This is a genomic window from Streptomyces sp. NPDC050121 (assembly GCF_044460385.1).
GTDB classification, from domain to species: domain Bacteria; phylum Actinomycetota; class Actinomycetes; order Streptomycetales; family Streptomycetaceae; genus Streptomyces; species Streptomyces soliscabiei.
This window is the reverse complement of record NZ_JBITJV010000014.1, coordinates 53,293-253,441: the sequence shown is the minus strand read 5'-3', so window position 1 is coordinate 253,441 and position 200,149 is coordinate 53,293. Positions and strand designations below refer to the sequence as shown.

Here is a 200,149-nt window from a genome sequence, read left to right as displayed (position 1 = left end):
TCCAGCCCGACCCACTTGATCGAGTCGAAGCCGATGCCGTCCCAGGTGGTGAAGGCCAGGGCGATGGAGGCCAGCGCGGTGACCCAGACCAGGGTTACGTGCAGGATCGTCGGCACGCCGGCCATCAGGCCGAGCGTGAGCCGGTCGCGGCGGGTCAGCAGGCGCCGGTGGCCCTGCGGGATCCGCTTCTTGGGGGATGCGGTGCCCGGAGGCGGCACGGCGGCCGCCTCCGGGGTCTTCGTGGTGTCCACGGTCATGGTGTCGGTGCTCATCCGCTTCAGAAGGAGGGTGGGTCTCAGCCGGAGGCGAAGATCGTCTTCTTCTGACGCTCGATCGACGTCAGCAGGCTGTCGATGCCCTTGGGGTCGCGGACGAACTTCTGCAGCGCGGGCTGCATCACCGTGGAGGTGAAGTCCGGCCGGCTGTCGCGGTCCATGAACTGCGTCAGGTGCTTGGCGCCGCTGATCATCGCGTACGCCTTCTGCTGCAGCGCGGAGTACGAGGAGGTGTCGGCCATGGAGGAGGCGGCGACGAGACTCGGGTCGGACTTCAGGTAGATCTGTTCGGCTGCCGGGCTGCCCAGGTACTCCAGGAGCTTGAGCGCACCGGCCTTGTTCTTCGGGGCCTTGGAGAGCATGAAGCCGTCGGTGGGAGCCTCGACGGTGTCCTGGCCGTATGCGGAGTCGATCTCCGGGAACGCGAAGAAGTCGAGGTCGTCCAGATCGGCCTTGTTCGTGAACTGCTGTGCCACGAAGCTGCCAAACAAGTACATGCCGGCCTTCTTGGAGACGAGGGTCTGGGCGGCGTCCTGCCAGGTGCGGCCGACGGCGCCGTCCTGGTGGTACGGGAGGATCTCGGCCCAGTGGTCGAAGGTCTTGCGGACCTTGGCGTCGGTCCAGGAGGCCTTGCCCGCCATCAGCTCCACGTGGAAGTCGTAGCCGTTGGTGCGGAAGTTGATCTGGTCGAAGGTGCCGAGCGCGGGCCAGGCGTCCTTGTCGCCGAACGCGATCGGGACGAGCCCGTCCTTCTTCATCTGCTTGCAGAGCGCGACCAGCTGGTCCCAGGTGGTGGGGACCGTGTACCCGTGCTGCTGGAACACGCTCTTGCGGTAGAAGACCCCCCAGATGGACGTGGAGATCGGCACGAAGTAGTACTTGCCGTCCTCGCCCTTGCTGAGCGCCTTCATCGCGTCGGGGAAGTTGCCCCCGATCTTCTGCCACACGTCGTCGATGGGGGTGGCGAGCTTCTTGGCCGCGAAGAACTGCATGCGGTAGCCGGCGAACCAGTTGAACACGTCGTCCGGGGTGCCCTGGAGGTAGGAGTTGATCTGCTCCTGGAACGTGTTGTGGTCCTTGGTGTTCACGTCGACCGTGATCCCGGACTGCTTCTTGAACGCCGCGTAGATCTCGGCGAAGGCATTCTTCGGGACGGCGTCGGAGGCGTTGGAGCCAAGGGTGACCGTCTTCGAGTCGGCAGCGGCGCCGCTGGAGCCACAGGCGCTGAGCAGGGGTATGCCGGCCCCCAGGACCGCAGCGCCGGCGACGCCGCGCAGGACGGTGCGGCGGCCGGGAGAAGGCATGGGGCGACCGATGGAGGAAGAGTGCATTTCGGCTCCTGACAGGGTGACCCGAGCCCAAGACGGCAGGTCGACCCGCGGGGTGCGGCTGGGAGGTGGTCGTCAACGCGACCCAGACTCAACACGATCGAACAAATACGACCGGCGGTTGCGAGGAAGACTGAACGCTCCCGGGAGCAGCTGTCAAGACCCTTCATCCCGGACACAGGACCGGCCGCACACGTCCGGGAGTCCGGCGCCTGCCCGTCGGGCCGGGGGCGACGGCCCCGCTCCGTGAACACGGCAGCAACTGATCACATGCGACTTGACCAGCGCGTATATATCCTGCGAACGACGCCGCGCCGGCCGTTGCGGCGCCTCGCGCCGGACGACGGCACTCCCCCGGATCCGGCGCCCTCCATCGAAATCGATGCCGCACGGACCCTTGACGTACAGCTCTCGACTACGTAGACATGACCACGCGGTCAGACCGCGTGGTCATACGGTTGACCAGGATCGATGCAGATGTGTGACCTTCGGGAGACTTCATGGCACCAGCGATGGGCGAGTACGAGAGCTCATCCGCGCCGCGCAGCGCGGACGTGGCCCGCCTGGCAGGGGTGTCGCGCAAGACGGTCTCACGTGTACTCAACAACGAGCCCTATGTCTCCGACGCGGCTCGCCGAAAGGTTCTCGCAGCCGCCGAAGAACTCGGCTACCGCCTCAACCAGGCGGCGCGCACGCTGGCTTCCGGGCGCACCGGCTCGATCGGCGTGGTGGCCCTGGGAACCGTCGGGTACGGGACCGCTTCCCTTCTCGTGCACATCGAGCGGGCCGTGCGCGATGCCGGCTACGCGCTCCGTGTGGTCAACACGCCGGACGGCGACCCGGTGGGCATCGCTGGCGCCGTGGAGTCGCTGCTGGAGCAAGGAGTGGACGGCGTCGTCGTCTCCGAACCCATCGTGGAAGGAGACGTCGGCGTACGCGTCGACGTGCCGGTCCTTTTCCTTGGTGCGCCGCCGGCGTTCTCGGCCGCCCGGACGGTGACCATGGGCGTGGGCGCGCACGCTTTGGCGCGGGCGGCGACCGAGCATCTGCTGGACCTGGGGCATGCGACTGTTCACCACCTCGCCGGTCCACGCCGGTGGTACGCCACCAAGGACCGTATAGAGGGATGGCGGGCGGCGCTGGCGGCGCGGGGCGCGCACGAGCCGCCGCTGCTCAACGGTGACTGGTCGCCCGCCTCCGGATATGCGGCGGGCTACGCTCTGGCCTCGGACACCTCGGTGACCGCGGTCTTCGCCGCGGGCGACGAGATGGCCATCGGCCTCATCCACGCCCTGCGGGACGCAGGGCGGCGCGTGCCCGAGGACATCAGTGTCGTCGGTTTCGACGGCAATCCGGTCTTCGCCTATGTCTCCCCTCCCCTGACCACCGTGCGTCAGCCCTTCGAGGCCGCGGCCCGGGAAGGCATCCGCCTGCTCGTGCACGCGATCGAGAAGCCCGACACCGACCTGCCGCAGGCGAGCGACCCACCGGTCCAACTCGTCCTCCGCGGCTCGACCGCGCCGCCGCCGTCCCACCAGGACAAGACGGTGCAGCGCACCGTCTGAAAGGAACCCCGGCAGGGAGAACACCCGCACGCCCGGGCACCGCTTTGCCGCTCGCCGGCCGTCTCACCATGAGGCCGGCCGATCCCCGTCGCCGCGCCGCCGACGTCTTTCTGCACGCCAGCCGCGGCCTGCGGGCTCGCCGCCTCCATCAGGATCTTTCCGGGGCGGCGGGCGCCGAACCACACCATCCCTTCCCTGTTCTGGGAGCCGCACCATGTCCCCTGTTCTGTCGGTCGTCAGACCCGGCACCGCTCAGCGTTCCCGCCCCGCCACCGTCCTGTTCATGATTCTGGCGCTGGTCGTCGCCGCGGCGACGGTGTTGCTGCCCGCCGCGGACCGGGCGCAGGCCCTGGCCCGTCCCTCGCAGACGATGTACACCCCGCCCGCGGGCGCACCTTCGCCCGGTTCGCTGTACCCGCGAGCGGTACGCCTGCAGCACAACGGATCCGCCAACGGCACCCTGCTGGCCACGTTCGAGCAGTACACCTCCGGCACGCCCGTCTTCCCGATCTACCGCAGCACCGACAACGGCAACTCCTGGAGCAGGATCTCCGACGTCGCCGACACGCAGAACGGCTGGGGCATGCGCTGGGAGCCCGAGTTGTTCGAACTGCCCACGGCGGTGGGCGGCTTCCCGGCGGGAACCATCCTGGCCGCCGGCGCCTCCGTTCCCTCAGACCGCTCGGCCATCAAGATCGATGTCTACGCCAGCACCGACGGCGGACAGACCTGGACGTTCGTCAGCAACATCGCCACCGGCGGCGCCGCCTTCGACACCAACGGGAACACGCCCGTCTGGGAGCCGTTCTTCCTCTACGCCAACGGCAAGCTGATCGTCTACTACTCAGACCAGCGCGACCCCGCCCACGGCCAGAAGGTCGTGCACCAGGTCTCCACGGACGCCCGCACCTGGGGCCCGGTCGTGGACGACGTGGCGATGCCCACCTACAGCAACCGTCCCGGCATGCCGACCGTCGCGAAGCTGCCCAACGGCAACTACATCATGACGTACGAGTACGGCGGTGCCCCCGAAGGCAACTTCTCCGTCTACTACAAGACCTCCTCCGACCCCGAGGCCTTCGGCTCCGCCACCGGCATCCCCCTGCGGACGACGGACGGCGTGGTACCCCAGAGCGCTCCCTACGTCACCTGGCTGCCCACCGGAGGCCCGGGCGGCACCCTCGCCGTCAGCGCCAACAGCGCCGACGACCTGTTCATCAACACCCAGAACGGCGCCGCGAACACCTGGACGCGCATCAACGCCAACGTGGCCGGCGGCTACAGCCGCGGCATGACCCCCCTCTCCGACGGACACAGCCTGCTGATACTCAGCGGCGGCCGCGGAGGCAGCAACCTCTCCAACCCCGTCACCTACAGCACGATCGACCTGGGCGGCGGCATCTCTGACGGCGCTGCCTACACGGTCTCCAACGCGGGCAGCAGCCTGATGCTGACCATCGCGGGCGGCTCCACCGCCAACGGCGTCTATGCCACCCAGCAGAACGCCGACAACGCCGGTGACCAGAAGTGGAGGTTCGTCCAGCAGCCCTCCGGCTACTTCAAGATCTTCAACGTGGCGAGCGGCAAGGTCCTGGGCGTGGAGAACCAGTCCACCGCCAACGGCGCCAAGATCCTTCAGTGGGACGACAACGGCACCGTCGACCACGAGTGGGCGGTCTCCCCGAACCCCGCCGGCGGCTTCTCCCTCGTCAATCGGCTGACCGGCAAGTACCTGGAGATCCCGAACGCCTCCACCACCGTCGGCACCACCGCCGGGCAGTGGGACACCACCAGCTGCGCCTGCCAGCGTTGGAACCTCACCCAGACCGACCTGCCGTCCCTGGGCACGGGCCAGTACGTGCTCGTCAACAAGAACAGCGGCAAGTACCTCGACATCCCCAACGCTTCCACCGCCACCAACACGGCCGTCGACCAGTGGCAGAACTCCGCCTGCGCCTGTCAGTTGTTCACGTTCCAGTCCGCGGGCAGCGGAGCCTGGACCGTCAAGGGTGTCAACAGCAACCTGAATCTGGACATTCGTAACAGCTCCACCGCCGCGGGAGCCACCGTCGTCCAGAACACGCCCTCCACCGCCGACTCCCAGAAGTGGACCCTCACCGACGCGGGCGGCGGCTACTACAAACTCCGCAACGTGAACAGCACCCTCGTCGCCGGCGTCGCGCAGTCCGCCACCGCCAACGGCGCAGCCGTCGTGCAGTGGAACAATGTCAGCGTCGACGACCAGCTCTGGAAAATCGTCCGTATCAACTGACGACTCCACCCGGGTCACGACCAAGCGCGGGGACCGCCAGCGAGGCGACCCCCGCGCCTGCCGTCCGCCTCGGCCAATCGGCCGAGGCGTGAACCTCCTGCCCGCGACCGACGGCACCACCGCGAAGCGGACCCACCGGCAGAGCTGCCTGCACGTTGCCAGCGTCACAATGCTGCTCGTGCTGGCCGTCGCTGACGTGCTCATCGCCGTCACCAACAACAAATTTCTCTGGTCGGTGTTCCTGCTCCTGTCGCTCGGACTCCCGGCCCTTCCCTGGCCTTCCGCCCATCGGCCCGCGTGGGCCACCCCCCACTGCGAGCCGCCGTCCCCGCGGCTGTGTCCCTCTCACTGACCACCCTCGCCACGACGACCGAGCGAAATTCGTATGTTCGGCCCTGGGGAAGTGGCGGTCCTGCTCTGCCTGCTGCTGATCGCCGTCCGTACCTGCCCACCACGATGGGCAGGCCCCTGTGCCGTGTTCACCCAGGAGGCCCAGCACCGGTGGCCCGACGAGGAACGCGACGTAACCGATGGTCGCGACGAGCCGTCTCGTCCGAGCCCGACTCCCCCGCGGCGGAGAGCGCGCGAGAAAAGCCGAGTGAGGCACCCAGCCCCCACAGCAGCACGGAGAAACAGGCCACCACCGCGTTGAACGACGCGATCACGAGGAGTAGGCCCAGTGCCCCCGCGACTGCGCTGACGCGCATGACCGGGCCACGGCCGAAGCGACGCAGGAAGGAGGCGGCGGCGAACCGTCCCGTTCAGCCCCAGGTTCCAGCGGGAGCCTCCAGGTCTCACCGCTGTGGCACCGGCCATCGCGTCGACCGTCGCCAGATCGCGGGCGAGCCGAAGTCGCTGACCAACAGCAGCCTGGCAGGGACGCTCGTGGATCACTGTCCAGAGCGCTCTCGCCTCCTGGCCGGTAAGGGAGTCCAAGTCAAACGCGAACGGGCAACGGAGATGCTCGACAAACTGGCCGCAGACATTCTGGTCCGGGCACGGGTCGGCCTTCGCGGCGGACCTACGACTGCCGCTGCCCCGGTTGACGGCCGTGGCGGAGCCGCCTCGGGACGGCTCTGTGCGTTGGGCGCCATCGACCGCTCCCGTGATGTACCCGCCCCGCCCACCTCGCCGAGGGACGGTTCCCCGCCTTCTCAGCGTGCACCGCTGCTCAGGGCTGCGCGCGGCCTCGGCCATGGTCGGCGGCGTACGCGTCGAACACTTCCGTCGGCGTTCCGCCCGTATGGAGAAAACGTTGGTCGAGGATGGCGGCGAGGTCTTTCATCGCACCGGCGAGCAGGTCGCCGGCCAGTCGCACCTCCGGCCGCTGGGCTGCCTGTCCGCGTTGGGCGAGGGCTTCGGCATAGCCGACCATGGCCGCGAGCGACGAGTGGTCCTCGCCGTCGTGGAAGTAGTACGCCTCGGCATACTGGGTGAAGTCGATACGGACGCGTACGACTTCCGTGGCCAGGCTGTCCAGCAGCAGCGCTCCCGCCGTGCAGTCGATCTGCTGCGGCGTCGGGTCCGCGTCGCGCAGCAGTGCCAGCCGGATGGCCAGGACCCTCCTGCGGGTCAGCGCCGGGTAGATCTCCAGCACCCAGGAGACGGTGGCCGTCAGGAGGGCGAAGCCGACGAGGGCTTCGAGCGGGGAGACCAGGCGGAGCCAGCCCTCAGCGGGTGCGATGTCCCCCAAGCCCAGGGTGGCCACCGTGACGAGCGACAGGTACAAGGAGTCGAGCAGCGCCGGCTCCTGTGCCGCCCCGGAACCGGGTGAGAAGGTGAACGCCTCGGGCATGTGGGGCCAGTAGACGATGGCCCAGCCGAGGATGACGGTGACGGCCCACATGCTCACCACCGTGACCATGGCGAGCGGACCGACGAGACCGACCACACGCCTGGGCGTGCGGAAGCGCCGGGCCAGCCGCCACAGCGCCGTCATGACGAGGCGGCTGAGGCCGCCGTGGCGGGTGGGATGCCAGAGGGTGTGGAACAGGTCCCGCAGGGTGATCATGACAAGCCCGGCGCCGGCCAGCGAGACCAACCACTTCATCCACGTCTCCCACAGCCCTGTCGCCTGAAGCGGAACTCCGTCTTCGGAGCCTATGGCCTGTCCGCGGATCGTGCGGCAGACGTGGGGCCCGGCATGCCTGTCCGCGCGGGACGGCTCTCCGGCAGCACCAGCGTGCAGGTCTCTCCCGGAGCGATGGTGACGGCCCGGTCCGGGAGTACAACGCGGATCGGTGTCTCCTCCGAGTCGGGTATGCCGATCTGCAGCCGGTCGCTCCGTCGCCGTACGGCGACGCCCCAGTGGCCGCGGTAGCGCAAAGAGAATCCGTATGCGGAGAGGGCCGGAAGAGGCACTGGGTCCAGCCACAGGGCGTCCTCGCGCGTCTCCAGTCCCGTCAGGCCGCGCTGGACCAGGTCGAGGGTTCCGGCCATGGCTCCGAGATGGATGCCTTCGCCGGTCGTGCCGCCCTGGATGTCGGCGATGTCCGCCTCCAGAGCCTCCTGGATGTACTGCCACGCACCGGCTCGTCTCGCCTTGACGAGGACCAGGCCGTGCACGAGCCCGCTGAGGGTGGAGCCGTGGCTGGTGCGCCGCAGGTAGTAGTCGACGGTCCTGCGCCAGACCTCGTCGTCCAGGTAGTACCCGAGACGCCGGAACAGGTCCCGCAGTTCGGCGGGCGAGAAGAGATAGCCGAGCATCAGAACGTCGGCCTGCTTGGACGCCTTGTAGCGGTTGACCGTGTCGCCCTCCGCCTCCAGGATCCGGTCCAGCCGCCGGATGCTGTCGTAGCGCGTCCGGTAGGCGTCCCAGTCCAGCTCGGCGAGGTCGTCGTAGCCCTCGAACTGGCTGATGACACCCTGGTGCAACGGCACCGTCAGCCGTCGGGAAACTTCCTCCCATTTCGCCAGTTCCTCGCCGTCCAGCCGGATGCGATCGAGCAGTTCGTCCCGGCGCCAGGCGGGAAGGCGCCGCAGGAGGTCCAGGGCGCGGGTGAGGACCCAGGCGGCCATGACGTTGGTGTACGCGTTGTCGTCCAGCCCCGGCAGGGCGGCGCCCGGATAGGAGTCGTGGTACTCGTCGGGGCCGACGACACCGCGGATGCGGTAACGGTCCGTGGCGGGGTCGAGGACCGCGAGGTCCGCCCAGAAGCGGGCGATCTGCAGGAGCATCTCCGCGCCCTTGGTGTGCAGGAACTCGGTGTCGCCGGTCGCTTCGCAGTACTGCCACACGTTGTAGGCGATGGCCGATCCCACGTGGTGCTGGAGCCGGGAGTGGTCGGGCAGCCAGCGCCCCGAGGAGGGGTTGAGATGCCACTCCTGGGTCTCCTCGCGGCCGTCGCTGCCGCTCTGCCACGGGTACATCGCCCCGCCCCGGCCGATCGCGGCGGCGTCCCGGCAGGCCCGTGGGAGGCGCCGATAGCGGTAGTTCAGCCGCGCCCGGGAGACCTCCGGAAAGTGCAGGTTGAGATACGGCAGGACGAACAGCTCGTCCCAGAAGACATGGCCCCGGTACGCCTCGCCGTGCAGCCCCCGGGCCGGGACACCCACGTCCAGGTCCGCTGTGTGCGGTGACAGCGTCTGCAGGACGTGGAAGAGGTGGAAGCGCAGCACACGGCCGGCCCGGCCGGGAACCTGGATGTCCGCGCGCCGCCACAACCGCTCCCAGGCTGCGACGTGGGAGTTCAGCAGGGCCGGGAAGTCCCCCGCCGTGAACACCCGGTCGAGCACTGCCTGAAGCGGGTCGCTGATCGCCGTGTCGCGTGAGGTGTGCAGCGCCACGGTCTTCTCCACGGTGACGGGTCGGCCGGGGGCGATCGGGACCACCAGGCGGTGGACGGCGCGGTGGCGGGCGGGACGGAGCTCGGACGAGACCGATGACCGGCCGACGACGACGGTCCGGGCGGCCATGGCGAGACCGATGTCCGAGGTGCTTGTCCGGCAGCTCAGCCAGACCGTCCGGGGCTCCTGGGCCCCGGTCCGTACACGGGTGACATGGTGACTGTTGAGGGCGCGGTACCGGTGCACATTGCCGTTGATCACCTCCCCGTCGAGACCGGACTCGATCTCGATCTCGCCCGACCAGTCCTCGGCCGTGAACACGGTCCGCAGCGCGGCCAGATGAGGGTCCGCCATGTGCACCAGACGGACCTGCTCCACGCTCAGCACACGCGCCTTGTCGTCCTGAAACCGGAAGGTGCGCGTCAGCGTGGCTCGGCGCAGGTCCAAGGTGTGCCGGTGGTCGGTCGCCCGCTGAGTGTCGGGGGAGAACCACGGGCCCGCCGATCCGTCGGCGGAGCGGAGGCGGAATCTCAGGAGCAGCCAGTTCGGGAGGTTCACCAGGTCCTCGTTCACAACCCGGCGTCCCGCCACGGTCGACTCCAGGCGGTTGTAGAGCCCGGCCGCGTAGGTGGCCGGGTAGTGCGTCAGGCCCGCTCTGCACTCAGGCACCGCGCCGCGCGTGGCGAAGTAGCCGTTGCCGAGCGTGCACAGCGCTTCGCGCAACTGTTCGACAGTGGGGTCGTATCCCTCGTACTCCCAGGTCCACTGCGACATTCGGCCGACCTCGCCCTCTCCCCTTCACGACGCTCTGCGGAGGTTCAGGTTCGCTGCGGGACAACGGCGACCGGGCATGCGGAATGATGCAGCAGGGCGTGGGCGACCCGGCCGAGCTGGAGACCGAAGTGGCCGTGCCTGCGCAGTGCACCGACGACGATCAGGTCGGCGTCGGCCGATGCGTCCAGGAGGACCTTGTGAGCGGGGCCCTCGACCGGCTGGCGATGCACGTCGATCCGGGGGTGGTCCCGGTCGGCGTCGCGCAGTGCGTCGGCGAGGAGAGTGGAGGCGCGTTCCTCGTGGGCCGAGACGGCATCGTCTGCGACCAAGGGCTGGTCCACGTGTTCGTGGGCGGGGCGGCGCCAGGCCCGTACGGCATGGAGTGCGCAGCCGCGCGCCTCGGCTTCTTGGAAGGCGAATCGTACGGCGGCAGAGCTTTCGGTGGAGTCGCCGACGCCGACCACGACCCGGCCGTGGGAGCTCTGCCGGTTCCGCTCCCCGCCACGGACCACGACGACCGGGCAGACGGCGCGGGCGGCCACCGTGAGGCTGACCGAGCCCAGCAGCATGCCGGCGATCTCACTGCGGCCACGGGATCCCGTGACCAGGGCGAAGGACTCATGGGCGGCGTGCAGCAACACGGACACGGCGTCGTCAGGCAGTACTTCGCTCGACACCTTCAGCTCCGGGTTGCGCCGCTGGGCGCGGTCCGCGCAGGACGCGGCGATGTGCCCCGCCATGATCTCTTCGGACGGGCGGCCGTCGCTGAAGGACGGGCGGGCTCCCTCGTACCGCTCCCACAAGGAGGCGTAGACGATCCGCAAGGGCAGTCCGTGGCGGGCCGCCTCGTCCACCGCCCAGTCCACGGCCTGCAGGCTGGAATCCGATCCGTCGACACCCACGACCAGCGGGAGCTCCATCCTCCCCACCGCCTTCCTGCCAGCGAACCGCGAGACCTCCTGTGAATACCGTGACACCGCCCTGGGCCCATCGCGACACGAGGACCGACTTCGTGCCACGCGGACCGGCGGGGGCACAGATCTCCGTCCCAGTTGCACCGCGCCGGTTTGCGGCCATCGTGGAGTCATACCGCAGGGACGAAGACAGCGGTGGGTGTGCCCAATCGCCGACACGCGCCATCAAGCCGACGAAGACCACGGCCCCGCACGGTGAGACGTCCGTGACCGGTCACGAAGCACGCCCTCCGCTTTCGAGGCCATGGAGAAGGGAAGGCCACAGTGGTTGCGAGGACCGGCGTATTCGGCGCCCTGACCAAGGAGCACCGCGAGCAGCTCATGCCGCTCGCACGTGAGGTGTCGTTCGCGACCGGCGAGCGCATCTTCAACGAGGGCGGAAAGGCCGACCGCTTCTGGATCATCCACACGGGCACGGTCGCTCTCGACCTCCACGTGCCCGGCCGGCAGGCGGCGGTCGTCGAGTCCCTCGGCCCCGGAAAGCTCCTCGGCTGGTCCTGGCTGGTCCCTCCCCATCAGTGGCATCTGGGGGCCGAGGCCGCCAGCCCGGTGCGTGCGTACGAGTTCGACGCGGCGGCGGTCCGTGAGTTGTGCGCGAAGGACCCGGGGCTGGACCACGAGATGTGCACCTATGTCTCCAGGGTGCTCGCGCGCCGGCTCAGGTCCGCGCGCGTGCGGCTGCTCGACCTGTACGGGCCCCACGGCGCCGGCGAGGTGCCCTGACCAAGCGAGATGAGGTGGTGTGTCATGCCCGAAACTCCGCACATCGTGAGCGATGTGATGACTCAGACGGTCGTGGCCGTCGGACGCAACGCGCCCTTCAAGGAGATCGTCCAGACCATGGAGCAGTGGAAGGTCAGTGCCATGCCGGTCCTGGAGGGCGAGGGGCGCGTCATCGGCGTCGTCTCCGAGGCCGACCTGCTGCCCAAGGAGGAATTCCGCGAAGTCGAGCAGAGCCTTCACGAGCAGCGACAGCGCCTGGCCGATGTCGCCAAGGCCGGGGCGACGACGGCCGGGGAGCTCATGAGCACTCCCGCCGTCACCGTGCACCCTGACGCAACTTTGGCCCAGGCCGCCAGGATCATGGCCGTCCGGAAGGTCAAGCGGCTGCCCGTGGTCGACGACATCGGCATGCTCCAGGGCATCGTCAGCCGCGCCGATCTGCTCAAGGTCTTCCTGCGGTCGGACGACGACATCGAGGAGGAGGTCCGTCGCACCGTGGTGTCCTACCTCTTCCCGGCCTTCAGCCACGCCATCCACGTGAACGTGCACGAGGGAGTCGTCACCCTCCGCGGACACATCCACGACACCTCCCTCATCTCCGTCGCGGTGCGCCTCGTACGCGCCGTGGAAGGCGTCGTGGACGTCGAGCCCCTTCTCACCGGCGAATCCACCGCTCCGGGCCGACCGGCGGGCGCGCGGTAAGCCGGGAGCCGCCGCTGCCCCTCCAATTGAAGGCGGGGCGTCTTGGCCCGGGGTTCGCCTGGTGGCGACCAGCGGGCGGTCGTGCGGGCCGGCACCAGCTCGCCGAGACTCATTCCGCAATGATCACCATCAAGACCACCACCTTTTCGCCAGTACCCGCCTTGCGATCGCCGGACCGGTCTCGGACCGCTCCGCCCGGCGGGCGACCCGACGCAGGCCAAGCACCGAACTGGTGCTCGCCCGGCAGTCTGCCCACTGATCATCCACCAGCCGACCCACGAGGCCGGCACGCCTCGATCTCAATCGCTCCCAAGGTCGTTTACTGATCGGCCGGACCGATGCGGCGTCCCGTAAGGCGCGTGGGCTCTATCGAGACCCACATCTCGCGTTCGCCCCCGGGCCACGGCGTGGTGTGAGCACGATCGGCCAACTGCCTCACCGCGTCGGGTTCGGTGACCACCCGCGCGGATCCGACGACGAGCACACTCCAGCCCTGGCTCATCGCCTCGTCCACATGGTCGACCTCGAAGGCGACTTCGGATCCCACAGCCCTCGCCGGGACCGAGTCCGGCTTGGTCCGGAACGCGATCGCGCCGTCGACGACCTCGTAGTTGACCGGAACCACGGCCGGCCCGCCCGGCGTCGATACCGCGACACGCCCCACGCCATGCGTCGAGAGCAGATCGCGGCATTCCTCCGGACTGAGATCCCGCAGCTGAGGGTGCAACAGCGCCTGGCCTTGGCCGGGAGGGAAATCGATCCCTGCCCCGCGCAGAGCGGTGACAGTGGTGCCCAGCGCGTCAGCCAGCCTGATCAGGGTCGCCACCGTCGGGTCGGCGGGATGGTCCTCCAGGTACGCCAGGTAGTGAGGAGACATGCGGGCACGGCGGGCTGTCTCATCCAGGCTGAGCTTCTGCCTGTGACGCTCGACGGCCACGCGCCGACCGATATCGCCGGGGTTGGACTTCCTTGTCGGCGCGGCTGCGGACACGGCCTTCGCCGCACCCGTGTCGGGCTGGGAAGACGTGTGAGTGCTCCCAGGCTGTTCGTGCTCGACATGGCGGATGTGTGCGTCTGGCCCGGGGAACACGAGCGTCACTTCGTCGGTGTCCGACCAGCGCACGTCGTAGGGAGGTGTTCCGTCCTCGTGGTGAAGTCCGACGATCTCGCCGTCGCGCTTGGCCCAGGTCGTCGGGCTTTCGATGACGAGTCGGTCGCCGAGGTGAGCTCGCATGATCGCCGCCCTCTCCTCACAATGGTGCTGTATCCAACGTGCCACGCATGACACGCCGCCGCATGGGACGACAGGCCCACCCCACGCGCGAGCGGCTCAGCTGATGTCAGCTCCCGCCGGGCCGGTCAGCCGCTCCTTCAGGTACGACATCGCCATGGTGACCTCGTACAGATCAGTGGCCACCGCATCGGACATCGGCGTCACCTCCTCAGAACCACCACAGGGCCCCGGCCTGTCACCGGTGGAACCTCGCGGACCACTGCGGCTCCACAAGGTGCCATTCGGCGTCCCACTGCGCGTACCTTCTGCGGTTCAGCGCCAGACGCACGCCTTTACGCCCCACCACGAAGGCGGCGTAGACGCCGGCCGCTGTCATGCCGCCCGACAGCCAGCCGGTGGCCGTGGCGTTGTCTGCGGACATCGGCGGGCCCTGAACGGTTTCCGCCCGGTCCACCCAGATCCGCACGGCCGAGCCCGCGGTCGTGGCCAGCGGTACATAGGTGGTTCCGATCTGCCGCCGGCCATCCCGCCCAATCCAGCTGACCTTCACCTTCTGCTTCTCGTCCGCGGCACTGCCCGGTGCTGCTCCGAACGCCGAGGTCACTCGTGCGGTGATCTGGTGCCGTTCCGCGGACTGGGCTTGGACGGTGCGCATCGTGGACTCGTAGGCAGCCAGACCCGCGCTCACCGAAGCCGCCGGCAGTCCGAGGGCGAGTACCAGGAGCAGCAAGCCGGAGCACCAGGCTTCGACGCGGTCGGACGTACGTCTCAGCGGGTTGGCGCGCTTGGGCCGGTCCTGCTTGTGGTGCGGCCCGCGCGAACCGGATGCATGCGGCGAATCCTGTGCGCTCATGGTCTGCCTCCAGCAGTTGCCGGCGCCTCCCCACCGCCTCGGTGCCTTCCTCACCACCTTCCAAGTGCGGCAGAAGCCGGTCACGGGGTCGAAGGTCCCTCCCGCCCGACCATTCGGCCCACCCCGCCCGTCCCTGTCATATCTGCGGAACGACCGCGATCGGACACGGCGCGTGATGCAGCACCGCGTGGTTGACCAGACCCAGCTGCAGACCGACGTGTCCGTGTCGTCTGCGGGCTCCGACGACGAGCAGATCAGCGCCGGCTGCGGCTTCCAGCAGCGCCCGTCGCGCCGGCCCCTCGACCGCCTCACTGCTCACCGGAACATCCTGATACCGCTCCACGGGGTCGCGCAGCGCGTCAGCGAGTACTTGCTTCGGCGGGCGCCGGAGGGCTCGGAAGGTGTATCCGGACAGGCCCGGCGGCCCGGGGTTCCCGACCGGGACGCTCCAGGCGTGCACCGCCACCAGCCGGCAGCGCCGCACATGGGCGTCGCGGAACGCGAACTGCACGGCCGTACCGCTGCCTTCGCCGTCCTCGACCCCGACGGCGACGCTCCCGAACCGGCTGTCGCGATGCTCCGCCCCACCGCGTACCACGACGACCGGGCAGTCGGCGTGGGCGGCCACAGCCAGGCTGACCGAGCCCAGGAGCAGCCCGGAGAGATCCCCCAGCCCCCGGGATCCAAGCACCAGGGCGAAGGCGTTGCGCCCTTCGCCGACCAGGGCAGACGCCGCGTCCTCATGCACCACCTCACTTGAGAGCCGCACAGCCGGTGCACGCTTCCTGGCTCGCTCCGAGGCGACGGCGGTCAGATCGGGCACCTCGTGATCCGTCACGGCCGCGTGCAGGACATGGAGGGGCACGTCGTGCCGAAGTGCCTCGTCCGCTGCCCAGTCCACCGCCTCCAGGCTCCTCTCGGATCCGTCGACGCCGACCACCAGGGGAACCACCACCGCAGCCACCTCCTCCTTGTTCGACCTCACGCCCCGGCAAACGCCGCCTCGCCGGGGGAGCACATGCGCCGCGAGGAGATCTGGGGTAGTCCTCGGTGTAGAAGCGCCGTGGCGGTGCGCGGCCCCACGGCCGACCTGTACGACCATCGACGAGCAGCGGCCACAGCAGGCGCCGGACGGTGACCACGCTTACCGTTTATTCCAGCTTCCACCGATACGGAGGCAGTCGCCATGGAACGAGTCCTCACCGTGGGCCTCGACGGCTCACCCGAGAGCCTCGCCGCCGCCCACTGGGCCGCCGACGAAGCCGAGCGGCGCAAGCTCACCCTGCGCCTGCTCCACGCCTGGCCCCTGCTGGTGCCGGAACCGACGCGCATCCCCGCGGAAGTCGACCAGAACTACTGGGCGAAGCGGCTCATGCACAACGCCCAGGTGGAACTCCAGGCCCGCCACCCGGGCCTCGCCGTCGTGGGCAACCTGGTCGCCGACGACGCCCAGAACGCACTGCTCCAAGCAGCGTCGGAGTCCGAGATGCTGGTCCTCGGCTCACGGGGCCTCACTCCCGTGGAGAGCTACTTCCTCGGAGACATCAGCATGCACGTCGTGGCCCACGCCGAACGGCCCGTCGTACTGGTGCGCGCCGAACGGCGGGAAGAAGGACACCCGCCCGAATCGGGGTCGCCCGGTGCCGTGGTGGTGGCCCTGAAGTTGAACGCTCCGTGCGACGACCTGCTCGACTACGCCTTCACCGCTGCCGCGGCGCGGGGCGTGCCCCTGCGCGCTGTCCACGGCCGCAGCGTGCCGCTCCATGCGTACGCCCCTTGGGGGGTGGACCACACCGTGACCCACGAGGTCCGGCAGGACGCGCGGAAGGGGCTGGACCAGGCGCTCCGCCCCTGGCATGAGAAGTTCCCTGGCGTGGTCGTGGCCGAGACCGTCCGCCTCGACAGCCCTGCCAGGGCCGTTGTAGGGGCCTGCGAGAGCACCGACTTCCTGGTTGTCGGCCGGCGCAGGCACCATCCGCCCGTGACACCACGTCTCGGGCCCGTGGCCCAGGCCGCCGTCCACCACGCGCGCTGCCCGGTCGCCGTCATCCCTCATGACTGAGCCGAGCCGTTACGGGGAGTCGCAGGCGGCGGTGCGAGCCGACGGGTTCGCACCCGGGCCCGATGCCGCCGCCGGTGCTCCGTCGCTCCCGCGCGCCGAGGTGCATGAGACTCACACCGCGGTGGTGCTCTTCGTCGGGGACCGCGCCTACAAGGTGAAGAAGCCGGTCGACCTGACGTTCCTCGACTACACGACGGTGGCCGCGCGGCGGGCGGCGTGTGAGCAGGAGGTCGCTCTCAACCGTCGCTTCGCCCCCGACGTCTACCTCGGCGTCGGCGAGTTCCACAGCCCGGACGCGGACGTGCCCGAACCCGTCGTCGTGATGCGCCGCATGCCCACCGAACGCCGTCTCGCCCGGCTCGTACGGCAGGGCGTCGACGTCGACGACGCCCTGCGGGCGATCGCCCGACTGCTCGCCGCCCACCACGCGAGCGCCCCTCGCGGCCCGGAAGTGAACGAGCAAGGTACCCGCGACGCGCTGGCCTCGCGCTGGGAGGCGAGCTTCGCCCAGGTCCGCGCACTGTCCGACGACGGCACCGCACCCGACGGCGTGCCGGAGACCGTACGCCTCGTGCGCCGATATCTCGCGGGCCGAGAGCACCTGTTCGACATGCGGATCGAGCAGCGGCGGGTGGTCGACGGTCACGGGGACCTGCTCGCCGAGGACATCTTCTGCCTCGACGACGGCCCGCGCGTCCTGGACTGCCTGGAGTTCGACGACGCTCTTCGTTACGTCGACGGCCTCGACGACGCCGCCTTCCTGGCCATGGACCTGGAACAACTCGGCGCCCCGCAGGCCGCGGCGTTCTTCCTCGCCGAGTACGGCGAGTACTCCGGCGACCCGGCGCCGCCGTCCCTGCGCCACCACTACGTCGCCTACCGCGCGTTCGTCCGTGCCAAGGTCTCCTTGATTCAGGCACGCCAGGGCACGCCGGGAGCGGAGGCCGCCGTTCGCCGGTTGGTCACCGCCGCCCTGCAGCACCTGCGCGCCTCCGCCGTCGGCCTGACCCTCGTCGGCGGCCTCCCGGGCAGCGGCAAGTCGACGCTCTCCGGAGCGCTCGCCGACCGCCTCGGCGTCACGCTGCTCAGCAGCGACCGCCTCCGCAAGGAACTGGCGGGCATCCCGGCCGAGCAGTCGGCAGCCGCCGCCTACGGCGAGGGCATCTACTCACCCGAGTGGACCGACAAGACGTACGCGGCTCTGCTCGACCGCGCGGCGAGTCTGCTGTCCCGCGGCGAATCCGTGGTCCTGGACGCCACGTGGCACGACGCGCAGCAACGGGAAGCCGCCCTGCGCATGGCCGAGCGCACGCACGCCGACCTGGTGGCCCTGCACTGCCACGTCCCGAGCGAGATGACGGCCGCCCGCCTGGCCACCCGAGCGCCCGGTGTGTCCGACGCCGACCGCGATGTGGCCACCGCCATGGCTGTCACGGAACCCCCGTGGCCGGATGCCGTCGGGATCGACACGAGCGGCTCCTTTCAGGCGGCCGTCGCCCAGGCGTTGGAAGCCATCCGCCCGCACGCCGACAGTCAGGCCCCGATCTTCCGCCGCCCCTACATGGAGCCGGACTAGGTTGACCTTCAACCTGTGGGGCGGGGCCGTTCGGGAGCCTCACGTCAGTGGCGGCGCAAACAGGCACGGTGCCCGCACCTGTCCGCGCCCTACCGGGGCCGCCCTGCATGAACGGGGACCGCTTGTCCCTGGCGAGGAGTGGCGTGCCGTGGCCACATGCTTCCTCGCCACCTTCTCGCTGCTCGTGGGGCACCGGATCCACCTGGCGAAGGAACGGCTGGGGACGCGGCTCCACTTCGCCGACGGCACCTCCGCGCAACACCCCAACTGTTCGTCGGCTTCCCCGGCTTCACCCCGAAACTGTGGCTGGCCCACGACGAGCGCGAACGCTACCGCGGCGTGTACGAGTGGGACGGCCCGCAGCGCGCCGAGCACTACGCGCGTTCCCTGTGGCGGGTTCTGTCCCTGCTCAGCGTGCCGGGCTCGATCCGCTATGCCGTTGAGCCCGGCCTGCGCCGCGACGACGTGATCGCAGAGCCCGGACCGGCCGAGGGCCTTGCCTCACATCACACGAGGCCGGAGCAGACGGTGGCGCCTACAGGCCGGCTGTGGTTCCTCTCCCGCTCGGCGAGCAAGCCGCCCCGGCGGCTGCCGGCCGGTCCGCCACACCTTCGCTCTCGACCGGAGGCACAGGAGAATGCCCCCGCCCGTTCCGTCGGGCCGTGTCCCGCGGCCGAAGTGCAGTCACGGCCCGGCTCGGGGACTCTGGAGATCAGGGGCAGTGCCGGGAGGAGCTCTGCCGGCCCACGGTCGCCGAGCGCCGCGCGTCCGTTCCCGGGCTGGAACACGTCGACCGGCCGTGGACCGTCGACGGCCTGTTCGGCGTGCGGCCCGTGGTCACGGCGCCCCTCTCCGCCGACCACGGTGCGACGGACGGCGCCGTCGGCGCCCGCCACCTCACGGCCGTCACCCGACTCCTGCAGAACCCGGAGCAGCTGTGAACATGAACCGAACCGAAGCACTCGACATGGTCATGGAGTCGATCTCCCGTGTCGTCCCCGGCGCGGGCGCCGCCGCCCTGGGGCCCGACGACGCGTTCCGCGACGTGCTGGAGATGGATTCCCTCGACTTCCTCAGTTTCGTCGAGGTCCTCAGCGAACGGTCCGGTGTCCGCATCGAGGACGAGGACGCCCCCCGGCTCACCACGCTGTCCGACTGTGCCGACTTCGTCCTCACGCGCTCAGTGCCTTTGCACTGATGGCAGCTCTGCAGGCCGCCGGGCAGCAGGTGCCGGCGATGGCGGTAGGGGGACGGATGGCCCCTACCGCCCAGGCCCGACGGGAGCGGAGGCTGGAAGAAGGATCGATGGAGTCGATCGCATCGTCGAGGAGGCGGGTAACGCGGATGAACGCTGAGGCCACCGGCGCGGCTGAGGAGACGCGGGTGCTGGTCGTGGAGGACGACCGGGGTATCGCCGAGTCGTTGGTGCGCGGGCTGCGGCAGGCCGGCTACGCCGTCGAGGATGTCCGCAGCGGCGGGGCCGCCCTGGCAGCCGCCCCTCCCGATGTCGTCCTGCTGGATCTGGGGCTGCCGGACATCGACGGCGTCGAGGTGTGCCGGAAGCTGCGTGCCCGGTCGGATGCCGTGATCATCGCGGTGACGGCGCGGGGCGAGGAAGCGGACCGGGTGGTGGCCCTGGACGAGGGGGCCGACGACTACCTGGTCAAGCCGTTCGGGCTGGCCGAGTTGCTGGCGAGGATCCGGGCGGTGCTGCGTCGGCGGCGCCCGGCCGGGCCGCAGATCGTCCGGCACGGGCCGCTGGCACTCGACCTGCGCACCCGGCAGGTGTCGGTGGGCGAGCGTGCGGTGGCGCTGACGCCGAAGGAGTTCGGCATCCTGGAGTGCCTGGCCGCCGATCCGGGCCGGGTGCTGAGCCGACAGCAGATCCTGGAGCGGGCCTGGGACTCGCACTGGTACGGACCGACGAAGGTGCTGGACGTGCACATCGCGGCGCTGCGCCGCAAGCTCGACGTGCCCGGGCTGATCGAGACGGTCTACGGGCACGGTTTCCGGCTCGGGGCGGTCCAGGCGCCTCCGGAGTAGTCGTGACCCGCCGGATCGCCTGGACGCTTGTGGTCCTGACCTCTGTGCTGCTGGTACTGGCGGTGGTGCCGCTGGCGGTGTCGCTGACGGCGCGTGAGCGTGTCGCCTACCGCGACAACCAGCGCGCAGCCACGAGGGTGATCGCCGCGGCGGCCGAGGAACACCTCTCCGACGGCAAACCGGCCGGCGTCATGCGCAAGGAGATGGATGCCGCCGCGCGGGCGGGGGACTGCGCCGCCGTGTACGACGCCTCCGCGCGCTTGGTGGCCAGTACGCCGTGCGGCGCAGCGCAGGGTGACGAGGCGGAGGAGTCGGTCGAGGATGTGCTGCGCGGACGCGAGCCGGAACCCCCGGAGAGCGAGGGGCGCCTGCTGGTCGCGGAACCGGCCGGTGACGTGCGCGCGCCCGCCGGCGCAGTGGTCCTGGCCCGTTCCGCCGCTCCGCTCGATGCCCGGATCGCCGCGATCTGGGGCTGGTCCGCAGCGATCGGTGTCGCGGGACTTGCCGCCTCCGTGCTGCTGTCCGTCCGCCTCGCCCGCTGGGTGAGCCGGCCCCTGTCGACACTGGACGCATCGGCCCAGCGGCTGGGCGAGGGCGCTCTCGACGAGCGGGCCGACGTGGGAGCCGGTCCACCGGAGGTACGCCGGCTCGCCACCACCTTCAACACCATGGCGGCGCGCACAGAATCCCTGGTGCACGGCCATCGAGCCGTGATCGCGGACGTGTCCCATCAGCTGCGCACCCCGCTGGCCGCGCTGCGCCTGCGTCTCGACATCCTGGCCGCCGGCGCGGACGACGACGCCGCCGCCGATCTTGCCGCCGCCCAGGAGGAGATCTCCCGGCTGTCCCGGCTGGTCGACGGGCTGCTGGCGGTCGCGCGCGCCGAACAGTCCACGCCCCGCCCGACCGCCGTGCCGATCGACGAGGTGGTGGCCGAACGGGTGGCCGCCTGGGCACCCGTCGCCCAGGAGCGCGGCGTCCGGTTGGCCGCCGAGTCCGACGATGTGGCGCCGATCGTCGCGCTGGGGGCGGGGCACCTGGAGCAGATCCTCGACAACCTGATCGCCAACGCCGTGGACGCCGTGCCGTCAGGCGGGAGCATCAGCCTCGACCGCCGTGCGGCCGGAGCCACCGCCCGGGTGCGTGTCCGGGACGACGGTCCCGGGATGACGGCCGGGGCGAAGGCGGTCGCCTTCCGCCGGTTCGGCAACCCCGAGGCCGGCGGTACCGGGCTCGGGCTCGCCATCGTCCACCGCCTCGTCACTGTCAACGGCGGCACGGTACGGCTGGAGGACACCCCCGGTGGCGGGCTGACCGTCGTACTGGAGCTGCCGCTGTGGCAGGAACGCGGACGGGAGCGGGCCGGTGGACCGAGATCTTTACCGGATCCGAAGAAGAGGTGAGCCAGTTCCGCAGAACCGTGAGCACAGCCTGGAGGTGTACGCGGCCGATCCGGCCGCTGACCCTCCAGGAGTCCCGCCATGGCATCTCCGCCCGACGACTTCCCGCCGACGCCCCCACCGACCGGTTCTCCGCTCGCGCGCGATCGCGGCCTCCTCCGCAGCCGCCGTCTGACCCGGTGGATCGCCGTCACCGCGGTGGCCGGCGCGGCGGGGCTGGGGAGCCTCTACACGCACCTGCTGCCAGGAGGCTCGGCATCTCCCGCACCGGCCGTCACCCCATCCGTGCAGAACCCCGCGACGTCGTCCTCCGCCCCTGCGACGGGAGGGACCGAGGGAAGCGACCATCACGAGGACGACGAGGACGAGGGCGCTGCTCCTGCCGCTCAGCCGACGCCGCAGCCTCCTGCCCAACCACCGGCTCCCACCCGGCAACAGCCGCACACGACGACGGGGGCGTCATGACCACGCATACGCCGGCCCCCTCCCCCGCCCAAGCCGTCTTCCCCGCCCTTGGCACCACCGCCACCGTGCTCGTCACCGACCCGGGTGCCCTGCCCGTCGCGGAGGAGGTTCTGCGCACCGAGCTCCGAGCCGTCGACCTGGCCTGCAGCCGCTTCCGGCCGGACTCCGAACTCACCCGCGTCAACCTGGGCGCAGGCACCCCGACGACAGTGAGCGAACACTTCGCCGAGGCGCTCCAGGCCGCCCTGCGGGCCGCCCGGATCACCGGCGGCGCGGTGGACCCGACCGTGGGCAGCGCGGTGATCGCGCTCGGTTACGACCGTACGTTCGCCTCCGTGCGCCCCGACGACGCCCGTCCGGTGCCCGTCGGCCGCCCCGCGCCCGGCTGGCGAAGCATCAGGTGGAACCCGCGCACCCGGCGGCTGTGTCTGCCCCCGCGCACCCGCCTCGACCTGGGCGCCACCGCCAAGGCCCTCGCCGCCGACCGCGCCGTCCACCAGGCCGCCGCAGCGACCGGCCGCGGGGTGCTGGTCGGTCTCGGCGGCGACCTGGCCGTGGCCGGGCCGGCGCCGGAGGGCGGCTGGCGGATCGCGCTCGCCGACGACCACGCGCAGTTTGTGACGGAGCCGGGCCCCGCCGTGGCCGTGACCTGCGGGGCCCTGGCGACCTCCGGCATCCGGGTGCGCACATGGCGGCGCGGCGGGCGCGCCCTGCACCACATCGTCGACCCGGTCTCCGGGGAACCGGCCGCGCCCGTGTGGCGCACGGTCACCGTCGCCGCCGCCACCTGCGTGGACGCCAACACAGCGAGTACGGCGGCGGTCGTGCTCGGCGAGCGGGCCGTGCACTGGCTGCGCTCCACCGGCCTGCCCGCCCGCCTGGTCGGCCTCGACGGCGCCGTCGTGCCCCTCGGCGGCTGGCCGCCCGACTCACCGGCTCCCGACCTCGGAGTTCCGCGATGACGACACTCGCCCTCACCGGCAGCCCCCTGTGGTACGCCAGCCGCGCCGGCGGCACCCTCGCGCTGATCCTGCTCACCGCCACCGTGGTGCTCGGGATCGCCTCCGGCGGGCGGTCCGCACCCCGCCGGATCGGCCGGTTCGGGATCGGGCTGCTGCACCGCAACCTGTCCCTGCTCACCCTGGTGTTCCTCGCCGTGCACGTGGTGACGGCGGTGCTCGATCCGTTCGTGCATCTGGGGTGGGCGGTGTCCGTGGTCCCGTTCGGGGCGTCGTACCGTCCGCTCTGGCTCGGGCTGGGCACTGCCGCGGTCGATCTGCTGCTCGCGGTGCTGATCACCAGCGCGTTGCGGCTCCGGCTGGGGGTGCGGCGCTGGAAGGCCGTGCACTGGCTGGCCTACGCCGCCTGGCCGCTGGCCCTCTTCCACGGCGCCGGAACCGGCACCGACACCCGCCTCCCCCTCCAGCTGTGGCTCTACGCCGCTTGCCTGGCCTCGGTGGTCGCTGCCGTGTGGTGGCGCCTTGCGAAGGCCGGTCCGGGACGGGTGGCCGGTCGTCTCGTGGCCGCCGCGACCGCGATGGCCGTACCGGTGGTGCTGACCGCCTTCCTGGCCGCTGGGCCGCTCCAGGCCGGCTGGTCCCATCAAGCCGCCGCGAACGCGCTCGTGCCCGGGGGTGGCCGGTGAACTCCTCGACCGAGGTGCCCTTCGCGCCCCACCACCGCACACCCGGGCCGGACGGCTCCGGCGCGCGGCTGCTGGCGGAATGGCATGCCACCGGGCGACCCGCCACCTTGACCGACCACCTGCGACGCCACGGGCAGCCTCCCCTCGACGGAAACATTCCGGGGCCGCTGCTGGACGCGGTCGAGGCGGCCGGGCTCACCGGACGCGGTGGCGCCGGGTTTCCGACCGCCCGGAAACTGCGGGGCGTGCTGGGCTGCCGGGGCCCGGCCGTGATCGTCGTCAATGCCATGGAGAGCGAACCCGCCAGCCGCAAGGACCAGTTCCTGCTCGCTGTCGCACCCCACCTGGTCCTCGACGGCGCGGTCCTGGCGGCGACCGAGCTCGGAGCCGACACCGTCCACGTGTGTCTGCCTCGCACCCGCACCGCCCAGCACCGGCAGCTCTGCACCGCCGTGGAGGAGCGACGACGTACCCGCCTCGACCCCGTACGGATACACCTGCACGCCCTGCCGCACGGCTACGTGTCCAGCGAGTCGACCTCACTGGTGAACTGGCTCAACGGGGGCCCCGCTCGCCCGCAGGGCAGCCCCCCGCGCAGCCACGAACGCGGGGTCGCCCGCCGTCCCACCCTCGTCCACAACGCCGAGACCCTCGCCCACCTCGCCCTCATCGCCCGCCACGGACCCGACTGGTTCCGGCAGGCCGGCACCACGGAAGAGCCCGGCACCACGCTCGTCACCGTCTCCGGAGCGGTGGCTGCACCAGGGGTCCTGGAAGCACCGCTCGGCACACCGCTCGCCACGGTGCTCGACCGTGCCGGAGGCCCCACGGGCCCCCTCCGGGCCATCCTGCTCGGCGGCTTCGCCGGCACCTGGCTCCCGGCAGAGAACGTGCACACGCCCCTCGCCCGCCGCGAGCTGGCTCCGCTGGGCGCCGCACCCGGCGCGGGCGTACTCGTCGCGCTTCACCAAAGGGCCTGCGGGCTGACGGAAACGGCCCGGATGCTCGCCTTCCTCGCAGCCCACGGCGCCCGCCAGTGCGGACCCTGCCGGTACGGGCTGCCCGCCGTGGCCGAGGACTTCGCCGCACTGGCCGCCGGACAGGCCCACCCGGAGCTGCTGTCCCGTCTGCACCGCCGGACCGGTCTGCTACCCGACCGAGGCGCCTGCCGCCACCCCGACGGTGCCGCCCGCCTGGCCGCCTCTGCCCTGCGCACCTTCGCCGACGACGTCGACCGCCACCTCACCCACGGCGCCTGCCCCGCGGCCGGCCGGCCGCCGCAGATCCCCGTACCGCCCGCCACGCCCCCGGAGACCTGGCGATGACCCCGACACGGACCCTGCGCATCGACCGCATCGCCTGCACCGGTCGGGGACTGTGCGGCGAACTGCTCCCCGAGCTGATCGACCTCGACGAGTGGGGCTTCCCCATCCTCAAGGACCGGATCGTCCCCGACCGGCTGCGCGCCCACACCCGACGGGCCGTCGCCGCCTGCCCCCGCCTGGCCCTGCACACCGACGACACGTGAGTGGCGCGCGGGCCGACCGCTTCCCTCACGTGTCCCCGGCCGTCGAAGCGGGCCGGCGGCGGGTCAGTCGTCCCCACCGCCCGACGCCGTCTTGGAGAAGCCGTCCTGCCATGCGGCCTTCGCCCCGGAGTCGCCGATGCGGTAGACGTCCACGACGGCTCCCGCGGCCACCGCCAGTGCAAGCACCGCCGCTGCGACGCGCACCGGCGCGGCGGACCACCGTGTGCCGCCCGAGGAGCCGGATCGGGACGCTGCGGCGCGGCCGGACGCCCACCAGACGACGACCGACAGGAGGAACAGGCCCCCGGCCCAGGGGAGCAGGCCGTCGCCGAGTTCGGCGTGCCGGCGCACCAGCGCGTTGCTGTCGACGTGTCCCTCCAGCCATTCGCCGGCCTGCGTGGTGAGCGGAACGCTCACGAGCGTGACCAGGGCCAGCAGCGGCAGGACGACGCCCATGCGCTGCGCCGCCTTGGGCCAGATCACACAGAGCACGAGTGCCAGCGCGGTCAGGGGAACGAGGACCACAACGAGGTGCACGAGCAGTATGTGTGCGGGCAGGCCGTTGACCAGGCTCATCGGCGAAATCCTCCAGAGGGTTCGGGTTACCTGTGTCGATCAGGCGCGCCAGCCTGGCACGGGAACCTCTCAGCTTCTTCTGAGAGCTTTTCGTGCCGTCCGTCCGGCCCGGAAGCAGGGCCGAGTGTCCCCTTCCGCATGACCCGGGTGCCGCGGTGAGATGGAAGAAGACCGATCCGGCGGTCATCGTCCCGGATCCACCGAGGTGCGCCATGAACCACTTCACTCTCGCAGCGCGACTGCACCGCCTGACCGCCCCGGGCGTGTCCCGACGGCTGGAACCCGTCCTCCTGGTCGTCACGGCCGCCGCCCTCGCAGGCGGCGGCGTCGCCTGGCTCGCCGACGCCCCGGACCTCGCTGACCTGCTCTGGGCTGTGGGTACCGTGGCGGCCGTCGTCCCCGCGGTGTGGTGGGTGCTGGCCGCGCTGCGGCGCGGACACGCGGGCGTGGACCTGATCGCCGTGCTCGCACTCGGCGGGACCCTGGCCGTGGGCGAGTATCTGGCCGGCGCCCTGATCGCGCTGATGCTCGCCACCGGGCGCACTCTGGAAGCCGCGGCACAGCGGCGCGCCTCGCACGACCTGCGGGCCCTGCTCGAACACGCGCCGCGCTCGGCGCACCGGCGCACGGGCGCGGGAATGGCGACAGTGCCGCTGGAACAGGTCGTCGTCGGTGACCTGCTCGTCGTGCGCCCCGGTGACGTCGTTCCCGTCGACGGCCGGGTGGAAAGCGCCGCCGCCGTACTCGACGAATCGGTGCTCACCGGTGAACCCGTGCAGGTCGAGCGGCTCCTGGGTGAAGGAGTGCGCAGCGGCGTGGTCAACGCCGGCGGCGCCTTCGAACTGCGCGCCACCGCCACCGAGCGGGACAGCACGTACGCCCAGATCGTGCGGCTGGCGCAGCAGGCCGGGGCCGAGTCCGCGCCTGTCGTGCGGCTGGCCGACCGCTACGCCGCCTGGTTCCTTCCGCTCTCCCTCGTCGTCGCGGGACTGGCATGGCTGATCAGCGGCTCCGCCGTACGCGCGGTCGCCGTCCTGGTGGTCGCCACACCCTGCCCCCTGTTGCTGGCCGCCCCGGTCGCCATCGTCTCCGGACTCTCCCGCGCCTCACGCCTCGGTGTCGTCATCCGTGACGGCGGCGCCCTGGAGAACCTCGGCCGCGCCCGCACCCTCCTGCTCGACAAGACCGGCACTCTCACGCGAGGCCGCCCGCGCGTCCTCGACGTCACCGCCGCCCCCGATCTGAAACCCGCGGAAGTCCTGCGTCTGGCGGCCTCAGTCGACCAGTACTCCCCCCACGTGCTGGCCCAGGCCATCGTCGACACCGCCAGAGAACGCGGACTGGAACTGACAGCCCCGACGGACGTCACGGAAGAACCCGGCCGGGGCGCCACCGGCACCGTGGACGGACACCGCGTGTCCATCGGCCGCCTCGACCCCGACCATGCACGGCCCGCCTGGGCCGGGGCGGTCGACAACCGTGCCCTCCTCGACGGCGCGGCGGTCGGCTGGCTCACCCTCGACGGAGAGCCCGCCGGCGCCGTCCTGCTGCGCGACCCCATGCGCGACGACGCCCCGCGCACTCTGCGCCATCTGCGCGCGGCCGGCATCCGGCGGTTGCTGATGCTCACCGGCGACCGCGCCGCGCCCGCCCAGGAGGTCGCCGCCGTCCTGGGTCTGGACGACGTGCGCGCCGAGCTCAGTCCGGCCGGCAAGGTCGCCGTCGTGCGCGCCGAACGTGAGCACGCCGTCACCGTGATGGTCGGCGACGGCGTCAACGACGCCCCCGCCCTGGCCGCCGCCGACATCGGCGTCGCCATGGGCGCGCGCGGCTCCACCGCCTCCTCCGAGGCCGCCGACATCGTCCTGACCACCGACCGCGTCGACCGGCTCGCCGACGCCGTCGCCATCGCCCAGCGCGCCCGCCGCATCGCCGTGCAGAGTGCCCTCGGCGGAATGCTGATGTCCCTGGTCGCCATGGCCGCGGCCGCGTTCGGTCTGCTCCCGCCCGCCGCCGGCGCGCTGCTCCAGGAGGGCATCGACGTCGCCGTCATCCTCAACGCCCTGCGCGCCCTGCGCGTCGACCAGGGGGCACGCCCGGCCGTCACCCCCGCCGCCGAGGCGCTCATCCACCGCTTCGCCGACGAACACCACGACCTTCAGGACGTCCTCGACGCCGTACGCGACGCGGCCGATCGTCTCTCCGACGCCCCCGGCCCCGCAGCCCTCACCGCCGTGGAGGAGACCCACCGCCTGCTCGTCGAACGGCTGCTGCCCCATGAGCACGCCGAGGAACACGAGCTCTATCCCGCGCTCGCCCCGACCCTCGGCGGCCCCGAGGCCACCGCCACCATGAGCCGCGCCCACACCGAGATCGAACGCCTCTCGCGCCGCATCGCCACCCACCTCGAACTGGCCCGCGCCGACGGCGGCCTGGCCCCCGAACAACTCGACGACCTGCGTTCCTGCCTCTACGGCCTCAACACCGTCCTGCGCCTGCACTTCACCCAGGAGGAGGAGAACTACTTCTCCCTCGCCCCGTGAGGAACACCCACCAAGGATCCGGCGCCTGCGGTGCCAGACCGACGGGCGGACGGGCGGACGCTGTCGCATCACGGCGTCTCGATGGCGTCGACGGTCACCACGCCGTTCTGCACGGTGGCCGCTGTGTCTCCGTGGCTCTTGTCAGGCGGTGCTGCCGCAGTCTGCCGACGGGGCCGTGCCGGCGGGGCTCCGCCATGACGGCGGCCTTGGCCAGCAGGCTTCGATTCCGAGACGACACCGATCACGTGGCCGTCGGTGTCGACCACCGGCACGGCGTTCACCTGTTCACGGGCGAGGGCGTGCGCCACGTCGAGGAACGGGCCGGCGCCGGTGGTGGGAGCCGTGGCCCTGCTGTCGGCCGACGCGTGGCGCACGCGCGGCGCGCTGGAACTGGCCGCCCGGGGCGGGGGCCCCGGTCACTGGCGGACCTTATGGAGCAGAAGCTCCGCATCCTGCGCTCCGAGCACGAGCGGTTGGTGAGCGCTGGGGCTGCGGCCGCCCGCGCCTGGCGCGACCTGCTGCCCGAGGCCGAGCGCTGACTGCTGCGGGGGCTGCTCCTGAGCGGGGAACAGGCCCTCGACGCGGCTACGGCAGGCATGGCTCAGGCCGAGGTCACGGTTGAGGCTCTGGTGCATGCCGAAGCGGCTTACGGCCGTGCCGCGCGGGCCGCCGCCGAGTACGCCGCCGCCCGCACCGCCGCCGAGCTCGTGGGGGCGGAGGCGCTGGGCACCCGGCACCGGGTCCGCGCCCTGCGGCGCCGCTGGATCCCCCGCCTGGGCAACCCGGACCACGCAGCGGTGAAGGGTCACTGGAAGGCGGCGTGGATCTCCTGCTCGGTCGCCGTGTGGGAGACGAGGAGGAGTTCGTCGCCGGGGCGCAGCCGCTCCTCCGGGTCCGGGACGGTCGGCTGTCCGTCGCGGATGATGGTGGCGACGACCGTGCCCTCGGGCAGGACGACGTCGCCCAGGGCTCGTCCCGCCGTCCTGGACTGTTCCGTGATGGCCGTTTCGATGACCTCGACTCCTGCCTTGCTGAGCCGCAGCAGGGCGACGGTGTCGGTGGCCCCGGTGGCCTCCTCGATGAGGGAGATCAGCGGGGTGGCGGAGGGGACGGCGACGTCGACGCCCCAGCGTTCGTCGAACAGCCAGGCATTGTCGGCGTCGTTGACGCGGGCGGCGACGCGGGGCACCGAGAACTGCCGTTTGGCGAGGAGGCTGATGACGAGGTTGTCCTCGTCGTCGCCGGTGGTGGCGATGACGAGGTCGGCGGTCAGGGCACCGGAGTGTTCCAGCAGGGCCGGTTCGCAGGCGTCGCCCGCCACCAGTCGCACCGGGACGCGGCCTTCCAGTTCGGCCAGGCGGTCGTCGTCGGTGTCGATGAGGGTGACCTCGTTGCGGGCGGCGGAGAGCACCTGGGCGATCTGGGCGCCGAGCCGTCCCGCGCCGGCGATGAGCACGTTCACGTTCCCAGCTCCTTGTCGAGGAAGCCGCGCAGCCTGCCGAGCGCGGTGGCGGCGACGGCGAAGGTGACCAGGTCGTCCGGCTGCGCGGACGTTCCGTGCGCGGGGATCAGGGAGCGGCCCGCGCGGGTGACCTCGACGACGCGGATCTCGCCGTCGACGTCGAACTCGGTCAGTCGCCGGCCGACGAGGTAGGCGGGCACCTCAGAGCGGACGAGCAGGGTCTCGCCGTTGCCGAAGCTGAGTTCGGCGCTGAGGTGGCGGTGCAGCAGCATCCGGTGGAGCTGGTGGACGGTCCAGCGGACGCTGGCGATGGTGGGGATGCCGAGGTCGTGGTAGATGTCGGCGCGGCGTGGGTCGTAGATGCGGGCGAGGACGATCGGCACGCGGTACGTCTCCCTCGCCGTACGGGCGCTGACGATGTTGCTGTTGTCGCCGGAGGTGACGGCGACGAAGGCGTCCGCGTGCTCGACCCCCGCGGTCCGCAGGACGGCGCGGCTGAAGCCGTTGCCCTCGTGGAAGCGGATGCGGGGGCCGTCGGGCAGCCGCCGGGCGGCCTTGGGGCGCCGGTCGACGACATCGACGTCGTGTCCTTCCGAGGCGAGCAGAGCGGCGAGGCTGGCGCCCACCCGTCCGCAGCCGACGACGATCACTTTCATCGTGGGGCTCCTTTCCGGCGCGCGTCGCGTCGGCGCAGCCACGCCTTGCGGGTCTCGTCCGCGAGCAGGGGCAGGGTGCCGAGTGCGGCCAGGACGGCCCAGTCGGCGGCGGCGAGCGGGGCCGTGTTGAAGACGGCCTGGAGTGGGGGCAGGTAGCTGATCGCGGCCATGAGGGCGACGCCGAAGCCGCCCGCGGCCAGCAGGGCCGGGTTGGACAGCAGGCCCACTTTCAGGATGCTCTGCCGGTCGGTGCGCACGGTGAGCGCGTTGAAGAACTGGCTGAGCACGATCCCCGCCTGGACCATGGTGATCGCCTCCCGGTAGACGGGCGTGTCCTTGGTGAAGTCGTCGAACGGGATCCCCGAGGCGGCGATGTGCCAGAAGAAGACGGCGGTGACGCAGGCCGCCTGGATGCCGCCGAGGAACAGGATCCGTCCCATCACGGCGGCCGAGAACAGCCGCTCCCGGCGCGAGCGCGGCGGCCGGTCCATGACGTCGGGTTCGGGCGGCTCGGCGCCCAGGGCCAAGGCGGGCAGTACATCGGAGCCCAGGTCGATGGCGAGGATCTGCACTGCACTGATGGGCACCAGCGGGAAACCCGCGAAGGTGGCCGCCAGGATCGGGACCAGCTCGCCGATGTTGTGGCTGAAGAGGTAGACGAGGAACTTGCGGATGTTCTGGTAGACGGCGCGGCCGAGCCGTACCGCCGCCGCGATGGAGGCGAACGAGTCGTCCAGCAGGACCATCGCGGCCGCCTCGCGCGCCACGTCGGTGCCCCCGGCACCCATCGCCACGCCGATGTCCGCGTGCTTGAGCGCGGGGGCGTCGTTGGCGCCGTCCCCGGTGACCGCCACCACCTCGCCCCGCCGCTGGAACGCGGTGACCACGCGCATCTTGTGCTCCGGGCTGACCCGGCACAACAGCAGTTCGGACGGTTCGGCGAGCAGTGCGTCGAGTGCGTCGTCGTCCATGGCGTCGAGCCGGGAGCCGGTCACCACCACCGGATCGGGCCGCCGTACGATCCCCACCCGGCGGGCCACGGCCTCCCCGGTCAGCGGGTGGTCCCCGGTGACCATGACGATCCGGATGCCGGCCCGGCGGCAGGCGGCGACCGCGTCGGTGACCTCCGGACGCGGCGGGTCCAGCATGCCGACCAGTCCCAGCAGAGTCAGTCCGGACTCGGCCTCGTCCCGCACGGGCCGGGGCCCGTCGACCTCCCGCCGTGCGACGGCCAGCACACGCAGCCCCTGGGAGGCCAGTTCGTCGCCCGCCGCGACGACCACCGCCCGGTCCCGCTCGGTCAGCGGCTCCCGCCGTCCGTCCCGCTCCGCGTCGGTGCAGCGCGCCAGCAGCTCCACAGGCGCTCCCTTGACGCATGCCTGGTGGCCCGTCGCGGTCTTGTGGACGGTGGTCATCAGCTTGCGGTCCGAGTCGAAGGGGAACTCCGTCACCCTGGGGGTCGCGGCCGCCTCCGCGTCCGGGTCCAGACCGGCCTTGGCCGCTACGACGAGCAGCGCGCCCTCGGTCGTGTCACCGAGCACCCGCCAGTGCTCCTTGGGGCCCGCGGGCGGCACCAGTCGGGCGTCGCAGCACAGACCGGCCACCCGCAGCAGCTCACGCACCGGCGCCGCGTCGGCGACTTCCCCTCGCGGGGCGTAGCCCACCCCCGTCACGTCATGGGTCACGCCGTCCGCCCACACCCGGGTGACGGTCATCTCCGCCTGGGTGAGCGTCCCTGTCTTGTCGGTGCACACCACGGTGGTCGATCCGAGGGCCTCCACCGCCAGCAGTTGCTTGATCAGTGCCTGCCGGCGCGCCATCCGCCGTACGCCGATCGCCAGGGACACCGACAGGGTGGCGGGCAGCCCTTCCGGCACCATCGCCACCATCACCCCCAGCGCGAACACGAACGACGGCAGGACGGACTCGCCGGTGGGCAGCCGGACGACGAACACCAGGGCCCCGATCGCCAGGGCCGCCCCCGCCACCCGGCGCGCCATGACGGCCACCTGGTGCTGAAGCGGGGTCTTCTGCCGCGGCGCGGCGGCGGCCAGCCGGTAGATCCGCCCGAACTCGGTGGACGCGCCCGTGGCGACGACCACGGCACGCCCGGATCCGGCGACCACGTCGGTCCCCATGAAGACGCAGTTGCGGGCCTGCAGCGCCGACCCGGCCGCCACCGGGTCGGCCGTGCGGCCCACGGCATTGCTCTCCCCGGTCAACGGCGCGTTGTCGACCGCCAGTTCGTGGGCCTCCACCACACGGCAGTCCGCCGACACGGCATCCCCGGCCTCCAGCACCACCACGTCCCCCGGCACCAGGTCGCGGGCGGGCACCGACAGTCGTTCCCCGCCGCGCAGCACCCGGCAGGCGTGCGGCACCATCGCCGCCAGGGCCTGCGCCGTGCGTTCCGCCGAGTACTCCTGCGCGAAACCGATGGCCGCGTTCAGCACGACGACGGCCAGGATGGCCACCGCCAGTTGCAGGGTGCCCGCGTCCCGCGGTTCCTGAAGCCCGTACGCCAGGAAGGTGATCGCCGCGGCGACCAGCAGGACCACCGCGAAAAGGTCTGTGAACTGCACGGCCAGGTCTCGCCATACGGCACGGCGTCGCGTCCGGGGCAGCTCGTTGGGCCCGTACCGCTCCAGCCTCTCCCCTGCCTGCGCCGACGCAAGGCCACGGCGTGAGGTGTCCAGCGCGGAGAAGACATCGGCGGCGGCGAGTTCCCGTACCCCCGGCGGCGGGGCGAAGCCGGGAGCCGTCCGTTCGTCGGCGGTCGGCGGGGCCGCGCTCGAGCGCATCAGGCAGGCCCGTACGGTGACGGGTTCGCCGCACGGATGACGCGGAGGACCTTGTTCGAGGCTTCCATCACCAACTCCCGGGGTTCGGCGGCCGTCTCGCCGTTCAGGCGACGGCACCTCTGATCGTGGGCCGGGCCGACCGGGGTCACCAGGGCCGTCCGGGGCAGGGGACGAGGCCGTCCGGCCCTCACACGGGGACGATCACCACGGGGCAGTGGGCGTGGTGCAGCACTCCCTGACTCACCGAGCCCAGCAGCATGCCCGTGAATCCACCGTGCCCGCGGGTTCCCACGACCAGGCCGAGAGCGTGCTCCGAGGCTTCCGTCAGGACTCGCACCGGGTGGCCGCGGACGACTTCGTGGTGCAACTCCACCTCCGGGTGGGTCGCAGTCCGGCCTGTGACCGTCTCGGACAGCACCCGGCGGCACTCCCGCATCGCCGCGTCCTCGTCCAGTGCTCCCAGAAGCGGGGGATGCCATGCGTACAGGGCCCTGAGGGCCGCGCCGCGCAGGGCCGCCTCCTCGAACGCGAGGTCCACCGCCGCCCTGGAGTGCGGGCTGCCGTCGACGCCTACCACGTAGTACGCGGGCTGCTGCGTGACGTGCTCCGGCTCCGGCACGACGACGACCGGGCACGGAGCGTGGGCGGTGAGCGGGAGTGCCACGGAACCGGAACCGAACAGTTCACGCCGGGTGCCGAGGTGCCAGGAGCCCACCACGACCATCGAGGCGCTCTGCGCCTCCTCGCGCAGGACCCACGCAGGCTCCCCGTCCGCCAAGGTCGCCGACACCTCCACCGCCGGCCGCCGGGACTCGACGAAGGCGACCGCCTCCTCGAGCGCCCGTTCCCCGACGGTGCGCAGCGCCTGGCTCCACTGCTCCCAGGCCGGCCGTGCCTCCCCCTGCCGGTATCCACCGAACAGCACCCCCCTGACGTGGACGAGGCGCAGCGGCAGCCCCCGCCGGTCCGCCTCGTCGGCGGCCCAGGCCTGTGCCAGCCGCTTGGAGGGGTCGGGGTCGACGCCCACGACGATCGGCCGACGTCCGTCCGCCCCGGTCATGGCGTCCTCCATGTGCACTGTCCACACCGCCGTCCGTCCGCTCTTCTTCCAGCCTCACTCCTTCCGTCGAACACCGCCACGCCACGGCTTCACGGGCGCGCCGCGGTTGTTCACCGTCGAACCGGTTGGGGCCGGCCGGCCCATGCGGCTTCCGCGTGCCAGGCGGACAGTGGAAGGAGAACAGCACACGACATGAGGAGGCGGGAGTCATGTGGCACCGGACGGTGAGCGACCTCATGACCACATCGGTCGTCAGCGTGCGCAGGGACACCGGCTTCAAGGAGATCGCCAAGCTGCTCGCCGAGCACGACATCACCGCTGTACCGGTCGTGGACGACGACGAACGCGTCCTGGGGGTGGTCTCCGAGGCGGATCTGCTGCGCAAGGAGGCGGACCGACTGGATCCGGGGGGCCTGCTCCCGGTCCTGCGTCCCAAGGCCGCCGACCGTGCGAAGGCGGGGGCCACGACCGCCGAGGGACTGATGAACAGCCCGGCCGTGACGGCCAGGCCGCAGTGGACGGCGGTGGAGGCTGCCCAGGTCATGGAGCGCCATCACGTCAAACGTCTGCCGGTGGTCGACGAGACCGACCGGCTGGCCGGTCTGGTCAGCAGGGCCGATCTGCTGCGTGTCTTCCTGCGTGGCGACAGCGCCATCCGGGAGGAGATATCCGGGGAGGTACTCGTACGCACCCTCGGCATCGCTCCGGAGGCGGTCACCGTGCGCGTCGTCGACGGACGGGTGTCGCTGAAGGGCACCGTCGAGCGCAGGTCGCTGGTCCCGGTCCTCGTACGTCTGTGTCAGGGCGTGGACGGGGTGGTCGATGTCTCCGCGGAGCTGCACCACCGGGTGGACGACACCTCTGCGGCAGCGGAGCCCGAGGCGTCACGCCGCGCCGGACTGGCCACATGAGCGGGGCCGGAGCCGATCGCCCTGAACTCGGCGACGACCGTGACCCTCAGGTGGATCCTGCTGACGAGTTGAGACGAGGTGGTCGGACATGACCGGCACGCCGTACATCGTGAGCGATGTGATGACCCAGACGGTCGTGGCCGTCGGACGGGACGCGCCGTTCAAGGAGATCGTGCGGACCATGGAGCAGTGGAAGGTCAGCGCCCTGCCGGTGCTGGAGGGCGAGGGACGGGTCGTCGGCGTCGTCTCCGAGGCCGACCTGCTGCCCAAGGAGGAGTTCCGCGACGAAGAAGAGGGCCTCTCCCAGCAGCGACAGCGCCTGGCCGATGTCGCCAAGGCCGGTGCGACCAGGGCGGAGGAGCTCATGAGCACCCCCGCCGTCACCGTCCACCCGGATGCCACTCTCGCCCAGGCCGCGAGGATCATGGCTGTCCGGCACGTCAAGCGGCTGCCCGTGGTCGACGACATCGGCATGCTCCAGGGCATCGTCAGCCGCGCCGACCTGCTGAAGGTCTTCCTGCGGTCGGATGAGGAGATCGAGGAGGAGGTCCGCCGCACGGTGGTGTCCTACCTGTTCCCGGCCTTCACTCACGCCATCCACGTGACCGTGCACGAGGGAGTCGTCACCTTGCGCGGAGACATCCGTGACACCTCGCTCATCGCGGTGGCCGTGCGCCTCGTACGCGCCGTCGAGGGCGTCGTGGACGTCGAACCGCACCTCGCCGGCGAGTCGACGGATCCAGGCGGACCCCAGGCGCACGGGTCCTGACCACAGGTGCCGCTGACGATGGGCGCGGGCCGTCCTGCCGTCCCAGGGAGGGGACGAATTCCCTGCAGACGTGGGCGTCTGGGCTGTGCTGGTCGTCTTCGCCGTCCTGCTGTTCCGGTCCGTGTCCCGGTCCTCCGACATCGGCGCCGCACAACCCGGCCCCGTCCCCGAGCAGCTCCTCGCAGAGCGCTTCGCCCGCGGGGAGATCGACGAGAACGAATACCGCCGCCTGGCCGTCCTGCGTCCTGGGCCCGTTCGACCCCCGTCGGGCGAAGACGCCGGCGAGAAGTAGCGCGTGCCCCCTTGGCCACGCCGTTGTCGCCCGCCGCGAGGGCGGGGCGTCGTCGCCCCCGTCGCCGCCGGACATCGCCGTGACCGCGCGTGCATGTTCGGCACGCACCGCCGTGACCTTGTCAGCCGGGCTCGGCCCGGCACGCACGTCGCCCAGGCCGAGGACGGAGGAGACTTCTCGGGCGGGCTGAGTGCGGTCGCCGGTGAGCGTCGGCAGCCTTTCGATGCCGGACGCCGTAGGCGGCGCAGCGTGCGGGGTGCGCCGGTCGGACGCGGTCGCGCAGCAGTACGGCGCCGGCCGGCAGTCCGCCCAAGAGCGCGCGGTTGTCGACGGCCCGGAACCAGAGAGGGCGGGCGTCGGACCCGCCGAGGCCGCCGATCGAGCCCCGGTGGTCGTCGGCGAGTTCCGGGCGAGGAAGGCCGCCGGGCTGAGCACCTCCGTGGGTCTCGTCCGGCAGGAGTGTCCGGCCTCGTCCCAGGTTCTCCAGGGCACCGCACCCGCGGACGACCACGCCGAGGCGTGGGGCGCGGGACAGACCGGAGCCGACCGCGATGGGCGCGACGGGCAGCAGCGGGCACAGCATGGCGTGGGCCCCCGTCCAAGAGACGGGGGCCCACCGCTGTCGGGGGTCTCAGCCGACGAACTCGCCGACCGCTGTCTTGAGTTCGCTCAGTCCCTTCTTCGCGTCGGTGAAGAACATCCCGGTCCTCGGGTCGGTGTAGAGCTCGTTGTCGATGCCCGCGTAGCCATGTCCCATCGACCGCTTGATGACGACGACGCTCTTCGCCTTGTCGACGTCGAGGATCGGCATCCCGGAGATCGCGTTGCCGGGGCGGCGGGCGATCGGGTTGGTGACGTCGTTGGCGCCGATGACGAGCGCGACGTCCGCCTGCGGGAACTCCGGGTTGGCCTCGTCCATCTCCTTCAGCTGGGTGTACGGCACGTTCGCCTCCGCCAGGAGCACGTTCATGTGGCCCGGCATACGGCCGGCGACCGGGTGCACGGCGTAGCTGACGTCTACGCCGTGGTCGGTGAGCAGCTTGGCCAGGGCGCCGAGTTCGTGCTGGGCCTGGGCGGCGGCCAGTCCGTAGCCCGGCACGAAGACGACCTTGCTCGCGTAGGCCAACTGAATCGCCACGTCGTCCGCGCAGACCGGGCGCACCTGGGCAGGCGCCCCGCCCGTACCGGCCGCCGTCGGTGCGCTGTCGCCAGTGCCGAAGCCGCCCACGACGATGTTCGCGATGGACCGGTTCATGGCGTCCGCCATCAGCTTGGTGAGGATGCCGCCCGAGGCGCTGACGAGCATGCCCGCGATGATCAGGGCGGTCTCGTTCAGGACGAAGCCGGCCATGGCGACCGCGGATCCAGTGAAGGCGTTCAGCAGGGCGATGACGACCGGCATGTCGGCGCCGCCGATGGGCAGCACCATGGTCACGCCGAACAGCAGCGCCACGGCGGTCAGTCCGTACAGTGCCGTACGGGAGTCCGGTGCCAGCACCAGCCAGACGGCGCCCGCCACGAAGGACGCCGGCAGCACAACGTTCAGCAGCCGTACTCCCGGGAAGACGACGGGTGCCCCGGGCACGGTCCCCTGCAGTTTGCCGGCCGCGATCAGCGAGCCGGAGAAGGTGACCGCGCCGATGACGATGTCCAGCGCGCCCGGCAGGGAGACGCGCGCGCCGAGGGCGGCCGCATCGTCCGCCTGGAGCAGGTCGTTCACGGCGATGAGCGCGGCCGCGCCGCCGCCGACGGCGTTGAAGAGGCTGACCAGTTGGGGCATGGCGGTCATCCGCACCTCGCGCGCGGCCCACAGGCCCAGGGCCGCGCCGACGAGACCGCCCGAGGCGAGCACGAGCCAGCCGGTCGCGCTGATGCGGCCTTCGTCGGCCACCAGCCACACCGTGGCCACGATCGCTACGGCCATCGCGGCGGCGGAGAGGGTGTTGCCCCGGCGAGCGGTGCGCGGGTGGTTCATCAGGTGCAGGCCGAGCACGAAGCAGGCGGCCGCGGCGAGGAAGACGTAGTGGACGGTGTTGGAGACGGTGTCCATGGCGATCACACCTCCGCCTTGTCGTGCGTCGCGACCGCCTGGGACTTGGCCTTGAACATCTCCAGCATCCGGTCCGTGACGACGTAACCGCCGACGACGTTCATCGCACCGAAGACCATGGCCACGAAGGCCAGGACATGGCCGAGCCAGGTGTGCGACTCGGCCGCGATCAGCATGGCGCCGACGACGACGATGCCGTGCACCGAGTTGGAGCCGGACATCAGCGGGGTGTGCAAGGTCGCGGGGACCTTGCTGATGACCTCGATGCCGACCAGCACGCTCAGCACGAACACGGTGATCGCGGTGAGGAGGTCGAGGTCGTTCATGATGTTTCACCTCCCATGAGGGCGCCCGTGATCTCGTCGGCGGGGTCCAGGACGAGTTCGCCCTCGTGCACCAGGTGGCGCAGCAGGGCGACGAGGTTGCGGGCGTAGGCCGTGGACGCGGCGGTGGCCATCGCGGACGGCAGGCGTCCGGCGCCGATGACGGTGACCCCGTTGTCCAGTACGGCGGTCTTGTCGGGTTCGGAGTTCTCGACGTTGCCGCCGAGTTCGCTCGCGGCGAGATCGACGACGACCGAGCCGGAGTGCATGCGTTCCAGGACGGATGCGGTCACCAGGAGCGGCGGCCTGCGGCCGGGGACCTGGGCGGTGGTGATGACGATGTCGGAGCGGGCGATGTGCGTGTCGAGCGCCTCGCGCTGGGCCCGTTGCTCCTGTGCCGTCAGCTCTCGTGCGTAGCCTCCCCTCTCGGTGCCCGGTTCCCCGTCCGGCGGGCGCGGGACGTCGAGGAACCGGGCGCCGAGGGACCTCACCTCCTCTCGTGACGCGGGGCGTACGTCGTACGCCGAGACGACGGCGCCGAGACGGCGGGCGGTGGCGATGGCCTGCAGACCCGCCACTCCGGCGCCGAGGACCAGAACCTGCGCCGGGCGCATGGTGCCCGCCGCGGTGGTCAGCATCGGCAGGAAGCGGTCGTAGGAGTCGGCGGCGAGCAGGGCCGCCTTGTAGCCGGCGATGTTGGCCTGTGAGGTCAGCGCGTCCATGGACTGGGCGCGGCTGAGGGTGCGCGGCAGCAGGTCGAGGCTCACCGTGCGCACTCCGCGCCCGGCCAGTTCCTGGACCAGCGAAGGGTGGCGCAGGGGTTCGAGCAGGCCGATCAGGGTCTGGCCGGAGCGCAGGGCCCCGGCGGTCTCCGGGTCGGGCGCCGTCACGCACAGCACCAGGTCGGCGCGGGCGTACAACTCCTCCGGGGGTACGACGGTCGCGCCCGCGGTGGTGTAGTCGGCGTCGGTGAACCAGGCTCCGGAGCCCGCCCCGGTCTCGACCAGGACGTCGAGCCCGGCCCGGCGCAGAAGGGTGACGGCCTCGGGGACGAGGGCGACCCGGCGTTCGCCGGGTGCCCGCTCCCGTACGGCGCCTACGGTGACGGTGGCCATGGTGTGCTGCCTCTCCCCGTGGCCCGGTGGGCGCCGGGCCACGGATCTCTCGGAAGTCCCGGACTCTTCGAACCTCCGGGCCTCTCAGAACTCGAAGACGAGCCGGGCTTCGGCCCGTCCGCCGAGGACCTCGTCGAAGGAGTCGTTGACGTCCTCCAGGCGCCGGGACTCGGCGATGACCTGGGTGCGTCCGGCCGCGTGCAGCGCGAACACCTCGGCCAGGTCCTGCCGGGTGCCGACGATCGAGCCGATGACGGAGATGCCGCCGAGCACGGTCTCGAAGATCGGCACGCTGACCGCCGCGTCGTCCGCGGGCAGCGCGACCATGACCAGGCGTCCGCCGCGGTTGAGCGACCGGTACGCCTGCTCGAAGGCCTTGGGCGCGGCGGCCAGCACGATCGCCACGTCCGCTCCGCCGGTCTTCCTGATCTCCTCGACCGGGTCGTGGGTGCGGGCGTTGACGAGCACGTCGGCGCCGAGCCGGTGGGCCAGGCCCAGCTTGTCCGGTTCGAGGTCGACGGCCGTGACCAGGCCGCCGACGAGGCGGGCGTACTGCACCGCGAGGTGGCCGAGACCTCCGATACCGAAGACCGCGACTCGCTCGGCCGGGACCACGCGGGCGACCTTGATCGCCTTGTAGGTGGTGACGCCGGCGCAGGTGAGTGGTGCGGCGTCGAGCGACGACACGGCGTCGGGGACCCGCACCACCGCGCCGGCGTCCGCGACCGTGTACTCGGCGTAGCAACCGTCCACCGAGTAACCGGAGTTGACCTGCGACTCGCACAGGGTCTCCCAGCCGGAGACGCAGTAGCGGCAGGTGCCGCAGGACGAGCCGAGCCAGGGAACGGCGACGCGCTTGCCGAGCAGGTCCTCGCAGACGCCGGCACCGACGGCCTCGACGGGGCCGACGCCCTCGTGGCCGGGGATGAACGGAGGCTGGGGCTTGACCGGCCAGTCGCCGTGGGCGGCGTGGATGTCGGTGTGGCAGAGCCCGGAGGCCTCCATGCGGACGAGTAGCTGTCCGGGGCCGGCTTCGGGGACGGGCAGATCCTGGATCTCCAGGGCCTTGCCGAAGTCGGTGACCACTGCTGCCTTCATGACGTGCTCCTCAACTGGTGCGGCACCGTGGTGCCTTGATGCGGGTGACAAAGCGCAGTCCGTCCCCGGCCGGGAGGGAGAAGCCGCCCGGTGTGCCCGGTTCGACGTCGAGGACGAAGAGAGGGCGGCCGAGGGCCTCGTAGTGGTCGGCGTTCATGTGGAAGGTGCAGCCGTGCACCACGCCGACGAGCATGTCGCCGTCTCCCAGGGTGAATTCGCCGCCGGGGAAGCACATCGGGTCGCTGCCGTCGCAGCAGCCGCCCGACTGGACGAACATCACCGGCCTGCCCCGGGCGGCGCGCAGGGCCTCGATGGCCTTGCGGGCCGCCCGGGTGGCCGTGACGTGTCCCGCGGTGCCGTTCTCGACTCTCGCGGACATGTCGTCCCGCTCCTTCCTAGAACAGCCCGAGCGGCTTGGTGCCGTAGCTGACCAGGAGGTTCTTGGTCTGGCTGTAGTGCTCGAGCATCATCTGGTGGTTCTCGCGGCCGATACCGGAGACCTTGTAGCCGCCGAACGCGGCACCGGCGGGGTACTGGTGGTAGCAGTTCGTCCAGACCCGGCCTGCCTTGACGGCGCGGCCCATGCGGTAGGCGAGGGCGCCGTCGCGGCTCCACACGCCGGCGCCGAGGCCGTACAGCGTGTCGTTGGCGATCTCGAGGGCCTCGGCCTCGTCCTTGAAGGTGGTGACCGCGAGGACGGGTCCGAAGATCTCCTCCTGGAAGACCCGCATCTTGTTGTGGCCCTTGAGGACGGTCGGCTCGTAGAAGAAGCCGTCCGCGAACTCCCCGCCGAGGGTGGGCCGTTGGCCGCCGATCAGCAGTTCGGCGCCCTCCTTGACGCCGATGTCGACGTAACTGGCGATCTTCTCGACCTGCTGCTTCGACACCTGGGGGCCGATCATGGTCTCGGTGTCGAGCGGGTCGCCCTGCCTGATGGCGCGGATCCGCTCCAGGCAGCGGCCCATGAACTCCTCGTAGATGTCCTCCTGGACGAGGGCACGGGAGGGGCACGTGCAGACCTCGCCCTTGTTGAACGCGTACAGCACGAGTCCTTCGACGGCCTTGTTCAGGAAGTCGTCGTCGGCCGCGGCCACGTCGTTGAAGAAGATGTTCGGCGACTTGCCGCCCAGCTCCAGGGTGACCGGGATGATGTTCTGGGACGCGTACTGCATGATCAGCCGGCCCGTGGTGGTCTCGCCGGTGAACGCGACCTTGGCGATGCGCTTGTTGGTGGCGAGCGCCTTGCCGATCTCGGCGCCGGGTCCGTTGACGACGTTGAGGACGCCCGGCGGCACGATGTCGCCGACGACCTCCATCAGCTTCAGGATCGACCACGGGGTCGGCGAGGCGGGCTTGATCACCGTGGCGTTGCCGGCGGCGAGCGCCGGAGCCAGCTTCCACGCGGCCATCAGCAGCGGGAAGTTGAACGGGATGATCTGCCCGACCACGCCCAGCGGCTCGTGGAAGTGGTAGGCGATGGTCTCCTTGTCGATCTCGGTGATCTCGCTCTGCTGCGCGCGGATCGCGGCCGCGAAGTACCGGAAGTGGTCGGCGGCGAGGGGGATGTCGGCGGCCAGGGTCTCGCGGACCGGCTTGCCGTTCTCCCAGCTCTCGGCGACGGCGAGTTCCTCGCGGTGGGCGTCGATGGCGTCGGCCATCTTGTTCAGGACCGCGGCGCGCTGGGCCGTGGTGGCCTCGCCCCACTTGTCCTTGGCGGCGTGCGCGGCGTCCAGGGCGAGTTCGATGTCCTCGGCACCGGACTTCGGGATCTCACAGATCGGCTTGGCGGTGGCGGGGCTCAGGTTGGGCGTGTACTGGCCCGTGGTGGGCGCCTGCCACTTGCCGCCGATGAAGTTCTCGTAGCGGGGCGCGACGTCGACGGGACTGCCCGGTGCGCCCGGAGGCTCGTACTTCATGACCGTCTCCTCTCGGATGACGTCCGATCACGACGATCGGGGTGACACTCAGAACGCTAGGAGCGGGAACGCTGCAATACCGCTGCATACGGGCGGACCTGCGGGAACACGGCTGTCTCCAGGTTCAGCGCACGGGCCCGCGCGGCGGCCGCGGCATGCTGGGCCGAGCCGGCGGGCAGCGCCCGGGCCAGGGCCGCCCAGGCACCGAGGTCCTCGGTGCCCCAGTCCGCCTCCACCCAGCGGCGCAGCAGCCGGATGTCGCCGCTGCCGAGGACGGCCCCGCGCAACTGCTGCTCCAGACAACGGCGGTGCGCCACGACGGCCGGTGCCTCGGAACGCGGCAGCAGCGGGCCGGGGTAGCGGGCGAGCGCCTCACCGACCCGGCCCTCGGCGAGCAGCCGGGACATGTCGTCGAAGTCCGTCCGTACGGGGCGCAGCAGGGCGTAGGGGCGGGAGCCGAGCAAGTCCGGTCCCAGGACCGCGCGCAGCCTCGTCATCTCGGCCCGCAGTGTCGAGGCGGGCAGTTCGCGTTCCGAGAGGTCCACGGCGAGCCGGTCCCCCGTCACGCCGCGGCCCGTCAGGGCGAGCGCCAGCACGATCTCGCTGTGCCGGGGACTGAGGTGATGTCGACGGTCTCCGTACTCCAGAAGGGCGCTGTCCCGGCCCAGAGCCCACAGGCGGACCTCGCGCGGGGCCGCCGTGCCTCTGTCCGGCCCGAGGAGAGGCACGGACGGCAGCCGGGCGAGCTGTGCCTCGGCCGCAAGGGCGGCGGCGCGTACCGCGGCGAGGGCCGGCGGCGTGGCGATGGTGGCGCCGCCGGACAGGTCGACCACCCCCAGCACACGTCCCGTGGCGGGGTCGCGCACCGGGGCGGCGGCGCAGGACCAGGCCCGCACGGCGGCGCTGTAGTGCTCGTCCGTCACGATCTGCACCGGACGGCCCAACTCCAGTGCGGTCCCGGGGGCGTTGGTGCCGGCCTGTCGCTCCGACCAGACGGCTCCCTCGACGAAGCGCATGCGCTCCGCCCGTCTCATGGCCCCGGTGTCGCCCTCGACCCAGAGCAGGGTGCCGTCGGCGTCGCCGACCGCGAACACGTGCGCGTCATCGGCGGCACCGGAGCCCAGAAGTTCGCGGAACAGGGAAAGCACAGAGGCGAGGGGGTGGGCGCGGCGATGGGCGTCGAGTTCTTCGGGCCCCCAGCGCAAGGGGGGCGGACGGCTGTCGTCCCGGCGTACACCGCGGGCCCTGCAGCGCAGCCACGAGTCGGCCACGAGGCCCCCCGTTCCCCGCTCATGGGTGGTATGGAGCACGGTGGCCGAGGCATCGTCGGAAGCGTCCATGGCACCTCCCGCGTGCCTTCCTGTCGGCTCCGGCACGAGGTCATGCCGGGAGGGTCGCCGAACCAGCTCCCAGGCTGGTCCGGCGATTCGTCCAGTGGAATGGGCCACACAGCCCCGGAACACCCGTCCGTACGGCCCTACTTGCCGGAAGGCCTCACATACGGGCTACACCGGCCGGGCACAGCCAGGGGGCGGCGCCGGACCTGGTGGCGGTGCGGGGTTCGGTCCGGTCCGGTCACCGGCTCTCCCCCTCGTCGCGGATCACCGCGACGGGGCAGCCGGCGTTCCGCAGGGCCGCCCGGCTGACCGTGGCCGGCACGGCCGCGGTCCATCCGCCCCGGCACCGTGTGCCGATCACGACGAGCTGGGCGTGCGTGCTCGCCTCGATGACCGCTCGGCGTGTCCCGCCCCGGACGCGGGGACGACGCACGGTGACGTCCCGGTACTTCTCCCGCAGTGCGGCCAGTGCGTCGTGGGGCCCGTCCTGGGCCCGCCCGTTCCGGCTCCTGAACCCGTTCAGCACCACCACGTCCGTTGCGCGGGCCGATGCTTCGGCGAAGGCGAACTCAGCCGCTCGCCGGCCGACGTCTCCGTCGTCGCAGGCGAGCACGACGGGACCGGCCGGATCCGGCTCGCCCCGGACCATCAGCACCGGAGAACCCCCGTGGGCGGCCAGCCGGGCGGCGAGCGATCCGCGGCGTCCACTGCCGAACCGGCTCGTGGGCCGGCTGCCGACGACGGTGAGCGAGGCACGCCGGGACTCGGTCGCCAGCACCGTCGCGGGTTCACCCATGAGGACGGTGTGCATGACACGCACGCCGGGCGCGGCGTTGCAAGCCCTGCGCTCGGCCTCCGCCAGCGCGCCGTTCGCCGGGCCGCTCGAACCGACTCCCCCTGGCTCCCACGGCGCCACTCCCCGAGGCACGGGAGCGGTCGGCCACGGGCGGGCGTGCGTCAGCCGGAGCTCCACCCCCAGCCGGTCGGCCTCCCGCGCGGCGGCCTCCACCGCGGCCAGGCTCGTCGCCGAGCCGTCCACTCCCACCAGCACAGGGCCGCTCATGACGGCTCCCCCTTTCCTCTCGGACACCTCAGGGCCGGAGCAGTGGTGCGCTCGCGGCGCGACGGCGGACAGCTCTGTCTGCCGGTCCCTCGGGTCCGGCGACCCTGTCCTGCTTTCTCACCCCACGGTCTCCTCACGGAGATCGCTCGGACAGGGGCCGGTCGGTCCCTGAAGCACACCCTCCGGCCCTGTCCGCCGACTGCGCGCGGTCGCCGGGGCTTCGGCCATCTGCCGTGCCGGGCACAGGGCATGCGTCCCGCCCGGCGCCGTCGTCCGCAGCCGATCGACGTGCCGGCCCCCAGGAGGTCCGCAGCGGCGCCCTGGCCCGCGCGCAGGCCCGCTCCGGCGATGAAGCGGTGGCTCTCCTGGTCCTTGCTTCCCTCGCTCCGCGGCACCGGTCGACCGGCGGCCGCCAGGTATGACGACGGCGCCCGCAGTGGCCGCGTCTGCGGACGGGCGCGCGGCTCAGGTGAGGCCGGAGTCGGCTGCCCTGAGGACTTCGGCGACCGGGCGCCGGGGCAACGGCCGTACATACGGCGGACATCCGAGACGGAAGATCATCTGTGGGAAGGCCCCACCGCTGAGTGTCTGCCGGATCCGCACCCTCAGGGCGGGCACTGCCAGCGGCTGGGTGTGGAAGGCCGCCATGACCCCCTGGTCCGCCGCTTCGAGCAGGACCCGCTGAAGGGCCTCACCGGCCCGGAGCCAGGCCGCCGGGTCGTCACGGTCCGTACTGAGGATCGCGACCGGTCCGGTGCGCGGGGGCCATCGCTGCGCAGGCGCGGGGAAGATCGCGACTTCCGGGTGCGTCACGTGGGCGTCGACGGGGATTCCGTCGTACCGCGGCTCGCCGGGCCACCAGGTCCACCGCCTCTGCTCGGCCGCGTACTCCGGACGGGACCTGTACGCGTCCTCGGCGATCCGGACCAGCCCGGCCAGCTGCCGGCGGCCTGTCCGGTCGGCGACGAAGTCCAGCGTGGCGCCCGCATGGCGTGCGTGTTCGCGCAGCTCATCGGCCAGCGACGCAGGGATGGGCTCGGCCAGGAACGGCCCTCGCACCGTGTGGCGGCGCCGCAGTGTGTCGAACAGCCGTTGGTCATCGTGAGAAGGGCTCCGGTAGGCGCCCCACGCCACCCGGGCCACGAACGCGGGGTCCGCCGGGCGCGGAAAGCGCTCGACGACCGGGTTGAAGCCCAGGTGGCGCATGGCGAGCCGGATGTTGAAGAGAGCAGCCCCGCAGCTGATGACCAGTTCCCGGCCGGAAGGGTCGGCCAGAGGAAGTCGCCGGGCGCTGTCGGCGTGCACCTCGATGCCTCTGTCCTCGTCCGCGACGAAGATCCAGGGCTGTGTGTTGTACGGAGACGGCGCGGTGACGGCGGCCCGGACCAGGTACGTGGATGCGTGACAGGGGTCTGCGCGGACGTCGAACATGATGGGGACCACCCTTGTTCGGGACTCGAGGCCACCGTCAGTCGTGCGGTACCAGCGCGACCGGCCGGCGGACGTGGTGGAGCAACGCGTGGGCCACCGGACCCGTGTGCAGGCCCAGCGCGGCACGCCGCCGCCGACCCACCACCAGCAGTCCGGCCCCGCCCGCCGCGCGTACGAGGACGTGGGGGGCGCGGCCCTCGTGGAGGTTCTCGCGGACGACCACGGCACGGGCCAGGCGCAAACGGCGCGCAGCGCAGCCCCGGAGTTCGGCCTCGCGGAACGCGAAGTCCAGGACGTCGTCACAGGGTCCGCCGACACCGCCCGTCTCCTGGCTCCCGATGTCCAGCAGCTCCGCGTCCTTGGCCTCGGCGAGGAGCGCGGGACGGGGTTGTCCGTGCACCTGCTCGGCGGCGATGCAGAGCCCGGGGTATCGGTCATTCAACAGTTCACGTGCCGCGCGCAGCACACGCCGCGCGTGGTACTGCGGTACCCGGATCTCGGGCAGGCCGGCGTCGGCGCCGTCGTCGGGCAGGCCCTCCCAAGCGTGCACCAGACGGAGCGTCAGTCCGCGGCGAAGGGCCTCCCTTGCCGCCCAGTCGGCTGCGGCGAGGCTTTCCTTCGAACCGTCCAGACCGGCCACGACCGGCCTCGTCAAGCCCCTCACCTCCTCGGACATGTCCGCCTCCTCAGAGATGGGGGACGACGGCCACGGGGCAGCCGACGTGGTGGATCGCGGCGTGGGTGACGGGTCCGGTGCGGGGGCCGACGGGGCGTTCGGCGAGGCGGTGACCGACGACGAGAAGACCCGCTCCGGTCGAGGCCCGCACGAGCGCGGTCGACGGCTTGTCGTCCACCACCGTCTCCAGGACCGCGACGTCGGGGTACTTGTCGCGCCACGGCCGCAGGACGGCCTTGAGGAAGCTCAGCCACTCCTCGCCCTGCCAGGATTCCTCGACCAGTCCGATGTCGCCGGGGCCGAGCCCGATGGGGCTGGTCGTGTGCCAGGCGTGCACGGCCCGCAGCCGGGCGTGCCGGAGCCGGGCGGCCTCGAAGGCGAACTCGATGACCTCGTCGCAGGCCTCGTCGAGGTCGACGGCGAGCACGACGTCCTGGAAGGCGGTGTCCGTCGAGGCGCTTCCGTCATCTGCCGGCACGTGTTCGTCGGCCGCCTCCTCGTCCGCCCGGACGAGAACCACGGGACGCGTCGCCTTCGCGACCACGCCGAGCGCGACGGAACCCACGAGGAACCCCGTGAAACCGCTCAGCCCGCGTGAGCCCAGAACCATCAGATCGGCCTGGTCCGCCGCCTTCAGCAGGGCGGGCGTGGCCGGGCCCTCCAGCTGCTCGTCGGAGAGGCGGACGGCGGGGCACTCGGCGCGGACTCGTTCCTCCGCCTGGCGCAGCGCGCGCCGGGCCAGATACCGCTGGGCGGCACCGGCGATCTCGCGCTCCTGCTGACGGGGGTGCCAGTCCCAGGCGTGCACCAGGTGAAGCGGCTTGCCCCGCCGCTCGGCCTCGCGAGCCGCCCATGCGGCGGCGGCCAGGCTTTCGGCGGATCCGTCGACTCCGGCGACAACGGGTCGAAGCATCTCGGGCACCTCCCACGCTCGGTCTGTCATCCGTTACCAGCGTCGTCCCGCGGCCCGTGCGGTGGCAGAGGCTGCCCGGTCCCCTTGAGGGGGCCGTCCGGCCCCTCCCGGGACCGTCGGGACGTCCGCCGTCGGGGCGTCGACGCGATGGGGGTCCCCCCGCTCGAGCGCAGCCGAGAGTGGGGGAGGGCTTGCCGGTCGCACCGAGCTGGTTGAGAGCGTCTTTCCGGGCCAGGCCCTTGCGGCGGGCCCAGGGCGTGGAAGAAGGCCTGGGTCATGTCGTTTCCTCAACGGGGTTGGCGGTGGTGTCGGCGATCGTTGAGGGGTCAGCCCGAGGCCGCCTCCAGCAGGATCCGTGCCATGTCGTCGGGGCGCTCCAGGGCGGAGAAGTGGCCGGTGCGGGGCAGGGTGATGCGGTGGACGTCCGCGAGTGCGTTGGCCACCCGGTCTCGCTCGGCGGGCCGGGACCAGTCGTTCTCGCTGTAGACGAGGGTGACGGGCGCCGACACGCGCGGATAGCGCTCCCGGGCCCGGTCGAATCCCTTGAGGCTGCGGAAGATCCCTCGGGCCACCTTGTCGTAGCCGGTGCGGCGGCCGCTTCTGGCCAGGTCGGTGATGAAGTCCTCGGGCAGCCTGGTCTTGTCGACGTAGCCGCCCTGCAGCACCGCCCGCAGGATGGGGCGCGGCTCGATGGGGGCGAAGAGGGGGCCGAGCACGGGCATCCGCACGCTGCTCATGATGATCCGGGCGATCCAGTTCCCCCGCTCCCCTCCCTGGGGGTAGTCGTAGCTGTTGAACGCCACGACCCGGCTGACCCGGTCCTTGAGGTCGATGGATGCTGACAGGGACAGCGCGCCGCCGAGCGATTCACCGGCCAGGGTGACGCCGTGCAGGTCCAGTCCGCGGACGAACTCGACGACCGCGGCGCGCAGTTGCGGCTCCTCGTACTGCGCGCCGGGAACGATGTCGGACCATCCCATCCCGGGCAGGTCCACCGCGTAGACCGTGTAGTGGTCCCACAGCTGCGGGATCACGCGCTGGAAGTAGTCCAACTGGCCGCGCACGGTGTGCATCAGCACGAGGGCGGGGCCGGCGCCCGCGGTGTAGTAGCGCAATCGCGAGCCGTCGGACCGGGTGAAGAAGCGTACCTCGCCGTAGCCGTTGCTCCATGTGCTCGTGTATGTCGCGTCGGGGAACTCGTTGCGCTGCATTTCGGTGTCCATCCATGTGAGCCGTGCGTCGCTGATAGCCGGGCCCCCACAGAACACCGAGGGAAACCGATCGGTTTCCTCAACTGTAGACCGATCGGTTTTCTTTTCGTCCCTACGGGCGGGCACCTACAACGTTCACAGCGTCGTCGGCACGACCGCCACCGGGCAGTCCGCGTGGTGGAGCAGGGTGTGGCTCACCCGGCCCAACTGGAGCCCGAGACGGCCGTGCCGGCGCCGGGCCCCGACGACCACCAGGTCGGCGGCTGCCGAGCGGCGCACGAGGACGCTGTGTGCCGGTCCCTCCGCCGTGACCCGCCGCACCCGGACTCCGGGGTGGTCCGCCATGGCGTCCCGCAGCAGCGTGTCGAGCAGGGCCGAGGCCCGTTCCTCGTGCCGGCGCATTGGTTCGTTCGCGAGCGCGGGGTCGTCGGCGCTCGCGAGGGCAGGGCAGCGCCAGGCACGGACGACGTCCAGGGTGCAGCAACGTGCCTCGGCCTCGCGGAAGGCGAAACGTACGGCCTCGGCGCCGGTCACGGGCTCGCCCGCGCCCAGCAGGATCCGCTCGTGGGAGCCGGCCAGGCCCGCCTTGTCACCCCGGACCACGATCACCGGGCAGTGCGCGCGGGCCGCCACGGCCAAGCTCACGGAGCCGAGGAGCAGACTCTTCAGCTCACCGTTCCCGCGCGCCCCGGTCACCAGGGCGAACGCGTTGTCCCCCTCGTGCAGGAGTGCCTCCACGGCGTCCTCGGGGACGATGTCGGTGGTGACCTTCACCTCCGGCTGACGCCGCTCCGCGCGTTCGGCCGCGGAGGCCACGAGGTTCTCGAGGCGCACACGCTCGGACGGACGGCTGAGGCTCGTGGACGGAACGGCTCGCTCGTAACGGCCCCAGCGTGAGGCGTGCACCAGACGCAACGGGAGGCCATGCCGTGCGGCCTCGTCCACCGCCCAGTCGATCGCCGGCAGACTCGCGTCGGAGCCGTCGACGCCCAGGACCAGGGAAAGCGTCATCGTCCCCACCGCCTTCCATACAGCACAGGGGTCCGATTTCACGGTCGCACCCTCCGCCGGGCTACACGAGGGGGCGGATCGGCCCTTGGCGGGGACATTCGGCCCATGTGGGCCGCGCACCGGTGGCAGGAAGCTGAGGTCGAGGCTCCCGAAGGGGGTCCTCGACCGCTGCCACCCACGAAAGCGAGGCCCAGCCATGAAGCCGACGAGGACAGGCGCCCTCATGGTCGGCGACGTCGTCACCGCGCGGTACGACACGCCGTTCAAGGAAGTGGTGCGTCTGCTCGAGGAGCACCGCGTCAGCGGACTCCCGGTGATCGACGAGGACCGCAAGGTCATCGGTGTGATCTCCGAGACCGACCTCGTGCTGCGTCAGGTTCGGGGACCGGAGTCCGACGGCGTCCTGGCACGCTGTCGGCGTCTGTTCGGCGCCCGTGCCCGGCACGCCGCAGCCAAGAGCCGTGCCAGGACGGCCGGCGGGGTGATGTCGAAGCCCGCCGTCACCGTGCACGTCGACGCCACGGTCGCCGAGGCCGCCCGGCTCATGACGGAGCATCGCATCGAGCGGCTGCCCGTGGTGGACGAGCAGGGCACACTCGTCGGCATCGTCACGCGCCGGGACCTGCTCCAGGTCTTCCTGCGCACCGACGACGAGATTCAGCGGGACGTTCGGCAGGAGGTCTTCCTCAACACGCTCTGGCTGGCCCCGTTCACCGTCGAGGCAGCCGTGGAGAACGGTGTGGTCACGCTGACCGGCCAACTGGAACGGCGCAGCGAGATCCCGATCGCGGTCGGTATGACGCGGCGGCTGGACGGCGTCGTGGACGTCGTCGACCACCTCTCCTACCGCATCGACGACAAGCCCCCGCAGCCCACCGGCCTCGCCGTGCACGGCGTCGCCGACGACTGGCTGCGCAAGCTCTGAACGGGGTGCGCGGAAGAAGGGACAACGGCCATGATTCCCCTCCTTCTCATCGTCGCCACCGTGCTGGGCGCCTGCACCACCGTGCGTACCGGAACTGACCGTCGCCGTGGGCGTGCGCGCCTCCTGACCACCTCAAGGAGGGAGATCAGATCATGCAGACCCACCCGCACGTCGTGAGCGACGTGATGACACGTGCCGTCGTCGCCGTCGGCCGCGACACGCCGTTCAAGGACATCGTCCGGATCATGGAGCGGTGGAAGGTCGGCGCGCTGCCCGTTCTCGAAGGCGAGGGCCGCGTCATCGGGGTCGTCTCGGAAGCCGACCTTCTGCCCAAGGAGGAGTTCCGGGACGATCTTCCGGACCTGGTCACCCAGCGACAGCGCCCGGCCGATCTGGCGAAGGCCGGTGCGCTGACCGCCGAGCAGCTGATGAGCAGCCCGGCGGTCACCGTGCACGAAACCACCACGCTGCCCGAGGCGGCACGCATCATGGCCGGGCGCAAGGTCAAGCGGCTGCCCGTCATCGACGTCGAGGGCAGGCTCGAGGGCATTGTCAGCCGCTCGGATCTGCTCAAGGTGTTCCTCCGGGACGACGAGGACCTGACCGAGCAAGTACGTCACGAGGTCGTCGACCGCCTGTTCCCGCTGCCCGCCGACCACATCCGGGTCGAGGTCTCCGAGGGCGTCGTGACCCTCACGGGATGGGTGGACGGCGCGGAGCTGATCCCGGTGGCCGAGCGTCTGGCGCGGGCGGTCGAAGGAGTCGTCGACGTCCGCTGCCGTCTCGCCGGCCCGATCGGCGCCGGATGACGCGCGGGCCCGACCAGCAGTGTGCGCGGCCGGTGATCCGCCGATCCACCGGCCGCGCACACCTGATGCGGCCCGACGTGCACGGGTGAAGGCGCCGTGCCGGAACTCCGTGCGGTCCTTCTCGGTCGTCTCCTCGCCGCGTTCGGCCCGCAGCGTCAGAACGTTGCCCTCCACGGTGACCTCAGCGTCCTTGTCCGGGTCGACGCCGGGGAGTTCGGCGCGCAGGACGTGGAACCCGTCCTTCAGATCCTCCTCGACGCGGATGCCGTGCAGCCCCGGAGCCGTGTGCATCCCGGGGGATCCTCCCTCGGCCCAGCCGAACAGTTCGGGCAGTGGCGGGAAGCCCGTCAGCCGCTCCATCACGCCGTACGTAACAGGAGTCACCGGGTGCGTGGGCCGACCGGGCCCCTGATGGGCCCGGTCGGCCGTGGCCGTCGGTGCTGTCAGTCGTGCGGAACCACCGCCACCGGCGCCGAAGCGTGCTGTAGCACCGCGTGCGTCACCGGGCCGATGCGCCCGCCGACCGGCGCCTGGCGCCTCTTCCGCCCGACGACGACCAGCGCCGCGTCCCGCGAGGCGTGGACGAGATGACGGCCGGCGCCGCCGATGACGGACTGCTCCCGCACCTCCACCCCGGGGAACTTGTCCCTCCAGGGCCGCAGGGCGTCGCTGAGTCCCTTCCGTGCCTCCTCCGCCAGGTCCGCGCCCAGCCCCGCGTCCAGGGCCGCGCCGTAGCCGTAGACGGCCGCGGGGTTCCAGCCGTGGACCACCCGCAAGCCGGCCGCGCGCCGCCGGGCGGACTCGAACGCGAACTCGACGACGGCGTCGGCGGGGCTGTCCAGATCCAGACCGACCACGACGTCACGGTACGCAGTGGTGACCGTCCCGGTGCCGGTGGCGTCCGGCACATGCTCGTCCTCGGCGCGCTCGCCGGCCCGCACGAGGACGACGGGACGCTCCGTGCGCGCCACCACGGCGAGGGCGACGGAGCCGACCAGGAACCCCGCCACCGTGCCGAGCCGACGGGATCCCAGGACGAGCAGTTCGCTGTCCTTCCCGGCGGTCAGCAGGGCCGGGACAGCCCGCTCACCGGTCTCCTGGACGGTGAGGCGCAGACCGGGGTGGCGTTCCGTGAGCCGGGACTCCGCCCCGCGCAGCAGACGGGCCGTCCAGTCGCGCTGTGCGTCGATCACACCTGGGGCCGGGGCGCCCATGAAGGGTGTGTACAGCGCCCCCGCGGGGTCCCCGGCGTGCAGGAGACGCAGAGGGACATCTCTCTGTACCGCTTCACGAGCGGCCCAGTCTGCGGCGGCAAGGCTTTCGGATGAGCCGTCGAGGCCGACGGTGATGGCGAGCATGGGCGGACCTCCTTCAGGGATGCACCTCAGTCTCCGAATCCCTCGTGTGCGGCACGAGGGTCCACAGGTCCCCGACGGGAGCCGATCGGCCCGACCGTCAGGAGTGCACCGACACACGGTGATCGTGCCGGTCCGGCATCGGCGCCGCCGGCGACGTCCTGTGTCCCCGACGACGCAGCAGCCGGACGGCGAGATCGTCGAACACGGCCGCGAGGACACACGTCAGACCCGCTCCCAGCACGAGCAGTACCGCAAACCGCTCCCAGAACTCCGGTGTGAGACTGGTGCCCACTGTGCTCGCCCTCCCTGGTCGGTGTCGTTCTCCTTGCTGCCAGCCAACTCCGCCACCGGCCGCAGCGCATGAGCCGAGGGGCCCGGCCCTGGGCGCGGAACGGCCCTTGCGCGCGGGGCCGTACGGGCCCTGGGCGGCCCGGGAGGACGAGACGCGGTGGCCGCCCTGGGCATCAGGGCCGATCGGCCCTGGTGCCGCGTACGGTCCAGGTGGTGTGCTGGGAGTGGCGGGAAGGACCCGGCCAGGGCGCGGGGAAGCGGTCGCAGGGGCCGCGCACCGCGCGATCAGGATCCGCGAGAAGCGGGTGGCGTCCTTCCCGCCCTGTCGTGCGGTGGCGGTGTCCGGCCGGGCGGGAGCCGGGGCGAAGGCTGCCGCGACCCACTCCGGTCGGCGCTTGACTCCGCGGCCGCCGATACCCGCCGGGGCCCTACCGCTTCTGCGTCGGCACCCGCCACACCAGGATGGTGCCGCCGCTCTCGGGCTTCCCCAGTTCCAGTCGGCCGCCGAACTGCTCGGCACGTTCGGCCATGTTGCGCAGCCCGCTACGGCGGCCGCCCTCCGGGATGCCCACTCCGTTGTCCGTGACCGACAGCCGTATCTCCCACCCGTCCGTGGCCAGGAGCACGTCGGCACGGTCCGCGCGCGCGTGGCGGGCGACGTTGGTCAGGGCCTCGGAGAGCACCGCCACCACGTGGTCGGCGATCTCCTTCGGGACGTCGGTGTCCAGCAGCCCTTCCATGCGCACGCTGGGGGCGAAGCCCAGAACCGGTGCCGCTTCCCCCACCACCCGTACGGCCCGCGCCCGCAGGCCGGCCTCTCCGGCTCCCTCGCGGGTGCGCAGGCCGAAGATCGTCGACCTGATGATCTTGATGGTCTCGTCGAGGTCGTCGACCGCGCGCACCACGCGCTCGGCGGCCTCCTCGTGCTCGATGAAGCGGCCCGCGCTCTGCAGGGTCATGCCGGTGGCGAAGAGCCGTTGGATCGCGAGGTCGTGCAGGTCCCGCGCGATCCGGTCGCGGTCCTGGAGCAGCGCGACCTGCTCGGCGTCCTGGCGGCGTTCCGCCAGCTCCATCGCGAGGGCGGCCTGCGCGGCGAAGCCCTGCAGGGTCTCGGTCTCCGTCGCCGAGAACACCGGCCGGCCGGTCTTGCGCGCGAGCAGGAGCACGCCTCGCGGACCCGTCTCGCCTGTGCCGATGGGCACGGCCACGGCGGGACCGAGTCCGTCGAACCGGGAAGGCTCCAGGGAGATCCGTTCGTCCTGACCGACGTCCGCGCTGGAGACCGGGGCGGCGGCGGAGAAGGCCAGCCCCATCAGGCTGCTGTCCATCGGCAGGACGAGGCCGCGGTGCGCCTCGGCGTCCATGCCCACGGCGATCTCCACGGCGAGCGTCCCGGTGTCCTCCATCGGCAGCGCCACCGCCGTCAGAGCGGATCCGGTGATCTCGCCGGCCCGCTCGGCGATGAGAGCGAGCACCTCGGCGCGCTCCCCGCCGGCCATCAGGCTGTGGGTGATCTCCGCGTTCGCCCGCAGCCAGCGTTCCCGCAGCCGGGACTCCTCGTAGAGACGGGCGTTGTCGATCGCGACTCCGGCCGCCACGGCCAGCGTCAGGGTGACCGAGACGTCCTCCTCGTCGAACTGCGCGCCGTCCCGCTTCTCGGTCAGGTACAGGTTGCCGAAGACCTGGTCCCGCACCCGGATCGGGACGCCGAGGAAGGTGTTCATCGGCGGGTGGTGCGCCGGGAAGCCGTAAGAGGCCGGGTGCTCGGAGATCTTCGCCAGCCGCAGCGGCTCGGGGTGGTTGATCAGCTCCCCCAGGATGCCGTGGCCCTCCGGATAGGGGCCGATCCGGGCAATCTGCTCCTCGCTGACGCCCACGGTGTGGAAGGCCGACAGCCGTTTGCCGTCCGGACCGATCACACCCAGCGCCGCGTACTCCGCGTCGACCAGCACCGCGGCGGCCTCCACGATGCTGTGCAGGGCCTGTTCCAGCTCCAGTTCCCGGCCGACCGACAGCACCGCCTCCAGCAGGCTGTGCACCCGGTCTCGGGTGCCCCGGGCCGCGTCCAGCCGCGCCTGCAACTCCTCCAGCAGCTCGTCCAGCCGCAGCTGAGGCAGCCGTACGCGAGCGTCCTCGGGGCTTCCCACCGGTACTCCTCCAGGTCCCCTCCGGGCGCGGACACCCAGCGGTCCGATCATGTATCACGGTAGTGGTCGGCCGACGGCCGGGGAAGCGAATCGGGCCGAGTGCCGGCGGCTCGTTCGACGCATCCGGTTCAGCAGACCGCGGGATGGTTCCGCCTGGGCCGACCGGCCCCCTGGTGGGGACGGACAGCACCTGCCCTTTCCGCTCCCGGCGGTCGGACGCTGGAGAGGTAGCCAGCCCGAAGCCCATCGGAGGAGACCGGCGTCATGGTCCGTTACGTGTACGACTTCGCGGAAGGTGGTCGTGACCTGGCCGCCCTGCTCGGCGGCAAGGGCGCGAACCTGGCCGAGATGACTCGGTTGGGCCTGCCCGTCCCGCCGGGCTTCACGGTGACCACCGAGGCCTGCCGGGCCTTCCTGGCAACCGGCAACGAGCCGGACGCCCTGGCCGGCGAGATCTCCGAGCACCTGACCGCCCTGGAGCGGTTCGCGGGGCGGCGGCTCGGTCAGCCCGACGACCCGCTGCTGCTGTCGGTCCGCTCCGGAGCCCGGTTCTCCATGCCCGGCATGATGGAGACGATCCTCGACATCGGCCTGACCGACGAATCCGTGCTCGGCCTGGCCAAGGTCTCCGGAAACGACCGCTTTGCCTGGGACTCGTACCGTCGTCTCGTACAGATGTTCGGCAGCACGGTCATGGGCGTCGACGGCTCGCTGTTCGAAAGCGCCCTGACCGGCCTCAAGCGGACGCGGGGCGCGGTGAACGACCTCGGCCTCGGCGCGGCGGACCTGGCCGGGCTCGTGGCGACGTACAAGGACCTGATCCGGCGGGAGACCGGCGAGGACTTCCCGCAGTCTCCGGCCGAGCAGCTGCGCCGCGCGGTGCTCGGCGTGTTCGAGTCCTGGCGGGGCGAGCGCGCCCGGGTCTACCGGCGCCGGGAACACATCCCGGACGACCTGGGCACCGCGGTGAACGTGCAGACCATGGTCTTCGGCAACCTCGGCGCCGACTCCGGCAGCGGGGTCGCCTTCACCCGGGACCCGGCCACGGGACGTCCCGGCCTGTACGGCGACTACCTGGCGAACGCGCAGGGCGAGGACGTCGTCGCGGGCATCCGCAACACCGTCCCGCTGACCGCCCTGGAGGAGCTGGACCCGGCTTCGTACGAACAACTGCGTTCGCACATGCGGACGTTGGAGACGCATTACCGGGATCTGTGCGACATCGAGTTCACCATCGAGCGCGGTCGGCTGTGGATGCTGCAGACCCGGGTCGGCAAGCGCACCGCCGAGGCCGCGTTCGCCATCGCCGCGGAGCTGGCCGACGAGGGCCTGATCACGCCCGACGAGGGCCTGGCCCGGGTCGACGGGCACGGCCTGGCCCGGCTGATGTTCCCCCGGTTCGACACCTCGGCCGTCGGCGAGGCGCTCGCGCACGGTCTGCCGGCCTCGCCGGGCGCGGCCGTGGGCGCGGCGGTGTTCGACTCGGCCGAGGCGGTCCGCCGGGCCGCCGTGGGCGAGAAGGTCGTCCTCGTCCGCCAGGAGACGACCCCCGACGACCTGCCGGGCATGATCGCCGCCCAGGCTGTTCTGACCAGCCGCGGCGGCAAGACCAGTCACGCGGCCGTGGTCGCCCGGGGAATGGGCACGGTCTGCGTGTGCGGTGCCGAGGAACTCACCGTCGACGCCGCGGCACGTCGCTTCAGCGTGGGGGACACCGTCGTCGAGGAGGGCACCGTCATCTCCGTCGACGGCTCCGAGGGCACCGTTTACCTCGGCGCCGCGCCGCTCGTCGACTCCGCGGTGATGCGCTGGTTCGAGACCGGAGAGCAGGCCCCCGGGCTGGTCGCGGCCGTGGCCCGCGCCATGGAACGGGCCGACGGGGCCCGACGGTTGGAGGTGCGGGCGAACGCCGACACCCCCGAGGACGCCGCGCGCGCCCGGCGGTTCGGCGCGCAGGGCGTGGGACTGTGCCGCACCGAGCACATGTTCCTCGGCGAGCGCCGCAAGCTGGTCGAGGCGATGATCCTGGCCCGCGACGAGTCCGAGCGTGAGAAGGCACTGGGCGCGCTGCTGCCGCTCCAGCGGCAGGACTTCACCGGCATCCTGGAGGCGATGGACGGTCTGCCGGTCACCATCCGGCTCATCGACCCGCCCCTGCACGAGTTCCTCCCCGACCGCACCGACCTCGCCGTGCGTATCGCCGCCGCCGAGGGCAGGGGCGAGGTGCCCGATCCGCACGACACCGAGCTGCTCGACGCGGTCAACCGCATGCACGAGGAGAACCCGATGCTCGGCCTGCGTGGCGTGCGGCTGGGCCTGGTGGTACCGGGGCTGGTCGCCATGCAGGTGCGGGCGGTCGCCGAGGCGGTCGCCGAACGCACGCGGGCCGGGGGTCGCCCCAGGGCGGAGATCATGGTGCCGCTGGTGGGCGCCGTCGAGGAACTGCGCATCGAGCGGGCCGAGGTGGAACGCGTCCTCGCCGAGGTCTCCGAGGAGTCCGGCGTCACCGTGCGCTGCCCGGTCGGCACCATGATCGAGCTGCCCCGGGCCGCGCTCACGGCCGGCCGGATCGCCGAGGAGGCGGAGTTCTTCTCCTTCGGCACCAACGACCTCACCCAGACCACCTGGGGCTTCTCCCGCGACGACGTCGAGGCGGCCTTCTTCTCCGCCTACCTCGACAAGGGCATCTTCGCCACCTCGCCGTTCGAGACCCTCGACCGCGACGGAGTGGGCCGGCTCGTCCGCATCGCCGTCGACGAGGGCCGTGCCACACGCCCCGGCCTGAAGATCGGCGTCTGCGGCGAGCACGGCGGGGACCCCGACTCCGTCCACTTCTTCCACACGGCCGGATTGGACTACGTCTCCTGCTCCCCGTTCCGCGTGCCCGTCGCACGCCTGGAGGCCGGACGTGCGGCACTCCCGGACACCGGGACGAGCGACAGCAGATGAGAAGGAGGTGGGTCGCATGGCCCGCATCGTCGGCGAGGTGATGACCCATGAGGTCGTCCAGGCCCACCGGGAGACGCCGTTCAAGGACGTCGTACGGCTGCTGGACCGGCACCGCATCAGCGGACTGCCCGTCGTGGACGCAGACGACAAGGTCGTCGGAGTGATCTCCGGGACCGACCTGATTCGCCATCAGGCGGCCGGGGCACCGGACCGCCGTCCCGTCACGGCGCGGGAGCTGATGTCGACTCCCGCTGTCACCGTCCATCCGGAACAGCGCATCGCGGACGCGGCGCGGGTGATGGAGCGGCACGGTGTCGAGCGGCTGCCGGTGGTGGACGAGGAGGACCGGTTGATCGGCATCGCCACCCGGCGCGATCTGCTGCGGGTGTTCCTTCGGACCGACGACGAGATCCGCCGGGAGGTCCGCGACGACGTACTGCCGCACGCCCTGGGCCGGCCCGCCCGCGAGGTGGACGTGTCGGTCCGGGACGGCATGGTCACGCTGCACGGGCCCCTGGAGAACGGCGGGGATCTCGCTCTCGCGATCCGGCTGACGTACCGGGTCGACGGCGTGGTCGGCGTCGTCAACAGGCTGGATCTCCGCGGGACTTCGGGGCCGTTCGGCCCGCTGAAGGGACCAACGGGACCTGCTCTGGGACCCCGCTGACGGGAGACGCTGCTGGTGGAAGCGGTACCGCCCCCGTCCCGCGGTACCGCTCCCTCCCTCTCGCCGCCGTCCGTGCGGCGCCGTTCGACGACGGAGGCTCGCCCCCATGACCCGCCACGACGACCGCACCGCGACCACCGACCCCCTCGGCGCACCGTCCGACATCGCCGTCGCGGTGGACCGCCTGGTGACGAACGGGCTCAAGGCACTCGCCGACTACGAGGCGCTCGATCAGGAGCAGGTCGACCACATCGTGAAGAAGGCCTCGGTCGCCGCCCTGGACCAGCACACTTCGCTGGCCCGGCTCACGGTGGAGGAGACCGGGCGCGGCGTCTTCGAGGACAAGGCCGCCAAGAACATGTTCGCCTGCGAGTACGTCACGCACAGCATGGGCCCGATGAAGACCGTCGGCGTCATCGCCCGCGACGACATCGACGACATGACCGAGGTGGCCGAGCCCGTCGGCGTGGTGTGCGCGGTCACGCCCGTCACCAACCCGACGTCCACCACGATCTTCAAGGCGCTGATGGCGCTGAAGACCCGCAACCCCGTCGTGTTCGCCTTCCACCCCTCCGCCCAGAAGTGCAGCACGGAGGCGGCCCGTGTCGTGCGGGACGCGGCGGTCGCCGCGGGTGCGCCGGAGCACTGTGTGCAGTGGATCGAGACCCCGTCCGTCGAGGCGACCGGCGCCCTGATGAGGCACCCGGGCGTCTCCCTCATCCTCGCCACCGGCGGCAACGCCATGGTCAGGGCCGCCTACTCGGCCGGCAAGCCCGCCCTCGGTGTGGGCGCTGGCAACGTTCCCGCCTACGTGCACCGCAGCGCGGACGTGCGCCGGGCCGTCAACGACCTGGTGCTGTCCAAGTCGTTCGACAACGGCATGATCTGCGCCTCCGAACAGGCCGTGATCCTCGACTCGGAGGTCTACGACGCGGTCCTCGCCGAATTCCGCACCCTGCACGCCCACTTGGCCACCGCCGAGGAGAAGGCGAAGCTGGAGACCTTCCTGTTCCCCGCGAGCAGGGCGGACGCCGCGGGCGCGGGCTGCGAGCCCAAGGTCAACTCCGCGGCGGTCGGGCAGAGCCCGGCGTGGATCGCCGGGCAGGCCGGCTTCACCGTTCCCGCGGACACCTCGCTCATCCTGGTCGAGGCCGACCGGGTCGGCCCCGACGAGCCCCTGACCCGCGAGAAGCTGTGTCCCGTGCTCGCCGTGCTGCGCGCCGAATCCGAGCGGCAGGGCTTCGGCCTGGCCGCCGACATGGTCGCCTTCCACGGCCAGGGCCACAGTGCCGTGATCCACACCGGCGATCTCGAACTCGCCGAGGCCTACGGCCGCCGGATGAAGACCGTACGCATCATCGTCAACGCACCCTCCTCGCAGGGCGCCATCGGCGGCATCTACAACAGCCTGCTGCCGTCGCTCACCCTGGGCTGCGGCTCCTGGGGCAGCACCTCGGTGTCCAACAACGTCTCCGCCGCCCAACTGCTGAACGTCAAACGGGTCTCGGTGCGGCGCAACAACCTCCAGTGGTTCAAGGTCCCGCCGAAGATCTACTTCGAGCCCCAGTCCATCCGCTACCTCGCCTCGATGCCGGACGTCCACCGCGTCACGATCGTCACCGACGCCACGATGACCCGCCTCGGGCTCGTCGACCGGGTCGAGCGCGTGCTGCGGCGACGGCACGAGCCGGTGACCGTCCAGGTCATCGACAACGTCGAGCCGGAGCCCAGCATCGACTCCGTCCGGCGCGGCGCCCGCCTCATGGGCGACTTCCGCCCCGACACCATCATCGCTCTCGGCGGCGGCTCGCCCATGGACGCGGCCAAGGTGATGTGGCTGCTGTACGAGCAGCAGGCCGAGGGCAAAGACGTCGACTTCGCCGACATGCGGCACAAGTTCTCCGACATCCGCAAGCGGGCCTTCCGCTTCCCGGTCCTCGGCAAGCTCGCCCGGCTCGTGTGCATCCCCACGACCTCGGGCACCGGTGCCGAGGTGACCCCCTTCGCCGTCATCTCCGATCCCGCGACCGGCAAGAAGTACCCGCTGGCCGATTACGCGCTCACCCCGAGCGTGGCCATCGTCGACCCGCTGCTCACCACCGCGCTGCCCCGCGCGCTGGCCGCCGACAGCGGCTTCGACGCCCTGACCCACGCCATCGAGGCGTACGTGTCGGTCTACGCCAACGACTTCACCGACGGCCTCGCACTGCACGCGATCCGCATGATCTTCGAGAACATCGAGGCGGCGGTCAACGACCGCGCGGCGAGCGAGCGGGCCCGCGAGAAGATGCACAACGCCGGCACCATCGCGGGCATGGCCTTCGGCAACGCCTTCCTCGGCATCGTCCACGCCATGTCCCACACCCTCGGCGCCACCTTCCACATCGCGCACGGCCGCACCAACGCCGTCCTACTCCCCCACGTCATCCGCTACAACGGCACCGTCCCCGCGAAACTCACCGGCTGGCCCAAGTACGAGAACTACCGGGCCCCCGAACGCTTCCAGGACATCGCCCGCACCCTCGGCCTGCCCGCCGCCACCCCGGCCGAGGGCGTCGAGTCCCTCGCGGCGGCTGTGGAGCGGCTCCGGGACTCCGTCGGCATCGAGCCGACGTTCCAGGCGCTCGGCGTCGACGAGCACGCCTTCCTCGACGCCCTGCCCCAGCAGGCCCTCAACGCCTTCGAGGACCAGTGCGCGCCGGCCAACCCGCGGATGCCCATGCTCGACGACATGCGTGAGCTGATGCGGACGGCCTACTACGGCCGTGGCACGGAGGCCGACGGCTCCGTGCCTGCCGACACGAACTGACCGAGTCCGCCGTTCCGATCCTCCCTCAACTCCCGCTCGTCCCAGGAGAGTTCATGCTGTCCGCAGAATCCACCGCCCTCGTACGAGCCACCCTGCCCGCCGTGGCCGAAGCGCTCGACGAGATCACCACCCGCTTCTACGCCACGATGTTCCACGACCGCCCGGAGCTGCTCGACGGGATGTTCAACCGCGGCAACCAGGCCAGCGGAGCCCAACGCCGCGCCCTCGCCGGATCGATCGCCGGCTTCGCGTCCGCGCTGCTGGAGAATCCCGAAGCGCGGCCGGACGCGCTGCTGTCCCGGATCGCCCACAAGCACGCCGCCGTCGGCGTCACGGACGACCAGTACACGATCGTGCACAAGTATCTGTTCGGCGCGATCGCCGAGGTCCTGGGCGACGCGGTCACCCCGGAGGTGGCCGCCGCCTGGGACGAGGTCTACTGGCTGATGGCCGGCGCCCTGATCAGCCGGGAGGCCCTCCTCTACCAGGACGCGGGAGTCCAGCCCGGCGGGACCTGGCGGCCCTGGACGGTCGTGGAACGCCGTACCGAGACACCCGACGTGGTCTCCTTCCTGCTCCGCCCGGCAGACGGCGAACCGGCGCCGCGGGCACGGGCGGGCCAGTATGTGAGCGTCCGCGTGGGCATGGCCGACGGGGTGCACCAACTGCGCCAGTACAGCCTGTCCTCGGCTCCGGGCGGAGAGCTGCGGCGGATCACCGTGAAGCGGGTCAAGGGCAACCCGGGCGCACCGGACGGGGAGGTCTCCAACCTGCTGCACGACACCGTCCGTGAAGGGGACGAACTGCTGCTGTCCGCGCCGTTCGGGGACGTCTTCCTCGACGACCCGGTGGACGCCACCACCCCCGTCGTGCTGATCTCGGCCGGCATCGGCTGCACGCCCATGGCGGGCATCCTGGCCCACCTCGCCGCCCTCCGCTCGATCCGGCCGGTACTGGTCCTGCACACCGACCGCTCCCCCGCCGACCACGCCCTGCGCGCCGAGACGCGGCACTTCGTCGGGCGACTGCCCTGCGCCCGGGCCGTCTTCTGGTACGAGCGGCCCGGACCGGAGGAACCCGACGGACGCACCGGCCCGATGAACGTGAGCGGGACGCGACTCCCCGACGCCGCGACGGTGTTCCTGTGCGGCCCGCTGCCCTTCATGCGAGAGGTACGCGCTCAGTTGCTCGGCGCGGGGGTTCCCGCGCGGCGCATCCGCTACGAGGTCTTCGGACCCGATCTGTGGCTGCCCGGCTCCGCGGCCTGAACCACACCGAAACCACCGAGACCTCGAAGGAAGGACCCGGTATGACCAACGACCACGCCCAGGAGACCCCCCTGGTCCGGCTGCGCTCCGAGGGCGCCGTGGACGAGGACACCCTGGCCTACGCCCGTACGAAGATCGACGCCGTCGTCGGCCGACCGGGCATGCCCACCGTCACGGGCGAGGTGCGGATCGAGCGAGCGGGCGCCCACCACGCCGTCCACCCCTGGTCGGCCACGGCCGACCTGCGCGTAGGCGGTCGTCGGGTGGTCGCGGGCGCCAAGGAGGCGACCGGCACGGAGGTCGTCGACCAGCTCCAGGACAGGCTGCGCCGCCGGACCGACAAGGCGGCGCTGTCCCGGGACGACGGACACCGCACGACGGCACCGCCGTGGCGGGGCAAAGACGGCACGGCCGAGGACGCCCGGACGGCGTGATTCCGCGGCAGCAGCAGGCCCGGTCGGTCACAGCGGTCCACCGACCGGGCCGCCGGGATCCGCGTCAAGGGCCGCCCGGCCCACTGACCGGCCCCATGACCGCGGGACACCGTGGAACACACGGTGTCCCGACAGACCGGCGAGCACGAGGAGTTGTGTGATGGCAAAGGCATATCTGGTGGGCGGCGGCATCGCCGCACTGGCGGCGGCGACGTTCCTGATCCGCGACGGCGGCTTCGAGGGATCCGACATCCACCTCTTCGAGGAACAGCAGACCCTCGGCGGCAGCCTGGACGCGGGCGGCACACCGGACGCCGGCTACACCATGCGCGGCGGCCGCATGTTCGAGGCCGAGTTCCGCTGTACGTACGACCTGCTGTCCGGCATCCCCACCCTCGACGACCCCGCCGTCTCCGTGACCGAGGAGATCCTGGCCGGGCACGAGGAGTTCGCCTGGGACGACATCGCCCGGCTCGTCGACGGGGACGGCAAGATCGTCGACACCACCTCGATGGGCTTCTCCGAGCGCGACCGGCTGGAGCTGGTCCGCTGTCTGGCCACCCCCGAAGGGCACCTCGACGACAAGCGGATCACCGACTGCTTCGGCGAGCACTTCTTCACCACGAACTTCTGGTTCATGTGGTGCACCACGTTCGCCTTCCAGCCCTGGCACAGCGCGATCGAGTTCCGCCGCTACCTGAGGCGCTTCATCCACCTCTTCCCCGAGTTCGCGTCCATGTCGGGCATCCACCGGACCCGCTACAACCAGTACGACTCCATCGTCCGGCCGCTGACCGCCTGGCTCCACGAGCGCGGCGTCACCGTGCACACCGGCTGCCGCGTCACCGACCTCGGCTTCACCCCGGGGGTCGGAAGCGGCACGGTCGAGACCATCCATCTGAGCCGGAACGGCCGCGACGAGAAGGTGACCGTGACGCCCGAGGATCTGGTCCTCGTCACCAACGGCTCCATGACCGACGCGTCCAGCCTCGGCACCCACACCTCCGCTCCCCGGCCCGCCCCACAACGCTCCGACGCCTGGCTGCTGTGGCACCGGCTGGCCCGCGGACGCGAGAACTTCGGCAATCCGGCCGTCTTCGACAAGCACGTCAAGGAGTCCCTCTGGGAGTCGTTCACCGTCACCACCAAGGACCCCGCCTTCCTCAAGGCACTCGAGGACTTCAGTGGCCGTCCGACCGGCAAGGGCGGACTGATGACCTTCACCGGATCCAACTGGCTGCTCACCATCGTCGCCAACCGCCAGCCCGTCTACCGCGACCAGCCGGAGGACGTCGGGGTCTGGTGGGGCTACGGCCTGTTCCCCGCCCGTGCCGGCGACCACACACCCAAACCGATGACCATGTGCACCGGCCGGGAGATCCTCGAAGAGGTCCTGCACCACCTCCCGTTCGACGAGCCGACCGCGGCGCGGATCCTGGCGGCCTCCACCGTCGTGCCGTGCGTGATGCCGTACATCACCAGCCAGTTCCTGGCCCGCCGTCGCGAGGACCGGCCTCGGGTGGTCCCGGAGGGGTCGGTCAACCTCGCCTTCATCGGACAGTTCGCGGAGGTGCCCGACGACGTCGTCTTCACCGTCGAGTACTCCGTGCGCACTGCCTGGGCGGCCGTGGCGCAACTCCTGAAGCTGGACAAGCACCCGCCGGAGGTCTACAAGGGCCACCACGACCCTCACGTCCTGGCCGCGGCGTTGGAGACCATGCACCGTCGATAGGCACCGGCGGCGCGAGGGGCCGTCCGGCCCCGGTGCAGACCGACGGCGCCTGTGGGAACGGCGTGGCGACTCGACGACGCGGAAACCTGTCGGCCTCCGACGACGTGCGTCATGACGTGGCGGAGAACCGGTCATCCGTGTGGCACGACGATCACCGGGCAGTGCGCCTGGTGCAACAGCGTGTGGGCGACCGGCCCCAGGCGCGGGCCGGGCACGCTCGTCCGACGGTGGGCGCCGATGACGACCACGGCGGCCTCTGCGTCGCTGCCAGAAGTCCACCCGAGGGAGCGGCGCAGCCCGTGTGTGTCTCCACCGTGACGCCGGGACCGCCTGCCCGTCCCTGTCGTCCGCGAGGCCGAGCAACACGTCCTTGCCGTCGTCGCACGCGTGGTCCCCTCGCACGACGAGGAGCGGTCCTTGCCCGAGCGCGGCCGGCCGCAGACTCACGGAACCGAACGCCGGGCCGGTCAACGCGCCCAGGCCTCGTGTTCCCACAACCACCCCGGGCAGCGGTCGGGAGAACCCGCGGAGACGCCGAACGGCCCCTTTTCCAGGGGCCGTTCGGACCTCGCGAAGGACAGGGACCGGAGTTCAGGAGGGGGGCAGGTGCACTCCGTACAGGGTGCGACCGCCGACGAGTTCGCGTCCGGTGACCAGCTGGGGGTCGATGCGCACGAAGACCTCCCGCGGCGCCGGCACCCAGGAACTGGGCCCGATCCGCAGCAGCCGTGCGTGCTCGGCGGGGTCGGTCACGAGCGTGGCCGTTCCCGTGACCACGACGCTCCAGCCGGAGTGAGCGGCGGCGTCGACCTCGTCGGCCTCGAAGGCTACGACCGCTCCGTCGACCGCCGTCACGAGTTCGGAGGAGGCCGAGGCGCGCACCAGCACCGCGCCGTCGGAGTCCAGACGGAAGTTGACCGGCAGAACTGCGGGGAGCGCCCGCCGCGTGTAAACGATGCGCCCCACAGGCCTTTCGGCCAGCAGACGCAGGCACTCCATCCGGTCGAGTTCGCGGAATCCGTCGTTGGCGTCCATCTGACTTCTCGTCTCTCACCTGACATCGCGGAATGGCACTGTCCATCGTCGAGCGGCGCGGATGCCCCGGGCCAGGGACCATCGGCCCCCGCCTTCCCGAGAGAGGCCTTGTTCAGACCGCGACGCGTCGTCCGGTCACGGCATACGGTTCGATGGGCACCCACTGTCCACGCCGACCTCCGGCCCGCGGCGCGCTGTACACCTGGTTCGCCGGCCGACGCTCCGTTTCGCGTTCGAACGTGTCTGTTCGGCCACGGTCCGTAACCTCCTCTCGTCAGGCCGCCGGGACGGCGACCTCGTCGTGTGGCCGCCCGCCGAGCACCACCTTGAGGGCGCCGGTGTCGGCGGCCCGGGCAAAGACGTCGTACGCCTCCTCCATGTGCTCCAGCGGGAAGGTGTGGGTGACCAGCTGCGCGGTGGGCAGGCGGCCGGCGGCGGCCATGCGCAGCAGGGTGGGGGTCGAGTGGGTGTCCACCAGTCCGGTGGTGATGGTCACGTTCTTGATCCACAGGTCTTCGAGGTGCAGCGTGGCGGGCCTGCCGTGGACACCGACGTTGGCCACGTGGCCGCCGGGCCGGACCATGCGGGTGCACATCTCGAAGCTCTCCGGGACACCGACCGCCTCGATGACCACGTCCGCGCCGAGCCCGTCGGTGAGATCGGCGACCAGCTGCTCGGGGCCCTCGGCGGCGTAGGCCACGGCGTCCGCACCGAGCTGTTTCGCGGCCTTAAGCCGGGATGCGGCGAGGTCGACGGCGACGATCCGCTCGGGCGCGAACAGGCGGGCGGTGGCGATAGCCGCGAGGCCGATGGGACCGGCCCCTACGACGGCGACGGTGTCGCCCGGCCGCACGTGGCCGTTCAGGACGCCCACCTCGTAGGAGGTCGGGAAGATGTCCGCCAGCAGGACGGCGTCCTTGCTCTCGACCGCACTGGGCAGCGCGTGCACGGACAGGTCGGCGTACGGGACGCGGACGTACTCGGCCTGGGTGCCGTCGATCAGGTGGCCGAGGATCCAGCCCCCGCCACCCCGGCACTGGCCGTACCTGGCTTCCCGGCAGAAGCGGCAGCGGCCGCAGGAGCTGATGCAGGAGACCAGCACCCGGTCGCCCGGACGGACCGTCCGGACGTCGCTGCCGACCTCCACGATCTCACCGACGGCCTCGTGGCCCAGGACCGTGCCGGGGCGCACCTCGGGCACGTCGCCCTTGAGAATGTGCAGGTCCGTGCCGCAGATGGTGACGGCGCCGACCCGCACGACCGCGTCGGTGGGTTCCTTTACGGCCGGGTCCGGTACCTCTTCCCAGGCGGACCGTCCCGGGCCGTGGAAGACATAGCCCTTCATGATTCTCCTCACCGTCCTCTGTCCGGCTGACGAACCGATAGGCGAGCCGAGAGGCGAGATCGCCCCACACGTCCAGCTTGTCCGGTAAACATCCGATCCGCTTGGGTCGTCCGGCCTGCATCACCTGCCGGACGGTCCCGTCCGGGTGGGGAGAAGCACTGTCGAACCCGTCCGAACAGGGACCGAACGGCCCTTCCGCGCACCCCGGCGGCACGCTTTTCTCCTCCCATGGACGCCAACCACACGAGGTCCACGCCGTACCGCACGCATCGCACCGTCGGTGGCCCGACCGCCGTGACCCTCGACGGCGAGATCGACCTCCTGACGGTGCCCGCGCTCACGGCACAGCTGGACGCGCTGACCGCCGGTCCACGCCCCGACCTGCTTCTCGACCTGCGTGCTGTGGCTTTCATCGACTGCGCGGGGCTGGGGGTGCTGTGCCGGGCACTGAACCGCACGCGGGCCCGGCAGGGCCGGCTGCGTCTGGTCGCGGACAGCGCCCGGTTCCGGCGGATCCTCCGCTGCACGGGCCTGGCCGGCGCGTTCGACGTCCACCCCCGCTGGCCCGACTCGGCCACTCCCGAACCTGGCCTGGTGCACGGCGGGGTGTGACCGGACCCTCCGGCCCGTGTTCGAGGCGCATGAACTGCTGCGGATGCGCGGTGTCGTCGGAGCGGCGGCCGGACCCGCGCAGGCCGGTCCGTTCGACGGGCTGATCCAGCGGAGCGGCGCGCAGTCCGTACGCGGTGGCGAGGAGCCACATGGGTTCAGGGGCCCTGTCCGGCGCGCGGCGGCGGGCCGCACCCTCCGGCTGCTGGTCCTGGGCGGGCGCAGGCCCGCGCCGGCTTGGGCTGAACGGCCCTGTCCGGTTGTGCCGTGGGTCCCGAGCGGCCCTGCGTGACGCCCTCATCGGCCCATGCCGCGGCACCGCCCCGGCTGTCACCTTCGGAGGTGTCACCACGACGACGAGAAGGACCACGAGAAGGAGGTGCGGACCGATGGCCCGCGGGACCTACGCGAAGAACCGGTTGTGGCGCTGGCGCGACAACCCACTGCGACGACGCGACGACATCCTCGAAGCCTGGATCGTGCTGGCCATGTGGACGCTCTTCACGGTGGGCGGCGTCATCGCCGGGCTGCTGACCGCCCACGCCGCGGATGAGGTGTTCGCTCAGCAGCGAGCCGAGCGGCAGTCCGTGCGAGCCGTCCTCCTGGACGACGTTCCCCTCCCCGCCACCGCGGTCGGTGGCACCTCCGACCGCCGGACGGCAACCGTGCGCTGGACGACGTCCGACGGTTCGAGCCGCACGGGCCGGACCCTGGTGGACACCGGTCTCAAGGCCGGATCCATGGTCACGGTCTGGCAGGACGGCCAGGGCCGTCTCATCTCCGCGCCGCTGAGCTCCGCCGAGGCGGCGATCGAGTCGGGCTGCCTGGGCGCCGCGGCTGCAGCCGGCCTGGCCGGCCTGGTGTTCGGTGCGGGAGCGGTCGCCCGGTGGCGACTGGACCGGCGGCGGGTCGAGGAGTGGGGCAGGGAATGGGATCAGGTGGGACCACGATGGGGCCACAAGACCAGCTGAACATACGACGGATTCCGGGCTCCAGGCCGTAGAGCGGCCTGGAGCCTTCCTGTGTGTCCATGGCGTGGGTCGGACCGTTCGGGCCGGCCCTCCCGCGCAAGCACGCGGGGGCCCCGTTTCCCTGGTACCGGACCGGACCACGGCATGAGGTCGGCCCCGCTGCCCGGCGCGAACCGGGGCGGGGCCGAACGCGATCCCTCCTCCTATGCGTGCGTCAGCGCGTCGGCGATGCCTGCGGCCCATGCCTCGATCGCTGCGAAGTCCCGGTAGTCGCCGCCCTTGCCGGAGCGGAGGATCATCCCGGCGACCCGTCCCTTGGCGCCTTCTTCCAGGCATCCTCCGAAGGTGACGTGGTCGCGGGCATCCAGCCGGATCATGGCCCTCTGTACGCCCCGCACGGGCGGGATGTCCCGCTCGGAGGCGGTGGCGTCGAGCGGGCCACTGCTGAAGAGCCACACGGGCCGCTCCGCGAGGAGGACCCGGTTGCGGCGGACGAACCGCCGCGCGTCCTTGTGCCAGCGCCCCGCGTAGAGCCCTCCGCCGACCACGACGGCGTCGTAGCGGGCCACGTTCTTCACGGACCGGGCCGGCAGCGCCTCGACGGTCAGCCCGCTCTTGCGCAGGACGTCGGCGACGACTTCGGCGATCTCCGCCGTGGATCCGTTCGTCGTTCCGTAGGTGACCAACACGGTGTCGGTCATGGTGCCGGTCATGATGGTCGGCCTCCTCTCACAGTCGGCGCAGCCAGTCGTCGGCCACACCGTGCATCGCCCGTGTCTGCTCCTCGGTGCGCAGGCGTGCGTCGTCGAGCCGATAGGTGAGCTTGCCGACCACGTCGACCACGCCGTCGATGCGGCGGGTCATGGACATCGCGATCTGAGTCTCGCTCTTGCGTTCCGCGTGTCCGGAGAGCGTGACGACGCCCTCCGTCACCGAGACCTCGACACTGCCCGGTGGCAGCCACAGCGCGCGCACCAGGACTTCCTGGATCACCTCCTCGCGGATCTCCTGGTCGGGCCGCAGGAAGACCTGGAGGAGGTCGCGGCGGGTGACGATGCCGACGAGCCGGTCCTCCTGGTCGAGGACGGGGAGCCGTTCCACGTGCTTCTGGGCCATGGTGCGGGCGGCCCGGACGATGGTGTCGTCGGCGTGGACGGTGACGGCCGGTGCCGTCATCAGCCGGCCCGCGGTGCGTGCCCTGCCCTTCGCGGCCAGGCGTTTGGCACCGGGCGTCAGCTCGGCGAGCCTCGCCCGGTGCCTGGGCTCGTACGGGTCCGGAGTGGTCGCCTGGTGCATCATCAGGTCCGTTTCGGACAGGACCCCGATGACCTTGTCGTCCTCGTCGACGACCGGCAGTCCGCTGATCCGGTGGGTCGCGAGCAGTCGGGCCACCTCCTTGAACGGGGTGCCGTACTCTGCGCGGACGACGTCCGTGGTCATCACGGTGCCGACCTTGTTGTGTCGCATGGCCTTTCCTCCTCAGCGTAGTCGGCGCAGGTAGGGGTCCTGGGGGCGGCGCGGCAGGAGGCGTATGCGTGCGTCGAGCACGGTGACGCCGTCCGGTGCCGCCAGGACGGGGTTGAAGTCGGCCTCGGCGAGTTGCGGCAGGTCGGCCGCCATCCGGGACAGCCTCAGGAGCAGCTGTTCCAGTTCTTCGAGGTCGACGGGGGTGTTTCCGTTCGCGCCCAGCAGCAGCGGGGCGCACCGCGGCGACGTGATCAGTTCGTGGACGTCGCGGTCGGTGAGCGGGGCGAGGCGGGCGATGGGGGTCCCCTCGGTCGAGCGAAGCCGAGACTGGGGGAGGTCGGCGAGGACCTCGGTGGCGGTGCCGCCGAGCCCGAACAGGACGAGCGGGCCGAAGACCTCGTCCTGGACGACACCGGCGAAGAGCTCGGTGCCGCGGGCGGCGAGGGGTTGCAGGACCACGCCGGTCATGAGTCCGGCGAAGCGGGTCTCCAGGTCGCGGAACGCGGCCCGCACCTGGGAGTCGCCGCGCAGGTCCAGGTGGACGGCGTGCTGCTGCGTCTTGTGCAGGAGTCCGGGCCAGTGGGCCTTCATGACGACCCGGCCGTCGAAGCCGCGCAGCCGGTCGGCGGCGAGCACAGCCTCGTCCTCGGTCCCTGCCCAGGCCCACGGGATCTGCGGGACGGTGTAGCAGGCGAGCAGTTCGGCGCAGGTGCGCGGGTCGAGCCAGCCGCCGTCGGGGTTCCTGGCGAGGTACGCCTCGACGACCGTGCGGGCTCGCTCGGGCTCGATGTGGTCCAGGTCGGGGACGGTTCCGGCCGGGCGGGCGAGCCAGGCGGCGCGCCGGGCGGCGTGGGCCAGGGCGCGGGCCGCCGCCTGGGGGTCGGCGTACGAGGGGACGGTGCCGCCGTCCGCGGCGGGCAGCAGCCGCACCGACCGGTCCTGCTCCAGTCGTACGGCGATCACCGGCCGCGCCCGACGTGCCGGAGCGGTGGTGACGGCCCGGATCAGGTCGTCACCGGTGGCCGTGGCGACCGCGGTGGGGACCAGGGCGACGATGACGGCGTCGATGCCGGGGCATCGGGTGAGGCGGTCGACGCACTCGGTGAGCTGTTCCTCGGAGACCGCGGCGGTGGCGTCGACGGGGTTCCCGATCGCGGCGCCCTCCGGCAGGACACCGAGCAGCTCGTCGTTCACTGCGCGGGTGAACGCGGGAAGGACCAGTCCCGCCTCCGCGCAGGCGTCGGCGGTGAGCACTCCCGCGCCGCCCGCGTTGGTGACGATCGCGACGCGACTGCCTTCGGGCAACGGCTGGGAGTGGAAGAGGGCGGCGGTTTCGAGGAGCTCGCCGACCGAGCGGGTCGCGGTGACACCAGCCTGGGTGAACAGTGCCTGACGGGTCATGGTGCGGGTCGCGGCGGCCGCGGTGTGCGAGGCGGCCGCCTTACGGCCCGCGTCGGTGCGGCCGGCGTCGACGGTCAGCACCGGGATGCGGCGCGTGACGCGGCGGGCGGTGCGGGAGAAGGCGCGCGGGTTGCCGAAGGACTCCAGGTGCAGCAGGGCGAGCTCGGTGCGGCCGTCGTCCTCCCACCACTGGAGCATGTCGTTGCCGCTGACGTCGTACTTGTCGCCGAGGGAGACGAACGAGGAGACCCCGATGCCCAGCCGGGACAGTCCGTCGAGCAGGGCGATGCCGACCCCACCGGACTGCACGGCCACCCCGGCCGACCCGGAACGCGGGTGCTCGGCGGCGAAGGTCGCGTCAAGGCTCAGGCCCGGCTCGGTGTTGGAGATGCCGAGGCAGTTGGGGCCGACGAGGCGCATGCCGTAGGTGCGGCAGGCGGTCAGCAGGGCCTCGGCCTGGGTGTGGTCGAGACCGGCGGTGACGACGACGAGGGCGCGCACCCGGGCCCGGCCGCACTCCTCGGCGACGGCCGGGACAGCGGCGGCGGGCACGGCGACGATCACGAGGTCGGGTGTTTTCGGCAGGGCCGCGACGGACGGATGGGACGGCACGCCGAGCAGCGAGGTGACCTTGGGGTTCACGGCGAAGAGGCGCCCGGTGAAGCCGCCCGTGTGCAGGTGGTGCAGGATGGCCCGGCCCACGGACCCCGGGGTGCGTCCGGCGCCGACCACGGCGACCACGGACGGCCGCAGCAGGGGCACCAGGCTGGCCACGTCGGCGGACCGGCCCCGGGCCTCGACGGCCGTCAGGTAGGTGTCGTCCTGGTCGAGGTGGATGGTGCAGCGCACCTCCGGCCCCTCGAAGTGGCGGGAGGTGCGCAGTCCGAGGTCGGCGAAAAGGCGGAGCACCTCGTGGTTCTCGCTGAGCGCGTCGGCGGTGAAGGTGGTGATGCCTTCCGTACGCGCCGCCGAGACCAGGTGCTCGACGAGCAGGGTCCCCACGCCCCGTTGGTGCACTCCGTCGGCGACGGCGATCGAGATCTCCGCGCCGTCCTTCTCGCCGCCGGTGTCGTACTCGGCGAGGCCGATCACCCGGCCGTCCGTCTCCGCCAGCAGGGCCCGGTAGCCCGGGTGGGCCGGGGCGCAGGCCCGGTCCGCGGCCATGGCGGCGGAGCGCCGGCTCGCCGCGAAGAAACGCAGGCGGAGGTTCTCCGGCGACATCTCCTCATAGAGTCCCCGCAACTGGTCGTGGTCGCCCGGCAGCACCGGCCGTATGCACACGGTGGCGCCGTCCGCGAGCAGGGCGTGGACCGTGGGTCGATCGAGCAGGTCGTCCGTCATCGCAGGTCTCCTCCATGGCTTCGGCACTTCGATCGTCCGGCGAAGCGGAGGAGGAGCCCATGGGCTGTCCGGGGCCGCCCCTGGGCCGGTGGGCCCTCCCCGCGCCGCCGACCGGCCCCCGCCTCACCGTCAGCCCACCTCGACGTCCTGGGTGCCTTCCTCTGCACGGTGCAGGGCAGGACTGACGTGTCGGCCGGCGGCCGAAGCCGTTGATGCCGACACGGACGGTCATGGCGGTGTGCTCCTTCGGGGAGTGAGGGGTGGGTTTCAGGCGTCCCAGGTCCAGTCGGCGACCTCGGGCAGGTCGGTGCCGTGTTCGCGGATCCAGGCCTGGTGTCGGGTACGGACATCCGCCATCTGCTGCCGTACCGCGGCGGCGCGGACGGCGAGTCCGGGGACGCGGTCGATGACGTCCATGACCAGCCGGTAGCGGTCGAGGTCGTTGCGGACGACCATGTCGAAAGGCGTGGTGGTCGTACCGGACTCCTTGTAACCGCGCACATGCAGGTTCTTGTGACCGGTGCGGCGGTAGGCGAGCCGGTGGATCAGCCAGGGGTAGCCGTGGTAGGCGAAGATCACCGGCTTGTCGGTGGTGAACAGTCCGTCGTACTGGAAGTCGCTCATGCCGTGCGGGTGTTCCTCGCGCGGCAGCAGCCGGGTCATGTCGACCACGTTGACCACCCGGACGGCGAGGTCGGGCAGATTGCGGCGCAGCAACTGCGCGGCGGCCAGGACCTCCTGGGTGGGCACGTCCCCGGCGCAGGCGAGGACGACGTCGGGCTCGCCGCCGTTCTCCGTGCCGGCCCAGTCCCAGATGCCCGCGCCGCGGGCGCAGTGCGAGCGGGCCGCGTCCATCGACAGCCAGTCGAAGCAGGGCTGCTTCCCGGCCACGACGACGTTCACGTAGTCCCGGCTGCGCAGGACGTGGTCGGCCACGGACAGCAGGGTGTTGGCGTCCGGCGGCAGATAGACGCGCACGACCTCGGGGCTCTTGTTGAGGACGTGATCGACGAAGCCGGGGTCCTGGTGGGAGAAGCCGTTGTGGTCCTGGCGCCAGACGTGCGAGGTGAGAAGGTAGTTGAGGGAGGCGATGGGCGCGCGCCACGCCAGCTGCCGCGAGGTCTTCAGCCACTTGATGTGCTGGTTGACCATGGAGTCGACGATGTGGACGAACGCCTCGTAGCACGAGAACAGACCGTGCCGACCCGTCAGGAGGTATCCCTCCAGCCAGCCCTGGCAGGTGTGTTCGGAGAGGATCTCCATCACCCGGCCGTGATGTTCGAGGTGTTCGTCGACCGGCAGGTGTTCGGCCTGCCACGCCTTTCCACTGACGTCGAAGACGGCCTGGAGGCGGTTGGAGGCGGTCTCGTCCGGGCCGACGAGGCGGAAGTCCCGGCGAGCGCCGGTGTCCTTCATCACCCGCGCCAGGAGGTCTCCCAGGACTCGGGTCGGCTCGTGCAGGGTGGTGCCCGGCTTGTCGACGGGTACGGCGAACTCGTCGAGCGGGGGGACGGGCAGTTCGCGCACGAGCAGGCCACCGTTGGCGTGCGGGGTGGCGCCGAGCCGTCGGGCCCCGTCCGGAACGCAGGCGAGGACGTCGGCGACGGGCCGGCCGTCGGGTCCGAAGAGCTCCCGGGGTTCGTACGACCGCAGCCATGCCTCCAACTGGCGCAGGTGCTCCGGGTTTTCACGGACGCCGGCCAGCGGAACCTGATGGGCGCGCCAGGTGCCCTCGACGGGCTCGCCGTCCACCTCGGCCGGCCCCGTCCAGCCCTTCGGGGTGCGCAGCACGATCATCGGCCAGTGCACGCGCTCGGTGACGCCGTCCTCGCGGGCGGTCTGTTGCATCACGGCGATACGGTCCAGGGCGTCGTCCATCGCCGCGGCCATGGCCCGGTGGACCTCGGCCGGGTCGTCGCCGGTCACGTGGATCGGGTCGTGGCCGTAGCCGCGCAACAGGTCGTCGAGTTCGCTCTCGGGGAGGCGGGAGAGCACCGTCGGGTTGGCGATCTTGTAGCCGTTGAGGTGCAGGATCGGCAGGACCGCGCCGTCGTGTACCGGGTCGAGGAACTTGTTGGAGTGCCAGGAGGCGGCCAGCGGGCCGGTCTCCGCCTCGCCGTCGCCGATCACGCAGGCGACCAGCAGGTCCGGGTTGTCCAGCGCGGCACCGTACGCATGGGAGAGCGAGTAGCCGAGCTCACCGCCCTCGTGGATCGAGCCGGGCGTCTCGGGCGCGACATGGCTGGGCACCCCGCCGGGGAAGGAGAACTGTCGGAACAGCCGGGCCATGCCCTCCCCGTTCCGCGGCACGTCCGGGTAGGTCTCGCTGTAGCTGCCCTCCAGCCAGGAGTTCGCCAGGATGGACGGCCCTCCGTGCCCCGGACCCCAGACACACAGGGCGTCGAGTCCACGCGCCTTGATCACCCGGTTGAGGTGGGTGTACACGAGGTTGAGGCCGGGCGAGGTGCCCCAGTGGCCGAGCAGCCGGGGTTTGATGTGCTCCGGCTTGAGAGGCTCGGTGAGCAGCGGGTTGGACATCAGGTAGATCTGGCCGGCGGCCAGATAGTTGGCGGCACGCCAGTGCGCGTCCAGGGCGCGCAGCTCGTCGTCGGAAAGTACGGTGGCGTCCTGGTCTGAGGCCTTGGGCATGAGGGGGCTCCGGAAGTGATCGGGCGGCTGGGGCAGCGGGCACGGCGCTGGCCGGTCTTCGGCTTCTCTCACACCCCTTCGGGTACGACCGCGACGGCGCAGGCGGAGTGGTGCAGCACCGCGTGGGCGACGCGCCCCAGCTGGAGCCCGAGGTGGCCGGAGTTGCGCCGGGCGCCGACCACCAGCAGGTCGGCCTCGTACGAGGCGGCCGGCAGGACCCTGCGGGCGGGGCCCTCGACCGTGCGCCGGCGCAGGTCCACGTCCGCCGGGATGTCCTTCACCGCTTTGTCCAGGACCTCGGCGGCATGCTGTTCGTGCAGCCGCGCGGGTTCCCCGGCGAGCAGGGGGTGATCGGTGGTCTCGTGCGCGGGGCACCGCCAGGCCCGTAGGGCGTCCAGGGTCGCGCGGCGCAGCTTCGCCTCGTCCACGGCGAAGCGCAGGGCGGCGGAGTCCGCCGTCTTCTCGCCGACGCCCACCACGACCCGGCCACGCCCGCCTGCCCGGACCCGGTTGTCGTGGCTGCCGCGCAGCACGATCACCGGGCAGACCGCGTGCGCGGCCACGGTCAGGCTGACCGACCCGAGCAGCATCTCGGCGAAGCCGCTGCGTCCTCGGGAGCCCAGCACCAGCGCGCAGGCGCTGCGTCCCTCGTGCACGAGCGCGTACTCGGGCTCCTCCGACAGCACTTCGGTGGAGATCCTCAGCCCGCCCTGGCGCAGACGCGCCCGCTCCGCGGCGGTGCGCACGATGTCCTCGGCCGTGACCTGCTCTGACGGCTTGCCGAGATCGTCCGCGAGGGACTCGCCCTCGTACCGCTCCCAGAGGGAGGCGAACACCAGCCGCAGGGGGACCCCGCGCAGGGTGGCCTCGTCGGCCGCCCAGTCGACGGCCCGCAGGCTCGGCTCCGAGCCGTCCACTCCGACGACGATGGGGAGGACCACGGCGCTCACCGCCCCGAGTCCAGGTCGAAGACGATCCGGGCCTTGACCTGGCCGCGCAGCACCTCGTCGATGGAGTCGTTGACGGAGGCGAGGGGGCGGGTCTCGTAGATGACCTTGGTACGGCCGGCCGCGTGCAGTTGGAAGACCTCGGCGAGGTCCTGCCGGGTGCCGACGATCGAGCCGATCACCGAGGTGCCGTTCAGGACGGTGTCGAAGATGGGCACCCGGACCGTGCCGTGTGCCGGCAGGGCCACCATGACCAGTTTGCCGCCGCGCCGCAGCCCCGAGTTGACGGCCTCGAAGGCCGCGTCGTTCACCGCGAGCGCGATGGCCGCGTGGGCGCCGCCGTGCTGTTTGAGCACCTCGCCGACGTTCTCCTTGCGGGCGTCGATCAGGATGTCGGCGCCGAGTTCGGCGGCGAGTTCGAGCTTCTCGTCGGTGACGTCGATCGCGGCGACCGTGGCGCCGGCGATCTTCGCGTACTGCACGGCGAGGTGACCGAGGCCGCCGACGCCGGAGATCGCGACGAGCTGGGTGGGCTTGACGTCGGCGACCTTCAGCGCTTTGTACGTCGTGACGCCCGCGCAGGTCAGCGGGGCGGCTTCGAGTGCGGTGATGCCGTCGGGCACGGGCTGGGCGAAGTCTGCCCAGGCGAGCATCTTCTCGGCGTAGCCGCCGTCGCAGCCGTACCCGGTGTTGATCTGCCGCTCGCACAGCGTCTCCCAGCCGGACAGGCAGTGCTCGCACCGCCCGCACGCCCTGCCGAGCCACGGGACGGCGACCCGCTGCCCGACGGACAGGTGGGTGACGCCCTCACCGAGTGCCTCCACCAGGCCGACCCCCTCGTGCCCGGGGACGAACGGCGGGTTCGGCTTGACCGGCCAGTCGCCGTGGGCCGCGTGGATGTCGGTGTGGCACAGACCGGACGCCTCGACCCGGACGCGGACCTCACCGGGGCCGGGCTCTGGGTCGGGGCGCTCCTCGATGACCAGGGACTCGCCGAACGCTCGTACGACTGCTGCCTTCATGATCTCTGCTCCGGGAAACTCGGTCAGCCGTGGGGGACGACGGCGACGGGGGCGGTGGAGTGGTGCAGGACGGCATGCGTGACATGCCCGATGTGCGCGCCGAACGGGCTGCGGCGGATCCGCCGGCCCACGACGACGAGGGAGGAGTCGCCGGAGGCTTCCACGACGTGGACGGCCGGACTGCCGTAGCGGGACACCTCTACGACGTCCACGTCCGGGTACTTCTGCCGCCAGGGCCGCAGCACCTCCGCCAGGGCCTCGGCGTCGCTCAGCGCCAGCGCCTCGTGCAGCGCGGGATTGGCGGGTGTGCCGTACGCGTAGTACGGCGGCGGATTCCAGCCGTGGACCACCCGCAGGGACGTCTCGCGGAGCAGGGCTGCGGCGAAGGCGAACTCGATCAGCGTCGCGTCGGGGTGCTCGACGTCGAGGCCGAGGACCACGGGCAGGAACGGGGTCGCAGCGGAGGGAACGCCCGCCGGGTCCGGCTCGTGCTCGTCGGCGGCCACCTCCAGCGCGCGGACCAGGACGACGGGGCGGTCCGCGTGCGCGACGACAGACAGACCGACCGAGCCGACCATGAACCCGCCGATCCCGCCGAAGCCGCGGGAGCCCAGGACGAGCAGCTCGGCGCTGCTGCCCGCCTCGGCGAGGACATCACCGGGGGGTCCGGAAAGCTGCTCGCTGACCACCTCGACGCCGGGGTGGCGCAGGCTGATGCCTGCCGCGGCCTCTCGCGGCATCCTCCCCCAGCCTTCGGCCGGGGGTACCCCCATCTCGCTTCGCTCGGTCCAGCGCTGCTGGGTCTCGGCGCCCAGGAGAGGCGCTTGGGCCATCGGCTCCGGGACCGGCTCCCAGACATGGACGATCTTCAGGGGCAGGCCGCGCAGCTCGGCTTCGCGGGCCGCCCATTCCGCGGCGGCCCGGCTCTCCTGCGAGCCGTCGAGGCCTACGGTGATGGTGCGGAGCAATGTCGCCACCTCCTGGAGCGGGGCATCCGATTCCAGAGTCGTCTTCGGTCGGTTCCTCGTGCAGGGGCCACTGGTCCCGATCCGGGGCCGAACGACCCCCCGCACGGCTCGGCGCAGCGGGCCGCGTGGCGGGCCCGCCGTGCCCTCGGTGTTCAGCGCAGCCAGCTGTGGTCGCGGACGAAGGGCGCCTTGGCCCAGAGCCGGCCCAGACCCAGGGTGTCGCCGGCGGCGGAAGCGGCCAGCACGACCAGGGCGGCGGCGTAGATCAGGTGGTAGTCGGCGAACGGGTTCGTGGACATGCTCGCCGATCCGTCCGAGAGGTGCTTGGCCGGCGGCCATTCGGCGATCCACATCAGCGCCATCATCATGGTGCCCGCCACGGCGGCAAACCGCAGCGCGACCCCCGCGACCAGGGCGGCGCCGATGCCGAGCAGACCGAGCATGAACAGCCAGTCCGCCCACGGGTCGCCGGCCCAGGAGTGGAAGGTGGACTCCATCGGCCCGACCGCGACGGATCCGAGGAATCCCTTCGTCGGCGACCCTCCGTCGATCCAGCCCTTGCCGGACGGGGTGGCGTAGCCGAGGCCGAAGGTCTTGTCGAGGAAGGCCCACAGGAAGACGAACCCGGTCAGCAGGCGCAGGGACGCGAAGGCGTACGCCTGCGCGGTGTGCGTGCCGGCGCCTGCCGACACGGCGGACTCGGATGCGGAGGCGCTCCGGTTCCTGCGCAGCGACGGCAGGTGGAAACCAGAGCCCCGGTGAGTGTGCTCGTGCACGGCCATGGTCGTGATTCCCTTCGAAAGGGGTCGGGTCGGTGTCTGACACCACTCACTCTGGCCGCGGACCCGCGGTCCGCGACGGATGCCTAAGGTCCGCGGCCACGGGGCCGAACGGCCCTGTTCCCAGAGGCCGTTGGGCCGAGGACGGCACGCCGGCCACGCGGGTCTCGCCGCGGCGCACGTGCCGGCCCTCAGTAGGCGGGCACTCCGCGCTCCCGAAAGCGTGTGCGGACGCTCTCGGTCAGAGCCTGGTCGGGAACCGGGGTGTCACGCAACGGGAAAGGGATACCGAGGGTCTCGTACTTCGCGGCGCCGAGCTTGTGGAAGGGCAGTACGTCGACCCGCTCGACCGTGCCGAGCCCCGCGACGAAGCCGGCCAGGGCGTCCACCCCCGGTGGGTCGTCGGTCCAGCCGGGGACCAGCACGTAGCGGATCCGCATCGGGACGCCGAGGCGGTCGAGACGGGTCGCGAAGCTGAGCGTGGGGGCGAGCCGCCCGCCGGTCAGCTTCCGGTAGGTGCCGATGTCGAAGGACTTGATGTCCAGCAGAACCAGGTCGGTGTCGGCGAGGAGTTCGTCCGTGGCACGCGCGCCGAGGAAGCCGGACGTGTCCAGGGCGGTGTGCATCCCGGCCTCCTTGCAGCGACGCAGGACCTCAGCGGTGAACGTCGGCTGGAGCAGCGGCTCTCCCCCGGTGATCGTCACCCCTCCCCCGGCCGTGGTGACGAACGCGCGGTACTTCTCGATCTCCGCCATCACCTCGTCCACCGTCGCCTCCCGGCCGTCCCGCAGGTGCCAGGTATCGGGATTGGCGCAGTACAGGCAGCGCAGGGGGCAGCCGCTGACGAAGAGGACGAACCGGGTACCGGGACCGTCCACGCCGGTGGAGAGGTCCCAGGAGTGGATCCGGCCGGTCGTCATGAGGGCCTCACAGCGATCCGTGGAAGGTGCGGCTGATCACGTCGAGCTGCTGCTCCCGGGTCAGCCGGACGAAGTTGACGGCGTATCCGGAGACGCGGATGGTCAGCTCCGGGTACTTCTCCGGGTGCTCCATCGCGTCCTCCAGGGTGGCCCGGTCGAGGACGTTGACGTTCATGTGGAAGCCGCCCGCCGCCGTGTAGCCGTCGAGGATCCCCACCAGGTTGCCGGCGCGCTCCTCGGGGGCGTGTCCCAGTCCCTCCGGGGTGATGGTCGTGGTCAGCGAGATGCCGTCGCGGGCCTGCTCGTACGGCAGCTTGGCGACCGAGAGCGCGGAGGCGGCGACGCCGTGCCGGTCCCGGCCGTTCATCGGGTTGGCGCCCGGCGCGAAGGGCTGCCCAGACCGGCGCCCGTCGGGCGTGTTGCCGGTGTGCTTGCCGTAGACGACGTTGGAGGTGATGGTCAGCACCGACTGGGTGTGCTCGGCGTCCCGGTAGGTGGGGTGCCTGCGCACCTTGGCCATGAAGGACTCCACCAGACCGACGGCGAGGGCGTCGGCGCGGTCGTCGTTGTTGCCGTATGCCGGGAACTCGCCTTCTGTCAGGAAGTCGACGGCCAGCCCGGTCGCGTCCCGGAAAACCTTCACCCGGGCGTGCTTCACGGCAGACAGGCTGTCCGCCGCGACGGACAGCCCCGCGACGCCGCAGGCCATGAAGCGGTGGACGGGGTGGTCGTGCAGCGCCATCTCGATGCGCTCGTAGGCGTACTTGTCGTGCATGTAGTGGATGACGTTCAGCGTGTTGACGTAGGTCTCCGCCAGCCAGTCCAGCACGCGGTTGTACGCCGCCGACAGTTCCTCGTAGTCCAGGTACTCGCCCGTCAGCGGGGGCATCACGGGAGCGACCTGGTCGCCGGTCATCTCGTCCCGGCCGCCGTTGACGGCGTAGAGCAGCGCCTTCGCCAGGTTCACCCGAGCCCCGAAGAACTGCATCTCCTTGCCCACCGCCATGGCGGAGACGCAGCAGGCGATCGCGGTGTCGTCGCCGTTGCGGGGGCGGATCAGCTCGTCGGACTCGTACTGGACGGCGCTGGTGTCGATGGACACCTGGGCGCAGAACTCCTTGAAGCCGGCGGGCAGCCTCGGCGACCACAGCACGGTCAGGTTGGGTTCGGGAGCGGGGCCGAGGTTGTAGAGGGTCTGCAGGAAGCGGAAGGAGGTGCGGGTGACCAGTGTGCGGCCGTCGTCGCCGACACCGCCGATGGACTCGGTGACCCAGGTCGGGTCGCCGGAGAACAGGGCGTCGTACTCGGGCGTGCGCAGGAACCGGACGATCCTCAGCTTGATCACGAAATCGTCGATCAGTTCCTGGGCGCGCAGCTCGTCGATGGTCCCGTCGTCCAGGTCGCGCTGGAGGTAGACGTCGAGGAAGGTCGAGGTGCGGCCCAGCGACATCGCGGCGCCGTTCTGCTCCTTCACCGCGGCGAGGTATCCGAGGTAGAGCCACTGCACGGCCTCGTGCGCGGTGAGCGCGGGGCGGGAGACGTCACAGCCGTAGGTCGCCGCCATGCGGGTCAGCTCGCCCAGGGCCTTGATCTGCTCGGCGAGTTCCTCGCGGTCGCGGATGACGTGCTCGGTGGACGGTCGGCCGTCCAGCAGGGCCTTGTCGGCCCGCTTGGCCTCGATCAGCCGGTCGGTGCCGTACAGGGCGACGCGCCGGTAGTCGCCGATGATCCGGCCCCGGCCGTAGGCGTCGGGCAGCCCGGTGATGATGCCGACCTTGCGGGCCGCGCGCATCGCGGGCGTGTAGGCGTCGAAGACACCGTCGTTGTGGGTCTTGCGGTAGGTCCCGAAGACCTTCGTCACGAACGGGTCGGGCTCATAGCCGTAGGCCCTCAGGCCGTTCTCCACCATGCGCAGCCCGCCGCCTGGCATGATCGCGCGCTTGAGCGGTGCGTCGGTCTGCAGGCCGACGATCAGTTCGCGGTCACGGTCGATGAATCCGGGGGCGTGCGAGGTGATCGTCGACGGAGTCGCGGCGTCCACGTCGAGGATGCCCCGGGCACGCTCCTCCGGGAACAGCGAGCCGACCTTCTCCCAGACGGCCCGGGTGCGGTCCGTGGCGCCGGTGAGGAAGGACGCGTCACCCTCGTACGGGGTGTAGTTCGCCTGGATGAAGTCACGCAGGTCGATCAGCTCGCGCCAGCGGCTCCCGGCGAAGCCTCGCCAGGCCGCGGTGACCCGGTCGCCGACTGTCACGGTTGCGGTCATCGCCGTTCCTCTCGTCGTTGTCTGTCCGGCACTCCCATGCTGGTCGGCGCTGATCGTCGCGCCGAGTGCCGGAGGGTGCCCACCGCCGGGCCGTACGGCCCCGGGGCGGGAGGCCGTACGGGCCACTGCGTCAGCCGGCCGCGAGGTCCGGGCGGATCAGGGTGCCCGAGCGGCCGTGCACGATCTCGTACGCCGCGTCCAGGGCGCCGATAGCGGCGAGCCCTCCGGTCCGCTCGACGAACCGCGCCGCGGCCTCCGCCTTCGGACCCATGGAGCCCTCCGGGAGACCCTTGCGGCGCAGCTCGGCGGGAGTGGCGTCGAGGACGGGCTGCTGGGCGGGGGTCCCGTAGTCCTCGTACACGCACGGGACGTCGGTGAGGATCAGCAGGAAGTCGGCCTTCAGGTCCTCGGCGAGCAGGGCGGCGGTGAGGTCCTTGTCGATGACGGCCTCCACTCCGGTCAGTGCCCCGCTGTCCCGGTCGGCGGTGACGGGGACACCTCCACCGCCCGCGCAGATCACGAGGGTGCCGCCGCTCAGCAACTCGTGAACGGTGTCGGTCTCCAGGATGCGTTCCGGTACCGGAGAGGGGACGACGCGGCGCCAGCCGGTGGTGTCCTGCGCGATGTGCCAGCCCCGCTTGCGGGCGAGGGCGCCGGCCACCTCCCTGGGGTAGACCTGGCCGACGAACTTGGTGGGCCGCGCGAAGGCCGGGTCGTCGGGCCGTACGAGGGTGTGGGTGACGAGGGTGGCGATGTGGCGGCCGGGCAGCGCGTCGTGCAGGGTGCAGGCGAGCAGGGAGCCGATCATGCCCTGGGTCTGGGCGCCGAGGAGGTGGAGAGGATAGGGGGCGCTGAGGGCGGGGTCGGCGGCACTCTCCATGGCGAGCAGGCCGATCTGGGGGCCGTTGCCATGGGTGAGGACGACTTCGTGTTCGTGGGCCACCGCGGCCAGGGCGGTGGCCACCCGGTCGATGTTGGTCTGCTGGACGGCGGCGTCGGGACGCTCACCGCGGTGCAGCAGGGCGTTGCCGCCGAGAGCGACGACTATGCGCATGGCTTCAGTCCTCCAGAGTGGCGACGAGCACGGCCTTGATGGTGTGCAGCCGGTTCTCGGCCTGGTCGAAGGCGATCGACGCGGGCGAGGAGAAGACGTCGTCGGTGACTTCGAGTCCGTCCAGGCCGTAGTGGTCGAAGAGGTCGCTGCCGAGGCGGGTGCGGCGGTCGTGCAGGGCCGGCAGGCAGTGCATGAACCGCACGTCCGGGTTGCCGGTGGCGGCCAGCGTCTTGTCGTTGACCTGGTACGGCAGCAGCAGCTCGATCCTCTCCCGCCAGGTGTCGGCGGGCTCGCCCATGGAGACCCAGACGTCGGTGTGCAGGAAGTCGGCTCCGCGCACGGCGGTCTCGACGTCCTCGGTGAGGAGGATCCGGGCGCCGCTGCGCTCGGCCGTCTCGCGGCAGTTGGTGACCAGCGCGGGGTCGGGCCACAGCGCGGCGGGGGCGGCGATGCGTACGTCCATGCCGAGCAGGGCGCCCATGGACAGCAGGGAGTTGCCCATGTTGTTGCGGGCGTCGCCGAGGTAGCAGTAGGCGAGGTCCGGCAGGGGCTTGGCGCTGTGCTCGTGCATGGTGAGGACGTCGCACAGGCTCTGGGTGGGGTGCGCGACGTCGGTCAGGCCGTTGTAGACGGGGACACCGGAGTGGGTGGCGAGCTCGGTGACCAGCGCCTGGTCCGACCCCCGGTACTCGATCGCGTCGAACATCCGGCCCAGCACTCGGGCGGTGTCGGCGATGGACTCCTTGGTACCGATGTGGGTGTCGCCGGGGCCCAGGTAGGTGGTGGCGGCGCCCTGGTCGGCGGCCGCCACCTCGAAGGCGCAGCGGGTGCGGGTGGACGTCTTCTCGAAGATCAGCGCGAGGTGCCTGCCGGTCAGCCGGGGCTGCTCGGCGCCGGCACGCCTGGCAGCCTTGAGGGAGGCGGCCAGGTCGAGGAGGTACTGGATCTCGGCGGCGGTGAAGTCGAGTTCGCTCAGGTAGGAGCGGCCGCGCAGGTCGATGGTCATGACGGTTTCCCCCTGGGGGTTCAGGCGGCGGCCGGGTCGCGTTCGACGGGGCAGCTCATGCAGCGCGGGCCGCCGCGGCCGCGGCCGAGTTCGGCGCCGGCGATGGTGACGATCTCTATGCCCTGCTTGCGCAGGTAGGTGTTGGTGGTGACGTTGCGCTCGTAGCCGACGATCACGCCGGGGGCGAGAGCGAGGAAGTTGCTGCCGTCGTCCCACTGTTCGCGTTCGGCGTTGCGGATGTCCTGGGGGGCGGACAGCATGCGGACCTTGTCGAGGTCGAGGGCCTCGGCGAGGGAGGTCGCCAGGTCGGAGTTCGGGGCCACGTCGAAGCCGCACTCACGGGTGTCGCTGGGGGTGAGCGTCCAGGAACGCAAGGAGTCGGCCAGGCCCGGGTAGACGACGAAGGTGTCGCGGTCGACCATCGTCAGCACGGTGTCGAGGTGCATGTAGGCCCGGGTGGCGGGGAGTTGGACGGCGATGAGCCGGTTCGCCGTGCCCCCGGCGAACAGCCGGGCGGCCAGGTTCTCCACCGCCTGGGCGGTGGTGCGCTCGCCCATGCCGACCATGACGGCGCCGTTGCCGAGGACGTGGACGTCACCGCCTTCCAGGGTGCCGACCGAGCCGTCGAGGATCGGCGCGGGGGCCACGCCGGCGAACATCGGGTGGAAGCGGTAGATGGCCTCGGCGTGCAGGCTCTCCCGTCGGCGGGCGGTCTTGGCCATCGGGTTGACCGAAAGCCGGTCGTACACCCAGCAGGAGTTGTCGCGCGGGAAGAGGTGGTTGGGCAGCGGGGCGAGGGCGAAGTCGTCGGCGTCGAGCGCGTTCCAGACCAGGCTGTGCGGGGTGGCGAGCGGCAGGTCGCTCTTGAGGAGTCCGCCGATGAGGTGTCCGGCGAGGGTCTCTCCGTCGAGTTGGGCGCACAGGTGGCGCACCGGGTCGATCAGCGCCGGTCCGACGGAGGCCGGGGTGATCACCCGGTCCAGCAGCCAGCCGCGGGCCTCGTCGCCGTCGAGGGTCCGGGCGAGGAGGTCGGCGAAGTAGTGGACGCGGGTGCCGTGGTCGCGCAGCACCTGCGCGAAGGCGTCGTGTTCCTCCCGGGCGCGCTTGGCCCACAGGATGTCGTCGAAGAGGAGGGCGTCGACGTTGCGCGGGGTGAGGCGGGAGAGTTCGATGCCGGGGCGGTGCAGGATCACCTGGCGCAGGCGGCCGGCCTCGGAGTCGACGTGGAACGTGTTCATGGCGCTGTTTCCTCCGTGGTGAGGGAGTCCGCGGTGAGGGAGGGGGTCAGTCCTGGGGGCGGTGGGCGTTTCGCTTGCGGGGGCCGCCGACGCGGTTGGTGCCGAGTCCACGGGAGAGCCGCTTCGGCGGTACCGGTGTCTCGGGGGCCCGCTCCTCACGCGGAAGGGGAATCGCCGCGGCCGGTTCGTCGCCGTACCGGCCCTGGCCCCGCTTCAGCCACACGTAGACCGGCACGCCGAGCAGCAGCACGAACAGCCCGTAGTAGACGGTCTGGTAGCCGCTGCCCTGGATCGACCAGTAGGAGAATGCCAGCGCGAGAGCGGCGACGGTGACGTCACGGGCCAGGCGCCGCGCGCTGAGGGTCTCCCGGCCCCGCACGAGCAGCCAGTACAGCTGGGCGGCGGCGGAGAACAGGTAGGGGACCACCGCGGTGAGCACGCTCAGCAGCACGATCTTCGTGAAGACGTCCTCGAAGCGGGTGTAGCTGAACACGGTGATCAGCGAGGCCGGCACGGTGGAGGCGATGACGCCGAAGGCCGGGATTTCGCTCTGTCCGCGCAGTTTCGCGAAGGCGTCGGGGAAGAGCCCGTCGCGGGCGGCGGCGTACGGCATCTCGGCGCACAACATGGTCCAGCCGTTGAGGGCGCCGATGCCGGAGATGATGGCGGCGGCGGCCACGACGTCTCCCGCCCAGGTGCCGCCGAAGATGTTGTTCGCGGCGTCGGTGAACGGTGCGTCGGTGCCGCCGAGCGCACCGTGCGAGACCGTGCCGAAGACCGCGAGCGTGCCCAGGATGTAGACGACGGCGCACAGGAGCGTGCCGTACACGGTGGCGCGCGGCACGTTGCGCTCCGGGTCGCGCACCCGGCCGGCGACCACCGAGGCGGCCTCCAGACCGAGGTAGCTGAACAGGGCGATGGCGGCCGCGGCGGAGATCGCGCCGAGCGCCGACTGACCGCTGGCGTTGAAGGTACCGAAGTTGTCCGGGTCGATGAACAACAGTCCTATGGTCGCCATGAAGACGAGCGGCACGAACTTCAGCACGGTGGTGACCACCTGGAACGCGCCGATGTTGCGGACGCCGGTGAGGTTGATCGCGGCCGCCGCCCAGAGTCCGCCGAGGGCGATGCTCATGGAGATCCACGTCTTGTGGCCCGTGTTGACGAACACCTCGACGTAGCCGACCCAGGCCACGGCGATCGCCGCGTTCCCGGCCCACGCGGTGATCCAGTACGACCACGCGTTGAGGAATCCGGCGAACTCACCGAACGCCTCCCGGGCGTAGACGTACGGGCCGCCGCTCGCCGGCACCCGCTTCGACAGCGCTCCGAAGGTCAGCGCGAGCGCCAGGGCGCCCAGGGTGACGACGACGAACGCGACCAGGGAGATCGGCCCGTACGGGGCGAGCGCGGACGGCAGGGCGAAGATGCCCGTGCCGATGATGGTGCCGATCACGAGCGCGGACGCGGCAGGCAGTCCGAGCGCGCCCTTGGGCGCCTCTCTCTCCCCGCTCTTGCTGGTGCTCGACATGGCTGTGCTCCTCGTGCTGTTCGGTGCGGATGAGTCGATCCGTGAACGATGGTTCTGTGCCGTGCCGGATCCCGGGCAGCGGCCACAGGTCCCGCCGGGGGCCCGATGGTCCCGCTCCGGCAGGACCGTTCGGGTTCCGCCGGCTCAACTCACCTGCCTCTGGGGCTGAGAAGACCAGGAGCCCCCGAAAAGCGTGAGAGCCCGGCGGCGTACGGGGCTGTTGTTTCGGACCGCGGACGTAGGAAGCTGCTCAACAACCTTCCGGCCGCGAAGGACCAGCACCTCGACCGCAAACTCGAACCTCAGGGCACCGGCACGGCAGGCGGGAGGCGGAGGCGGAGGCGAGCTCACCAAAGACCTCGGTGCCGGCGCTCGCTCACCGACGCGCCGCCTCAGCGCTACAGCCAGACCCCGGCTGCTTTCAGCGAGGTCATGACCCACACGGTCGCCGCGGTCAGCCGCAAGGCTGCCTTCAAGGACATCGTGCGGATGATGCAGGGCTGGAAGGTCAGCGCCCTGCCCGTCATCGAGGGCGAGGGCCGCGTCGTCGGCATCGTGTCCGAGGCGGACCTGCTGCCCAAGGAGGAGTCCCGCGACAGCGACCCGGACCGGTACACGCAACTGCGGCGCCTGAAGGACCTGGCCGAGGTCGGCGCCGTGACCGCGGAAGAACTCATGACCTCCCCCGCGCTCAAGAGACTCCCCGTGGTCGACGCCGTGGGCATGCTCCAAGGCGTCGTCAGCCGTGCCGACCTGCTCAAGGTGTTCCTCCGCACCGATGAGGAGATCGCCGAGAGCCTCGATTCCGCGTGACCCGCCGTTGCCGGCCGCCCGCCCCCGGTGGTGGGCAGGTCGGGCCTCGCGCGTGCGCGCGAGTGGGACCGATCGGCCCTAGTGCATCCGGTCTCCACGCGTGATGATCGTCATCATGGACAGCTCGCGGTCTGTCCTCCGCCGGGGAACGAGAGGTCGCCATGCCAGAGCCACGCACCTTCAGCGCGCAGAACCCGATCCGGGTGTTCCTGCTGGACGACCACGAGGTCGTACGCCGCGGCCTGGCCGATCTCCTCGACGCCGAACCCGACATCTCGGTGATCGGCGACGCGGGCACCGTGGACCACGCGCTCGCCCGCGGCCCCGCCCTGCGCCCCGACGTCGCCGTCCTCGACGTCCGCCTGCCGGACGGCGACGGCATCTCGGTCTGCCGCGAGCTGCGCAGCCGGATGCCCGAGCTGGCCTGTCTGATGCTGACCTCGTTCGACGACGAGGAGGCCCTCCTCGACGCGATCATGGCCGGCGCCTCCGGCTACGTCCTCAAGCAGATCAAGGGATCCGACCTCGTCTCCGCGGTGCGCACGGTGGCCTCGGGCCAGTCGATGCTGGACCCGGCGACGACCGCCCGCCTCATGCGCTCCCTGCGCGCCGAGCCCGCAGAGACTCCGGCCGTTCCCTCCGAGGTGGCGGGCCTCTCCCCGCGCGAGCGGGAGATCCTGGCACTGATCGGTGACGGCCTGACCAACCGCGAGATCGGCAACAAGCTCTACCTCTCGGAAAAGACCGTCAAGAACCACATCTCCCGCCTCCTCGCCAAACTGGGCGTCCAACGACGGGTCCAGGCCGCCGTCCTCGCCTCCCAACTGCAGCAGCCGGAAGCGGGCGAACACCGGGCCAAGTGACGCCGGAAGGAGCGGATCGGAATCGCGCGCGGGGCCGTACGGCCCCTGTCCCGGCGCTCTTCCACACGGGACGCCGAGGCGACCGCCAACCGGCGTCACCCCTTCAGCAGACCAGTGAGGGGATGAGTCCTCGACGCCTCCCTCCGCCGTCCTCGGTCTCCATGCCCTGGAGACGTTGCCCCCTCGATCCACAACACCCAGCCCTGGCGGTTCCGGCTGGACGCGGACACGCTCACGCTGCAGGTACACGCGGCCACCGACCGCGGACTCCGGCACACCGACCCCGACGACCGCGTCCTCCACCTCTCGGTCGGCTGCGCCGTCTTCGATCTCAAGGGCTAGTAGGGCCGGTCGGCCCTACCCGCGGGCCCCGCGCACGGAGACGATGAGTGGATGTTCCACAACGACGGCTCTCGCGCACTCGACCGGCAGGAGTGCCTGCGCCTGCTCGCGAAAGTCCCGGTCGGTCGGGTCGTCTATACCCGGCATGCGCTGCCTGCGGTCCTTCCGGTCAACTTCTCGCTCGACGCGGACGCCTCCGTGCTGCTGTGCACCGCGCAGGGCTCGGACCTGGTCCACGCCATCGACGGCGTCGTCGTCGCGTTCGAGGCGGACGAGTTCGACGTCGAGACCCGGTGTGCCTGGAGCGTGGTCGTCACCGGACGGGCCACCGTCGTGACCGACCCCGCCGAACACGCACGGCTGTCACAGTCCGGGCCTCGCTCGTGGCTGCCGATACAGGACCCGGTGTTCGTACGGATCGAGTCCGGGATGGTCTCCGGACGCGAGCTGGGGGCGGCGAGCGGCACGCAATAGCGACGAAGGACAGCGGCACAGGCGCTCGCGGGGTGCGTTCGCCGTCCAGGCCGTATCCGAACCGGATCAGTACCTGCGCATGACACCGCTTGTACCTGGGGGAACCGTCGCGGACCACAGGTCCGGCCACTTCATGGCCTGGCCAGCTCTCAGCCGGTCCCCCGGTCGTGGCCCGTCCGCACCAGGGCCGGCTGGACATGGCGCTCGAACCACAGAATCGGCCGACGGAGGGCGGGCAGCCCGTCGGTGAAATCACGCGTCGACATCCTTCCGGCAGCATCGGACGGGCCGAGAACAGCCACGGGGACGCCATAGGAGGCGTCCGTTCCGGGTAGCGAGGGAGCGGGTTTCGGGGCGATGCGGCCCGGGTGAGCGTTGTTGCGTACCTCACCCTCGGAGGACGCCCATGGGCGATATCGGCAGTGGTCAGTGGACGGCACGTGGGACGCCGCCGAGGGCTTCTACCGCCTGGTGGATGCCGCCTACGAACGGCGGGCACTGGCCGTGAGTTCGAACCTCCACCCGTCAGGCTTCGACGAGATCATGCCGAGGACCCTGGCCACCGCCACCGCCACCGTCGACCGCCTCCTTCATCACGCTCACGTCGTGGTCACGCAGGGTGAATCGTTCCGGCTCACCGAGGCCACCACCGGGAAGGGTGTGATGCCTCTGAGGTGAACGAGTCCTCAGAACAGCGGGGAGACATCTGGCCGCCACCGGGGATGACAAATGACCGTTGACAGACGCGCAATCCGACCTGGCCGACGACCCGTTGGCGTCTCATCCGGACACACTGGAGGTCATCAGTGGCCGCCATACCAGTCGGGGGCAGATCAACTACGCCGTTCCCGACGCTCTCCAACTGCAGCGGCGCATCCGCCTCCCGACCTCACCTCGCCCAAGGCCCAAGGCCCAAGGCCCAAGAACAATGATCACTCGGTCGGCCCGCGATGCCCTCCACTTTGGGCGAAGTCAGAAGCTGTTGCCGTCCGGTCTTGAGGGGTGCAGGTCGAACGGGAGTGACGAGCGGCTGCTCGCAGCCGGCCGCGGGCATCAGAACAGACACCTCTTCCCGATGGCTCAAAAGCGTGCGACCAGGTCGGTCGGGTTCAGCCGACGAGGCGGGCACGGCCAGCTGTTGTGGGGGACACGCCGAGGTGTTCGAGCAGTAGTCCTTCCCTGGTGGACCAGGGGCAGATCTCGACGCTCTTGGCCCCGCATGCCTCCATGAGGGCCTGTGCGACCAGGGCTCCGGCCAGGGACTGCTCGGCGCGGTGCCCGGAGATGCCCGGCAACCTGGCACGGCGGGACGGTTCCACGTCGGCCAGCATGGAGACCGACCTACGCAGTTGGGGTAGCGCCAGCCGCCGTGCGGATCGCGATGTCCCGCCCTGAGCTGCGGCGAGCCGGGCGAGCTGTTCGAAGGTCTTGGAGCAGGCCAGCACCCGCCCGCCCGGTGCGGCCTGAGGTAGGCCGGGGCCTTCCAGGGACTGGCGGAGGTGCTGCCGGACCTCGGCCAGACGGCGTTGGGACGGTACGGTGCCGGCGGGAAGCCAGTCCCGGGTGATCCTGCGAGCGCCCAGCGGCAGCGAGTAGACGGCGCGGGGCTGCTCTCCGGTGCCGGAGGCGATCTCCACAGTGCCGCCGCCGATGTCCAGGACCAGCAGCTCACCGACCGTCGGGCCTGCCCACTGGCGGGCCGCCACGTAAGCCAGCCGCGCCTCTTCCTCGCCGGTCAGCACTCGCAGGCGAGTGCCCGTGGTGCGCGCCACGCGCGCGATGATCTCGTCGCGGTTGGGCGCGTCCCGGATCACGGAGGTCGCGAACGCGAACACTTGCGGTCCGCGCAGACGTGGGTCAGCGGCGACGACCTCGGCCACCGCCCGTTCGACGCTCTTCATGCCGGCCTTGTCCAGCCGACCCTTGCGGTCGAGGGTCTCGTGCAGTCTCAGCCGCACCTTGCGGGAGAACACCGGCTCCAGCACCGTACCCGGATGCTGCCGCACCACCGTCAGCAGAGCACTGTGGCATCCGACATCGAGCACACCTGCCTGCCGCATCCGATCGCCTCCCCCTACCTCGCGCTCAACCGGACCGGCTCCTTCTCCGATCCTCCACCAGCCCCGACGACGGCGCGACGGGGATTCCGGCCCACCGTGTGAGCATATCGTCACCACCCGCGCACCCTGCGCCCCGGTACACACAGGCAGAGCCTTGTACTACAGCCTCTGGGCGCAGGCAGTGAAGCCCTCGAATCGTCTCGCGCAAGAGGTGCCGCATCGGTTTGCCTGTGGCCCGGCGTGCGATCTCACCGACCAGGAAGCCGTACGTGAACGAGTGGTATCCCGTCTCGGTACCGGGGAGCCACCGCGGTGTGGCGCCGACGATCGCACTCGCAGTCGCCTTGCCGAGGGCGCCGAACTCCGGCCACACGTCGACCACTGGCGTGTCGTGTCCGACCGTACCGGTCTTTACGAGCAGGTGGGCCATCGTCACCGGCTCGGCCACGTGTAGCGGGTCTGGCTGGACGTCGGCAGTTTGCCGAAAGCGAAGCCGACAGTAGGCGCGACTCGATACAGCCTGACCTCGCCCGCGATGACGGCCTCGCCCAACCCATACCAGGAACCCTCGGGGCCGGTCAGATGTGCACCGTGCTTCCGCTCGAAGTCCGCGACGGCCTGTTCCCGCTCGGAGCGCTCATGCACCACGGATGCGACGCCCTCGATGACGACGTCCACACCGGTCAGGGCACTCGTGCCGGTCGTCAGCGCACAGTGAGGATTGCGCTCAAGGTTTCGTGCCTTGCGCTCCTGACCACCCGTGGTGAAGCACATGCCACCCAGACTCCAGGCCGCCAACACCGACGCCCACGGCGTGGCCTGCGCGCCTGGCGACGAGAACGGCCCCAGCACAGCATCTGGTTCGCTGTCCAACATGTCACATCCTCTATGAAGCATGCCTGGCCAACCGGCACTGGTGAAGAAGTGCCGGCAAATCGACCCATCATGCCTTCCGGTAGGCGTTACGTGCCGTCGTTGACGACCTGAACTCGCCGAGAAGCTCATCGGCCGGCACGCGCACCAACGGCTCGATCCACACCGTCTGCCGGTGAGAAAGCAGTGCAGCGACCGCTTGGATGATGTCACTCATGTGCTCACGCCGACCGTGGTGGCGGGCGAGGGCTCGCCCGTTCTTCAGATGAGCGATGCCGTGCTCGACGCGAATGCGGCGCGAGGAGTGGGCGGCGGTGATGTGCGTCGGCTCGGGCATGAGCGACACGTCAAGTGATGTCGCCGAGGCGGGCCGCACGGGCCCGGAGGTAGCGCTGTTCGGGGAGGCTCAGGGTCTTGGTGGCGGCTGACTCGTAGGCGGCTCGGGCGGCCTCGGGGTCGGCGGCGCGTTCCAGGAGGTGGGCGCGGACCGAGTCCAGGCGATGGCCGGTGGTCAACTCCGGTGCGAGCGCGTCCAGTTCGGCCAGACCAGCCTTCGGTCCGTGGACCATGGCGATGGCCACTGCACGGTTGAGGCGTTCGACAGGGCTGGGGACAAGGTGGACGAGGACGTCGTAGAGGCCGAGGATCTCGGGCCAGTCGGTGCTGTCGGGCGAGTCCGCCTCGTCGTGGACGGCGGCGATCGCGGCCCTCAACTGGTAGGGGCCCAGGCGGCGTTGGGACAGAGCCCAGGTCACCAGGGCCACGCCCTCCTCGATCGCCGCCTTGTCCCACAGCCCGCGGTCCTGCTCGTCGAGGGGGATCAGTTCGCCGCCCGCCCCGGTCCGCGCGGCGCGCCGGGCGTCGGTGAGGAGCATCAGGGCGAGCAGGCCGGTGACCTCACAGTCGCCGGGCAGCAGGCGGTGCATCCTTCGGGTCAGCCGGATGGCCTCGCCCGCGAGTTCGGCCCGCTGGAGGGAGGCTCCGGAGGTGGCCGTGTAGCCCTCGTTGAAGATCAGGTAGAGCGTGTGGAGGACGGCGGGCAGCCGCTCCTCCCAGTGATCGGGGCGGCCGAAACGCGTGCCCTTCACCCGCTGCTTGGCCCGGCTGATCCTCCCCCACTGCCTTAAGGGCGTGGGGGGACCCCCAGGGCCATCGTCGCCTCCGGCACCAGATGCGCGCGGGCGATCTCGGCCGTCGTCAGACCGCCGACGGCCCGCAGCGTCAGCGCGATCTGGGCGGTCGGGGGCAGATCCGGGTGGCAGCAGAGGAAGAGCAGGGTCAGCGTGTCGTCCTCGGAGGGCGCACGATCGGGCCCGGGCGGCGGCGCGGTGAAGGCGTCGCGCGGTGTGAGCGCCGCCGCCTTCTCCTCACGCAGCCGCCGCGCCTGATCACTGCGCAGCGCGTCCGTGAGCCGCCGCGAGGCGACCCTGATCAGCCAGCCCCGCGGATTGTCCGGAATCCCCGACTCGGGCCACTGCCCGGCCGCTGCCAGCAGCGCCTCCTGTACGGCGTCCTCGGCGGCGTCGAAGTGCCCGTACCGGCGTACGAGCGCGCCGAGGACCTGCGGCGCGTGCAGGCGCAGCAGGTCCTCGACCTCGCTCGTACGTCTCAAACGTCTCACCTGCTCACACTTGGCCGAGCGGCCGGATGACGACGGGGTACGTGTTCGCGCCCTCGGGAACGGGGCACTGGGTGACCCGCGCGGCGATCTCCGTGACCCGCTCCAGGCTCTCGCACTCCAGGAGCCAGTAACCGGCGATCACTTCCTTGGTCTCGCCGTACGGCCCGTCGGTGATCACGGGCTTGCCGTCCGCGCCGGCGCTGACGAGGCGGGTCCTGGCAGGCTCGGCCAGCCCCTGGGCATCGATGAACTCGCCTGTCTCGGCGAGGTCGTTGTTGATCGCCCCCATGTGCTGGAACATCGCCTGCATATCCTTGTCGCTCCAGGCCGGGAGACCGGCGGCGGGCTTGCCCGCCTGGGCCTCGTAGTCCGCCTGCGTGCCCTGCACCATCACCAGGTACTTCATGAGTCCGCTCCTTCGGCTCGGGCCGCCCCTGGTGGGCGGCTTTCACAGGGGACGTCGGAGCCGGCCCACTCTTCTCTACACGCTCGCGGAAGTTTTTTCAGGCTCGCGGGAAGAGCGTCAGGAGTCCCGCCGCCTGGCCCGGTCGACCGCCGGTCCGCTCTCCGTCCTGAGGACGGGCGACGGGCGTTCGCAAAACCGAACATTGAGCTGCGCCGTCGCCGACGACAACTCTGGGGGCGCGGCCCTGTGCTGGGCACCCGCCTCCACGGCCCTGCCCGGGCGCGGGGACCGGCGGTCGAGTGACCGCCGCACGACCGGGCAGGACCACCCTCATGATCAAGGGCCGCCGGTGGGCGGGCGGATCAGCGCAGTCCGGCGAAGAGATCGTTCTCGGGCAGGGCCGCGCCGGTGGTGTCCTGGACGCGTACGAAGGTCTCGACACCCATCAACTCGGTGAACTTCGCCTGACCCATCCTGAGGAAGAAGATGTTCTCCCCCTGGCTGGCATGCGCGGCCAGCGCATCGAACTTCTGGTCGCCGAACGCGGTGGTGTCCACCCAGGTGGTGACCTCCTCGTCGGGGAGCCCGATCTCGGCCAGCGCGGCGGCCTCGGCGGGATCCGGCTCCTGTGCTTCGCCGCCGAACTCGCGCATGACCTCCCCGAACCGCTGCATCATCGAGCGGGGCGCTGTCGTCCAGTACACCTTCGGTGTCGGCTCGGTCATCGCCAGCGCCGCCATCGTGATGCGATTGGCCTGGATGTGATCGGGATGGCCGTAGAAGCCGTTCTCGTCGTAGGTGACGACCACATCGGGCCGGTAGCGCCGAAAGAGTTCCGCGAGTCGGGCAGCGCCCTCCTCCACGGGTGTCTGCCAGAAGGATCCGGGCGCGTCATTGGCCGGCCAGCCCATCATCCCGGAGTCGCCGTAGTCCAGCATCTCCAGATGACTGACCTTCAGGACTTCGCAGCTCGCCTTGAGTTCTTGACGCCGCATCAGGGCTACGGCCGCCGGATCATGCCCGGGTTCACCCGGTTTGACACCCCCCGGTCCATCGCCGCAACCGCCGTCGGTACATGTCACGAGGACAGTGCGGATACCCTCCGCCGCGTACCGCGCGAGGACGCCTCCCGTTCCGGTGGCCTCGTCGTCGGGGTGGGCGTGTACCGCCATGAGCGTCAAGGGCCGGTCGTTCATGAAAACAGTCCTCCTGTAGGAAAAGGCCTCGGTCCGAGTCCCCGGCGGGCTTATGCCCGGTCGCCCCTCAGTATCAGATGCCGGACGACCGGGCATACCGCGGCCGCCGGTCTCTCGGCCGGTGCAACATCGCCGACCTGACCCGCTGTTCCCGCCGCCCACCGGAACGCCCCCGACCTTGTGGGGCGGGGGCGACATCGGGCGGCATCCGGCGACCGGCTTGGCCTTCCTCCTACTCGTTGCGTGCCGCTTCGGGGCCCGTGATCCGTCTGAGCAGCGGCATCGTGGATGCGATGACCCCCAGCGAGGCGACCAGCCCGGTGAGCACGATCGCGTAGTACTGGATCCCCGGTGCCCGGATCGAGTAGTCGAACTGTGCCTGGACGAACAGCTGGGCGGCCAGGAAGCCCATCCCGATCGCCACCACCGCGACCACCACGAGCGGGACCGCGCTTTCCAGCAGTACGACCCTTCGCAGCACGCCGAGCTGTGTGCCGGTCAGCCGCAGCAGGCTGAAGGGGCGCTTGCGGTCGCGCAGGCCCCCGGCCACGCTCACGGCCAGGCTGCAGCCGGCAATGGGGAAACTGACCAGGATGACCACGTTGGCCAGTTGCTGGTATCCGGCGAGTTGTGCGCCGCTTTGGGCATGGTCCTCGCGGACGGTCCAAGGGATGTCGCGGTCGGGATACGTGTTCGCAAGGATGGTGCGCGCACGTTCGATCGCCGACGTCGACCCGTCGGTGGCCACGACGATCTCCTGGACCGGGAGCCGGGCGAGGCGCTGGGCGGAGATGTCGGCGGCGGGCCATGCCGAAGGCCAGTGCATCCAGTAGTACGTGCCGAAGCTGCCGTAGTTCTGGGCGACCGACGCCGCCTGGGCTCCGGGGGCGCATGCAGTGTTGGCCGGCATCCTCGCAAGCTCCGTGCACGAGGCCAGGCCGGCGACCGGCGGAGTCCCGCCGCCAGGTCGACCGTGCATGGTCGGGTCCGGGGTGCCGAGCGGGTTCGTGTGGATCATCAGCACGCCTTCGACGCCCGGTACGGAGTTCAGGTCGCCGACCGCGGCCTTCGGGAGCGGGGGCACGCTGCCGATCTGACGTCCGGTAGCGGGGTCGAAGCCCCGGGCGTAGTTGGCGTCCAGGGCGCCGGCGACCGCTCGGCCGGCCTGCGGGATGCTGCGCTCGGCGTTCAGCGCGCCGATGATCCCGACGGCCGCGCTGGTGACGCACAGGGCGAGGACCAGCCCGCTGACCGCGCGGAAGCCGGCCTTCGGGTCGTCCGCGAGCCGCCGGCCGGCGACGAGCAGCGCGGGCCGGCTGGTGAGCCGGGCCAGGACGCGGGCTCCGGCCATGGTCAGCCAGGGCCCGGCGATGACGAGGCCGGTCAGGACCAGCAGGATGCCCGGGACGAAGACCCAGATCTGGCCGTTGGTGCTCCTGGGCACCCGGCCGATCGTGTAGGAGAGTTCGGCGATACCGGCGGCCAACGGGATCAGCCGGTAGACGCGCGGCGGGCGCGGCGTGACGCGCCGGGTGACCCCGAGCGGGGAGACCTGCACGCGGCGCAGAGCGATCCGGGCCGCGATCGCGGCCCCCACGGGGACGGCGACGGCGACGAGAAGGATGTCGCCGGTCCGGAGCGTGAGGTCGCTGGTGAAGAAGGGCGTCTGCGTGAGGTCGACCGCCGCCAGTCGCGTACGGAACAGGGAGAAGAGGCCGAAGCCGACGGCCGTGCCGATGACCGCGGCGACCGTCGATTCGACGGCCGAGAGCATCGAGATCTGCCGCGGTGTGGCGCCCACCAGGCGCATCGCGGCGAAGCGCTGCTCGCGGCGGGCGGCGGCCAGCCGGCTGGCCGTGCCGATGAGGATGAGCACCGGGAAGATCAGGGCGGTGCCCGCGACGGAGAGGATGAGCTTGATGCCGCGGCTGTCGATGCCCGCCCTGACCGTGCAGTTCGTGCCGTTGCAGCTGCTGGGGGGCGCGGTGGTGATCGAGGTGACCCGGGTGGCGTCGTGCTGCTTCGCGAGCTGGTCGGGGCTGTGGCCGATGACGATGATCAGGGAGTCGGGGCCCGGGAGTGCCGCCTTGCCGACCGTGCCGATCTCGTGGCCGGGATAGCGGTCGGCGAGTTCGGCGGCGGGCGTTGCGTGCAGGAGCTTGCCGAGGGCTGGTGAGGCGTAGAACTCGCCCGGTCCGGGAAGGCGCGAAAGTCCCGGCGGGACCGGGGAGTTGGGTCCGGTTGCGGCGACGTCGACGCGGCCGATGGTCTTGCCGTCGAAGTGGTCCGCCCTGAGCAGCCACCACAGCGGGTCCGTGTCCGCGTTCGCCGCCGACCGGCTCGACGCGCTCTGGCCGGTGCCGGTGTTGAGCCAGGCGTTGCGGCTGTTCTGGGTGGCGGTGGCGTTGATGGCCGCCAGGATGCTCAGCAGCAGGCCGACGCCGAGTGCGACGGCGGCCGTGATGACGGCGAGGCGGGCGGCAGCCTCTCTGCCGCCGCTCAGGGTGAGGCGCAGGCCGAGGCGGATCACGAGGCGATCCGTCCGACGGACAGCGGTGTCACCCTGCCGTCGCGGACGATGACTTCCCGGTTCGCGAAGGCGGCCACGCGCGGCTCGTGGGTGACGAGGACGACGGTGGTGCCCTCCTCGCGCACGGAGGCGACCAGCAGGTCCATCACATGTTCGCCGGTGAGCGAGTCGAGCGACCCGGTCGGCTCGTCGGCGAACAGCACCTTGGGCCGGGAGACCAGGGCACGGGCCAGAGCGACCCGCTGTGCCTGCCCGCCGGAGAGTTCGCCGGACCGGCGTCTCTCGAGACCGTCCAGGCCGAGTCGCCCGAACCACGGCCTGGCCTCGGCCAGCGCGCTCGCTCTGCGGGACTTGGCGAGCAGCAGCGGCAGGGCGACGTTCTCCTCGGCGGTCAGCTCGGGGACGAGCTGACCGAACTGGAAGACGAAGCCGAAGCGGTCCCGGCGCAGCGCGCTGCGCTCGGGCTCGCGCCGGGTGTCGACACGGCGGCCGTCGAACCAGATCTCGCCGGAGTCGGGTACGAGGATCCCGGCCAGGCAGTGCAGCAGCGTGGACTTGCCGGAGCCGCTCGGCCCGGTGACGGCGAGGATCTCGCCGGCGCGGGCGGACAGATTCGCACCCCGCAGCGCGGGCGTCTGCCCGAACGACAGGACGGCGTCCCGCGCTTCTACGAGGAAGTCTTCGTCCGCGCTCATGAGCGCACCTCCGCCGTCAGGGCGGCGAGCCGCGCCACGGTCTGGTCGATCCACCGCAGATCGGCTTCCAGGTGGTACACGCCGTGGTCGGCGAGCAGCGAGTCGATCGTGCTGCCGGTCCGGCGCAGTTCGGTCAGCTCCCGCATCCGCTCCATGTGGGAGGCACGCTGGATGTCGAGGTACGCACGCGGATCGCGCTCCAGCAGCAGCGCGATCACGACCTTGGTGAACAGCACCGTCTGCAGATGAGGTTCGCCCGCCACCGGCTCGGTCAGCCAGGTCTCCACCTGCGTGACCCCCAACTCGGTGATCACATAGCGCTTGCGGTCCGGCCCCGACCCGGGCTCGGTCTCACCGACCTCGACCTTCCCGTCGCGGGCGAGGCGGCTCAGGGTCGAGTAGACCTGCCCGGCGGGCAGCGGCTTCCCGCGGCCGAAGTACATGTCGTAGTCGCGCTTGAGGTCGTAGCCGTGGCTCGACTCGCGTTCGAGGAGTCCGAGGAGCGCCAGAGGGACAGTCATACCTCAGTATCTACACTCGGTATCTAGTCGACGTCAACAGGCGAACGGAGCCGGAGCCGGGAAGCGCTCACAGCTTGGGCGCAGGGCCGGGCCGAGAGCCGGGCCCGATGTCCTTGGCGAGCTTCTTTCTCCTGGTGGGAGTACTTCCGTGGTCACCTTCCTGTACCGCCTGGGCCGGTCGGCCGGCCTTCCGGCGGCGACGACTCTTCCTGATGGCGTGGATCGTGGGGCCGGCCGCCGTTGGCATCGGCGCCGGCAGTGTCTCCGGGACCACGACCGACGACTTCACCCTGCCCGGGTGAACTCCCCGAGGACGAACGGGCGTTGACACAGCTGCCGGCGGCCGGGCTGAAGGACGAGGCGGTGGCGCGGCATCTGGGGGGTGAGTCTGCGTACGCTGCGGCGCCGGGTGAGCGAGCTGCAGGAGCGGCGGGGAGTGGCGAGCCGTTTCCAGCTCGGGGTGCGCGCCGCCCAGCGGGACTGGGTGTAGCCGCGGCCGCCGCGGCAGTTCCGCGCCGCCGTCCGTACTGAAACGGCACTCTCTTTGGCATCGGCCGTTTCCGGGCGCTCCGGATGAGGGAAAAGCACGAAAATGACACCCCACGGCCACGCAAGTCCTACGCCCTATAACCTGCCGGACTTTGTGGCACTAAAGACCAGCACAAAAGAAGAAAAAGTCGAAACGGGACATCCCTGTCAGAGCGTCCGGGAACAGCGGAGATGAGACATATGACGAGTCTTTTACCGGCTCAGCAGTGGACCGCGTTCCGGATACCGGTCTGCGAGGCCATGTCCCGGGGCCGTCTGACCGAGCAGCTCGCCGAGGGCTCGTCGGGCCTGGTGATCGCCCCGCCCGGCTTCGGCAAGACCGCGCTGTTGGCGCAGGCGGCCAAGGCGCATCCGGGTCCGGTGACGTGGTATCAGGCCCGGCCCGACGCCGACGAGCGGGAGTTGCTCACCACGCTCGGGTATCCGGCAGACGCGCTGGCGGGCTCCGCCGGGCCGCCCGGCGCGGGCCGGCAGGTGTCGCGGCGCCGAGCTGCCGGGGACGGCGGCCCCGTCGGACGACTCGTCGTCATTGATGGCATGCACCTGCTCTCACCGGGCGCGCGGGCGCTCGCGGTCCGGCTCGGCCAACTGGCGCCGCCCCACCCACGGGTGCTGATCGGGACGCGCCCCGCCCCGGGGCTGTCGGCGGCCGCGCTGGAGGCGTCGGGCGCGACGGTGGTGAACGCCGACGCCCTGCGTTTCCGCTCCTGGGAGGTCGAGCACCTGTTCCCGTACCTGTACGACACGGCGCTGCGCCCCGGGATCGCGCTGCCCCTCGTCCGGGCCACCGGCGGCAGGGCCGCGACGCTGAGACTGTTCGCCAGAGCCGTGGCGGCCCGCCCCGACACGGGGCAGGAGCGGATCCTGGCCGACGGGATGTTCGGCCGCGAATACCTGGAGCGGGAGGTGCTCGACCCGCTCCCGGGCCGTCTCGGACGGTTCCTGACGGAGACCTGCCTGCTGGGCCGGCTCACCGCCGACGCCTGCCGCGCGCTGACCGGCCGCCCCGACAGCGCCGAGACGCTGTGGTCCCTGGCCCACGAACACGGGGTCCTGCGCGCCGACCCGGACGGACGGACGTACGGAGCCGAGCCCCTGCTCCGCGAGTGTCTGCGCGCGCGGCTCACCGGCACGCTGACCGACGTCGAACTGACGCGGCTGCGCGCCCGGGCCGCTGCCTGCGCCGCCGCGGGCGATCACGACGATCGTCAGGACCCGCCGCCGTCGGCGGTGCGCCGTCGCCTCGGGTCCGCCGACTGGCCCGACCCGCTGCGCATCGTCGTCGCGGGCGGCCCGGACATCTACCTCGGCCGCTCCGCCGGGCGCGTCGCCCAGGGCGGTTCCGGCGGCTCCGCCGCCCTCCTCGTCCAGGGCATCGCCGCCGCCCTGACCGGCGACAGCACGGCCGGCGCCACCGTGCGCCGGGCCCTGGCGGAGGCGACGGACGATGCCCCGGTCGCGCTGTCCGGGCAACTGGTCCGGGTGGCGCTGGCCGTGCTGGCCGGGGGTCCGGCCAGGCCGGTCCCCTACCCGGAACTCCAACGGATCGCGTACGACGCCGAACGGCTGGACCTGCTGTGGCTGAGCCGGGCCGCCCGATGCCTGCTGGGCCTGGGGCCGCACCCCGAGGACGCCGGGCAGCCGGTCGCCGTGCTGGAGGAGTGCACCCGGCTCGGCGACGCCGAAGGCGCGGCGCTCGCCGCGTCGGCCGTGTGCCTGCGCTCGGTGCGCACCGGACGCCCCGGCATCGGCGAGTTGGAGGACGTCGTACGGCGGTTCCGGGCGCTGGGCTGGGGCACGCTGGAGGCGTGGGGCCGGGCCGCCCTGGCCGTGGTGGAGGTCGCGCACGATCTGCCGGACGCCGGGCAGCGCGCCGCCCAGGCGGAGGCGTTCGCCCGGTCGGCGGGTGTCACGGGCGCCCGTGCGCTGGCCATGGGAGCGATGGCGCTGGCGGCGCCTGACGCGGCGAGCCGGGCCGAGTTGCAGGAGGCCGCCTGGTCGACGGCCCGGTCCGCGCGACTGCCGGTGGCCGGGCTGCGTTCCTGGCTCACCGCGCTCGCGGCCCTCGCCGGACAGCCCCCTGCCGGACAGCCCCCTGCCGGGCAGGCGCCGACCGGCCCGCTCGGGGACGGCGGAGCCGCAACGGGCAGGGCCAGAGCCGGCGGGCAGCACGCCACCGGGTCCGGACGCGTCCTTTCGGCACGGTCGGCGCCGGGCCTGACGGTGCGTTGCCTCGGCGGCTTCGAGTTCACCCTGGCCGGGCGCGAGCACGACTGGGCGAAGCTGCGCCCCAGGGCACAGGCGGTGCTGCGGCTCCTCGCGGTACGCGCCGGCCAGGCCGTCCACCGTGACCATCTGCTGCTCGCGTTCTGGGAAGGGGTGACGACACCGTCCACGCTGCACAACCTCCAGGTGACGGTCTCCAGTCTGCGTTCCTTCCTGGAACCGGAACGTCCCCGGGGCGGTTCCCGGCTCATCGCGCGGCAGGGCGACTCCTACCGGCTGGTGCTGGCGCCCGGTGATGTGAGCGACGTCGCGGCGTTCGAGCGTGCGGTGCGCGACGGCCGACGAGCCCGGGCGCAGAAGCGGTCGGAGGAGGCGGCGGACGCGTTCCGCATCGCTCTGGACCACTACGCGGGCGAACTGCTGCCCGAGGACGGGCACGCCGAATGGGTGGCCGGGGACCGGGAACGGCTGCGCCGGGAAGCGGCGGGCGCGGCCGTTGCCCTGGCCGAGATACGTCTCGCCCAGAGCCGGCCCGTGGACGCGGTGGAGGCGGCCGAACGCTGCCTCGAGATCGACGGGCACCGCGACGCCGCGTGGCGGGCCCTGATTCGGGCGTGCGAGGCCGCGGGGCTCGCGGCTGACGGTGCGCGGGCCCGGAACGGCTACTCGGCGATGCTGGCCTCCCTGGGGATCCCGCCGTCGAGCGGGCTGTCCCATCCGATGTAGCGGCGGGCGCCGGGGCGCGCGACCGCCGGGTCCCCTGCTCCGGGGCGGGACGCCACCACGGGGGGCACCCTGGCGCCGGGCGTCCCGAGCCGACGTCATCGGCGGCCGAAGAACTCGACCTCGAGGATCGCCGTGTGCCGGTTCTTCCCCTCGGCTCCGTAACTGGACCGGACGATGAACCGCACCGTACTGACGTTCTTCCCTTCGAGGTCCAGCGTCTGCGGCCCCGGCTTGTCCTCCAGCTTGAGCTGCTTCTTGTGCACCGCACCGCCCGGTTCGCCCAGCTCGACGTCGAGGACGGACGGCCTGGCCTGCTTGAGGAACTCGTCCTTGTTGACCGAGATCCCGGTCTGGATGATGAGTGTCGTGAGCGTGACGGGCTGTTCGAAGCGCGCCTGAACCTCCTCACCCGTGCCCGCGCCGGCCTGCGTCGGCGCCCAGTAGGTGTTGTTGGCCCCGTCGAAGGCCAGGTTCGGCCCGTGGTCCTTGAGGTGACTGGACCCGTCCGCGAACTTCGGATTGACGGGGGTGGGTTTGGCCGTCCGGTCGCGGAGGTTGTCGATGAGGCCGCTCAGGTGGGGCCGGGCGAGGTAGCCGCCGCCGAGCAGGACGACCAGCGTGATCGGGATCGCGAGGCTCGGCCGTCGCCATGCCCGGCCCGCAGGACGCTGTCCGGCCGCGAGCCGACGCGGCGGGCGGCGGCGGAGCCGACGCCTCAGCCGCGCCCACCACGAGAGCCGTTCCTCAGCCGCCACGGTCGCGGTGAGCACGGCGCCGCAGCGCAGACACAGGGTGCGGGTACGGGGGTTGGCCTGCGCGCATGCCGGACAGACCAGGTCATGGACCGGGGTCCGGGGGTGGGGCGCGGTCGCGGGGGTGACCTGCGTGTCCGGCTCCGCGGGCAGGTCGTCCGGGTCCGCCGACCGCTCCCCGGGCCGCCGCACGGTGCCGAACACCCCGGATTCCGACGTCGGCTGCGCCTCGGGCTGTGCGGCAGCGGGCGTCGAGGTCTGCGACCGGGGCAGGACGGAAGCGGTCCGGGCAGTCGCCGGTTCCGGCGCGGGACCGGCGGTCACCGCTCCCTGGACGGACGGCCCGGCAGCGGACGCGTCCGCTGCCACGGGGCCCTGCCCCACCGACCCCTGCGCCACCGACCCCTGCGCCGCCGGGCCGGAGACGGCGGGCCCGGCGACCGCCGCACGGGGCGCCGTTGCCGTGCCCTGACCGCCGTCTTCATCAGCGGCGCCGCTCTGCTCCCAGTCGAGGAAGGCGTTGCAGGACGCGCAGAACGCCGCGCCCCGCACGTTGTGGTGGCCGCAGTCCGGGCAGATCAGCCCGCCGGGGCCGCTCATGACGCGTCCGCGAGGGGCAGCAGTTCGGTGTCGTATCCGACGTGCGCCGGCACCTCACCGGCCACCAGCCGCCGGAGCCGCTCCGCGCCTGCCGCGTCCGGGTCGGCCACCCGCACCCGTACGGTCACCCGGGGCGGCGCGCCGGCCGGCCCGGGCAGGGGGCTGTGCGCCGTCTCGGACCACGACGTTGCGCCGGTCTCCTCGATCTCCGCCTCCGCGGCGAACTCCAGCCGTACGGCTTCCTCGAGTCCGCCTTTCGTGCCCCGTCTGCGGTGCCGTTCCACCGCCCCGAGGACCGCGGCCCGGCGCTGTCCGGCCGGCCGATCTGCGGCGGGGCCCACGGCCACCCATGCGCCCAGCCACGCCAGGAAGTCCTCCGGGGCGGTTCGCGGGTCGAGATGGGCGGGGAGGTTGTCGATGGTGAGCAGCACCGGCGCCAGTACGTCGTCCAGCGCCGCGAGGAACCGCTGGATGAAGTCCTCTCCCAGGTAGACGGCCGGGAGTTGGTAGATGAGTGGATGAGGCGTGGGCAGTCCCTCGACCGCTGCGCGCATTCAGGCCTCCCGCATTCGGAGTTGGTGCTCGTAGGAAAAGACGAGGGCGTGCGGGTCGAGCACGATCCTGGTGACCGGCTCGGCGCGCTGCCCGGTCACCGGGTCGGCCGGGAAGAGCCTGACGTCCTCGACGAGGTCTACGCCCGGCACCCGTTGCAGGACGGCGTACACCTCTCCGGCGTGGATCGGCCGCCCGAACGGCCAGCCCTGCCCGCTCGGTCCTCCGGTGATCGGGTTGAAGTACCCGTACAGGGCGGCCAGCGCCGCGGTGCGGACCGGGTCGGCGGCCGCACCGGGGGCCGCCAGGACGGACGCCACGACGGTGACGCCCTGGTAGTAGGGCGGCTCGACCACCAGCCGGGTGCCGATGGGACGGCGCTGGTCCAGATAGTCGGCGAGGGCCCGCAGCGTCTCCCGGGGCGGCACCAGGTCGTCGAAGTGCAGCCGTCCCTGGTCGTCGCTGCGCACGGCCGGCACCAGAAGCAGCCGCACACCGCCCTCCTCGCCCTCCCCCGCGGGTACGCAGGCGACCCGCGCCGCGTCCGGGGCGACCTCCCGCGCCAGCACCTCGTAGTCGCGTGGGACGACCGCCCGGTACAGGGTGCTCAACGTCATGGGGCCGCGGACCTTGGCGCTCTCCACGCTCTCCCCGTCGACACCGCCGACGGCGGCCCGCCGGTTCTCGGCGCGGGCGACGAACGGCAGCGAGGTGCGCAGCATCCGCAGCGTCCCCGCCGCGACGTTGCCGGGGCTGCCGCCGCCGGTCCGGTAGGCGCGGATCCGCACGGGGGCGCCCTTGGCCGGCACGGCGCCGTAGTAGCGGATGGTGCCGTCCGGCTCGCGGACCGCCGGACCGAAGTCGATCCGGCCGGAGTTCGGGTCCAGCGTCAGATGCCGGTCGCCGGGTCCCGAGTGGGCGAAGTCGTCGACGCGGTGCCACAGCGACCAGTCCGAGCCGTCCGCCACCTCCACGACGAACGGCTCGTCGCCCGGCACGACGGGGGGCCGGGCGACGTGGAAGGACTGGCCGGGCACGCCCTCGGACAGCCCCAGGACCTCGTCCGTCACCGTTTCGGCGTGCACGGCCTCGACCGTCGCGCCGATGGTGAAGGCCTCGGCCTCGCGGATGGTCGGCGACTGCAGATAGGTGGGCTGGTCCGGCTCGGCGGAGACCAGCCGGCAGCGCACCCACCCCGCAATCTGGCGCGCGATCGTGGACTCCGCGTGGCCGCTCGGCAGGTGCAGCACCACCTGGCCGGGGCGGTTGAAGCCGCCGGTCGTGTCCTCCTCGACGTCGCAGCGCGCCCAGGCCGTGCCGTCCCACGCCTCCCAGCGCAGCGGCGGGCGGCGCGGGTCGACGCCGACGCCGTCCACCCGGCAGTCCAGACGCAGCACGACGACCCCGGCCCGGACGGGGTTGGTCAGGCCGACGTACAGGGCGTCGCCGGGGGCGGGCTCGGAGTCGAAGCAGGGCACGTCGCGGCCGAGGGCGAGTTCCTGCGTACGGTCGGTGGCTCCGCCTCCGGCGGGGCAGGTCGCCAGCCGGGCCAGTCCGCACGGCACGATCGGCAGGTCGCGGACGGTGGTGAACACCACCGCCTCCTCGGTCTCGGTGCGCACGGTGGCGACCTCGGTGCCGGCCTTGACCCGGACGTTCTCGGGCTGCGGCGCGGAGAGCCAGAACGTGACGTCCGTGCGGGCGGCGGTGGGCGGGTGCAGTCGGACGCCGATCAGGTCGAGGAAGGCCAGGTAGTTCTTCTCCGGCACGCGGTTGACGCGGTAGAGGAGCTGGTCGACCATCGTGGCGAACGCCTCGATCAGGGTCACACCCGGATCGGAGACGTTGTGGTCGCTCCACTCTGGGCAGCGCTGCTGGACGAATCTCTTGGCCTCGTCGACGAGTCCCTGGAACTTCCGGTCGTCGAGATGGGGGGAGGGCAGCGTCACGGACCCGTTCCTTCCTCGTGCGCGGGGATCACATAGAACGGGAACACGAGGTTGCGGGGGTCGTTCGTGCCCCGCACCGTGTAGCTGATGTCGATGTACAGCACGCCGTCCTCCACCGCGTCGAACCGGACGTCGATGGCCACGACCTCGATCCGCGGCTCCCACCGGTCCAGGGCGAGCCGGATCTCGTAGGCGACCTGGCCCGCGGTGCTCGCGTCGGCGGGGGCGAACACGTAGTCGTGGATGGCGCAGCCGAACTCCGGCCGCATGGGTCGCTCCCCCGGCGAGGTGGCGAGCACGAGCCGGATCGATTCCTCGATCTCCCGCTCGCCGCGCACCAGGGCGATGCTGCCGGTGGCGTCGGTGCGCGGCGGGAACGCCCAGCCCGCGCCGACGAACTGCTGTCCCATCAGCCGGTCACCCGCCGATCAGGACGGTCGGGCAGCCCGCGATGATCGGGGCACCGCAGGCGGCGGTGTCACCCATGCGGGCGGCGGGCCTGCCGTTGATCAGGACGGTGGGGCAGCCTGGCGGAATGATCACGGACGGGGGATGCACGGCGGGCGGCGGGAAGGCGCACGTGTGGGTGGTGCCGACGGTGGCGGCGGGCATGCCGCCGATGAGGACGGTGGGCGCGCCAGGCGGGCCGACCGTCCCGGGGTGGCCGGTGGGATCGCCGACGCGAGCGGCGGGTGGCATGGAGGAGGCTCCTTTTCGTCGGCTTGTCGCTTGTCGTCGTCTCTTGGCGGCGTGATGTGACGGCTCGTCAGTTGATCCGGACCAGGCCCGCGTTGATCGTGCAGGTCGCCCCGCCCTTGATCTCCGTGCGCGCGGTGCCGTTGACCGCGACCTGGCTGCCCTTCACCTCCACTCCCCCGCTCGTCGTGAGCCCGACCTGGCCGTTGCCGCCGTCCACCTGGACGCCGGTCTGAGCGGTCACCTTCACCGACTTGCCGGTCAGTTCGAGGGTGCCGCTGCCCGCGTCCATCAGCGCGCCGTTGCCCGCCTTGACGGTGACCTTGTCCTTGGCGTCGATCTCCACCGTGCCGTCGCTGTGCACGATGATCTTGGTGCCCTTGCGGTCGAGGTCGAGGGTGAGCTTGCCGTCGCCGGTGACCATCCGTACGCCCTGCGGCCCGGAGGCGGTGTCGAGCAGTTCGAGCTGGTTGCCGCTGCGGGAGGAGAACGTCCGCCGGTTGACGGCGCCGCTGGTCCCGTCGATCAGCTCGCCGCTCGCCGTGGACGGTTTGTCCTGCCCGTTGAAGAGACAGCCGAGTACATACGGCCGGTCGAGCCGGCCCTGCTCGAACCCGACCAGCACCTCGTCACCCACCTCCGGGACGAACGCGGAGGTTCCCTTGCCGCCCTTGCCCCCTCCTCCGGAGGTCTGCGCGCACCGGGCCCAGTCGCTGACGTACTCGTCGGACAGCCAGGGGAACTTGACCTTGACGCGGCTGAGTTTGTCCGGGTCCTTGGTGTCGGAGACGAGACCGATGACGACTCCGTCCACCTCGGGGAGCCGGCCCGCCCGGCCCGCGGCGGCGCCGGCCAGCGCCGACAGGGAGCGTTCCTGCTGGCCCGAGACGGTCACCCAGGTCTCGTAGCCGCGCTGTGCGTCGAACACGTGCCGGGAGGCGGTGACGGTGTACCGGCCGTCGAACGGGGATCCGACCCCGGACAGCGCGACGGCGCCGCCGGCCCGGACCTCGGGATTGCCCTGGATGACCGCCTCCATCTCGGCGAACGACCCGGCGATCCGCTGCGCCAGCGCCTTCGCGACCTGCTCGACGCGGGCCTGCGCGCCGTAGGAGTTGTCGGTGACGAGGTAGTCGGCCTTCCCGAAGGGGCGCGCCGCGTCCGCCGGGCTGATGCCCAGTTGGACCGTGTCCGCCCTGCCCGCCTGCGCCGTGCCGACCAGCGCCTGCTTGGTCCTGGTGTCCCAGCCGCGCACCTGGACCTGGGAGACCTGCTCGGCGGCGGTCACCCCGGCGCGGCAGCGCACCAGGTTCTTCCCGAGTTCCAGCACCAGCGGGTCCCGGTCGGCGCGGGCCGAGGAGCCGGGCGCGCCGGATGCCGCGGTGGGCCCGGTGACATGCAGGGCGCCGTCGATCACATAGACCTGTGCGCCGGCGTCCTCGGCCAGGTCGCGGAGGAACTCCCAGTCGGAGACGTTCGCCTGGGCGACGTGTTCGAGGACCGGCCCCGAGACGTCGATCGTCCCCGTCCGGAGCCCGGCGCGCTGGGCGACGCGACGGCAGATGTCCGCGACGGTCATGTTCTGGTAGGCGGCGACCCGACGGCCCCGGAAGAGCCGGTGCGCCTTGTCCATGCCGCGGACCACGGTGAACGTCCCGGTCTCGTCGAAGTCCAGCTCCAGCGCGGTCACCTCGCCCTTGAGCAGCGGCTTCGGCGAGCCGCCCGCGCCGGAGGAGACCAGCAGCCGCGCCTCGGAGCCGATCTTGATGCCGGCCTTGTCGAGCAGCACCCGGCTGGGGTCGCGAAACCGCAGGACGAACGTGTCGGGCAGGGTTCGGCTGTCGTCGACGTAGCCCTCCACCAGGGTGTTGGCGAGGTCGGCGGGCAGCCTGGTCCCGCCGATCTCCATGACGAGGATCTTGGCGACGGTGTCGTTGGCCATCAGACGTCCTTCCGGCCGCCGGTCGCCGCGGACCCGTACGCGACGGGCTCCGCCGCGCCGCCCGGCAGCGTGTCCAGTTCGTCGGCCGACGGGAGCAGCAGTTCCCGCCCTTCCGTCAGCCGCATCGGATCGTCGATGCCGTTGGCCTCGGCGATGGCCCGCCAGGCAGCCGCGTCGCCGTACTCGGCCCAGGCGAGGCCCTGCAGCGTGTCGCCGGCGCGGATGCGGTGGACACGGCGGGCGGTGAGCGCCCCCGACGTCGGGTTCTGGCCGGCCGTCTCTCCGCTGATCTCCTCCATCGTCACCTGGCACACCGCCCGGATCGGCGTCCCGGACGTGGTGAACAGCGTGTACTTGACCTGGACCTGGCTGACGTAGCCGGGGAAGCCGGTGATGCCGCCCCAGTGGAAGACCACCCAGGGCGGCGACGACCGCTGCGCCTGCCGGGTCTCGTTGGTCGGCACGCAGCAGGCGAACAGACTCTCCACCGCCTTGACGACACTGGTGTCCTGGGTGTCGCTCGCGTCGAAGAACATCTCCACGGTGAGCTTGCTGGGCTGCGGCCCCTGGTACTCCGGAGGGCCCGCGCTCTTCGCGCCCTTGGCGGGGGTGCGTTTCCAGGACGCGGACTTGCCCAGGCTGAGCTCCTTGGGATTGAACTGGAAGTCGATCCGGCCACAGGGTCCACCGGGGGTGAGGCTGCCGCCCGAGGGCGGGGTGCGCAGTTCGAGGTAGGCGTGCTCCAGCTTGGGCCGCGCGTCACCGCCCGCGGCCGACGCCGACCTCGCGCCGCCGCCTGCCGCGCTGAACGCCACGGGCCCGCTCATGCTCCGGGCTCCATCATGTAACCGTGGTGCGCGATCTCGATGGTCTCCGTGGCGACCTTGGGCGACTCGGGGTTGAACGTGGGCCCGGTCCAGCGCACCGGCACCACCTCCAGCAGGCCCCAGCGGGCGACCATCACGTCGTCGCCGGTACGTGCCTCGATGTGCGCGGTCTTGCGGGCGAACCCGGTGGTCATGCTGGCGAACCACTTGGCCACCTTCTGGGTGTCCTTCGTCAGCGGCCGGGACAGTTTGACGTTGGGGTACTTCAGACGGGTCGGCAACTGCCAGACATGGCCGTTGTTCCCGCCCTCCTCGCGGGCTTCGAGCACCACCTCGCAGCCCAGCCCCTCACAGGTGTTGAACGACCCCAGCTCGATCCCGTCGATCGTGACGACGAAGCAGACCGTGACCGCCGGGTCCTGGGTCGTGGACATCCGATGCCCTGCCTTTCTGTCGGTACGGGTGCTCTGTCAGTGCCGGGTGATCTGCCGATGCCTGGTGATCTGTCAATGTCTGGTGATCTGTCAATGCCTGGTGATCTGTCAATGCCTGGTGTGGATCAAGGTGCCGGCGCGTTCGCGTTCGATGCGCAGCTCCGCTCTGAGCAGCCTGCTGAGGGGGGCGACCAGGGCTCGGACGAGTTCGTCCGTGACCTTGGGGACGCCCGACCCGGCGGTCTTCCCCGGGGCGGCGGTCGACGTCGACGCCGACGGCTCCGCCGCCGATGGAGCGGCCGGCTCGGGCGGGGTCGGCGGGTCGACGGGCGGCGCGTCGGCCGACGCGCCGTCCTCGGCGCGTTGCACGGCGGGCGCGGTGAACTCCACGGAGCCGTCCGGCATCCACTGGGCCACCCCGGCGGCGACCGCCGCGGCCCCCGCGCTGACGCCGGACAGCGCGGGAGCCGACGGGGCCCGTCCCCGGAGGGGTGGGGACGGGAGCGATGGCGTGGCGAAGTGGGGTACAGGCGACGGAGCGACACCGGGCACCGCCGCGAGCCGTTGCAACGGGACCGAGGGGCCGAGGGCGTCCGGGCCTTGAAGCGCCCGGGTGGAGGGCTGGAGGAGGCCATCGGGGAGGACGGCGGCACCGGGAGCCGAACCGCCGGGGAATTCCGGGCGCCCGGGGCGGCCTACGTCGCCGTAGGACCAGGCAGGCGGGGCGCCATCGGCGCGAGCCGTCGCACCGGCGTCAGTGGTCCGCTGCACGACACCGCCCGCGTGGCCGGCGGCGGTGGCGGTGGCGGTGCCGGGGTAGGCGCTGCCGCCGTCGGTCGCGGTGGGCCCACCGCGAGGGCCGTCGGGCACGGTGTCGGCGGACCAGGCACGGCCGCCGGAACCGCCGGCCCCGGGGGCGGACGGTCCGCCGCCGACCCGCTCCCATCGGACCGGGACCGCTGCCGCAGGCTCGGTGGCGGCCGGCGCCTCGGCGGAGGGTGCTGGTTCGGGCACTGTGTAGAGAGGCAGCGACCGCTGCGCCACCAGTGGGAAGACGGGGCCGCCGCCTTGGGCCACCGGCCCGGCATCCGTCCCCGCCCCCGTCTCGGGCGCCGTACCGGGAAGCGTGGCGGCGTCCGCCGCGTTCACCGCGTCCAGCCGCCGCATCGGCATGGGCGTCGCGGCCGTCACCATCTCCCCCGGTCCGGCTGCCTCGACCACCACCTTGTCACTCACCGCGAGCGGTCCGGCGTCCCCGAGCAGCGGCGCCGGATCGGCTTCCGCGCGCACCGGCGTCGCAGCGGTCGCCGGGAGTGCGGCGGGTGAGCCGCCGGGAACGTCGAGCACATCGAGTCGCTGCACCGCCACCGGTCCCGACGGCGCGGCGCCACCGGAAGTGGCGGCGGTCCCGGAGACGGCATCCGGGCCTGGACCCGACCCCGCCCCCGGGCCGGTACCCGATCCCGAGCCGGAGCCCGAGCCGGAACCGGAGCCCGACCCCGAGCCGGATCCCAACCCGAAACCGGTGCCCAACCCCGAGCCGGAGCCCGAGCCGAAACCGGTGACCCGCCCGGGACCGGTGTCCATTCCGGGACCGGTGCCCGGGACGGGCAGCTGACCTGGTCTTACGGGTTCGGCGCCGGCGTCTGTCCCCGTCTCGGGCGAGAGCACTGTGCCTAGGTCCACCGGGTCCGTGGTCAAGGGTGGCGTGTCGCCGAGCAGTGGCGCGGTGGCCTCCCCGTCGGACGACGGCACCGCGGGCTCGGCCGGGTCTGCCGCCAGGTCCTGCACCGCCGCCTCATCCGGAGCGGGCGAGACGCTCAGGGCCTCCGGGGCCGCCGGGTCCTCCGGGGCCTCCGGGACCTCCACGGTTCGGGAGACGTACGTGTCGGAGGCGACGGAAGGCGACGCGGCGGCGGACTCCGCCGGTGTCGCCGTCGGGCCCGGAAGGGGCAGGGCGGTGGGCGGCAGCGCGGTGAGCGGCTCGCCGAGACCCCGGTGCCGCGGACGCGGCGGGACCGCGACGTCACGCTGCACAACGGACTGCACAGCGGGCCGCACGGCAGGCCCGGCGTCGCCCGCGCCGCCGATGAGCGGGGCGGTGGGGGCGGTGTCCGGTCCCTGGCCGGCGGCCGTGCCGGTGCGCGGCGAGGCGAGCGGGGGCGCGGGCGTGTCCCGTACTGGCGTCGCACGGGCGGTGCCCGACGCTTCGGTTCGCTGGACGACGCCGCCCTCCTCATCCTGCCCCGCAGGCGTGTCGGGTGCGGCGAGCAGTCCGGCGACGGGCTCGTCCGGGCTGTCCGGTGTCAGGGGGCCGGGGTCAGGGTCCGGGTCTGACGCGGGGACCGGCGTGAGTTCCCGCGCCGGTTCGTCCGGTGGCTCCGCCACGACCAGGGGCCGGGTGGGTACGGGGCCTGCCGGGACGGCGGGCACCCGCATGACCATCGCCGGAGCGGTCGGTGCCGTGTCCCGCGCCGGCGCGATCGGCAGCACGGCCGTCCGCTGGAGTGACGCCAGGGGAAGCGCCACCGGTGCGCCCGCCCGAAGGCCCTCGGGCACCGACATTCCCGGACCCGGGGACGACACCGTCCCCTGGACGGTCGGGCCAACCGTGCCATGGGGGTCGTCCGGCCGGTCACCCGGCCGGTCTGCCCACCCGCCGTCCTCGCCCCGCACGGGATTCTGCGCCTCCCGCGATCCGCCGAAGGCGTGTGCCTCCGGCCGTATGCTCGTCCGCTGCACCGGCGGCATGGGTTCCGCCAGCCCGTGACCCACGCCGGACGGCGCCCGGGCGCTGACGAGATGGCCGAGCGGGCCCGTGACGGTCGGATCCTGCCAGGTACCCAGCCGCCCACCGAACCCGCGGGGGTCGGTGACCAGCCCCATGGGGGCGCTCAGAGTCCGCTGCACGGGGGGCGTCGACCGCCACCCGCCCGTGACGTGTGCGTCCGGCGTCGCGTCCGGCCCGGGTGGCGTCGTCCCGGCGTCGGCGCGCGCTCGCGTCCCGGGCTCCGTGACGCCGCCCCGCGAGCCTTCACCGTTCCTCGTCAGCCAGGACAGCAGTCCCATCTCGGTGTCCTCTCACCGCCCGTTGAGACGGGCGATCTGCTCGACGTACCGCTGCCGTTCGGGATGTTCCAGATCGAGCAGCTCTTCGAGCGGCCAGTGGAAGTGATAGGCCAGGTACGCGATCTCCTCGTAAAGGCGCTCGACCGCGTACGTCACGATTCCCCCAGGCGGCCCCCGGCGAGGTCCACCGCGAAGTGTTCCTGGCAGGAAGGGCAGGTGACCGCGGCCCGGGTGTGGCCCTCCGCGTTGATCCGCCGGTAGAAGTCCTGGAGGAAGGCGAGGTCCGAGGCGAACAGGTCCTCCACGAGGCCCGCGTGGACGTCCTCGATGGTGCCGATCCGGGTGATCACCCGGGCGATCAGGACCACTGACAGGTACGCGGAGTTCTCCCGCACCCGGTCGTCCCGCAGCGGGATGAGCTCGTCGCGGGCGGTGGCCAGCCGCATCACACCGTGCCGGTGGACGGTGCCGGAGTCGTCGACGTACCCCCGCGGCAGTTCGAAGGCGAACTCGGTGCGGAGCGTGTCACGCCCCGCACCGCTCGCGCTCTCGCCCGGCCCGCCGGTGCGGTCGTGCTCCGGTGCACCCGGCGACGACTGTGCCGCCGGCCGCGCCGGAGCGGGCGTCCCTCTGCGCATCACTCAACTTCCATGCTCTCGTACGTGATCGAGAGCTTCTCGGTGAGCACCGAGGTGTCGCCCGCCTTGAGGGTGCCGATCTCCAGCGCCTTCGGCCAGGCGTTGATCAACTGGTAGCGCTTGATCGCGCTGCCCTCGTAGTCGTAGACGATGATCGCGCCGTTCTTGCGGGCGTCGCCCATCTTCCCGAAGCGGGACGACTTGATCCACGCCTCGAAGCTGTTGTCCTCGGTCAGACCGCGGGTGACGGTGACCTCGCCGGCCTTGGGGCGGCCCGGCAGCTTCTTGACGGCGTACTTTCCGTCGGTGGTGTTCTGCTTGAGCTCGATGACGTCCTGTTCCATCTTCAAGCCGCTGACCTCGGTGATCTGCTTGATCACCACGCCGTCGAACTCCAGCCCGAAGGAGTGGCCGACAGAGCTGTCAAGTTCGGGGAGTGCCATCCCAGCCTCCATAGCTCATCTCGTGTGTGGAGCGGCGGTCTTCCACCGCCCCGGGACCGATCCGCGGCCGGCCCACCGTCGTGGGGCCGTGACCCGCATGCGTGCTGTTACTCGTCGACCGATCCCGTGCCGCCCGACAGCTGTGCCAGCCGGAACACCACGAACTCCGCGGGCTTGACCGGAGCGACCCCGACCTCGCAGATGACCTGGCCGGCGTCGATGCTCTCGGCGGGGTTGGTCTCCCGGTCGCACTTGACGTAGAAGGCCTCGTCCGGGGTCAGCCCGAACAACGCGCCCTTACGCCACTCGTTGACCAGGAACGCCGAGATGGTGCGCCTGATACGTGCCCACAGGGCGTCGTCGTTCGGTTCGAAGACGACCCATTGCGTGCCCGTCAGGATCGACTCCTCGAGGTAGTTGAAGAGCCGGCGGACGTTCAGGTAGCGCCAGGCGGGGTCGGAGGACAGGGTGCGGGCGCCCCACACCCGGATCCCGCGGCCCGGGAAGGAGCGGACGCAGTTGACGCCGATCGGGTTCAGCAGGTCGTGCTCGCCCTTGGTGATCTGCGTCTGGAGGCCGACCGCGCCCCGCAGGACCTCGTTCGCCGGCGCCTTGTGCACACCGCGCGACTCGTCGTTGCGAGCCCACACCCCGGCTATGTGCCCGCTCGGCGGGACGAAGGTGTTACGGCCGACCGACGGGTCGAAAACCTTGATCCATGGGTAGTAGAGCGTCGCGAACTTCGAATCGAAGCCGGCCGTGTCCATCCGCCAGTTCTTGATCTGCTGCGGCGACAGCCCGGGGGGAGCGTCCAGGATGGCGACCCGGTCGCCCATCAACTCGCAGTGGGCGATCAGGGCCTGCTGCACCGCGATGACGGTCTCGTCGTCGACGATGCCTCGCTGGTGGGCGCTCATCAGGTCGGGCACGGCCACCGTGGTGATCTCGTCGATGGCCTCCAGCCCGCCAAAGCCCGTCCGCTCGTCCGCGTCGCCGATGTAGTCGTCGGCCGACAGCGCGACCGTGCCGGAGCCGGCAGGAGCGGGCGCCGTGCCGGACCCGGCCGCGAGGACGACCGTGCCGGTGTCGGGCTTTGTCGACGCGGCGGCCCTGCTGACCTCCTCCAGGGCGATGATCTGCGACTTCTCCTTGACCTTGGTGACGACGTTGTCCTTGCCGCGGCGCGCGGACACCGAGGGGTAGGTCTCCTTCTCCTCCCCGTCCACCTTGACCACCAGCTTGAACGCCTCGCTCGGCGGCGCCTCGCCGTCCGCCGCGCCGACCTCGACCGTGATCTCACCGGTGACGGCCGGCAGTGCCCGGACCCGGAATCCGCCGAGCAGCGCCTCGGCTGCGGACCCGCCGCCCGCCGTCCCACCGGCGGACCCGCTCGGCAGTTCGCCCGCGACGCCACTCCCGCCGTCACCGATCCGGACGACGTAACAGTTCCCGCCGCCGTTGGCGAAGTAGCCGTACACGGCGGACGCCAGATAGGAACCCTCGACGAAGTCGCCGAATGCGCCCACGTACTGGCTCCAGTTGGTGACCAGTGTCGGTTCGTTCAGGGGCCCTTGTGGGGCGAAGCCGAGAAACGCGGCGACCGAGGTGCCCACTCCCTCGATCGGTCGTGCCCCGGCCTCCACTTCTTCGACGTAGATGCCTGGGGACAGATACGACGGCATACCCACTCCTCCTTGACCTGCGGCCGAAGCAGATTCTGGCTCCGGCCGCGATCACCCGGAACGCGTCGTCGTCCGCGGCGCGGTGCACAGCCCACTGCCCGATGAGGCAGGCCGCCCTTCCCCCGGCCGTACCCGCCCTTCTCGTGTACGAGTAGCCACGAACCCGAACACTTGCGGCCATGAAGGCGGCGCCGGACAAAAGACCCAGCGCAAGGACCAGCGCGGCGCCGGCACGCCCGGCAGCCCCCGCCCAGGCCCAGGCACAGGCACAGGCACAGGCCCGGCCCACGGCTGAGGAATCCACCTCACCCACCACCGCGGCCGGGCCGGAGAGCGCCCCGCCGGCGGAACTCACCCCGCAGCAGTTGCGTCTGCTGCAGACAGGTGCGGGGAACGCGGCGGTGGCGCGGCTCGTCGTGCAGCGCCAGGCCGCGGCCGCGCCCTCGACGGCCGCCCCCGCTCCGCCGGTCAAACAGCCGCCGTCCGCTTCACCCGCCTTCCAGGGTCTGAAGTCCGAGGTGCGGGCGAAGAAGACCGCGGCCTCCCGGCACGCTCCCGCAGCCGCGGAGTCGGAGGCCGCGCAGAAGGCCGCCGTCGCCCCGCCGGACGACAGGCAGGCCCAGGGCAAGGCCGCGCAGGCCGAGAAGATGAACGCCGCCAAGCCCGGCGTGTTCGACAAGGCCGCCTTCATCGCCGCCGTCAACCAGGCCATCGCCGCGCAGGCCCCGAAGAACCTCGACGAGGCCGACCACTTCTCCAAGTCCGGCAAGGCGGAGGCCGTCAAGGGCCGGGTCAGTGGCCAAGTCAGCCAGGGGAAGGCGGCCTCCGCCAAGGAGATCGACTCCACCACCAAGGCCGGCCCCGACCTGTCCAAGGCCAAGGACAAGCCGGTCACCCCGCTCACCCCCGACGCTCCCCCGCCCGTCCCCGGCGCCCCGAACCCGGCAGGCGCGGTCCCGGCGAAGCAACCGGACGCGGTCACCGACTTCTCCGGCGGCCCCGCCCAGGTCAACCAGCAGCTGGCCGACGCCGAGGTGACGGAGGACCAGCTCGCCAAGAGCAACGAGCCGGCCTTCACCGACGCGTTGACGGCGAAGAAGGAGGGCGAGAAGCACTCCGCGACGGCGCCGGGGCACGCCCGCGGCGCCGAGGCCAAGCAGCTGGCCGCCGCCAAGCAGGGCGCGGCGGCCGTCGGCGCCCAGGCCATGACCGGCCTCGCCGCCACCCGCACCGCCACCGGCAAGCAGGTCGACGGCGGCAAGGGCGCCGCCAAGTCCGCCGACGAACGCAGACGCGCCGAGGTCACCGCGCGCCTGCAGAAGGTCTTCGACGGCACGAAGACGGACGTGGAGAGGACCCTCTCCGGCCTGGACAAGCTCGTCGACGAGAGGTTCACGGCCGGTGAGAAGGCCGCGCGGGACGCCTTCATGGCGGACCAGAAACGCCGGATGGACGCCTACAAGGACAAGCGGTACTCCGGCTGGACCGGCAAACTCAAGTGGGTCAAGGACAAGTTCGCGGGCCTGCCCGAGGAGGCCAACCAGCTCTTCCAGGAGTCCCGCAAGCTCTACGTCGCGCAGATGCAGAACGTCATCTCCTCCATCGCCGACGTCATCGGCGTCGAACTGGGCAAGGCCAAGGACCGCATCGCGCGCGGGCGCGCCGAACTCAAGGCAGAGGTCGACAGACTCCCCGCCGACCTGAAGAAGTTCGGCCAGCAGGCCGCCCAGGACTTCACGGAGAAGTTCGACGGACTGGAAGCCGACGTCAACGCGAAATCGGACCAGCTGGTCCAGGACCTCGCCCAGAAGTACACGCAGGCGCTGAACGCGGTCGACGACGAGATCAAGAAGCTCCAGGAGGAGAACAAGGGCCTGATCGCCAAGGCCAAGGACGCCGTCGTCGGGGTCATCCAGACCATCATCGAGCTGAAGAACATGCTGCTCGGTGTCCTGGCGAAGGCCGCCACGGCGGTCATGAACATCATCAAGGACCCCATCGGGTTCCTCCGCAACCTGGTCACCGCGGTCGGCGCGGGCCTGAAGCAGTTCATGGGCAACATCGCCGACCATCTCAAAAAGGGCCTGATCTCCTGGCTCCTGGGCACGGCCGTCAGCGCAGGCCTGAACCTGCCCGCCAAGTTCGACCTCAAGGGCATCATCCAGCTGATCGCCGGCATGCTGGGGCTGACCTGGGCCAACATCCGCGCCCGTATCACCCGCAAGGGTGTCCCCGACCAGGCGGTCAGCGCCGCGGAACAGTCCGTCCCCGTCGCGCAGGCCCTCCAGAAGGAGGGCCCGGCAGGCGCGGTGGACCACATCAAGGCCTCCGTCGGCGACCTGAAGTCGACGATCCTCGGGAAGCTCACCTCCTACCTGATCCCCACCGTCATCGTCGCGGGCATCACCTGGATCATCTCCCTCCTCAACCCCGCCTCGGCCTTCGTCCGCGCGGTCAAGGGCATCATCGACATCGTCACGTTCGTGGTGACCCAGGGCGCCCAGATCATCCAGTTCGTCAACTCGATCCTGGACGCGGTCATCGCCATAGCAAGCGGCGGCGGTGGCGGCGTCCCCGCCCTCATCGAAGGCGCCCTCGCCGCCTCCATCCCCGTCCTCATCGGCTTCCTCGCGGCCCTGCTGGGCGTCGGCAACCTCGCGGCCAAGGTCAAACAGGTCTTCCACGCGGTCGCCAAGCCGGTCAACAAGGCGATCGACAAGATCGTCGACTTCATCGCGAAGAAAGCCAAGGCGCTTTGGGCGAAGTTTAAGAATAAATCCAGCAAACAGGCGAATAAAGATATGAATGACAACAGATCTGGCCCTCCCAAGGACAAGACTAAAGTCCTGAAAGCGGCGTCGGCTGAGGCGCGGAATCGATTGGCGGAGGGAACCGAGACCGAGCGGATGCCCACTGTTCTTCACCAGGTGTATCAGAAATACGCCAAGCAGGGGCTGACTTCACTCCGGATGGTAAAGACCGGTCCGCATTCATTCCGAGTCAATGCCCACGGCAGTCCGCACGAGTCCAGCGATGAAGTCTTCATCAACTCTCCAAATGTTGCCGACGGCGATGCCGGAGCACTGGCGTGGTCCGAGGAGGAAGTTCGGATCTGGAAGAAGGAAGCCGAGAAGCTTGACGAGGTGACGGATGAGTCGCATGCCGAACTTAATAAATTGCTCGACGGAAAGGAGGCAGAGAAGAAGCCCCGTCCTGAGGACCAGCCGACCGTCGCACGCGGAGTGCTGACGTGGAAGGTAGCAGGCGAGGACAAGATCAGGGTACGCAAACACCAGAGCGCCGAGGACCCAAAGGTATACGAGCAGGTTCACAAGGTGACACAGGCTCACGCTGAAGAACACGTGACGCTGCTCTTCCAGAGAGTCGACCTGCCAAAAATGCCCGCACAAGCTGACCAGGTTGAAGAAATATCCGTGCGGTACGAGGTCAACCGCAGCCCCTGCGTCAATTGCGCAAACTACATTGGTGACTTCGTCGGAAACGATCTCGCAGCCAAGTCGGCAACCGTGCGCGCGTCGGTAGCGGCCAGCTCCATGTATCACGGTCAGACTGATTTCACCGGTGAAATCAGGCAGCGATATCCAAGAATTTTCAACGAACTGGTTCAAGCAAAGAAGATTTCCTCGGAAAAAGAGATCCGAGAAGCCAGGAAAGCTCAGGGAAAGAAGCCGGGATCGCTACCGAAGCGCTTCACTGGCCATCCCAAGTCAGAGACCCGGGCGGAGACCAAGCGGCGGGCCGAAGGATGGGATCAGATACCCGTAACCGGTACAGACCACCGGCGGGAGTGGTTCCGAATCAAGCAGACCAATGACCCCGGCGTCGCCGGCATTGCGATTCTCAAGGCCCGGGGAATTGACGTCTCCGTATTGAACGCTGCCGCCTTGGATATCCGGGACCCCGACAGCACCGATCCCGCGCGGGACCTGACACCCGAGGAGAAGGAAACAATGACGAACGAAGATATGCAGGCGCGCCGGACCTTCCTGGAAAACCTCAAACGACGAAACGATGAACTGCAGAAGCGGATCGACATGGTGGACGCCGCGGGTGTTGATGATTCCTGGGTCGTGAACCACGGATACGTCGGGAAGTAACGACCTCGGTTTCAGAATTTTTCACTGCTCGGCGATATGCCGCAACGCAAACAGGATGACGTGCTGCCAGAACTTGACCGGGCTCTCAAAGCTTTCCGGGTCCACCGGTCGCAACTCCGTAACCAATCGACGAAGCGTATCGGCAACGTCGTCGCCCTGCCCGTCTTCGTCATCCTCATCCTCAAGGCCCAGATCGAGATCTTCCAGATCACACCAGATTCGGTGCAGCATCTCGACGAAGAGGTCAAGGGAAGAGTTGATGAGGTCGAAGGAGAATCTGTCTCCGGCTTTGAACCAGTACACTCGGCCGTCAGACCCGTTGAGGCAAGCCGCCCCACCCATACCCGTCGCGATCACAAGATAGTTCAAGGTGTGATTCGGCAGCCCTCGACTGGTACTGCCGAGCATTTCCCCCAGTGTCGGCGGCTGCCTGCGCCGAAAGTCGCCGATAGCCAGAATATCAAGCAGGCTTTCCGGTAGTCCGACCTCCGAGAGCACTCTACGCGCATCCGCATCGGTGACGTGCTGCTCGACAAATTCCCACGACAGCGTGGAGACCTGGTTCTCACCAAAACTGTCGACTAACTCGGCGTGCGTGACCATTCATCCTCCTTTTAGAATGCCGACAGACGTGACCACCGTAGCATTCTGCGCGCCTGCCTGTAATCTTCAGCCGCACGGCTCATGCCGGGTCCTCCGGTCCCTCACAGGACAAGCAGGTCCACATAAGGCCCGAACTCGCTCGCCAGCGTAAGGCGCCCCAGTTTCTGGTATTCGCGTTGGACCGCGTGGATCAGCTGGCGCATGGTCAGCGGGGAGCCCGCGTCGGCGGTGAGGTAGGCGGCGGTGACGGCGATGGAGCGGATGTTGCCGCCGGCTAGTTCGAAGGAGTTCGCGCAGAAGGGGAGATCGAGGTCGCCGGTGCCGGGGAGGAGGGGGGCCAGGCAGCGGTGCCAGAGGGCGAGGCGCTGGGTGGGGTCGGGGACGGGGAAGTCGACGACGAGGTCGAGGCGGCGGGTGAAGGCGTCGTCGAGATTGGCGCGGAGGTTGGTGGCGAGGACGGCGAGGCCGTCGAAGGACTCCATGCGCTGGAGGAGGTAGGCGCTCTCGACGTTGGCGTAGCGGTCGTGGGCGTCCTTGACCTCGGAGCGCTTGCCGAAGATGGCGTCGGCCTCGTCGAAGAGGAGGACGCCGTTCACCCCGGCCGCTTCGGAGAAGATGCGCTCGAGGTTCTTCTCGGTCTCGCCGACGTATTTGTCGATGACCGTGGACAGGTCGACGGTGTAGAGGTCCAGGCCCAGATCGGCGGCGATGACCTCGGCGGACATGGTCTTTCCGGTGCCGGAGTCGCCCGCGAACAGGGCGACGACGCCCCGGCCGCGGGCGCCGCCGGGACGCATTTGCCATTCACCGAGGACGCGGTCGCGGTGGCGGGCGCGCGCAGTGAGTTCCCGCAGCTGGGAGAGGGTGTCGGCAGGCAGGACGAGGTCGTCCCAGCCGACGGCGGGTTCGATGCGGCGGGCGAGGACGTCGAGTCCGGCGGAGTTCTGGGCCCGGGCGCCGCGGCGTATGTGCTCGGGGCGCAGCTCGACACCGTCCAGGAGCGCGTTCTGGGCGGCGCTTCGGGCCGCCCGGGTGATCTGCTCCGGGGTGAGGAGGAAGGGCGCCAGCAGGTTCGGGACGTTGATTCCTGCGGGCACGGAGGGCCCGTACGCGGCCTGCCACAGTGCGGCTCGTGCGGTCGGCTCGACTCGTGGGGCGCGCAGGAGCAACGGAGGCCGGGTGGACCAGGCGGCGTCCCAGGGGGTGTGGCCGACGAGGACGACGGGGACCTGCGTGTCCGTCAACTGCCTTAGCAGGGCGGCCCGTTCGCGGTCCCGGTCCAGGGCGTCGACCGGGGCGCAGACCAGACCGGCGCCGGTCAGCCGGGCCTCGCGTACGGCGGTGCGCACGGCGTCCGCGGGAGCCGGGTCGCGGGCGAGGCGGGCCAGGTCCAGGGCAAGGGCGCAACGCCCGGCGCCGGCGAGAGCGGTCGCGGCGAGAGCCGGGCCCGCGCCGCCCTGCTCCTCGCGCAGATACGCCAGAGGGACCTCGGCCGCGAGGGCCCGGGCCAGCGGGGCGGCGTCACCGACGCCGGGCACGGGCGGGGCCGGGGTCAGCAGGTCGGCGACCCGCGGGTCGGGAGTGTCGTCGCCGAGCAGGTGCGCGGCGACCCGGTCCGGTACCCGCAGGGCACGCCCGAGGAACGGACGGTCCTGGTCCTCGACGATCAGCAGGCCGCCGGAGAGCAGGGCCGCGGTGGCGCCGAGGCGGGCGCGGGCGGCGGCGTCCGCCGGGGGCAGCCCGCACAGCGCCAGCGCCAGGCCGATGGAGGGGCGGCGGCGGGTGACGTCGTCGTTGAGATAGCCGTAGAACGATTCGAAGCGGGCGTCCAGATCGGGCAGGAGGGCGATGAGCAGGATCTCGACGTCGAGGTCGGTCAGGCCGAGGCCGTTCGTGAGGCGGCGCAGGCTGGTGGGCGGGTCGGCGGTGTCGGCTCGCGTCTCTGCCTCGGCGTGCCGGGCGGCGTCCGTACGGTCGGGGGCGGCGGGACGGGGCGGGGTGTTCAGGAGGCGGTCGACGGTGTCGTCGGTGAGGTAGAGGCCCCGGAAGGCGTCGTCGGGGTTGGGGTCGGTCTGCCTGCGGGCGGCGACGGCGCGGCGTACGCGTTCCTCGACGAGGACCACCCGGTCCAGCAGGTGGCGAAGGCTGGGGTTCTCGGCGATGGGATGCTCCTCGCTCCGCTCGGTGTCGGTGCTCATTCGCGGACTCGCCGGGACCGTGCCGGCCGCGGGCGGCGCGCCGCCGGCTCGTCCGCCGCGTCGGTTCCCCGCGCTCCAGTGGCGTCCTGGTCGGTGTGGCCGGTGTTCTCCAACCCGAGCCGCAGGCCGCCCTCCTCGGTGACCGGCGGTGCGGCCGCGACGGTGCCCGTGCCGACGAGGGGGAGGCTGACCACGAGGTCAAGGGAGGGCTTCAGCTCACCGCCGAGCGCGCTCCACACATCCGCGAACGCCCGGTCCTCGGGGGGCGGCAGCGCGATCGTCATCGGCACCGACAGGGGAAGCTCGGCCAGTGAGCCGGTCATGTGTCGGCTGGGCATGGCGTCGCTGCTGAGCAGGCACAGCAGCAGGGACGACAACAGGCGGTGTTCGTCCTCGGGGCGCCGGGTCCAGGCGGTGATCAGGTAGGACAGCTTGAAGTACCGGGGCGGGCGGTGCCGGGCGATGACGGTGCCCCGGTCGTCGTACTCGTTGGACAGGCCGCGGGAGCGGCGGCGCATGTCCTCCCGGATGTCGTAGAGGTACAGATTGACGGTGGGGGCGTTGACCTTGGCCGCCCACTCGCGGGTGGGTGCGTCGAACATGACGCTGACCTGTGTGCCGCTCAGGGCGTCGTTGCGTACGAGAGCGCGCAGTGCGTCGTCCACCTCGTGGATCACGGTTCCCCCTTCGCCTTGCTCATCCGCGGCCGATGAAGTCGGGTGGCTGGAGGCTGCGGGGCACGACGAGGACCTGCGCGGTGAGCGGGTCGTATCCGGGTCCTGTGGCGCGCAGCAGCCGGGGTCCGGTCCGGTCCTTGCGCAGGACGAGGACCTGGGTGCGGAACGTTCCGTCGGCGCCCACCCGCACCGGAACGGTCGCCGCGGTGATGCCCTGACTCCACTTCAGTTGTACGACGGTTCCGGCGGGGAAGTCGCGGCCCTCGGCGAGGACGACGTCGCCGAGCCGGGCGACGGCGGGCCCGGCGGTCAGCACGGGCTTCAGGACCCGGAGCCGGACCGTGTCGGTGTTGTTCGCGGGACGCGGGTCGGTCGGCGTGCCGGCGACCCGCGCCGTCAGGGTGCCGCTGGTGGCCTTGTCGTACGACAGCCGGGTGGTGACCTGGATGCGGCCGCCGGCCGGCAGGGTGCAGGGGCGGGCGGCGGTGCAGCGGTCCTGGGGGCTCACCACGGTGGCGGACCCGGGTGTCCCGCTGGCCAGGACGACGTTCGTCGCGTTGTCCGGTCCCGCGTTGGTGAGGGTGAACGTCGCTGTGACGGTGCCGCCGGTGAAGGCAGGCTGCGGGTCGGCGGCGGCGGTCACGGCGAGGTCGGCTGCGGGTGCGACCGGCACGGGCGGGATCAGGATGACGGTCACGACGGCGGTGTCGCTGCCGGTGTTCCCCGCTTTGTCGGTGGCCGTGCAGGTGACGGTCGTCTTCCCGAGTGGGAAGTTCGCCCCGGAGGGCGGGGTGCAGGTGGTGGGCAGGGCGCCGTCGACGACGTCCTGGGCGGTGGCGGTGTAGGTGACGGGTGCGCCGGCCCGGCTGAGGGTGCGTACGGTCCGGTCGTCGACCTGGACGACGGGCTTGCCGTCGTCGACGACGGTGAAGACGGCGGTGTCGGTGCCGGTGTTGCCGGCGGCGTCGGTCGCGGTGCAGGTCACGGTGGTCTTGCCGACCGGGAAGGTGGAACCGGACAGGGGCGTGCAGGTGACGGCCACGATTCCGTCGACGAGGTCCTGGGCCGTGGCGGTGTACTCGATCACGGCGCCGGCGGGACCGGTTGCCGGCACGGTGCGGTCGTCCACGGTGACGGCGGGCGCGGTCGTGTCGACCACCGTGATCACGGCGGTGTCCGTACCGGTGTTCTCGTGCGCGTCCGTCGATGTGCAGGTGACGGTGGTCGCCCCGACCGGGAAGGTGGTGCCGGGGGGCGGCGTGCAGGTGACCTTCGTCGATCCGTCGACGGTGTCGACGGCGGTGGCGCCGTACTCCACGACCGCGCCGTCGGGACCGGTGGCCTCCACCGTCATGTCGTCGACGGTCACGATCGGCGCGGTGGTGTCGACGACGGTGACGACGGCGGTGTCCTGACCGGTGTTCTCGCGGGAGTCCGTCGCCGTGCAGGTCACCGTCGTCGCCCCGATCGGGAACAGCGAACCCGACGGCGGTGCGCAGGTGACCGGTACCTGCCCGTCGACCGTGTCCTGCGCCGACGCGGGGTACTCCACGACCGCGCCGCCGGGCCCGGTCGCCTCCACGGTGCGGTCATCGACGGTGACGAGGGGGCCGGTCGAGTCGGTCACCGTGAACTCGGCGGTGTCGGTGCCGGTGTTGCCGGCGGCGTCGGTCGCGGTGCAGGTGACGGTGGTCTTCCCGATCGGGAACGTCGAACCGGAGGACGGCTCGCACACCACCGCGACGTCGCCGTCCACGAGGTCCGTGGCCGTGGCCGGATAGGTGATCACGGCGCCGTCGGGGCCGGTCGCCTCGACGGTGCGATCGTCGACGTTCACCGCCGGCGCGGTCGTGTCGACGACGGTGAACACGGCCGTGTCGCGGCCGGTGTTGCCCGCCTTGTCGGTCGCCGTGCAGGTGACCGTCGTCCGCCCGATCGGGAAGCGCGTCCCGGAGGGCGGCTCGCACGACACCGGGACGTCGCCGTCGACGTTGTCGTGCGCGACGGCCGGATAGTCGACGACCGCGCCGCCCGGGCCGGTGGCTTCCACCGTGCGGTCGTCGACGGTCACCGCCGGCGCGGTCACGTCGTTGACGGTGATGCGGATCTGCTCCCGGTAGGCCGGGTCCGCCGCCGGGCCGAGGGTGAACTGGACCGTGCAGGACAGGGTGGAGCCCTGCGGTGCGTCCGGGGACACCGTGATCTGCTCGCTGAAGGAGGCGGTCTGGCCGCTGGTCAGCCGGACGCTCGGCGGAGAGAGCGAGACGCTGAGCGAGCGGTCGCATTCGACGAGCCGGTGGCCGACGGTGACCGGCAGGTTCGTCAGGCCCTGGACGATGGCGTTCGACACGTCGTTCGCGTTGATGCCCCGGAGGTACGTACCGCCGGTGGCCTCGGTGACCTGTGTGGCTTGGTCGTATTCGTCGAGCCCGTCTCCGCCGACGCCTACGGCGAGGACCTTGACGCCGTGGTCCTTGAGCGTCTGTTCGACGTCCGCCAGGTGGTGGTGGTTGCTCGGTTCGTGGGTGGGTGCGTCACCGACGAGGACGACGACGGGTGTGGCCCCGTCCCGGAAGGTGTTGCGGCCGCCCGCCCCCGTCGCCACCTCGTACAGCCCGTTGCCCCAGTCCTCCGGCACGTCGTCGCCGTAATGGGCGTCCAGTTGATCGACGCCGCGCTGGATGGCAGCGCGGTCGTCGGTGAAGGGCTGGTGGAGGAGGAAGAGGCGGGCGGCGCCGACCTCCGGGTCGTTCTGGTCGCCGAAGCTCGCGACGGCGAACCGGGAGTCGGGCTGCACGCCGAAGACCTGGTCGACGATCGTGGGCAGGTTGGCCTTCACGTTGGCGATGACGCTGCCCATGCTCCCCGTGTTGTCCACCAGCAGCACCACGTCCGGCTTGGGCGGCACCGCCGGGGTCCGCACCCGCTTGGCGACGGTGATCGAGGCGCCGGGGTTCAACGCCTGCTCCACCAGCGACGGCGAGACCGGCGACACCGGGACCGACGCCTTCGGAGAAGACGAAGAATGGGAAGAAGTAGCGGGTGAAGAGGACGGTGAAGAGGAGAGCGAAGAGGACGGCGGGAGGGGGGACGACAGAGGGGACGAAGCCGTGGTCAGGCCCGGCGGCACCGTTTCTCCGATGCCGGCCCCTACCGCGCCGAGCGCGAGGACCGAGGCCATCAGGCCCGCCCGCAGCCGGAACAACCGCACGACATCCCCTCCCAGATCGGCGTCTGCCCCACCGTCCCCGGCGCCGCTCTTCGACGGAGCGGCGCATGGGACACCCATGTGGGAAGTGCGGTCTGCCCCTCTGGGCAATCGGCCTCTCCCTCACCCGCCGAGACGGGCCGGCCTCTTCAGATCAGCCCCTGCCGGAGCGCGTAGGCGACGACGTGAGAGCGGTTGCGCAGGTGCAGGCGGGTGACGAGGTCGTGCAGGATGTTCTTGATGGTGCGATCGGAGTACGCGAGCTTGGTGGCGATGTCCCCGGTGTCGTACCCCTCGGCGACCAGTCGGACGACCTCGATCTCCCGGTCGGTGAGCCCGTGGAAGTTCAGGCCGCGCGGCGCCAGAACCTGGCTCTGCAACTGGCCGACCTGCTCCAGCAGGCGGCCCAGCAGGTCCGCGGGAACGCTTCCCTCTCCCCTGGCCACCGCGTTGATCACCTGCACCAGCCGCTCCGGCGTCGCCTCGGACCGGCGCAGGACGCCCGCCACTCCGCACTCGGCGGCGCCGACCAGTTGCTGGTCGTCGATGCGGGTGGCGACCAGCGCCACCCGGGCCGCCGTCGTCCGCCGGATGTGACGAAGGGTCCGCAGCGACTCCTCGTCTATGGTGTCCACGACGACCACCACCACGGCGGCGGCCGGTTCCTCCCCCTCCTCCTGCAGCCGGATCTCCGGCCGGGGCCGCAGTTGCGTGGCGACCCCCGCTCTGGAGATCGGGTCATCGGCGCGCAGGCACACAACTATCCGGTCCACACCAGTCTCCCCCCTGGTCGAGCGCATCGCGGCGCGTCGAGCAGTATGCGGCAGGCGACTCCACGCAAAGTCAACAAGGCGTCAATGGGCACCTCAGCTTCCCGAAAGTCTTCCTGCGAGGCCCCTGTCGGCCGCCGCCACCGGCTTTACGGTGCCGATCATGACAACTGCGGCGAGCCTGGACACGACCGCTGTGACCGCCGAGCCTGGTGGGCGGATCGAAGTCCCCCTTCAGGTACGCAACTCCGGCAGCACGGTGGAGGAGTATCGCTTCGAGGTCGTGGGCCCGGCAGCGGCCTGGGCGACCGTCGAGCCAACGAGCCTTTCGCTGTATCCGGACAGTACGGGCACCGCGGTTCTCGCGCTGAGTCCGCCCCGAAGCTCGGAGGTGCCGGCCGGGGACGTCCCGTTCGGGGTGCGGGTGGAGCCCACCAGCGCCCCCGACACGGCGGTGGTCCCCGAGGGCGTCGTCACGGTCCTGCCGTTCGCCGAGGTCACCGGGGAGCTGGTGCCCCGCGGGTTCGAGGGGGCTTGGCGCGGCCGTACGGACGTGGCCGTCGACAACCGCGGCAACATCCCGATGACGGTGCGGCTGGCGGCCCAGGGCGACAGCTCCCGGGTACGGTTGCGCTTCGCCCGGGAGACCGTCGAACTGCCGCCGGGCGCCGCCGAGTTGTCGCGACTCACGGCGCGTCCGGCGCGGCGGCTGTGGCGTGGCGCTCCCGTGGTGCATCCCTTCCAGGTGGTGGCGACGCCCACGGGCGGGGCGCCGCACGAGCCGGTCCCCCTGGACGGCACCTACCAGCAGAACGCGATACTGCCGCGCTGGCTGCCGCGCGCCCTGGCGGCGGCGGTGGCCGCCGTGGTGGCCCTGGCCGTCGTGTGGTTCGCCCTGCTGCGTCCGGTGGTGCGGTCGGCGGCGCGGGAGGAGTCCAAGAAGCAGGTGGCCGCCGTGCTGTCGCCCAGCGCCCGCGCGTCCGGCGCCGCGAGCGGCGGCGGCTCCTCGGGTGCGTCGGGGGGTGCCGCCGGAACGGGAAAGGACGCAGGGGGCGGCGGCTCACCGGGCTCCGGCGGCGGAGCGGGACCGGCGGCCGGAAGCACCGGCGGGGGCACGGGCGGAACAGGCGGCGGAGGCACAGGGGGCGGCGGGGGCGGGGGTGGCGGTGCGGGGGATCCGCGCAGCGCTCAGGCCGGGGTCAAGGACGCGGTGGGCGGCGACCCGACGTCCGACACGGTGTACAGCGTCCCGGCCGGTCAGGCGTTCGACCTGACGGACCTCGTGGTGCAGAACCCGCAGGGCGACTCCGGTACCGTCGTCATCTCCTCCGAGAGCCGGACCCTGCTGACCCTGGCACTGCAGAACTTCCGTGACCAGGACTACCACTTCGTCACCCCGATCGTGGTGCCCGCCGAGGGGCGGATCACCATGACGGTGACCTGCAGTCAGGTGGGAAAGCCGGTGGGCGGCCCGACGCCGGGCCAGTGCGACGAGTCGGTGCTGGTCGGCGGGACGCTGCGGGAGGCGGCCGCACCCAGCCCGAGCGCCTCCCCCTCCACGGCCTGAGCCCGCGCGGCCGGAGCTCGCCCGGCACGGCGAGACGGCGAGACGGCGAGACAGCGAGACGGTACGGCCCCCCGGGCACGATCCCGGGGGGGCCGTGCCTGCTCACGCGTCGCCCGGCTCGTCCTGCTGCTCCTCCTCGGCCCGTTGCACGAACAGCCCCTGGACGTCGGCGGGTTCCTCGTCGGCCTCCTCGGACTGCCGCTGGACCGCCGCGGACGGCTCGGCCCCGGCCGCCGCCCGCTCCGCGCCCTGGGTGGCCGGGGCCGGGGCGGACAGGACGCGTTCGGCGTTCGCACTGGCCTCCCGCTCGAACCGGTCCGAGGGGTCGCTGACCCGGATCCCGCCGGGTGCCGCGGCACCGTCGACCGGGCCGCTGCGCTGCTGGATCACATGGGTCAGCTCATGGGCGAGCGTCGTGCGCCCGGCATGGGAGGACGGGTCGTAGGCGTCCCGCTGGAAGACGACGTTGTTGCCGACGGTGTAGGCGTGTGCGCCGACGGACGTCGCCGACTCGTGCGCCGCGTCGCCCGTGTGCACCCGCACGTCGGAGAAGTCCGCGCCGAGCCTTGCCTCCATGTCGGAGCGGACATCGGCGCCGAGGCTCTGCCCGGAGCCCGACCCGATGACGTCGTGCACGGGCGAGCGCCGAGGCGAGGAAGCCGACGGGGCCGAGGGAGTCGCAGGGGTCGGCGGGGTTTCCTCGTCCTGCTCGCGCTGCAGCATGGCGCCCACCGCGCTGTTGCCGACGGCACGCTGCAGCGTGCCCATGCCCGACGGGCCCAGAACATCGGGGCGACCCGCGGCTGCCGCCTTGAACAGCCGCGAGTCGTCGGTCTGGGACCGCCCGTGGCCGGCCTGTTGATGGTCGTGTTCGTGGTCGTGGTCGTGGTCGTGTGCGTGGTCAGGCATTCTCGCTCCCTGGGACGTCCAGCGGCAGACCTCTCTGACCCTGACACTGCCTCAGGGTGTGCACCAGGTACAGGCGTGCGACCGCTTACGGGAGTGCAGCCGGCGCTGCCCGATGGGGCAGACCCTTGAGGTGGTGCCCCGGGCCTCACGGCGTCGTGTCAGATGGCTGCGCGAATGGCCTGTTCGAAGCCCTCGACGTGACTGCGGGCGAGTTGTGCCGCCTTGTCGGGGTCGCCGGCGACGATCGCCTCGATCAACGGGCCGTGCTCTTCGATATGGCCGGCCATGTCGGTCAGCCGGTCCACGAACAGGCACCAGATGCGGGTGGCCAGGTTGTCGTGGCGGACGAGGGTGTCCTCCAGGTAGGGATTGTGCGTGGCGGCGTAGATGGCGCGGTGCACCTGAAGGTCGAGGTGCATGAGATCGGCGGCGTCCTGCGGCCGGGAGGCCGGGCTCTGCAACTCCCGTAGGAGGTCCGTCAGCGTCGCCCGGTCCGCGGCCGTGGCGCGGCGCGCCGCCTGGGCGGCGGCCAGGGGTTCCAGTTCCTGGCGCACCTCGGAGATATGGGCCAGGTCGGTGATGTTGACGTCGGTGGCGAAGGTGCCGCGTCGGGGGTAGGTCGCGATGAGACGTTCGTACTGGAGTCGTTTGAGGGCCTCGCGCACCGGCGTCCGACCGACGCCGAGGGACTGCGCCAGCTGGTCCTCGTTGATCGGCGCGCCCGGGCGGATATCCAGCATGACGAGCCGGTCGCGGACGACGCGGTAGGCGCGTTCGGCGAGGGACAGCTCCTCGCCCCCTGGCTGCTCGGTCGCCGCCTGCTGCATGAAGCCCCCTTGACCTGTCCGGCGAGCTCCCATACCTTACCGCACAGGCTGATATATCAGATGCTCTTCAGTTGACTCCCAGGATGGTGTGCAGATGGCAACGGACCCGTCGATCACCACGGCCGGCTCCTCCCTCTCCCTCCCGCTCAGCGAGCTCGACCCGGATGTCGCCACCGCGGTGGCCGCCGAGCTGCACCGCCAGCAGTCCACCCTCGAGATGATCGCCTCGGAGAACTTCGCCCCGGCCGCCGTCATGGAGGCCCAGGGCTCGGTCCTGACCAACAAGTACGCCGAGGGCTACCCGGGCCGCCGCTACTACGGCGGCTGCGAACACGTCGACGTCATCGAGCAGTTGGCCATCGCCCGGGTGAAGGAACTGTTCGGCGCCGAGGCCGCGAACGTGCAGCCGCACTCGGGCGCCCAGGCCAACGCGGCCGCTATGTTCGCGCTGCTCCAGCCCGGCGACACGATCCTCGGCCTCGACCTCGCGCACGGTGGGCACCTGACCCACGGCATGCGCATCAATTTCTCCGGCAAGCTGTACAACGTCGTGCCGTACCACGTGCGCGAGTCCGACATGCGCATCGACATGGACGAGGTCGAGCAGCTCGCTCTCGCCCACCGGCCCAAGCTGATCGTCGCGGGCTGGTCGGCGTACCCCCGGCAGCTGGACTTCGCCGCGTTCCGGCGGATCGCCGACGCGGTGGGCGCGTACCTGATGGTGGACATGGCCCACTTCGCCGGTCTGGTGGCCGCGGGGCTCCACCCGAGCCCCGTGCCGTACGCCGATGTCGTCACGACCACCACGCACAAGACCCTCGGCGGCCCGCGCGGCGGGGTGATACTCAGCCGCGCCGACCTGGCCAAGAAGATCAACTCCGCGGTCTTCCCGGGCCAGCAGGGCGGCCCGCTGGAGCATGTCGTCGCGGCGAAGGCGGTGGCCTTCAAGGTGGCGGCGAGCGAGGAGTTCAAGGACCGGCAGCAGCGCACTCTGGACGGCGCCCGCATCCTCGCCGGACGGCTGCTGGCCGACGACGTGGCCGAGGCCGGCATCACCGTGCTGACCGGCGGCACCGAGGTCCACCTGGTCCTCGTCGACCTGCGGAACTCCGCGCTCGACGGACAGCAGGCCGAGGACCGGCTGCACAGCATCGGCATCACCGTCAACCGCAACGCGGTGCCGTTCGACCCGCGCCCGCCGATGGTCTCCTCGGGGCTGCGGATCGGCACCCCCGCGCTGGCCACCCGGGGCTTCGGCGAGGCGGAGTTCCGGGAGGTCGCCGACATCATCGCCCAGGCCCTGAAGGAGGAGCGGCTCGACGGCGAGCGCGCGGGCCTGCTGCGCGACCGGGTCGGGAAGCTCGCCGACGCGTTCCCCCTCTACCCCCACCTGCCTCACCCGACCCACCCGTCCCACCTGAACGGAGACGCGGCATGACGACCAAGCCGCTGCCGGAGCATCCGGACTGGCTCTGGCGCAACCCCGAGCCGCGCTCCTCGTACGACGTCGTCATCGTCGGCGCGGGCGGCCACGGCCTGGCCACCGCCTACTACCTCGCCAAGAACCACGGCATCACCAACGTGGCCGTCCTGGAGAAGGGCTGGCTGGCCGGCGGCAACATGGCCCGCAACACCACGATCATCCGCTCCAACTATCTGTGGGACGAGAGCGCGGCGATCTACGAGCACGCGCTCAAGCTGTGGGAGCGGCTCCCCGAGGAGCTGGACTACGACTTCCTGTTCAGTCAGCGCGGCGTCCTCAACCTCGCGCACACCCTGCAGGACGTCCGCGAGGGAATGCGCCGGGTGGGCGCCAACCGCCTCAACGGGGTCGACGCCGAGTGGCTCGAACCGGACGAGGTCGCCAAGGTCTGCCCCATCCTCAACGTCTCCTCCCGCACCCGGTATCCGGTCCTCGGCGGCACCTTCCAGCCGCGGGCGGGCATCGCCAAGCACGACCACGTCGCCTGGGCGCTGGCCCGCCGGGCCGACGAGATGGGCGTGGACCTGATCCAGGGCTGTGAGGTCACCGGCTTCCTCAAGGACGGCGACCGCGTCGTGGGCGTCGAGACCAACCGCGGCCGCATTCACGCCGGCCGGGTCGGCCTCGCTGCCGCCGGACACAGCAGTGTGCTGGCCGCGCGGGCGGGCGTCCGGCTGCCGGTGCAGTCGCACCCGCTCCAGGCGCTGGTGTCCGAGCTGCACGAGCCGGTGCATCCGACGGTCGTCATGTCGAACCATGTGCACGTCTACGTCTCCCAGGCCCACAAGGGCGAGCTGGTGATGGGCGCGGGCGTCGACTCGTACAACGGCTATGGTCAGCGCGGCTCGTTCCATGTGATCGAGCAGCAGATGGCCGCCGCCGTCGAGCTGTTCCCCGTCTTCGCCCGCGCGCACGTGCTGCGGACCTGGGGCGGCATCGTCGACGTCACCCCCGACGCCTCCCCCGTCATCGGCACGACCCCCGTCGAGAACCTCTATGTCAACTGCGGCTGGGGCACCGGCGGGTTCAAGGCCACCCCGGCCGCCGGCTGGACCTTCGCCCACACCATCGCCACGGGCGAGCCGCATCCGCTGAACGCCCCCTTCGCCCTGGAACGTTTCGCGACGGGCGCACTGATCGACGAGCACGGCGCCGCAGCCGTGGCCCACTGAAAGCCTGTGGAGAGAAGGACACCGTGCTGCTGATCACCTGCCCATGGTGCGGGCCGCGGAACGAGACCGAGTACCACTACGGCGGACAGGCCCACGTCCCCTACCCCGAGTCCCCCGCCGACCTCACGGACGAGCAGTGGGCCGAGTACGTCTTCTACCGCGACAACCCCAAGGGCCCCTTCGCCGAGCGGTGGATGCACGGCATCGGCTGCCGCCGCTGGTTCAACGTCCTGCGCGACACCGCCACCCACGAGGTGCTGACCTCCTACCGGCTCGACGAGCCGCGCCCCGAACTGCCCCAGGCCGGAGGGAACCGATGACCGACCAGCCCTTCCGGCTCCCGCGAGGCGGCCGCGTCGACCGCAACGCCGTGCTGCGGTTCACCGTCGACGGACGGGAGCTGACCGGCCATCCCGGCGACACCCTCGCCTCGGCGATGCTGGCGAACGGGGTCGTCGAGGTCGCCCCGTCGCTCTACCGCGGCCGCCCGCGCGGCATCGTCAGCGCTGGCGTCGAGGAGCCCAACGCCCTGGTGCAGCTCGACGGTTCGTGCTCGGAGGGCATGCTCCCGGCGACGACCGTGGAGCTGTACGACGGTCTGTCCGCCACCACGCTCTCCGGGATGGGCCGGCTCGATCCCACCCCCGACCCCGCCGTCTACGACAAGAAGTACGTCCACACCGACGTCCTGGTCGTCGGCGCCGGACCGGCCGGGCTCGCGGCCGCCGCCGCTGCCGCCGGTTCCGGCGCCCGCGTGATCCTCGTCGACGAACAGCCGGAGCCCGGCGGTTCACTGCACTCCGACACCGAGTGGATCGCAGACGTCCGCACGGCCCTCGACGCCGCCCCCGAGGTCGTCGTACTGCCCCGCACCACGGCTTTCGGGTCGTACGACGACAACTATGTGCTGGCCCTCCAGCGGCGCACCGACCATCTCGGAGCCGCCGCTCCGGAAGGCGTCTCGCGGCAGCGGCTGTGGCACATCCGGGCCCGGCAGGTCGTCCTGGCGACCGGTGCGCACGAGCGCCCGCTGGTCTTCGCCGGCAACGACCGGCCCGGGGTGATGCTCGCCGCGGCCGTGCGCACCTACCTCAACCGGTATGCCGTGGCGCCGGGTTCACGGGCCGTGGTGAGCACGACCAACGACAGCGCCTACGACACGGTCGCCGACCTGCATGCCGCGGGGATCGACATCGCCGCCGTGGTGGACGCGCGCCCGCAGGTGTCCGACCGGGCCGCCGAGGTCGCTGCGGCGACCGGGGTCGGCGTGCTGACGGGCAGCGCGGTCGTCGACACCGCGGGCGGTCACCGGCTCACCGGCGTCACCGTCCAGGCTCTCGACGACAGTGGTCGACTCACCGGTGAGTCACGGTCGTTCGACTGCGACCTGCTCGCCGTGTCGGGCGGCTGGAGCCCGGTGGTGCATCTGCACAGCCAGCGCCAGGGCCGGCTGCGCTGGGACGAGGACCTGGTCGCCTTCGTCCCCGACGGGACCGTACGCGACCAGCAGGTCGTCGGTGCGGCCCGCGGGACGTACGACCTCGACGGCTGTCTGGCCGAGGGCGCGCGGGCCGGTGCGCGCGCCGCGACGGACGCCGGGTTCCCGGCTCCGGTGCCCACGGCCTCGTCCAGGACGGTACGCCCCGAGGTGCGCGCCCTGTGGCTGGTGCCCGCCCCCGACGGCGAACCCGGCGGCTGGGACACCCACTTCGTCGACCTGCAGCGCGACGTCAGCGTCGCCGACGTCCGGCGCTCCACCGGGGCGGGCATGCGGGGTGTCGAGCACGTCAAGCGCTACACCTCGCTCGGCACGGCGGGCGACCAGGGCAAGACGTCCGGCGTCAACGCGATCGGGGTGATCGCCGATGCCCTCGGCGCGGGCGCGTCGCCCGGCGAGATCGGCACGACGGCCTACCGGGCGCCCTACACACCGGTGGCTTTCGCGGCCCTGGCGGGCCGTGAGCGCGGCGAGCTGTTCGATCCCGAACGCACCACCTCCCTCCACAGCTGGCATGTGGACCACGGCGCGGAGTTCGAGGACGTCGGGCAGTGGAAGCGCCCCCGGTACTACCCGGGGCCCGGCGAGGACATGGACGCGGCCGTGGCCCGCGAGTGCCGGGCGGCCCGTGAGGGGGTGGCGTTCATGGACGCCTCCACCCTCGGCAAGATCGAGGTCCGGGGCGCGGACGCGGGCGAGTTCCTCAACCGCGTCTACACCAACGCCTTCAAGAAGCTCAAGCCCGGCACGGCCCGCTACGGCGTCATGTGCAAGCCCGACGGCATGATCTTCGACGACGGTGTGACGCTGCGCCTCGACGAGGACCGCTATTTCATGACCACGACGACCGGCGGCGCGGCGAACGTCCTGGACTGGCTGGAGGAGTGGCTGCAGACCGAGTGGCCCGAACTCGACGTCCACTGCACCTCGGTCACCGAGCAGTGGTCGACGATCGCCGTGGTCGGGCCCCGGTCGCGCGAGGTGGTCGCCCATCTCGCGCCCGACGTCGACCTGTCCGCCGAGGCGTTCCCGTTCATGGCCTTCCGCGAGACCATCCTGGCCTCCGGCGTCCCGGCCCGCATCTGCCGGATCTCCTTCTCCGGGGAACTCGCCTTCGAGATCAACGTCTGCGCCTGGTACGGCCTGGCGGTCTGGGAGGAGGTGTACGCGATCGGCCGACCCTACGACATCACCCCGTACGGCACCGAGACCATGCACGTCCTGCGGGCCGAGAAGGGCTACATCATCGTCGGCCAGGACACCGACGGCACCGTCACCCCGCAGGACGCGGGCATGTCCTGGGTGGTCTCGAAGCAGAAGGACTTCATCGGCAAGCGGTCCCATGCCCGAGCCGACACCTCCCGTACCGACCGCAAGCAACTGGTCGGCCTGCTGCCGGCCGACCGCACGACCCGGCTGCCCGAGGGCACCCAGCTCGTCGCTCCGGACGTGCCCCTCACTCCCGAGGCCGGGCCGGTGCCGATGCTCGGCCACGTCACCTCCAGCTACCACAGCCCGGCCCTCGGCCGGCCCTTCGCCCTCGCTCTCGTGGCCGACGGACGGGCAAGGATCGGCGAGACCCTGCTCGCCCCCGTCGGCGAGGATCTGGTGCCCGTCGAGGTGGCCGACTTCGTCCTCTACGACCCCGAAGGGACCAGGCGAGATGGCTGAGCCGACGATCGACGCGGGCGCGGGCCCGGTGGCCCTGCGCATCAGCCCCGTGGCACATCTTCAGGAGCGGATGCGGGCCGCCACGGTCAGCGGCGACCGGGGCGTCGCGCTGACCGAGTGGCCGTTCCTCTCCATGGTGAACGTGCGCGTCGACCCCGCGTCCGAGGGGGCGGACCGTATCGAGAAGACCCTCGGCGCGCCGCTCCCCCGCCAGTGCGGCCACACCAGCGCGTTCGGCCCCCATACGGTGGTCTGGCTCGGTCCGGACGAGTGGCTCGTGCTGTCGCAGGCCGAAGAGGCCTCTGTGGCCGCCGAGTTGCGAGAGGCGCTCGGAGCTGACCCGGGGTCGGTCGTGGACGTCTCCGCGAACCGCACCACACTGGAGCTGAGCGGCCCGGCCGCCCGGCAACTGCTGGAGAAGGGCTGCCCGCTGGACCTCCACCCCCGGGCCTTCGGACCCGGTCGGGCGGTGTCCACCACGGTGGGGCCTGTCGCGGTACTGCTGTGGCAGGTCGACGACACTCCGGCGTATCGGCTCCTGCCGCGGTCGTCGTTCGCCGACTATCTGACGCGCTGGCTGATCGACGCGATGAACGAGTACCGCGGTCCCGAGGTGCCCTGACAGCGACCGTGCGTGGACCCGGTGCACCGCGCCACAGGGCGGGCGCACCGGGTCCGTCGGCGTCGGCGGGCGTCAGACGATGCGGATCTCGGCTTCGCCGGTACTACGCCCCGCCCTCGCCCAGTCCGAAGAGCTGTGCCGCATTGTCGTGGCACACCGCCCGCAGCCACTCCTCCCCGAGACCCAGTCGTTCCAGGGCATGGAGCTGGTGCAGGTACGGATAGGGGATGTTGGGGAAGTCGGAGCCGAGCAGGACGCGGTCGCCCAGGCCGGCCAGCCGGGGCAGGGCCCGGCGGGGGAACGGCATGAGCCGCTCGGAGAAGTCGGTGAACGCCATCGTCGTGTCCAGCCGCACCTGCGTGTACCGCTCGGCGAGGCCGAGGAACTCCTCGTACTCGCCCATCCCCAGGTGCGCGACGATCAGCCGCAACCGGGGATGCCTCGCCAGCACCTGACCGATCGGCTCGGGGCCGGTGTGCTTGCCGGGCGCGGGCCCGGAGCCGCAGTGGATCACCACGGGGATCCCGGCCTCGGCCAGCAACCCCCATGCCCGCTCCAGGAGTTCGTCGGCCGGGTCGTACGCCCCCACCTGCACATGCGCCTTGAAGACGCGCGCGCCCGCCTCGACTGCCTCCCGGACGTACGCCTCGACGCCCGGCTCGGGATAGAGGGTGGCGGTGTGCAGACAGTCGGGGGTGCGGCGGGCGAAGTCGGCGGCCCAGCCGTTCAGCCACCGGGCCATGCCGGGCTTGTGCGGGTACAGCATCGCGGTGAAGGCCCGCACGCCGAACTCCCGGAGCGTGGCGGTGCGTTCCGCCTCCTCCTGCCGGTAGGTGATCGGCCACTCGAGCCCACCGGTCAGCGATCCGAGCGCGTCGAAGTAGCCCCAGACCTTGCGCAGGACGCGCTCGGGCATGAAGTGCGTGTGCACGTCGACCAGCCCGGGAAGACCGAGCCGACCCCAGAAACGGCGGACCTGCGCGGCCTCCTCGTCGGTGGATCCGGCAGGTTCGACAGGCGCCGTACGGTGATCGTTCATGTCGCCCACGATCGGCCAGGGCAACGCCGGGGTCCACTCCTGTGCGCAAGGAAGACATGAGGGATCCCTCACCCGGCGTTGAAGCGGTACGAGCCCGCCCGGGCGCGGTAGACCCGATCCGGCGACGGACGGCACCGCCCCCACACGACCAGAGCGATCGTGTGGGGCATCGGACCGTCCAGGCCCCACCGGGTACCCCGGGGCGTGAGGCGCTGCCCAACAGCGGTCTGGCGGCCGCGGGCCGCCCCCGCGGCTGAGCATGAGTCCTGGCACCAGGACCCACTCCCGCTCAGTCCTTAGGAGCGGTTCCACGACGAGGCCGCGCGCAGCCGGTTGCGCGAGGGCGTCAGCCCCGAGAGCGCGGCGGTCCTCTTCCACACCGTGCTCAACGGGCTGCAGTTGCAGTGGATGCTCGACCAGGACCTCGACATCGTCGGGCCCGTCACCGACTTCGTGCGCCTGCTGATCGACGAGGGCCGTGATTCCCCGTGATCACCCGGAGGTGGGTTCGGCCGCCCCGGCCGGTTCGAGGCGGACCACGACGGACTTGGAGGTGGGGGTGTTGCTGACGGCCGCCGTGGAGTCCAGGGGGACCAGGACGTTGGTCTCCGGGAAGTAGGCCGCGCAGCAGCCTCGGGGCGTCGGGAAGGCGACCGTGCGGAAGCCCGGCGCCCTGCGCTCCACACCGTCCTCGTACTCACTGACGATGTCGACGAGGTCGCCGTCGACGAGGCCTCGGGCGGTGAGGTCGTCCCGGTGCACGAACAGCACCCGGCGGCCCTGGTGGATGCCGCGATAGCGGTCGTCGAGCCCGTAGATCGTCGTGTTGTACTGGTCGTGCGAGCGCAGTGTCTGCAGCAGCAGCCGGCCTTCCGGCACGCGCAGGATCTCCAGTGGGTTCACGGTCACCTTCTCGGCCGTGAACGGCCGAGCTTGTGCGCTCGGTCGTTCACACCTCGTCGCGCTCCCGACTGTCCCCTACGACAGGACGGTCACGGGTCGCATCCACCCAACCCCTTAGTTCAGGGAGAGGGTGCGGGTGCGGTGACAAACACCCACGCCGAGCGTGCGCGATCGCGCACGTTTACCCCGGCGACGACATCGGCAGGCCCGGCAACCTGCGAGGCGTAGATGGCAGCCCGATTGCAGGCATGCAAGGTCGCCTGAAGGGCCGACGCCTGCTCGGGCGTCGGCAGCAGCTTCACCTGCACCACCAGCTTCATGGGATCGGACCGTAGTACGACCACCGCACACACGACCGCCATTCATCCGGCGATCACCCCCGCCAGCGACACATAGGACGGTTGTTCGCGTTCCCCGGCATCGCCAGGCAGCGGGTGCGGGCGCTCCGCCGCCCGACGACGAGCAGATGCCGCGACGCGGACAGTCGAAGCCCCACCTTCTGGTTGACGCGGAGCAGCGTGAGCAGGGTGCGCCGTACGCCCATCTGGGCGCTCGCGTGGCTCAGCGAGGAGGCGACCGCCGCAATCCCGGCCGCGTGGTCCTTCGGCGGGCCCACCCGCAGCCGGCGTCGCCGGGATCCTCAACGGGTGCTGTGCGGGTCATCGAGGGCGCTCCGCGGTGGGGGAGGTGGGGACGTATTCCGTCGCCGCGTCCAGCAGCCAGTCCGCCAGGTAGTCGGCGAAGGACGAGCGGACCAGTACCCAGAAACCGGCCCCGGGTTCGTCGCGGGAGACCAGGACGACCTGGGTGCGGCCCAGGGTCGTCTGGACGCAGCGTCCGGCACCGAAGGCGCGCGGGTGCAGGTCCAACGCGCAGCCGTGGGCCAGGAGGTCGCGGGCACGGGGGCCCGCCACGAGGAGCGTCGTGCGCTGGGCGGAGACGTCGGTGACGGAGACCGGTTGGTCTCCGGCGGCCTCCCGGACACGGCTCTCCAGGTCGTGCTGTGTCCCCGGCGGCCCGACCAGCAGCCACTCGTCGGGGCCCAGCCACAGCGCCGTCAACTCCTCCGTGCGGACCACCGTGTTGGGCTCCAGGGGCAGCTGGACGCCCAGTGCCCGCCCTACGGCGTCCCCCGCGGCCCCCTTGGCGTCCAGACGGACGTTCAGCTGGGCCAGGAAGGGGAGTTCGGCCAGCCGGACCGCGCCGCCGGAGCCGCGGGTGGCGGCCGCGAGGCGGTCGGCGGCGGGCGACAGGGGGCTGCTGAGTGCGGTGTCAGCCATCGCGACGGGCTCCCTCGGGGTCGTAGAGGACGGGGCTTGCGACGGTCACCGGGACCAGCCGGTCGCCGACGGGTGCGTAGAGCCGTTCGCCGATGCGGTCCCGGCCGCCCTTGATCAGGGCCAGGGCGAACGTGCGGCCGAGGGCGGCGCTGCGGTAGCTGGAGGTGACATGGCCGAGCATCGGGACGGGCGGGGCGGGCAGCACGCTGTCGGCGACCAGGTGGGCGCCCTCGGGGAGGAAGGCGCCGGGGTCCTCCGGGAGGAGGCCGACCAGCTGCTTGCGGTCGCCGCGCGTGGTGTCGGCACGGGCGTAGGAGCGCTTGCCGATGAAGTCGGGCTTCTTCTTCGACACCACCCAGCTCATGCCGAGGTCCTGCGGGGTGACGGTGCCGTCGGTGTCCTGGCCGATGATCGGGTAGCCCTTCTCGGCGCGCAGGACGTGCATGGTCTCGGTGCCGTACGGGGTGATGCCGTACGGGGCGCCGGCCTCGTACAGCGCCTCCCAGAGGGTGCGGGCCTCCCACGGTGACACGTTGATCTCGTAGGCGAGTTCGCCGGAGAAGCTGATCCGGCAGACGCGTGCCCCGATGCCGGCGACGGTGGTCTCGCGCCAGGCCATGAACGGGAAGTCGTCGTTGGAGACCGCCAGTCGGGGCGCGAGCGCGCCGAGGACCGCGCGCGACTTCGGGCCGACCAGGGCGACCGTGGACCACTGCTCGGTGACCGAGGTGCAGTGGACCTTCAGGTCCGGCCACTCGGTCTGGTGCCACTCCTCCATCCAGTCCAGTACGGCCGCCGCGTTGCCGGTCGTGGTGGTGACCAGGAAGCGGTCCTGGGCGAGGCGGATGACCGTGCCGTCGTCGAAGACCATGCCGTCCGGGCGGCACATCACGCCGTAGCGGATCATGCCGACCTTCAGGGTGCTCATCATGTTCGTGTAGAGCAGGTCGAGGAACGCGCCGGCGTCCGGGCCCTGGACGTCGATCTTGCCGAGGGTGGAGGCGTCCATGAAGGCGACGCCGTCGCGGGCGGCGGCGCACTCGCGCAGGACGGCCGTCTCCATGTCCTCGCCGTCCCGCGGGTAGTACCAGGGGCGCTTCCACTGGCCGACGTTCTCGAACAGGGCGCCATGCTCGACATGCCAGGCGTGCAGGGGCGTCACCCGGACCGGGTCGTGCAGCGCGCCACGGTGGCGGCCGGCGAGCGCGGCGAAGGAGACGGGGGTGTAGGGGGGACGGAAGGTGGTCGTGCCGAGTGCGGAGATGTCCACGCCGAGGAGTTCCGCCACGACACCGCTGGTCAGGACGCCGGAGGTCTTGCCCTGATCAAGGGCGGTGCCTGCCGTGGTGTAGCGCTTGGTGTGCTCGACGGAGAGCATGCCGGCACCGGTGGCGCGGGACAGGTCGTCGACCGTGACGTCGCGCTGGAGGTCGACGAAGCGGGGAGCGCCTTCGCGGCCCGGGACGGTGAACACCTGCATCGGCGGCGTGAGCCGGGGCTGCGCGGGCACCTGCGGAAGGCGAGGCGCCTCGGAGGAGTAGCCCTCGGCCTCGATCGCCCGGGCGCCGGCCGCCGCGCCCTGCGCGAGGACACCGGCCAGGTCGAACACACCGCTCGCGCTGCCCGCGACCTCGACGGCCTGACGGCCGACGTCGGGCACGAAGGCGCCGAGCGCCTCGTCGTAGCGGAGCTTGCCGCCGGACTGGCTGAACAGATGCGCTACGGGGTTCCAGCCTCCGGAGACCAGGAGCAGGTCGGCCGCGAACTCCCGCTGTCCCGTGGTCTCGCCGTACGGGGCGACGGTCACCGCCGTCAGGCGTGCCTCGCCCTCCGTCCCGATGACGGCATGACCGGGCAGCACCTCGATGCCGGCCGCGCGGGCGCGGTCCGCCCAGGCGCCGGGCGCGGGGCGGGTGTCGACGATCGCCGAGATCCCCACCCCGGAGGCCGCCAGGTCCAACGCCGCCGCGTACGCGCTGTCGTTGGTGGTGAACACGACCCCGTGACGGCCGGGGAGGACGCCGTGGCGGTGCAGGTGGGTGCGGGCGGAGGCGGCCAGCATCACGCCGGGGCGGTCGTTGTCCGCGAAGGCGAGGGAGCGCTCATGGGCGCCGGTGGCGAGGACGACCCGGCGGGCGCGGATGCGGTGGACGCGTTCGCGGGAGACGTTGGCCGGGGCTTCGGCGCCGAGGTGGTTGGTGCGGCGCTCGACGGCGAGGAGGTGGTTGTCGTCGTAGTAGCCGAAGACGGTGGTGCGGCGCAGTACGCGTACGTCGGGGGCGGCGTCGAGCTGGGCGGTCAACTCGGCTGTCCAGTCGGCGAGTTCGCCGGTGCCGAGGAGGCTTCCGCCGAGGTCGGGCTCGGCGTCGGCGAGGATGACGCGGGCGCCGCTCTTCGCCGCCGCCGCTGCCGCCGCGAGGCCGGCCGGGCCCGCGCCGACGATCAGCAGATCGCAGTGGGCGTGTACCGCGTCGTAGCGGGCCGGGTCGGGTTGCGTGGCGAGGCGGCCCTGGCCGGGGAGGCTGGTGGCGACCAGCCCGTCGTAGAGCTCGACCGTGGTCGCGGGGAGCATCGGCTCGGGGAAGGGTTCCTCGATCTGGACGACGGCGTTGGGTTCTTCCGCGCCGGCGGAGAAGATGCCTCGGGGGCGGCCGAGTTTGATGCTGGTCGCTGCCGCGATGATGCCGTTGGCGAGGAGGGCGGAGGCAAGGGTGTCGCCGCGGAAGCCCTGGTATTGGGTGCCGTCGAAGGTGAAGGTGAGTGGTGCGGTGCGGTCGACTCGGCCGCCCGTGGCCAGACGGTGAGGTTGGCTGTCGAGCCGTGCTGGGGGCTCTGCCCCCAGGCCCCCGGTCGGCCCTGAAGGGGCCTCGTCCTCGAACTCCCCCAGAGGGGGGACCCCCGGACGGGCTGGATCTACCGGAAGCGGCTGAGAAGTGAGGGGAGGCGACTCAACCGTCTCCGGACGCTCCTCCCCCGTCCGGTACACCGCCAGGATCTCGTTCGTCGCTGTGTTGCGTACCGCGTTGAACCAACGGCGGCAGCCCGCCGCGTGGCTCCAGCGTTCGGCGAAGGGACCCTTGGTGTTCTCGCGGAAGAACAGGTACTTGGCCCACTCCTGGTCGGTCAGGGTCGACGGGTCCGCCGGGTAGGCGACATGGGCCTGGCCGCCGTAGTGGAACTCGGCCTCGTCTCGGGGCCCGCACCACGGGCAGGGGATGAGCAGCATGGTTCGGCTCCCTTGAGGGTCCCTAGTGGGCCACCGCGGCCGCGCCGTGCTCGTCGACGAGCGCGCCGGTGGTGAAACGGTCGAGCGAGAAGGGGGCGTTGAGGGCGTGCGGGGTGTCGTGGGCGATGGTGTGGGCGTAGACCCAGCCGACGCCCGGGGTGGCCTTGAAGCCGCCGGTGCCCCAGCCGCAGTTGAGGTAGAGGTTGTCCACCGGGGTGAGGCCGATGATCGGCGAGGCGTCGGGGCTGACGTCCACGATGCCGCCCCAGGTGCGCAGTACGTGGGCGCGGGCGAAGACCGGGAAGAGTTCCAGGGCCGCCGACATCTGCTCTTCGATGATGTGGAACGCGCCGCGCTGGGTGTACGAGTTGTACGCGTCGATGCCCGCGCCCATCACCAGCTCGCCCTTGTGCGCCTGGCTGACGTACACATGGACCGCGTTGGACATGACGACGGTGGGGTGCACCGGCTCCAGCAGTTCCGATACCAGCGCCTGCAACGGGTGGCTCTGGAGCGGGAGTTCGATGCCGGCCATGGCGGCGAGGACGGAGGTGTGGCCCGCGGAGCACAGGGCGACCTTGCCCGCGGCGATCGGGCCGAGCGTGGTCTGGACGCCGACCACTCGGCCGCCGACCACGTCCAGTCCGGTGACCTCGCAGTTCTGGATGATGTCGATGCCGGCGGCGTCGGCGGAGCGGGCCAGGCCCCAGGCGACGTGGTCGTGCTTGGCGATGCCGGCCCGTGGCTGGTAGGTGGCGCCCAGGACCGGATAGCGCACGTCCGGGGAGATGTTGACGATCGGGCAGACCTCTTTGACGCGCTCCGCGTCGAGCCACTCCGCGTCCACGCCGTTGAGGCGGTTGGCCTCCACGCGGCGCACGCTGTCGCGGACGTCCTGGAGGCTGTGGGCGAGGTTCAGCACGCCGCGCTGGGAGAAGAGGATGGGGTAGTCGAGCTCCTCCGCCAGTCCCTCCCACAGTTTGAGGGCGTGCTCGTAGATGCCGGCGCTCTCGTCCCACAGGTAGTTGGAGCGGATGATCGTGGTGTTGCGGGCCATGTTGCCGCCGGCCAGCCAGCCCTTCTCCAACACGGCGACGTTGGTGATGCCGTGGTTCTTCGCCAGGTAGTGGGCGGTGGCCAGACCGTGGCCGCCGCCGCCCACGATGACGACGTCGTAGGACCGCTTCGGTTCGGGTGTGCGCCACAGCCAGTCGGGGTGCTCGGGGAGTTCGGCGCCGGGGGTGCGGGGGCTCATCGGGCGGCTCCGTCCGGCGCAGGGGACAGGTTCATACGGCGCTCGCGTTCCTCTCGGCGGCCTCGACGACGTTGGCGAGGAGCATCGCCCGCGTCATGGGGCCGACGCCTTTGGGCATCGGCGCGACCCACCCGGCGACCTGCATCGCGCCGGGGTGTACGTCGCCGACGAGCCCGCTGTCGGTGCGGGTGATGCCGACGTCCAGGACGGCCGCGCCCGGACGGAGCATGTCGCCGGTGATCAGGCCGGGTGAGCCGGCGGCCGCGACGACGATGTCCGCCTCGCGCACATGCCAGGCCAGGCCCTTGGTGCCGGTGTGGCACAGGGTGACGGTGGCGTTCTCCGAGCGGCGGGTCAGCAGCAGGCCGATGGGACGGCCGACCGTGATGCCCCGGCCGATCACGCACACCCGCGCGCCGGCGATCGGCACGTCGTAGCGGCGCAGGAGTTCGACGATGCCGCGCGGGGTGCAGGGCAGCGGGGCCTCCTCGCCGAGGACGAGGCGGCCGAGGTTGACGGGGTGCAGACCGTCGGCGTCCTTGGCCGGGTCCATGCGCTCCAGTACGGCGTTCGCGTCCAGGTGGCGCGGCAGCGGGAGTTGCACGATGTAGCCGGTGCAGGCGGGGTCGGCGTTGAGTTCGTCGATGACGTCCTCGACCTGCTGCTGCGTGGCGTCGGCGGGCAGGTCGCGGCGCAGGGAGGCGATGCCGACCTGCGCACAGTCGCGGTGCTTGCCGCCGACGTAGGCGTGGCTGCCGGGGTCGTCTCCGACCAGGACGGTGCCGAGCCCCGGCGGCCGGCCACCGGTGGCGGTCAGCTTGGCGACCCGTTCGGCGAGTTCGCGACGGATGTCGGCGGCGGTCGCCTTGCCGTCGAGGAGTTGTGCGGTCACCGGCGGTACCTCTCCCTCACGGTCAGCCACGGAGGCGGGACATGGACGGGTCGAACAGGGGCTCCTCGGCGACGACCGCCTCGATGCGCCGATCGAAGTAGCCGATGTGGAGGGTGGTCTTGGGGGTGGCGAGTTCCGCCGGGAGCCAGGCGTACGCGATGCCCTTGCCGATCGTGTAGCCGTAGGCGGCGCTGGTGACGTAACCGACCGCGCGGTCTCCGTCGTAGACGGGCTCCTTGCCCATGACCACCGACTGCGGGTCCTCGATGGTGAGGCAGGTGAGCCTGCGCCGTACCTCGGTCTTGCGGCGCTCCAGGGCCGGCTTGCCGATGAAGTCGCCCTTGTCGAGTTTGACGGCGAAGCCGACGCCGGCCTCGTAGGGGTCGTGCTCGTAGGTCATGTCGGTGCCGAAGGAGCGGTAGCCCTTCTCCAGGCGGAGGCTGTTGAAGGCGCCGCGGCCCGCGATGACGCCGCCCAGCGGCTGGGCCGCCTGCCACAGGGTGTCCCACAGTTTCCGGCCGAGGTCGGCGGTGGTGTACAGCTCCCAGCCGAGTTCGCCGACGTAGGACAGGCGCATCGCCGTCACCGGGACGCTGCCGATGTGGGCGCGCTTGGCGCGGAAGTACTTCAGGCCGTCGCCCGAGAAGTCCTCGTCCGTGAGGGGCTGCAGGACCTTGCGGGCGAGCGGGCCCCACAGGCCGATGCAGCAGGTGCCGGGGGTGATGTCGCGGACCTGGACCGTGCCGTCGGCGGGCAGGTGGCGGGTGAACCAGTCGAGGTCCAGGTTGCCGTTGGCGCCGACCTGGAAGAGGTCCGGGGCGAGGCGGGCGACGGTGACGTCGCTGCGGATGCCGCCGTCGTGGTCGAGGAGCAGGGTGTACGTCACCGAGCCGACGGACTTGGCGACCTTGCTGGTGGTGAGGCCCTCCAGGAAGGCGGCGGCGCCGGGGCCGGCCACCTCCAGCCGCTTGAGGGCCGTCATGTCGTACATCGCGACGGTCTCGCGGGTGGCCTGCGCTTCGGCGCCGACGATGGGCGACCAGTACTGCGCGGCCCAGTCGTTGGGCGTGGGGATGTTGCGGCCTTCGACGAGCCCCGCGTTGGCCTCGTACCACTGCGGGCGCTCCCAGCCGTTCGCCTCCAGGAAGAACGCGCCGTGCTCCTGCTGACGGTCATGGAAGGGGCTGGTGCGGATCGGGCGCGGCTTCCCGGACGGCTGGAGCGGGTGGAGGATGTCGTAGACCTCGACGAAGTTCTGGCAGTCGCGCGCCAGCACGTACTCCGGGGAGAGCTGGTGCTGCTCGAAGCGGTTGACGTCGCACTCGTGCAGGTCGAAGGACGAGCAGTAGCCGTCGACCAGCCATTCGGCCATCGCCCGGCCGACGCCCGCCGAGTGCGTGACCCAGACGGCCTCGGCGACCCAGAAGCCCTTGACGTCCGTCGACTCGCCGAGCAGCGGGAAGTTGTCGGTGGTGAAGGAGAACAGGCCGTTGATGCCTTCCTCGACCTTCGCCTCCTGCGTGGCGGGGAGGAGGGATCGGGTCTCGGCCCAGGCGGGTTCGAAGTCCTCCTCGGTGAACTTCAGGACCGAGGGCATGTCGGCGGCCTCGTCGACGGAGAGGATCTCGTCGGCGGTGATGGGCATGGGGCGGTGGCCGTAGTAGCCGATGCCGATGCCGTCGAAGCGGTCGCGGTAGTAGAGGTCGGCGTCCTGGTGGCGCAGGATCGGGCGCACCGCCTCCTCGGTCTGGCCCGCGAGGGCCGGTACCGGGCCGGTCCAGGCGAGCTGGTGGGCGAGCGGCGTGAGCGGCAGGTTCATGCCGACCATGCGGGCGATCTTCGGGCCCCAGATGCCGGCGCAGCACACGACGATGTCGGCCGCGATCTCGCCCTGGTCGGTGAGGACGCCGGTGACGCGGCCGTCGGCCTGCTGGACGTCGAGGACCTCGTGGCGGGCCAGGAACGTCACGCCGCGCTCGGTGGCCCGGCGGATCTGCGCCTCGACGGCGAGGACGGCCTTGGCGAGGCCGTCGGTGGGGATCAGGAGGCCGCCGAGGACCTTGTCGCGGTTGACCAGCGGGTGCTGCTCGACGCATTCGTCGGCGCTCAGGAGGCGGGCTTCGATGCCCCAGGCGGTGATCCAGCCGTGGCGGCGGTGCAGTTCCGTCAGCCGCTCGGGGGTGGTCGCCACTTCGAGGCCGCCGACCTGCAGGAAGCAGGGCTTGCCGTCGACGTCGAGGGAGCAGAACTTCTCGACGGTGTAGCGGGCCAGCTCGGTCATGGTCTTGGAGGAGTTCGTCTGGAAGACCAGGCCCGGGGCGTGTGACGACGAGCCCCCGGTGGCGGGCAGCGGGCCCTGGTCGACCACGGTCACTTCGGTCCAGCCGCGCGCGGAGATCTCGTCCGCGAGCGCCGCTCCCACGACACCCGCTCCGATGATCACCACTCGGGGTCCCGCCATCGCCGCACCTCCGGAATCAAAACCGATCGAGTTGCTTTCTGCGCAACATGGTTCAGGCTGCGCAACTCAATGTGCCTGCCCCGAGGAGGGGGTGTCAAGAGGTCCGTGACGTCGGACGGCAGCCCGGAACAGGGGCCGGAACACGGCAATGCCCGGTGGGCGGGGCGCATCGCGCGCACCGCCCACCGGGCGTGTTCGACCGGTGATCGACCTTGGGGCTACTTGAGCCAGGCGTCCACCTTGTCCTTGTGGGCCTCGACCCACTTCTTGGCCGCCGCGTCGTCGGACAGCTTGTCCTGCGCGATGTACTTGGCGACCTCGTTCTGGTCGTCGTTCGTCCAGTTGAAGTTCTTCACCAGGTTGTAGGCGGGGCTGCCGGACTTGGCGAACTTCGTGCTGACGATCTTGTTGAGGTCGTACACGGGATAGTCGCAGGCGATCTTCGCCGCGTCGGCGTCACAGCCCGTCTTGTAGGCGGGCAGGGAGACCTTCTTCAGCGGGACCTCGGACAGGAACCACTGCGGCTCGTAGAAGTAGCCGATCACCCACTTCTGGTTCTTCTCGGCGTCACGGAAGGCCGTGATGAGGGCGGCCTCACTGCCCGCGTACACCACCTTGAAGTCCAGGTTCAGGTTCTTCACCAGCGCCGCGTCGTTGGTGACGTACGACGGGTCGCCGTCCAGGAGCTGGCCCTTGCCGCCCGACTCGGACGTCTTGAACTTCGAGGCGTACTTGTTGAGGTTCTTCCACTGGAGGATGTCGGGGTGCGCCTTGGCCAGCCACGGCGGCACGTACCAGCCGATGATGCCCTTGTTGCCGGTCTGGCCGGCGTCCACGGCGGTCTTCTGCTGGTCGATGTACTTCTTCACCAGGTCGGCGTGGCCCCAGTTCTCCAGGACCGCGTCGACCTCGCCGGTGCCGAAGCCCTGCCAGGCGATCTCTTCCTTCAGGTTCTTCTTGTTGACCGTGCAGCCGAGGTTGTGCTGTGCGACGTACGCGACGACCGCCGCGTCGGCCTCGTAGCCCACCCAGGGGTTGACCGCGAGGTTGAACGTGCCGCACTTGCCGGAGCTGCCCGCGCTGTTCGAACCCGAGGAGGTGTCGCCGACCTTCGCGCCGCCGCAGGCGGTCAGGGTGAGGCCGAGGACGGCCAGGCCGGCCGCGCCGGCTCGCCAGTGTCTTGCCATGGTGTCCTGCTCCTTTAAGCGCCCGCGCGTCGCGCCGCGGCCTGAGTGATCCGGTCGAACATGACTCCGAGCAGTACGATGGCGAGTCCTGCCGCCAGCCCCTTGCCGTACAGCTCTCCCTGCGAGAATCCGGCCACGACGTCGTAGCCGAGGGCCCCTGCTCCTACCAGGCCGCCCACAACAACCATCGACAGCACGTAGATCAGGCCCTGGTTGGTTGCGAGCGTCAGGGCACTGCGTGACATCGGCAGTTGGACCTTGGTGATGATCTGCCAGGTGTTGCACCCGGCGGAGGTGGCCGCCTCGACGGTGGCCTCGGGCACGGCCCGGATCCCGTCGGCGATGATCTTCATGGCGACGGGCGCCCCGTAGACGATCGCGGCGACGATGGCAGTGAAACGGGTGGCGCCGAACAACGCGAGGAACGGCACGAGATAGACGAACGGAGGCATGACCTGGGCCGCGTCCAATGTGGGCCGGATCATGCGGTCGGCCATCGCGCTGCGGCCCATCCACACCCCGAAGACGATGCCGAGGATCATCACCAGCACCGTCGCGACGAGCGTCGAGGCCATCGTCGTCATGGCGTCCGACCACACGCCGGTGGCGACCAGCAGGCCCACGCACACGGCCGTGGTGATCCCGGCCTTCCAGCCGCCGAGCACCACTGCCAGTGCGACCAGCACCGCGCCGACGAGCCACCACGGGGAGTCGGTGAGCAGCGTCTGGAACGGGTTGAGCAGGCCGTTGGTGATGGCGTCGCGGAAGGCGTTGGTCATGCCCGACAGGTTGTCCTGCACCCAGTTGGTCGCGGTGTCCGTCGCGCTCGCGATGTGGCTGCCGACGGTGCCGTCGCCGGGGAAGTCGGCCGCCCACAGGTAGGTGTGCGAGAGGTAGACCAGGACCACCGTGACCACTGCGCCCACGCCGAGCAGCGGTCGCCGCCACTTCGCGAAGTCGTGCTTGGCGTTCCGGGCATTCTCCTCGCGTGCGCTGGCCGCGGTCGTGACCCGGTCCAGCACGATCGCCATGATCACGATGGCCAGGCCCGCGTTGAAGGCCGTGCCGACGTCGAGCGACTGCAGTGCCTGCAGCACGTTCACGCCGAGGCCCGGCGCGTTGATCAGGGCCGCGAGGGTCACCATGGCCAGGGCGGCCATGATGGTCTGGTTGACGCCCATCACCACGGTCCGCTTGGACATCGGCAGCAGGACCTTCAGCAGCGACTGCCGGCGCGTGGCGCCGAGGGAGTCGGCCGCCTCGACCGTCGTCTTGGAGACGTTGCGGATGGCGTGCGCCGTGATGCGGATCGTCGGCGGGGCCGCGTAGATCACGGTGGCGATGGTGGCGGACGTACCGCCGATGAGGAAGAACAGGGTCAGCGGCGCCAGGTAGACCATGGTCGGCATCGTCTGCATGAAGTCCAGGAAGGGCGTCATGAGCCGGTTGAACCGGTCCGAGAGACCGGCCCACACCCCGAGCGGGATCGCGAACAGCAGGGCCACGAACACCGCGCACAGGACGAGCGCCAGGGTGTCCATGCTCGCCTGCCACAACCCCTGCAGCCCGAAGAAGGTGAAGCCCGCCACGGCCAGTAGGGCGACCTTCCAGTTGGCCAGGGCCCAGGAGACGTAGCCGGCCAGGCCGACGACGCCGAGCCAGCCGATCTGCGGGACCGGGCGGGCCCCGGACGGCTGGGAGATCAGGTGCTGGACGAAGGTCACCAGGTTGTCGATGACCAGCCGGATCTCGTTGAAGAAGTACAGGAAGAGCGGGTTGGAGTTGCGGTTGGCGCCGACGGAGTCGTTGAAGTCGTTGATCCACCGGTGCAGGTCGGTCAGATCGGCCACCGCCAGGGACAGGGTCTGCTTGCCGCGCAGGATGGCGAACAGCGCCAGCCAGACGACGAGGATCGCGCCGATCATCACGGGCCGACCGACCTTGCGCACCCGTTTGACGGGCGCGACCGGCTCCACGGCCTCTGTTTTCTCGGGTTTCTCTATGGCGACGGTCATTACGCGCCGCCTTCCTGTCCGGCGACCACCGCGAGGATCTCCTCGTCGCCGACAATGCCGAGCAGCTTGCCGTTCTCGACGACCTTGACCGGCTTGTCGGCCGCCAGTACCGCCCGGGTGGCCTCCTTCACCACGACGTCCGGGCCCAGCTCGGGGCCGTCCAGGGCGTCGCCGTTCTCCGGAGCGCGCATGATCCACCGCAGGGTGAGCACATCGCCGCGCGGCACGTCCTTGACGAATTCGCGTACGTAGTCGTCGGCGGGGGCGCCGACCAGTTCGTCGCCGGTGCCGCACTGGACCATCTTGCCGTCCCGCATGATCAGGATGCGGTCGCCCAGCTTGAGGGCCTCGGAGAGGTCGTGGGTGATGAACACCATCGTCTTGCCGACCTCGTGGTGCAGCCGGATGACCTCGTTCTGCATGTCACGGCGGATCAGCGGGTCGAGGGCGGAGAACGGCTCGTCGAAGAAGAGGACGTCCGGGTCGCCGGCCAGCGCCCGGGCGAGTCCGACGCGCTGCTGCATACCGCCGGAGAGCTGGTCGGGGTAGGAGTTCTCGTAGCCGGAGAGGCCGACCAGTTCGACGACCTCCAGGGCGCGCTTGGCGCGTTCGGCCCTGCTCATGCCGCGGATCTCCAGGCCGAAGGCCACGTTGTCGACGACCCGGCGGTGCGGCAGCAGCCCGAAGTGCTGGAAGACCATGGAGAACTTGTGGCGCCTGAGGTCGCGCAGGCGTTTGGCGTCCGCGTCGCGGATGTCCTCGCCCTCGAAGACGAGCTCGCCGGCGGTGGGTTCGATCAGCCGGGTCAGACATCGCACCAGCGTGGACTTGCCGGAGCCGGACAGGCCCATGACGACGAAGACCTCGCCCTTGCGGACGTCGAAGTTCACGTCGCGTACGGCGGCGGTGCATCCGGTGCGGTCCATGAGCGCACGGCGGGTGAGGCCGCACAGCTCCTCGGAGTCCGGGACCCGGTCGGCCTTCGGCCCGAACACCTTCCACAGCCGGCGCACGGATATGACCGGAGTACCGTCCGAATCCTGAGGAATGCCGCTCCGCGGCGATACCTCGGTCTGCGTGGGGGTCACGATCGACCTCTTTTCGGCGTTCAGCCGCGGAACCAGTGTTGCGGCCGGGGTTGGATGTTCTGCCAGATGTGCTTGGGCTCTCGGTACTCGTCCAGACCGGTCGGTCCCAACTCCCGGCCCACGCCCGAGTGCCCGAAGCCACCCCATTCCGCTTGCGGCACATAGGGGTGGTAATCGTTGATCCACACCGTGCCGTGACGCAGCCGCCGGGCGACCCGCTGGGCCCTGCCCGCATCCTGGGTCCAGACGGCGCCGGCGAGCCCGTACTCGGTGTCGTTGGCGATGCGGACGGCGTCGTCCTCGTCGGTGAAGCGTTCCACGGTGAGGACGGGCCCGAAGGACTCCTCGTGGACCACGCGCATGTCCTGTCGGCACTCGTCGAGGACGGTCGGCGGGTAGTAGTGGCCGCCCGCGAGGGCCGGGTCGTCGGGCCGTGCGCCGCCGCAGCGCAGTACGGCGCCCTCGGCGAGGCCGGCCGCCACGTACGCCTCGACCTTCGCCAGGTGCTGCGCGGAGATCAGCGCTCCGGTCTCGGCCTCGGCGTCGAAGGGGCCGCCGAGGCGGATCTGCCGGGCGCGGCGCACGACCTCGTCGACGAGACGGTCGTGCAGCGAGTCCTCGACGATCAGCCGCGCCCCGGCCGAGCAGACCTGGCCGGAATGCAGGAAGACGGCCGTGAGGGCGAAGTCCACGGCCGTCTCGAAGTCGGCGTCGGCGAAGATCACGTTGGGGTTCTTGCCGCCGAGCTCCAGCGCGACCTTCTTCACGGTCGCGGCGGCCGTGGCCATGATCCGCTTGCCGGTCTCCAGGCCGCCCGTGAAGGAGACCATGTCGACAGCCGGGTGCTCGGAGAGCGGGGCGCCCACCTCGGGTCCCGCGCCCAGGACGAGGTTGGCGGCGCCGGCCGGGAGCCCGGCCTCCGCCAGCGCCCGCATCAGCAGGATCGAGGTGGAGGGGGTGAGCTCACTGGGTTTGAGGACGATCGTGTTGCCCGCCAGGAGCGCCGGAGCGACCTTCCAACTGGCTTGCAGCAGTGGATAGTTCCACGGAGTGATCAGTGCGCACACGCCGATCGGCTCGTACACGACGCGGCTGACGGCGTCGTCCCGGCCGGTGTCGATCACGCGGCCGGCGTCGGTTCCGCCGAGCCCACCGTAGTATCGGAAGCAGGAGACGACGTCGGCGATGTCGTACTCGCTCTCCACCAGCCGTTTGCCGGTGTCCAGCGACTCGGCGCGGGCGAACTCCTTGGCGTCGCGCTCGATGATGTCGGCGGTCCGCAGCAGCAGCGTGCCGCGCTCCCGCTCGGGTGTGCCCGGCCACGGTCCCTCGTCGAAGGCACGGCGGGCCGCGGTGATCGCCGCCTCGGTGTCGGAACGGGTCCCTTCGGAGACGGTCGCGGTGAGCGTGCCGTCGGCGGGACAGCGGATGTCCCGGCGCCCTCCGGCGACCGGGTCCCGCCACTGCCCATCCACATACAGGTCTGCCACGCGCCAAGCCCTTCAGCTGAAATGCGTTGCGCATCATGCATTCAATTGCTTGTGGTGGAACACCATGACGAATGCCGTAGAGCTACGTCAAGAGGTTGACGGATGACGATTCAGTCAGGCGGGCACTTGCGCCGCCACCCTTGACCGCAGGCGGCCCCGACCCGACCATGTTGCGTATCGCTCACCATGTTGTGCATTACGCATCAACGGAGGCCGCTGTGTCCACTACGCCCCCTCGCCCGCACCCCGGCCGCGAGTTCGTCCTCACCCTTTCGTGCCCCGACAGCGCCGGACTGGTCCACGCGGTGAGCGGCTTCATCGTCAGGAACTCCGGCAACATCCTGGAGAGCCAGCAGTTCGATGATCGACTCGAGGGCCGTTTCTTCATGAGGGTCCACTTCGCCGTCTCCGATCCGGACGCCGACATGAAAACTCTGCGTTACCGATTCGGTCCGGTGGCCGAGGCGTACCGCATCGCCTGGACCCTCAGCGAGGCGTCGACCCCCACCAGGACGCTGATCATGGTGTCCAAATTCGGCCACTGCCTGAACGATCTGCTCTTCCGCCGGCGCACCGGCGCCCTGAACATCGACATCCCGGCGATCGTCTCCAACCACCGGGACTTCGAGGGACTCGCGGAGACCTACGGCGTGCCCTTCCACCACATCCCGGTCACGAAGGACACCAAGGCCGAGGCCGAGGCGCGCCTCATGGAGCTGGTCGGCGAGCTGAACATCGACCTGGTGGTGCTGGCCCGCTACATGCAGATCCTCTCCGACGACCTGTGCAAGCAGCTCGAGGGCCGCGCCATCAACATCCACCACTCCTTCCTCCCCAGCTTCAAGGGCGCGCGCCCCTACGACCAGGCCTACGCCCGCGGTGTGAAGCTCGTCGGCGCGACGGCGCACTACGTGACGCCCGACCTGGACGAGGGGCAGATCATCGAGCAGGACGTGGTCAGGGTGGACCACTCCCTCGACTCCGGCGACCTGGTCACGGTCGGCCGGGACGTGGAGGCCCAGGTACTCGCCCACGCGGTGAAGTGGCACAGCGAGAGCCGGGTGATGGTGGACGGCAACCGCACGGTGGTCTTCCGCTGAGCACAGCGCAAACCGAGGAGCGGACCGATTCTTCGGTCCGCTCCTCTTCGTATACGGCTTCGTGGCGGCTTCGTGGCGGCTTCGTATACGGCCCTCGCGCGCGGGCGCCCGGCTCAGCCCCGCCCGTGCCCGGAGCGCCGAGCCCAGCGCCGCAGCCGTGCCACGCACTGCGCCTTCGCCTCACTCAGCGAAGCGAACTCGTCGGCGCTGCTCATGAAGGCCGTGACCGGCGTCCACCGGCCGCGCCCCGCCGCCGTTTCCCAGCGGACCGCGGGAAAGTCCGTGACCGCCCGAATCCGTTGCCGCGGTATCGCCCGCGTCCACAGCAGCCCGCGCACCACCAGCCGGTCGGCCTCGCATCTGACGCCGATCCGGTAGCCGCGCACGGTGAGCGTCGCGCTGAGAGCGAGGACGACCGCGGCGGCGCCCCATGACAGCGGGTCCAGCCTCTCGGCGCCGTACGCCACGGCCCCCAGCGCCGGCCCGAACCAGGGCGCCGCGTACGCCACCCGTACCGGCCTCGGCGGCAGTATCTCCACGGCGCCATTCTCCTTCGGCACGGCCTTGGGCGTCAGCCTGCGAGACGGTCCGTGAGGGCGCGACGCCAGCGTTCCGTCTCGGCGATCTGGTTGAAGGTGAACAGGTGCAGGCCGGGCACGTCTGCCGCGGGAGCGGTGAGGGCCGGCTCGACGCGTTCCAGCAGCCTCTCCGGGGAGTAGCCGCCGGGCGTCGCGAACCGCAGGAACCACGAGGCGTGCTTCGTCAGGAAGCGCGTCGACTCGCCCACGCCGATCTTCGTCGCCATCGCGAGCAGCTTGGCCCGCTGCACGGGCCCGGCGACACCCACGTACACGGGCAGAGTGACGCCCCGCCGCCGTATCCGCGCGACCCACTCGCCCAGCACGCGCGGGTCGAAGCAGAGGTTGCTCACGATGTACGTGGCGTGCTCGCGCTTGTCCCACATGGCCTGGACGGTGACGTCGTCGTGGATGAGCGGATGGCTCTCCGGGTAGCCGGTGACGCCGACGCGGGGGAAGGGGCTGCCCAGCTCGCTCAGCCTGCGCAGCACCGGGAGCGCGCCGTCGTAGGCACCGGCCGGCGGGTCCGCGTCGCCCGCGGGGACGAAGACGTCGTCCACGCCCGCCTCGCGGAGCCGGTCGACGACCTCCTTCAGGTGCCCATCGTCCCGCAGCAGCCGTGCGGGCACGTGCGGGACCACCCGGTAGCCGTGCGCGGCGAGCCGCCCGGCGAGGTCGAGGGTCGGCTCCAGGCCCTTGACCGGCGACGCCGTCACGGTGACGACGACGTCGCGCGGGACATGGGCGAGGACCTTGTCCTCGGTCGCCTTCGCGGGCAGCACCTCGTAGCGGACGTTGTCATTGCGCAGCAGCGTGCTCAGCCCGTCGCCGCCCAAGGTCTACCGGGCCTGCTGCCGGGCGTCACGGTGGCGGTAGTACGCGGCCGCGGAGGCGGGCAGCGGCTCCTTGCCGAGGATCAGGTCGGCGGCCTTCTCGGCGATCATCATCACCGGTGCGTAGATGTTGCCGTTGGTGACGTACGGCATCACCGACGCGTCCACCACGCGCAGCCCCTCCACGCCGTGCACCCGCATGCTGGCCGGGTCGACGACGGCCATCTCGTCGGTGCCCATCTTGCAGGTGCAGGACGGGTGCAGAGCGGTCTCGCCCTCCTTGGCGACCCAGGCGAGGATCTCCTCGTCCGTCTCCACCTTCGGGCCGGGCGAGATCTCCCCGTCGTTGTACGGGGCCAGCGCGGGCTGGTTGAGGAGCTTGCGGGCCACCCGGATCGCCTCGACCCATTCGCGTCGGTCCTGCTCGGTGGAGAGGTAGTTGAAGCGCAGGGCCGGGTGCTCGCGCGGGTCCTTGCTCTTGATCTTCACCGAGCCGATGGCGTCGGAGTACATGGGACCCACATGCACCTGGTAGCCGTGGCCGCCGGCCGGCGAGGAGCCGTCGTAGCGGACCGCGATCGGCAGGAAGTGGAACATGAGGTTGGGGTAGTCCACGTCGTCGTTGCTGCGGGCGAAGCCGCCCGCCTCGAAGTGGTTGGTCGCGGCGGGACCCTTGCGGAAGAGCCACTGCAGCCCGATGAAGGGGGCGCGCCACTTCGCCATGTACGGCTGCATGGAGACGGGCTGCTTGCAGGCGTACTGGATGTAGACCTCGAGGTGGTCCTGCATGTTCTCGCCGACGCCCGGCAGGTCGTGGACGACGTCGATGCCGAGGGCGCACAGTTCCTCGGCGTTGCCGACGCCGGAGAGCTGGAGGAGCTGCGGGGAGTTGATGGCGCCGCCGCAGAGGATGACCTCCTTGGCCCGGACCTGCGTCGGGGCGCCCTTGCCGCGCCGGTACTCGACGCCGACGGCCCTCTTGCCCTCGAACAGGACGCGGGTGACGAGGGCGCGGGTCGTGACGGTGAGGTTCGGCCGCTTCTTCGCGGGCTTGAGGTACGCCTTCGAGGCCGACAGCCGGCGTCCGCGGTGGACGTTGCGGTCGAACTTGGCGAAACCCTCCTGCCGGTAGCCGTTGACGTCGTCGGTGGGCGCGTAGCCCGCCTCCTGGGTGGCCTTGAGGAAGGCGCCGAAGAGCGGGTTGGTGGCCGGGCCGCGTTCGAGGACGAGGGGGCCGTCATGGCCGCGGAACTCGTCGTCCGGGTCGGCCGCGAGACAGTTCTCCATGCGCCGGAAGTAGGGCAGACAGTGGGCGTAGTCCCAGGTCTGCATGCCGGGGTCGGCGGCCCAGCGCTCGTAGTCCATGGGGTTGCCGCGCTGGAAGATCATGCCGTTGATGCTGCTGGAGCCGCCGAGCACCTTGCCGCGCGCGTGGTAGACGCGCCGGCCGCCCATGTGGGGCTCGGGCTCGGACTCGTACTTCCAGTCGTAGAACCGGCTGCCGATCGGGTAGGTCAGCGCCGCGGGCATCTGGATGAAGACGTCCCACGGGTAGTCGGACCGGCCGGCCTCCAGGACCAGGACCCGGTTGGCCGGATCCGCGGAGAGTCTGTTCGCCAGTGCACTGCCGGCCGAACCACCGCCGACGATGACGAAGTCGTAGTGCAGGGGAGCCATGGTGCCTCGTCTCGCTCGCGCCGTAGATACGCGAGGCATGGTAGTACCGGTAGCGTCATACGCACTAGGTTGCGAACGACGCAACTTGCAAGGTCTTGGTTTCGGTGCCGTTACTTGCAGTGGCGTTGTTTACTACGCGTATAGTTTTGCTGTGAGCAACCAAAGCCAAGACACCGAAACGTCCAACTCCCAGGCCGGCGGAGTGCAGTCGGTCGACCGCGCCATCAGCGTCCTGGAGATCCTGGCCCAACGCGGCGAGGCAGGCGTCAGCGAGGTGGCCGCCGAGATCGATGTTCACAAATCCACCGCGTTCCGTCTGCTCGGAGCCCTGGAGTCGCGCGGGCTGGTGGAGCAGGCGGGCGAGCGCGGCAAGTACCGCCTGGGCTTCGGCATAGTACGCCTGGCCGGCGCGGTCACGGGACGCATCGACATCACCCAGCAGGGCCGCCCGGTCTGCGAGCGGCTCGCCGAGGAGATCGGCGAGACGGTCAACATCGCCGTCATGCAGGAGCACTACGCGATCAACCTCTACCAGGTGCGCGGCCCCGGCGCCGTCACCGCGCACAACTGGGTCGGCCAGCTGACCCCGCTGCACGCCACCTCCAGCGGCAAGATCCTGCTGGCCCACCTGCCCGCGAAGGAGCGCGCCGCGCTGCTGGCCGAGGCCGGGCTGAAGAAGGTCACCCCGCACACCATCACCGCGAGGACGAAGCTCGAGAGGAACCTCGCCGAGGCCCGCGAGCGCGGCTACGCGTGGACCCTGGAGGAGCTGGAGATCGGCCTGCACGCCATGGCCGCCCCGATTCGCAACCGCGACGGGGAGGTCATCGCGGCACTCAGCGCCTCCGGGCCCGCCTACCGCTTCACCGAGGAGCGTCTGCACGAGCTCTCCCCGGTGCTGCTCAAGGGCGCCGAGGAGATCAGCCACCGGATGGGCTACCTGGGCTGAGCAGGCCGGCACCGGCTACTGGGGGCGGCTGCCCAGGCGCTCGCTCACCCAGTCGTGGAAGGCGCCGATGTGGTGCTCGCTGGGCACCAGCACCCCGCCCTTGGCGTACATGCGGGAGCTCATTCCGGGCTGCGTGCGCTCGCACGCGTCGAAGTCCTGGCGGTTGACCCGGTCGAAGAGTTCCACCGAGCGGCTGACGTCCTTCCCGCTCTCGACGACGTCCGGAAGGTACAGCCAGTCGCATTCGACGATCGTGCGGTCGACGGCCACCGGGTACATCCGGTGGAAGATCACATGGTCGGGGACGAGGTTGATGAACACCTGCGGCTTGACGGTGATCGCGTAGTAGCGGCGGTCCTGGTCCTCCGCCACCCCGGGGATGCGGTCCAGGCCCTCGGAGCCGTCGACGGTGAAGCCCTGCACCTCCTCGCCGAACTCGGCGCCGTGGCCGACGTAGTACTGGGCGGCGTAGCCGTCGGCGAACTCGGGGAGCACCTCGGTGAGTTCGGGGTGGATGGTGGCGCAGTGGTAGCACTCCATGAAGTTCTCGATGATGAGCTTCCAGTTCGCCTTGACGTCGTAGACGATCCGTTTGCCGACCGAGAGGTTGTCGATGTCGTAGCGCTGGATCGACTCCACATCGCCCAGCCGCGCGACGACCTCGCCGATGACGTCCTCCTCGAAGGAGGGCGGGTTCTCCGCGAGGCACACCCAGACGTAGCCGAGCCATTCCCGCACGGCGATGCTCACCAGACCGTACTCGGTGCGGCCGACGTCGGGCATCTTGGTCAGGTTGGGCGCCGCGACGAGCTTGCCGTTCAGGTCGTACGTCCAGGCGTGGTACGGGCATTGGAAGGCCCGCTTGACCTCGCCGGTCTCCTCCGTGCACAGCTTGGCGCCGCGGTGCCGGCACACATTGAAGTAGGCACGGATGCTGTTGTCCCGTGCGCGGGTGACGAGGATGCTCTCGCGGCCCACGTCGACGGTGCGGAAGGCACCGGGCTTCGCCAGTTCGGAGGCGCGCGCGACGCAGAACCACATGGATTCGAATATGCGCTCCTGCTCCTGGGTGAAGATCGTGGGATCCGTGTAGGAGGAGCCGGGGAGGGTGGCGATCAGGCTGTCCGGCAGGCTGGTCGAGGTCACGATGCACTCCTCGGGAACGTCGTGGAGGGGTCGGTCACGCGCCGGGAAGAGCGACACCGGGCGGCGTTGTGCAGGAAGCGATGCGGCGTGCATGGGCAGCCGCGGCGGGTGATGCGGGTGGGGCGGGGTCAGGACGTCGCGGCGGCGAGTTGCTTACGCCAACGGGTGAACAGCCGGGGCTGGTTCATCCCGAGGACGGCGACCGGATGTCCGGCGCGCCGGTAGACGGCCAGGACGTTGCGGTCGTCCGCGGCGCCCTCCTCGACCGTCACGCTGTCGGCGCCGGCCGCGTGGCCGGCGAACTGGATCTTGACGCCGTACTGGTCGGACCAGAAGTACGGCGGCCGGGGCACGCCGGGTTCCACCGCTCCGCCCGCGAGCAGTACGGCGACCGCGGCGTCGGGGCGCTCGCGCGCTCCGGTCCAGTGCTCGACACGGCGGTGGGCGCCCGCGCGAGGGTCGTACCAGTTGGCGCAGTCGCCGACGGCGACCACCCCGGCGAGAGCCGTGCGTCCGTCGGCGCCGCACTTCACGCCGTTGTCGAGCTCGACGCCCGATCCCGCCAGCCAGTCGACGCACGGCCGGGCCCCCACACCGACCACCACGATGTCGGCCGGGACGCTGCGGCCGTCCTCGAGCAGGACGGCGTCGACGCGGGACTCGCCGCTCAGCCCCTTGACGCCCACGCCGCACAGCAGGCGAACGCCGTGGTCGGTGTGGAGAGCGGAGACGACGGCGCCCATGGCCGCGCCGAGCGGTCCGGCGAGCGGCGTCGGGGCCACCTCGACGACCGTCACGTCGAGCCCGAGGGCGCAGGCGGTGGAAGCGACCTCGGCGCCGATGAATCCGCCGCCGATCACCACCAGCCGTCCACCCCGGGCCAGTTCGTCGCGCAGGGCGCGGGCGTCGTCCAGGGTGCGCAGCGCGTGCACTCCGGCCAGGCCCTCGGTACCGGGCAGTGTGCGCGCGGCGGCGCCGGTCGCGATGACGATGCCGTCGGCGCGCACCTCCCGTCCGTCGGCGAGCCGGACGGCCCGCTCGGTGCGGTTGAGTCCGGTGGCGCGGACGCCCAGCAGCCACTCCGCCCGCAGGTCCTCGTCGTCCGCCTCCAGCGAGAGCTCCGCCTCGCCGAGGGCGCCGGCCAGGAACTCCTTGGACAGCGGGGGCCTGTCGTACGGGCGGTGCGTCTCGTCGCCGATGACGACCAGCCGCCCGTCGTAGCCCTGCTTGCGCAGTGAGCGTGCCGCCGAGAGTCCGGCCAGCGAGGCGCCCACCACGGCCACGGTTCTCACGCGGGACCTCCGGCGAGCCGGGAGGCGATGCAGGGCGGCAGGTTCGGGGCGTCCGTGGACACCCGGACATGGATCATGCCGTCCTCGACGACGACCTCGTGCGTCCGGACCGGAAGCTTGGCCGGCGGGGCGTCGACGGCGCCGGTCCGCAGGTCGAACTTCGAGGCATGCAGTGGGCATTCCACCTCGCAGCCCTCCAGCCAGCCGTCGGCGAGCGAGGCGTCCTGGTGGGTGCAGGTGTCGTCGATGGCGAAGAGCTCGCCGTCGTCGGTGTGGAACACCGAGACCGGCGGGTCGATGTCGAGCCGGAAGGCCTCACCTCGCGGGAGATCCGCGAGACGGCACGCGGGAATCATCATGACACCTCGGTGCGTATAGCGAAACGGATTGCGGTTAGCGCAACGCCAGTCTGCGGGCCGCTCCGAACCGTTGTCAAGGCGTCCAAAGGCCTCGTTCCAAGGGCTCGGGCGACCGGCCTCCGGGCAGCTCGAAGCGCCCGAACCACCTGCGCAAACAGGCGGAACGGGCGCCGCACGAGGAACACCGGAAGGCGGTCAGAATCCGCGGTCGATCCACTCCTGAAGGTGCGGAGCCTCGGCTCCGACGGTGGTCGTCTCCCCGTGCCCGGTGTGTACGACGGTGTCGCCCGGCAGCGTGAGCAGCCGGCCCCGGATCGAGTCGACGATGGTGGGGAAGTCGCTGTACGAGCGCCCCGTGGCGCCGGGCCCGCCCGCGAACAGCGTGTCGCCGCTGAACAGCGCCGACAGGGCGGGCGCGTACAGACAGACGGCGCCCGGGGCGTGCCCCGGGGTGTGCAGCACGGTCAGCTCGACGCCGGCCACCGTGAGCAGCCGGCCGTCGGCGAGTTCGCCGTCGGGCATCCGGTCCGGGTGGGTCTGCTTCCACAGCGGGAGGTCGTCCGGGTGGAGGAGGATCGGCGCTCCGGTGCGCGCCGCGAGTTCGGGTGCGGCGTCGATGTGGTCGTTGTGGGCGTGGGTGCAGACGATGGCCGTCAGCGTGCGCCCGCCGACGGCTTCGGCGATGGCCCCGGCGTCGTGGGCGGCGTCGACGACGATCACCTCGTGGTCGTCGCCGATGATCCACACGTTGTTGTCGACGTCCCAGGTGCCGCCGTCCAGCGAGAACGTCCCCGAGGTCACCAGGTGTTCGATGCGGGCGGCCGTCACAGGACCACGACCGAGCGCAGGACGTCGCCGCCGTGCATCCGCTCGAAGGCCTTCTCCACCTCGTCCAGCTGGATGGTCTCGGTGACGAAGGCGTCCAGGTCGAGCCGGCCCTGGAGATAGAGGTCGATGAGCATCGGGAAGTCGCGGGAGGGCAGGCAGTCGCCGTACCAGGACGACTTCAGCGAGCCGCCCCGCCCGAACACGTCGAGCAGGGGCAGCTCGAGCTTCATCTCGGGGGTGGGCACGCCGACCAGGACGACCGTGCCGGCGAGGTCGCGGGCGTAGAAGGCCTGCTTGTAGGTCTCCGGGCGGCCGACCGCCTCGATGACGACGTCGGCGCCGAAGCCGCCGGTCAGCTCGCGGATCGCCTCGACCGCGTCGTTCTCCTTGGAGTTGACGGTGTGGGTCGCGCCGAGCTTCTTGGCCGTGGCCAGTTTCCGGTCGTCGATGTCCACCGCGATGATCTTCGCCGCGCCGGCCAGGTGCGCGCCGACGACCGCCGCGTCCCCCACTCCGCCACAGCCGATGACGGCCACGCTGTCACCGCGTCCGACGTTGCCGGTGTTGATGGCGGCGCCGAGGCCGGCCATCACCCCGCATCCCAGCAGACCGGCGGCCGCCGCCGAAGCCGCCGGGTCGACCTTCGTGCACTGACCGGCCGCCACCAGCGTCTTCTCCGCGAACGCGCCGATGCCCAGCGCCGGGGACAGCTCGGTGCCGTCGAGCAGGGTCATCTTCTGCTTGGCGTTGTGCGTGTTGAAGCAGTACCAGGGGCGGCCGCGCAGACAGGCCCGGCACTGGCCGCACACCGCACGCCAGTTGAGGATGACGAAGTCGCCGGGCGCGACATCGGTGACCCCCTCCCCCACCGACTCCACGACGCCTGCGGCCTCATGCCCCAGCAGGAAGGGGAAGTCGTCGTTGATGCCGCCCTGCCGGTAGTGCAGATCGGTGTGGCAGACCCCGCAGGCCTCGATCTTCACCAGCGCCTCCCCCGGGCCGGGATCGGGCACGATGATCGTTTCCAGGCTGACGGGGGCGCCCTTCCCTCGCGCGACGACAGCACGGACCTGATGCGTCATGGCCACTCCTCGGCTGGTACGAGACCTGAGTCGATGTTGCTCATTGCGGCACGTTTTCCATGTGCCGCAACAAAGCATCGTGGAGCACCGACCGGGGGTCAAGACACGTCCCGGCGCGGGCGTCCCCGACGAGATGCGTCGAAGCGCTTCGACAACTACAGCGGTCCCAGCACGCTCTTCAGCACGGTTTTTGACGATAGGCACGTTGCCCACGCACCCGTTGAAAGGCACAGTCGCACGTGCGACTTTCGAAGCGCTTCAACATATCGACTCTCACAGCGCGTTTTCCTCGACCGCACACCCGCACACCCACAGACCTCTGGACGGACATGGCGTTCTTCGACAATCCCGTGATCCCCGGCTTCAGCCCTGACCCGAGCATCTGCCGGTCCGGCGACGACTACTACGTGGCGACGTCCAGCTTCGAGTACGTACCGGGCGTGCCGATCTGGCACAGCCGTGACCTGGTGCACTGGCGGCTGATCGGGCACGCGCTGGACCGGCCCTCGCAACTGGAGCTCCCCGACACGGCCCCCTCCTCCACAGGGGTGTACGCGCCCACGCTGCGCCGCCACGACGGCCGGTTCTGGCTGATCACCACCGAGGCCTGACGCGAGGTCGGCGCGGCCCTTGCACGGCGCGACGCCCGCCAGGGCACGGGCGTCGCGGCGTGGCTGTCACGGCGTGGTCCTCACAGCGCGGCGGCCTCCGTGATCCCCGGCTGCTGGAACTGCGTGCGGTACAGCTCCGCGTACCGTCCGCCCGCCGCCAGCAGTTCCTCGTGCGTGCCGCGTTCCACGATCCGGCCGGACTCGACGACGAGGATCAGGTCGGCGGCGCGCACGGTGGACAGACGGTGGGCGATGACGACCGCGGTGCGGTCCGCGAGCGCCTCGGCGAGGGCCTCCTGGACGGCCGCCTCGGAGGTGTTGTCGAGGTGGGCGGTGGCCTCGTCGAGGATGACGACGCGCTGACGGGCCAGCAGCAGCCGGGCGATGGTCATGCGCTGGCGTTCGCCGCCGGAGAGGCGGTAGCCGCGTTCGCCGACGACGGTGTCGAGGCCGTCGGGCAGGGAGCGGACCAGGTCGTCGAGGCGGGAGCGGCGCAGGGCGTCCCAGAGGTCGTCCTCGGTGGCCGTCGGACGGGCGAGCAGGAGGTTCGCGCGGACGGTGTCGTGGAAGAGGTGGCCGTCCTGGGTGACCATGCCGAGGGTGGCCCGCAGGGAGCCCGCGCTCAGTTCGCGGACGTCGATCCCGCCGATGCGGACGGCGCCGGCGTCGACGTCGTAGAGGCGTGGCAGGAGCTGCGCGATGGTGGACTTGCCGGCGCCGGAGGAGCCGACGAGGGCGACGGTCTGCCCCGGGTCGGCGCGGAAGGAGACGCCGTGCAGGACCTCGGCGCCGTCGCGGGTGTCGAGGACGGCGACCTCCTCCAGGGAGGCGAGGGAGACCTTGTCGGCGGACGGGTAGCCGAAGCGGACGTCGTCGAACTCCACGGAGACGGGGCCCTCGGGGACCTCGCGGGCGTCCGGTTTCTCCTCGATGAGCGGCTTCAGGTCGAGCACCTCGAACACCCGCTCGAAGCTGACCAGCGCGCTCATCACCTCCACGCGGGCCCCGGCGAGGGAGGTGAGCGGGGCGTAGAGGCGGGTCAGGAGCAGGGCGAGGGCGACGACGTCACCCGGTTCGAGGGTGCCCTTCAGGGCGAGGTGGCCGCCGAGTCCGTAGACGAGGGCGAGGGCCAGGGCGGAGACGAGGGTCAGGGCGGTGATGAAGACCGATTGCGCGGTGGCCGTGCGCACGCCGATGTCCCGGACCCGGGCGGCCCGCGCCGCGAACTCCGCCGACTCCTGCTCCGGGCGGCCGAACAGCTTGATCAGGGTGGCGCCGGGCGCCGAGAAGCGCTCGGTCATCCGGGTGCCCATCGCCGCGTTGAGCGCGGCCGCCTCCCGCTGCATGCCGGCCATCCGGCTCCCCATGCGGCGCGCCGGGATCACGAACACCGGCAGCAGGGCGAGCGCGAGCAGTGTGACCTGCCAGGACAGGGTGAGCATGACGGCGAGGGTGAGGACCAGGGTGACCAGGTTGGAGACCACTCCGGAGAGCGTGTTGCTGAAGGCCCGCTGGGCGCCGATCACGTCGTTGTTGAGTCGGGAGACGAGCGCTCCCGTACGGGTACGTGTGAAGAACGCGACCGGCATCCGCTGCACATGATCGAACACGGCCGTGCGCAGATCGAGGATGAGCCCCTCCCCGAGCGTCGACGAGAGCCTCCTGCCCAGGATGCCGAGCGCCGCCTCCAGCACCGCGATGCCTGCGATGAGCAGGGCGAGCCGGACGACCCTGTCGGCGTCGCCGTGCGACACGATCGCGTCGACGACCCATCCGGCGAGGACGGGGGTGGCCACGGCGAGCAGTGCGGTCATCACCCCCAGCACGACGAACAGAGCGATCCGGCGGCGGTGCGGTCGGGCGAACTCGCCGATGCGGCGCAGCGCCGCACGGTCGAAGGGGCGGCGTTCCTGCTGGGCGTTCATGACGCTGTGCAGCTGCATCCACGCCGTGGTTTCCATGCTCATAGGACTGACCGTAGAACCTCAAGCGACCTTGAGGTCAACGTTCTCCCCATATGGACAAAGGATCAGAGGACGGACCCGATGACCGTACGTAATGTTCCGTCCCCGCTTCGGCAACCCGCCGTTGGCGCCGTGCGGAGAACCTCTCCGAGTGTGACAGCGGTTCCCGTTCCCCCAGGCAGGCCGGCCCGGCGTGTGCCGGCGCGCCAGGTCCTGTGTCTGCTTCCGCTCCTGCTGGTCACCGTGGTCGCGGTGCGGCACCGGTCCGTCCTCGCCGAGGGTTTCGCACAGTTGCGCAGAGCCGAGTGGCCCTGGCTGCTGGCCGCGGTCGGGGCGACGTGTCTGACGTGGGTCGCGGCGGCCTTCACCCGGCAGGGCGCGGTCGTGGAGCGGCTGCCCGGCCGGCGGCTGCTGGCCACGCAGTTCGCGGCGGGCGCGGCCAACCACCTGCTGCCGACGGGCCTCGGCGCGGGCGCGGTCAACCTGCGGTTCATGACGGTGTGCGGGGTGCCGCTGGCCCGCTCCTCGGCGGCCCTCGCGCTGTATCTGCTGGCGGAGGGCGTGGCGAGGGTGGGTCTGCTGACCGTGCTGCTGCTCGTCTTCCCCGACGCGCTGCAGTTCGGTTCCCTGCTGCCCGACGGGGCGCTCGGCCCGCTGCTGGGCGCGCTCGCGGTGGTGGCGCTCGTGACGGCGGCCGTGCTCGCCCTCGTACGGCGGCTGCGGTCGGCGGTGTGTTCGTTCCTGCGCACCGCGCTCGGCGAGGCGCGCTCGGTGCACTCCCGGCCGGCCCGGGCGCTGGCCCTGTGGGGTGGCTCCCTGGCGTTCCCGGTCCTCCAGGCGGCCGGCCTCGCCGCGGTGGGTCAGGCGTTGGGGCTGCCGGTGCCGGTGGGGCACATGGCGGTCGCGTATCTGGCGGCGACGGTGGCGGTCGCGCTGGTGCCGACGCCGGGCGGGATCGGCTCGGTGGAGGCGGCGCTGGTCGTGGCCCTGGTGGCGGCGGGCGGCCCGGTGGCTCTCGCCACGGCCGTGGTCCTCGGCTACCGGATCATCACGGTGTGGCTGCCGCTGCTGCCGGGGGCGTTGACGCTCGGGGCGCTGGTGCGGATGAAGGTGATCTGACCCAAGCGGAAGCTCACGCCCGCGTACGCCGTCCCGGGGGCTCTCACATCCGTACGCGGGGACGCTTTTCGGCCGGGTTCGCGGAAACTGGACCGGTGGGGCCGCCCTGAGCTGCGCGATCCCTCCGCCACGGCCGGTTCCTCGGGTACGAACTCCCGTGTCGGATACGGCAGGATGAGCGGTTGCGTCTTCTCTGCGGAGGGACGCGACCGCACTTCCCGGAACCGAGCAGGTGACATCGTGACGAGACTTCACATCCGGCCGTCGGCGGCCCCGTGTGCCGCGGATCGACTTCCCGGAGGTGACCGGTGAACCGCGCACTGACTCTGGACGACGGCGTCATCGCCGGAATCGCCCTGGCCACCGGGCTGTTGGCGGCCTTCCTGTCGCGCACGCTGCTGCGCTGGCTGGCGAAGCACGCCAAGCGCACCAGGTGGAGCGGCGACGACGTCGTCGTGGACGCGCTGCGCACCGTGGTGCCGTGGGCGGCGATCGCCGGCGGTGCGGCGGCCGCGGGCGCGGCGCTGCCGCTGACGAAGGCCGTCCAGCACACCGTCAACCAGTGTCTGACGGTGCTGCTGATCTTCGTGGTGACGGTGTCGGCGGCGCGGGTCGTCGCCGGACTGGTGCAGTCGGTGACCACCTCGCGCTCCGGCGTCGCCGGGTCGGCCACGATCTTCGTGAACATCACCCGGATACTGGTCCTGGCGATCGGCTTCCTGGTGGTGCTGCAGACGCTGGGCATTTCGATAGCCCCGCTGCTGACCGCCCTGGGCGTCGGCGGTCTCGCCGTCGCGCTCGCCCTCCAGGACACCCTCGCGAACCTCTTCGCGGGCATCCACATCCTCGCCTCCAAGACCGTGCAGCCCGGCGACTACATCAAGCTGAGCAGCGGCGAGGAGGGGTACGTCGAGGACATCAACTGGCGGCAGACGACCGTGCGCGCGCTCTCCAACAACCTCGTTGTCATCCCCAACGGGCAGCTCGCCAAGACGAACATGACCAACTACATGCGTCCCGAGCAGGAGTTGACGATCCTGGTGCAGGTCGGCGTGGCCTACGACAGCGATCTGGAGCATGTGGAGCGCGTGACCACGGAGGTCATCGAGCAGGTCATGACGGGGGTGGAGGGCGCTCTTCCGCACCACGAACCCGCCATCCGCTTCCACACCTTCGGCGACTCGCGGATCGGCTTCACGGTGATCCTGGGCGTCGGCGAGTTCAGCGACCAGTACCGGATCAAGCACGAGTTCATCAAGCGGCTGCACCGCCGCTACCGCGAGGAGGGCATCCGGATCCCGGCGCCGGCCCGGACGGTGGCGTTGCAGCAGGGCGCGGTGGTCATCCCGCAGCAGCGCACGCCCGACGACGTCGTGCAGGGCGAGGTGTCCGCCCTGCACGACTGACGGCGGCCGTCGCCTCAGAGGGTCGCGGAGTTCTCGTGCCAGTGCCCGCCCCTGCGACTGTGCGGGGCGGCCAGGGAGGTCTTCGCGGGCGTCACGGTCCAGTCCGGGTGGCCGGGCATACGTGGTGTCGTCGTGCCGTACAGCCAGTCCCGCAGGAACCCGGACAGGTCCTGTCCGTACACCTTCGAGGCGACGGCGATGTAGTCCTCCGTCGTCGCCGAGGAGTTGCGGTACCGGTCCAGGAAGCAGCGCTCGATCGCGTGGAAGACGTCCTCGCCGACGACCTGACGCAGCGCGTACAGCACCAGGACGCCGCCCGTGTAGCGCTGGCTGTCGAAGAGGTTGACGGCGTTCGGGGCGGCGACCGGGCCCGAGTCGTGCCGCCACTGGTCACCGAGGCCGTAGGTGAACTTCATCCGGTCCTCGAACGTGCTGTAGCCGAGCGAGTCGGTCCAGCCGCGCTCGTAGCGGTAGAGCAGCCCGTAGAAGTCGGCGTGGCCCTCGTTGAGCCACAGGTCGGCCCAGGTGGCGGGGCTGACGCTGTTGCCGAACCAGGAGTGGACCAGCTCGTGCATCATGTGCGAGCCGATCTTCGGCTCCGCCTGGAGCAGGAAGTTCGGCTTGTACAGGGTGAGGGTCTGGGTCTCCAGACCGGTGAAGTCGAAGGCGTTCGGGTCGTCGGAGTTGCAGGGCAGCAGGCCGTACGTCTCGAAGGGGTAGGCGCCGAGCCGCGCCTCGATCCACTCGACCAGGCCCGGGGTGAGGGCGAGCGCGGGCTCCAGCGCCTCGGCCCGGGCGGTCGGGACGACGTCCCGCAGGGGCAGTCCGTGCGGTCCCCGGCGCTCCTTGACGATGTAGTCGCCGACCGTGATCTGCACCAGTTCGGTGGCGATCGGCGAGCGCGAGCGGTAGGTGTACGCGGTGCGGTCGCCGGCCAGGCGCTCGGTGCAGACGAGCGTGCCGCTCGCGACGGCGCGCAGGGCGGCCGGGACGGTGATCCGGCAGGTGAGGTCCGCCTTGTCCGACGGATGGTCGTTGCAGGGGAAGACGGTGTGCGCCGAGTCCGGCTGCGGGCAGACGGCGAACCCGTCCGGGGTGGGAACCCACGCGGTGTGCGCGAGCGTACGGCGCGGGTCCACCGTGTACGTCACGCACACGGTGACCCGGGCCCGGGCGTGCAGGGGCCGGGCGGGAGTGATCCGCAGCTTCTCGTCCACCTGCTCGAAGGCGGCCGTGCGGCCGTCGACGCGGACCGTGCGTATGTCCAGGCCGAGGGAGTCGAGCGAGAAGCGGCCGAGGGCCTGGGCGGTGCGCAGCTCCAGGGTCGCCGTGGCGTCGACGAGGGCGGTCGTGGGGTCGTAGGAGAAGTCGAGGTGGTAGGCGGCGACGCGGTAGCCGTCGTTGCCGAGGGCCGGGAAGACGGGGTCGCCGAGGCTCTCGGGCGCCGGGCCGGCCCCGGTCTTCGCACCCGTGTCCTGCGCGCCCGCGTACGCCGTGTTTCCCCCGGTCAGCGCGGCTGTCGTGCCGATCAGGACGGCCGCCGGGGCCGTCACTCTGCTGCGATATCTCATGGTCCGCTTTCGGTCGGGCGGCCGGGTGGTCCGTCCGGCCGTCGGATGAGGTTCGACGCTCTCTCCTTGCCATGACCTCGAAAACAGACGATTCGGTTGCACCGGGACGACACCCGGACATCCCGACCGTGGGGAGACCCCTGTCGAGCCGGACCCCGGCACGAGATATCTTGATGTCGAGCAATGTTGCAGACGTGGAGCGGAGCACCCGGTGACTGACTCGACCATCATCTATACGCACACTGACGAGGCCCCGGCCCTGGCGACGTATTCCTTCCTGCCGGTGGTCCAGGCGTACGCCTCGCAGGCCGGTGTCTCCGTGGAGACGCGGGACATCTCGCTGGCCGGGCGCATCATCGCCGTGTTCCCGGAGTACCTGACCGAGGACCAGCGCATCCCGGACGCCCTGCACGAGCTGGGCGAGCTGGCCAAGACGCCCGAGGCCAACATCATCAAGCTGCCGAACGTCTCGGCGTCGATCCCGCAGCTCAAGGCCGCGGTCGCCGAGCTGCAGGCACAGGGCTACGCGCTGCCGAACTACCCGGACGACCCGAAGACCGACGAGGAGCGGGACATCCAGGCCCGCTACGACAAGGTCAAGGGCTCCGCCGTGAACCCGGTCCTGCGCGAGGGCAACTCCGACCGCCGCGCCCCCGCGTCGGTCAAGAACTACGCCAAGACCCACCCCCACCGCATGGGCGCCTGGACCGCCGAGTCCAAGACGAACGTCGCGACCATGGGCGAGAACGACTTCGCCGCCACCGAGAAGTCCGCTGTCATCGCCGAGGACACCACGCTGCGCTTCGAGCTGGTCGGTGAGGACGGCTCCGTCACCGCTCTTCGCAAGCCCCTGAAGGTCATCGCCGGTGAGGTCGTCGACGCCGCCGTGCTGCGCGCCGACGCGCTGAACGAGTTCCTCGCCGCCCAGGTCGCCCGCGCCAAGGCCGAGGGCGTGCTGTTCTCCGTGCACCTGAAGGCGACGATGATGAAGGTCTCCGACCCGATCATCTTCGGCCATGTCGTACGCGTCTTCTTCCCGAAGACCTTCGAGCAGTACGGCGCCACGCTCGCCGCCGCCGGCCTGTCCCCCAACGACGGTCTCGGCGCCATCCTCAAGGGTCTGGAGGCCCTGCCCGAGGGCGATGCGATCAAGGCGTCCTTCGACGCGGAGCTCGCCGAGGGCCCGGCCCTCGCCATGGTCGACTCCGACAAGGGCATCACCAACCTGCACGTGCCGTCCGACGTGATCGTCGACGCCTCGATGCCGGCCATGATCCGCACCTCCGGCCACATGTGGGGCGCGGACGGCCAGGAGGCCGACACCCTCGCGGTGCTGCCGGACCACAGCTACTCCGGCGTCTACCAGGCCGTCATCGAGGACTGCCGCGCGAACGGCGCCTTCGACCCGGCCACCATGGGCTCCGTCCCGAACGTGGGCCTCATGGCGCAGAAGGCCGAGGAGTACGGCTCCCACGACAAGACCTTCGAGATCAAGGCCGCCGGCACGGTCCGCCTGGTCGACGAGGCCGGCAATGTCGTCCTGGAGCAGGCCGTCGCCGCCGGTGACATCTTCCGCGCCTGCCAGACCAAGGACGCGCCGATCCGTGACTGGGTCAAGCTGGCCGTCACCCGCGCCCGTGCCACCGGCGACCCGGCCGTCTTCTGGCTGGACCAGACCCGCGGCCACGACGCGGTGATCATCGAGAAGGTCAAGCAGTACCTGCCGGAGCACGACACCGAGGGCCTGGACATCAAGATCCTGTCCCCTGTCGAGGCGACCAAGCTGTCCATCGAGCGCATCCGCCGCGGCGAGGACACCATCTCCGTCACGGGCAACGTCCTGCGTGACTACCTGACCGACCTGTTCCCGATCCTGGAGCTGGGCACCAGCGCCAAGATGCTGTCGGTCGTCCCGCTGATGGCGGGCGGCGGCCTGTTCGAGACGGGCGCCGGCGGCTCCGCGCCGAAGCACGTCCAGCAGCTGGTCAAGGAGAACTACCTGCGCTGGGACTCCCTCGGCGAGTTCTTCGCGCTGGTCCCCTCCCTGGAGCAGTACGCGACGTTCACCGGCAACGCCCGCGCCCAGGTCCTCGCCGACACCCTCGACCGCGCCACGGCGACCTTCCTCAACGAGGACAAGTCCCCGACCCGTCGCGTCGGCGGCATCGACAACCGCGGCAGCCACTTCTACCTGTCCCTGTACTGGGCGCAGGAGCTGGCGACGCAGACCGACGACGCGGACCTGGCGAAGGCCTTCGCCCCGCTCGCCGAGACCCTCGCGGCGAACGAGCAGAAGATCGTCGACGAACTGCTCGCCGTCCAGGGCAAGCCGGCCGACATCGGCGGCTACTACCAGCCCGACCCGGCGAAGGCGGCGAAGGTCATGCGCCCGTCGCCCACCTGGACCGAGGCCCTGGCAACCCTGAGCTGACCGTCACCCCGCACCACGCCTCCGCCCCGCCCGGCACCACCCGGCCGGGGCGGAGCCGCGTTCCCGGCTTTTCGGCCCACAGCCCCCGGAGCAGCCTCATGCCCCCCGCCGGCCCCTCCTTCGCGTTCCTGCCCGGTGCCGCCGCCTCCCCGGTGATCCTGCATGTGCCGCACTCGGCGCGAGAGATACCGGCCGAGGTACGCGCGGGCATCGTGCTGGACGACGCGGCACTGGAGCAGGAGCTGAACCACATCACCGACTCGCACACCGCTGAACTCGCCGAGGAGGCGGCCCGGCTGGCGGCCGTCACTCCCTGGCGGTTCGTCAACCGCCTGTCGCGACTGGTGGTCGACCCGGAGCGGTTCCCGGACGAACGGGAGGAGATGCGGGCCGTCGGCATGGGCGCCGTGTACACGCGGACCACGCACCGCGAGGTGCTGCGGCCCGCGCAGACCGATCCCGAGCCGTTGGTCGCCCGCTACTTCCGGCCGTACGCACAGGCGATGACCGATGCCGTCGCCGAGCGGCTGGCGGCCGTCGGGCGGGCCGTCGTCGTCGATGTGCACTCCTACCCCGGCGCGCCGCTGCCCTACGAGCTGCACGGCGAGGGGCCGCGGCCGCCGGTGTGTCTGGGCACCGACGCCTTCCACACCCCGGCCGACCTGCTCGCCGCCGCACAGGAGGCGTTCGGGGCGGCGGTCGGGGAGACCGGGCTGGACAGCCCGTTCTCCGGGGCGTACGTACCCCTGGAGTACTACGGGAAGAACCCCCGGGTGAGCGCGCTGATGGTGGAGATCCGCCGGGACACGTACATGAGCGAGCCGGGCGGTCCGGCCGGTCCGGGGCTCACCCGGCTCGCCTCTGCGCTGGCGTCCCTCGTGACCGCCGTCACCGGCTGACGTCGGGCTGGAGCACTTCCGCGCGACAGGCGGCCGGGGTCCGCGCCGCGGGCGCGGGCGCGAGTTGTCGGGCCTCAGGCGCGCAGCCACTCCGTGACGACCACCTCCCCGCCGGTCCGCAGCCGCAGGGCGAACGGCCCGGTGGGCGGTGCGGAGCAGGCGAAGCGGCCCATGTCGTCGGCGGTGAGGGCGGCGCCCGCCCGGGGGCCGTGCAGGACCTCGATCGAGGCGGCCTGGGGCGGCAGCAGCTGGCCCATGAGTCCCTCGCCGCTCACTTCGACGTCGACCGTCAGCCCACCCGTGTGGAAGGTCAGCATCCGGGGCACGTCCTCCGCTCCCCGCACCGGGATGGCGTCGACCAGCGAGTCGAACGTCAGCTCGGCGATCCGCGCGTCCAGATCGTGCAGCGCGTAGGCCTCGATGGCGGCCCGGCGCAGTTCGGCCGGGACCGGGTCCAGGACGGCGGCGGCCCGACGGAGTTCCTCCTCCAGGCGGTCGTGGTCGAACTCCTCGTCGACGAAGGGGACTTCGCCGAAGATGTCGTCCCGCTCGTCGTCGTTCATGCCGTTCATGCCGTTCATGTCGCTCACCGTGCTCCCCGTGCGTCGAGTCGGGCGCGCAGCCGGCGCAGACATCGCTGGCGCATCGGTCCGATGCTGCCGACGGCGATGCCGAGTGCGGCCGACACCTCCTGATAGCTGGGCGGCGGTGAGGCGATCAGCACCCCCAGCAGTTGCCTGCAACGCTCGCCGAGCGCCTCGAACTCCTGCCACAGGAAGCGGACGCGCTCGCTCTGCGCGGCCGCCTCCTCCGAGTCCAGGACCGACTGCTCCGGTGTGAGGTCCTCGCTGGCCCGGTCGAGCAGCTGAGGATCGTCGGTCGGCGTCAGCCGCCTCAGGCCCTTGATCACTTTCAGGCACTCGTTGCGCGCGGTGCTGGCGAGCCAGGAGCCCGCCTTGTGCGGCTCGCGGATCCGGCCGAGATGCTGGGCGAAGCGGAACCAGACGGTCTGGTACACCTCGTGGCCGTCGGCGTCGGAGAGCCGGTGTGCGCGCACGACCGACCAGACCAACGGGCTCAACCCGTCCACCAGCGCTTTCCAGGCCGCCGTGTCACCGTCGACGGCGGACTGGACGAGCGCGCCGACATCAGTACGGTCCACGGTCCCACCCCTCGTGTACGGCCTGTCATCGTACGCCGTGGCGGGGCTTGTCCCGGACGTCATGGGGCCCTCACGCCGGGCCCACCGGGACCGGGCGCCAGGTGGCCGGACGGAGGGCCGGGACGTGCGCCCCGCGCACCTCGGCGAACTCGGTGTTCGTGGCGAGCAGTCGGCGGGCGGCGGCACGGGGATCGCTCTCCTGGTGTTCGGTCATGCAGGCGGCGACGAGCCCTGCCACCACGGGAGTCGCGAAGGACGTCCCGCTCCAGGCGGCCAGCCCCTCGAACATCACCTGGTCCGGCTTGCCGGGGGTGAGCTGCTGCGCCTCGCTCAGCACACCGGTGTGGCGCGGGGAGCAGCAGGTGCAGGAGTAGGTGAAGCCGTAGCGGCAGGCCTCGTAGGTGGAGTGCTGGTAGACGTACGGGACGGGGGTGTCGAAGCCGGTGAGGGCGCTGGTGAGGCGCTCGCCGGGGGCGTACGCCATGACCCACGGACCGTGGTTGCTGAAGCAGGCGCCGAACTCGCCGTCGCCGCGCAGCGCGCCCACCGACAGCACCGCGTCGGCGTAGTCGGGCAGGGCGGCGTAGGCGGCCGGCCAGAAGGGGGCGGCGCTGGCGTTGTTGCCGGCGGCGGCGACCAACAGGGTGTCGTGCGCGCGGAGTTCATCCATGAACGCGGCCACGCCGAGCAGGCCGTCGACGCCGCCGTTGGAGGTGCCGGCGGAGAGGCTGATGATGTCGGGCCAGCCGTCCTCGACGGCGTCGAAGAGCCTCTCGCCGAACTCCGACTCCAGGATCGCGCCGGCGTCGTTGAGGGTGTTGCGCACGGTGACGTCGGTGTCGGGGGCGACGGCCGCGATCAGTCCGGCGATGAACGTGCCGTGGCCCACGTACTGCTGGAGGATGCCGTTGTCGTCGGTCTCCCTGAGCTGGGCGTCGCCCTCGGTGCGGGCCAGCAGCGGGTAGGAGCGGTAGTCGTGCGTCAGGCCGGTGTCGACGACGAGCACGCCGACGGCGCCGGCCGGGCCGTCCGCCCCGTGCGCCGACCGGGCCGCGGACGGGTTGGGCGGCTCGGTGCGCGGGACGGGCACCGGCTCGTCGCCGGGACAGGCGTTGACCGCGATGGACACCACGTGGTTGCGGCTGACCAGGCGGCGGCCCGTGCGTCCCTCCGCCTCCCGCAGCGCGCGCAGGGCTCCCGCCACGGTGTGGTCGGCGCCGCGGCCCCCCTGCCCGGGGTCGCCGACCCGGATGCGGGTGATCCCGGAGCGGTTGGACCGCGGGCCCGCCCGGCGCACCTGCTCCGGGGCCAGGCCCTCGGTCGCGGTGAAGTGCGAGCGGACGGCGTCCTCGACGACCTGGGCCTCCTCCCCGTCGCGGGCGAGGACGACTCCCTTCTCGTAGATGAACTCGGCGGAGTCGTCCGGGCCCATCGCCAACGGGACGTCGGGCAGGGCGCGTTGGATCTGGTCGAACTGCTCGTGGAATCGCTGTGGTGCCATGGCGTGTCCTCCCCTACAGCCGGTGGTCGTCAGCAAGACCCGCGAGGCGGTCGTCTGATACAGGTGATGCGACGACCGGTTCGGGTGGTGCGGTTGCGCAGTCAGGTGGTGTGGTTGCGGTCGCGCGCCCCCTCGTTGCGCCCCCTGACCACGTCTCCGCCCGCGCCGAGTCCGTTGACACGACGTCCAATTGTTACTGGTGGATACGCCGCCGAACGGGTGTGGCGTGCAGGCCGGAGCACTACCATCCGTGGGGTGACAGCGGGAAACGACTCGGTTCTCGAACTGCTGCCGATGGTGTTCGCTGCCCCGGGCGAAGCGTTGTCGCGGGCGGAAGGACTGCTCGACACCGATCCGACGCCGTTGCACGCCTCGGTCGCCCACCAGGTGATCGGCATCTGGCAGCGGGACTGGGGCGACATGCGGCTCGCCCTGGACCATCTGCGGCGCGCCCGGGATCTCGCGGCGCGCGCGGACTCCGCCGAGCGGGAGGCGGACGTCCTCGGCACACTCGGCGTGGCCCTGGTGCACGCGGGCCGCACCCGGCAGGGACTGACGGCGTTCGAGCAGGGGGTCGAGCGCGGCACGGGCCACACCCGCGCGCGCGTGCTCTACCGGCGTGCCTACTCCTTGTGGGTGCTCGGCCTGCATCGCGAGGCCCTGGAGGACGTCCGCCGGGCGATACCCGTACTGCGCGGGGCGGACGACGTCATCTGGACGGCGCGCGCCCTCACCCTGCGCGCCACCGTGCATCTCGCTCTCGGAGCGGTGGACCGGGCCGAGGCCGACTTCACGGCGGCCGAGGCGCTGTGGGAGACCACCGGCCAGGAGCACGACAAGGCGGACGCGGTGGAGAGCCGGGGCCTGGCCGCGTTCCGCTCGGGGGACGTCCCGGCGGCACTGAGGCTCCTCGACGAGGCGGAGGAGCGCTACGCCAAGCTCGGCACACCGACGTTCATGCTCAACATCCGGCGCTGCGAGGTCCTGATGGCGGCCGGACTCGCGCCGGAGGCGCTCGCCGAGGCGGACGCGGCCATAGGGGTGCTGGACGGCATCGGCGGACAGTCCACCCGCAAGGCGGAGCTGCTGCTGGCGGCGGCGAAGGCGGCGCGGCTCGCGGGTGATCCGGGGACGGCGATCGCGCGCGCGGCGATGGCCGAGCGGCTCTTCGCGGGGCAGCGGCGCACCTGGTGGGAGGCGCACGCGCGGCTGGTGCTGATCGAGGCGCGGGTCGCCACCGGGCGCGCCTCGGGCCGGCTGGTCGCGGACGCCGCCAGGCTCGCCGAGCGGCTCGCCGCGTTCCAGGCGCCGGCCGCACCGGAGGCCTGGCTGCTGGCGGGCCGGATCGCGCTGGACCTGAACTGGCAGACGGACGCCGAGCGGTATCTGCGGATCGCCGCCCGCAGCCGGCGCAGCGGCCCGCCGCTGGCGCGGATGACGGGCTGGGCGGCGCAGGCCCTGTGGGCGCGGGCGACGGGCTCGGGCCGGGGCGTGCTGGAGGCCTGCCGGCGTGGGCTCGACGTCCTGGACGACCATCGCACGACGCTGGGCGCCTCGGAGCTGCGGGCCCGGGCCACCGCGCAGGGCGCCGAACTCGCCGCGCTGGCCCAGGAGGTGAGTCTGGAGCGGGGCGGGCCGCGGCAGTTGCTGGTGTGGAGCGAACGCTGGCGGGCGACGGCGCTGTCGACGCCGCCCACCCGGCCGCCGGCCGACCCGGCGCTGCTGAGCGGGCTGACCGCGTTCCGGGTGATCGCCGCCCGAGCGCACGCCGCCCGGATGGAGGGCAGGCCCGTGCCGACGCTGGAGCGTGAACAGCGGCGTCTGGAGCGGGAGATCCGCTCCCGGACCCTGCACATCCGCGGGGTCGCTCCCTGGGGCGGCGACCGGTTCGGCGGCGACCGGTTCGACGCGGGCCGGCTGCTGGAGCGACTCGGCGCGGCGCGGCTGGTCGAACTCGCCGTACTGGACGGGCGGGTTCAGGTGCTGCTGTGCGGGGGTGGGCGGGTGCGCCGGTTCGCGGGCGGGCTGCTGGCGGAGGCGGAGCGGGAGGCCGAGCACGTCCAGGCAGGGCTGCGGCGACTGGCACACCCCGGGGCGGAGGGTCGGCTGCCGGTGGTGGACGCGGCGGGACGACGGCTCGAGGAGCTGCTGCTGGGCGAGGCGGCGAAGCATCTGGGCCCGGGTCCGCTCGTGGTGGTGCCGCCGGCCCGGCTGCACCGGGTGCCGTGGGCGGTGCTGCCGTCGCTGCGGGAGCGCGTGGTGAGTGTGTCGCCGTCGGCGAGCGGCTGGCTGCGGGCGCGGGAGACCGAGCCGCCGCCGGGCGGCCGGCAGGTCCTGGTGCGCGGGCCGGGGCTTGCGACCGGCGGCGCGGAGGTGCCGGAGGTGGCCGGGCGGTACGGCGCGCCGGTCGTGCTGGAGCAGGCCGACGCCCAAGTTCCGCGGGTACTGAAGGAGTTGGACGGGGCGGCGCTGGCGCACATCGCCGCGCACGGCACGTTCCGCGCCGACAGCCCGATGTTCTCGTCGCTGCGCATGGCCGACGGTCCGCTGATCGTCCACGACTTCGAACGGCTCGCCCGCAGCCCGTACCGGATCATCCTCTCCAGCTGTGACACCGCCCGGCTCGCCTCCGTCGGCGCGGACGAACTCCTCGGCCTGGTCACGGCGTTGCTGCCGCTGGGCACGGCGGGCGTGGTGGCGAGCAGCGCGCCCGTCAACGACGCGGCCGTGGTCCCGCTGATGCTGGCCCTGCACAAGGGCCTCAGCGCGGGCCTGTCCCTGGCGGAGGCCCTGCGGGACGCGCGGGCCGCGCTGCCGGAGGACGCGCTGCACCAGGCGACGGGCTGGGCGTTCACGGCGTTCGGCGCGGCCTGAGCTTCTGGGCCCGGCCGGTTCAGGGCGTTTCAGGCGGGCTGTTCCACCAGCCACGGCAGGGCTCCGCGGTCGCCGGCGCCGAGGCGGGTGTAGGCGCCGTAGAGGTGGTTGCCGACGGTACGGACGGACAGGGTGAGCCGTTCGGCGATCTGCCGGTTGCTGAGACCGGCCGCGGCGAGGGTGACGATCTGCCGCTGACGGGCGGTGAGTTCGCCAAGCACCAGACCCGACAGCGCCGGGGTGCGGGCACCCTGACAGCGCCGGGCCAGGGCGACGGCACGCGTACGGGCGGTGCGGGCCGCACTGGGGTCGCGATGGGCCCGTACGGCCTGCGCGTGCGCCTCGGCCGCGAAGAGGAGGAAGCCGCGCTCCTCCAGCTCTGCGGCCACCAGGTCCAGGGCGGAACCGTCGCCCCGCGCGAGCGCACGCGCGTGCCGGCCGAGAACACCATCGGCCGGAAGCAGGCGTACGGCCCGCTCGGGCACGCCGAGCCGGACGGCGTCGTACGCGGAATAGGGGTTGTAGGCGTCGTAGGCGTCGTAGGCGTCGTAGGCGGAGGCGGCGACGTGGCCGGAGTCGGGGAGGTGAGGGGGACGGGAGGCGCACGGCGTGGGCAGGTCCTGGCGCGCGTCGGCGTCGTGGCCGGCGGACCGGCCAGGATCGGCGGGATCGACGCGGGCCGCGGTGCCCGTGGACGGGCCCTGGCCCGCGCAGGTCGAGATGGTTTCGAGGGCCTTGAGGGCCGTGTCGAGGTCGCCGCGGGCGGCGGGTGGCCAGGCGGCTGTGCCGGAGTGTTCGGCGAGGGGATCGACGAGCGCGCCCGTCTCCCCCGACTGGGCGGCGGACAGGGCCAGTTCGGTGCGGCAGGCGGGATCGTGCGGCGCCGCGGCCAGGCCTTCCCTCGCCCAGGCCGCCGCCTCGCGCAGTTCTCCCCGCAGCCGTGAGAACCGCGCGCGGACGGCGGCGTACCACGGCGGTACCGGTTCCCCCTCCGCGACGAGCCACTCCCCCACGGGCGTGGGCGTCGTACGGACGTCGGCCCGCTCGATGCGGCGGGTCAGCCCGGCCGCCTCGGCGGCGAGGGCGGGTGCGACGGGCCGCCGGCGGACGGTCGTGTCGTCGGCGGCGACGTCGAGGAGGCCGTCCGTCTCCAGGCGTTCGAGGATCCGCAGGTCAAGGGTGTCCGCCGGCAGCGGCAGGGGTTCGGCGAAGGCGAGGCGGTCGAGGGCCTCGCGTTCGTCGGGGCAGGTGCGGGCGAGGACGGCGGCGGTGCGTTCCCGCAGGGCCGGGGTCACCGGGAGCCGGCCGCGCCACGTCCATGCGTCGCTGTCCGCGCCCCGGGTGAGCACGCCCTGCTCGCGCAGCGCGTCCAGCAGGTCGCGCAGGAGGCGCAGGTCGCCCCGGCACAGCCGCAGCAGACGGTTGACGGTAAGGGGCTCCAGCGGTCCGCCGGGGGCCGTGAGGAGCTGGACGGTCTCCTCGTGGGGCAGGGGCTGAAGGGCCAGACGGGGCAGCAGTTCGCCGGTCCACAGGCGGGAGACGGCGGCGGGGGCGGGGGCGCCGTCCGTGACGAGGACGAGCAGACGGGTGCGGCCCTGGACGGCCAGCTGGTGGACCAGGGCGGCGGAGGCGTCGTCCAGCAGATGCGCGTCGTCCACCAGCAACAGCCGTACTTCGGACAGGAGTTGGACGGCACGGTGCAGGGTGACGCCCTCGGGGAGAAGAGGGGCGAAGGCGGCGAAGGGCAGGGCCCGCATCTCGGGGGTGCCGGCCGCTCGGGCGCAGTCGGTGCCGCGGACGGCCTCCATGGCGAGGCGGGTGCGGCCGCAGCCCGCCGGTCCCGTGATCACGATGCCCGGCCGGGCCCCCGCCAAGGCGCGGCGGACCAGCCCCAGTTCCTCGTCCCGGCCGGCGAACGGCCACGGCGGTCGCAGGGGCTCGGCGTGCGGTTCGAACGTCGTCACATCTACTGGAGTCGGCATACTCACGCCTGATACAGGGCGACTTGAGTAGCCCTCGACTCAGGCCCCGGACGGGTTCCGCACGGCACTGTGGAGCCCATGACCGCCCGCTACTGCTCGCTCGCCCGGGAGTCGGCCCCCGCCTTCGCGCCGGGGCTGGCCGCCGTGCGGCTCGGCGCGCTGATGAGCGGGCGGCGGATGTGGGTCAACGGCACCGTGCTGCACTACTGCTTCTTCGACGGCGAGGGCGACGGGTCGGTCATCGCCGTGCCGGGCGGCGGGGGGACCCGGTGGGTGTCGTGGGTGGGCGGCGAGGACCAGCGGGAGGTCGTGCGCGACTGCTTCCGCGAGTGGCGGGAGCTGGGCATCGGGGTGTCGTTCGCCGAGGTCGCCGACCGCTCGGAGGCGGAGCTGCGCATCGGCTTCCAGCCGGGTGACGGCTCCTGGTCGGCGGTGGGCCGGGACGCGCTGACGGCCGGTCGGGGCGAGCGCACCATGAACTTCGGCTGGGACCTGACCGCGCCCGGGGAACGCGCGACGGCCCTGCACGAGATCGGGCACGCGCTCGGCATGCAGCACGAGCACCAGAGCCCGTTCGCCGGCCTCCACTGGGACGACGAGGCGGTGTACGCCGATCTGGCGGGACCGCCCAACCACTGGAGCCGGGAGCGGACCTGGTTCAACGTCCTGCGCAAGCTGGACCCGGCCGAGGTGAACGGGTCGGTGTGGGATCCGCAGTCCGTGATGGAGTTTCCCTTCGCGGCGGGGCTGATCCTCGAGCCGGAGCAGTTCCGCGGCGGTGTGCATCCGCCCGGCGCGCTGTCGCCGCTGGACAAGGAGTTCGCGCTCGGCTGGTATCCGCCGCTCGACGCGCCGCGTCCGCCCACGCTGGTGCCGTTCCGTTCGGTGGCGCTGACGCTAGGGCCGGGCGAGCAGGCCGACTTCACCGTCGAGCCGCGTGAGACCCGCGAGTACACCTTCGGCGCCTTCGGGGAGAGCGACTCGGTGGTCGTGGTCTTCGAGGAGCGGGACGGCGAGCCGCGCTTCCTGGCGGGACACGACGACGGAGGCACCCCGCGCAACGCCACGATCAGGGCCCGGCTAGTCCGGGGCCGCCGCTACTTCGTCCGCGTCCGCCTGTACTCCGGCTGGGGTTCGGGCGAGACGGCCGTCATGTGCTGGTGAGCCGCACGGCCACGTAGAGACCGCAGTCCGGCGCCGGGGGAAGCGCCAGGGCCGTCACCTTCGGGGGAGGGTGACGGCCCTGGCCACACCGGCCGGGGTCACGGTGCTCCTACGAGGCCGCCCGCTGGGCCGCCCCCGCCGTGCCGGGGTGGGCGAGACCGAGGTGGTCCCGGAGCGTGGCGCCCTCGTACTCGGTGCGAAAGACGCCCTGTTCCTGGAGGAGGGGGACGACCTTGTCGGCGAACGCGTCGAGGCCGCTCGGGGTGATGTGCGGGACGAGGATGAAGCCGTCCGCGGCGTCGGCCTGGACGTACTCGTTGATCGTCCGGGCGACGGTCGCCGGGGAGCCCACGAAGTTCTGGCGGTTGCCGGTCTCGATGACCAGCTCACGGATCGACCAGTTGTTCGCCTCCGCGAGTTCCCGCCACTCGCGGGCGGTGGCGAGCGGGTCGCGGTACATACGGACCTGGGCGCGCCCTCGGGCGATGTGCTTCTCGCCGAGGTCGGGGTCGATGTCGGGCAGGGGCCCCTCCGGGTCGTAGCCGGACAGGTCCCTGTTCCAGACGAACTCCAGGTGTTTGAGGGCGGTCGCGCCGCTGACCTGCTGGCGGCGCACGTGCTTGGCGAGCTCCTCGGCCTCGGCGTCGGTGTCCGCGAGGACGAAGCTCGCGGCGGGCAGGATCAGCAACTGGTCGGCACGGCGGCCGTACTCGCCTGCAACTCCTGTAGCAGATCGGCGAGTTGGGCGGGCGTGCCGGCGAATATGCAAGCGTCGCCGGTGTACTCCTCGCCGGCGAGGGCGTCGAGGCGGTCGCGGCGGGCGGCGGCCTCGGCCGGGTCGTCGTCGAGGAGGACGACCAGGTCCCCGAAGATGTGCAGCGGCTCGGCGGCCCGCCCCGCCGTCTGCTGTTCGGCGCGGATCTCGGCGACGATCGCCCGGGCGTGGGCGGTGTCGTGCGGGGTGACGTAGCCGACATCGGCGGCGCGGGCCACCAGGCGGTAGGGGATCGTGTCGTGGGCGAGGGCGGTGACCAGGGGCTGGCCCTGCGGCGGACGCGGCGTGATGGAGGGGCCCTTGACGCTGAAGTGGCGGCCCTCGAAGTCGATGTAGTGGAGCTTGTCGCGGTCGATGAAGCGGCCCGTGGCCACGTCCCGGATCTCCGCGTCGTCCTCCCAGCTGTCCCAGAGGCGGCGGACGACCTCGACGTAATCGGCGGCCTCGTCGAACAGGTCGGCCACCAACTCCTGGGTGTCCGGGGCGTCGTAGGCCTCGATGCGAGGGATCGTGCGGCGGCCGAAGTGGGCGGCGTCGGCGGGGCGGGCGGTGATCTGGACGCGCAGGCCCGCGCGGCCGGAGCTGACGTAGTCGAGGGTGGCGATCGCCTTGGACAGGTGGAACGGCTCGGTGTGGGTGGCCACCACGGTCGGGACCAGGCCGATATGACGGGTGAGCGGGGCGATGCGCGAGGCGATGAGGACGGCGTCGAGACGGCCGCGGACCTGGTCGGTGCGGTCGTCCGGGTCCAGGAAGTGCGAGGACTGCGGGCCGAGGCCGTCCTCTATGGTCACGAAGTCGAGCAGGCCGCGCTCGGCCTCGGCGACCAGGCCGGCCCAGTATCCGGCGGTGAACAGCTCACGGGGGCGGGCGACGGGCTCACGCCAGGAGGCGGGGTGCCAGCCGGTGCCGTCCAGCGCGACGGCGAGGTGCAGAGGGGAAGAGGAGGGGGTCGAGGACACGAGGGTGCCTTCCTGGAGGTCCGTACGAGAGCGCCGGCCCGCGCCGGAAGAGGGCGGAGCGGTGGGGAGCGCAGCGAGCTGAGGGTTCCCCGGCCGAAGGCTGGGGGAGGTTTCAGGAGCTACAGAGCGCGCCGGCCACGCGCTGGAGGTCGATGTGGGGCCGGGAGTGGAGGTGCACGGCATGGCATATGTGGATCACGGCCCGCCCCCTCCTTCGCCGGGCGCCTGACGGCGCCTCACACATCTCGTCAACAGTCACAACGCCCCGGCCTCACCGGATGTTCCTGGTGTGTGCAACGACGCGATGGTCGAGCGGCGGCGCAGGGTGAAGCCGAGGGATTCGTAGCGGCGGATCGCCGGGGTGTTGTCCACGGCGGCGTGCAGGAACGGGGTGTCGCCGCGGTCGCGGATGCCGTCGGCGACCGCGCGGATGAGCCGGGTGCCGAGGCCCCGTCCGCGCGGACCTGCTGAGCGGGGAGCATCGGGGACACCGCCTCAACCCGGCCCCCGCGGCCTCACGTTGTCTTCTGCGGGCGCCAGAACACGGCCAGGAGGCCGGCCGTCGCGACGATGCCCACTCCGAGCACCACCCCGGCGCCCGCCCATCCGGTCACGGCGATGTCCGCGGCCTCGTCGATCGCGTACTCCCCCGGCCCCCACGCCCCCAGCGCCACCGCGAGGACGCCCAGGACGAGGACGTACTCGTAGCCCTCCTTGAACACGAAGAACCCGTTGCGCCGGTGCGCGAGCAGCCCGGCCACCAGCATCACGGACAGCACGGCCGCGCAGGCCAACGGTGTGAGGAGGCCCGCCAGCAGCAAGGCCCCGGCGCCCAGTTCGGTCAGCACGCTCAGCCAGGCCTGCAGTCGCGGCCGGGTGAGGCCGAGGCCGCCGAACCAGCCCGCCGTGCCGGTGATGCCCCCTCCGCCGCGCCAGTGGTTCCAGCCGTGGGCCACCATCACCACGCCGAGAACGACCCGTACGAGCAGCAGAGCGGTGTTCGAAGCCTCACTCATCCCCACGTCCCCTTCTCCGTCGACAGCGCCTCACACCCAGCGAGCGCTCCTCGACGAAGGCGAGGGCATTCAGGTGGTAGGCCGCAGCGGTACGGCCGACGCTCGTGTGGTGCCCGGCGCCCGCCTGTTCGTGGCGTACCACCCGGGGGGCTCCGCTGAACATGGAGGCGAGGTCGGCCAGGCCCTCGGGTCCATGGCCTCGGCGGACATCCGGGCGTCGAGAACACCTGCTGGGCCGGAAGTCGGGCCGGGGCTTCCATGGATACGGCCGGGAATCCTAGGGGCGCGGGGTTGTGACCTGTGCGGTTCCGCCGTGTGGGCGCGACCGGCCCCCACGGCGCCGTACCCGCTCACGCATGGGACTTGGCAGACGAGGCGAACGCCTCGGCCCCCGCCAGATCGAAGTCACCGTGATCACTGCCGAGCCCCTGCGCGACCAGCGCGGCAGCCGCACTCCCCAGTACCGCCGCATCACTCGGTGTACGTCCCAGAGCGACCCCCCGCAGATACCCCGCCGAGAAGGCGTCTCCGCACCCGGTGGTGTCGACGACGTCGACGACGAAGGCGGGGACGGGTTCCGCGCCGTCGGCCGTCACCACGAGCGCGCCCTCGGCGCCGCGGGTGACGGCGACGACGCCCGCTCCGGCGTCGAGAAGCCTGCGCGCGCCCGACAGCAGGTCGCTCTCGCCGGTGAAGCCGAGAACCTGGTCCTCGTTGGGCAGCAGATGGTCGATGTACGGCAGGGCCGCCTCGATCTGCTCGAAGCTGCCGAGGACGCCGGGCGCGAGCAGGTCCACGGAGGTGACGACGCCGTGTTCCCTGGCGTACGACAGGATGCGCGTCGCGACGTCGACGCCGATCAACTCCGGTCCGCCGAGGTGCAGATGGGTCGCCTCGGCGAGGGCGTCCCAGGGGACGTCGTCGAGGCCGTAGGTGATGTTCGCGCCGAGGAGGTGCAGCGAGGGGCGGTCGCCGTTGGGCCGGATCGGCAGGACGCTCGCGGAGGTGGCGGTGTCGGTGCGACGGACGAGGAACTCGGTGTCGACGCCCGCCCGGCCGAGCAGTTGCACCAGCATGTCGCCGGTCGGGTCGGAGCCGACGGCGCCGGCGCTGCGTACCTCGGCGCCCAGCTTGGCCAGGGTGAGGGCGGTGCCGCCGGCCGTTCCGGCGGCGGTCATCCGGATGTCCTCGACCAGGGTCGCGCCCTGCCCCTCGGGTATCTCCTCCACGGGCCGTACCAGCACGTCCAGCACGTGCACGCCCATCGTGAAGACCTTCATCTGCCTTCCCCCTTCGTCGGCTCTTCGTCCTGTGCGGGTGGTACGGGGTGGGTGGTGCCGTAGTCGCGGGCGATCGCCGCCTCGATCACGGCGAGTTGCTGCTGTTCGTCGAGGACGCGGGGACGGCCCATGGCTGCCGCGCGCTGGTAGACGCCGCAGGCCCATTCGAGGAGCAGGGCGTTCTCCACGGCCTTGTCGAGCGTCGTGGCGTGGGTGAGCGCGCCGTGGTTCGCCATCAGGGCGGCGCTGCGGCCGTCGAGCGCGGCGATCACCGACTCGGCGAGTTCGGGGGTGCCGAAGGTGGCGTACGGCGCGACCCGCACGGTGCCGCCGAGGGCGAGCAACTGGTAGTGGATACACGGCAGTTCGTCGAGAACGCAGGAGACGGCGGTGGCCATCGGAGCGTGGGTGTGGACGACCGCGCCGGTCCCGTAGCGGCGGTAGACACCGAGGTGGAGCTCCAGTTCGGAGGTCGGCCGGAGGGTCCCGGCGACGAGGTTCGCGTCGAGGTCGACCACGGTCACCTGATCCGGGGTGAGCCGGGCGAGGACCGCTCCGGTCGCGGTGATCGCGACCCGGTCCTCGACGCGCACGCTCACGTTCCCTGCCGTGCCGATGAGGAGGCCTTCGGCCCCCAGGCGCCGGCAGGCGTCCGCCACGGCGGCCCGCTCATCGGCCAGCGCCGAACTTGAGGCGGTCATGGGCGCGAAGGTAGCGTAAACCTGAAACAATGTCACGTTCAGGTTGGAGGCAGCTCCTTGGTCCAGGCGAGCGCGAGTCCCGACGGTGGCGCTCCCCTGCGCCGCACTCCCCGGCAGGCGCGCAGCAGGGCCCGTCTGGCCCTGGTGCTGGAGGCCGCCGAGCGCATCCTGATCGGCGAGGGCGTCGAGGCGCTCACCACGACGCGGGTCGCGGCCGAGGCGAAGGTGTCGGTCGGCTCGCTGTACCAGTACCTCCCCGATCGTGGGGCGATCATCGACGCCCTGGCGGCGGGCTACTTCGCGCGCCTGGAAGGCGTCATGGACGACCTGGTGGGGACCGCGTCCAGGGAGCGGTGGGACGATCCCGTGGGCGTCCTGATCGACACGTACGCCGGGGTGTACCGCACCGAACACGGCTTCCGCGCCCTGTGGTTCGGCAGCGGACTGACCGAGCGGACACGGGCGGCGGACCGCGAGCACAAGCGCCGGATGGCCGACGGGATCCGCCGGGTCCTGCTCGCTCTGGGCGTGGCCCCCGACGACGAGGCGCTCGCGCGGGCCTGCCATGCCGCGATCCTCGCCGCCGACGCCCTCGCCCAGGAGGCCTTCCGGCGCGCCCCGCAGGGTGACTCCGACCTGCTGGACGAGGCGAAGGCGATGCTGCGCGGCTACCTCACCGAGGTCGTCGCACGCCGGGGACGGCGGCAGCCGTGACGTGCGCGGAAAGTCGGTGGCCGCCGTGCCGGGCCGGTCGCTACCGTCGGAGCCCGTCACCGGCCGCACCGGCGGTCGCCGCACCCGGAGAGCGATTCCCGTGACCAGGCAGCACCGAGCCACCACCACCCTGTGGCGCCCCACCGGCCCCAAGGAGCTGGAGTTGGTGCGCGACCTCGACTGGCGCGCCTGGCCGCCCCGCCTCCCCGAGCAGCCGATCTTCTACCCGGTCCTCAACGAGGAGTACGCCGTCAGGATCGCCCGGGACTGGAACGTCAAGCACGACGGCGCGGGCTACGTCACCCGGTTCGAGGTCGACTCGGAGTTCCTGCGCAGGTATCCGGTCCGGCAGGCGGGCGGACGGACGATCCTCGAACTGTGGGTACCGGCCGAGGAGTTGGCCGAGTTCAACGCTCATGTGGTGGGCAGGATCGAGGTCGTTCACGAGTTCCTGTGACGTCCGGCGGCCGGTGCTGACGGCCGCTGCAAGGTTTCCGCAAGGCCCCGGCAGGTCTTCCGTCCATCGGCAGGGGCAGACGCCCGGCTGAACGGGCCGGATCGGGCCCGCACGGGACGACGGGGGACTTCATGTCGGCGTTGCGGAAGAGTACGGAGCCGTCGGTCGAGGAACGCGAGTGGCGGACGCTCGTCGAGCACAAGCTGGTGCTGGTCGTCGTGCACACCCTCACCTACGGCAAGCGGCTGGTGGACGTCCTGTCGCTGCTGGAGGCCGACTTCAGGGTGCAGGTGGTGTTCACGGCGCCGCCGCACGTCTTCGGCGACGAGGTGCCGGGCTTCCTCAAGGGGCTGGGGGGCGCGGTGCTGCCGTGGGAGGAGGCGGTGCGGATGAGGTTCGACCTGGCTCTCGCCGCCGGGCCGCGAGGCGTGGAGAAGATCTCCGCGCCGTTGATCACGCTGCCCCACGGGGCCGGCTATCTGAAGCGTCTGGTGTCGGTGCGGCACACGGGCGTGGCCGGACTGCGCCGCCAGGACCTCGCCCCCGGCGGACGGCTGCCCGCCGCCGTGGCGATGCCCCACCACGCCGAACTCGCCGACCTGGAACGGCACTGCCCGGAGGCGCTCCCGTTCGCCCACGTGGTCGGCGATCCCGCGCACGACCGGATCGCGGCGAGCCTGCCGCTGCGCGCCCGGTACCGCAGCGCCCTGGGGCTCTCGAACGACGAGAAGCTCGTGGTCGTCGCCTCGACCTGGGGTGCACGCTCGTCCTTCGGCCGGTTCGAGACGCTGCTGCCCCGGCTCATCACCGAGCTGCCCGCCGGGCGGTTCCGGTCCGTCGTCCTCGTCCACCCCAATGTGTGGTCGGGGCACGGTTCCTGGCAGGTGAGGGCCTGGCTGGCGTGCTGCGCCGAGCGGGGCGTCGCGCTCGTTCCCCCGGAGGCGGACTGGCGGGCGGTGCTGATCGCCGCGGACTGGATCATCGGGGACCACGGGTCGGTGACGCTGTACGGCACGCTCACCGACGCCCCGATCCTGCTGGCCAGTTCACCGGAGCGGGAGATCAACCCCGCCTCGCCCGCCGCCGCCCTGGCCGTGACCGCGCCCGCGCTGTCGCCCACCCATCCGCTGGTCGGTCAGCTCCAGTACGCCGCCGCCGAGTACCGGCGGGAGGAGTACGCGGCGATCGCCTCGCGACTCACCTCGGAGCCCGGCCGCTTCAACCGCAACATGCGGCGGCTCATGTACCGCCTGCTGGGCCTCGGCCAGCCCGCCCATGAACCGCGGACCGTGCCGCTGCCGGAGCCGCCGCCGCTGGACACCTGGGCGCGGGGCCGCCGGGGGGTGCCGGCGTGATGCGCTTCGTGTCCGTCCGCGTGTGCGCGCCGCCGCCCTGTCCGCGGGGGCCGCGCCGGGGCCCGGCGCCGGACCTGGCGCTGCGCATACGGTCGGCGCAGCGGAGTTATGACGTGCTGGCCCGGGTCGGCCGCGCGGCGCCCGGCCCCGACCGGCCCATGGCCGACATGGACGAGCACGTGGCCGGCGTGGACGAGCACGTCGCCGTGGACGTCGGTCCGGGTCCCGAAGCCCGGTGGCCGGCCTGTGCCGATGTGCTGCACGAACGGTGCCCGCGCCCGTTCGCCGAGGCGGCACGCCGGCTGGGCGAGATCACGGCCGCCCATCCGGGTTGCCGGCTGGCCGCCGCTCCGCTGACCGGAGGCGGCTGGGCGGTCACCGAGGCCACGAGCCGGAGGATCGTCCGGCTGGCGCGCCAAGTGCCGCCGGACCGCGCCCTGTTGGCGTCCTGTCTGCATGCCTGGCTGGTGGCGGGCCACACACTGGCGGACATCGAGGACATCCGCGTGCTGTACGACGCCTGAGGACGAGTGCGCCGGCGTGCGCGCCGGGGGCGTGCTGTGAAAAGCGGCGTCGTTCGCCCGGAGGGCGGGGCTCGCGGCATCTGCTGCAGTGCACCGCAAGGCGGCGCGAGCCGGACCGGACTTTCCAGAACACGCCCTACGGCCGCCCCAGTCGGCGGGCGTCGGCCGGGCTGGTGGTCTCGTACAGGGCGAGGGCGCGGGCGCGGAACTCGTCCGCGGCCGCCTCCTCGCCCTGTTCGCGTGCGGTGTCGCCGAGCATCTCCAGGGTGCGGGCCTGCCAGTGGACGGCGCCGGAGGCGGTGAACGCGGCGAGCGCCTCCTCCATCTGCGCGGTGCCCGTGGCGTGGTGGCCGGTGAGGGCGCGGGCCCGGCCGAGGAAGACGAGGGCCCGGGCCGCGTCGTGCGGGTCGGCCACGGCCAGCAGCCCGGTGCGGGCCTCGGTGAAGCAGGTGACCGCCCGGTCGGGGTCGTGCTCGGCGAGCGCGACCTCCCCGAGCACGATCCGGGCGAGGGCCACCCCGCGCGGATAACCGCACTCCTCCCACATCCGCGCCGCCCGGTTCAGGTGCGAGACCGCCTCGGCGAACCGTCCCGCTTCGAAGTGGCAGCCGCCGAGGCCGAGCAGCGCCTGTCCCTCGTCGCGCGCGTCCCCGGCGTCGCGCGCCGCGTACAGGGACTGCGTGTACCACTCGGTGGCGTCGTCGATCCGGCGGGCCGCGCTCAGGCCGATGGCCCCGGAGTTGAGCATCTGCCGTTCCGCCTCCCGGTGTCCGTCGCTGCGGGCGGCCGCGAGGCCGATGCGGTGGGCCTCGATCCACAGGTCGTAGTGGCGCCGCCGAAGGAACAACGGCCACATCGCGTCGACCAGTTGCCAGGCGGTGGCGTGCCAGCCTCGCTCGGCGGCCAGGCGGAGGATCGCCATGAGGTGGCCGCGCCGGTCGTGCAGCCAGGCGAGGGCGCCGGGTTCGCCGGTGAAGGGTGCGGGCAGCGCGGACGGGTGAACGTAGGTCCGGGGCAGGGTGAATTGGATGGGGGTGATGGCGCGTTGGGCCTCGGTCGCGGTCAGCAGGTACCAGTCGGCGACCTGCCGCAGAACGCGTTCCCGGTGGGCCTCGGTGTCGGTGGTCGTCGCACGGTGGTGGGCGTGGACCCGGACGAGGTCGTGGAAACGGAAGGTGTCCGGTCCGATGTCCTCCAGCACGCTGGCCTCGACGAGCTCGTCCAGGCGGCGTTCCGCCCACTGCAGTGACTGCCCGCAGGCCGCGGCGGCCGTCCGCGAGTCGAAGTCGGGCAGCGGCAGCAGACCGAGGGCCCGGTACATCCGGGCGGCCTCGGGGCCCAGCACCGCGTACGACGCGTCCAGGGCCTTGCGCACGGTGGCCTCCCCTTCGACTTCCAGCGCGGCCAGGCGGCCTACGTCCGGTCTGAGAGCGTCCGCGAGTGCGGCGACGGGCTGTCCGGGGCGGGCGGCGAGCCGGGCCGCGGCGAGGCACACCGCGAGGGGCAGGCCCGCGCACAGGTTCACGACCTGACGGACCGCGGGCAGTTCACCGCAGACCCGGCCCTCGCCGACGCCGCGGATGAACAGCTCCACGCCGGCGGCGGGACCGAGGGCCTGCAACCGGTGGAAGTCGGCCCCGTCCAGGCGCAGTCCGGTCAGCCGGTGCCGGCTTGTCACGACGACCAGACCGCCGGCACCGCCCGGTAACAACGGCCGGATCTGGGCCGCGGTGAAGGCGTTGTCCAGCATGACGGCGATCCTCAGGTCCGCGGTGACGGACCGCCACAGGGAGGCCTGCTCCGCCAGGTCGACCGGCACCGCCCAGGCGCCGAGCGCCCGCAGGAACCGGCCGAGGATCTCACCGGGGCCCGCCGGTCCGTCCGCCGCGTGGCCACGCAGGTCGGCGTACAACTGGCCGTCGGGGAAGGCGGATTCATGCCCGCGCAGCCATCGGGAGACCAGGGTGGTCTTGCCGATCCCGGCCGGGCCGTTGACCACGATCAGCGGCTGCCGGGAAGCGGTGTCCGCACGCCGTGTGAGCAGCCGGTCCAGGGCGGCCAGTTCCTCCCGTCGGTCGGTGAAGTGCGCGGGCACCGGGAGAAGTTGACGGGGTGTCGGCGGCGGTTGAGGCGGGGCGGTCTGCACCTGGATGCCGCCGTGGACGTCGCGGGCCTGGACGGTGGGTCCGTAGAACCGGGCCGATCCGCCGATGGTGTTGCTGCTCCCTCTCTCCGGGCCGTCCTCGCGTGCCGCGCTCATACCGCTCGTCCCCCTCCGACCGGTTGCCCGCTCCATCGATCAAGGTGGTCCTACCCGCGCGGCGTCCCCGACGATGCGGGCGGGGAAGGCCGGGCGCATGACAAGGAAACGAATCGGCCAGCCCGCGGCGGCACCTTGGAACCCCCTCCGCTCCCTGTCATGCTCATCGCTCCATGGCATGCACATTCCCCACTGCCAGTTCGTCGAAATGGCCGGACCAGCGGGAGGCGCTGGTGGAATTCCAGGTACTGGGCCCGGTGGGCATCCGGGTGGACGGTCGACGCGTGGAGCTCGGTTCGGACAAGGAAAGGACCTTGTTGGGCCTGCTGGCACTGGACGTGGGCCGGCCGGTCGCGCTGGACATGCTTCTGGACCGGCTCTGGGACGGCGAACCGCCGCCGCACGCCCGCGCGAACGCCCACAGCTATGTGTCACGGCTGCGCGGACGGCTGCGGCTGGTGGACCCGTCCACGAGCGCGCCCCGGATCGTCAGCCGCGCCCACACCTACACGCTGGAGGCCGCCCGCGAATCCGTCGACTGGCACCGATTCCAGCAACTCGTGGCGCGGGCGGGGGCCGGCGCGGCGGACGGTGACGACGAGCAGGCCGCGGCCCTCCTCGACCGGGCCGAAGCCCTCTGGCGTGGCGAGGCCCTGGCAGGGCTGCCCGGCCTGTGGGCCGAGACCATGCGCCGGACCCTGGCGGAACGACGGCTGAGCGCCGCCGTCTCCCGGATCGCCGCCGCCCTCCGGCTGGGCCGGTTCGCACAGGTGAGCGCCGACCTGTGCGGCCTCGTCGACCGCTATCCGGGCGACGAGACGCTGGCGGGTCAGCTGATGCTCGCCTACTACGGCAGCGACCGGTACACCGACGCGCTACGGGTGCACCAGGAGACCCGTCAGCTGCTGATGACGCAGTACGGCTCCCGGCCGGGCGCCGAGTTGAACCGCATCCACCGCGGGATCCTCGATCGCGTCCCCGTCGCCGACCTCGTCCGGGGCCGGACGACCGCGCCCCGCCCGACCGCGCCTGCGCCGCCGTCCCGTCCCCGGCCGCCGAGGAACCTGCCGCATCAGCCGCCCCTGGTCGGCCGGCACGCAGAACTGCGCGCCCTGAGCGCCGCGGTCGACACCGCGGCGGAGGACAGCTGGGTGATCAGCCTGGAGTCCGTGAGCACCGTCAGCGGCATGGCGGGGGTCGGCAAGACCGCCGTGGCGGTGCACGCCGCGCACCGGCTCGCCGAGCGGTTCCCCGACGCCCAGCTGTATCTGGACCTGCGGGGGCACTCCCCCGTCGGCGAACCGCTCGGTCCCGGAGCGGCCCTGGCCACGCTGCTGCGCCTGCTCGGGACACCCGCGGAGACCATCCCCGTCGAGGTGGAGGACCGTACGGCGCTGTGGCAGAGCATGCTGGCCGAGCGGCGGGCCGTGATCGTCCTGGACGACGCGGTGAGCGCCGAGCAGATCCGCCCGCTGCTGCCGGGCGGTTCGGCCTCCCTGACCATCGTCGCCAGCCGACGCCACCTGACCGGCCTGCCGGGCGCCCGGCACATCCCGCTCGACGTGCTGCCGACCGACGACGCCATCGCCCTGTTCCGCGCGTTCGCCGGGGAGGAACGGGCCCTGGACATCCAGGAGACCGCCCGGATCGTTCGATTATGCGGCCATCTCCCGCTCGCGATCGAACTGGTCGCGAGCCGTTTCCGCGCCCACCCGGCCTGGACCCTGACCACGCTCGCCGATCGGCTGACCCGTGCCGAGGGCAGACTGGGCGAGATCCGGGACGCCGATCAGGACATGGCCCGCGCCCTCGACCTGACGTACCGGACCCTCACCCCTGAGCAGCGCGCCGCGTTCCGCCGTCTCGGCCTGCATCCCGGCCCGGACCTCACGGTCGATGCGGCAGCCGCCGCACTCGGACTGCATCCGGCCGTCGCGGAACGGATGTTGGAGGCGCTGTTGGCCCGGCATCTGCTGCGCGAGCCGATCCCGGACCGCTACCGGTTCCACGACCTGCTGCGCGAGTACGGCCACTCCAGGTCCCTCACCGACGACACCGACCAGGAACGGGCCGACGTCGTCCGGCGCCTCATGGACTTCTACGCCGGCGCCGCCGACCGCGCCGACCGCCTCGCGTACCCCCGCCGTACCAGGCCCGCCCCGCCGCCCGACCAGGCCTCCGCCGCTCCGCGCCGCCGGGCGGCCGCCGAGGCCGACGCCGAGACCGCCCGGTCGTGGCTGGCCGCCGAGCGCGCGAACCTCCTGGCCACGGAGCGCCACGCCCGCGATCGCGGGGAGCCCGGGGCCGCCGCCCGACTCGCCTACGCCATGGCCGGTTTCCTCAACGAGGAGTGCCACTGGCACGACGCCCGCACCGTCCTCGAACCCGCCGTGGCCCACTGGACCCGCACCGGCGAGCAGGCCGCGCTGTGCCGTGCCCTGCTCCATCTCAGCGCCGTCCACGCCCACACCGCCCGCTACCCGGAGGCCGCCGAGAGCGGCGACCGGGCCCTGAGCATCGCCCGTGCGACCGGCGACCGGGAGGCGGAGGCCGAGGTGCTGCGCGCGCTCGGCACCCTGAACTGGCATCTCGGCGACCACCGGGCAGCGCTCGTCCTCTTCCAGAAGGCCTTCGCCCTCATCGCGCGATCCGGAGACGCCCTGGACCGCGCGCGTCTGCACAACAACATGGCGGTCACTCTGCTGTTTCTCGGGGAACACGACCGCGCGCTCGAACATTTCGAGAAATCACTGAGCGGATTCACCGAGGCACGCGATCACGCGGCCCTGGGCAAGACGCTCAACAATATCGGCGACCTGTACATGCGTCGCGGAGATCTGGAATCGGCCCGCCGCTCCTTCGAGGAATCGCTGACGTTCCTCGACCGCGCCGGAAACCGCCATGACCGCGCCACGGTACGCGGCAGCCTGGCCGATGCCCTCACGGAATCGGGCGACACCGCCGCGGCACTCCCTCTCTACGAGGAGACACTCGCGGAATTCCGCGCCCTCGGCGACCGAAAGAGTCAGGCCGACACTCTGATCGGCCTGGGCGAGGCACACCGAAAGGCCGCTGACGCCGAGAAGGCCCTGCGGAATTTCCTCGAAGCCCTCGACATCGCACGTGTGATCGGCGCGGCCCATCAGGAGATACAGGCGCTGCGGCGCATCGGACAGGCCCATGTGGACGCCGGCCGGCTCGACGCGGCGCGGGAACAACTGGAGTTCGCTGTTTCGCTGGCCGAACGCACGCATGACGTCGACGAGAAAACCCGGGCGGAAAGCGCGTTGACGGAGGTGCGGCTGGCGGTAGGCGGCACTCCCACCAGGCATGCCTTACTGCGGCGAACAGTCGACTTACCCGGTGGTAATTCAATGCGCAACCAGTGACTATCGTTCGATTAGATCTATAAGCTGACGATCATGTACGGTCAACCTCCGAAAGCACCCGGGCACAAAGGAGGGACCGTTTACGTGAGCACAATGCGTCGACTGACCGTGGGGGCCGGCCTGGTCGTCACCCTCGGCATTCTTGGCGTGAATACGTCAAGCGCCTCCGCGGCCGAAATCTCCTCGACCGCGACGGTCAGCACGAACAGGTGCATCATGATGTCGACCCTCTGAGGGTCGGTCGGCGCACCGGGGGTGGCAGCACACGCCGCCACCCCACCCGCGGGGGAGATGACCGAGAGGCCGTATCGGTGTACCCGATACGGCCTCTGGTCTGTTGCTCTGCCCGTCGGGACGACAGGCTGAGGAGGGTCTGATCCGCTCCCTTCGCCCCTCGCACAGGAGACTGGCAGGCCCGGCACGCCGTCTGCCCGACCGGCGCCAAGAGCAGACACTGGACGGCAGGGCTGGACAACAACGGCCGGGACGCGATCCGGATCCACTTTGCGACCGCCACCTGTGCACCGTGCCCCGTGCGCGATCAGTGCACCCGCTCCACCCAGTACGGGCGGCAGTTGACTGTCCGAGCACCACCACCCGGGACATCCTCACCAACCCCGAGGTCATCGCCATCGACCAGGACCCACGCGGACTGCAGGGCGTCAAGGTCGCCGAGGACACCCGGGACCTCCAGGTGTACGGCAAGGTCCTCGCCGACACGGGCAAGCGCGCGGTGTTGCTGCTCAACCGCTCGTCCTCGGCGGCGTCCATGACCGTGCGCTGGGCCGACCTCGGTCCGACCGGCGCCTCCGCGTCGGTGCGCAACGTGTGGGCGGGCGGCAACGCGGGTTCCCACGCCACGAGTTACTCCACCACCGTCCCTGCGGGCGACGCCGTCCTGCTCACCGTCTCCGGCACCAAGGCGTCCGGGTCGACGTACGAGGACACGACCACGGCCACCACGCCCGCGTTCAGTGCCGTCACGACCGGAACGGCGGGCACCAAGCTGGTGGACATCACCTACGCCAACGGCGGCAGCACGGCCCGTAAGGCGACCGTCCAGGTCAACGGCCAGTACACGTCCGCGGTCTCCTTCCCGCCGACTGGCTCGGCCACGACGTACCGGACCGTGTCCGTACTGGCGCACCTGGCCAAGGGCAACAACACCCTGCGCTTCGCCGCAGTCTCCGGCGGCACCGCGCCCGACATCGGCGCGATCCGCGTCCAGGGCGTCCCCGGCACCAACGGCGTCGCCCTGGTCGGCGCCGCCTCGAACCGCTGCGCCGGCCTGGAGAAGAACACCATCGCCGACGGCTCCCAGGCCACCCTGTAGGACTGCTTCGGCGGACGGAACGAGACCTTCACACAGACCTCACGCGGCGAGCTCGTCGTCTACGGCAACAAGTGCCTGGACGCCGACAACAACGGCACCGCCAACGGCACCAAGGTCATCATCTGGGACTGCAACGACGGCACCAACCAGAGGTGGACCGTCCACTCCGACGGCACGATCACCAACGACCCGTCGGGACTGTGCCTCGACGCCGAGGAAGCGGCGGGGGCAGGCGCGGAGGCTCACGCGTTGAGCTGTCAACAACATTGCTGATAGTTCTCCCATTCAGCGCGCGCGTGTTCTGGACGCCGCCGCCCGCAGAGTCGGCGCTCACCGGTAGGGCGGCGCTCGGCTGGCTGGCCGACCGCCTCGGTCTGCCCAACCCCGTCGCCCGGGCAGCCGACAGCGCCGGATCCCACACCACGGCGATGCCGGCCGCCCTCACGGTGACCGCACTCGCCGCCACCGCCTGGACCCTGGCCACCGGTCGGCACGAACGGCCCGGATCGGCCGAGCCACCGGCGGCGACATGTCCCGAGGGTGAAGGACGACATGCGGCGACGACATGTGAGCCGCACGATCGGGACCAGTCGGCGGATACAGCCGACGCGGCGACGGCACAGAGCCGTTGAGGGCCGCGGGCCGGTGATCATGTGATGGCGCCATCACCCTGGCCGCGGTGCCCGCCACTGAGTCACCGCATAGGGCACCCCGCACACGGCGACAACGCCGTCCGCACGGGAGCGGGGGGGGGGGGGGGGGGGGGGGGGGGCGCCCCCCGCCGGGGGGGCGCCCCCCCCCCCGGCCCCCCCCCCCGGGGGGGGGGGCGCGGGGGGGGGGGGGGGGGGGGGCGGGGCGGG

At 71.5% G+C, this 200,149-nt stretch carries 163 protein-coding genes and 12 pseudogenes; 62 read left to right on the top strand and 113 right to left on the bottom strand.

Features of this window, described 5'->3' with window-relative positions; genetic code table 11:
- Both ACIBTS_RS23055 and ACIBTS_RS23050 read right to left on the bottom strand, forming a co-directional pair.
- Nucleotides 1–257 (bottom strand): annotated as a pseudogene (locus ACIBTS_RS23055) (sugar ABC transporter permease); the annotation flags it as partial.
- A gap of 38 nt (nucleotides 258–295) precedes the next feature.
- On the bottom strand, nucleotides 296–1,606 hold the full coding sequence (locus tag ACIBTS_RS23050; RefSeq protein WP_399321716.1) for an ABC transporter substrate-binding protein: 1,311 nt from the start codon (nucleotides 1,604–1,606) through the stop codon (nucleotides 296–298).
- A gap of 497 nt (nucleotides 1,607–2,103) precedes the next feature.
- On the opposite strand from ACIBTS_RS23050, the gene ACIBTS_RS23045 reads away from it, so the two are divergent.
- The 3 genes from ACIBTS_RS23045 (at nucleotide 2,104) to ACIBTS_RS23035 (ending at nucleotide 5,792) form a co-directional block, all read left to right on the top strand.
- Nucleotides 2,104–3,168 (top strand): LacI family DNA-binding transcriptional regulator, encoded by a 1,065-nt coding sequence (locus tag ACIBTS_RS23045; protein ID WP_399321714.1) that lies wholly within the window; start codon nucleotides 2,104–2,106, stop codon nucleotides 3,166–3,168.
- A gap of 214 nt (nucleotides 3,169–3,382) precedes the next feature.
- Nucleotides 3,383–5,440 carry an RICIN domain-containing protein gene (locus tag ACIBTS_RS23040; protein ID WP_399321712.1) on the top strand — a complete coding sequence of 686 codons (2,058 nt, stop codon included), beginning with the start codon at nucleotides 3,383–3,385 and terminating at the stop codon, nucleotides 5,438–5,440.
- An 88-nt stretch (nucleotides 5,441–5,528) separates the two neighbouring features.
- Nucleotides 5,529–5,792, top strand: coding sequence for a hypothetical protein (locus ACIBTS_RS23035; protein WP_399321710.1), 264 nt, complete (start codon nucleotides 5,529–5,531; stop codon nucleotides 5,790–5,792).
- Between the two features lie 123 nt (nucleotides 5,793–5,915).
- On the opposite strand, the pseudogene ACIBTS_RS23030 reads toward ACIBTS_RS23035, so the two are convergent.
- From ACIBTS_RS23030 to ACIBTS_RS23015, 4 genes and pseudogenes are all read right to left on the bottom strand, one after another.
- Nucleotides 5,916–6,198: pseudogene (locus ACIBTS_RS23030) on the bottom strand (MFS transporter); the annotation flags it as partial.
- A 413-nt stretch (nucleotides 6,199–6,611) separates the two neighbouring features.
- Nucleotides 6,612–7,490, bottom strand: coding sequence for a potassium channel family protein (locus ACIBTS_RS23025; protein WP_399321708.1), 879 nt, complete (start codon nucleotides 7,488–7,490; stop codon nucleotides 6,612–6,614).
- Nucleotides 7,491–7,540: 50 nt separating this feature from the next.
- Complete coding sequence (locus tag ACIBTS_RS23020; RefSeq protein ID WP_399321706.1) at nucleotides 7,541–10,000, bottom strand: glycoside hydrolase family 65 protein; 2,460 nt, start codon at nucleotides 9,998–10,000, stop codon at nucleotides 7,541–7,543.
- Between the two features lie 44 nt (nucleotides 10,001–10,044).
- The gene (locus ACIBTS_RS23015; protein WP_399321704.1) at nucleotides 10,045–10,920 is read right to left on the bottom strand and encodes a universal stress protein; all 876 of its coding nucleotides are present in this window, start codon (nucleotides 10,918–10,920) and stop codon (nucleotides 10,045–10,047) included.
- Between the two features lie 375 nt (nucleotides 10,921–11,295).
- On the opposite strand from ACIBTS_RS23015, the gene ACIBTS_RS23010 reads away from it, so the two are divergent.
- Nucleotides 11,296–11,697: a Crp/Fnr family transcriptional regulator gene (locus tag ACIBTS_RS23010; protein WP_399321743.1), complete on the top strand. Its 402-nt coding sequence runs from the start codon at nucleotides 11,296–11,298 to the stop codon at nucleotides 11,695–11,697.
- A 24-nt stretch (nucleotides 11,698–11,721) separates the two neighbouring features.
- A complete protein-coding gene (locus tag ACIBTS_RS23005) occupies nucleotides 11,722–12,399 on the top strand; it encodes a CBS domain-containing protein (RefSeq protein WP_399321702.1) in 678 nt (225 codons plus the stop codon).
- Between the two features lie 319 nt (nucleotides 12,400–12,718).
- Here the strand turns inward: ACIBTS_RS23005 and ACIBTS_RS23000 are convergent, their stop codons facing one another.
- The 3 genes from ACIBTS_RS23000 to ACIBTS_RS22990 all read right to left on the bottom strand — a co-directional run bounded on the left by ACIBTS_RS23000 (nucleotide 12,719) and on the right by ACIBTS_RS22990 (nucleotide 15,441).
- Nucleotides 12,719–13,633 (bottom strand): pyridoxamine 5'-phosphate oxidase family protein, encoded by a 915-nt coding sequence (locus ACIBTS_RS23000; RefSeq protein ID WP_399321700.1) that lies wholly within the window; start codon nucleotides 13,631–13,633, stop codon nucleotides 12,719–12,721.
- Between the two features lie 235 nt (nucleotides 13,634–13,868).
- Nucleotides 13,869–14,486 (bottom strand): hypothetical protein, encoded by a 618-nt coding sequence (locus ACIBTS_RS22995; RefSeq protein WP_399321698.1) that lies wholly within the window; start codon nucleotides 14,484–14,486, stop codon nucleotides 13,869–13,871.
- Nucleotides 14,487–14,622: 136 nt separating this feature from the next.
- A complete protein-coding gene (locus tag ACIBTS_RS22990) occupies nucleotides 14,623–15,441 on the bottom strand; it encodes a universal stress protein (RefSeq protein ID WP_399321696.1) in 819 nt (272 codons plus the stop codon).
- Between the two features lie 231 nt (nucleotides 15,442–15,672).
- On the opposite strand from ACIBTS_RS22990, the gene ACIBTS_RS22985 reads away from it, so the two are divergent.
- The 11 genes from ACIBTS_RS22985 (at nucleotide 15,673) to ACIBTS_RS22935 (ending at nucleotide 25,205) form a co-directional block, all read left to right on the top strand.
- Nucleotides 15,673–16,548 carry a universal stress protein gene (locus tag ACIBTS_RS22985; protein ID WP_399321694.1) on the top strand — a complete coding sequence of 292 codons (876 nt, stop codon included), beginning with the start codon at nucleotides 15,673–15,675 and terminating at the stop codon, nucleotides 16,546–16,548.
- A 100-nt stretch (nucleotides 16,549–16,648) separates the two neighbouring features.
- Nucleotides 16,649–18,124, top strand: a complete 1,476-nt coding sequence (locus ACIBTS_RS22980; protein WP_399321741.1) for an AAA family ATPase — start codon at nucleotides 16,649–16,651, stop codon at nucleotides 18,122–18,124.
- A gap of 662 nt (nucleotides 18,125–18,786) precedes the next feature.
- Nucleotides 18,787–19,065: a 2-oxo acid dehydrogenase subunit E2 gene (locus ACIBTS_RS22975; protein WP_399321692.1), complete on the top strand. Its 279-nt coding sequence runs from the start codon at nucleotides 18,787–18,789 to the stop codon at nucleotides 19,063–19,065.
- A 2-nt stretch (nucleotides 19,066–19,067) separates the two neighbouring features.
- A complete protein-coding gene (locus ACIBTS_RS22970) occupies nucleotides 19,068–19,322 on the top strand; it encodes an acyl carrier protein (protein WP_399321690.1) in 255 nt (84 codons plus the stop codon).
- Nucleotides 19,323–19,468: 146 nt separating this feature from the next.
- Nucleotides 19,469–20,167, top strand: a complete 699-nt coding sequence (locus tag ACIBTS_RS22965; RefSeq protein ID WP_399321688.1) for a response regulator transcription factor — start codon at nucleotides 19,469–19,471, stop codon at nucleotides 20,165–20,167.
- A 2-nt stretch (nucleotides 20,168–20,169) separates the two neighbouring features.
- Nucleotides 20,170–21,570 (top strand): sensor histidine kinase, encoded by a 1,401-nt coding sequence (locus tag ACIBTS_RS22960; protein ID WP_399321686.1) that lies wholly within the window; start codon nucleotides 20,170–20,172, stop codon nucleotides 21,568–21,570.
- Between the two features lie 78 nt (nucleotides 21,571–21,648).
- A complete protein-coding gene (locus ACIBTS_RS22955) occupies nucleotides 21,649–22,032 on the top strand; it encodes a hypothetical protein (protein ID WP_399321684.1) in 384 nt (127 codons plus the stop codon).
- Nucleotides 22,029–22,994, top strand: a complete 966-nt coding sequence (locus tag ACIBTS_RS22950) for an FAD:protein FMN transferase (protein WP_399321682.1) — start codon at nucleotides 22,029–22,031, stop codon at nucleotides 22,992–22,994. Before ACIBTS_RS22955 ends, ACIBTS_RS22950 begins: the two co-directional genes overlap by 4 nt.
- Nucleotides 22,991–23,677: a ferric reductase-like transmembrane domain-containing protein gene (locus tag ACIBTS_RS22945; RefSeq protein WP_399321680.1), complete on the top strand. Its 687-nt coding sequence runs from the start codon at nucleotides 22,991–22,993 to the stop codon at nucleotides 23,675–23,677. The genes ACIBTS_RS22950 and ACIBTS_RS22945 overlap by 4 nt, the downstream gene beginning before the upstream one ends.
- On the top strand, nucleotides 23,674–25,002 hold the full coding sequence (locus ACIBTS_RS22940; protein ID WP_399321678.1) for an NADH-ubiquinone oxidoreductase-F iron-sulfur binding region domain-containing protein: 1,329 nt from the start codon (nucleotides 23,674–23,676) through the stop codon (nucleotides 25,000–25,002). The genes ACIBTS_RS22945 and ACIBTS_RS22940 overlap by 4 nt, the downstream gene beginning before the upstream one ends.
- A complete protein-coding gene (locus ACIBTS_RS22935) occupies nucleotides 24,999–25,205 on the top strand; it encodes a ferredoxin (protein ID WP_399321676.1) in 207 nt (68 codons plus the stop codon). The genes ACIBTS_RS22940 and ACIBTS_RS22935 overlap by 4 nt, the downstream gene beginning before the upstream one ends.
- Nucleotides 25,206–25,268: 63 nt before the next feature.
- On the opposite strand, the gene ACIBTS_RS22930 is transcribed toward ACIBTS_RS22935, so the two are convergent.
- A complete protein-coding gene (locus ACIBTS_RS22930) occupies nucleotides 25,269–25,781 on the bottom strand; it encodes a DUF2231 domain-containing protein (protein WP_399321674.1) in 513 nt (170 codons plus the stop codon).
- Between the two features lie 212 nt (nucleotides 25,782–25,993).
- Here ACIBTS_RS22930 and ACIBTS_RS22925 point away from each other — a divergent pair, with 212 nt between their 5' ends.
- Nucleotides 25,994–28,324, top strand: coding sequence for a heavy metal translocating P-type ATPase (locus ACIBTS_RS22925; protein WP_399321672.1), 2,331 nt, complete (start codon nucleotides 25,994–25,996; stop codon nucleotides 28,322–28,324).
- Between the two features lie 68 nt (nucleotides 28,325–28,392).
- Here the strand turns inward: ACIBTS_RS22925 and ACIBTS_RS22920 are convergent, their stop codons facing one another.
- The 5 genes from ACIBTS_RS22920 to ACIBTS_RS22900 form a co-directional block, all read right to left on the bottom strand.
- Nucleotides 28,393–28,698 (bottom strand): CBS domain-containing protein, encoded by a 306-nt coding sequence (locus ACIBTS_RS22920; protein WP_399321671.1) that lies wholly within the window; start codon nucleotides 28,696–28,698, stop codon nucleotides 28,393–28,395.
- Between the two features lie 431 nt (nucleotides 28,699–29,129).
- The gene (locus tag ACIBTS_RS22915) at nucleotides 29,130–29,786 is read right to left on the bottom strand and encodes a potassium channel family protein (RefSeq protein WP_399321669.1); all 657 of its coding nucleotides are present in this window, start codon (nucleotides 29,784–29,786) and stop codon (nucleotides 29,130–29,132) included.
- A complete protein-coding gene (locus tag ACIBTS_RS22910; protein ID WP_399321667.1) occupies nucleotides 29,783–30,442 on the bottom strand; it encodes a potassium channel family protein in 660 nt (219 codons plus the stop codon). The genes ACIBTS_RS22915 and ACIBTS_RS22910 overlap by 4 nt, the downstream gene beginning before the upstream one ends.
- Entirely contained in the window at nucleotides 30,439–33,243 is a 2,805-nt protein-coding gene (locus ACIBTS_RS22905) for a cation-translocating P-type ATPase (protein WP_399321665.1), read from the bottom strand. Before ACIBTS_RS22905 ends, ACIBTS_RS22910 begins: the two co-directional genes overlap by 4 nt.
- A 187-nt stretch (nucleotides 33,244–33,430) precedes the next feature.
- Nucleotides 33,431–34,303, bottom strand: a complete 873-nt coding sequence (locus ACIBTS_RS22900) for a universal stress protein (protein ID WP_399321663.1) — start codon at nucleotides 34,301–34,303, stop codon at nucleotides 33,431–33,433.
- 209 nt (nucleotides 34,304–34,512) lie between these two features.
- On the opposite strand from ACIBTS_RS22900, the gene ACIBTS_RS22895 reads away from it, so the two are divergent.
- The 3 genes from ACIBTS_RS22895 (at nucleotide 34,513) to ACIBTS_RS22885 (ending at nucleotide 36,275) form a co-directional block, all read left to right on the top strand.
- Nucleotides 34,513–35,214, top strand: coding sequence for a CBS domain-containing protein (locus ACIBTS_RS22895; protein ID WP_399321661.1), 702 nt, complete (start codon nucleotides 34,513–34,515; stop codon nucleotides 35,212–35,214).
- 88 nt (nucleotides 35,215–35,302) lie between these two features.
- Nucleotides 35,303–35,983: a CBS domain-containing protein gene (locus tag ACIBTS_RS22890; RefSeq protein WP_399321659.1), complete on the top strand. Its 681-nt coding sequence runs from the start codon at nucleotides 35,303–35,305 to the stop codon at nucleotides 35,981–35,983.
- Between the two features lie 70 nt (nucleotides 35,984–36,053).
- Nucleotides 36,054–36,275 carry an SHOCT domain-containing protein gene (locus ACIBTS_RS22885; RefSeq protein WP_399321657.1) on the top strand — a complete coding sequence of 74 codons (222 nt, stop codon included), beginning with the start codon at nucleotides 36,054–36,056 and terminating at the stop codon, nucleotides 36,273–36,275.
- A 631-nt stretch (nucleotides 36,276–36,906) separates the two neighbouring features.
- Here the strand turns inward: ACIBTS_RS22885 and ACIBTS_RS22880 are convergent.
- The 13 genes from ACIBTS_RS22880 to ACIBTS_RS22820 all read right to left on the bottom strand — a co-directional run bounded on the left by ACIBTS_RS22880 (nucleotide 36,907) and on the right by ACIBTS_RS22820 (nucleotide 50,419).
- The gene (locus ACIBTS_RS22880; protein ID WP_399321655.1) at nucleotides 36,907–38,325 is read right to left on the bottom strand and encodes an NAD(P)(+) transhydrogenase (Re/Si-specific) subunit beta; all 1,419 of its coding nucleotides are present in this window, start codon (nucleotides 38,323–38,325) and stop codon (nucleotides 36,907–36,909) included.
- A 5-nt stretch (nucleotides 38,326–38,330) separates the two neighbouring features.
- On the bottom strand, nucleotides 38,331–38,651 hold the full coding sequence (locus ACIBTS_RS22875; protein ID WP_399321653.1) for an NAD(P) transhydrogenase subunit alpha: 321 nt from the start codon (nucleotides 38,649–38,651) through the stop codon (nucleotides 38,331–38,333).
- Complete coding sequence (locus tag ACIBTS_RS22870; protein WP_399321651.1) at nucleotides 38,648–39,763, bottom strand: NAD(P) transhydrogenase subunit alpha; 1,116 nt, start codon at nucleotides 39,761–39,763, stop codon at nucleotides 38,648–38,650. Before ACIBTS_RS22870 ends, ACIBTS_RS22875 begins: the two co-directional genes overlap by 4 nt.
- Nucleotides 39,764–39,847: 84 nt before the next feature.
- The gene (locus ACIBTS_RS22865) at nucleotides 39,848–40,861 is read right to left on the bottom strand and encodes a zinc-dependent alcohol dehydrogenase (protein ID WP_399321649.1); all 1,014 of its coding nucleotides are present in this window, start codon (nucleotides 40,859–40,861) and stop codon (nucleotides 39,848–39,850) included.
- 10 nt (nucleotides 40,862–40,871) lie between these two features.
- Nucleotides 40,872–41,240: a DUF779 domain-containing protein gene (locus tag ACIBTS_RS22860; RefSeq protein WP_319670749.1), complete on the bottom strand. Its 369-nt coding sequence runs from the start codon at nucleotides 41,238–41,240 to the stop codon at nucleotides 40,872–40,874.
- Between the two features lie 16 nt (nucleotides 41,241–41,256).
- Nucleotides 41,257–42,777, bottom strand: coding sequence for an aldehyde dehydrogenase family protein (locus ACIBTS_RS22855; protein ID WP_399321648.1), 1,521 nt, complete (start codon nucleotides 42,775–42,777; stop codon nucleotides 41,257–41,259).
- A 56-nt stretch (nucleotides 42,778–42,833) separates the two neighbouring features.
- Nucleotides 42,834–44,117 (bottom strand): GAF domain-containing protein, encoded by a 1,284-nt coding sequence (locus ACIBTS_RS22850; RefSeq protein ID WP_399321647.1) that lies wholly within the window; start codon nucleotides 44,115–44,117, stop codon nucleotides 42,834–42,836.
- Between the two features lie 235 nt (nucleotides 44,118–44,352).
- Nucleotides 44,353–45,177: a universal stress protein gene (locus tag ACIBTS_RS22845; protein ID WP_399321645.1), complete on the bottom strand. Its 825-nt coding sequence runs from the start codon at nucleotides 45,175–45,177 to the stop codon at nucleotides 44,353–44,355.
- Between the two features lie 465 nt (nucleotides 45,178–45,642).
- A complete protein-coding gene (locus ACIBTS_RS22840; RefSeq protein WP_399321643.1) occupies nucleotides 45,643–46,608 on the bottom strand; it encodes an Acg family FMN-binding oxidoreductase in 966 nt (321 codons plus the stop codon).
- A 37-nt stretch (nucleotides 46,609–46,645) separates the two neighbouring features.
- Nucleotides 46,646–47,272 carry a universal stress protein gene (locus ACIBTS_RS22835; protein WP_399321739.1) on the bottom strand — a complete coding sequence of 209 codons (627 nt, stop codon included), beginning with the start codon at nucleotides 47,270–47,272 and terminating at the stop codon, nucleotides 46,646–46,648.
- Nucleotides 47,273–47,294: 22 nt separating this feature from the next.
- Nucleotides 47,295–48,197, bottom strand: coding sequence for a universal stress protein (locus tag ACIBTS_RS22830; RefSeq protein WP_399321642.1), 903 nt, complete (start codon nucleotides 48,195–48,197; stop codon nucleotides 47,295–47,297).
- Nucleotides 48,198–48,523: 326 nt separating this feature from the next.
- Entirely contained in the window at nucleotides 48,524–49,420 is an 897-nt protein-coding gene (locus ACIBTS_RS22825; RefSeq protein ID WP_399321640.1) for an alpha/beta fold hydrolase, read from the bottom strand.
- 123 nt (nucleotides 49,421–49,543) lie between these two features.
- Nucleotides 49,544–50,419, bottom strand: coding sequence for a universal stress protein (locus tag ACIBTS_RS22820; RefSeq protein WP_399321638.1), 876 nt, complete (start codon nucleotides 50,417–50,419; stop codon nucleotides 49,544–49,546).
- A gap of 196 nt (nucleotides 50,420–50,615) precedes the next feature.
- On the opposite strand from ACIBTS_RS22820, the gene ACIBTS_RS22815 reads away from it, so the two are divergent.
- Entirely contained in the window at nucleotides 50,616–51,344 is a 729-nt protein-coding gene (locus ACIBTS_RS22815) for a CBS domain-containing protein (RefSeq protein WP_399321636.1), read from the top strand.
- 152 nt (nucleotides 51,345–51,496) lie between these two features.
- Nucleotides 51,497–52,153: a CBS domain-containing protein gene (locus tag ACIBTS_RS22810; RefSeq protein WP_399321635.1), complete on the top strand. Its 657-nt coding sequence runs from the start codon at nucleotides 51,497–51,499 to the stop codon at nucleotides 52,151–52,153.
- Between the two features lie 443 nt (nucleotides 52,154–52,596).
- On the opposite strand, the gene ACIBTS_RS22805 is transcribed toward ACIBTS_RS22810, so the two are convergent.
- The 3 genes from ACIBTS_RS22805 to ACIBTS_RS22795 all read right to left on the bottom strand — a co-directional run bounded on the left by ACIBTS_RS22805 (nucleotide 52,597) and on the right by ACIBTS_RS22795 (nucleotide 55,949).
- The gene (locus ACIBTS_RS22805) at nucleotides 52,597–53,511 is read right to left on the bottom strand and encodes a universal stress protein (RefSeq protein WP_399321633.1); all 915 of its coding nucleotides are present in this window, start codon (nucleotides 53,509–53,511) and stop codon (nucleotides 52,597–52,599) included.
- 97 nt (nucleotides 53,512–53,608) lie between these two features.
- Complete coding sequence (locus ACIBTS_RS22800) at nucleotides 53,609–53,803, bottom strand: hypothetical protein (RefSeq protein ID WP_319670737.1); 195 nt, start codon at nucleotides 53,801–53,803, stop codon at nucleotides 53,609–53,611.
- A gap of 427 nt (nucleotides 53,804–54,230) precedes the next feature.
- Nucleotides 54,231–55,949, bottom strand: coding sequence for a GAF domain-containing protein (locus ACIBTS_RS22795; RefSeq protein ID WP_399321631.1), 1,719 nt, complete (start codon nucleotides 55,947–55,949; stop codon nucleotides 54,231–54,233).
- Between the two features lie 264 nt (nucleotides 55,950–56,213).
- Between ACIBTS_RS22795 and ppdK the strand changes: the two genes are divergently transcribed.
- The 6 genes and pseudogenes from ppdK to ACIBTS_RS22765 form a co-directional block, all read left to right on the top strand.
- Nucleotides 56,214–58,898 (top strand): pyruvate, phosphate dikinase, encoded by a 2,685-nt coding sequence (gene ppdK / locus ACIBTS_RS22790; RefSeq protein WP_399321629.1) that lies wholly within the window; start codon nucleotides 56,214–56,216, stop codon nucleotides 58,896–58,898.
- Between the two features lie 16 nt (nucleotides 58,899–58,914).
- Nucleotides 58,915–59,565, top strand: coding sequence for a CBS domain-containing protein (locus ACIBTS_RS22785; protein WP_399321628.1), 651 nt, complete (start codon nucleotides 58,915–58,917; stop codon nucleotides 59,563–59,565).
- Nucleotides 59,566–59,671: 106 nt separating this feature from the next.
- The gene (gene adhE, locus ACIBTS_RS22780; protein WP_399321627.1) at nucleotides 59,672–62,374 is read left to right on the top strand and encodes a bifunctional acetaldehyde-CoA/alcohol dehydrogenase; all 2,703 of its coding nucleotides are present in this window, start codon (nucleotides 59,672–59,674) and stop codon (nucleotides 62,372–62,374) included.
- A 53-nt stretch (nucleotides 62,375–62,427) separates the two neighbouring features.
- On the top strand, nucleotides 62,428–63,642 hold the full coding sequence (locus tag ACIBTS_RS22775) for a globin domain-containing protein (protein WP_399321625.1): 1,215 nt from the start codon (nucleotides 62,428–62,430) through the stop codon (nucleotides 63,640–63,642).
- A gap of 41 nt (nucleotides 63,643–63,683) precedes the next feature.
- Entirely contained in the window at nucleotides 63,684–64,076 is a 393-nt protein-coding gene (locus ACIBTS_RS22770) for a hypothetical protein (protein ID WP_319670732.1), read from the top strand.
- A gap of 142 nt (nucleotides 64,077–64,218) precedes the next feature.
- Nucleotides 64,219–65,808, top strand: a pseudogene (locus tag ACIBTS_RS22765) (oleate hydratase); the annotation flags it as partial.
- Between the two features lie 131 nt (nucleotides 65,809–65,939).
- Here the strand turns inward: ACIBTS_RS22765 and ACIBTS_RS22760 are convergent.
- The 3 genes from ACIBTS_RS22760 to ACIBTS_RS22750 all read right to left on the bottom strand — a co-directional run bounded on the left by ACIBTS_RS22760 (nucleotide 65,940) and on the right by ACIBTS_RS22750 (nucleotide 68,188).
- On the bottom strand, nucleotides 65,940–66,023 hold the full coding sequence (locus ACIBTS_RS22760; protein ID WP_399321737.1) for a hypothetical protein: 84 nt from the start codon (nucleotides 66,021–66,023) through the stop codon (nucleotides 65,940–65,942).
- A gap of 376 nt (nucleotides 66,024–66,399) precedes the next feature.
- Entirely contained in the window at nucleotides 66,400–66,843 is a 444-nt protein-coding gene (locus tag ACIBTS_RS22755) for a pyridoxamine 5'-phosphate oxidase family protein (protein WP_319670731.1), read from the bottom strand.
- A gap of 274 nt (nucleotides 66,844–67,117) precedes the next feature.
- A complete protein-coding gene (locus ACIBTS_RS22750) occupies nucleotides 67,118–68,188 on the bottom strand; it encodes a zinc-dependent alcohol dehydrogenase family protein (RefSeq protein ID WP_399321623.1) in 1,071 nt (356 codons plus the stop codon).
- A 228-nt stretch (nucleotides 68,189–68,416) separates the two neighbouring features.
- On the opposite strand from ACIBTS_RS22750, the gene ACIBTS_RS22745 reads away from it, so the two are divergent.
- Both ACIBTS_RS22745 and ACIBTS_RS22740 read left to right on the top strand, forming a co-directional pair.
- Nucleotides 68,417–68,800 carry an STAS domain-containing protein gene (locus tag ACIBTS_RS22745; RefSeq protein ID WP_399321621.1) on the top strand — a complete coding sequence of 128 codons (384 nt, stop codon included), beginning with the start codon at nucleotides 68,417–68,419 and terminating at the stop codon, nucleotides 68,798–68,800.
- Between the two features lie 386 nt (nucleotides 68,801–69,186).
- The gene (locus tag ACIBTS_RS22740; RefSeq protein WP_399321619.1) at nucleotides 69,187–69,768 is read left to right on the top strand and encodes a hypothetical protein; all 582 of its coding nucleotides are present in this window, start codon (nucleotides 69,187–69,189) and stop codon (nucleotides 69,766–69,768) included.
- A 203-nt stretch (nucleotides 69,769–69,971) separates the two neighbouring features.
- Here ACIBTS_RS22740 and ACIBTS_RS22735 read toward each other — a convergent pair whose 3' ends face one another.
- From ACIBTS_RS22735 to ACIBTS_RS22670, 14 genes are all read right to left on the bottom strand, one after another.
- Complete coding sequence (locus ACIBTS_RS22735; RefSeq protein ID WP_399321735.1) at nucleotides 69,972–70,469, bottom strand: flavodoxin domain-containing protein; 498 nt, start codon at nucleotides 70,467–70,469, stop codon at nucleotides 69,972–69,974.
- Nucleotides 70,470–70,497: 28 nt separating this feature from the next.
- Nucleotides 70,498–71,235 carry a CBS domain-containing protein gene (locus ACIBTS_RS22730; RefSeq protein ID WP_399321618.1) on the bottom strand — a complete coding sequence of 246 codons (738 nt, stop codon included), beginning with the start codon at nucleotides 71,233–71,235 and terminating at the stop codon, nucleotides 70,498–70,500.
- 12 nt (nucleotides 71,236–71,247) lie between these two features.
- Nucleotides 71,248–73,977 carry a GNAT family N-acetyltransferase gene (locus ACIBTS_RS22725; protein ID WP_399321616.1) on the bottom strand — a complete coding sequence of 910 codons (2,730 nt, stop codon included), beginning with the start codon at nucleotides 73,975–73,977 and terminating at the stop codon, nucleotides 71,248–71,250.
- A gap of 267 nt (nucleotides 73,978–74,244) precedes the next feature.
- Nucleotides 74,245–76,626 (bottom strand): phosphoketolase, encoded by a 2,382-nt coding sequence (locus ACIBTS_RS22720; RefSeq protein WP_399321615.1) that lies wholly within the window; start codon nucleotides 76,624–76,626, stop codon nucleotides 74,245–74,247.
- 68 nt (nucleotides 76,627–76,694) lie between these two features.
- Nucleotides 76,695–77,576 carry a universal stress protein gene (locus ACIBTS_RS22715; protein ID WP_399321613.1) on the bottom strand — a complete coding sequence of 294 codons (882 nt, stop codon included), beginning with the start codon at nucleotides 77,574–77,576 and terminating at the stop codon, nucleotides 76,695–76,697.
- Nucleotides 77,573–78,595, bottom strand: coding sequence for an alcohol dehydrogenase AdhP (gene adhP, locus ACIBTS_RS22710; RefSeq protein ID WP_399321612.1), 1,023 nt, complete (start codon nucleotides 78,593–78,595; stop codon nucleotides 77,573–77,575). Before adhP ends, ACIBTS_RS22715 begins: the two co-directional genes overlap by 4 nt.
- A gap of 23 nt (nucleotides 78,596–78,618) precedes the next feature.
- Nucleotides 78,619–79,563: a universal stress protein gene (locus ACIBTS_RS22705; RefSeq protein ID WP_399321733.1), complete on the bottom strand. Its 945-nt coding sequence runs from the start codon at nucleotides 79,561–79,563 to the stop codon at nucleotides 78,619–78,621.
- Nucleotides 79,564–79,715: 152 nt separating this feature from the next.
- Nucleotides 79,716–80,345 (bottom strand): hypothetical protein, encoded by a 630-nt coding sequence (locus ACIBTS_RS22700; protein WP_399321611.1) that lies wholly within the window; start codon nucleotides 80,343–80,345, stop codon nucleotides 79,716–79,718.
- Between the two features lie 188 nt (nucleotides 80,346–80,533).
- Complete coding sequence (gene pflA, locus ACIBTS_RS22695; protein ID WP_399321609.1) at nucleotides 80,534–81,262, bottom strand: pyruvate formate-lyase-activating protein; 729 nt, start codon at nucleotides 81,260–81,262, stop codon at nucleotides 80,534–80,536.
- Nucleotides 81,263–81,269: 7 nt separating this feature from the next.
- Nucleotides 81,270–83,528, bottom strand: a complete 2,259-nt coding sequence (gene pflB, locus ACIBTS_RS22690) for a formate C-acetyltransferase (protein ID WP_399321608.1) — start codon at nucleotides 83,526–83,528, stop codon at nucleotides 81,270–81,272.
- A gap of 130 nt (nucleotides 83,529–83,658) precedes the next feature.
- Nucleotides 83,659–84,582 (bottom strand): carbamate kinase, encoded by a 924-nt coding sequence (locus ACIBTS_RS22685; RefSeq protein WP_399321606.1) that lies wholly within the window; start codon nucleotides 84,580–84,582, stop codon nucleotides 83,659–83,661.
- Between the two features lie 4 nt (nucleotides 84,583–84,586).
- Complete coding sequence (gene argF / locus ACIBTS_RS22680; protein ID WP_399321604.1) at nucleotides 84,587–85,588, bottom strand: ornithine carbamoyltransferase; 1,002 nt, start codon at nucleotides 85,586–85,588, stop codon at nucleotides 84,587–84,589.
- A gap of 20 nt (nucleotides 85,589–85,608) precedes the next feature.
- Complete coding sequence (locus tag ACIBTS_RS22675; RefSeq protein ID WP_399321603.1) at nucleotides 85,609–86,826, bottom strand: arginine deiminase; 1,218 nt, start codon at nucleotides 86,824–86,826, stop codon at nucleotides 85,609–85,611.
- Between the two features lie 46 nt (nucleotides 86,827–86,872).
- Nucleotides 86,873–88,282 carry an APC family permease gene (locus ACIBTS_RS22670; protein ID WP_399321731.1) on the bottom strand — a complete coding sequence of 470 codons (1,410 nt, stop codon included), beginning with the start codon at nucleotides 88,280–88,282 and terminating at the stop codon, nucleotides 86,873–86,875.
- Nucleotides 88,283–88,789: 507 nt separating this feature from the next.
- Here ACIBTS_RS22670 and ACIBTS_RS22665 point away from each other — a divergent pair.
- From ACIBTS_RS22665 to ACIBTS_RS22650, 4 genes and pseudogenes are all read left to right on the top strand, one after another.
- Nucleotides 88,790–89,158: pseudogene (locus ACIBTS_RS22665) on the top strand (CBS domain-containing protein); the annotation flags it as partial.
- 173 nt (nucleotides 89,159–89,331) lie between these two features.
- Entirely contained in the window at nucleotides 89,332–90,033 is a 702-nt protein-coding gene (locus ACIBTS_RS22660; protein ID WP_399321601.1) for a response regulator, read from the top strand.
- 393 nt (nucleotides 90,034–90,426) lie between these two features.
- Entirely contained in the window at nucleotides 90,427–90,849 is a 423-nt protein-coding gene (locus tag ACIBTS_RS22655) for a pyridoxamine 5'-phosphate oxidase family protein (RefSeq protein ID WP_319672528.1), read from the top strand.
- A 444-nt stretch (nucleotides 90,850–91,293) separates the two neighbouring features.
- A pseudogene (locus ACIBTS_RS22650) lies at nucleotides 91,294–91,527 on the top strand (ATP-binding protein); the annotation flags it as partial.
- Between the two features lie 431 nt (nucleotides 91,528–91,958).
- Here the strand turns inward: ACIBTS_RS22650 and ACIBTS_RS22645 are convergent.
- From ACIBTS_RS22645 to ACIBTS_RS22600, 10 genes and pseudogenes are all read right to left on the bottom strand, one after another.
- Nucleotides 91,959–92,909 (bottom strand): Ppx/GppA phosphatase family protein, encoded by a 951-nt coding sequence (locus ACIBTS_RS22645; RefSeq protein ID WP_399321599.1) that lies wholly within the window; start codon nucleotides 92,907–92,909, stop codon nucleotides 91,959–91,961.
- A gap of 25 nt (nucleotides 92,910–92,934) precedes the next feature.
- Entirely contained in the window at nucleotides 92,935–93,339 is a 405-nt protein-coding gene (locus ACIBTS_RS22640; RefSeq protein ID WP_399321729.1) for a serine hydrolase, read from the bottom strand.
- 2 nt (nucleotides 93,340–93,341) lie between these two features.
- Nucleotides 93,342–93,785 (bottom strand): pyridoxamine 5'-phosphate oxidase family protein, encoded by a 444-nt coding sequence (locus tag ACIBTS_RS22635; protein ID WP_399321597.1) that lies wholly within the window; start codon nucleotides 93,783–93,785, stop codon nucleotides 93,342–93,344.
- A 67-nt stretch (nucleotides 93,786–93,852) separates the two neighbouring features.
- On the bottom strand, nucleotides 93,853–94,119 hold the full coding sequence (locus tag ACIBTS_RS22630; RefSeq protein WP_399321595.1) for a hypothetical protein: 267 nt from the start codon (nucleotides 94,117–94,119) through the stop codon (nucleotides 93,853–93,855).
- 10 nt (nucleotides 94,120–94,129) lie between these two features.
- A pseudogene (locus ACIBTS_RS22625) lies at nucleotides 94,130–95,394 on the bottom strand (RNA polymerase sigma factor).
- Between the two features lie 13 nt (nucleotides 95,395–95,407).
- Entirely contained in the window at nucleotides 95,408–95,809 is a 402-nt protein-coding gene (locus ACIBTS_RS22620) for a YciI family protein (RefSeq protein ID WP_319672523.1), read from the bottom strand.
- A gap of 362 nt (nucleotides 95,810–96,171) precedes the next feature.
- Complete coding sequence (locus tag ACIBTS_RS22615) at nucleotides 96,172–97,005, bottom strand: PIG-L family deacetylase (RefSeq protein WP_399321594.1); 834 nt, start codon at nucleotides 97,003–97,005, stop codon at nucleotides 96,172–96,174.
- A 232-nt stretch (nucleotides 97,006–97,237) separates the two neighbouring features.
- Nucleotides 97,238–99,535: an FtsX-like permease family protein gene (locus ACIBTS_RS22610; RefSeq protein WP_399321593.1), complete on the bottom strand. Its 2,298-nt coding sequence runs from the start codon at nucleotides 99,533–99,535 to the stop codon at nucleotides 97,238–97,240.
- Nucleotides 99,532–100,230 carry an ABC transporter ATP-binding protein gene (locus tag ACIBTS_RS22605; RefSeq protein WP_399321591.1) on the bottom strand — a complete coding sequence of 233 codons (699 nt, stop codon included), beginning with the start codon at nucleotides 100,228–100,230 and terminating at the stop codon, nucleotides 99,532–99,534. The genes ACIBTS_RS22610 and ACIBTS_RS22605 overlap by 4 nt, the downstream gene beginning before the upstream one ends.
- A complete protein-coding gene (locus ACIBTS_RS22600) occupies nucleotides 100,227–100,751 on the bottom strand; it encodes a PadR family transcriptional regulator (RefSeq protein ID WP_319672519.1) in 525 nt (174 codons plus the stop codon). Before ACIBTS_RS22600 ends, ACIBTS_RS22605 begins: the two co-directional genes overlap by 4 nt.
- Before the next feature lie 729 nt (nucleotides 100,752–101,480).
- On the opposite strand from ACIBTS_RS22600, the gene ACIBTS_RS22595 reads away from it, so the two are divergent.
- Nucleotides 101,481–104,252 carry a BTAD domain-containing putative transcriptional regulator gene (locus tag ACIBTS_RS22595; protein ID WP_399321588.1) on the top strand — a complete coding sequence of 924 codons (2,772 nt, stop codon included), beginning with the start codon at nucleotides 101,481–101,483 and terminating at the stop codon, nucleotides 104,250–104,252.
- Between the two features lie 95 nt (nucleotides 104,253–104,347).
- Here ACIBTS_RS22595 and ACIBTS_RS22590 read toward each other — a convergent pair whose 3' ends face one another.
- From ACIBTS_RS22590 to ACIBTS_RS22530, 13 genes are all read right to left on the bottom strand, one after another.
- Nucleotides 104,348–105,604 carry an NADase-type glycan-binding domain-containing protein gene (locus ACIBTS_RS22590; RefSeq protein WP_399321587.1) on the bottom strand — a complete coding sequence of 419 codons (1,257 nt, stop codon included), beginning with the start codon at nucleotides 105,602–105,604 and terminating at the stop codon, nucleotides 104,348–104,350.
- Entirely contained in the window at nucleotides 105,601–106,158 is a 558-nt protein-coding gene (locus ACIBTS_RS22585) for a phage tail protein (protein ID WP_399321585.1), read from the bottom strand. The genes ACIBTS_RS22590 and ACIBTS_RS22585 overlap by 4 nt, the downstream gene beginning before the upstream one ends.
- Nucleotides 106,159–108,105 carry a putative baseplate assembly protein gene (locus ACIBTS_RS22580; protein WP_399321584.1) on the bottom strand — a complete coding sequence of 649 codons (1,947 nt, stop codon included), beginning with the start codon at nucleotides 108,103–108,105 and terminating at the stop codon, nucleotides 106,159–106,161.
- The gene (locus tag ACIBTS_RS22575) at nucleotides 108,102–108,515 is read right to left on the bottom strand and encodes a GPW/gp25 family protein (RefSeq protein WP_319672512.1); all 414 of its coding nucleotides are present in this window, start codon (nucleotides 108,513–108,515) and stop codon (nucleotides 108,102–108,104) included. The genes ACIBTS_RS22580 and ACIBTS_RS22575 overlap by 4 nt, the downstream gene beginning before the upstream one ends.
- 7 nt (nucleotides 108,516–108,522) lie before the next feature.
- Nucleotides 108,523–108,804 carry a PAAR domain-containing protein gene (locus ACIBTS_RS22570; RefSeq protein WP_079658065.1) on the bottom strand — a complete coding sequence of 94 codons (282 nt, stop codon included), beginning with the start codon at nucleotides 108,802–108,804 and terminating at the stop codon, nucleotides 108,523–108,525.
- A gap of 67 nt (nucleotides 108,805–108,871) precedes the next feature.
- On the bottom strand, nucleotides 108,872–110,743 hold the full coding sequence (locus ACIBTS_RS22565; protein WP_399321581.1) for a VgrG-related protein: 1,872 nt from the start codon (nucleotides 110,741–110,743) through the stop codon (nucleotides 108,872–108,874).
- Nucleotides 110,743–111,570, bottom strand: coding sequence for a LysM peptidoglycan-binding domain-containing protein (locus ACIBTS_RS22560; protein WP_319672510.1), 828 nt, complete (start codon nucleotides 111,568–111,570; stop codon nucleotides 110,743–110,745). The genes ACIBTS_RS22565 and ACIBTS_RS22560 overlap by 1 nt, the downstream gene beginning before the upstream one ends.
- Nucleotides 111,567–112,004 carry a phage tail protein gene (locus ACIBTS_RS22555; protein ID WP_079658068.1) on the bottom strand — a complete coding sequence of 146 codons (438 nt, stop codon included), beginning with the start codon at nucleotides 112,002–112,004 and terminating at the stop codon, nucleotides 111,567–111,569. Before ACIBTS_RS22555 ends, ACIBTS_RS22560 begins: the two co-directional genes overlap by 4 nt.
- 108 nt (nucleotides 112,005–112,112) lie before the next feature.
- A complete protein-coding gene (locus ACIBTS_RS22550) occupies nucleotides 112,113–115,073 on the bottom strand; it encodes a hypothetical protein (protein ID WP_399321578.1) in 2,961 nt (986 codons plus the stop codon).
- Between the two features lie 12 nt (nucleotides 115,074–115,085).
- Nucleotides 115,086–115,229 carry a DUF6760 family protein gene (locus ACIBTS_RS22545; RefSeq protein WP_099935404.1) on the bottom strand — a complete coding sequence of 48 codons (144 nt, stop codon included), beginning with the start codon at nucleotides 115,227–115,229 and terminating at the stop codon, nucleotides 115,086–115,088.
- On the bottom strand, nucleotides 115,226–115,711 hold the full coding sequence (locus ACIBTS_RS22540; protein WP_079658071.1) for a hypothetical protein: 486 nt from the start codon (nucleotides 115,709–115,711) through the stop codon (nucleotides 115,226–115,228). Before ACIBTS_RS22540 ends, ACIBTS_RS22545 begins: the two co-directional genes overlap by 4 nt.
- The gene (locus ACIBTS_RS22535) at nucleotides 115,711–116,154 is read right to left on the bottom strand and encodes a phage tail protein (protein ID WP_079658072.1); all 444 of its coding nucleotides are present in this window, start codon (nucleotides 116,152–116,154) and stop codon (nucleotides 115,711–115,713) included. The genes ACIBTS_RS22540 and ACIBTS_RS22535 overlap by 1 nt, the downstream gene beginning before the upstream one ends.
- Nucleotides 116,155–116,261: 107 nt before the next feature.
- Nucleotides 116,262–117,836: a phage tail sheath subtilisin-like domain-containing protein gene (locus tag ACIBTS_RS22530; protein WP_319672507.1), complete on the bottom strand. Its 1,575-nt coding sequence runs from the start codon at nucleotides 117,834–117,836 to the stop codon at nucleotides 116,262–116,264.
- Nucleotides 117,837–118,483: 647 nt separating this feature from the next.
- Here ACIBTS_RS22530 and ACIBTS_RS22525 point away from each other — a divergent pair.
- Nucleotides 118,484–121,954 carry a hypothetical protein gene (locus tag ACIBTS_RS22525; protein WP_399321575.1) on the top strand — a complete coding sequence of 1,157 codons (3,471 nt, stop codon included), beginning with the start codon at nucleotides 118,484–118,486 and terminating at the stop codon, nucleotides 121,952–121,954.
- 21 nt (nucleotides 121,955–121,975) lie between these two features.
- Here the strand turns inward: ACIBTS_RS22525 and ACIBTS_RS22520 are convergent, their stop codons facing one another.
- The 5 genes from ACIBTS_RS22520 to ACIBTS_RS22500 form a co-directional block, all read right to left on the bottom strand.
- Nucleotides 121,976–122,557: an SUKH-4 family immunity protein gene (locus ACIBTS_RS22520; protein ID WP_399321573.1), complete on the bottom strand. Its 582-nt coding sequence runs from the start codon at nucleotides 122,555–122,557 to the stop codon at nucleotides 121,976–121,978.
- Between the two features lie 101 nt (nucleotides 122,558–122,658).
- On the bottom strand, nucleotides 122,659–124,755 hold the full coding sequence (locus ACIBTS_RS22515) for an ATP-binding protein (protein ID WP_399321571.1): 2,097 nt from the start codon (nucleotides 124,753–124,755) through the stop codon (nucleotides 122,659–122,661).
- Nucleotides 124,752–125,432, bottom strand: coding sequence for a DUF4255 domain-containing protein (locus tag ACIBTS_RS22510; protein ID WP_399321569.1), 681 nt, complete (start codon nucleotides 125,430–125,432; stop codon nucleotides 124,752–124,754). Before ACIBTS_RS22510 ends, ACIBTS_RS22515 begins: the two co-directional genes overlap by 4 nt.
- Before the next feature lie 19 nt (nucleotides 125,433–125,451).
- Nucleotides 125,452–128,427 (bottom strand): HYR domain-containing protein, encoded by a 2,976-nt coding sequence (locus tag ACIBTS_RS22505; protein WP_399321567.1) that lies wholly within the window; start codon nucleotides 128,425–128,427, stop codon nucleotides 125,452–125,454.
- Between the two features lie 362 nt (nucleotides 128,428–128,789).
- A complete protein-coding gene (locus ACIBTS_RS22500) occupies nucleotides 128,790–129,413 on the bottom strand; it encodes a response regulator transcription factor (protein ID WP_334574944.1) in 624 nt (207 codons plus the stop codon).
- Between the two features lie 160 nt (nucleotides 129,414–129,573).
- Here ACIBTS_RS22500 and ACIBTS_RS22495 point away from each other — a divergent pair, with 160 nt between their 5' ends.
- Nucleotides 129,574–130,977: a hypothetical protein gene (locus ACIBTS_RS22495; RefSeq protein WP_399321565.1), complete on the top strand. Its 1,404-nt coding sequence runs from the start codon at nucleotides 129,574–129,576 to the stop codon at nucleotides 130,975–130,977.
- Nucleotides 130,978–131,079: 102 nt separating this feature from the next.
- Here ACIBTS_RS22495 and ACIBTS_RS22490 read toward each other — a convergent pair whose 3' ends face one another.
- Both ACIBTS_RS22490 and ACIBTS_RS22485 read right to left on the bottom strand, forming a co-directional pair.
- Nucleotides 131,080–131,886, bottom strand: a complete 807-nt coding sequence (locus ACIBTS_RS22490) for a DUF4157 domain-containing protein (protein WP_399321563.1) — start codon at nucleotides 131,884–131,886, stop codon at nucleotides 131,080–131,082.
- A 158-nt stretch (nucleotides 131,887–132,044) separates the two neighbouring features.
- Nucleotides 132,045–132,713: a GntR family transcriptional regulator gene (locus tag ACIBTS_RS22485; protein WP_399321561.1), complete on the bottom strand. Its 669-nt coding sequence runs from the start codon at nucleotides 132,711–132,713 to the stop codon at nucleotides 132,045–132,047.
- Nucleotides 132,714–132,807: 94 nt separating this feature from the next.
- On the opposite strand from ACIBTS_RS22485, the gene glyA reads away from it, so the two are divergent.
- The 5 genes from glyA to ACIBTS_RS22460 are packed head-to-tail and all read left to right on the top strand — an operon-like array spanning nucleotide 132,808 to nucleotide 139,159.
- On the top strand, nucleotides 132,808–134,151 hold the full coding sequence (glyA, locus tag ACIBTS_RS22480) for a serine hydroxymethyltransferase (protein WP_399321559.1): 1,344 nt from the start codon (nucleotides 132,808–132,810) through the stop codon (nucleotides 134,149–134,151).
- A complete protein-coding gene (locus tag ACIBTS_RS22475; protein ID WP_079658083.1) occupies nucleotides 134,148–135,368 on the top strand; it encodes a sarcosine oxidase subunit beta family protein in 1,221 nt (406 codons plus the stop codon). The genes glyA and ACIBTS_RS22475 overlap by 4 nt, the downstream gene beginning before the upstream one ends.
- 23 nt (nucleotides 135,369–135,391) lie before the next feature.
- Nucleotides 135,392–135,688: a sarcosine oxidase subunit delta gene (locus ACIBTS_RS22470; RefSeq protein ID WP_399321557.1), complete on the top strand. Its 297-nt coding sequence runs from the start codon at nucleotides 135,392–135,394 to the stop codon at nucleotides 135,686–135,688.
- A complete protein-coding gene (locus ACIBTS_RS22465; protein ID WP_399321555.1) occupies nucleotides 135,685–138,537 on the top strand; it encodes a sarcosine oxidase subunit alpha family protein in 2,853 nt (950 codons plus the stop codon). Before ACIBTS_RS22470 ends, ACIBTS_RS22465 begins: the two co-directional genes overlap by 4 nt.
- A complete protein-coding gene (locus ACIBTS_RS22460) occupies nucleotides 138,530–139,159 on the top strand; it encodes a sarcosine oxidase subunit gamma (RefSeq protein ID WP_399321554.1) in 630 nt (209 codons plus the stop codon). The genes ACIBTS_RS22465 and ACIBTS_RS22460 overlap by 8 nt, the downstream gene beginning before the upstream one ends.
- A gap of 103 nt (nucleotides 139,160–139,262) precedes the next feature.
- Here the strand turns inward: ACIBTS_RS22460 and ACIBTS_RS22455 are convergent, their stop codons facing one another.
- Complete coding sequence (locus ACIBTS_RS22455) at nucleotides 139,263–140,198, bottom strand: amidohydrolase family protein (RefSeq protein WP_399321552.1); 936 nt, start codon at nucleotides 140,196–140,198, stop codon at nucleotides 139,263–139,265.
- Between the two features lie 113 nt (nucleotides 140,199–140,311).
- Here ACIBTS_RS22455 and ACIBTS_RS22450 point away from each other — a divergent pair.
- Both ACIBTS_RS22450 and ACIBTS_RS22445 read left to right on the top strand, forming a co-directional pair.
- Nucleotides 140,312–140,498: pseudogene (locus tag ACIBTS_RS22450) on the top strand (IS200/IS605 family accessory protein TnpB-related protein); the annotation flags it as partial.
- A gap of 33 nt (nucleotides 140,499–140,531) precedes the next feature.
- Complete coding sequence (locus tag ACIBTS_RS22445) at nucleotides 140,532–140,690, top strand: hypothetical protein (RefSeq protein WP_399321551.1); 159 nt, start codon at nucleotides 140,532–140,534, stop codon at nucleotides 140,688–140,690.
- Here ACIBTS_RS22445 and ACIBTS_RS22440 read toward each other — a convergent pair.
- From ACIBTS_RS22440 to ACIBTS_RS22385, 12 genes and pseudogenes are all read right to left on the bottom strand, one after another.
- Nucleotides 140,691–141,104, bottom strand: a pseudogene (locus ACIBTS_RS22440) (molybdopterin dinucleotide binding domain-containing protein); the annotation flags it as partial.
- Between the two features lie 116 nt (nucleotides 141,105–141,220).
- The gene (locus tag ACIBTS_RS22435) at nucleotides 141,221–141,421 is read right to left on the bottom strand and encodes a hypothetical protein (RefSeq protein WP_399321549.1); all 201 of its coding nucleotides are present in this window, start codon (nucleotides 141,419–141,421) and stop codon (nucleotides 141,221–141,223) included.
- Nucleotides 141,422–141,474: 53 nt separating this feature from the next.
- The gene (locus tag ACIBTS_RS22430; RefSeq protein ID WP_399321547.1) at nucleotides 141,475–141,717 is read right to left on the bottom strand and encodes a hypothetical protein; all 243 of its coding nucleotides are present in this window, start codon (nucleotides 141,715–141,717) and stop codon (nucleotides 141,475–141,477) included.
- 43 nt (nucleotides 141,718–141,760) lie between these two features.
- Nucleotides 141,761–142,381 carry a sarcosine oxidase subunit gamma gene (locus ACIBTS_RS22425; RefSeq protein WP_399321546.1) on the bottom strand — a complete coding sequence of 207 codons (621 nt, stop codon included), beginning with the start codon at nucleotides 142,379–142,381 and terminating at the stop codon, nucleotides 141,761–141,763.
- A complete protein-coding gene (locus ACIBTS_RS22420) occupies nucleotides 142,374–145,607 on the bottom strand; it encodes a sarcosine oxidase subunit delta family protein (protein ID WP_399321544.1) in 3,234 nt (1,077 codons plus the stop codon). Before ACIBTS_RS22420 ends, ACIBTS_RS22425 begins: the two co-directional genes overlap by 8 nt.
- 22 nt (nucleotides 145,608–145,629) lie before the next feature.
- Nucleotides 145,630–146,862 (bottom strand): sarcosine oxidase subunit beta family protein, encoded by a 1,233-nt coding sequence (locus ACIBTS_RS22415; RefSeq protein ID WP_319671649.1) that lies wholly within the window; start codon nucleotides 146,860–146,862, stop codon nucleotides 145,630–145,632.
- A 31-nt stretch (nucleotides 146,863–146,893) separates the two neighbouring features.
- Entirely contained in the window at nucleotides 146,894–147,754 is an 861-nt protein-coding gene (locus tag ACIBTS_RS22410; protein WP_399321543.1) for a bifunctional methylenetetrahydrofolate dehydrogenase/methenyltetrahydrofolate cyclohydrolase, read from the bottom strand.
- A gap of 22 nt (nucleotides 147,755–147,776) precedes the next feature.
- Nucleotides 147,777–150,215 (bottom strand): FAD-dependent oxidoreductase, encoded by a 2,439-nt coding sequence (locus tag ACIBTS_RS22405; protein WP_399321541.1) that lies wholly within the window; start codon nucleotides 150,213–150,215, stop codon nucleotides 147,777–147,779.
- Between the two features lie 218 nt (nucleotides 150,216–150,433).
- Nucleotides 150,434–151,402, bottom strand: coding sequence for an ABC transporter substrate-binding protein (locus ACIBTS_RS22400; protein WP_399321539.1), 969 nt, complete (start codon nucleotides 151,400–151,402; stop codon nucleotides 150,434–150,436).
- Nucleotides 151,403–151,416: 14 nt separating this feature from the next.
- Nucleotides 151,417–153,417, bottom strand: a complete 2,001-nt coding sequence (locus ACIBTS_RS22395; RefSeq protein WP_399321537.1) for an ABC transporter permease — start codon at nucleotides 153,415–153,417, stop codon at nucleotides 151,417–151,419.
- Complete coding sequence (locus tag ACIBTS_RS22390) at nucleotides 153,417–154,505, bottom strand: glycine betaine/L-proline ABC transporter ATP-binding protein (protein WP_399321536.1); 1,089 nt, start codon at nucleotides 154,503–154,505, stop codon at nucleotides 153,417–153,419. The genes ACIBTS_RS22395 and ACIBTS_RS22390 overlap by 1 nt, the downstream gene beginning before the upstream one ends.
- Before the next feature lie 20 nt (nucleotides 154,506–154,525).
- Nucleotides 154,526–155,995 (bottom strand): aldehyde dehydrogenase family protein, encoded by a 1,470-nt coding sequence (locus tag ACIBTS_RS22385; RefSeq protein ID WP_399321534.1) that lies wholly within the window; start codon nucleotides 155,993–155,995, stop codon nucleotides 154,526–154,528.
- A 218-nt stretch (nucleotides 155,996–156,213) separates the two neighbouring features.
- Between ACIBTS_RS22385 and purU the strand changes: the two genes are divergently transcribed.
- A complete protein-coding gene (gene purU, locus ACIBTS_RS22380; RefSeq protein WP_319671642.1) occupies nucleotides 156,214–157,095 on the top strand; it encodes a formyltetrahydrofolate deformylase in 882 nt (293 codons plus the stop codon).
- A gap of 113 nt (nucleotides 157,096–157,208) precedes the next feature.
- On the opposite strand, the gene ACIBTS_RS22375 is transcribed toward purU, so the two are convergent.
- Genes ACIBTS_RS22375 through betA form a run of 3 tightly spaced genes read right to left on the bottom strand, consistent with a single transcriptional unit; the run spans nucleotide 157,209 to nucleotide 160,183 of the window.
- A complete protein-coding gene (locus ACIBTS_RS22375; RefSeq protein ID WP_399321532.1) occupies nucleotides 157,209–157,634 on the bottom strand; it encodes a hypothetical protein in 426 nt (141 codons plus the stop codon).
- 32 nt (nucleotides 157,635–157,666) lie between these two features.
- Entirely contained in the window at nucleotides 157,667–158,509 is an 843-nt protein-coding gene (locus tag ACIBTS_RS22370; RefSeq protein WP_399321530.1) for a methylenetetrahydrofolate reductase, read from the bottom strand.
- A 3-nt stretch (nucleotides 158,510–158,512) separates the two neighbouring features.
- A complete protein-coding gene (gene betA, locus ACIBTS_RS22365) occupies nucleotides 158,513–160,183 on the bottom strand; it encodes a choline dehydrogenase (protein WP_399321529.1) in 1,671 nt (556 codons plus the stop codon).
- 202 nt (nucleotides 160,184–160,385) lie between these two features.
- Here betA and ACIBTS_RS22360 point away from each other — a divergent pair, with 202 nt between their 5' ends.
- The gene (locus ACIBTS_RS22360) at nucleotides 160,386–161,132 is read left to right on the top strand and encodes an IclR family transcriptional regulator (RefSeq protein WP_399321727.1); all 747 of its coding nucleotides are present in this window, start codon (nucleotides 160,386–160,388) and stop codon (nucleotides 161,130–161,132) included.
- A 15-nt stretch (nucleotides 161,133–161,147) separates the two neighbouring features.
- Here ACIBTS_RS22360 and ACIBTS_RS22355 read toward each other — a convergent pair whose 3' ends face one another.
- From ACIBTS_RS22355 to ACIBTS_RS22335, 5 genes are all read right to left on the bottom strand, one after another.
- Nucleotides 161,148–162,278, bottom strand: coding sequence for an aromatic ring-hydroxylating dioxygenase subunit alpha (locus ACIBTS_RS22355; protein ID WP_399321527.1), 1,131 nt, complete (start codon nucleotides 162,276–162,278; stop codon nucleotides 161,148–161,150).
- A 128-nt stretch (nucleotides 162,279–162,406) separates the two neighbouring features.
- Complete coding sequence (locus ACIBTS_RS22350; RefSeq protein ID WP_399321525.1) at nucleotides 162,407–163,570, bottom strand: NAD(P)/FAD-dependent oxidoreductase; 1,164 nt, start codon at nucleotides 163,568–163,570, stop codon at nucleotides 162,407–162,409.
- On the bottom strand, nucleotides 163,567–163,929 hold the full coding sequence (locus ACIBTS_RS22345; protein ID WP_079658103.1) for a bifunctional 3-phenylpropionate/cinnamic acid dioxygenase ferredoxin subunit: 363 nt from the start codon (nucleotides 163,927–163,929) through the stop codon (nucleotides 163,567–163,569). The genes ACIBTS_RS22350 and ACIBTS_RS22345 overlap by 4 nt, the downstream gene beginning before the upstream one ends.
- A 195-nt stretch (nucleotides 163,930–164,124) precedes the next feature.
- Nucleotides 164,125–164,757, bottom strand: a complete 633-nt coding sequence (locus ACIBTS_RS22340) for an MBL fold metallo-hydrolase (RefSeq protein WP_399321523.1) — start codon at nucleotides 164,755–164,757, stop codon at nucleotides 164,125–164,127.
- Nucleotides 164,754–165,839, bottom strand: coding sequence for an S-(hydroxymethyl)mycothiol dehydrogenase (locus ACIBTS_RS22335; RefSeq protein ID WP_319339332.1), 1,086 nt, complete (start codon nucleotides 165,837–165,839; stop codon nucleotides 164,754–164,756). Before ACIBTS_RS22335 ends, ACIBTS_RS22340 begins: the two co-directional genes overlap by 4 nt.
- A gap of 329 nt (nucleotides 165,840–166,168) precedes the next feature.
- Here ACIBTS_RS22335 and ACIBTS_RS22330 point away from each other — a divergent pair.
- Nucleotides 166,169–166,441 (top strand): annotated as a pseudogene (locus ACIBTS_RS22330) (family 43 glycosylhydrolase); the annotation flags it as partial.
- Between the two features lie 89 nt (nucleotides 166,442–166,530).
- Here ACIBTS_RS22330 and ACIBTS_RS22325 read toward each other — a convergent pair.
- Complete coding sequence (locus ACIBTS_RS22325) at nucleotides 166,531–168,411, bottom strand: ABC transporter ATP-binding protein (RefSeq protein WP_319671657.1); 1,881 nt, start codon at nucleotides 168,409–168,411, stop codon at nucleotides 166,531–166,533.
- Nucleotides 168,412–168,567: 156 nt separating this feature from the next.
- On the opposite strand from ACIBTS_RS22325, the gene ACIBTS_RS22320 reads away from it, so the two are divergent.
- Together ACIBTS_RS22320 and ACIBTS_RS22315 are read left to right on the top strand one after the other, a co-directional pair.
- Nucleotides 168,568–169,533, top strand: coding sequence for a YbhN family protein (locus ACIBTS_RS22320; RefSeq protein ID WP_399321521.1), 966 nt, complete (start codon nucleotides 168,568–168,570; stop codon nucleotides 169,531–169,533).
- Nucleotides 169,534–169,841: 308 nt separating this feature from the next.
- Nucleotides 169,842–170,939 carry a mechanosensitive ion channel family protein gene (locus ACIBTS_RS22315; RefSeq protein WP_319671630.1) on the top strand — a complete coding sequence of 366 codons (1,098 nt, stop codon included), beginning with the start codon at nucleotides 169,842–169,844 and terminating at the stop codon, nucleotides 170,937–170,939.
- Nucleotides 170,940–170,953: 14 nt separating this feature from the next.
- Here the strand turns inward: ACIBTS_RS22315 and ACIBTS_RS22310 are convergent, their stop codons facing one another.
- Nucleotides 170,954–172,510 (bottom strand): M1 family metallopeptidase, encoded by a 1,557-nt coding sequence (locus tag ACIBTS_RS22310; protein WP_399321519.1) that lies wholly within the window; start codon nucleotides 172,508–172,510, stop codon nucleotides 170,954–170,956.
- Nucleotides 172,511–172,721: 211 nt separating this feature from the next.
- Here ACIBTS_RS22310 and ACIBTS_RS22305 point away from each other — a divergent pair, with 211 nt between their 5' ends.
- Both ACIBTS_RS22305 and ACIBTS_RS22300 read left to right on the top strand, forming a co-directional pair.
- Complete coding sequence (locus tag ACIBTS_RS22305; protein ID WP_399321517.1) at nucleotides 172,722–174,941, top strand: NADP-dependent isocitrate dehydrogenase; 2,220 nt, start codon at nucleotides 172,722–172,724, stop codon at nucleotides 174,939–174,941.
- A gap of 98 nt (nucleotides 174,942–175,039) precedes the next feature.
- A complete protein-coding gene (locus ACIBTS_RS22300) occupies nucleotides 175,040–175,840 on the top strand; it encodes an N-formylglutamate amidohydrolase (protein WP_399321515.1) in 801 nt (266 codons plus the stop codon).
- 74 nt (nucleotides 175,841–175,914) lie between these two features.
- On the opposite strand, the gene ACIBTS_RS22295 is transcribed toward ACIBTS_RS22300, so the two are convergent.
- The 3 genes from ACIBTS_RS22295 to ACIBTS_RS22285 are packed head-to-tail and all read right to left on the bottom strand — an operon-like array spanning nucleotide 175,915 to nucleotide 178,503.
- Nucleotides 175,915–176,403: a hypothetical protein gene (locus ACIBTS_RS22295; RefSeq protein WP_319677226.1), complete on the bottom strand. Its 489-nt coding sequence runs from the start codon at nucleotides 176,401–176,403 to the stop codon at nucleotides 175,915–175,917.
- Between the two features lie 23 nt (nucleotides 176,404–176,426).
- Entirely contained in the window at nucleotides 176,427–177,065 is a 639-nt protein-coding gene (locus tag ACIBTS_RS22290; RefSeq protein WP_173877641.1) for an RNA polymerase sigma factor, read from the bottom strand.
- A gap of 7 nt (nucleotides 177,066–177,072) precedes the next feature.
- Nucleotides 177,073–178,503, bottom strand: a complete 1,431-nt coding sequence (locus ACIBTS_RS22285) for a S8/S53 family peptidase (protein WP_399321513.1) — start codon at nucleotides 178,501–178,503, stop codon at nucleotides 177,073–177,075.
- A gap of 294 nt (nucleotides 178,504–178,797) precedes the next feature.
- Here ACIBTS_RS22285 and ACIBTS_RS22280 point away from each other — a divergent pair, with 294 nt between their 5' ends.
- Nucleotides 178,798–181,377: a CHAT domain-containing protein gene (locus tag ACIBTS_RS22280; RefSeq protein ID WP_399321724.1), complete on the top strand. Its 2,580-nt coding sequence runs from the start codon at nucleotides 178,798–178,800 to the stop codon at nucleotides 181,375–181,377.
- Nucleotides 181,378–181,406: 29 nt separating this feature from the next.
- Here the strand turns inward: ACIBTS_RS22280 and ACIBTS_RS22275 are convergent, their stop codons facing one another.
- The gene (locus ACIBTS_RS22275) at nucleotides 181,407–183,359 is read right to left on the bottom strand and encodes a LuxR C-terminal-related transcriptional regulator (protein WP_399321512.1); all 1,953 of its coding nucleotides are present in this window, start codon (nucleotides 183,357–183,359) and stop codon (nucleotides 181,407–181,409) included.
- A 78-nt stretch (nucleotides 183,360–183,437) separates the two neighbouring features.
- Between ACIBTS_RS22275 and ACIBTS_RS22270 the strand changes: the two genes are divergently transcribed.
- On the top strand, nucleotides 183,438–184,523 hold the full coding sequence (locus ACIBTS_RS22270) for a M12 family metallopeptidase (protein WP_399321510.1): 1,086 nt from the start codon (nucleotides 183,438–183,440) through the stop codon (nucleotides 184,521–184,523).
- 109 nt (nucleotides 184,524–184,632) lie between these two features.
- Here the strand turns inward: ACIBTS_RS22270 and ACIBTS_RS22265 are convergent.
- From ACIBTS_RS22265 to ACIBTS_RS22235, 7 genes and pseudogenes are all read right to left on the bottom strand, one after another.
- A pseudogene (locus ACIBTS_RS22265) lies at nucleotides 184,633–185,238 on the bottom strand (F420-dependent methylene-tetrahydromethanopterin reductase); the annotation flags it as partial.
- Nucleotides 185,205–186,260 carry an LLM class flavin-dependent oxidoreductase gene (locus ACIBTS_RS22260; protein WP_399321508.1) on the bottom strand — a complete coding sequence of 352 codons (1,056 nt, stop codon included), beginning with the start codon at nucleotides 186,258–186,260 and terminating at the stop codon, nucleotides 185,205–185,207. The gene ACIBTS_RS22260 and the pseudogene ACIBTS_RS22265, both read right to left, overlap by 34 nt.
- 112 nt (nucleotides 186,261–186,372) lie before the next feature.
- On the bottom strand, nucleotides 186,373–186,504 hold the full coding sequence (locus ACIBTS_RS22255; RefSeq protein ID WP_399321506.1) for a putative leader peptide: 132 nt from the start codon (nucleotides 186,502–186,504) through the stop codon (nucleotides 186,373–186,375).
- A gap of 11 nt (nucleotides 186,505–186,515) precedes the next feature.
- A pseudogene (locus ACIBTS_RS22250) lies at nucleotides 186,516–186,707 on the bottom strand (GNAT family N-acetyltransferase); the annotation flags it as partial.
- A 68-nt stretch (nucleotides 186,708–186,775) separates the two neighbouring features.
- The gene (locus ACIBTS_RS22245; RefSeq protein ID WP_079658148.1) at nucleotides 186,776–187,276 is read right to left on the bottom strand and encodes a DoxX family protein; all 501 of its coding nucleotides are present in this window, start codon (nucleotides 187,274–187,276) and stop codon (nucleotides 186,776–186,778) included.
- A 350-nt stretch (nucleotides 187,277–187,626) separates the two neighbouring features.
- Complete coding sequence (locus tag ACIBTS_RS22240) at nucleotides 187,627–188,556, bottom strand: carbohydrate kinase family protein (RefSeq protein ID WP_319677044.1); 930 nt, start codon at nucleotides 188,554–188,556, stop codon at nucleotides 187,627–187,629.
- Entirely contained in the window at nucleotides 188,553–189,257 is a 705-nt protein-coding gene (locus ACIBTS_RS22235) for a class II aldolase/adducin family protein (RefSeq protein ID WP_399321505.1), read from the bottom strand. Before ACIBTS_RS22235 ends, ACIBTS_RS22240 begins: the two co-directional genes overlap by 4 nt.
- 57 nt (nucleotides 189,258–189,314) lie before the next feature.
- Here ACIBTS_RS22235 and ACIBTS_RS22230 point away from each other — a divergent pair, with 57 nt between their 5' ends.
- The 4 genes from ACIBTS_RS22230 to ACIBTS_RS22215 all read left to right on the top strand — a co-directional run bounded on the left by ACIBTS_RS22230 (nucleotide 189,315) and on the right by ACIBTS_RS22215 (nucleotide 192,307).
- On the top strand, nucleotides 189,315–189,971 hold the full coding sequence (locus tag ACIBTS_RS22230) for a TetR family transcriptional regulator (protein ID WP_399321503.1): 657 nt from the start codon (nucleotides 189,315–189,317) through the stop codon (nucleotides 189,969–189,971).
- 100 nt (nucleotides 189,972–190,071) lie between these two features.
- On the top strand, nucleotides 190,072–190,428 hold the full coding sequence (locus ACIBTS_RS22225) for a hypothetical protein (protein ID WP_334575036.1): 357 nt from the start codon (nucleotides 190,072–190,074) through the stop codon (nucleotides 190,426–190,428).
- A gap of 131 nt (nucleotides 190,429–190,559) precedes the next feature.
- Nucleotides 190,560–191,783 carry a hypothetical protein gene (locus tag ACIBTS_RS22220; RefSeq protein WP_399321501.1) on the top strand — a complete coding sequence of 408 codons (1,224 nt, stop codon included), beginning with the start codon at nucleotides 190,560–190,562 and terminating at the stop codon, nucleotides 191,781–191,783.
- On the top strand, nucleotides 191,783–192,307 hold the full coding sequence (locus tag ACIBTS_RS22215; RefSeq protein WP_399321499.1) for a hypothetical protein: 525 nt from the start codon (nucleotides 191,783–191,785) through the stop codon (nucleotides 192,305–192,307). Before ACIBTS_RS22220 ends, ACIBTS_RS22215 begins: the two co-directional genes overlap by 1 nt.
- A 136-nt stretch (nucleotides 192,308–192,443) precedes the next feature.
- Here the strand turns inward: ACIBTS_RS22215 and ACIBTS_RS22210 are convergent, their stop codons facing one another.
- Nucleotides 192,444–194,567: a tetratricopeptide repeat protein gene (locus ACIBTS_RS22210; protein WP_399321498.1), complete on the bottom strand. Its 2,124-nt coding sequence runs from the start codon at nucleotides 194,565–194,567 to the stop codon at nucleotides 192,444–192,446.
- 233 nt (nucleotides 194,568–194,800) lie between these two features.
- Between ACIBTS_RS22210 and ACIBTS_RS22205 the strand changes: the two genes are divergently transcribed.
- The 5 genes and pseudogenes from ACIBTS_RS22205 to ACIBTS_RS22185 all read left to right on the top strand — a co-directional run bounded on the left by ACIBTS_RS22205 (nucleotide 194,801) and on the right by ACIBTS_RS22185 (nucleotide 199,921).
- Nucleotides 194,801–197,956: an AfsR/SARP family transcriptional regulator gene (locus ACIBTS_RS22205; RefSeq protein WP_399321497.1), complete on the top strand. Its 3,156-nt coding sequence runs from the start codon at nucleotides 194,801–194,803 to the stop codon at nucleotides 197,954–197,956.
- Between the two features lie 467 nt (nucleotides 197,957–198,423).
- The gene (locus ACIBTS_RS22200) at nucleotides 198,424–198,729 is read left to right on the top strand and encodes a hypothetical protein (RefSeq protein ID WP_399321722.1); all 306 of its coding nucleotides are present in this window, start codon (nucleotides 198,424–198,426) and stop codon (nucleotides 198,727–198,729) included.
- Complete coding sequence (locus ACIBTS_RS22195; RefSeq protein WP_399321720.1) at nucleotides 198,651–199,289, top strand: hypothetical protein; 639 nt, start codon at nucleotides 198,651–198,653, stop codon at nucleotides 199,287–199,289. The genes ACIBTS_RS22200 and ACIBTS_RS22195 overlap by 79 nt, the downstream gene beginning before the upstream one ends.
- 12 nt (nucleotides 199,290–199,301) lie before the next feature.
- A pseudogene (locus tag ACIBTS_RS22190) lies at nucleotides 199,302–199,562 on the top strand (ricin-type beta-trefoil lectin domain protein); the annotation flags it as partial.
- A gap of 23 nt (nucleotides 199,563–199,585) precedes the next feature.
- Complete coding sequence (locus ACIBTS_RS22185) at nucleotides 199,586–199,921, top strand: hypothetical protein (protein ID WP_399321495.1); 336 nt, start codon at nucleotides 199,586–199,588, stop codon at nucleotides 199,919–199,921.
- The last annotated feature ends 228 nt before the right edge of the window (nucleotides 199,922–200,149 follow it).

What these genes read in the sequence shown, in the direction of transcription:
- argF (WP_399321604.1), bottom strand. Translation starts at nt 85,588, where the DNA reads ATGACCATCGACCTGCGCGGCCGCTCCTACCTGAGCGAACTCGACTTC.
- ACIBTS_RS22865 (WP_399321649.1), bottom strand. Translation starts at nt 40,861, where the DNA reads ATGAAGGCAGCAGTGGTCACCGACTTCGGCAAGGCCCTGGAGATCCAG.
- ACIBTS_RS22805 (WP_399321633.1), bottom strand. Translation starts at nt 53,511, where the DNA reads ATGCTCGCCATCACCGTCGGCCTCGACGGCTCATCCGAAAGCCTTGCC.
- ACIBTS_RS22985 (WP_399321694.1), top strand. Translation starts at nt 15,673, where the DNA reads ATGGAACGAGTCCTCACCGTGGGCCTCGACGGCTCACCCGAGAGCCTC.
- ACIBTS_RS22220 (WP_399321501.1), top strand. Translation starts at nt 190,560, where the DNA reads ATGTCGGCGTTGCGGAAGAGTACGGAGCCGTCGGTCGAGGAACGCGAG.
- ACIBTS_RS22490 (WP_399321563.1), bottom strand. Translation starts at nt 131,886, where the DNA reads ATGCCTGACCACGCACACGACCACGACCACGACCACGAACACGACCAT.
- ACIBTS_RS22605 (WP_399321591.1), bottom strand. Translation starts at nt 100,230, where the DNA reads ATGAGCGCGGACGAAGACTTCCTCGTAGAAGCGCGGGACGCCGTCCTG.
- pflB (WP_399321608.1), bottom strand. Translation starts at nt 83,528, where the DNA reads ATGACCGCAACCGTGACAGTCGGCGACCGGGTCACCGCGGCCTGGCGA.
- ACIBTS_RS22415 (WP_319671649.1), bottom strand. Translation starts at nt 146,862, where the DNA reads ATGAGCCCCCGCACCCCCGGCGCCGAACTCCCCGAGCACCCCGACTGG.
- ACIBTS_RS22285 (WP_399321513.1), bottom strand. Translation starts at nt 178,503, where the DNA reads ATGGCACCACAGCGATTCCACGAGCAGTTCGACCAGATCCAACGCGCC.
- ACIBTS_RS22875 (WP_399321653.1), bottom strand. Translation starts at nt 38,651, where the DNA reads ATGAACGACCTCGACCTCCTCACCGCGATCACCGTGTTCGTGCTGAGC.
- ACIBTS_RS22925 (WP_399321672.1), top strand. Translation starts at nt 25,994, where the DNA reads ATGAACCACTTCACTCTCGCAGCGCGACTGCACCGCCTGACCGCCCCG.
- ACIBTS_RS22460 (WP_399321554.1), top strand. Translation starts at nt 138,530, where the DNA reads ATGGCTGAGCCGACGATCGACGCGGGCGCGGGCCCGGTGGCCCTGCGC.
- ACIBTS_RS22825 (WP_399321640.1), bottom strand. Translation starts at nt 49,420, where the DNA reads ATGGACACCGAAATGCAGCGCAACGAGTTCCCCGACGCGACATACACG.
- ACIBTS_RS22530 (WP_319672507.1), bottom strand. Translation starts at nt 117,836, where the DNA reads ATGCCGTCGTATCTGTCCCCAGGCATCTACGTCGAAGAAGTGGAGGCC.
- ACIBTS_RS22435 (WP_399321549.1), bottom strand. Translation starts at nt 141,421, where the DNA reads ATGAAGCTGGTGGTGCAGGTGAAGCTGCTGCCGACGCCCGAGCAGGCG.
- ACIBTS_RS22515 (WP_399321571.1), bottom strand. Translation starts at nt 124,755, where the DNA reads ATGAGCACCGACACCGAGCGGAGCGAGGAGCATCCCATCGCCGAGAAC.
- ACIBTS_RS22255 (WP_399321506.1), bottom strand. Translation starts at nt 186,504, where the DNA reads ATGTGTGAGGCGCCGTCAGGCGCCCGGCGAAGGAGGGGGCGGGCCGTG.
- ACIBTS_RS22240 (WP_319677044.1), bottom strand. Translation starts at nt 188,556, where the DNA reads ATGAAGGTCTTCACGATGGGCGTGCACGTGCTGGACGTGCTGGTACGG.
- ACIBTS_RS22345 (WP_079658103.1), bottom strand. Translation starts at nt 163,929, where the DNA reads ATGATGATTCCCGCGTGCCGTCTCGCGGATCTCCCGCGAGGTGAGGCC.
- ACIBTS_RS22755 (WP_319670731.1), bottom strand. Translation starts at nt 66,843, where the DNA reads ATGGACGCCAACGACGGATTCCGCGAACTCGACCGGATGGAGTGCCTG.
- ACIBTS_RS22970 (WP_399321690.1), top strand. Translation starts at nt 19,068, where the DNA reads ATGAACCGAACCGAAGCACTCGACATGGTCATGGAGTCGATCTCCCGT.
- ACIBTS_RS22520 (WP_399321573.1), bottom strand. Translation starts at nt 122,557, where the DNA reads ATGGTCACGCACGCCGAGTTAGTCGACAGTTTTGGTGAGAACCAGGTC.
- ACIBTS_RS22745 (WP_399321621.1), top strand. Translation starts at nt 68,417, where the DNA reads ATGGACGCCAACCACACGAGGTCCACGCCGTACCGCACGCATCGCACC.
- ACIBTS_RS22270 (WP_399321510.1), top strand. Translation starts at nt 183,438, where the DNA reads ATGACCGCCCGCTACTGCTCGCTCGCCCGGGAGTCGGCCCCCGCCTTC.
- ACIBTS_RS22570 (WP_079658065.1), bottom strand. Translation starts at nt 108,804, where the DNA reads ATGCCACCCGCCGCTCGCGTCGGCGATCCCACCGGCCACCCCGGGACG.
- ACIBTS_RS22895 (WP_399321661.1), top strand. Translation starts at nt 34,513, where the DNA reads ATGTGGCACCGGACGGTGAGCGACCTCATGACCACATCGGTCGTCAGC.
- pflA (WP_399321609.1), bottom strand. Translation starts at nt 81,262, where the DNA reads ATGACGACCGGCCGGATCCACTCCTGGGACCTCTCCACCGGCGTGGAC.
- ACIBTS_RS22945 (WP_399321680.1), top strand. Translation starts at nt 22,991, where the DNA reads ATGACGACACTCGCCCTCACCGGCAGCCCCCTGTGGTACGCCAGCCGC.
- ACIBTS_RS22840 (WP_399321643.1), bottom strand. Translation starts at nt 46,608, where the DNA reads ATGTTCGACGTCCGCGCAGACCCCTGTCACGCATCCACGTACCTGGTC.
- ACIBTS_RS22750 (WP_399321623.1), bottom strand. Translation starts at nt 68,188, where the DNA reads ATGAAGGGCTATGTCTTCCACGGCCCGGGACGGTCCGCCTGGGAAGAG.
- ACIBTS_RS22955 (WP_399321684.1), top strand. Translation starts at nt 21,649, where the DNA reads ATGGCATCTCCGCCCGACGACTTCCCGCCGACGCCCCCACCGACCGGT.
- adhP (WP_399321612.1), bottom strand. Translation starts at nt 78,595, where the DNA reads ATGAAGGCAGCAGTCGTACGAGCGTTCGGCGAGTCCCTGGTCATCGAG.
- ACIBTS_RS22575 (WP_319672512.1), bottom strand. Translation starts at nt 108,515, where the DNA reads ATGGGACAGCAGTTCGTCGGCGCGGGCTGGGCGTTCCCGCCGCGCACC.
- ACIBTS_RS22395 (WP_399321537.1), bottom strand. Translation starts at nt 153,417, where the DNA reads ATGACCGTCGCCATAGAGAAACCCGAGAAAACAGAGGCCGTGGAGCCG.
- ACIBTS_RS22325 (WP_319671657.1), bottom strand. Translation starts at nt 168,411, where the DNA reads ATGGAAACCACGGCGTGGATGCAGCTGCACAGCGTCATGAACGCCCAG.
- ACIBTS_RS22245 (WP_079658148.1), bottom strand. Translation starts at nt 187,276, where the DNA reads ATGAGTGAGGCTTCGAACACCGCTCTGCTGCTCGTACGGGTCGTTCTC.
- ACIBTS_RS22850 (WP_399321647.1), bottom strand. Translation starts at nt 44,117, where the DNA reads ATGGACGCTTCCGACGATGCCTCGGCCACCGTGCTCCATACCACCCAT.
- ACIBTS_RS22860 (WP_319670749.1), bottom strand. Translation starts at nt 41,240, where the DNA reads ATGTCCGCGAGAGTCGAGAACGGCACCGCGGGACACGTCACGGCCACC.
- ACIBTS_RS22300 (WP_399321515.1), top strand. Translation starts at nt 175,040, where the DNA reads ATGCCCCCCGCCGGCCCCTCCTTCGCGTTCCTGCCCGGTGCCGCCGCC.
- ACIBTS_RS22890 (WP_399321659.1), top strand. Translation starts at nt 35,303, where the DNA reads ATGACCGGCACGCCGTACATCGTGAGCGATGTGATGACCCAGACGGTC.
- ACIBTS_RS22495 (WP_399321565.1), top strand. Translation starts at nt 129,574, where the DNA reads ATGACAACTGCGGCGAGCCTGGACACGACCGCTGTGACCGCCGAGCCT.
- ACIBTS_RS22905 (WP_399321665.1), bottom strand. Translation starts at nt 33,243, where the DNA reads ATGCGCTCGAGCGCGGCCCCGCCGACCGCCGACGAACGGACGGCTCCC.
- ACIBTS_RS22785 (WP_399321628.1), top strand. Translation starts at nt 58,915, where the DNA reads ATGGCCCGCATCGTCGGCGAGGTGATGACCCATGAGGTCGTCCAGGCC.
- ACIBTS_RS22870 (WP_399321651.1), bottom strand. Translation starts at nt 39,763, where the DNA reads ATGGCCACCGTCACCGTAGGCGCCGTACGGGAGCGGGCACCCGGCGAA.
- ACIBTS_RS22405 (WP_399321541.1), bottom strand. Translation starts at nt 150,215, where the DNA reads ATGGCGGGACCCCGAGTGGTGATCATCGGAGCGGGTGTCGTGGGAGCG.
- ACIBTS_RS22880 (WP_399321655.1), bottom strand. Translation starts at nt 38,325, where the DNA reads ATGGACACCGTCTCCAACACCGTCCACTACGTCTTCCTCGCCGCGGCC.
- ACIBTS_RS23025 (WP_399321708.1), bottom strand. Translation starts at nt 7,490, where the DNA reads ATGAAGTGGTTGGTCTCGCTGGCCGGCGCCGGGCTTGTCATGATCACC.
- ACIBTS_RS23020 (WP_399321706.1), bottom strand. Translation starts at nt 10,000, where the DNA reads ATGTCGCAGTGGACCTGGGAGTACGAGGGATACGACCCCACTGTCGAA.
- ACIBTS_RS22935 (WP_399321676.1), top strand. Translation starts at nt 24,999, where the DNA reads ATGACCCCGACACGGACCCTGCGCATCGACCGCATCGCCTGCACCGGT.
- ACIBTS_RS22685 (WP_399321606.1), bottom strand. Translation starts at nt 84,582, where the DNA reads ATGCGCATAGTCGTCGCTCTCGGCGGCAACGCCCTGCTGCACCGCGGT.
- ACIBTS_RS22280 (WP_399321724.1), top strand. Translation starts at nt 178,798, where the DNA reads ATGGTGTTCGCTGCCCCGGGCGAAGCGTTGTCGCGGGCGGAAGGACTG.
- ACIBTS_RS23050 (WP_399321716.1), bottom strand. Translation starts at nt 1,606, where the DNA reads ATGCACTCTTCCTCCATCGGTCGCCCCATGCCTTCTCCCGGCCGCCGC.
- ACIBTS_RS22815 (WP_399321636.1), top strand. Translation starts at nt 50,616, where the DNA reads ATGAAGCCGACGAGGACAGGCGCCCTCATGGTCGGCGACGTCGTCACC.
- ACIBTS_RS23010 (WP_399321743.1), top strand. Translation starts at nt 11,296, where the DNA reads ATGCCGCTCGCACGTGAGGTGTCGTTCGCGACCGGCGAGCGCATCTTC.
- ACIBTS_RS22485 (WP_399321561.1), bottom strand. Translation starts at nt 132,713, where the DNA reads ATGCAGCAGGCGGCGACCGAGCAGCCAGGGGGCGAGGAGCTGTCCCTC.
- ACIBTS_RS22275 (WP_399321512.1), bottom strand. Translation starts at nt 183,359, where the DNA reads ATGCCGACTCCAGTAGATGTGACGACGTTCGAACCGCACGCCGAGCCC.
- ACIBTS_RS22740 (WP_399321619.1), top strand. Translation starts at nt 69,187, where the DNA reads ATGGCCCGCGGGACCTACGCGAAGAACCGGTTGTGGCGCTGGCGCGAC.
- ACIBTS_RS22615 (WP_399321594.1), bottom strand. Translation starts at nt 97,005, where the DNA reads ATGAACGACCGGCCCTTGACGCTCATGGCGGTACACGCCCACCCCGAC.
- ACIBTS_RS22310 (WP_399321519.1), bottom strand. Translation starts at nt 172,510, where the DNA reads ATGAGATATCGCAGCAGAGTGACGGCCCCGGCGGCCGTCCTGATCGGC.
- ACIBTS_RS22210 (WP_399321498.1), bottom strand. Translation starts at nt 194,567, where the DNA reads ATGAGCGCGGCACGCGAGGACGGCCCGGAGAGAGGGAGCAGCAACACC.
- ACIBTS_RS22675 (WP_399321603.1), bottom strand. Translation starts at nt 86,826, where the DNA reads ATGAACACGTTCCACGTCGACTCCGAGGCCGGCCGCCTGCGCCAGGTG.
- ACIBTS_RS22730 (WP_399321618.1), bottom strand. Translation starts at nt 71,235, where the DNA reads ATGCGACACAACAAGGTCGGCACCGTGATGACCACGGACGTCGTCCGC.
- ACIBTS_RS22640 (WP_399321729.1), bottom strand. Translation starts at nt 93,339, where the DNA reads ATGGCCCACCTGCTCGTAAAGACCGGTACGGTCGGACACGACACGCCA.
- ACIBTS_RS22420 (WP_399321544.1), bottom strand. Translation starts at nt 145,607, where the DNA reads ATGCTGCTCATCCCCTGCCCGTGGTGCGGGCCCCGAGACGAGGCCGAG.
- ACIBTS_RS22455 (WP_399321552.1), bottom strand. Translation starts at nt 140,198, where the DNA reads ATGAACGATCACCGTACGGCGCCTGTCGAACCTGCCGGATCCACCGAC.
- ACIBTS_RS22475 (WP_079658083.1), top strand. Translation starts at nt 134,148, where the DNA reads ATGACGACCAAGCCGCTGCCGGAGCATCCGGACTGGCTCTGGCGCAAC.
- ACIBTS_RS22995 (WP_399321698.1), bottom strand. Translation starts at nt 14,486, where the DNA reads ATGAGCGCACAGGATTCGCCGCATGCATCCGGTTCGCGCGGGCCGCAC.
- ACIBTS_RS23040 (WP_399321712.1), top strand. Translation starts at nt 3,383, where the DNA reads ATGTCCCCTGTTCTGTCGGTCGTCAGACCCGGCACCGCTCAGCGTTCC.
- ACIBTS_RS22585 (WP_399321585.1), bottom strand. Translation starts at nt 106,158, where the DNA reads ATGCGCGCAGCGGTCGAGGGACTGCCCACGCCTCATCCACTCATCTAC.
- ACIBTS_RS22645 (WP_399321599.1), bottom strand. Translation starts at nt 92,909, where the DNA reads ATGCGGCAGGCAGGTGTGCTCGATGTCGGATGCCACAGTGCTCTGCTG.
- ACIBTS_RS22700 (WP_399321611.1), bottom strand. Translation starts at nt 80,345, where the DNA reads ATGGCCGTGCACGAGCACACTCACCGGGGCTCTGGTTTCCACCTGCCG.
- ACIBTS_RS22910 (WP_399321667.1), bottom strand. Translation starts at nt 30,442, where the DNA reads ATGAAAGTGATCGTCGTCGGCTGCGGACGGGTGGGCGCCAGCCTCGCC.
- ACIBTS_RS22855 (WP_399321648.1), bottom strand. Translation starts at nt 42,777, where the DNA reads ATGAAGTACGAGCCTCCGGGCGCACCGGGCAGTCCCGTCGACGTCGCG.
- ACIBTS_RS22590 (WP_399321587.1), bottom strand. Translation starts at nt 105,604, where the DNA reads ATGAGCGGCCCCGGCGGGCTGATCTGCCCGGACTGCGGCCACCACAAC.
- ACIBTS_RS22295 (WP_319677226.1), bottom strand. Translation starts at nt 176,403, where the DNA reads ATGAACGACGACGAGCGGGACGACATCTTCGGCGAAGTCCCCTTCGTC.
- ACIBTS_RS22290 (WP_173877641.1), bottom strand. Translation starts at nt 177,065, where the DNA reads ATGACGTCCGGGACAAGCCCCGCCACGGCGTACGATGACAGGCCGTAC.
- ACIBTS_RS22630 (WP_399321595.1), bottom strand. Translation starts at nt 94,119, where the DNA reads ATGCCCGAGCCGACGCACATCACCGCCGCCCACTCCTCGCGCCGCATT.
- ACIBTS_RS22820 (WP_399321638.1), bottom strand. Translation starts at nt 50,419, where the DNA reads ATGACGCTTTCCCTGGTCCTGGGCGTCGACGGCTCCGACGCGAGTCTG.
- ACIBTS_RS22465 (WP_399321555.1), top strand. Translation starts at nt 135,685, where the DNA reads ATGACCGACCAGCCCTTCCGGCTCCCGCGAGGCGGCCGCGTCGACCGC.
- ACIBTS_RS22845 (WP_399321645.1), bottom strand. Translation starts at nt 45,177, where the DNA reads ATGAGCGGCCCTGTGCTGGTGGGAGTGGACGGCTCGGCGACGAGCCTG.
- ACIBTS_RS22560 (WP_319672510.1), bottom strand. Translation starts at nt 111,570, where the DNA reads ATGAGCGGGCCCGTGGCGTTCAGCGCGGCAGGCGGCGGCGCGAGGTCG.
- ACIBTS_RS22535 (WP_079658072.1), bottom strand. Translation starts at nt 116,154, where the DNA reads ATGGCACTCCCCGAACTTGACAGCTCTGTCGGCCACTCCTTCGGGCTG.
- ACIBTS_RS22930 (WP_399321674.1), bottom strand. Translation starts at nt 25,781, where the DNA reads ATGAGCCTGGTCAACGGCCTGCCCGCACACATACTGCTCGTGCACCTC.
- ACIBTS_RS22600 (WP_319672519.1), bottom strand. Translation starts at nt 100,751, where the DNA reads ATGACTGTCCCTCTGGCGCTCCTCGGACTCCTCGAACGCGAGTCGAGC.
- ACIBTS_RS22735 (WP_399321735.1), bottom strand. Translation starts at nt 70,469, where the DNA reads ATGACCGACACCGTGTTGGTCACCTACGGAACGACGAACGGATCCACG.
- ACIBTS_RS22770 (WP_319670732.1), top strand. Translation starts at nt 63,684, where the DNA reads ATGACCAACGACCACGCCCAGGAGACCCCCCTGGTCCGGCTGCGCTCC.
- ACIBTS_RS22235 (WP_399321505.1), bottom strand. Translation starts at nt 189,257, where the DNA reads ATGACCGCCTCAAGTTCGGCGCTGGCCGATGAGCGGGCCGCCGTGGCG.
- ACIBTS_RS23000 (WP_399321700.1), bottom strand. Translation starts at nt 13,633, where the DNA reads ATGCGAGCTCACCTCGGCGACCGACTCGTCATCGAAAGCCCGACGACC.
- ACIBTS_RS22725 (WP_399321616.1), bottom strand. Translation starts at nt 73,977, where the DNA reads ATGACGGACGACCTGCTCGATCGACCCACGGTCCACGCCCTGCTCGCG.
- glyA (WP_399321559.1), top strand. Translation starts at nt 132,808, where the DNA reads ATGGCAACGGACCCGTCGATCACCACGGCCGGCTCCTCCCTCTCCCTC.
- adhE (WP_399321627.1), top strand. Translation starts at nt 59,672, where the DNA reads ATGACCCGCCACGACGACCGCACCGCGACCACCGACCCCCTCGGCGCA.
- ACIBTS_RS22720 (WP_399321615.1), bottom strand. Translation starts at nt 76,626, where the DNA reads ATGCCCAAGGCCTCAGACCAGGACGCCACCGTACTTTCCGACGACGAG.
- ACIBTS_RS22540 (WP_079658071.1), bottom strand. Translation starts at nt 115,711, where the DNA reads ATGCGCAGAGGGACGCCCGCTCCGGCGCGGCCGGCGGCACAGTCGTCG.
- ACIBTS_RS22965 (WP_399321688.1), top strand. Translation starts at nt 19,469, where the DNA reads ATGAACGCTGAGGCCACCGGCGCGGCTGAGGAGACGCGGGTGCTGGTC.
- ACIBTS_RS22620 (WP_319672523.1), bottom strand. Translation starts at nt 95,809, where the DNA reads ATGAAGTACCTGGTGATGGTGCAGGGCACGCAGGCGGACTACGAGGCC.
- ACIBTS_RS22900 (WP_399321663.1), bottom strand. Translation starts at nt 34,303, where the DNA reads ATGACCGGGGCGGACGGACGTCGGCCGATCGTCGTGGGCGTCGACCCC.
- ACIBTS_RS22950 (WP_399321682.1), top strand. Translation starts at nt 22,029, where the DNA reads ATGACCACGCATACGCCGGCCCCCTCCCCCGCCCAAGCCGTCTTCCCC.
- ACIBTS_RS22660 (WP_399321601.1), top strand. Translation starts at nt 89,332, where the DNA reads ATGCCAGAGCCACGCACCTTCAGCGCGCAGAACCCGATCCGGGTGTTC.
- ACIBTS_RS22525 (WP_399321575.1), top strand. Translation starts at nt 118,484, where the DNA reads ATGAACGCCGCCAAGCCCGGCGTGTTCGACAAGGCCGCCTTCATCGCC.
- ACIBTS_RS22555 (WP_079658068.1), bottom strand. Translation starts at nt 112,004, where the DNA reads ATGTCCACGACCCAGGACCCGGCGGTCACGGTCTGCTTCGTCGTCACG.
- ACIBTS_RS22595 (WP_399321588.1), top strand. Translation starts at nt 101,481, where the DNA reads ATGACGAGTCTTTTACCGGCTCAGCAGTGGACCGCGTTCCGGATACCG.
- ACIBTS_RS22655 (WP_319672528.1), top strand. Translation starts at nt 90,427, where the DNA reads ATGTTCCACAACGACGGCTCTCGCGCACTCGACCGGCAGGAGTGCCTG.
- ACIBTS_RS22425 (WP_399321546.1), bottom strand. Translation starts at nt 142,381, where the DNA reads ATGGCTGACACCGCACTCAGCAGCCCCCTGTCGCCCGCCGCCGACCGC.
- ACIBTS_RS22775 (WP_399321625.1), top strand. Translation starts at nt 62,428, where the DNA reads ATGCTGTCCGCAGAATCCACCGCCCTCGTACGAGCCACCCTGCCCGCC.
- ACIBTS_RS22635 (WP_399321597.1), bottom strand. Translation starts at nt 93,785, where the DNA reads ATGTTGGACAGCGAACCAGATGCTGTGCTGGGGCCGTTCTCGTCGCCA.
- ppdK (WP_399321629.1), top strand. Translation starts at nt 56,214, where the DNA reads ATGGTCCGTTACGTGTACGACTTCGCGGAAGGTGGTCGTGACCTGGCC.
- ACIBTS_RS22215 (WP_399321499.1), top strand. Translation starts at nt 191,783, where the DNA reads ATGCGCTTCGTGTCCGTCCGCGTGTGCGCGCCGCCGCCCTGTCCGCGG.
- ACIBTS_RS23015 (WP_399321704.1), bottom strand. Translation starts at nt 10,920, where the DNA reads ATGGAGCTCCCGCTGGTCGTGGGTGTCGACGGATCGGATTCCAGCCTG.
- ACIBTS_RS23045 (WP_399321714.1), top strand. Translation starts at nt 2,104, where the DNA reads ATGGCACCAGCGATGGGCGAGTACGAGAGCTCATCCGCGCCGCGCAGC.
- betA (WP_399321529.1), bottom strand. Translation starts at nt 160,183, where the DNA reads ATGGCTCCCCTGCACTACGACTTCGTCATCGTCGGCGGTGGTTCGGCC.
- ACIBTS_RS22335 (WP_319339332.1), bottom strand. Translation starts at nt 165,839, where the DNA reads ATGACGCATCAGGTCCGTGCTGTCGTCGCGCGAGGGAAGGGCGCCCCC.
- ACIBTS_RS22565 (WP_399321581.1), bottom strand. Translation starts at nt 110,743, where the DNA reads ATGGCCAACGACACCGTCGCCAAGATCCTCGTCATGGAGATCGGCGGG.
- ACIBTS_RS23005 (WP_399321702.1), top strand. Translation starts at nt 11,722, where the DNA reads ATGCCCGAAACTCCGCACATCGTGAGCGATGTGATGACTCAGACGGTC.
- ACIBTS_RS22810 (WP_399321635.1), top strand. Translation starts at nt 51,497, where the DNA reads ATGCAGACCCACCCGCACGTCGTGAGCGACGTGATGACACGTGCCGTC.
- ACIBTS_RS22550 (WP_399321578.1), bottom strand. Translation starts at nt 115,073, where the DNA reads ATGGGACTGCTGTCCTGGCTGACGAGGAACGGTGAAGGCTCGCGGGGC.
- ACIBTS_RS22400 (WP_399321539.1), bottom strand. Translation starts at nt 151,402, where the DNA reads ATGGCAAGACACTGGCGAGCCGGCGCGGCCGGCCTGGCCGTCCTCGGC.
- ACIBTS_RS22830 (WP_399321642.1), bottom strand. Translation starts at nt 48,197, where the DNA reads ATGCTTCGACCCGTTGTCGCCGGAGTCGACGGATCCGCCGAAAGCCTG.